226 protein-coding genes and 4 pseudogenes (1 of these 230 cut by a window edge) are annotated in these 228,964 nt (G+C 68.6%); 120 read left to right on the top strand and 110 right to left on the bottom strand.

Annotated features, from left to right (window positions below):
- The 3 genes from NS4_RS04320 to NS4_RS04330 all read left to right on the top strand — a co-directional run.
- Positions 1-132, top strand: partial view of an SRPBCC family protein gene (locus tag NS4_RS04320; RefSeq protein ID WP_063058144.1) — the end only. Its footprint begins 540 nt before the window's first position; 132 of the gene's 672 nt are visible here — the last part of the coding sequence; its start codon lies off the left edge, out of view; the stop codon is at positions 130-132.
- A 220-nt stretch (positions 133-352) separates the two neighbouring features.
- Positions 353-676 carry a DMT family transporter gene (locus tag NS4_RS04325; RefSeq protein ID WP_084486844.1) on the top strand — a complete coding sequence of 108 codons (324 nt, stop codon included), beginning with the start codon at positions 353-355 and terminating at the stop codon, positions 674-676.
- Entirely contained in the window at positions 673-1,224 is a 552-nt protein-coding gene (locus NS4_RS04330; protein ID WP_063058145.1) for a TetR/AcrR family transcriptional regulator, read from the top strand. Before NS4_RS04325 ends, NS4_RS04330 begins: the two co-directional genes overlap by 4 nt.
- 322 nt (positions 1,225-1,546) lie before the next feature.
- On the opposite strand, the gene NS4_RS04335 is transcribed toward NS4_RS04330, so the two are convergent.
- The 6 genes from NS4_RS04335 to NS4_RS04360 all read right to left on the bottom strand — a co-directional run bounded on the left by NS4_RS04335 (position 1,547) and on the right by NS4_RS04360 (position 5,623).
- Positions 1,547-2,158, bottom strand: coding sequence for a DUF305 domain-containing protein (locus tag NS4_RS04335; RefSeq protein ID WP_063058146.1), 612 nt, complete (start codon positions 2,156-2,158; stop codon positions 1,547-1,549).
- 82 nt (positions 2,159-2,240) lie between these two features.
- Positions 2,241-2,702 carry a hypothetical protein gene (locus NS4_RS04340; protein WP_063058147.1) on the bottom strand — a complete coding sequence of 154 codons (462 nt, stop codon included), beginning with the start codon at positions 2,700-2,702 and terminating at the stop codon, positions 2,241-2,243.
- Positions 2,703-2,827: 125 nt separating this feature from the next.
- Positions 2,828-3,139, bottom strand: a complete 312-nt coding sequence (locus NS4_RS04345) for a hypothetical protein (protein ID WP_063058148.1) — start codon at positions 3,137-3,139, stop codon at positions 2,828-2,830.
- Positions 3,140-3,656: 517 nt separating this feature from the next.
- Positions 3,657-3,908 carry an acyl carrier protein gene (locus tag NS4_RS04350; protein ID WP_063058149.1) on the bottom strand — a complete coding sequence of 84 codons (252 nt, stop codon included), beginning with the start codon at positions 3,906-3,908 and terminating at the stop codon, positions 3,657-3,659.
- A gap of 156 nt (positions 3,909-4,064) precedes the next feature.
- Positions 4,065-5,153, bottom strand: coding sequence for an NAD(P)-dependent alcohol dehydrogenase (locus tag NS4_RS04355; protein ID WP_063058150.1), 1,089 nt, complete (start codon positions 5,151-5,153; stop codon positions 4,065-4,067).
- 2 nt (positions 5,154-5,155) lie between these two features.
- Positions 5,156-5,623 carry a DUF4334 domain-containing protein gene (locus NS4_RS04360; RefSeq protein WP_063058151.1) on the bottom strand — a complete coding sequence of 156 codons (468 nt, stop codon included), beginning with the start codon at positions 5,621-5,623 and terminating at the stop codon, positions 5,156-5,158.
- Between the two features lie 91 nt (positions 5,624-5,714).
- Between NS4_RS04360 and NS4_RS04365 the strand changes: the two genes are divergently transcribed.
- Positions 5,715-6,347, top strand: coding sequence for a TetR/AcrR family transcriptional regulator (locus NS4_RS04365; RefSeq protein ID WP_084486692.1), 633 nt, complete (start codon positions 5,715-5,717; stop codon positions 6,345-6,347).
- Here NS4_RS04365 and NS4_RS04370 read toward each other — a convergent pair.
- The gene (locus tag NS4_RS04370; protein ID WP_063058152.1) at positions 6,302-6,967 is read right to left on the bottom strand and encodes a TetR/AcrR family transcriptional regulator; all 666 of its coding nucleotides are present in this window, start codon (positions 6,965-6,967) and stop codon (positions 6,302-6,304) included. The genes NS4_RS04365 and NS4_RS04370 overlap by 46 nt on opposite strands.
- 268 nt (positions 6,968-7,235) lie before the next feature.
- Here NS4_RS04370 and NS4_RS04375 point away from each other — a divergent pair, with 268 nt between their 5' ends.
- The 4 genes from NS4_RS04375 to NS4_RS04390 all read left to right on the top strand — a co-directional run bounded on the left by NS4_RS04375 (position 7,236) and on the right by NS4_RS04390 (position 12,489).
- Positions 7,236-8,621, top strand: coding sequence for an NAD(P)/FAD-dependent oxidoreductase (locus NS4_RS04375; protein WP_084486695.1), 1,386 nt, complete (start codon positions 7,236-7,238; stop codon positions 8,619-8,621).
- Positions 8,622-8,634: 13 nt separating this feature from the next.
- Positions 8,635-10,437 (top strand): hydroxysqualene dehydroxylase, encoded by a 1,803-nt coding sequence (locus NS4_RS04380; RefSeq protein WP_063058153.1) that lies wholly within the window; start codon positions 8,635-8,637, stop codon positions 10,435-10,437.
- Between the two features lie 259 nt (positions 10,438-10,696).
- Positions 10,697-11,248: a DUF8020 domain-containing protein gene (locus NS4_RS04385; protein WP_063058401.1), complete on the top strand. Its 552-nt coding sequence runs from the start codon at positions 10,697-10,699 to the stop codon at positions 11,246-11,248.
- Between the two features lie 257 nt (positions 11,249-11,505).
- Positions 11,506-12,489: a hypothetical protein gene (locus NS4_RS04390; protein WP_063058154.1), complete on the top strand. Its 984-nt coding sequence runs from the start codon at positions 11,506-11,508 to the stop codon at positions 12,487-12,489.
- Here the strand turns inward: NS4_RS04390 and NS4_RS04395 are convergent.
- Complete coding sequence (locus tag NS4_RS04395) at positions 12,473-13,912, bottom strand: MDR family MFS transporter (protein WP_063058155.1); 1,440 nt, start codon at positions 13,910-13,912, stop codon at positions 12,473-12,475. The genes NS4_RS04390 and NS4_RS04395 overlap by 17 nt on opposite strands.
- A 225-nt stretch (positions 13,913-14,137) precedes the next feature.
- Between NS4_RS04395 and NS4_RS04400 the strand changes: the two genes are divergently transcribed.
- Positions 14,138-14,662, top strand: coding sequence for a DUF3558 family protein (locus NS4_RS04400; protein ID WP_063058156.1), 525 nt, complete (start codon positions 14,138-14,140; stop codon positions 14,660-14,662).
- A 165-nt stretch (positions 14,663-14,827) separates the two neighbouring features.
- Positions 14,828-16,045 carry a PucR family transcriptional regulator gene (locus NS4_RS04405; protein WP_063058157.1) on the top strand — a complete coding sequence of 406 codons (1,218 nt, stop codon included), beginning with the start codon at positions 14,828-14,830 and terminating at the stop codon, positions 16,043-16,045.
- Between the two features lie 3 nt (positions 16,046-16,048).
- Here the strand turns inward: NS4_RS04405 and NS4_RS04410 are convergent, their stop codons facing one another.
- A complete protein-coding gene (locus tag NS4_RS04410) occupies positions 16,049-16,513 on the bottom strand; it encodes an RsbRD N-terminal domain-containing protein (RefSeq protein ID WP_063058158.1) in 465 nt (154 codons plus the stop codon).
- 237 nt (positions 16,514-16,750) lie between these two features.
- Here NS4_RS04410 and NS4_RS04415 point away from each other — a divergent pair, with 237 nt between their 5' ends.
- Entirely contained in the window at positions 16,751-17,527 is a 777-nt protein-coding gene (locus NS4_RS04415; protein WP_063058159.1) for a M50 family metallopeptidase, read from the top strand.
- A gap of 16 nt (positions 17,528-17,543) precedes the next feature.
- Here NS4_RS04415 and NS4_RS04420 read toward each other — a convergent pair whose 3' ends face one another.
- Positions 17,544-18,320 (bottom strand): siderophore-interacting protein, encoded by a 777-nt coding sequence (locus NS4_RS04420; RefSeq protein ID WP_063058160.1) that lies wholly within the window; start codon positions 18,318-18,320, stop codon positions 17,544-17,546.
- Between the two features lie 151 nt (positions 18,321-18,471).
- On the opposite strand from NS4_RS04420, the gene NS4_RS04425 reads away from it, so the two are divergent.
- On the top strand, positions 18,472-19,713 hold the full coding sequence (locus NS4_RS04425; RefSeq protein WP_063058161.1) for a phthiocerol/phthiodiolone dimycocerosyl transferase family protein: 1,242 nt from the start codon (positions 18,472-18,474) through the stop codon (positions 19,711-19,713).
- Between the two features lie 118 nt (positions 19,714-19,831).
- On the opposite strand, the gene NS4_RS04430 is transcribed toward NS4_RS04425, so the two are convergent.
- Together NS4_RS04430 and NS4_RS04435 are read right to left on the bottom strand one after the other, a co-directional pair.
- The gene (locus NS4_RS04430; RefSeq protein WP_063058162.1) at positions 19,832-21,196 is read right to left on the bottom strand and encodes a metallophosphoesterase; all 1,365 of its coding nucleotides are present in this window, start codon (positions 21,194-21,196) and stop codon (positions 19,832-19,834) included.
- A 231-nt stretch (positions 21,197-21,427) separates the two neighbouring features.
- Positions 21,428-23,533, bottom strand: a complete 2,106-nt coding sequence (locus tag NS4_RS04435) for an AMP-binding protein (protein WP_063058402.1) — start codon at positions 23,531-23,533, stop codon at positions 21,428-21,430.
- Between the two features lie 302 nt (positions 23,534-23,835).
- Between NS4_RS04435 and NS4_RS04440 the strand changes: the two genes are divergently transcribed.
- Positions 23,836-24,054 carry a hypothetical protein gene (locus NS4_RS04440; RefSeq protein WP_157105881.1) on the top strand — a complete coding sequence of 73 codons (219 nt, stop codon included), beginning with the start codon at positions 23,836-23,838 and terminating at the stop codon, positions 24,052-24,054.
- Positions 24,055-24,111: 57 nt separating this feature from the next.
- Positions 24,112-25,032 (top strand): LLM class F420-dependent oxidoreductase, encoded by a 921-nt coding sequence (locus tag NS4_RS04445; RefSeq protein ID WP_063058164.1) that lies wholly within the window; start codon positions 24,112-24,114, stop codon positions 25,030-25,032.
- A gap of 48 nt (positions 25,033-25,080) precedes the next feature.
- Here the strand turns inward: NS4_RS04445 and NS4_RS04450 are convergent, their stop codons facing one another.
- The 3 genes from NS4_RS04450 to NS4_RS04460 form a co-directional block, all read right to left on the bottom strand.
- On the bottom strand, positions 25,081-26,532 hold the full coding sequence (locus tag NS4_RS04450; protein ID WP_063058403.1) for a three-helix bundle dimerization domain-containing protein: 1,452 nt from the start codon (positions 26,530-26,532) through the stop codon (positions 25,081-25,083).
- Between the two features lie 131 nt (positions 26,533-26,663).
- Positions 26,664-28,229: a phytoene desaturase family protein gene (locus NS4_RS04455; protein WP_063058165.1), complete on the bottom strand. Its 1,566-nt coding sequence runs from the start codon at positions 28,227-28,229 to the stop codon at positions 26,664-26,666.
- A gap of 40 nt (positions 28,230-28,269) precedes the next feature.
- A complete protein-coding gene (locus tag NS4_RS04460) occupies positions 28,270-29,838 on the bottom strand; it encodes an AIM24 family protein (RefSeq protein WP_063058166.1) in 1,569 nt (522 codons plus the stop codon).
- A 321-nt stretch (positions 29,839-30,159) separates the two neighbouring features.
- Between NS4_RS04460 and NS4_RS04465 the strand changes: the two genes are divergently transcribed.
- Both NS4_RS04465 and NS4_RS04470 read left to right on the top strand, forming a co-directional pair.
- Positions 30,160-30,510: a hypothetical protein gene (locus NS4_RS04465; protein ID WP_063058167.1), complete on the top strand. Its 351-nt coding sequence runs from the start codon at positions 30,160-30,162 to the stop codon at positions 30,508-30,510.
- A 497-nt stretch (positions 30,511-31,007) separates the two neighbouring features.
- Entirely contained in the window at positions 31,008-31,763 is a 756-nt protein-coding gene (locus NS4_RS04470) for an SDR family NAD(P)-dependent oxidoreductase (protein WP_063058168.1), read from the top strand.
- A gap of 12 nt (positions 31,764-31,775) precedes the next feature.
- Here NS4_RS04470 and NS4_RS04475 read toward each other — a convergent pair whose 3' ends face one another.
- The 3 genes from NS4_RS04475 to NS4_RS04485 all read right to left on the bottom strand — a co-directional run bounded on the left by NS4_RS04475 (position 31,776) and on the right by NS4_RS04485 (position 34,448).
- Entirely contained in the window at positions 31,776-32,966 is a 1,191-nt protein-coding gene (locus NS4_RS04475; RefSeq protein ID WP_063058169.1) for a cation:proton antiporter, read from the bottom strand.
- A gap of 10 nt (positions 32,967-32,976) precedes the next feature.
- Positions 32,977-33,459, bottom strand: a complete 483-nt coding sequence (locus NS4_RS04480) for a cation:proton antiporter regulatory subunit (RefSeq protein ID WP_030520633.1) — start codon at positions 33,457-33,459, stop codon at positions 32,977-32,979.
- A 137-nt stretch (positions 33,460-33,596) separates the two neighbouring features.
- Complete coding sequence (locus NS4_RS04485) at positions 33,597-34,448, bottom strand: bifunctional 5,10-methylenetetrahydrofolate dehydrogenase/5,10-methenyltetrahydrofolate cyclohydrolase (RefSeq protein ID WP_063058170.1); 852 nt, start codon at positions 34,446-34,448, stop codon at positions 33,597-33,599.
- Between the two features lie 264 nt (positions 34,449-34,712).
- Here NS4_RS04485 and NS4_RS04490 point away from each other — a divergent pair, with 264 nt between their 5' ends.
- Positions 34,713-35,591, top strand: coding sequence for a YdcF family protein (locus NS4_RS04490; RefSeq protein ID WP_245665060.1), 879 nt, complete (start codon positions 34,713-34,715; stop codon positions 35,589-35,591).
- Positions 35,592-35,676: 85 nt separating this feature from the next.
- Here the strand turns inward: NS4_RS04490 and galT are convergent, their stop codons facing one another.
- The gene (galT, locus tag NS4_RS04495) at positions 35,677-36,825 is read right to left on the bottom strand and encodes a galactose-1-phosphate uridylyltransferase (RefSeq protein WP_063058172.1); all 1,149 of its coding nucleotides are present in this window, start codon (positions 36,823-36,825) and stop codon (positions 35,677-35,679) included.
- 95 nt (positions 36,826-36,920) lie between these two features.
- Between galT and NS4_RS04500 the strand changes: the two genes are divergently transcribed.
- Positions 36,921-37,142: a hypothetical protein gene (locus NS4_RS04500; RefSeq protein WP_063058173.1), complete on the top strand. Its 222-nt coding sequence runs from the start codon at positions 36,921-36,923 to the stop codon at positions 37,140-37,142.
- 20 nt (positions 37,143-37,162) lie between these two features.
- Here the strand turns inward: NS4_RS04500 and NS4_RS04505 are convergent, their stop codons facing one another.
- A complete protein-coding gene (locus NS4_RS04505) occupies positions 37,163-37,933 on the bottom strand; it encodes an SDR family NAD(P)-dependent oxidoreductase (RefSeq protein ID WP_063058404.1) in 771 nt (256 codons plus the stop codon).
- 106 nt (positions 37,934-38,039) lie between these two features.
- Here NS4_RS04505 and NS4_RS04510 point away from each other — a divergent pair, with 106 nt between their 5' ends.
- On the top strand, positions 38,040-38,666 hold the full coding sequence (locus NS4_RS04510) for an NUDIX hydrolase (protein WP_063058405.1): 627 nt from the start codon (positions 38,040-38,042) through the stop codon (positions 38,664-38,666).
- Positions 38,667-38,736: 70 nt separating this feature from the next.
- On the top strand, positions 38,737-39,543 hold the full coding sequence (locus NS4_RS04515; protein ID WP_063058174.1) for a putative protein N(5)-glutamine methyltransferase: 807 nt from the start codon (positions 38,737-38,739) through the stop codon (positions 39,541-39,543).
- Here the strand turns inward: NS4_RS04515 and NS4_RS04520 are convergent.
- Positions 39,527-40,354: an SDR family NAD(P)-dependent oxidoreductase gene (locus NS4_RS04520; protein WP_063058175.1), complete on the bottom strand. Its 828-nt coding sequence runs from the start codon at positions 40,352-40,354 to the stop codon at positions 39,527-39,529. The genes NS4_RS04515 and NS4_RS04520 overlap by 17 nt on opposite strands.
- A 42-nt stretch (positions 40,355-40,396) precedes the next feature.
- Entirely contained in the window at positions 40,397-41,968 is a 1,572-nt protein-coding gene (locus NS4_RS04525; RefSeq protein ID WP_063058176.1) for a succinic semialdehyde dehydrogenase, read from the bottom strand.
- A 180-nt stretch (positions 41,969-42,148) separates the two neighbouring features.
- Here NS4_RS04525 and NS4_RS04530 point away from each other — a divergent pair, with 180 nt between their 5' ends.
- Entirely contained in the window at positions 42,149-42,856 is a 708-nt protein-coding gene (locus NS4_RS04530) for a TetR/AcrR family transcriptional regulator (RefSeq protein ID WP_063058406.1), read from the top strand.
- A 112-nt stretch (positions 42,857-42,968) separates the two neighbouring features.
- Here NS4_RS04530 and recD read toward each other — a convergent pair whose 3' ends face one another.
- Genes recD through recC form a run of 3 tightly spaced genes read right to left on the bottom strand, consistent with a single transcriptional unit; the run spans position 42,969 to position 51,737 of the window.
- Positions 42,969-44,909 (bottom strand): exodeoxyribonuclease V subunit alpha, encoded by a 1,941-nt coding sequence (gene recD / locus NS4_RS04535; protein ID WP_063058177.1) that lies wholly within the window; start codon positions 44,907-44,909, stop codon positions 42,969-42,971.
- Positions 44,906-48,271: a UvrD-helicase domain-containing protein gene (locus NS4_RS04540; RefSeq protein ID WP_063058178.1), complete on the bottom strand. Its 3,366-nt coding sequence runs from the start codon at positions 48,269-48,271 to the stop codon at positions 44,906-44,908. Before NS4_RS04540 ends, recD begins: the two co-directional genes overlap by 4 nt.
- Positions 48,272-48,308: 37 nt before the next feature.
- Complete coding sequence (gene recC / locus NS4_RS04545) at positions 48,309-51,737, bottom strand: exodeoxyribonuclease V subunit gamma (protein WP_063058179.1); 3,429 nt, start codon at positions 51,735-51,737, stop codon at positions 48,309-48,311.
- Between the two features lie 323 nt (positions 51,738-52,060).
- Between recC and NS4_RS04550 the strand changes: the two genes are divergently transcribed.
- Both NS4_RS04550 and NS4_RS04555 read left to right on the top strand, forming a co-directional pair.
- The gene (locus tag NS4_RS04550; protein WP_063058180.1) at positions 52,061-52,273 is read left to right on the top strand and encodes a hypothetical protein; all 213 of its coding nucleotides are present in this window, start codon (positions 52,061-52,063) and stop codon (positions 52,271-52,273) included.
- A gap of 52 nt (positions 52,274-52,325) precedes the next feature.
- Complete coding sequence (locus NS4_RS04555) at positions 52,326-53,204, top strand: serine hydrolase (protein ID WP_245665064.1); 879 nt, start codon at positions 52,326-52,328, stop codon at positions 53,202-53,204.
- 71 nt (positions 53,205-53,275) lie between these two features.
- Here the strand turns inward: NS4_RS04555 and NS4_RS04560 are convergent, their stop codons facing one another.
- Entirely contained in the window at positions 53,276-54,760 is a 1,485-nt protein-coding gene (locus NS4_RS04560) for a cytochrome P450 (protein WP_063058182.1), read from the bottom strand.
- A gap of 251 nt (positions 54,761-55,011) precedes the next feature.
- On the opposite strand from NS4_RS04560, the gene NS4_RS04565 reads away from it, so the two are divergent.
- From NS4_RS04565 to NS4_RS04575, 3 genes are all read left to right on the top strand, one after another.
- Positions 55,012-56,490 carry an NAD(P)/FAD-dependent oxidoreductase gene (locus NS4_RS04565; protein WP_084486724.1) on the top strand — a complete coding sequence of 493 codons (1,479 nt, stop codon included), beginning with the start codon at positions 55,012-55,014 and terminating at the stop codon, positions 56,488-56,490.
- A 75-nt stretch (positions 56,491-56,565) separates the two neighbouring features.
- Positions 56,566-57,447, top strand: a complete 882-nt coding sequence (locus NS4_RS33620; protein WP_063058183.1) for a hypothetical protein — start codon at positions 56,566-56,568, stop codon at positions 57,445-57,447.
- A gap of 261 nt (positions 57,448-57,708) precedes the next feature.
- The gene (locus NS4_RS04575; protein ID WP_063058184.1) at positions 57,709-58,584 is read left to right on the top strand and encodes a DUF4564 domain-containing protein; all 876 of its coding nucleotides are present in this window, start codon (positions 57,709-57,711) and stop codon (positions 58,582-58,584) included.
- A 38-nt stretch (positions 58,585-58,622) separates the two neighbouring features.
- Here NS4_RS04575 and NS4_RS04580 read toward each other — a convergent pair whose 3' ends face one another.
- Entirely contained in the window at positions 58,623-60,110 is a 1,488-nt protein-coding gene (locus NS4_RS04580) for an MFS transporter (protein ID WP_063058185.1), read from the bottom strand.
- Between the two features lie 143 nt (positions 60,111-60,253).
- Between NS4_RS04580 and NS4_RS04585 the strand changes: the two genes are divergently transcribed.
- Positions 60,254-61,360 carry a lycopene cyclase family protein gene (locus tag NS4_RS04585; RefSeq protein ID WP_084486848.1) on the top strand — a complete coding sequence of 369 codons (1,107 nt, stop codon included), beginning with the start codon at positions 60,254-60,256 and terminating at the stop codon, positions 61,358-61,360.
- A complete protein-coding gene (gene ku, locus NS4_RS04590) occupies positions 61,360-62,271 on the top strand; it encodes a non-homologous end joining protein Ku (RefSeq protein ID WP_063058187.1) in 912 nt (303 codons plus the stop codon). The genes NS4_RS04585 and ku overlap by 1 nt, the downstream gene beginning before the upstream one ends.
- A gap of 6 nt (positions 62,272-62,277) precedes the next feature.
- Here ku and NS4_RS04595 read toward each other — a convergent pair whose 3' ends face one another.
- Complete coding sequence (locus NS4_RS04595; protein ID WP_063058188.1) at positions 62,278-62,775, bottom strand: GNAT family N-acetyltransferase; 498 nt, start codon at positions 62,773-62,775, stop codon at positions 62,278-62,280.
- Positions 62,776-62,949: 174 nt separating this feature from the next.
- On the opposite strand from NS4_RS04595, the gene NS4_RS04600 reads away from it, so the two are divergent.
- Positions 62,950-63,855, top strand: coding sequence for a universal stress protein (locus NS4_RS04600; RefSeq protein WP_063058189.1), 906 nt, complete (start codon positions 62,950-62,952; stop codon positions 63,853-63,855).
- Between the two features lie 36 nt (positions 63,856-63,891).
- On the opposite strand, the gene NS4_RS04605 is transcribed toward NS4_RS04600, so the two are convergent.
- On the bottom strand, positions 63,892-64,803 hold the full coding sequence (locus tag NS4_RS04605; RefSeq protein ID WP_063058190.1) for an LLM class F420-dependent oxidoreductase: 912 nt from the start codon (positions 64,801-64,803) through the stop codon (positions 63,892-63,894).
- A gap of 167 nt (positions 64,804-64,970) precedes the next feature.
- Here NS4_RS04605 and NS4_RS04610 point away from each other — a divergent pair, with 167 nt between their 5' ends.
- Together NS4_RS04610 and NS4_RS04615 are read left to right on the top strand one after the other, a co-directional pair.
- The gene (locus tag NS4_RS04610; RefSeq protein WP_063058191.1) at positions 64,971-65,861 is read left to right on the top strand and encodes an alpha/beta fold hydrolase; all 891 of its coding nucleotides are present in this window, start codon (positions 64,971-64,973) and stop codon (positions 65,859-65,861) included.
- A 253-nt stretch (positions 65,862-66,114) separates the two neighbouring features.
- The gene (locus NS4_RS04615) at positions 66,115-67,026 is read left to right on the top strand and encodes an alpha/beta fold hydrolase (RefSeq protein WP_245665066.1); all 912 of its coding nucleotides are present in this window, start codon (positions 66,115-66,117) and stop codon (positions 67,024-67,026) included.
- A 3-nt stretch (positions 67,027-67,029) separates the two neighbouring features.
- On the opposite strand, the gene NS4_RS04620 is transcribed toward NS4_RS04615, so the two are convergent.
- Positions 67,030-67,998 (bottom strand): MsnO8 family LLM class oxidoreductase, encoded by a 969-nt coding sequence (locus NS4_RS04620; RefSeq protein WP_063058192.1) that lies wholly within the window; start codon positions 67,996-67,998, stop codon positions 67,030-67,032.
- Positions 67,999-68,127: 129 nt separating this feature from the next.
- On the opposite strand from NS4_RS04620, the gene NS4_RS04625 reads away from it, so the two are divergent.
- The 4 genes from NS4_RS04625 to NS4_RS04640 all read left to right on the top strand — a co-directional run bounded on the left by NS4_RS04625 (position 68,128) and on the right by NS4_RS04640 (position 72,106).
- On the top strand, positions 68,128-68,460 hold the full coding sequence (locus tag NS4_RS04625; RefSeq protein ID WP_063058193.1) for a histone-like nucleoid-structuring protein Lsr2: 333 nt from the start codon (positions 68,128-68,130) through the stop codon (positions 68,458-68,460).
- Positions 68,461-69,330: 870 nt separating this feature from the next.
- A complete protein-coding gene (locus tag NS4_RS04630; protein ID WP_084486731.1) occupies positions 69,331-70,380 on the top strand; it encodes an alpha/beta hydrolase in 1,050 nt (349 codons plus the stop codon).
- Between the two features lie 186 nt (positions 70,381-70,566).
- Positions 70,567-71,562, top strand: coding sequence for a fused (3R)-hydroxyacyl-ACP dehydratase subunits HadA/HadB (locus NS4_RS04635; RefSeq protein ID WP_245665068.1), 996 nt, complete (start codon positions 70,567-70,569; stop codon positions 71,560-71,562).
- A gap of 100 nt (positions 71,563-71,662) precedes the next feature.
- Entirely contained in the window at positions 71,663-72,106 is a 444-nt protein-coding gene (locus tag NS4_RS04640; protein WP_063058195.1) for an SgcJ/EcaC family oxidoreductase, read from the top strand.
- Between the two features lie 119 nt (positions 72,107-72,225).
- On the opposite strand, the gene NS4_RS04645 is transcribed toward NS4_RS04640, so the two are convergent.
- The 3 genes from NS4_RS04645 to NS4_RS04655 all read right to left on the bottom strand — a co-directional run bounded on the left by NS4_RS04645 (position 72,226) and on the right by NS4_RS04655 (position 75,565).
- Entirely contained in the window at positions 72,226-73,143 is a 918-nt protein-coding gene (locus NS4_RS04645; protein ID WP_245665070.1) for a hypothetical protein, read from the bottom strand.
- Between the two features lie 204 nt (positions 73,144-73,347).
- Positions 73,348-74,136 carry a crotonase/enoyl-CoA hydratase family protein gene (locus tag NS4_RS04650; RefSeq protein ID WP_063058196.1) on the bottom strand — a complete coding sequence of 263 codons (789 nt, stop codon included), beginning with the start codon at positions 74,134-74,136 and terminating at the stop codon, positions 73,348-73,350.
- 205 nt (positions 74,137-74,341) lie between these two features.
- A complete protein-coding gene (locus tag NS4_RS04655; RefSeq protein WP_063058197.1) occupies positions 74,342-75,565 on the bottom strand; it encodes a PucR family transcriptional regulator in 1,224 nt (407 codons plus the stop codon).
- Between the two features lie 168 nt (positions 75,566-75,733).
- Here NS4_RS04655 and NS4_RS04660 point away from each other — a divergent pair, with 168 nt between their 5' ends.
- Positions 75,734-77,458 carry an aldehyde dehydrogenase family protein gene (locus NS4_RS04660; protein WP_063058198.1) on the top strand — a complete coding sequence of 575 codons (1,725 nt, stop codon included), beginning with the start codon at positions 75,734-75,736 and terminating at the stop codon, positions 77,456-77,458.
- 105 nt (positions 77,459-77,563) lie between these two features.
- On the opposite strand, the gene NS4_RS04665 is transcribed toward NS4_RS04660, so the two are convergent.
- Positions 77,564-78,091 carry a MarR family winged helix-turn-helix transcriptional regulator gene (locus tag NS4_RS04665; protein WP_218020302.1) on the bottom strand — a complete coding sequence of 176 codons (528 nt, stop codon included), beginning with the start codon at positions 78,089-78,091 and terminating at the stop codon, positions 77,564-77,566.
- Positions 78,092-78,133: 42 nt separating this feature from the next.
- Here NS4_RS04665 and NS4_RS04670 point away from each other — a divergent pair, with 42 nt between their 5' ends.
- Complete coding sequence (locus NS4_RS04670; RefSeq protein ID WP_063058199.1) at positions 78,134-78,640, top strand: carboxymuconolactone decarboxylase family protein; 507 nt, start codon at positions 78,134-78,136, stop codon at positions 78,638-78,640.
- Between the two features lie 53 nt (positions 78,641-78,693).
- Here the strand turns inward: NS4_RS04670 and NS4_RS04675 are convergent, their stop codons facing one another.
- Positions 78,694-79,269 carry a TetR/AcrR family transcriptional regulator gene (locus NS4_RS04675; protein ID WP_157105882.1) on the bottom strand — a complete coding sequence of 192 codons (576 nt, stop codon included), beginning with the start codon at positions 79,267-79,269 and terminating at the stop codon, positions 78,694-78,696.
- An 83-nt stretch (positions 79,270-79,352) separates the two neighbouring features.
- On the opposite strand from NS4_RS04675, the gene NS4_RS04680 reads away from it, so the two are divergent.
- A complete protein-coding gene (locus NS4_RS04680; RefSeq protein WP_063058410.1) occupies positions 79,353-80,261 on the top strand; it encodes an oxidoreductase in 909 nt (302 codons plus the stop codon).
- Between the two features lie 50 nt (positions 80,262-80,311).
- Positions 80,312-80,926, top strand: a complete 615-nt coding sequence (abmR, locus tag NS4_RS04685; RefSeq protein WP_063058201.1) for an ATP-binding transcription factor AbmR — start codon at positions 80,312-80,314, stop codon at positions 80,924-80,926.
- Between the two features lie 90 nt (positions 80,927-81,016).
- Here abmR and NS4_RS04690 read toward each other — a convergent pair whose 3' ends face one another.
- Positions 81,017-81,715: a class I SAM-dependent methyltransferase gene (locus tag NS4_RS04690; RefSeq protein ID WP_063058202.1), complete on the bottom strand. Its 699-nt coding sequence runs from the start codon at positions 81,713-81,715 to the stop codon at positions 81,017-81,019.
- 670 nt (positions 81,716-82,385) lie between these two features.
- Here NS4_RS04690 and NS4_RS04695 point away from each other — a divergent pair.
- Both NS4_RS04695 and NS4_RS04700 read left to right on the top strand, forming a co-directional pair.
- The gene (locus tag NS4_RS04695) at positions 82,386-83,627 is read left to right on the top strand and encodes an oxygenase MpaB family protein (protein WP_063058203.1); all 1,242 of its coding nucleotides are present in this window, start codon (positions 82,386-82,388) and stop codon (positions 83,625-83,627) included.
- Positions 83,628-83,880: 253 nt separating this feature from the next.
- Positions 83,881-84,795 (top strand): cutinase family protein, encoded by a 915-nt coding sequence (locus NS4_RS04700; protein ID WP_084486734.1) that lies wholly within the window; start codon positions 83,881-83,883, stop codon positions 84,793-84,795.
- On the opposite strand, the gene NS4_RS04705 is transcribed toward NS4_RS04700, so the two are convergent.
- On the bottom strand, positions 84,789-85,361 hold the full coding sequence (locus NS4_RS04705; RefSeq protein ID WP_063058204.1) for a peptide deformylase: 573 nt from the start codon (positions 85,359-85,361) through the stop codon (positions 84,789-84,791). The genes NS4_RS04700 and NS4_RS04705 overlap by 7 nt on opposite strands.
- 45 nt (positions 85,362-85,406) lie before the next feature.
- On the opposite strand from NS4_RS04705, the gene NS4_RS04710 reads away from it, so the two are divergent.
- Entirely contained in the window at positions 85,407-85,943 is a 537-nt protein-coding gene (locus NS4_RS04710; protein ID WP_063058205.1) for a PadR family transcriptional regulator, read from the top strand.
- Between the two features lie 178 nt (positions 85,944-86,121).
- On the opposite strand, the gene NS4_RS04715 is transcribed toward NS4_RS04710, so the two are convergent.
- Entirely contained in the window at positions 86,122-86,748 is a 627-nt protein-coding gene (locus tag NS4_RS04715) for a TetR/AcrR family transcriptional regulator (protein ID WP_063058206.1), read from the bottom strand.
- Positions 86,749-86,850: 102 nt separating this feature from the next.
- Here NS4_RS04715 and NS4_RS04720 point away from each other — a divergent pair, with 102 nt between their 5' ends.
- Positions 86,851-87,732 carry an alpha/beta fold hydrolase gene (locus tag NS4_RS04720; RefSeq protein ID WP_063058207.1) on the top strand — a complete coding sequence of 294 codons (882 nt, stop codon included), beginning with the start codon at positions 86,851-86,853 and terminating at the stop codon, positions 87,730-87,732.
- Between the two features lie 254 nt (positions 87,733-87,986).
- On the opposite strand, the gene NS4_RS04725 is transcribed toward NS4_RS04720, so the two are convergent.
- The 5 genes from NS4_RS04725 to NS4_RS04745 all read right to left on the bottom strand — a co-directional run bounded on the left by NS4_RS04725 (position 87,987) and on the right by NS4_RS04745 (position 92,938).
- Positions 87,987-89,309 carry a hypothetical protein gene (locus NS4_RS04725; RefSeq protein WP_063058208.1) on the bottom strand — a complete coding sequence of 441 codons (1,323 nt, stop codon included), beginning with the start codon at positions 89,307-89,309 and terminating at the stop codon, positions 87,987-87,989.
- Entirely contained in the window at positions 89,306-89,695 is a 390-nt protein-coding gene (locus tag NS4_RS04730; protein ID WP_063058209.1) for a hypothetical protein, read from the bottom strand. The genes NS4_RS04725 and NS4_RS04730 overlap by 4 nt, the downstream gene beginning before the upstream one ends.
- Positions 89,695-89,874 (bottom strand): hypothetical protein, encoded by a 180-nt coding sequence (locus tag NS4_RS04735; RefSeq protein ID WP_063058210.1) that lies wholly within the window; start codon positions 89,872-89,874, stop codon positions 89,695-89,697. Before NS4_RS04735 ends, NS4_RS04730 begins: the two co-directional genes overlap by 1 nt.
- On the bottom strand, positions 89,871-91,709 hold the full coding sequence (locus tag NS4_RS04740; RefSeq protein WP_063058412.1) for a hypothetical protein: 1,839 nt from the start codon (positions 91,707-91,709) through the stop codon (positions 89,871-89,873). The genes NS4_RS04735 and NS4_RS04740 overlap by 4 nt, the downstream gene beginning before the upstream one ends.
- A 290-nt stretch (positions 91,710-91,999) precedes the next feature.
- A complete protein-coding gene (locus tag NS4_RS04745) occupies positions 92,000-92,938 on the bottom strand; it encodes an undecaprenyl-diphosphate phosphatase (protein WP_063058211.1) in 939 nt (312 codons plus the stop codon).
- 174 nt (positions 92,939-93,112) lie between these two features.
- Between NS4_RS04745 and NS4_RS04750 the strand changes: the two genes are divergently transcribed.
- The 3 genes and pseudogenes from NS4_RS04750 (at position 93,113) to NS4_RS04760 (ending at position 95,466) form a co-directional block, all read left to right on the top strand.
- The gene (locus NS4_RS04750; RefSeq protein ID WP_063058212.1) at positions 93,113-93,538 is read left to right on the top strand and encodes a DoxX family protein; all 426 of its coding nucleotides are present in this window, start codon (positions 93,113-93,115) and stop codon (positions 93,536-93,538) included.
- Between the two features lie 6 nt (positions 93,539-93,544).
- Positions 93,545-94,254, top strand: a pseudogene (locus tag NS4_RS04755) (HAD family hydrolase).
- 42 nt (positions 94,255-94,296) lie between these two features.
- A complete protein-coding gene (locus NS4_RS04760; protein ID WP_063058213.1) occupies positions 94,297-95,466 on the top strand; it encodes a pyridoxal phosphate-dependent aminotransferase in 1,170 nt (389 codons plus the stop codon).
- A gap of 25 nt (positions 95,467-95,491) precedes the next feature.
- Here NS4_RS04760 and NS4_RS04765 read toward each other — a convergent pair whose 3' ends face one another.
- Positions 95,492-97,243 (bottom strand): penicillin-binding transpeptidase domain-containing protein, encoded by a 1,752-nt coding sequence (locus NS4_RS04765; protein WP_063058214.1) that lies wholly within the window; start codon positions 97,241-97,243, stop codon positions 95,492-95,494.
- A gap of 142 nt (positions 97,244-97,385) precedes the next feature.
- Between NS4_RS04765 and NS4_RS04770 the strand changes: the two genes are divergently transcribed.
- Positions 97,386-97,958 (top strand): GNAT family N-acetyltransferase, encoded by a 573-nt coding sequence (locus tag NS4_RS04770; RefSeq protein WP_084486740.1) that lies wholly within the window; start codon positions 97,386-97,388, stop codon positions 97,956-97,958.
- Positions 97,959-98,037: 79 nt separating this feature from the next.
- On the opposite strand, the gene NS4_RS04775 is transcribed toward NS4_RS04770, so the two are convergent.
- Both NS4_RS04775 and NS4_RS04780 read right to left on the bottom strand, forming a co-directional pair.
- Positions 98,038-98,523 (bottom strand): CinA family protein, encoded by a 486-nt coding sequence (locus NS4_RS04775; protein ID WP_063058414.1) that lies wholly within the window; start codon positions 98,521-98,523, stop codon positions 98,038-98,040.
- A gap of 258 nt (positions 98,524-98,781) precedes the next feature.
- Positions 98,782-100,530 carry a DUF3556 domain-containing protein gene (locus NS4_RS04780; protein ID WP_245665071.1) on the bottom strand — a complete coding sequence of 583 codons (1,749 nt, stop codon included), beginning with the start codon at positions 100,528-100,530 and terminating at the stop codon, positions 98,782-98,784.
- Between the two features lie 298 nt (positions 100,531-100,828).
- Here NS4_RS04780 and NS4_RS32800 point away from each other — a divergent pair, with 298 nt between their 5' ends.
- The gene (locus tag NS4_RS32800) at positions 100,829-101,257 is read left to right on the top strand and encodes a hypothetical protein (RefSeq protein ID WP_174552064.1); all 429 of its coding nucleotides are present in this window, start codon (positions 100,829-100,831) and stop codon (positions 101,255-101,257) included.
- A gap of 55 nt (positions 101,258-101,312) precedes the next feature.
- Here the strand turns inward: NS4_RS32800 and NS4_RS04790 are convergent, their stop codons facing one another.
- Positions 101,313-101,507, bottom strand: a complete 195-nt coding sequence (locus tag NS4_RS04790) for a hypothetical protein (protein WP_063058216.1) — start codon at positions 101,505-101,507, stop codon at positions 101,313-101,315.
- Positions 101,508-101,775: 268 nt separating this feature from the next.
- On the opposite strand from NS4_RS04790, the gene NS4_RS04795 reads away from it, so the two are divergent.
- A complete protein-coding gene (locus NS4_RS04795; RefSeq protein WP_157105883.1) occupies positions 101,776-102,573 on the top strand; it encodes a GTP pyrophosphokinase in 798 nt (265 codons plus the stop codon).
- Between the two features lie 122 nt (positions 102,574-102,695).
- Here NS4_RS04795 and NS4_RS04800 read toward each other — a convergent pair whose 3' ends face one another.
- Positions 102,696-103,274: a TetR/AcrR family transcriptional regulator gene (locus NS4_RS04800; RefSeq protein WP_063058217.1), complete on the bottom strand. Its 579-nt coding sequence runs from the start codon at positions 103,272-103,274 to the stop codon at positions 102,696-102,698.
- 184 nt (positions 103,275-103,458) lie between these two features.
- Here NS4_RS04800 and NS4_RS04805 point away from each other — a divergent pair, with 184 nt between their 5' ends.
- The gene (locus NS4_RS04805) at positions 103,459-104,007 is read left to right on the top strand and encodes a hypothetical protein (RefSeq protein ID WP_245665072.1); all 549 of its coding nucleotides are present in this window, start codon (positions 103,459-103,461) and stop codon (positions 104,005-104,007) included.
- A gap of 150 nt (positions 104,008-104,157) precedes the next feature.
- Positions 104,158-104,586 (top strand): organic hydroperoxide resistance protein, encoded by a 429-nt coding sequence (locus NS4_RS04810; protein ID WP_063058219.1) that lies wholly within the window; start codon positions 104,158-104,160, stop codon positions 104,584-104,586.
- A 331-nt stretch (positions 104,587-104,917) separates the two neighbouring features.
- Here NS4_RS04810 and NS4_RS04820 read toward each other — a convergent pair whose 3' ends face one another.
- Together NS4_RS04820 and NS4_RS04825 are read right to left on the bottom strand one after the other, a co-directional pair.
- Positions 104,918-105,448 (bottom strand): DinB family protein, encoded by a 531-nt coding sequence (locus NS4_RS04820; RefSeq protein WP_063058221.1) that lies wholly within the window; start codon positions 105,446-105,448, stop codon positions 104,918-104,920.
- 227 nt (positions 105,449-105,675) lie between these two features.
- The gene (locus NS4_RS04825; RefSeq protein WP_063058222.1) at positions 105,676-106,143 is read right to left on the bottom strand and encodes a hypothetical protein; all 468 of its coding nucleotides are present in this window, start codon (positions 106,141-106,143) and stop codon (positions 105,676-105,678) included.
- Between the two features lie 365 nt (positions 106,144-106,508).
- On the opposite strand from NS4_RS04825, the gene NS4_RS04830 reads away from it, so the two are divergent.
- The gene (locus tag NS4_RS04830; protein WP_157105884.1) at positions 106,509-107,093 is read left to right on the top strand and encodes a hypothetical protein; all 585 of its coding nucleotides are present in this window, start codon (positions 106,509-106,511) and stop codon (positions 107,091-107,093) included.
- A gap of 494 nt (positions 107,094-107,587) precedes the next feature.
- On the opposite strand, the gene NS4_RS04835 is transcribed toward NS4_RS04830, so the two are convergent.
- Positions 107,588-108,286: a helix-turn-helix transcriptional regulator gene (locus tag NS4_RS04835; protein ID WP_063058224.1), complete on the bottom strand. Its 699-nt coding sequence runs from the start codon at positions 108,284-108,286 to the stop codon at positions 107,588-107,590.
- Between the two features lie 134 nt (positions 108,287-108,420).
- Between NS4_RS04835 and NS4_RS04840 the strand changes: the two genes are divergently transcribed.
- Genes NS4_RS04840 through folE form a run of 3 tightly spaced genes read left to right on the top strand, consistent with a single transcriptional unit; the run spans position 108,421 to position 109,984 of the window.
- Complete coding sequence (locus NS4_RS04840) at positions 108,421-108,933, top strand: DUF2231 domain-containing protein (RefSeq protein ID WP_063058225.1); 513 nt, start codon at positions 108,421-108,423, stop codon at positions 108,931-108,933.
- 35 nt (positions 108,934-108,968) lie between these two features.
- Positions 108,969-109,388 carry a hypothetical protein gene (locus tag NS4_RS04845; protein ID WP_063058226.1) on the top strand — a complete coding sequence of 140 codons (420 nt, stop codon included), beginning with the start codon at positions 108,969-108,971 and terminating at the stop codon, positions 109,386-109,388.
- A gap of 2 nt (positions 109,389-109,390) precedes the next feature.
- Positions 109,391-109,984, top strand: a complete 594-nt coding sequence (gene folE / locus NS4_RS04850; protein ID WP_063058227.1) for a GTP cyclohydrolase I FolE — start codon at positions 109,391-109,393, stop codon at positions 109,982-109,984.
- A gap of 386 nt (positions 109,985-110,370) precedes the next feature.
- Here folE and NS4_RS04855 read toward each other — a convergent pair whose 3' ends face one another.
- On the bottom strand, positions 110,371-110,661 hold the full coding sequence (locus tag NS4_RS04855) for an NAD(P)-binding domain-containing protein (protein ID WP_063058228.1): 291 nt from the start codon (positions 110,659-110,661) through the stop codon (positions 110,371-110,373).
- A 140-nt stretch (positions 110,662-110,801) separates the two neighbouring features.
- On the opposite strand from NS4_RS04855, the gene NS4_RS04860 reads away from it, so the two are divergent.
- Positions 110,802-111,248, top strand: coding sequence for an SgcJ/EcaC family oxidoreductase (locus tag NS4_RS04860; RefSeq protein WP_218020303.1), 447 nt, complete (start codon positions 110,802-110,804; stop codon positions 111,246-111,248).
- Positions 111,249-111,397: 149 nt separating this feature from the next.
- Here NS4_RS04860 and NS4_RS04865 read toward each other — a convergent pair whose 3' ends face one another.
- Entirely contained in the window at positions 111,398-111,556 is a 159-nt protein-coding gene (locus NS4_RS04865) for a hypothetical protein (protein ID WP_157105885.1), read from the bottom strand.
- Positions 111,557-111,606: 50 nt separating this feature from the next.
- Between NS4_RS04865 and NS4_RS04870 the strand changes: the two genes are divergently transcribed.
- From NS4_RS04870 to NS4_RS33820, 3 genes are all read left to right on the top strand, one after another.
- Positions 111,607-112,329, top strand: a complete 723-nt coding sequence (locus NS4_RS04870) for a pyridoxamine 5'-phosphate oxidase family protein (protein WP_245665073.1) — start codon at positions 111,607-111,609, stop codon at positions 112,327-112,329.
- Between the two features lie 69 nt (positions 112,330-112,398).
- Positions 112,399-112,884, top strand: coding sequence for an SLOG cluster 4 domain-containing protein (locus tag NS4_RS04875; RefSeq protein ID WP_063058230.1), 486 nt, complete (start codon positions 112,399-112,401; stop codon positions 112,882-112,884).
- A gap of 258 nt (positions 112,885-113,142) precedes the next feature.
- Positions 113,143-113,583: a 2'-5' RNA ligase family protein gene (locus NS4_RS33820; RefSeq protein WP_063058231.1), complete on the top strand. Its 441-nt coding sequence runs from the start codon at positions 113,143-113,145 to the stop codon at positions 113,581-113,583.
- Between the two features lie 197 nt (positions 113,584-113,780).
- Here NS4_RS33820 and NS4_RS31270 read toward each other — a convergent pair whose 3' ends face one another.
- On the bottom strand, positions 113,781-114,602 hold the full coding sequence (locus NS4_RS31270) for an SDR family NAD(P)-dependent oxidoreductase (RefSeq protein ID WP_063058232.1): 822 nt from the start codon (positions 114,600-114,602) through the stop codon (positions 113,781-113,783).
- An 84-nt stretch (positions 114,603-114,686) separates the two neighbouring features.
- On the opposite strand from NS4_RS31270, the gene NS4_RS31990 reads away from it, so the two are divergent.
- The 4 genes from NS4_RS31990 to NS4_RS04905 all read left to right on the top strand — a co-directional run bounded on the left by NS4_RS31990 (position 114,687) and on the right by NS4_RS04905 (position 117,441).
- Positions 114,687-115,238 (top strand): TetR/AcrR family transcriptional regulator, encoded by a 552-nt coding sequence (locus NS4_RS31990; RefSeq protein WP_063058233.1) that lies wholly within the window; start codon positions 114,687-114,689, stop codon positions 115,236-115,238.
- 265 nt (positions 115,239-115,503) lie between these two features.
- On the top strand, positions 115,504-116,187 hold the full coding sequence (locus NS4_RS04895; RefSeq protein ID WP_063058234.1) for a TetR/AcrR family transcriptional regulator: 684 nt from the start codon (positions 115,504-115,506) through the stop codon (positions 116,185-116,187).
- Positions 116,184-117,062, top strand: coding sequence for an alpha/beta fold hydrolase (locus NS4_RS04900; RefSeq protein ID WP_063058235.1), 879 nt, complete (start codon positions 116,184-116,186; stop codon positions 117,060-117,062). The genes NS4_RS04895 and NS4_RS04900 overlap by 4 nt, the downstream gene beginning before the upstream one ends.
- 58 nt (positions 117,063-117,120) lie before the next feature.
- Positions 117,121-117,441, top strand: a complete 321-nt coding sequence (locus tag NS4_RS04905) for a hypothetical protein (protein ID WP_063058236.1) — start codon at positions 117,121-117,123, stop codon at positions 117,439-117,441.
- An 82-nt stretch (positions 117,442-117,523) separates the two neighbouring features.
- Here NS4_RS04905 and NS4_RS04910 read toward each other — a convergent pair whose 3' ends face one another.
- Positions 117,524-118,111, bottom strand: a complete 588-nt coding sequence (locus NS4_RS04910; protein WP_063058237.1) for an HdeD family acid-resistance protein — start codon at positions 118,109-118,111, stop codon at positions 117,524-117,526.
- Positions 118,112-118,167: 56 nt separating this feature from the next.
- Positions 118,168-119,085 carry a phosphotransferase enzyme family protein gene (locus NS4_RS04915; RefSeq protein WP_063058419.1) on the bottom strand — a complete coding sequence of 306 codons (918 nt, stop codon included), beginning with the start codon at positions 119,083-119,085 and terminating at the stop codon, positions 118,168-118,170.
- A 422-nt stretch (positions 119,086-119,507) separates the two neighbouring features.
- On the opposite strand from NS4_RS04915, the gene NS4_RS04920 reads away from it, so the two are divergent.
- Entirely contained in the window at positions 119,508-120,722 is a 1,215-nt protein-coding gene (locus NS4_RS04920; protein ID WP_063058420.1) for a phospholipase D-like domain-containing protein, read from the top strand.
- Positions 120,723-121,082: 360 nt separating this feature from the next.
- Positions 121,083-121,565 carry an STAS domain-containing protein gene (locus tag NS4_RS04925; RefSeq protein ID WP_063058238.1) on the top strand — a complete coding sequence of 161 codons (483 nt, stop codon included), beginning with the start codon at positions 121,083-121,085 and terminating at the stop codon, positions 121,563-121,565.
- A 156-nt stretch (positions 121,566-121,721) separates the two neighbouring features.
- Here NS4_RS04925 and NS4_RS04930 read toward each other — a convergent pair whose 3' ends face one another.
- The 6 genes and pseudogenes from NS4_RS04930 to NS4_RS04955 form a co-directional block, all read right to left on the bottom strand.
- On the bottom strand, positions 121,722-122,765 hold the full coding sequence (locus tag NS4_RS04930; protein WP_063058239.1) for an FAD-dependent oxidoreductase: 1,044 nt from the start codon (positions 122,763-122,765) through the stop codon (positions 121,722-121,724).
- 170 nt (positions 122,766-122,935) lie between these two features.
- Positions 122,936-123,922, bottom strand: coding sequence for a glycine betaine ABC transporter substrate-binding protein (locus NS4_RS04935; RefSeq protein ID WP_063058240.1), 987 nt, complete (start codon positions 123,920-123,922; stop codon positions 122,936-122,938).
- Complete coding sequence (locus tag NS4_RS04940; protein WP_063058241.1) at positions 123,919-124,656, bottom strand: ABC transporter permease; 738 nt, start codon at positions 124,654-124,656, stop codon at positions 123,919-123,921. Before NS4_RS04940 ends, NS4_RS04935 begins: the two co-directional genes overlap by 4 nt.
- Positions 124,653-125,939, bottom strand: a complete 1,287-nt coding sequence (locus NS4_RS04945; RefSeq protein ID WP_063058242.1) for an ATP-binding cassette domain-containing protein — start codon at positions 125,937-125,939, stop codon at positions 124,653-124,655. Before NS4_RS04945 ends, NS4_RS04940 begins: the two co-directional genes overlap by 4 nt.
- A 64-nt stretch (positions 125,940-126,003) precedes the next feature.
- Positions 126,004-126,647 (bottom strand): annotated as a pseudogene (locus NS4_RS04950) (ABC transporter permease).
- A gap of 270 nt (positions 126,648-126,917) precedes the next feature.
- Entirely contained in the window at positions 126,918-127,853 is a 936-nt protein-coding gene (locus NS4_RS04955) for a TauD/TfdA dioxygenase family protein (protein WP_063058243.1), read from the bottom strand.
- Between the two features lie 282 nt (positions 127,854-128,135).
- On the opposite strand from NS4_RS04955, the gene NS4_RS04960 reads away from it, so the two are divergent.
- Together NS4_RS04960 and NS4_RS04965 are read left to right on the top strand one after the other, a co-directional pair.
- A complete protein-coding gene (locus NS4_RS04960; protein WP_084486752.1) occupies positions 128,136-129,761 on the top strand; it encodes an aldehyde dehydrogenase family protein in 1,626 nt (541 codons plus the stop codon).
- Positions 129,758-130,651 (top strand): SAM-dependent methyltransferase, encoded by an 894-nt coding sequence (locus NS4_RS04965; protein WP_063058244.1) that lies wholly within the window; start codon positions 129,758-129,760, stop codon positions 130,649-130,651. Before NS4_RS04960 ends, NS4_RS04965 begins: the two co-directional genes overlap by 4 nt.
- A 19-nt stretch (positions 130,652-130,670) precedes the next feature.
- On the opposite strand, the gene NS4_RS04970 is transcribed toward NS4_RS04965, so the two are convergent.
- A complete protein-coding gene (locus NS4_RS04970) occupies positions 130,671-131,525 on the bottom strand; it encodes an oxygenase MpaB family protein (RefSeq protein WP_063058245.1) in 855 nt (284 codons plus the stop codon).
- 226 nt (positions 131,526-131,751) lie between these two features.
- Between NS4_RS04970 and NS4_RS04975 the strand changes: the two genes are divergently transcribed.
- Positions 131,752-133,422 (top strand): acyl-CoA synthetase, encoded by a 1,671-nt coding sequence (locus tag NS4_RS04975; RefSeq protein WP_063058246.1) that lies wholly within the window; start codon positions 131,752-131,754, stop codon positions 133,420-133,422.
- A gap of 28 nt (positions 133,423-133,450) precedes the next feature.
- On the opposite strand, the gene NS4_RS04980 is transcribed toward NS4_RS04975, so the two are convergent.
- Complete coding sequence (locus NS4_RS04980) at positions 133,451-134,137, bottom strand: lysophospholipid acyltransferase family protein (protein WP_063058247.1); 687 nt, start codon at positions 134,135-134,137, stop codon at positions 133,451-133,453.
- 36 nt (positions 134,138-134,173) lie between these two features.
- On the opposite strand from NS4_RS04980, the gene NS4_RS04985 reads away from it, so the two are divergent.
- A complete protein-coding gene (locus NS4_RS04985) occupies positions 134,174-134,719 on the top strand; it encodes a TetR/AcrR family transcriptional regulator (RefSeq protein WP_063058248.1) in 546 nt (181 codons plus the stop codon).
- A 45-nt stretch (positions 134,720-134,764) separates the two neighbouring features.
- Here the strand turns inward: NS4_RS04985 and NS4_RS04990 are convergent, their stop codons facing one another.
- Together NS4_RS04990 and NS4_RS04995 are read right to left on the bottom strand one after the other, a co-directional pair.
- Entirely contained in the window at positions 134,765-135,271 is a 507-nt protein-coding gene (locus NS4_RS04990; RefSeq protein ID WP_063058249.1) for a GNAT family N-acetyltransferase, read from the bottom strand.
- 234 nt (positions 135,272-135,505) lie between these two features.
- Positions 135,506-137,083 carry a long-chain-fatty-acid--CoA ligase gene (locus NS4_RS04995; protein ID WP_063058250.1) on the bottom strand — a complete coding sequence of 526 codons (1,578 nt, stop codon included), beginning with the start codon at positions 137,081-137,083 and terminating at the stop codon, positions 135,506-135,508.
- Between the two features lie 239 nt (positions 137,084-137,322).
- Between NS4_RS04995 and NS4_RS05000 the strand changes: the two genes are divergently transcribed.
- Positions 137,323-138,249 (top strand): helix-turn-helix domain-containing protein, encoded by a 927-nt coding sequence (locus NS4_RS05000; protein ID WP_063058251.1) that lies wholly within the window; start codon positions 137,323-137,325, stop codon positions 138,247-138,249.
- 119 nt (positions 138,250-138,368) lie between these two features.
- On the opposite strand, the gene NS4_RS05005 is transcribed toward NS4_RS05000, so the two are convergent.
- Positions 138,369-138,830 (bottom strand): SRPBCC family protein, encoded by a 462-nt coding sequence (locus tag NS4_RS05005; RefSeq protein WP_063058252.1) that lies wholly within the window; start codon positions 138,828-138,830, stop codon positions 138,369-138,371.
- Positions 138,831-139,040: 210 nt separating this feature from the next.
- Here NS4_RS05005 and NS4_RS31995 point away from each other — a divergent pair, with 210 nt between their 5' ends.
- Complete coding sequence (locus tag NS4_RS31995; RefSeq protein ID WP_157105890.1) at positions 139,041-139,187, top strand: hypothetical protein; 147 nt, start codon at positions 139,041-139,043, stop codon at positions 139,185-139,187.
- A gap of 24 nt (positions 139,188-139,211) precedes the next feature.
- Here the strand turns inward: NS4_RS31995 and NS4_RS05010 are convergent, their stop codons facing one another.
- Positions 139,212-140,702 carry a sugar transferase gene (locus NS4_RS05010; protein WP_063058253.1) on the bottom strand — a complete coding sequence of 497 codons (1,491 nt, stop codon included), beginning with the start codon at positions 140,700-140,702 and terminating at the stop codon, positions 139,212-139,214.
- Positions 140,703-141,129: 427 nt separating this feature from the next.
- On the opposite strand from NS4_RS05010, the gene NS4_RS05015 reads away from it, so the two are divergent.
- Genes NS4_RS05015 through NS4_RS05030 form a run of 4 tightly spaced genes read left to right on the top strand, consistent with a single transcriptional unit; the run spans position 141,130 to position 144,834 of the window.
- The gene (locus NS4_RS05015; protein ID WP_063058254.1) at positions 141,130-142,377 is read left to right on the top strand and encodes a class I SAM-dependent methyltransferase; all 1,248 of its coding nucleotides are present in this window, start codon (positions 141,130-141,132) and stop codon (positions 142,375-142,377) included.
- Positions 142,374-143,156, top strand: a complete 783-nt coding sequence (locus NS4_RS05020) for a glycosyltransferase family protein (RefSeq protein ID WP_063058255.1) — start codon at positions 142,374-142,376, stop codon at positions 143,154-143,156. Before NS4_RS05015 ends, NS4_RS05020 begins: the two co-directional genes overlap by 4 nt.
- Positions 143,153-143,803 (top strand): PIG-L deacetylase family protein, encoded by a 651-nt coding sequence (locus tag NS4_RS05025; RefSeq protein WP_063058421.1) that lies wholly within the window; start codon positions 143,153-143,155, stop codon positions 143,801-143,803. Before NS4_RS05020 ends, NS4_RS05025 begins: the two co-directional genes overlap by 4 nt.
- A gap of 2 nt (positions 143,804-143,805) precedes the next feature.
- On the top strand, positions 143,806-144,834 hold the full coding sequence (locus tag NS4_RS05030) for an NAD-dependent epimerase/dehydratase family protein (RefSeq protein ID WP_063058256.1): 1,029 nt from the start codon (positions 143,806-143,808) through the stop codon (positions 144,832-144,834).
- Here the strand turns inward: NS4_RS05030 and rfbC are convergent.
- Positions 144,818-145,381, bottom strand: coding sequence for a dTDP-4-dehydrorhamnose 3,5-epimerase (gene rfbC / locus NS4_RS05035; RefSeq protein ID WP_063058257.1), 564 nt, complete (start codon positions 145,379-145,381; stop codon positions 144,818-144,820). The genes NS4_RS05030 and rfbC overlap by 17 nt on opposite strands.
- Positions 145,382-145,395: 14 nt before the next feature.
- Between rfbC and NS4_RS05040 the strand changes: the two genes are divergently transcribed.
- The 13 genes from NS4_RS05040 to NS4_RS05100 all read left to right on the top strand — a co-directional run bounded on the left by NS4_RS05040 (position 145,396) and on the right by NS4_RS05100 (position 160,754).
- A complete protein-coding gene (locus NS4_RS05040; RefSeq protein ID WP_084486755.1) occupies positions 145,396-146,559 on the top strand; it encodes a class I SAM-dependent methyltransferase in 1,164 nt (387 codons plus the stop codon).
- A gap of 170 nt (positions 146,560-146,729) precedes the next feature.
- Positions 146,730-147,566, top strand: coding sequence for a glycosyltransferase family 2 protein (locus tag NS4_RS05045; RefSeq protein ID WP_063058258.1), 837 nt, complete (start codon positions 146,730-146,732; stop codon positions 147,564-147,566).
- A 29-nt stretch (positions 147,567-147,595) separates the two neighbouring features.
- Positions 147,596-148,648, top strand: coding sequence for a glycosyltransferase family 4 protein (locus NS4_RS05050; protein WP_063058423.1), 1,053 nt, complete (start codon positions 147,596-147,598; stop codon positions 148,646-148,648).
- The gene (locus NS4_RS05055; protein ID WP_063058259.1) at positions 148,645-149,799 is read left to right on the top strand and encodes a glycosyltransferase family 4 protein; all 1,155 of its coding nucleotides are present in this window, start codon (positions 148,645-148,647) and stop codon (positions 149,797-149,799) included. The genes NS4_RS05050 and NS4_RS05055 overlap by 4 nt, the downstream gene beginning before the upstream one ends.
- Complete coding sequence (locus tag NS4_RS05060) at positions 149,796-151,268, top strand: lipopolysaccharide biosynthesis protein (RefSeq protein WP_084486758.1); 1,473 nt, start codon at positions 149,796-149,798, stop codon at positions 151,266-151,268. The genes NS4_RS05055 and NS4_RS05060 overlap by 4 nt, the downstream gene beginning before the upstream one ends.
- Entirely contained in the window at positions 151,265-152,269 is a 1,005-nt protein-coding gene (locus NS4_RS05065) for a CgeB family protein (RefSeq protein ID WP_063058260.1), read from the top strand. The genes NS4_RS05060 and NS4_RS05065 overlap by 4 nt, the downstream gene beginning before the upstream one ends.
- Positions 152,270-152,293: 24 nt before the next feature.
- A complete protein-coding gene (locus NS4_RS05070; RefSeq protein ID WP_063058261.1) occupies positions 152,294-153,703 on the top strand; it encodes a hypothetical protein in 1,410 nt (469 codons plus the stop codon).
- Positions 153,700-155,163, top strand: coding sequence for a hypothetical protein (locus NS4_RS05075; protein ID WP_084486761.1), 1,464 nt, complete (start codon positions 153,700-153,702; stop codon positions 155,161-155,163). Before NS4_RS05070 ends, NS4_RS05075 begins: the two co-directional genes overlap by 4 nt.
- The gene (locus NS4_RS05080) at positions 155,160-156,539 is read left to right on the top strand and encodes a glycosyl hydrolase family 28-related protein (protein ID WP_245665076.1); all 1,380 of its coding nucleotides are present in this window, start codon (positions 155,160-155,162) and stop codon (positions 156,537-156,539) included. Before NS4_RS05075 ends, NS4_RS05080 begins: the two co-directional genes overlap by 4 nt.
- 1 nt (position 156,540) lies before the next feature.
- Positions 156,541-157,101 (top strand): YdcF family protein, encoded by a 561-nt coding sequence (locus NS4_RS05085; protein WP_063058425.1) that lies wholly within the window; start codon positions 156,541-156,543, stop codon positions 157,099-157,101.
- Positions 157,102-157,121: 20 nt separating this feature from the next.
- Positions 157,122-158,453 carry a glutamate-1-semialdehyde 2,1-aminomutase gene (locus NS4_RS05090; RefSeq protein ID WP_063058427.1) on the top strand — a complete coding sequence of 444 codons (1,332 nt, stop codon included), beginning with the start codon at positions 157,122-157,124 and terminating at the stop codon, positions 158,451-158,453.
- Between the two features lie 86 nt (positions 158,454-158,539).
- Positions 158,540-159,667: a glycosyltransferase gene (locus NS4_RS05095; protein WP_063058428.1), complete on the top strand. Its 1,128-nt coding sequence runs from the start codon at positions 158,540-158,542 to the stop codon at positions 159,665-159,667.
- Between the two features lie 418 nt (positions 159,668-160,085).
- Complete coding sequence (locus NS4_RS05100) at positions 160,086-160,754, top strand: hypothetical protein (protein ID WP_063058263.1); 669 nt, start codon at positions 160,086-160,088, stop codon at positions 160,752-160,754.
- Positions 160,755-160,774: 20 nt separating this feature from the next.
- Here the strand turns inward: NS4_RS05100 and NS4_RS05105 are convergent, their stop codons facing one another.
- On the bottom strand, positions 160,775-161,008 hold the full coding sequence (locus NS4_RS05105) for a hypothetical protein (RefSeq protein WP_063058264.1): 234 nt from the start codon (positions 161,006-161,008) through the stop codon (positions 160,775-160,777).
- Positions 161,009-161,026: 18 nt separating this feature from the next.
- On the opposite strand from NS4_RS05105, the gene NS4_RS05110 reads away from it, so the two are divergent.
- Positions 161,027-161,683, top strand: coding sequence for a hypothetical protein (locus NS4_RS05110; RefSeq protein WP_063058265.1), 657 nt, complete (start codon positions 161,027-161,029; stop codon positions 161,681-161,683).
- A 43-nt stretch (positions 161,684-161,726) separates the two neighbouring features.
- Here NS4_RS05110 and NS4_RS05115 read toward each other — a convergent pair whose 3' ends face one another.
- Together NS4_RS05115 and NS4_RS05120 are read right to left on the bottom strand one after the other, a co-directional pair.
- Positions 161,727-162,053: a histone-like nucleoid-structuring protein Lsr2 gene (locus NS4_RS05115; RefSeq protein WP_063058429.1), complete on the bottom strand. Its 327-nt coding sequence runs from the start codon at positions 162,051-162,053 to the stop codon at positions 161,727-161,729.
- A gap of 292 nt (positions 162,054-162,345) precedes the next feature.
- Entirely contained in the window at positions 162,346-162,720 is a 375-nt protein-coding gene (locus NS4_RS05120) for a WDGH domain-containing protein (protein ID WP_063058266.1), read from the bottom strand.
- A 65-nt stretch (positions 162,721-162,785) separates the two neighbouring features.
- Here NS4_RS05120 and NS4_RS05125 point away from each other — a divergent pair, with 65 nt between their 5' ends.
- A complete protein-coding gene (locus NS4_RS05125) occupies positions 162,786-163,751 on the top strand; it encodes an ADP-ribosylglycohydrolase family protein (protein WP_245665078.1) in 966 nt (321 codons plus the stop codon).
- A gap of 80 nt (positions 163,752-163,831) precedes the next feature.
- Here the strand turns inward: NS4_RS05125 and NS4_RS05130 are convergent, their stop codons facing one another.
- Positions 163,832-164,188 carry a UBP-type zinc finger domain-containing protein gene (locus tag NS4_RS05130; protein ID WP_063058431.1) on the bottom strand — a complete coding sequence of 119 codons (357 nt, stop codon included), beginning with the start codon at positions 164,186-164,188 and terminating at the stop codon, positions 163,832-163,834.
- Between the two features lie 298 nt (positions 164,189-164,486).
- On the opposite strand from NS4_RS05130, the gene NS4_RS05135 reads away from it, so the two are divergent.
- On the top strand, positions 164,487-165,863 hold the full coding sequence (locus NS4_RS05135) for a cytochrome P450 (RefSeq protein WP_063058267.1): 1,377 nt from the start codon (positions 164,487-164,489) through the stop codon (positions 165,861-165,863).
- Here NS4_RS05135 and NS4_RS34025 read toward each other — a convergent pair.
- A pseudogene (locus tag NS4_RS34025) lies at positions 165,805-166,313 on the bottom strand (four-helix bundle copper-binding protein). The gene NS4_RS05135 and the pseudogene NS4_RS34025 overlap by 59 nt on opposite strands.
- Before the next feature lie 222 nt (positions 166,314-166,535).
- Here NS4_RS34025 and NS4_RS05145 point away from each other — a divergent pair.
- The gene (locus tag NS4_RS05145) at positions 166,536-166,979 is read left to right on the top strand and encodes an RrF2 family transcriptional regulator (protein ID WP_063058268.1); all 444 of its coding nucleotides are present in this window, start codon (positions 166,536-166,538) and stop codon (positions 166,977-166,979) included.
- Positions 166,980-167,271: 292 nt separating this feature from the next.
- Positions 167,272-168,507 (top strand): globin domain-containing protein, encoded by a 1,236-nt coding sequence (locus NS4_RS05150; RefSeq protein ID WP_063058269.1) that lies wholly within the window; start codon positions 167,272-167,274, stop codon positions 168,505-168,507.
- 111 nt (positions 168,508-168,618) lie between these two features.
- Here NS4_RS05150 and NS4_RS05155 read toward each other — a convergent pair whose 3' ends face one another.
- The 5 genes from NS4_RS05155 to NS4_RS05175 form a co-directional block, all read right to left on the bottom strand.
- Positions 168,619-169,737 carry a glycerate kinase gene (locus NS4_RS05155; protein ID WP_063058432.1) on the bottom strand — a complete coding sequence of 373 codons (1,119 nt, stop codon included), beginning with the start codon at positions 169,735-169,737 and terminating at the stop codon, positions 168,619-168,621.
- 41 nt (positions 169,738-169,778) lie between these two features.
- Complete coding sequence (locus tag NS4_RS05160; protein ID WP_063058270.1) at positions 169,779-170,582, bottom strand: ABC transporter ATP-binding protein; 804 nt, start codon at positions 170,580-170,582, stop codon at positions 169,779-169,781.
- Positions 170,583-170,599: 17 nt separating this feature from the next.
- Positions 170,600-171,640 carry an ABC transporter substrate-binding protein gene (locus NS4_RS05165; RefSeq protein WP_063058271.1) on the bottom strand — a complete coding sequence of 347 codons (1,041 nt, stop codon included), beginning with the start codon at positions 171,638-171,640 and terminating at the stop codon, positions 170,600-170,602.
- A gap of 43 nt (positions 171,641-171,683) precedes the next feature.
- Entirely contained in the window at positions 171,684-172,427 is a 744-nt protein-coding gene (locus NS4_RS05170) for an ABC transporter permease (RefSeq protein WP_245665080.1), read from the bottom strand.
- 255 nt (positions 172,428-172,682) lie between these two features.
- Positions 172,683-173,723, bottom strand: a complete 1,041-nt coding sequence (locus NS4_RS05175; protein WP_063058273.1) for a LacI family DNA-binding transcriptional regulator — start codon at positions 173,721-173,723, stop codon at positions 172,683-172,685.
- Positions 173,724-173,898: 175 nt separating this feature from the next.
- Here NS4_RS05175 and NS4_RS05180 point away from each other — a divergent pair, with 175 nt between their 5' ends.
- The 5 genes from NS4_RS05180 to NS4_RS05205 all read left to right on the top strand — a co-directional run bounded on the left by NS4_RS05180 (position 173,899) and on the right by NS4_RS05205 (position 179,362).
- On the top strand, positions 173,899-175,062 hold the full coding sequence (locus tag NS4_RS05180; RefSeq protein ID WP_063058274.1) for a Gfo/Idh/MocA family protein: 1,164 nt from the start codon (positions 173,899-173,901) through the stop codon (positions 175,060-175,062).
- Entirely contained in the window at positions 175,059-176,249 is a 1,191-nt protein-coding gene (locus NS4_RS05185; RefSeq protein ID WP_063058275.1) for a dihydrodipicolinate synthase family protein, read from the top strand. The genes NS4_RS05180 and NS4_RS05185 overlap by 4 nt, the downstream gene beginning before the upstream one ends.
- Positions 176,246-177,118: a sugar phosphate isomerase/epimerase family protein gene (locus NS4_RS05190; RefSeq protein ID WP_157105892.1), complete on the top strand. Its 873-nt coding sequence runs from the start codon at positions 176,246-176,248 to the stop codon at positions 177,116-177,118. Before NS4_RS05185 ends, NS4_RS05190 begins: the two co-directional genes overlap by 4 nt.
- Positions 177,119-177,259: 141 nt before the next feature.
- Positions 177,260-178,864: a competence protein CoiA family protein gene (locus tag NS4_RS32000; RefSeq protein ID WP_157105893.1), complete on the top strand. Its 1,605-nt coding sequence runs from the start codon at positions 177,260-177,262 to the stop codon at positions 178,862-178,864.
- Positions 178,865-179,068: 204 nt separating this feature from the next.
- A complete protein-coding gene (locus NS4_RS05205; protein WP_063058279.1) occupies positions 179,069-179,362 on the top strand; it encodes a DUF427 domain-containing protein in 294 nt (97 codons plus the stop codon).
- 158 nt (positions 179,363-179,520) lie between these two features.
- On the opposite strand, the gene NS4_RS05210 is transcribed toward NS4_RS05205, so the two are convergent.
- Positions 179,521-180,558 carry a phosphotransferase family protein gene (locus NS4_RS05210; protein ID WP_063058280.1) on the bottom strand — a complete coding sequence of 346 codons (1,038 nt, stop codon included), beginning with the start codon at positions 180,556-180,558 and terminating at the stop codon, positions 179,521-179,523.
- A 639-nt stretch (positions 180,559-181,197) separates the two neighbouring features.
- On the opposite strand from NS4_RS05210, the gene NS4_RS05215 reads away from it, so the two are divergent.
- The 3 genes from NS4_RS05215 to NS4_RS05225 all read left to right on the top strand — a co-directional run bounded on the left by NS4_RS05215 (position 181,198) and on the right by NS4_RS05225 (position 184,502).
- Complete coding sequence (locus NS4_RS05215) at positions 181,198-182,079, top strand: alpha/beta fold hydrolase (protein ID WP_245665082.1); 882 nt, start codon at positions 181,198-181,200, stop codon at positions 182,077-182,079.
- Positions 182,080-182,533: 454 nt separating this feature from the next.
- Positions 182,534-183,451, top strand: a complete 918-nt coding sequence (locus NS4_RS05220; protein ID WP_063058281.1) for an alpha/beta hydrolase — start codon at positions 182,534-182,536, stop codon at positions 183,449-183,451.
- Between the two features lie 226 nt (positions 183,452-183,677).
- On the top strand, positions 183,678-184,502 hold the full coding sequence (locus tag NS4_RS05225; RefSeq protein WP_063058282.1) for a Mut7-C RNAse domain-containing protein: 825 nt from the start codon (positions 183,678-183,680) through the stop codon (positions 184,500-184,502).
- Positions 184,503-184,671: 169 nt separating this feature from the next.
- Here the strand turns inward: NS4_RS05225 and NS4_RS05230 are convergent, their stop codons facing one another.
- Positions 184,672-184,977, bottom strand: coding sequence for a PepSY domain-containing protein (locus tag NS4_RS05230; RefSeq protein ID WP_063058283.1), 306 nt, complete (start codon positions 184,975-184,977; stop codon positions 184,672-184,674).
- Between the two features lie 526 nt (positions 184,978-185,503).
- Here NS4_RS05230 and NS4_RS05235 point away from each other — a divergent pair.
- Positions 185,504-186,877, top strand: coding sequence for an alpha/beta hydrolase-fold protein (locus tag NS4_RS05235; protein ID WP_063058284.1), 1,374 nt, complete (start codon positions 185,504-185,506; stop codon positions 186,875-186,877).
- 8 nt (positions 186,878-186,885) lie between these two features.
- On the opposite strand, the gene couO is transcribed toward NS4_RS05235, so the two are convergent.
- From couO to accB, 8 genes are read right to left on the bottom strand one after another with little or no spacing between them, the layout of a single operon-like run.
- A complete protein-coding gene (gene couO / locus NS4_RS05240) occupies positions 186,886-187,776 on the bottom strand; it encodes a 4-hydroxyphenyl-beta-ketoacyl-CoA hydrolase (RefSeq protein ID WP_063058285.1) in 891 nt (296 codons plus the stop codon).
- A 38-nt stretch (positions 187,777-187,814) separates the two neighbouring features.
- The gene (locus NS4_RS05245; RefSeq protein ID WP_084486767.1) at positions 187,815-189,908 is read right to left on the bottom strand and encodes an acetoacetate--CoA ligase; all 2,094 of its coding nucleotides are present in this window, start codon (positions 189,906-189,908) and stop codon (positions 187,815-187,817) included.
- A gap of 10 nt (positions 189,909-189,918) precedes the next feature.
- The gene (locus NS4_RS05250) at positions 189,919-191,004 is read right to left on the bottom strand and encodes a PEP/pyruvate-binding domain-containing protein (RefSeq protein ID WP_063058286.1); all 1,086 of its coding nucleotides are present in this window, start codon (positions 191,002-191,004) and stop codon (positions 189,919-189,921) included.
- A 10-nt stretch (positions 191,005-191,014) separates the two neighbouring features.
- A complete protein-coding gene (locus NS4_RS05255) occupies positions 191,015-192,886 on the bottom strand; it encodes a PEP-utilizing enzyme (protein WP_063058287.1) in 1,872 nt (623 codons plus the stop codon).
- Positions 192,819-193,742 carry an HAD-IIA family hydrolase gene (locus NS4_RS05260; protein WP_157105894.1) on the bottom strand — a complete coding sequence of 308 codons (924 nt, stop codon included), beginning with the start codon at positions 193,740-193,742 and terminating at the stop codon, positions 192,819-192,821. Before NS4_RS05260 ends, NS4_RS05255 begins: the two co-directional genes overlap by 68 nt.
- Complete coding sequence (locus tag NS4_RS05265; RefSeq protein WP_063058288.1) at positions 193,739-195,211, bottom strand: pyruvate/oxaloacetate carboxyltransferase; 1,473 nt, start codon at positions 195,209-195,211, stop codon at positions 193,739-193,741. Before NS4_RS05265 ends, NS4_RS05260 begins: the two co-directional genes overlap by 4 nt.
- Positions 195,211-196,560 carry an acetyl-CoA carboxylase biotin carboxylase subunit gene (locus tag NS4_RS05270; protein ID WP_063058289.1) on the bottom strand — a complete coding sequence of 450 codons (1,350 nt, stop codon included), beginning with the start codon at positions 196,558-196,560 and terminating at the stop codon, positions 195,211-195,213. Before NS4_RS05270 ends, NS4_RS05265 begins: the two co-directional genes overlap by 1 nt.
- Positions 196,557-197,063 carry an acetyl-CoA carboxylase biotin carboxyl carrier protein gene (gene accB, locus NS4_RS05275; RefSeq protein WP_063058290.1) on the bottom strand — a complete coding sequence of 169 codons (507 nt, stop codon included), beginning with the start codon at positions 197,061-197,063 and terminating at the stop codon, positions 196,557-196,559. Before accB ends, NS4_RS05270 begins: the two co-directional genes overlap by 4 nt.
- A 173-nt stretch (positions 197,064-197,236) precedes the next feature.
- Between accB and NS4_RS05280 the strand changes: the two genes are divergently transcribed.
- A complete protein-coding gene (locus NS4_RS05280; protein ID WP_169811724.1) occupies positions 197,237-197,998 on the top strand; it encodes an IclR family transcriptional regulator in 762 nt (253 codons plus the stop codon).
- A gap of 164 nt (positions 197,999-198,162) precedes the next feature.
- Here the strand turns inward: NS4_RS05280 and NS4_RS05285 are convergent, their stop codons facing one another.
- On the bottom strand, positions 198,163-198,939 hold the full coding sequence (locus tag NS4_RS05285) for an IclR family transcriptional regulator (RefSeq protein ID WP_063058292.1): 777 nt from the start codon (positions 198,937-198,939) through the stop codon (positions 198,163-198,165).
- Positions 198,940-199,003: 64 nt separating this feature from the next.
- Between NS4_RS05285 and NS4_RS05290 the strand changes: the two genes are divergently transcribed.
- The 5 genes from NS4_RS05290 (at position 199,004) to NS4_RS05310 (ending at position 203,483) form a co-directional block, all read left to right on the top strand.
- Positions 199,004-200,161, top strand: a complete 1,158-nt coding sequence (locus NS4_RS05290; RefSeq protein ID WP_063058293.1) for a cupin domain-containing protein — start codon at positions 199,004-199,006, stop codon at positions 200,159-200,161.
- A complete protein-coding gene (locus tag NS4_RS32900; protein WP_063058294.1) occupies positions 200,158-200,988 on the top strand; it encodes a fumarylacetoacetate hydrolase family protein in 831 nt (276 codons plus the stop codon). The genes NS4_RS05290 and NS4_RS32900 overlap by 4 nt, the downstream gene beginning before the upstream one ends.
- Complete coding sequence (locus NS4_RS32905) at positions 200,985-201,611, top strand: maleylpyruvate isomerase family mycothiol-dependent enzyme (protein WP_063058295.1); 627 nt, start codon at positions 200,985-200,987, stop codon at positions 201,609-201,611. Before NS4_RS32900 ends, NS4_RS32905 begins: the two co-directional genes overlap by 4 nt.
- Positions 201,612-201,623: 12 nt before the next feature.
- Positions 201,624-202,877, top strand: coding sequence for an FAD-dependent oxidoreductase (locus tag NS4_RS05305; RefSeq protein WP_063058296.1), 1,254 nt, complete (start codon positions 201,624-201,626; stop codon positions 202,875-202,877).
- 243 nt (positions 202,878-203,120) lie between these two features.
- Positions 203,121-203,483: a cupin domain-containing protein gene (locus NS4_RS05310; RefSeq protein WP_063058297.1), complete on the top strand. Its 363-nt coding sequence runs from the start codon at positions 203,121-203,123 to the stop codon at positions 203,481-203,483.
- A gap of 21 nt (positions 203,484-203,504) precedes the next feature.
- Here the strand turns inward: NS4_RS05310 and NS4_RS05315 are convergent, their stop codons facing one another.
- The 5 genes from NS4_RS05315 to NS4_RS05335 all read right to left on the bottom strand — a co-directional run bounded on the left by NS4_RS05315 (position 203,505) and on the right by NS4_RS05335 (position 208,711).
- Entirely contained in the window at positions 203,505-205,058 is a 1,554-nt protein-coding gene (locus NS4_RS05315) for an AMP-binding protein (RefSeq protein ID WP_063058298.1), read from the bottom strand.
- 145 nt (positions 205,059-205,203) lie between these two features.
- Positions 205,204-206,013: an ABC transporter ATP-binding protein gene (locus NS4_RS05320; protein ID WP_063058299.1), complete on the bottom strand. Its 810-nt coding sequence runs from the start codon at positions 206,011-206,013 to the stop codon at positions 205,204-205,206.
- Positions 206,006-206,854: an ABC transporter permease gene (locus tag NS4_RS05325; RefSeq protein ID WP_084486779.1), complete on the bottom strand. Its 849-nt coding sequence runs from the start codon at positions 206,852-206,854 to the stop codon at positions 206,006-206,008. The genes NS4_RS05320 and NS4_RS05325 overlap by 8 nt, the downstream gene beginning before the upstream one ends.
- Positions 206,832-207,854, bottom strand: coding sequence for an ABC transporter substrate-binding protein (locus tag NS4_RS05330; RefSeq protein ID WP_063058300.1), 1,023 nt, complete (start codon positions 207,852-207,854; stop codon positions 206,832-206,834). Before NS4_RS05330 ends, NS4_RS05325 begins: the two co-directional genes overlap by 23 nt.
- Before the next feature lie 146 nt (positions 207,855-208,000).
- Positions 208,001-208,711 carry a TenA family protein gene (locus tag NS4_RS05335; protein WP_063058301.1) on the bottom strand — a complete coding sequence of 237 codons (711 nt, stop codon included), beginning with the start codon at positions 208,709-208,711 and terminating at the stop codon, positions 208,001-208,003.
- Between the two features lie 294 nt (positions 208,712-209,005).
- On the opposite strand from NS4_RS05335, the gene NS4_RS33825 reads away from it, so the two are divergent.
- From NS4_RS33825 to NS4_RS05350, 3 genes are all read left to right on the top strand, one after another.
- Positions 209,006-209,728 (top strand): VldE C-terminal domain-containing protein, encoded by a 723-nt coding sequence (locus NS4_RS33825; protein ID WP_063058302.1) that lies wholly within the window; start codon positions 209,006-209,008, stop codon positions 209,726-209,728.
- A gap of 91 nt (positions 209,729-209,819) precedes the next feature.
- Positions 209,820-210,137: a DUF2795 domain-containing protein gene (locus NS4_RS05345; protein ID WP_063058303.1), complete on the top strand. Its 318-nt coding sequence runs from the start codon at positions 209,820-209,822 to the stop codon at positions 210,135-210,137.
- A gap of 58 nt (positions 210,138-210,195) precedes the next feature.
- Positions 210,196-210,990, top strand: coding sequence for an SDR family NAD(P)-dependent oxidoreductase (locus NS4_RS05350; RefSeq protein ID WP_063058304.1), 795 nt, complete (start codon positions 210,196-210,198; stop codon positions 210,988-210,990).
- A 211-nt stretch (positions 210,991-211,201) separates the two neighbouring features.
- Here NS4_RS05350 and NS4_RS05355 read toward each other — a convergent pair whose 3' ends face one another.
- The 12 genes from NS4_RS05355 to NS4_RS05410 form a co-directional block, all read right to left on the bottom strand.
- Positions 211,202-211,846 (bottom strand): LysE family translocator, encoded by a 645-nt coding sequence (locus tag NS4_RS05355; RefSeq protein WP_063058305.1) that lies wholly within the window; start codon positions 211,844-211,846, stop codon positions 211,202-211,204.
- An 84-nt stretch (positions 211,847-211,930) separates the two neighbouring features.
- Positions 211,931-212,236: a gas vesicle protein K gene (locus NS4_RS05360; RefSeq protein WP_063058306.1), complete on the bottom strand. Its 306-nt coding sequence runs from the start codon at positions 212,234-212,236 to the stop codon at positions 211,931-211,933.
- Positions 212,233-212,424, bottom strand: a complete 192-nt coding sequence (locus NS4_RS05365) for a gas vesicle protein (RefSeq protein WP_157105896.1) — start codon at positions 212,422-212,424, stop codon at positions 212,233-212,235. The genes NS4_RS05360 and NS4_RS05365 overlap by 4 nt, the downstream gene beginning before the upstream one ends.
- Entirely contained in the window at positions 212,421-213,209 is a 789-nt protein-coding gene (locus tag NS4_RS05370; RefSeq protein WP_063058308.1) for a GvpL/GvpF family gas vesicle protein, read from the bottom strand. Before NS4_RS05370 ends, NS4_RS05365 begins: the two co-directional genes overlap by 4 nt.
- Positions 213,206-213,619, bottom strand: a complete 414-nt coding sequence (gvpJ, locus tag NS4_RS05375) for a gas vesicle protein GvpJ (RefSeq protein ID WP_063058309.1) — start codon at positions 213,617-213,619, stop codon at positions 213,206-213,208. The genes NS4_RS05370 and gvpJ (NS4_RS05375) overlap by 4 nt, the downstream gene beginning before the upstream one ends.
- A complete protein-coding gene (gene gvpO, locus NS4_RS05380; protein ID WP_063058310.1) occupies positions 213,616-213,945 on the bottom strand; it encodes a gas vesicle protein GvpO in 330 nt (109 codons plus the stop codon). Before gvpO ends, gvpJ (NS4_RS05375) begins: the two co-directional genes overlap by 4 nt.
- A complete protein-coding gene (locus NS4_RS05385; RefSeq protein WP_063058311.1) occupies positions 213,942-214,208 on the bottom strand; it encodes a gas vesicle protein GvpG in 267 nt (88 codons plus the stop codon). The genes gvpO and NS4_RS05385 overlap by 4 nt, the downstream gene beginning before the upstream one ends.
- Positions 214,209-214,212: 4 nt before the next feature.
- Positions 214,213-215,004, bottom strand: coding sequence for a GvpL/GvpF family gas vesicle protein (locus NS4_RS05390; RefSeq protein WP_063058312.1), 792 nt, complete (start codon positions 215,002-215,004; stop codon positions 214,213-214,215).
- Positions 215,004-215,405: a gas vesicle protein GvpJ gene (gene gvpJ / locus NS4_RS05395; RefSeq protein ID WP_063058313.1), complete on the bottom strand. Its 402-nt coding sequence runs from the start codon at positions 215,403-215,405 to the stop codon at positions 215,004-215,006. Before gvpJ (NS4_RS05395) ends, NS4_RS05390 begins: the two co-directional genes overlap by 1 nt.
- Positions 215,402-216,631, bottom strand: coding sequence for an SRPBCC family protein (locus NS4_RS05400; RefSeq protein WP_063058314.1), 1,230 nt, complete (start codon positions 216,629-216,631; stop codon positions 215,402-215,404). Before NS4_RS05400 ends, gvpJ (NS4_RS05395) begins: the two co-directional genes overlap by 4 nt.
- Positions 216,632-216,637: 6 nt before the next feature.
- Positions 216,638-217,225 (bottom strand): hypothetical protein, encoded by a 588-nt coding sequence (locus tag NS4_RS05405; protein WP_084486781.1) that lies wholly within the window; start codon positions 217,223-217,225, stop codon positions 216,638-216,640.
- A gap of 360 nt (positions 217,226-217,585) precedes the next feature.
- Positions 217,586-218,965: a cytochrome P450 gene (locus NS4_RS05410; protein ID WP_084486786.1), complete on the bottom strand. Its 1,380-nt coding sequence runs from the start codon at positions 218,963-218,965 to the stop codon at positions 217,586-217,588.
- Positions 218,966-219,066: 101 nt separating this feature from the next.
- Between NS4_RS05410 and NS4_RS05415 the strand changes: the two genes are divergently transcribed.
- A complete protein-coding gene (locus tag NS4_RS05415) occupies positions 219,067-219,678 on the top strand; it encodes a TetR/AcrR family transcriptional regulator (RefSeq protein ID WP_063058316.1) in 612 nt (203 codons plus the stop codon).
- Between the two features lie 54 nt (positions 219,679-219,732).
- Here NS4_RS05415 and NS4_RS32910 read toward each other — a convergent pair whose 3' ends face one another.
- Positions 219,733-220,212, bottom strand: coding sequence for a hypothetical protein (locus tag NS4_RS32910; RefSeq protein WP_218020304.1), 480 nt, complete (start codon positions 220,210-220,212; stop codon positions 219,733-219,735).
- 233 nt (positions 220,213-220,445) lie between these two features.
- On the opposite strand from NS4_RS32910, the gene NS4_RS05425 reads away from it, so the two are divergent.
- The 3 genes from NS4_RS05425 to NS4_RS05435 all read left to right on the top strand — a co-directional run bounded on the left by NS4_RS05425 (position 220,446) and on the right by NS4_RS05435 (position 223,195).
- Complete coding sequence (locus NS4_RS05425) at positions 220,446-221,441, top strand: endonuclease/exonuclease/phosphatase family protein (RefSeq protein WP_063058317.1); 996 nt, start codon at positions 220,446-220,448, stop codon at positions 221,439-221,441.
- Between the two features lie 265 nt (positions 221,442-221,706).
- Positions 221,707-222,576, top strand: a complete 870-nt coding sequence (locus tag NS4_RS05430) for a sulfurtransferase (protein ID WP_063058318.1) — start codon at positions 221,707-221,709, stop codon at positions 222,574-222,576.
- A 247-nt stretch (positions 222,577-222,823) separates the two neighbouring features.
- On the top strand, positions 222,824-223,195 hold the full coding sequence (locus NS4_RS05435) for an MmcQ/YjbR family DNA-binding protein (protein ID WP_063058319.1): 372 nt from the start codon (positions 222,824-222,826) through the stop codon (positions 223,193-223,195).
- A 452-nt stretch (positions 223,196-223,647) separates the two neighbouring features.
- On the opposite strand, the gene NS4_RS05440 is transcribed toward NS4_RS05435, so the two are convergent.
- Complete coding sequence (locus NS4_RS05440; protein ID WP_063058320.1) at positions 223,648-223,887, bottom strand: hypothetical protein; 240 nt, start codon at positions 223,885-223,887, stop codon at positions 223,648-223,650.
- On the opposite strand from NS4_RS05440, the gene NS4_RS05445 reads away from it, so the two are divergent.
- Both NS4_RS05445 and NS4_RS05450 read left to right on the top strand, forming a co-directional pair.
- Complete coding sequence (locus tag NS4_RS05445; protein WP_157105897.1) at positions 223,879-224,268, top strand: hypothetical protein; 390 nt, start codon at positions 223,879-223,881, stop codon at positions 224,266-224,268. The genes NS4_RS05440 and NS4_RS05445 overlap by 9 nt on opposite strands.
- 33 nt (positions 224,269-224,301) lie before the next feature.
- A complete protein-coding gene (locus NS4_RS05450) occupies positions 224,302-225,003 on the top strand; it encodes a M24 family metallopeptidase (RefSeq protein ID WP_063058437.1) in 702 nt (233 codons plus the stop codon).
- 19 nt (positions 225,004-225,022) lie between these two features.
- On the opposite strand, the gene NS4_RS05455 is transcribed toward NS4_RS05450, so the two are convergent.
- Positions 225,023-225,421, bottom strand: coding sequence for a MerR family transcriptional regulator (locus tag NS4_RS05455; RefSeq protein ID WP_063058322.1), 399 nt, complete (start codon positions 225,419-225,421; stop codon positions 225,023-225,025).
- 291 nt (positions 225,422-225,712) lie between these two features.
- On the opposite strand from NS4_RS05455, the gene NS4_RS05460 reads away from it, so the two are divergent.
- The 3 genes and pseudogenes from NS4_RS05460 to NS4_RS05470 all read left to right on the top strand — a co-directional run.
- Positions 225,713-226,288 carry a TerD family protein gene (locus tag NS4_RS05460; RefSeq protein WP_063058323.1) on the top strand — a complete coding sequence of 192 codons (576 nt, stop codon included), beginning with the start codon at positions 225,713-225,715 and terminating at the stop codon, positions 226,286-226,288.
- Positions 226,289-226,424: 136 nt separating this feature from the next.
- Positions 226,425-227,789 carry a hemolysin family protein gene (locus NS4_RS05465; protein WP_063058324.1) on the top strand — a complete coding sequence of 455 codons (1,365 nt, stop codon included), beginning with the start codon at positions 226,425-226,427 and terminating at the stop codon, positions 227,787-227,789.
- Positions 227,782-228,780, top strand: a pseudogene (locus NS4_RS05470) (CNNM domain-containing protein); the annotation flags it as partial. The gene NS4_RS05465 and the pseudogene NS4_RS05470, both read left to right, overlap by 8 nt.
- Positions 228,781-228,964 lie beyond the last annotated feature (184 nt).

Raw genomic sequence — 228,964 nt, forward strand, 5'->3', positions numbered from 1 at the left:
CGCCGGTCCGCCGAACCCATCGATCTGATGGCCGCCGCCGGGGTCACCGCCGAGCGGCAACTGCTACTGGGCCTGGGCGCGGCGGTGGTGGTCCTCCTGCTGCTGCTCGTCCGGCGCCGCCGCCCCGCATGAGGTCGCGGGGCCGATAAGTGTGGTCCGGCCGCTCCGGCGCGGCCAGGACGATGGCGTGAGCTCGCCACCGGCGAGACCCGGCCCGGCGAGACCCGGCCCGGCGAGACCCGGCCAGCCGGCGTGGGCGGCCGCGGGTGGCCGAAACAACTACCGATCCATCGAACTCGGCATTTGTGTACCTTTGTCCATGTACAAACGTACACAAATGGAGGGATCGGTCATGTCGCTGGCACTGCTCGGGGCGGCCATCGTCGCGGAACTCGTGGGCACCAGCCTGCTCAAGGCCACGGAGGGCTTCACCAGGCTGTGGCCCACGGTCGCCTCGCTGTCCGCCTACGCGCTCGCCTTCGTCCTGCTCGCCCAGGCCATTGCGCGCGGGATGAACGTGGGCTTCGCCTACGCGGTGTGGTCCGGCCTGGGCACCACCCTGATCGTCATCATCGGTGCGCTGTTCCTCGGTGAATCGCTCAGTGCCGCCAAGATCGCCGGGGTCGCCCTGGTAGTCGCCGGAGTGGTCACCCTCAATCTCGCGGGCGCCCATTGACCCCCCGCGACCCGCATCGCCGCCAGCGCATCCTCGACGCCGCCCGTGCCCTGATACCGGTACACGGGATCGCCGGCCTCACCCACCGCCTGGTCGCCGCGGAGGCGGGGGTGCCGGTCGGCTCGACGACCTACTACTTCGCCGATCTGGCCGACCTCACCGAGGCCGCGCTCGCGGATACCGCGGCGGCCACCCGCGAGGCACTCCGGGGTTGGTCGGCGGCGCTCGACGGCAGCGAAGACCTGCCCGCGACCCTGGCCGCGCTCACCGCGGACTATCTGGCCCGGCCCGAGCAGCTGCTCACTGTGAACGAGCTCTACCTCGCCGCGGCCCGGCTCCCCGAACTACGTCCGCTGGCGCGGGTCTGGTTCGACGGCCTCGTCGATATCCTCACCCCCCATACCGGGCTCGTCGCCGCTCGTGCCGTCGCGATCTACCTCGACGGCGCTCTGCTACACGCGCTGACGGCCGAAGCGGCCGTGGATGCCGCCGCGCTCACCGCGCCGATCGCCGCACTCACCGGACTCTCCCCGGAGACCGCTCACTGATCCGCGCGCGGCTCGGGGTTCCGTACAGCGCACGTTGCGTACGACTCGAGGTTCCGCAGCTCGCAGTTCCGTACAGTCCGCAGTTCCGTACGGCGTCGGGGGCGCCGTGGACCGGTGACGCCCTGGGAGCGCGACGCACACGGTATAGCCGACGGCTCGGCACACAGCGCGGCGGCAACAACGAGTCCAGCCGCCGGCAGCATCCGCCCCGAACGGCCGCCCTCCGGTCACGCTGCCCGGCGTGCTCGCCAGGGGCGCCGTGAGTCCCCGTGGGACCGAGGGTCCGGCGCGCGCGTGGACGCACCCGCCGGACCGCCCGGAATCAGCCGTTCAGCAGTGCCTGCATCTGCCGGATCTCGGCCTGCTGGGCATCGATGATCTGCTGCGCCAGCGCCTTGGCGTCGGGGTAGGCACCCTCGGCCAGTTCGGTACCGGCCATCTGGACCGCGCCCTCGTGGTGGGCGATCATCATGGTCAGCCACATCCGGTCGAATTCCGGACCCCGGGCCGCCTCGAGCTGCACCATCTGCTCGTGGGTCATCATGCCCGGCATACTTCCGTGCTCCATTCCGCCGTGCCCACTGCCTTCGGGTACCGCGACGCCCCAGTCCCGCAGCCACCCGGTCATGGTGGTGATCTCCGGGTCCTGCGCCTGCTGGATACGCGCGGCCAGATCGATCACCGCCGGATCGCTCGAACGGGACGGCACCAGCGCGGCCATCTCCACGGCTTGGCGATGATGCGGGATCATCTCCTCGGCGAAACGGATATCTGCCTGGTTGTGGTCACCGGCCACCTGCTCGGTCGTTGTACCGGTGACGACCGGCGCCGAGGTCGCCGGGGCGGTGCTGTCGTCACCGTTGCCGCATCCGGCCAGGACGACCGCGGTGGCGAGAATGGCGAGCGCGGTCCCGGTGTGTGGTTTTCCGATCATTGGTTGCTCCTGAGAGTTCGGGTGTGTTGCGTGCGTCGAAGCAGCGCCGCGACTCGGAGAAACCGGGTCCGGCGGGCGTCGATCACAGCCGCAACACGCCCAGGACTGCCAGGCGCTGCGATATCGGAACAGGCGGCGGCCGGGCCACGGCGCGCGGCCGTAGCGCGACCGCGCGCATCGGTTCCCCCGCGAACAGGTACCGCCGCAGCGCGTCGAAGATCAGTACCGAGGCCAGCGCCGCCACCAGGACGGCCAGGCACAGATGCAGCAGATCGTGGCCCGCGTCGTGATCCGCCGGGGCGTCGTCGCGCGGCGCCTGCGCGAGCACCCCGGACGGCGCCGGACAGCAGGACCGCGCCGGCTCCGGCCGCGCCCGCCCTGGATCCGGGGCGGGCGACGCCGAAACGAGCGCATGGGAGCCGGGCACCGGATGGTGCGTCACACCGCCGGCTCGGGCGGGCAGGTGGTGCATACCCGAAACAGCCACCGCCAGCACGACCGGTAGCAACCAGCGCACCAACGTGCCCGCGAGACCGGAGTACACAGCCCGAATCTAACACCGCGCCGCCGGGCGGGCCCCCACCGCTCGCTCTCACCGCACCGCGCTCCTCGACGGAGCCGCCGATGCGTCCGAGGAACCCTCGCCCGGACGGCGGAACTCGGCGGGCGCTAGCCCATGATCGCGTTCATGATCGTTCCCGCGCTGGTCGCCACCGCGCCGCCGGCCATGGCGCCCGCGATCTGCTTCGGCGCCGTCAGCGGACCGCCGTTCCATTTCTCCCAGGCGAGCCTGCTGCCGCCGAAGACTATCGAGGTGACACCGGACAACAGGACGAACCAGGTGAGGTACCTGGTCATCTGGACGACCTTGTCCGACAGCGGGGGCGCTTCCGGGCTGGGATCGCCCAGCTGGGCGAGTACGGCGTAGTGGTCGTGCAGTGCCGGAAGACCGTCGTGCAGTGCGGTGAGGATCGTGCTCATCTGGTCGTGCCCCTCTCGGATGCCGGTAGATGCGGTGGCGGCGAATGCCGATTCCGTAAAGCCGAACCCGACCGGTTATTGAAGCGCAAATCGGAGCACAATGGGGTGAGACTCACCGATTTTTTCTGGTCGGGCCGGTGAGCGGCGGCGTGTCGTATGCGCGACACGCGCATTCTGGAGTTCCCCGCTATCGATCGGCATCCGATTCCGCGGATCGGCCGGGCCGCTCCCCGCCTGTCACCGAAGTGTCACAACACGGCCTCGACACGCCCGCCGTCCGGCGCGCTCTCCCGATGCCGGAGCGCTCCGCCGGACGGGGGCGCGGCGGAGCCGTACTCACCCGAACACGAAGTACAGCGCGATCGCCACCGGCGGTAGAACCAGCTACTCGGCACCGTGCGCCGCGGCACGGTCGCCGACCGTGGCGGCGATCCGGTCGGCGGCCTACGCGGGTATCGCCGTCCTGTCGGGTCACGGCCCGCGGCAATCATCCTGCGCCGGGGCGGAAGGACCCGGATCAGGGCCGGGCGGCCGTCCGCACACCGAGCAGTCCCATGAGATCGCCGAAGGTGCGGGCGGCGGCGACCTGCCGCTCGGGCAGCTCGAGCCCGTACTCCTTCTCGACCAGCACGATGATCGACAGGACCGTCAGCGAATCCACGTCGAGATCGTCCAGCGTCGCCTCGGGCGGGATCTCGTCGAAGTCCAGAGCGCAATGTGTGTGCAGGAATTCCGCGACATAGTCCCGGATCGGCACGTTATCGGGCATCGCGATCGACCTTTCCACTGTCCGCCACCGGCACGCCGAGCGAACGGCGCCGCTGTCCTGTCTCCGCAGCATGGACTCCGGATACGACATCGGGATGTTCGGTGTCCGAACGGTTTTGGTCGTGGAGATGTCCGGACACCGAACACGGACGGGTGACTACCAGATGAGCACCGGTTTGATCACCGCGCCCGCATGCTGGGCGGCGAGAGCCTTGCCGATCTCGGTGTAGGGGAAGCGGGTCACCAGCCGGTCCACCGGGAGCAGCCCGCGGGTGTGCAGATCGAGCAGGTGCGGGATGAAGGTGGCCGGTTCGGCGTCGCCTTCGAGGCAGCCGCGCACCGTTTTGCCGCTCAACACCAGATCGCGCACATCGATCTGCGGGACCCCCGCGCCCAACCCGACCGCGACCACGGTGGCGCCGGTGCCCAGCGCCGCGAACGCGTCGGCCAGCACCTTCGGCGACCCGGTGGTGTCCAGGGCGTGCGTCGCACCGCCGCCGGTGAGTTCACCGATGGCGGCGACCGTATCGGCCGCGGCCGGATCCAGCACCTCGTCGGCACCCAGTTCCCGGGCGAGTTCCCGGCGGGCCGCCGCCGTTTCCACCACGACCGTCCGGACCCCGGCCACCGTGCGGGCGGCCAGCAGCGCCGCCGACCCCACCGCACCGGCGCCGTAGATCGCCAGCCAGGCCCCCGATTCCGGCCGCAACGCGTTCAGCACCGCGCCCGCGCCGGTCTGGAAGCCGCAGCCGAACGAGGCGGCGACGGCCAGGTCGGCCGCCGGGTCGACGACGATCGTATTGTCCGCGGTGGCCAGCGCGTACCCGGCGAAACTGGATTGACCGAAGAAACCGTCCCGTACCGGCCGGCCCGCGACCGTGATCCGCGGGCTGCGGTCCGGCCGGCGGCCGAAATGGTTGAGCGCGGTGGAATTCCGGCAGTAGGCCGGTCGGCCCGCCGCGCAGTTCGGGCAGGCGCCGCAGTGCCGGAAGGTGAGGACCACATGGTCGCCCGGCGCCACCGAGGTCACCGCCGGCCCGACCGATTCGACGATCCCGGCGCCTTCGTGGCCGAGCAGGACCGGCCGGTCCGGTTTGCCCACGGCCCGGTTGACCAGGTCGGTGTGACAGATACCGGCGGCGACGATACGCACCAGGATCTCGTCGTCGCGGGGCTCGTCGAGATCCACCGTCTCCACCGAGAACGGTGCCGCCGGATCGCGGGACAGGACCGCGGTCGTCTGCATCGCTACGCCCGTTCCAGCAGGAAGTAGAAGAACTGGCCGTCGGCGAGCACCAGCTCCGGGCGGCCGTTCATGATGCCCATCAGCGTGGTGTCGTCGAGCCATTTGAAGTGGTCGAATACGGCGCGGCCGTCGTAGACCATGGTGGCGGTCACCTCACCGCGGAATTCGATGTTCCACAGGGTCGCCTCGCCCTGGCCGAGTTCCACGTTGGAGAAGAGAGTGCCGTCCTCGGCACGGCAGATGAGCGGTTTGGCGTCGTCGAGCGAATGGAAGGTCTTGCCGTACCAGCGGCTCTTGGGCAGTGCCCGGCACAGCGGATGGCCGGTCTGGAAGGCGTCACCGCGCCACTGGCCGAGGATTTCCTCGGCGCGGGCGGGCCGCAACCGCCCCCACAGATCGTCGAGCTCCGCCACCGAAACGCCCTCGGTCAGCTCCCGCAGTTGCTGCCACCGTGGTTTCTCCGCGCTCATATCTGTCCCATCGACTGGATTCGGCGAACCATCTGGTTCGGCAACGACGATAGTTCCGAACCATCTGGTTCGGCAAGATAGGATTCGAGGTATGCGCGCGGCAGGCCAGGCAACCCGGGACCGGATTCTCGCTGCCGCCAAAGCGGAATTCGCCGAATACGGCACGGCAGGCGCCCGGATCAATCGCATCGCCGCGGCCGCGAATGCCAGCAAGGACCGCCTCTACGCCTATTTCCCCGGCAAATCGGAACTCTATGCCGCGGTCACCGAGCAATGGACCCGGCAGACCACGGCCGAGACCGCATTACGCGCCGACGATCTCCCCGGCTATGTGGGACGCCTCTTCGATCACTTCCTGGCGCACCCGGAAAATGCCCGGCTCCAGGCCTGGGCCGAGCTGGAACCCGCCGACGAGCGGATCGACCAGGTGCTGCGTCGCACCGTCGATCCCAAACTCGCCGAGATCCGCCGCGGCCAGCGGGAGGGCCTGATCAGCGCCGATATCGCGGCACCCACGCTCCTGCGCATGCTCACCGAATTGGCCCGCAGCACCGCCGTGCACGCGAGCGCCGGGCCACCCGCGCGAATCGGCGCCCAACGCTCGGCCGTGGTGCTCGCCGCGCAGCGTCTGGCCGGGCGGCAGCCGGCCGAACTACCGGACCGTCGCGCCGACCACGATCAAACTGTCGCGGCCGGGCCACCACCGGCGGGGGCGTCCCCGTAGACCACCAGCCAGATGGACCGGCCCAGCGCGGCCGCCAGCTGCGCGTCACTGATCCCGGTCCGCGCCGCGAACGCGGTGGTGATGGAGCGCTCCACCATGGCGGCCAGCACCAGCGCGGTCGCCGCGGGTTCCAGTTCGGGCGCGACCCGGCCGGCCGCACGATCGGCTTCCAGCCGGACGCGGACCAGGCCGACGAAGGTGGCCACCCGCGCCCGCCAGTAGGCGCCCACATCCCGGTCGTAGGCCGCCACCTCGCTCAGCGCCAACAGCAGGTAGCGGTGGCGGCGGAATCCGGCGATCATCGCGCTCATCGCCCGCCGCACCCCCGCTTCCCGGTCGGCGTGCTCGGCGCCCCACCACCGTTCGGCGGCCTCGAACAGATCGGCCGTGGCCAGGTCGGCGGTCCGGATCAACAGCTGGCTCTTGTCGGGGAAATACCGGTAGAAGGTGGAGCGCGCCATCTGCGCGGCGGCGGCGATCCTCTGTACCGCGATCTCGGTGAACGGGGTGCCGTCGGCCAGCAGATCCTCGACCGCCCGCAGCACCCGCTGTTCGAACTCGGCCCGGCGATCCTCGTCCGATTTCCGGGCCGACCGCGGAGCGCGGGTCAGCGAGGGCATCCGGCGCCCGCCGGGTCGATCGCGCGGTGCAGGGGATATCGGCTCGCAAGGTCCATGGGGACATTGTGCCCGCCTTCGTACCCGCGGGCCGGTTCTCATCATCGCACCCTCGGGGTACGGCACAGTTCCCGAGACGGCCGCGGCGATCCGTCGCAACCTACGGAAAACTGTGCGAGACAGTGCGGCTCGGACAGTTGACAATCGCGACGGCGCACCGCACCATCAATCGGACATAGTGTCCGAGACTCGATGACCGAGGACGGTTCCCATGGCCGACTCCCCCAGCGCGGTCGAGCAAGCCGATACCGTGGTCGTCGGCGCCCGGTGTGCGGGTTCGGCCACCGCGGCCACCCTCGCCCGGGCGGGCCGCCGGGTCGTCGTCCTGGACAGCGCACGCTTTCCCTCCGATACGCTGTCCACCCATCTGCTGTGGCCGGCCGGAGTCGCCGAACTGTCCCGGCTGGGCGCGCTCGAGGCCGTCGAGGAACTGGGCGCGCCGCGCCTCACCCGGGCCTACGCCGCCGCGGCGGGATATGCGATCGTCAGCGAGTTCCCGCAGGTCGACGGGATCGACTACACCCTGTGTGTACGCCGCACCGGCCTCGATCACGCCCTGGTACGCACCGCCCGCGCGGCCGGGGCCGAGATCCGCGAGAAATGCCGCGTGACCGAACTCGTCTGGGACGGTGGGCGGTGTGCCGGTGTGCGCTACACCGACCCCGGCGGCCGGCTCGTCGAGATCCGCGCCGCACTGGTGGTCGGCGCCGACGGCCGCCGCAGCACCGTGGCGAAACTGGCCGGGGCCCTGACTCCGTACGAATCCGTCCCCAGCGGGCGCGACTGCTACTTCGCCTACTGGCGCGACCCTTCCGGCGACCGGCGCGATATCGCCGCGCAGTGGCGGGCGGGCGCCGACCTCGGCACCGCCTTCCCCTGCGACGACGGTCTGCTGCTGAGCCTGGTCCAGCCGCCGGCCGAAGCGGGCCCGCTGCGCCCCGGCGACGCCGAACAACGTTATGCCGCCGCACTCGACCGTATTCCGGCACTACGGGAGCGGCTGCGCGACTGCGAGAAGGTGGGGCGGGTCCGGTCGGCCACCGATATCGCCTCCTATTTCCGCCGTTCCAGCGGGCCGGGCTGGGCACTCCCCGGTGACTCCGGTCATTTCAAGGATCCGGTCACCGCCCAGGGCATCCGCGATGCCCTCCACTACGGACGCCTGCTTGCCGAAACCGTCGCACCGGTAATCGACGACCCCGTCCGGCTGGACCGCGCCGTCGCCGCGTGGGAGCGGCGGCGGGTACGCGAATGCCGCGAGATCTACCACTGGACCAACCGGCTGGCCCGCGGCACCGCGATGAGCCCGCTCGAAATCGAGCTGTACCGCACCGCGACCGGCGACCGGGCCCTGGCCACCATCACCACCGGCGTCTTCTCCCGAACCCGCCGTCCCGCCGAGCTCTACACCCCGGCCCGTATGGCGCGACTCACCGCCGGCGCGCTGTGGCACCACCGCGGCGACCCGATGCCGGTGCTGGCCGATATCGCGCACGAGATCCGGTCCGCCGCCGGCGAATTCCGCACCTCGTGCACCACCCTGCGCGGAACCCCGCCTGCCGTGCCCCCGTTCTCCCCCGGTACCGCCACCGCTTGACCAGGAGTTCACCATGTCGGATCAGCTGCCGAAGAAGTCAGCCTCGATCGACCGCCGCACCGCCCTGCGCGGTGCCCTCGCCGGCGCCGCGATCCTCGCGGCGGGATCGGCGGCGAGTGGTACCGCGCGAGCCGCCGCCCCTCGCCACCGGACCCCGGGTCTACGCACCGGCGGAAAAGAGGTCGCCGTGTTCGGCGGTGGGATGGCCGGTCTGTCCGCCGCGCACGAACTCGCCGAGCGCGGGTTCCGGGTGACCGTCTACGAACCCGCCTTCCTCGGCGGCAAGGCCCGCAGTATGCCGGTCCCCGGCACCGGCGCCGGCGGGCGGGCGGACCTACCCGGCGAACACGGCTTCCGATTCTTTCCCGGCTGTTACCAGCACATCCCCGACACCATGCGGCGCATCCCGTTTCCCGGTAATCCGAACGGCGTGCTCGACAACCTGATCCGCGTGGAGGGGACGGTGGCGGGGTTCCGCGACAGACCGCCGATCTTCGCCCCGGTGGAAGTGGGTGCGCTCGATCAGCTCACTCCGGAACGTCTGCAGAACAGCATTATCGGCGCGTTCGGTTTCATTCCGGAACTGCCGCCCCACGAATTGGCCTTCTTCGCCAAACAGATGCTCATGTGGTTCACTTCCAGCACCGAACGCCGGTTCGGGCAGTGGGAATATCTGACGTGGGAACAGATCATGCGCGCCGACGGCAAATCCCCGGCCTACCGTTCCTATCTGGTCAACGCGCTCACCCGGATCACCGTCGCGGCGAAACCGCACCTGAGTTCGGCGCGCACCATAGGCACCATCGGCGAAGCTCTGGTCCTGGCGGGAACCGGCCTCGTCCCCGAATTCTCCGGCGGTGTGGACCGGATCCTGAACCGCCCGACCAATGCGGCCTGGATCGATCCGTGGGTGACCTATCTGCGCAGCCGCGGCGTGCAGTTCGTCATGGGGTGGCGCGCGAGCCGGTTGCACTACGGGAACGGCCGGATCGAGTCGGTCACCGTCACCGACGGCAGCGGTGCCGCGAATTCCGTAATCGCCGACCATTACGTCTGCGCCATGCCGGTAGAGAAGACCGTCGGACTGCTCGACGATCCGATTCTGTCGGCCGACCCCCGGCTGGCCGGTATGCGCGAACTGCTCACGGATTGGATGGTGGGTATCCAGTTCTATCTGCGCCGCCCCACCGATATTCCGGAGGGCCATATCGCGGCGCTGGGATCACCGTGGGCCCTGACCGCGTTGCGACAGGCCCCGATGTGGGTCGGGAATTTCGCCGACCGATACGGCGACGGTTCGGTCGCCGAATGCTTCTCGGTGGATATCTCCGATTGGGATACCCCGGGAATTCTCCATCACCGGCCCGCGAAACAGTGCAGCGCGCAGGAAATCGCGAACGAAGTCTGGGCGCAGCTGAAGCTGTGGCTCAACACCGGCACCGGCTGGCTGCGCGACGAAGATATCCACTCCTGGCACCTCGATCCGGGAATCAGCTGGTCCGGCGGCACCACCCATAACGAAACCCCGCTGCTGGTCAATACCGTCGGTTCCTACGATCACCGGCCGACCGCGCACTGTGCCATCCCGAATCTGTTCTTCGGCGGGGACCATGTGCGCAGCAATATCGATCTGGCGACCATGGAGAGCGCCAATGAATCCGGCCGGTCGGCGGCCAATGCGATCATCGACGCGGCGGATGATCCCGCGCCGCACGCACCGGTGTTCCCGCTGGTCGCCCTGCCCGCGTTCGAGGCGGCGAAAAAGGTCGACGCGGACCGGTTCCGGGCCGGACTCCCCCATATCCTCGACGTCTAGCGGGAGGCGCGCGGGTGGCACAGCGGCGTCGTGCCGCCCGCGCGCACTGTCCGGAAAGCGAAACCGCCACCACCGGGATTCCTCTGGCACGCCGCTGCGACGGCCGGATATTCCGTGGCGCGCCGGAATTCATCGCCGGACCGATTCGCGGAAAGCATTGTCGGCCCGATCTTGTTCCGTGAGAATGGGTTCCGAGCCGAGATCCGGCTTCTTGGGGACCGTCGGCGCTGCGGCGCCGGCAGAACAAGTGGGGAACACCATGAGAATCAAGCAATTCGCCGCCACCGCGCTGGTCTCGATCGGCGCCCTCGGCGTCGCCGCCGGTACGGCGCAGGCCCAGCCCGTGGCCGCCGAGGTCGCCGTGCGCGGCGCCGAGCAGGGCATCGGCTATGTCGTGGCGCCGAACGAGGCGGGCACCGCGATCGTCACGACTCTCGACGCCGGCAGCTTCGCGCTCACCGCCGACGGCGCGGCCGTCACCCTGTCGGACCCGGCCGGCCGGGTGCTCACCACGTTGCCGCTGGACGTCGCGGCCGCCGGGCAGACCGCGCCGCTGGCATCGGCCATCTCGGCCGACGGCCGTACCCTCACCCTGACACCGGATGCGTCCACACCGGCGGGGCAGCACGTGGCCCAGCTCGTGGCCGACCCGGACACCGAGTCCCGCAAACTGCACAATGCCGGAATCGGCGCCCTGATCGGTGGTGGAATCGGTGCCGTACTCGGCTTCTTCCTGGGCGGAGTGGGCGCCTTGATCACCATTCCGATCGGCGCGGGGGTCGGCGCGCTGATCGGCTACTCCACCCCCTGATCGACGAACTCGGCTGCGGCCCACCGGGACCGGTGGGCCGGGCCGGGCTCGCCGCCCGGCCGCGGCGCTCCGAAATCATTGCGCCGGAACAGATATTCTCCGTACGGCCCCGGCCCGCACAGGTGCCGCGAGGCCGTTTTCTGTCGGACCCCCCACGTAGAATCATGCAGGTAGGACACAGTCGGAGGGGTAATATGCGGCCGGCGGACCAGCCGCACCACAAGCCCCTCCGGCGCTTCGGAACCGGGGGTTCTGTGATGAGTGAAATCGGACAGGAACGATTGCTGCCGCCGCGTCAGCACGGGACGTCGTGGCGCGAATCGGAATACCGGGCCATCGCCGCGGAACTGCGGGCGGGTAAGGGGTTGCCCGAGATCGCCGCGGAACTCGGCCGGACGCCGTCGGCCGTACAGGCGGCACTGCGCAACTTCGTTCCGCCGGAGGAGAAGGTACGCGCGAACGATCGGGCCGGCTGGATCCAGGATCGGATGGCGGCCGATCCGCAGTGGGATTGGTGGGCTGTCGTGCTGGATCATCATCGGCACGGCCCGTCCGCGCTCTGGCTCACCGAACACGAGCACATCGCGCGCGGCGCCTGGCGTGACCGCACACCCATGCCGGTCCTCGCCCAGCGGCTCGATACCGCCGAAATCGAAGTGGCCGCCTTCCTCCGCGCGCTGGGGCTCGCCGAGAATCTCGCCGAGGTCGCCGATCGGCTCGGCGCGACGCCGGGCCAGGCGCTGGCCAAACGCGTCAACGCGGCACGTGATCAGGAACTGTCCGCCACCTGGATCCTGGTGGTCGACGGTGCCGCGGGCACCGTGAAACCGCGCAGCGCACCCGTGCGCCGGCATGTCTCGGTGCACGAAAGCCGAGCCGCCGCCGAAGCGGGCCGGGATCGGGTCCTGCGCTGGCACCGCAGGACCGCGGGTGACAGCACCACCCCGGTCTGGTGGACGATCGCCCAGCGCGGAGTCGGGGACTCCGGCGGCCGTACCTACTGCGGCGTTTTCACACCGCGCCTGATCGACAGCGGGGTCCGCGCCGACGCGCTCGCGGTCGGGGACCGCATCCTGATCGCCGGATCGGACGGTAATCCCCAGGAGGCCCTCGTCGAATCGATCGCTCAGCGCGGTGAGGTCGTCGTCGCCGATCTCGGGCCGGTCGGCGATTCCCGGGTCCACCAGGTGATCGAATTCGATGCCGGGGAGCGAGTGGAGGTGCTCACCGCCCGGGAGTGACGGTTCGCCGATGCTCGGCCGCTTCCGCGCGGCCGGGCATCAGCGCGGAGGCGACCACAATGGCCACGGCCATCACGGCCACGGCCACGAACACCAGGTGCACCCCCTCGGCCAGCGCCGCCGGCGAGGGGGTGCCGGCATCGCCCACCCGTGAATTCACCAGTGCGCCGAATACCGCCACACCCACGGCACTGCCGATGGAACGGGCGAACATATTGGCCGAGGTCACCACGCCACGTTCCCCCCAGGTGGCGCTGGTCTGGGCGGCGATCAAGGTCGGACTGGCCACCAGCCCCATGCCGAGACCGATGACGAAACAGGTGGCGGCGACCTGCGCGATGGACGCCGCGGGCCCGATGAACAGGGTGCAGACAGCGCCGACCGTGGCCGTGACGCCGCCGATGAGCGCGGTGCGGCGGAAGCCGATCCGCAGATACACCCGGCCGGATTGGGATGCCGAGATCGGCCAGCCCAGCGTCAGCGCGCCGACCGTCAGCCCGCCCACCACCGCCCCGGCGCCCAGGACGCCCTGGGTGAAGGTCGGCACATAGGACGTGAGACCGAGCAGCAGCGCCCCCACCAGCGCGGAGATCGCCGAACTGGCGACCACGACCCGCCGGGTGAAAAGCCACAGCGGCAGTACCGGATCGGCGGCCCGGCGTTCGACGAGGACGAACAACACCAGCACCGCGGCACCGCCGGCGAAGATCGCGATACTGATCGGCGCGTCCCATGCCCAGGCGCGACCGCCTTCGAGCAAGCCGAGGATGAGCGCACCCGCACCGGAGGTCAGCAGCAGCGCACCGGCGTAGTCCACCTTCCGGCGGTGCCGGGCCGGGGTTTCGGTGAAGTGGCGCAGCAACATCCACCCGGCCCACGCCGACAGTGGCAGATTGACCAGGAAAATCCACCGCCAGCCGACGTATTCGGCGAAGACGCCACCCAGCAGCGGTCCCGAGACCGAGGAAAAGGCCCAGACACCCGCGAGATATCCCTGTACCTTCGCACGTTCGGCCAGGGTGTACAGATCACCGGCGATGGTCATGGTCATCGGCTGGATGGCCCCCGCCCCGATACCCTGTACGGCCCGGAACACGATCAGCCACAGCATGCTGCCCGCGAGCCCGCACAGCAGCGAGCCGACAGCGAAGACGGCGATGCCGAACAGGAGCACGGGTTTACGGCCCACCGTATCGGCGATCTTGCCGTACACCGGCACCGTAACGGCCTGGGCAAGCAGATAGACGGAGAACAACCACGGGAACTGGGCGAAACCGCCCAGGCTCTCGGTAATGGTGAGCACCGCGGTCGCGATGATGGTGGAATCGAGTGCGATCAGACCGGTGGCCAGCATGAGCGATCCGAGGATCGGGCCGCGCTCGGAGCGGAGCCCCACTTCGGTTCGCACCGTCTCCGCCACCACTGCCGCACCTCTTTCTCCGGACCGGACACGTCAACACGGCCGCCGGGCCACCGTATTCCCCACACCGCCGCGAGTGCCGCCGGATTTCCACATGATGGGACGATCGTGCTCATCGGCCCCCACTGAGCGCGCTTTTGTGCAGCGGCGCAACGCTGGTTCCCGAGCCGCTGTGAGCCCGCACAGAGTAGCTGTGGCGCAACGGGTTCGGTGGATAGCATCCGCGCCATGAGTGCACCGCTACGTTCGCTCCGCCCCGGCGTTTCCGCTCGCATCCTGTTCGGTGGGCCCGTCGCCGCCATCGCGATTCTGAGCGCCGGCTGTGGCGGCGCGGCAGAACCCACCGACCCCGCGGCGATCTGGGATCCGTGCGCTCTCCCCGCGGGTCTGCTCACCGAATCGGGGTTCGCGCCCGGCTCGATCCGGCGCGACGTGGCCACCGAACCGGGCTGGGCGGGCTGCGGATGGAGCAGCGAGCGGGCTGCGCTGCGCGTGCTGTTCTCCGCCGTCGGTTCGCCGGACGAAGTCGCCGGTGACGGCGACACCCGCACCGAGGTGACCCTCGCGGACCGCACCGGCCGGCTACTGCACACCGGGCCCTCCGATAACGCGACGACGTGCACCGTCGCCCTGCCCACCACCGACGGCGGCGTGGTGCGGGTGCGGGTCGACAACGCCCCGGGCGCGGCCGAGAACGCCTGTATCCGAGCCGAGCGCGCGGCAAGCGCCCTTGCGCCCGCGTTTCCCGCTTGAGCAGCGGGTTCGACCATAACTCGCACCACTGTGACCGGTCACAAGCAGGAAGGTTGGTGCCTGCGCGGTCGTCCAGTCGAGTTCGTAAAGCCGCCCGGAGTACGACCCATGATCATTACTGTGGAGCCGCAGTCTCGCCACCCAGGGGTAGAAGGAGTCAGCAGCATGACCGTCGACACGACCAGAACCAAGCTGACGCTATCCGGCCAGCCCATGTCCGCGCCACTACAGGATGTGCGCAAATTGTCCCGCCACATGGTGGGCCATTTCGTGGAGAACGTGGTCCCCTGTGGCACGCTGCCGGGAGATGCCATCCACGGCGATGTCACCACCATCACCCGGACCTGCCTCGAACTTGCCGTCAGCATGCTGGACGGTAAGGACATTCCGGAGAAGACGCGGCGGCTGGAGAACGCCGCCGCCGGCTGGGCGCGCGAAGGCGTCCCGATCGACACCATCCACCATGCCGTGCACGAAGGTTTCCGGCTCGGCCTGGACCTGGTGGTGTCCCATGCGACCGTCACCGACTATTCGGCACTGGTCGACGGCGCCAAGCTGGTCGTCGAGATGCTGGACAAGATGACCGTCTGTATCTCCATGGCCTACGTCCGCGAACTGCGGTCGGTGGTGAGCGAACACCACACCGCAGTGCACACCCTGACCTCGGCGCTACTGGGCGGGCACAGCACCTCCACCATGGCCCGCGAATGCGGGATCGAGATCGCTCCCGCCTACACCGTGCTGGCGATGGCCATTCCGGCCCACCCGGACGAAGCGATCCCGGCACTGGACGGCAAGGTGGTCGCGCGGCGCAAACTGCGCCGTGTCCAGGCCGAACTGGCTACGCGCTGCGGGGATTCGGCGCTGTCGCTGCTGAGCGTCGACGGAGGCACCGTCCTGCTGCCCGCCGAGATCCTGACCGGCGAGCAACTCGACGAGCTGGTCGCGCAACTGTCGCGGGCGGCCCAGGTGCCGGTCAGCGCCGCGGTGGTGGAGGCGCCCACGGCGGAGGTGCCCTCGGCGGCGGATCAGGCCCACGAACTGCTGGATATGGTCCAGCGGCTCGACTGTGTGCCCGGACTGTACCGGTTCGACGATATGGCGCTGGAATACCAGCTGACCCGGCCCGGTCCCGGCCGCGAATACCTGGGATCGCTGCTGGATCCGCTCGACGATCATCCGGAACTGCTGGAGACCCTGCAGCGCCACATCAGCAACAACCTGAACCGGCAGCGCACCGCGCGCCTCATGCACATCCACACCAACACCATCGACTACCGGCTCAAACGGGTCGCCCAGCTCACCGGCTTCGATCCCACGCAGCCGTCGGGTCTGTGGTATCTGCGGTCCGCGCTGGTCGCGCGCAGCTACCGGGCGAGCTGACCTTTACGCCGGCTCCTGACCGCTGCGTACCTGCGCGACATAGGCGCGCGACACCGCCGCGGTCAGCGTATCGAGCACATCGACCACGAAACATCCGTCCACGCTGTCGGCCGCGGTGTCCAAGGTCTGGCGCGCTGCCGAACTACGCAGACCCAGACCACTTTTCACCCCTTCGTGCAGAGCGTGCTGAATGATCTCGAGCGGCACCTCCTCGCGCGCCCACCGCGCGGCGGCCAGCTCGAGCCGGGCCAGTATCCGACGTCCGGACGGATCCGAATCGTCGAGCAGCGCCAGCGCCATGCCCAGCCCCACCCGGAAAGCTGTCTCGAAGTCCGATCCGGGCCGTTCGCGTGCCACCGGGCGAGCGCCGTCGGCCGACCAGATCCGTATCAGCTCCGCCGGCTCCGGCACCTCGAATATGTGCCCGGGCTCCTCCGGCTCGCGGTCGTACTGCTCACCCGTGCACATACGTGCTCCCTCCACCAGTGACCGGCAACCGATATGGACAAACGTACAGTTACCCACCTTTCTCCGGCCGACACATCGCCCGGACTTCGGTCCACCTCGGAACTCGGGTCGGCAAAGATAGTGAGACGTCCCATCAACAGATACTTCGGTTTCGTGCCGCCGCCCACCGGCACCGACCGAGCACCGGGCCCGGCCCACGACGCGCGCCCCGCCGCGTTCCCCGGTTAAGGTGCGGCGGTGGATACCGGTGATCTGATAGACCGCAGCAGTTCCATCGCGGAGCGGCTCACGACGACCCAGGCGGCGCCGCCCTCGTGGCTGGTACTCGCCACCGCCGTGGCGGCGCTGGTCCTGGTGGCCTACGGCCCACTCTGGCGGATCACCCGCAATGTGGTCACCATCGCGCACGAGGGCGGACACGCGCTGGTGGCGCTGCTGAGCGGACGCCGGCTCAATGCCATCACCCTGCATTCGGACACCTCGGGACTCACGGTGTCCAGTGGAAAACCCTACGGGCTCGGTATGATCCTGACCGCACTCGCCGGCTACCCGGCTCCTCCCCTGGTGGGACTCGGATTCGCCGCGCTGCTGGGCGCCGGGCGCATCACCCTTATGCTGTGGACCGCGATCGCCGCGCTGGCCGTGATGCTCGTGATGATCCGGAACGTATACGGCGTCGTCTCCGTGGTCACCACCGGCGCACTGGTTTTCGCGGTGTCGTGGTTCGGTTCCGATACGCTGCAGGCCGGCTTCGCCTACCTGGCGACCTGGCTGCTGTTGCTGGCCGGCAGCCGCCCGGTACTGGAACTGCAGCGCACCCGCTCCCGGATGCGCGACGGCACCACCGATGCCGACCAACTGGCCCGGCTCACCCGGCTCCCGGGCCTGTTCTGGGTGATCGTCTTCCTGGCCGTCGCCCTCGGCGCGCTCGTGGCGGGAGCGGGCCTGCTGCTGTCGGCGACCGCGGGAATCTGCCTGCCGGTCCCCAACGGCGCGGAGTGCCCGGCGAACTGATTCCGCCGGGCCGCGCTCAGCCGGCGCTCTCGGCCTCGGCGAGTTCCTTCTTCCAGACCCGGAAGCTCTCCTCGGTCCGGCCGCGGCGCCAGTACCCGGAGATGGAGGCGAACTGCGCGGAGACACCGCGTTCCTTGCGGATGTAGGGGCGCAGATTGTGCATCACGGCCTGCGCCTCGCCGTGGATGAAGACCTGTACCCGGCCCGGCAGCCACGGCGCCGCCCGGACCGCGCCGATCAGAGGCGCGTTATCACCGGCGCGGTCGTCGCCGACCTCGTGCGCGGCGCCGCCGCGGTGTACCCAGGTGACGTCCACCAGCGCCTTGGAGGTGAGGGGTATCTCGTCTGCCGGGTCCGCGACCTCGATGAACACCTTCGCGGGCGCCCCCTCGGGCAGCGCTTCCACGGCGGCGGAGATGGCGGGCAGCGCAGCCTCGTCACCGGCGAGCAGATGCCAGTCGGCGTCCGCGCGGGGGGCGTAGGCCCCACCGGGGCCGAAGAATGTGACCTGCTCACCGGGCTGTACCGCGGCAGCCCAAGGACCCGCGATGCCCTCGTCGCCGTGCACCACGAAGTCGATGGCGATCTCGCGGGCCGCGGTGTCCACCGAACGGACCGTGTACGTACGCATCACTTCGCCGTCGGGGCGGTCGAACAGCAGTTTCACATACGCGTCGGTGAACTCGCTCGCGTCGAAATCGTCGAATCCGGGATCACCAAGATACACCCGCACGATATGTGGGCCGAGCCATTCCGTCCGGGCGACGGTCATGGTCGTGCGCTTTCTGGCCATCCGGCCTCCTTCGATAATTAGGCTTACCTAAGCGAACGTACCAGCCCGGCTCGGGCGGTTTTGTAGCGTCCGTCTCGTCCTGACCGAAATATCCGGCAAGGAACCGTTTTTGGGTTAACCTCACACAAACTTCCGGACGAAGGCACCGATCATGACCGCGGCAACTGTCATCCGCCCGCTGGCGCCCAGCGAACAGATCTTCGCATTCAGCGAGGTCTTCGTCGGATACTGCGCCCGAATGTCCGGGCGGATCGACCTCAGCGCCCTGGCCGCCGCTTTCGAGGTCCTGGTCACGGCCCATCCGATCCTCGGAGCGCAGCTCGCGCCCACCGAGCCGGTCGGGCACACCCTGGTCACCTCCGGCCCGCCCGAGATCGTGCTGACCGTCGCCGACGGCGATCCGGAACAGCTACTCACCGGCGCCGAACCGGATCAGCGGCGAGCCCTGGGCACGCTGCACGTGGTGCGGTCGGGCGATAGCGCGAGCGTTACATTGCTGGTGCACCACAGCATTGCCGACGCCACCCATGCCCTGCACCTGCTCGAGCAGTTGTGGCACTGCTATGTGGCCGCCGCGGCCGGGCGGGTTCCCACACTCCCGCCCACCAGGCAACCGATACCGGTGGAGGACCTGCTCACCGGCCGCGGAGTCGTGCGCCGGGCCGTTCCCGGGGGTACCGAGCCGCCGCGGGCGGCACCGCCGCTGCCGCCGGCGGCTGCGCTGAACGCGAACGAACACCCTTATCCGCCCTTGCTCACTACCCGCTGCCGGTTGAGCCGCGAGCAGACCGCCGCGCTCGTCGCGTACGGGCACCGGGAGGGGGTCACGGTACACAGTCTGGTGGCAGCAGCCCTGCTGCTCACCGAATCCGAGGCCCGGCAGCTACCGGTCGACGAACTGCTGTGTTCGTACTCGGTGGATCTGCGGCGTCGGGTCCGGCCCCCCATCGCCCCGACCGAGGGAACAAATGTGCTGGGCTTCGCCACCTACCGGCCCGTTCCCGGCACCGAGGCCACCCTCCCGGCCCTGGCCCGCGGAGTTTTCGACGCGTTACGCACCGACCTCGCCTCCGGCTACATCCAGCAGACCCCGCTCCAGCTCCCCGACACCCTGGCCGCCCCGCCGGCCAACCCGTTCGACACGGTGATGACCACGAACTGGGGTCGATTACCCCGGCTGTCGGTGCCTACGCTCCGCATCCACGACTTCCGTACCACCATGATCGCCAAACACGATCCGACCGGACGCCGCCCCCCGCAGGCCGGCGGCGGCACCAGCATCATCACCACCTACGACGACCGTCTCAGCGTCGAAATCCACCATCCCCCCGAGTTCACTCCGGTGCAGACACCCCGGATCGCACAGCTGGAGAATCTGCTCACCCGCCTGTGACCCTTTCGAGCCGGTGCGATCGTCCCGAGGCGTCGCTGCCGAGCGATCACCGGCGCGAGACCGCGAGCTCGAGCACCTCCCACGGCACGGACAGACCGGGAAATCGGCACCGGGCGGTTCAGACTCCCTGGAGCGAGGCCAGCTCGAGCACTGTGATGTCCGACGGAGCCGCCACCCGCACCGGCGGACCCCAGGCACCGGCGCCACGCGTCACATACAGCGCGGTCGCCCCGTACAGTTCCAGTCCCGCCACGGTCGGGTTGGGCAGACGCGCGATCAGATTTCCCGGCCACAGCTGGCCCCCGTGGGTGTGCCCGGACAATTGCAGGTCGACCCCGTATGCCACGGACTCGTGGACCACGACCGGCTGGTGGGCCAGCAGCACACAGGCTCGACCGGTGTCCCGGCCGTCGAGGGCCGCTGCGAAATCGGGCCCCCGGCCGATACTGGTTCCCCTCGGATCGTCGACCCCGGCGAGATCGAAGTCCGGCAGCGACACCCGATCGTTGAGCAGCACCTTCATCCCCAGTTCACCGGCTCGGGCGAGCCACGCGTCGGCGTCGGCGAAATATTCGTGGTTGCCCGGTACGTAATAGGTGCCCAAGGGGGCGGTCAGACCGGCCAGCGGTTCGGTTTCGGACCGCAAATCCTCCACCGTGCCGTCGGCGAGATCGCCGACGACCGCGATGAGATCCGGACGCGTGTCGTTCACCGTGCGCACCACCCGTTCGCAGAATGCGCGGCCCAGCGCCGGACCCAGATGAAGATCGCTGACCAGGGCGATCCTCAGGCCGTGAGCCTGTGCGGGCAGTTTCGCCAGCGGTACTGTGACCCGTCGAACCACCGGCCCGTTCATCACCCCGTAGGTACCGGTCCCCACGATCGCACCGGCCGCGATCACAGTGGCGGCGGCGGCCAACCGGGAGACGAGCAGACGTCGCGACAAGGGACGCGATCCCGGTGGCGGCGCCTGGCCGGATACCGCGGCTCCGGATTCCATTCCGGTGGGGGCCGGACCGGGCCGGAGGGTGCTCGTACCGTGCGATTCGCCCACCGTGGCGCCGACCGGCTGCGGTGTCACTCCCGCTTCGACGGCTCCGGGCGCCGCGTCCGCGGTGGTGGGCATTTCGCCCCCACCGGCCGGTGCGGCGGTGCCGGCGTCGCGCCGGACCAGGCCCCGCAGCAGCAGCGGCCGGACGACCTCCCCGGCCAGCACACCGAGCAGCAGATAGAGGAACAGCGCCGCCCACAGGAACCCGGGCCAGGTCAGCCAGCGCCATTCTGCTCGATCCACCTCGGCGAACATCACGCCGAAAGCACCGCACATCGCGATCGCGCCGGCCCCCAGGACGATACCGCCGGGTATCCGCCAGCGAGATCCGTCCCGCGTGGTGTCGCGAACGAGCCGCCGCCACAGGTACCAGTGCAGCCCGGCGATCAACCACGCCACGGCCAGTCCGGTGAGCACGGAAACTACTACCACCGAGGATGCCTCTCCCGACCGATTGATTGTGCGGCTGATGAATCTACCCCTCGCCGCCCGGCCCACCGTGCCCCCCGCACCCGTTACCGCACCGAATGGGGGCACGCGCACCCGCGATACCGATCCGGCAACTCTGAATAACTCCATGTAACCGTGGCTATCGGGACGTCCGGCATCACACCGGCATTCGCGTCGCCGCGCCGGCGCCGCCCACGGCAGGCATGGTCGGCATCACACCGATCCGGTGACCCCCAGCCCGCCGAGACCGGACGGTGGCAGCTCCCCGTCCTGCCGTCCGGCGAGCAGCCATTTCAAGATCTTTCCCGTTTCTCCGCGTGGCAGCGCCGACATGAAGGTCACGTCCCGGGGCACCGAGAACCGGCTCAGCCGATGCCGGATATAGGTGCGCACCATATCCGAATCCAATCCGGCCCCTTCGTGCTTCACCACGAACGCCGCGAGTCGCTGACCGAATTCGGGGTCCGGGACACCCACCACGGCGACCTCGCTGACCTGGGGCAGATGCGCCAGGGCCTCCTCCACCGGCCGCGGGAAGACGTTCTCGCCCCCGGAGATGATCATCTCGTCGTCCCGGCCGGCGATGAACAACCGGCCGTTGACGTCGAAGTATCCGAGGTCGCCGGTGTCGAGCATGCCGTATGCCTCATCGGGCGGCGCGGAATTGACATAGCCGTCGAACAGCATGTGGTTACCGACGAAGATATGCCCGGTGGCGCCGATCGGCACCGGTTTGTGGTCGGGTCCGAGTACCGATACGCGGGTGCCCAGCGGCGGCCGCCCGGCGGTGGTGGGCGCGAAGCGTAGATCGGCAGGGGTGGCGATGGTCGCCCAGGAGACCTCGGTGGAGCCGTAGACGTTGTAGAGGATATCGCCGTAGGTATCCATGAACCGCAGCACCGTGGCCCCGGCCAGCGGCGCCCCGCAACTGATCACCTGGCGCAGGCTGGAGGTGTCGTAGCGGGCGCGTACCTCCGCAGGCAGATCCAGGATGCGATTCACCATGGTGGGTACCACGATCACAGTGGCCACCCGGTGTTCGGCGACCGCGCGCAGGCAGTCCTCGGCATCGAAACGTTCCGGCAGCACCACCGTGCACCGCAGCGCGGTACTGAGCTGCAACCCGGCCAGCCCCCAGGTGTGGAACAGCGGCGCCGGGATGAGCATCGTCGATTCCATCTCCATCGGGATCCGCGACAGCAGCGCGGCGATGGTGCCGAACCCCTTGGGATGCGGCCGGCGCGCGCCCTTCGGGATTCCGCTGGTACCGGAGGTGAGCACGATCAGGCGGCCGGGATTGGCGGGTTGGCGAAACTCCGTCTCCCCCATCTCGATCAAATCCTCGAGGGTGTACCGACCGGGGAACGGCGGCCGCAGATCGGTGTTGTACCGGGGCAGGTCGTCGTGCAGATACTGCACCAGTTGTTCGAGGTCGCCGTCGACGAACAGGGCCGAGAGCCGGTGCCGCTGCACGATCTGTTCGATGGTGCGCGCGGAAAGGCCGGCATTGAGCAGGGCGACATCCACACCGAGTTTGCCGGCGGCCACCATCGTTTCGACCATGCCGGCGTGATTGCGGGACAACAGTCCGATCGCGTCACCGGCACCCAGTCCGACGGCCGCCATCGCACCGGCCAGGGCGGTGCTGCGCCGGTCCAACTCGGCGAAGGTGCGGGACCCCTGATCGTCGATCACGGCGAGCCGGGCCGGGGCGTACGCTGCGCCGGCCGCATAGCCCCCCGCCATGTTGAAACCCCATTTGTTCAGTGACAACAACTGTTTCATCACCGCATTGGGCCGGGTGCGCACCACACCGCTGACGGTGACCTGACGCAGCACCTCGAGCTGGCGGCGGACCAGCGAGCCCTCGCCGTTGACCACCGTGGACGTACGCGCGCCGCGCAATATATCGGCGATCCGGCGCAGGCCTTCGGCGGTCCAGTCCTGGATCGCCGAATTCGACAGCGCGGTGAGGTGCCGATGCACCCGCCCCGGCGCGAAGAAGGTGATCGATACGGTGCTGCGGTCACCTTCTCCGTACATCCGCAGCGCCGCGAAACTGCCGATCTCCGGTGCGTGCAATTCCAGGCTCTCGTACCACCGGCCGGTGACCACGCGCACGCGCAGCACCCGGATCCCGGCCTCGGGCGTGCCGAGCCGGAATTCGAACACCGGCTCCGCACCGGGCAGGTCCAGCCTGGAGCAGGCGCCGATGCCGGTGAATACCCGCGGATAGGTCTGCGGGTCGAGGAGCAGCTCCCAGACAGCGGCACGCGCTGCGGGGATCTCCGCGACCAGGTCGATGACGTCGGTAACCAACTCCCGCAACTTCTCGTCGGCCCGCAACGAACAACTGGGTCGGCGGGGTAACCCATCTATAATGTCTCTCACAATAACTCGGTGCCACCGTTGTTACCAGTGAGTAGCAACGGTCTGTGAAAGGTCACGAAGCCGTTTGCCCGGCGTTCACCACAGCTGCCGAACCGGCCGTTGGAGGTTGTCCAAGCCCACCGACCGCCCCGGTGTGAAAACTCCCAGCGACCGCTCACTCTGCCCGTACCGCTGTTGTGCGCGAACTACATTCGGCCGCATACCACTCGAATGCGATCCGGAGGACCACGATGCACCAGACCCGACGCCGGGTGGCCATCACCCAAATCGACGAGATCCTCGACTATTTCGGCAAATGCGCGTCGTGCGGGTATCCGGCCCGCGCCGAATCCACCAGGCGCGTATTCGACAACGGCGAAATCGAGACCCATGTCATCGCCAGCTGCTCGCTACCCTGCGGCTGGTCCGATCGGGTATCGCCCACCCGGATGACCGGTCCGGCCGCCTGACCCACCGGGGTATGCCACCCGCGGCCGCCGGCGGACCCGTGCGGCACGATGAGGCCTATGGAACTGCGAATCTTCACCGAACCACAGCAGGGCGCCGACTACCCGACACTGCTGAGCGTGGCCCGCGCCGCCGAGGACCTCGGCTTCGGGGCATTCTTCCGTTCCGATCACTATTTGCACATGGGCTCGGTCGACGGCCTGCCCGGCCCCACCGACGCCTGGATCACCCTGGCCGGCCTGGCCCGGGAGACCAGCCGGATCCGCCTCGGCACCCTGGTCACCGCCGCCACCTTCCGACTGCCGGGTCCGCTGGCGATCCAGGTGGCCCAGGTCGATCAGATGTCGGGCGGACGGGTGGAACTCGGTCTCGGCACCGGCTGGTTCGCCGACGAGCACACCGCGTACGGGATCCCTTTCCCCGACGACAAGTTCGGACGCTTCGAAGAACAGCTGGCCGTGATCACCGGGCTCTGGGAGACCCGGCTCGGTGACACCTTCGACTTCACCGGTAAGTACTACGAGCTCGTGAAATCCCCCGCCCTGCCGAAACCGGTGCAGCAGCCGGTACCGGTGATCATCGGCGGCCAGGGACCGAAACGCACCCCGCGGTTGGCCGCGCGGTACGCGACCGAGTTCAATGCCCCGTTCGTCTCGGTGGACGACAGCGCCGCCCAGTTCGACCGGGTGCGCACCGCGGTCGCCGAGGGTGGCCGGGCGGCCGACAGCATGGTGTACTCCAACGCACTGGTCGCCTGCGTGGGAACCGGCGAAGCCGAGATCGCGCGCCGCGCCGAAGCGATCGGCCGCGAGGTGGACGAACTACGGGCCAACGGACTGGCCGGGTCCCCCGCGGAAGTGGTCGACAAGATCGGGCGTTACCGTGAGATCGGCACCCAGCGGATCTACCTGCAGATCCTGGACCTCGCCGACCTCGACCATCTAGCGCTCATCGCCGACGAAGTCGCCGCACAGTTGTGAATCCGGTGGGCGGACGATGCCGCGGGCCGCGTCCGCCCGGACACCGGATCACCGGTACGCGGCGGCCACCCCGTCGATCAGGTGCTCGAGGGTCTCGTAGGCGGGGACATCGACGATATCGACCAGGTCCTTGGACACCGGCACATCGTGTTCGTCGACCACCTCGTCGAAGCGGGCGACGTCCCCGGTCCGGAAACCGTGTTCGGCGGCCAGCGACTGCAGCTCGGTATCGTTGTGCAGCAGCGCACCGATCTCCTCGCCCTCCGGGGTGAGCGGGACGACGGTGTGCCGGGACAGCACGGTCGGCGACGGGTACAGCAACACCGAATCGGGCCGCAGGCGTCCCTCGATCGCGGCTGCCACGTACTGCGCCTCATAGATCCAGGTCATCGGGGTCGGCCCCATACCCGCCGTCAGGTATTCCTCGAAGGGGCCCGCGCTGGAGCCTTCGGTGTAGCCCTGGGCGAGGAACAAGCGCTGCAGGGTGGGCAGCACATGCTGTTCGGCGGTGACGCCGCGCACCACCGCGTGATCGTTGACGACATAGCTGGCCACCGCCAGGTACATGGCCGCCGAATTCGAGGTCCGGGCGTCGGTGGTACTGACCAGGATGTTCTTCCCCACTCGGTAGGCGGTATTGCCGGCCAGTTCATCCCACTGCACACCGCGCTGCACGAGCTCGATATAGGCGGAGAAATCCAGGGCGGGCGCCGGGCCGTCGAACTTCACCACCCCGGCCGCGTCCAGCAGCTGCACGATGGGGGTGAACGTGGCGATCGCCATCGGCGAATAGAACGGCACGAACTGCGTGGTCACCCCCACCTCGCGTTTGAGCCGCTCGGCCGCCGGCAGGCTGGACGGGAACGCGAACGCCCGGCCGTCCAGCTTCACCGAGGTGGAGATCTCTCGCGAGCCGGCCGACTCGACCCGCACGTCGTAGCCGTGCGCGGCGAACACCCCGGTGACCCGCTCGTCGGCGAAGAAGGCCGCCTTCTCCGAACCGACCACCCCGGTGACCTTCGTCAGTGGCGCTCCGGCGACCGGCGCCGCCGGGGCGGGCGCGGAATCCGGTCGCGACACCGCCCACGCCGTAGCGCCCACCGCCACCACACCCGCGGCGCCCGCCAGCGCGAACAGCCCGCGGCGGTCGGTCCGCAGCGGGCGGTCGGTACCGGCCGGTTCGGCCGGCGCGGCGGGTGTGCCCTTCTGCACCGAGACCGGCGCGACACCGGGGGCGGTGACCGCCTCGGCGGTACCGGCCTCCTCGGCGGATTCGAATTCCCGGCGCACCACCCGCTCCACGAGGATGGGAACGAAATCGCGCACGGTACTTCCGGCGAACCGTTCGTGCGCCGTCCGGATCGCGACGTTCACCTCGTCGGGTGAGCGATCCTCGGAATAGGCAGCGGATAAGCGGCCCGCGAGTTCACGTATCGCTTTCTGCTCCCGAGCCGCCTTGTCCTCGGGAACCCTGCTCTTCGGGACGGTATCGAGTGGCACGTATATCTCCTCGGCGCCGGACATGGAATCGAAACGACCCGCCGGGCCGATCCACAGCCGATAACGCTACCGCCACAAAGTATTCGGATACTCCCACCAGTGAGCGTGACCGCCGATTCTCCGACCAGAATTCACCCGGCATTTCCCGGACGCTGGACGGCGGTTTCCTCGAGGACGGCCATGGCCGCATTGTGCCCGCCGATTCCGCTCACTCCACCACCACGCACCGCACCCGCTCCACAGCGCAATACATTCGCGTGACCGGTCTCCACGCCCCAGCGTTGCGCGGCCGTGTCCCCGGGCCCGGTCCGGTAGGGGAACGACAGGTCACCATGGAAGATGTGTCCGCCGGGCAGTCGTAGCGCGCGTTCCAGATCCACCGGTGTGGCGGCCTCCAGACACGGCACGCCGTGGACGTCGCGGGCCAGGCACTCCCGGACGGATTCGGCCAGTACGGCATCGAGCGCGTCGAGGCTCGCGGTGACCGCGGCCTGCTTCGCGGCTTCCGGGTCGGATTCGAACAGCCGTGCCGGAGTGTGCAACCCGAAGAGCGTGAGGGTGTGCCGCGCCGAACCGGCCGCGACACCTGGATCGGTCAGGGTGTGGCAGTAGATCTCCGCGGGCGGGATCGCGGGCAGTCGGCCGGCCGCCGCTTCCCGGTACGCCTGCGCCAGCTGTTCATAGGTTTCGGCGATATGGAACGTCCCGGCGAACGCGTCCTGCGCGGCCACCGCGGGGTCACGGAGTCGCGGCAGCCGGTCCAGCACCATATTGATCTTCAGCTGGGCGCCTTCGGGTTTCCCGTCGGCGGGTTCGCCCAAGAGCCGGGCCGCCTCGGCAGGCGAGGCGTTGACGAGCACGTACCGCGCTGCCACGGTCCCGGCCACCGGCCCGGCGAAATCGACCGCCGCGGTTCGCCCGTCGGTCGCCACGCCGGTCACCTCCGTACCGGTCACCAGTTCCGCCCCGGCGGCCCGGGCCGCGTCGGCCAGCGCGTCGGTCAGCGCGCCCATACCGCCCACCGGCACATCCCAGTCGCCGGTGCCGCCACCGATCACGTGATAGAGGAAACAGCGGTTCTGGGCCAGCGACGGATCGTGCGCGTGGGTGAACGTGCCGATGAGCGCATCGGTGAACACCACCCCGCGCACCACATCATCGGCGAAATACTCTTCGATCGTCTCGCCGAGAGGTCGCTCGAACAGTTCTTCCCACGCCCGGCCGCCCACCCGCCGCCGGAGCCCGTCGGCGGTCGGCAGCGGTTCGGTGAGTGTCGGGAAAACCGCCCGTGCCACCTCTCCTGTCATCGCGTAGAACCGCTGCCACGCAGCGAACTCACGCTCGGATCCGGTGACCCGCACGAAACTGTCCCGGGTGACCGCCGGTGACCGGTTGTCGACCAGCAGGCCCGACGATCCGGCCGGCGTATAGGAGGAGATCCGCCGCTTGCGCGTCCGGAACCGCAGGCCCAGATCGCCGACGATCCGGTCGGGCAGCAAACTGACCAGGTACGAATACCTGGACAACCGAACATCGACTCCGTCGAACACCCGCGCCGAGACGGCCGCGCCGCCGGTCGCCGCCGCCTGTTCGAGCACCAGCACCGATTGCCCGGCGCGGGCCAGATACGCCGCCGCGACCAGGCCGTTGTGCCCGCCGCCCACGATCACTACGTCGTACCGGGACCGCATCACCATAGGACGTCGATACCATACCGCCGCCGCGGCGGCGGTGAGGCTAACCGAGCAGGCCGCCCAGCAGGCCGCCGCTCTGCCCGGCCTCCTGCCCGCCGCCGGTACCACCGAGCAGGCCGCCGGGCGGCAGCTCCGAGGGCTGCACGATCACGAAACCCCGGCCGGAGAACGACAGGGTGATGCCTTCCCCGGTACTGCGGCCGATGAGCCGGCCCAGACCGAAGGAATCGTTGCGTTTCACACTCGTCTGCAGGCTCGACGACCAGGCGATGGCCGCCTGCGGATCGGCATAGGTGGGCTGATCGACATTCAGCACGACCGGACCGCCGTGGCTGGTGATCGCGATCCGGCCACGGCCGGTGAACACACAGTTGAACAAGCCGGCGTTACTGGCGAACCCGGCTGCGCCCTGCACCATCCGGATGTCGTAACCCAAGGTCGGATCGAAGGCGAGCACATTGGACCCGTTGATGGTGAGTCCGTCGGTGCCGTCCAGATCGATGATGTGCACATCGGCCGCCCCGTTGGCGACGAACAGATCGCCGCGCCCGGACACCTTCATCAGCGGTACGCCCTCGCCGGTGAGCCGCTGCTGGATCGCCCGGCCGATCCCCCCGGAACCGAGCGCCTGGAAATGCAGATCGCCCTGGTAGGCGACCATGGATCCGGAGCGGACCAGCGTTTCGCCGTTCACGCCGACCTTGATCATCTTGCTGCCCTGCTTCTGAATGCCCATCCCGGACACTTCGGCGTGACGCGGATCGAACAGCTCGCTGTGCATCGGCTGAGCTCCTTGCTGGGAAGAATATGGGGAGGGCTGGTGGGCGGGGACGGCCGGCGCCGGATGGGCCGGTCCGGACGGAAACGACTGCTGGGCCGGATAGCCGGGCGGCAGCGGATATCCGGCAGCCGGCGGCGCGGCGGGGTACCCGGGCGGCGGTACCGGCGGCACGCCGGGGTGTTGCGGGTACTGCGGCGCTTGATACGGGGGTGCCTGCTGTTGCGGCGGCGCCTGATATTGCGGACCCGGATAAGGTTGCGCCGCAGCAGGGTTGGCGACCATGGTGGGATCGGTACGGGACGCGGGCGGTACGGGCGGGGCCGGCGCAACCGGCTCGTCGTCGACGTTCACCCCGAAATCGGTGGCGATACCCGCCAGGCCGTTGTCGTATCCCTGTCCGACCGCGCGTATCTTCCACGCGCCCGCTCGGCGATAGATCTCCACGCAGACCACCGCCGTTTCGGTGCTCAGCTTCGACACCGCGAAGGTGAGCGTGCCCTGCTGCCCGGTCACCGTCGCGGTGAGCGACCCCACCGAGCCGAACGTGGACGGCCCGCTGCCGTCCAGGCTCGCGGTGACCACCACCCTGTCGATATCGCCGGGCAGGGCCGGAGTGTGCACGTCGACGACATCGCCGGCACCCTGGCCGTGCCGGTAGGTCACCCCGGGTCCGGCCGGCTGATTGAAGAACACGAAATCGCCGTCGGATCTGACCTTTCCATCCGCGGCGAGCAGCAGCGCCGAAACATCCACCGGCACGGAGCAGGTCACCGTCACCGTCAGCCGGTCACCCGGCGCCGGCCGGTTCTCCCCCGGAGCGAGCGCGGTCACCTCGAATCACCTCGGTCCGCCACGTATCGGACCGGGTACCCGCCGGCCTCCCGAATGACCCGGCCCCCGGCCGTCCACCCGTATGACTTCTGATCCACACCGACGAGTCTGACCGATAGCGCCCGCGCCGCGCCACCGCAGTATTCGAAACGCCGTCGGCGGGTAGGCCACCTGCGACGAAACGCCACCGCCCCCGACGACGATATCTCTGGTGAACCGCCGGCGAACCTGAGAATTTTCACAGCCGCAGCACAGCAAACGGCCAGGCCACGGCGGCATCCTGGAATCGGACGAGCGGAACTCGGCATCAGGGAGGAACCCATGGTGGACTTCGAGATCACCGGCACCACCGTCACTGTTCACGTCCGCGGCGCACACCGAGTGCTGTCGCTGTGCGACCACATCACCTTCGACCTCCGCGATATCGCGGCCGTCGAACCGGCCGAGATCGACCGCCGGCCGCCCTGGGTGCGCGCCCCGGGCGTGTTCTTCCCCGGCGCGATCGCCGCGGGAACCTTTCGCGGCAAGGGTCGGAAAGAGTACTGGGATACCCTTTTCGGCGGCAACGCCGTACGTATCGACCTGCGCGGACACGATTACACACGTCTGGTCGTGGACGTCGACGATGTCGATACCGCGATCGGTTCCCTCCGCCACGCCGCCGCAGCCTGACGGCGGCCCACCGATCCGCCGATCGACCTCCTCGCCGCGAGGCCGATCGGCGGATCTGTATTCCTCCGCATCGCCCGCGGTGCCACAGGTCACCCTCGTGACTCGGACCACGAATACCGGCCCTCCGGGTTCGCGCTCATTCGTGGCCTTTCCAGAAGTGCGCACGGCCCGTCCATCGACGCCGCCATCCGGAAACTGTCGGAGATACCCGGCCATCGCGCCATGATCGACCTGGTCGCGCCCCCAGCGCTGTAAGCGCTCAACAGCCTCCTTTCCATGGGCCGACCGCACACCCACGGGCATTCGACTCGCCCGACCGAGCCGACAGCTCTCGTGTAGCGCGGACATCGGCCGGTGGCCGGGTAGGGTACGGGCCGGCGCGGCGGGCTCGATATCGCGCGATACGACGAGAGACCGACCCCGCGGTCCCGGCGGAGCGCTTCCCGGAGCCGCGCAATTACTGTCCACCTGCTGTCCCCGACCTCGCGGAGGAAGATATGGCGGATTTCACCGGGAAAGTCGCTCTGGTCACCGGCGCGGGATCCGGGATCGGGAAGGCGACGGCGTTACGGCTGGCGAGGGCCGGCGCGCGGGTCGTCCTCGGCGATGTGGACCTCGCGGCCGCCGAGCGGGTCACCCGGGAGATCGGCGAGGCCGGCGGTACGGCCGCCGCCATCGCGCAGGACACCTCGAACCCGGCCGACCACGAGGCGGCGGTGAACTTCGCGGTCCGGACCTACGGCGCGCTGCACCTGGCCGTGAACAATGCCGGTATCGGAGTGAGCCCCGGGCCGATCGGTGAACTGGACATCGAGAAATGGCGGCTGCTCATGTCGATCAACTGTGACGGCGTGGTGTACGGGATGAAGTATCAGATTCCGGCCATGCTCGCCGCGGGTCCGCAGGGGTGCGCGATCGTCAATATGTCCTCGGTGCACGGCACCGTCGCCACCGACGCACCCGGCTCGGCCTACACCTCGTCCAAACATGCGGTACTCGGTATGACCAAGGCCGCCGCCGTCGAATACGGCGTGACCGGCCTGCGGGTCAACGCGGTACAGCCCGGTGTCATCGCCACCCCGCTCACCGAAATGCCCGACGACGCACGGCAGTTCTTGGAGAACAAACATCCGCTCGGACGGTTCGGCCGGGCCGACGAGGTCGCCGCGGTGGTCGCGTTCCTGCTCTCCGAGGACGCCTCGTTCGTCACCGGTGCGGGGTATCTGGTCGACGGCGGCTATACCGCGCTCTGACCCATCCACGGCCTACTCGTCGGCGGTATCGGGTTCCGGTTTCGGCTGCCGGGTGACGATCCGAAGAACCGGCTCCACCACACGCGCCACGATCGGGCCGACCGAGGCCATCAGCAGTACGTAAGTCGTGGCGAGAGCGGCGAATTCGTCAGGCACCGCACCCGCGGCCACCGCCAGGCCGGCGATGACGATGGAGAATTCGCCGCGCGCCACCAGTGCCGCCCCGGCACGGGCGCGGCCCAGCCGCGAGGACCCGGCGTGCGCGGCGGCCCACCAGCCGGTGGCGATCTTGGTGACCGTGGTGATCACCGCGAGCAGCACCGCCCATCCCAGCACCGGCGGGATACTGCGCGGATCGGTGGTAAGACCGAAGAGTACGAAGAACATGGCGGCGAACAGATCCCGCAGCGGTTCCAGGATCTTGGTCGCGTTGTGCGCGGTGGTGTCGGAGATCGCGATCCCCAGCAGGAATGCCCCGACCGCCGCCGAGACCTGCAGCGCGGAGGCCACCCCGGCCACCAGCAGCGCCGCACCGAGCAGTTTGAGCAAGAAGATCTCGCGATCGTCGCTGGCCACCACCGCGGAAACGTATTTGCCGTAGCGGAACGCGACCACGAGCACGACGGTCACCGCGAGCAGTGCGATGCCCAGCGATTGCAGGCCCGCCACGAATCCGAGGCCCGCCAGGACCGCGGTCAGCACCGGCAGATAGGCGGCCATCGCGAGGTCCTCGAAGACCAGGATCGACAGGATCACCGGGGTTTCCCGGTTGCCGAGCCGACCCAGATCGTTCAGTACCTTCGCGATGATCCCGGACGACGAGATATAGGTGACACCGGCCATCGCCAGCGCCCCGGTGGGACCCAGCCCCAGGAGCAGCGCGACCACCACACCGGGTGTGGTGTTCAGGACCAGGTCCAGCAGGCCGGCCATCCAGGATCTTCGCATCCCGGTGAACAGTTCGGCCGCACTGTATTCCAGGCCGAGTAGCAACAGCAGCAGGACCACGCCGATCTCGCTGGCGAGATGGATGAACTCGTCGGCCTCGTGTAGTTCGAAGAAACCCCCTTCCCCGAACACCAATCCACCCACCAGGTACAACGGAATGGGGGACATGCCGATCCGGGCTGCGATGCGTCCGAGCACTCCGAGCCCGAAGAACACCGCCCCCAGCTGGATCATCGCCAGCGTGGTCGCATTCATCGCTACAGGTTCAGCCGTCTTTCAAGATATCCGCGGCGCTGTCCAACCCCTCCGAGGTGCCCACCACGATCAACACATCACCACCGGTGAACACGAAGTCCGGTCCCGGGGCCGGCATCGCCTGGCCGGCCCGCATCACCGCCACGATGGAGGCCTTGGTCCGGGTCCGCATCCGGGTCTCGCCCAGGGTCCGCCCGTCGTAGGGAGAGTTCTCGCTGACCGGCAACTGCCGGGTGTTCACGCCGTCCATATCCCGATGCTCGTTGCGCAGCTGACCCACCAGCTGCGGGGCGCCCAGTAGATTGGCCAGCGTGCCGGCCTCGGCCTCGGTCATCGGAATCTGCGTGGTGGCGTCGGGGTCGCCGATCCTGGTGAAGATCAGATCGATCGTCCCGTCCTTGTGATCGACGACCCCGATCCGCCGGCGTACAGCGGTAAGCGGAAAATCCTTGCGGACGCCTATTCCCGGCAAGGGTGTCACTTCGACGTTCACGATGTCACCTTAACTCGACTGCGAGGGCGGACCGATAGCCGCACACACACTAGCGCTACCCATAGGGCCCGGCCCCGAACCTTCACGACGGCCCGGCCCGCGTCGGCAGCGCCTTCGGCAGCAGTTCTCGGCGCGGGTCACCGCGCCCGTTCGGCGGCGAGCACGACATGGCGCATGAGCAGCGCGGTCGTCACCGGGCCCACCCCGCCCGGCACCGGGCTCAGCCCGCCCGCGATACCCCGGACCGACTCCGCGTCGACATCGCCCACGATCTTTCCGTCGGCGGCCTCATTGGTGCCGACATCGATCACCACGGCCCCCTCCCGCACATTCGCGCCGGTCACCAGCCCGATCCGGCCCGCGGCGGCGACGACCACATCGGCGGCCGCGGTCACCTGGGGCAGGTTCGCGGTGCGGGAATGGCAGATGGTGACCGTCGCGTTCTCCGCCAGCAGCAGCTGCGCCAACGGTTTGCCGACGACGTTCGACCGTCCCACCACGGCCACGTGCCGGCCGGCCAGTTCGATGCCGTGATGTTTCAGCAACTCCACCACCGCTTCGGCGGTAGCGGGCGCGAACCCGGCCGAGCCGGCGGTGAGCAGTCCGAGCGACAGCGGGCTCACCCCGTCGACGTCCTTGGTGGCCACGATCGCCGGGGACACCTCGTCGAGCGTCACGCCGGCCGGTAGCGGCGTCTGCAGCATGATGGCGTCGGTCTCGGGGTCGGCGCTGCGCACGGCGAGTTCGGTGCGCAGGGTGTCGGCGGAGGCGTCCGCGCCGAGATCCACGGTATCGCAATCGATTCCGCGATTGGCGGCCGATTTCTTCAGTGAGTTCACGTACCAGGCACTGGCCGGATCGGCGTTGGCGACGACCAGCGCCAGCCGCGGGGCCCGGCCCGCTTGCTCGGTCAGCGCCTGCGCCCGCGCGGTGGTATCGGCGTTGATGGCGGCAGCGAGGTCTTTCCCGGTCAGCGATGCGGTATCCACGGATGTTCACCCTATCGGTTGCGGGCCGAGGGGACCCCACCCGCGGCCCCGCACACCGCCGGCTATTACTGTGTCGATGGCACCGATACGCCCCGCAGAGCTGTAGCCAGGGGTTTCATGGGACATGTCCCCGATCGGACAGCCGCAAATACCAGGTTCCGGCCGACACCGGACCTATGGTGGGTTGCCACATACCGCACCCGAATTTCATCGAACGAATCATCTGCGAGAACCCCGCTCCACCCGTGGAAAGGTGTCGCCGTAGTGCACAGTCGAAGAGGTTTGCAGTATCTGGTGGCGGCCGCGGCCGCCGCGACGAGTATCGCGCTCGCCGGGTTCGCCGGCGCGCCGGCCCAGGCCAGCCCTGAAACAGACGCCCTGTACAACTCTGCTCAGCGCCACTTCACCGATGGCGATTCCGTCGCCGGCCGGGCCGCGCTCCAAGATTTGATCGGGCGGGATCCCACCGATGCAGAGGCGCTGTCCCTTCAGGCGATCTGGTCCCATTACGCGGGCGATATCCCGGCCCTCAACGATGCCATGGACCGCCTGCGCGCCGTAGACAGCGCGATGGCCGCCGGCACCGATGGCGTCCTGCACGCGGTCGGCGCGGGTATCGCCACCCTCCCGAACCCACTTCCGGCCCTGGTCGGGCCGCAGACCGGCATCGTGGTTTTCGGTTTCGGGCTGCTCCCCGACGGTACGCCCCGCCCCGAACTCGTCGAACGCCTGCAGGCCGCCTGGCTGCAGGCCATCGCCTCGCCGTTCTCGCCGATCGTCGTCAGCGGCAACAATCCGAGCAACGGGATCACCGAGGCCCAGGCCATGGCCGGCTGGCTGATCCACCGGGGTATCGCGGCCGAACGGATCCATGTGGAGAACCGAGCCGGTTCGACGGTCCAGAACGCGCTGTTCAGTGCCGATATTCTGCACAGTCTGGGTGCCCGGACCGCGGTGGCGGTGACCTCACCGAACCATATCCGGCGCGCGGTCGCCGATCTGTATGTCGCGGGAATCCCGGTGGTGGGCGCTACCACCTCGTTGAACCAGCTGGTCTCCCAGCTGCCCCCGCCCGGCAAAAAGGCTCAGTACAGCATCTACCTCGACGCGACGCGCACGTTCCAGCTCAGCACCAGCCGCTGACCCGTCACCTGAGCACCGCCCCTCGGTTCGGCGAGCCGAGGGGCGGTCTCCTGATACCGGCCCGGGGCATCCGGTACCCGAGCGATCAGACCGAGGCCACGGCCTCCCGGATCCGGGCCGCCGCCGCGTCCGGAGGGATGTCGGCGATGAAGGCACCCATCGCCGACTCCGACCCGGCCAGGTATTTGATCTTGTCCGGACCGCGTCGGATCGAGGTCAGCTGCAGATGCAGGCGCACACTGTCGCGGCCGACGTGGACCGGCGCCTGGTGCCAGGCGGCGATATAGGGCGTCGGATCTTCGTAGAGGGCGTCGATCCCGCGTAGTAGCCGCAGGTACAGGGTGGCGAGTTCGTCCCGCTCTGCCTCGTCGGTGGCCGCGAAGTCCGGGATGTGCCGGTGCGGGAGCAGATGTACCTCGATCGGCCACCGGGCCGCGAACGGGACGAACGCCGTCCACCGCTCCCCGGCCAGGACGACGCGTCCGCCCGCGCGTTCACCGTCCAGGACACGCTGGAACAGGTCCGGCCCGAGTCGCCGCACGGAATCGAGCACCCGGGCGGTCCGCGGCGTCACATAGGGGTAGGCGTAGATCTGGCCGTGGGGATGCGGCAGGGTGACGCCGATGGCTTCGCCGCGGTTCTCGAACGGGAACACCTGCTCGACCCCGGGCAGCGCGGACAGTTCGGCGGTGCGATCGGCCCAGGCCTCGATCACCGTGCGGGCCCGGCCGGGGGTGAGATCGCCGAACGACCCCTCGTGCGCCGGGCTGAAGCATACGACTTCGCAGCGTCCGACCGCCACGCGTTCCCGGTCGAAACCGAGGGCGGCCATATCGTCGGGTCCGGTGGGGACCGGTGGGGTACCGGCCGGCTCGTTCGCCAGCGCGGGGCCGAAGGACGGCGATCGGTTCTCGAATACCGCGACGTCGTACTGATCGGGTATCTCCGATGGGTTGCCCGGGGTCTGCGGAGCGAGCGGGTCACGTTCGGCCGGCGGTAGCACCACCCGGCTCTGCCGTGCCGCGGCGATGGAAATCCATTCGCCGGTGAGGACGTCCTGCCGCATCACCGCGGTCGGCGGTCTGGGTTCGAGCCGGCGGGTGTCGATACGGCGTTCGGGTCCGAGGCGGGTATCGGCGTCGTCGTAGTAGATGAGATCCCGGCCGTCGGCCAATTTCGCGGTGCGCTTCACGATGCGGCTGGGCACCCGTTCACGATAGCGAGCCGCGCTCATCGACCGGCCGTGCGTGATATCGGCGGGTCGGACGCGGTGAACCGACGCAGTGGACCGGGATTCGCCGGCGGTCGTCTCCGTACCCTCAGCGGTCGTTGACCGCGATCCTCGCGGCCGCCACTCCGCTCTACACCGGACTTCCCGCGGATACCCCCGGCCGGTTACAGCATCACCTCGGCGTCCCGGTGGTGCCCACCGCGGACGGTCCGGACCGGCGTGCACGGCGGGCCACCGAATGCTTCGAGGCACTGCTACGCCAGGGTGAGCCGGGCTCCCGGCCCGCCATCACTACTCCGACACCCGCACCGACAGTGTGATCCCACACCGCCGCGGGCGTTCAGCGCAGTATCGTGCCGCCGTCGATATTGATGACCTGACCGTTGATCCAGGCACCGTCGCCGGAAAGGAGGAAGACCACCGCCGCGGCGATATCCTCCGGTTCCCCCACCCGCGGACTGTGCATCCGGCCGAGCGCGGCCCTCTCCAGATCGGGCCACTGGGGAGCGGACCGGATCGCCTCGGTCGCAGTGAATCCCGGCGCCACTGCATTGCAACGGATCCCTGCCCTGCCCCATCGGGTCGCCACATGGCGGGTCAACGCACCGATACCCGCTTTACTGGCCGCGTAGGCGGGCCTGGTCGGCTCGCCCTGGAAGGCTGCCGCCGAGGACATGTTGACGATGGCCCCACCGCCTCGGCCCACCAGGAGCGGGATGGCGTGCTTCATGGTGCTCAGGTAGCCGCGCAGGCTCACGGTCATGACGCGGTCCCAGATCTCCAGGTCGATATCGACGACATCGGTGTCGTGACGCAGCGTGCGCATATCGGCCCCGACGTTGAACAACGCGTCCACCCCGCCGAACCGGCAGGTCGCCTCCTCGAAGAGGCCCGCGATCGTTACCGGGTCGGCCAGATCGAAGGCCACCGCAGTGGCGGCGCCCCCGGCCGCGGTGATCTTCGCGGCGGTGCCCACAGCATCGGCTTCGCGCAGGTCGCCGACGACCACACGCCAGCCCTGGGCACCGAGCCGGACGGCTGTCGCAGCGCCGAGTCCGGTGGCGCCACCGGCCACCACAACGACTTTTCCACCCAGACCGGATGCGCCCATATCCGCGTACTCGTTTCCCGATTCACCAAAGAATACCATTCTCAACTACGAGAATTACAATACCCTCGAGACGGTGCCCCTGGACGAATACGGCAATATAGGTGCTGTGGACCAATCGGCGGTATCGGTGGATGTCGTGGCGTTGCGGTTCTGGGCCGGCGACGCCGCGCTCACCTTCGGCATCGCGGCACGTGGGCACGAGCCTTTCACCGGGCACGTCGCTTTACCCGGCGTCCTGCTCGGGCGCGGCGAACGGCTCGCCGACGCGGCGCGCCGGGCCGTTCACACCAAACTGGGTGTACCCGACAGCGCCATCGGCCCGGTCGGCCAGCTGGTGACCTTCGACGAGCCCACTCGCGATCCCCGCGGCCCCACGCTGTCGATCGTCATGTGGGCGGTGACCACACAGCACGACGGCCCCGCGCAGTGGGCATCTCTCGATGACGCCCCGGCACTGGCCTTCGACCACGACAGCATCGTGGCCGCGGCGCGCGGCCTGTTGTCGGGGTTGCTCTGGAAAGATCTGTCGCTGACCCGGGCCCTGCTCGGGGACGAGTTCCCGGCCACCCGTGCGGTCGATCTCGCGACCTCCCTGTCGGGCGCCCGGCCCGATGCGGCGAACCTGAACCGCACGCTCGCCGGTATCCCCGGATTACACAAGACCGACGAGCGCCGCCGTACCAAGGCCACCGGCCGGCCGGCCGCCGTCTGGTCCTTCGCCGCCGGGCGGTAGCCCGGCCGCCGCACCCGCGCGCACCGATATTTCCGATGCGCACGGCGCGCGGAACCGACAGACTGTGCCCATGACCGCTTCCGACACCGCCGATATCACCCGGCGGCTCCGTGCCGCCGGCTGCGTATTCGCGGAGGAGGAGGCGCGGTTACTGAGCGATGCGGCAACCTCCGACGAGGAGCTCGCGGGCCTGCTGGCCCGCCGGATCGCGGGCACTCCGCTGGAGCATCTGCTCGGGTGGGTGCAGTTCCGCGGCCTGCGGATCGGCGTCCGCGACGGGGTGTTCGTCCCTCGGCAGCGCTCGGCCCTGCTCGTGGACGAGGCGCTGGCACTGGCCGCCGACCGCCCGGTCCACACAGTGGTCGACCTGTGCTGCGGCTCGGGAGCCCTGGGCCTGGCCCTGCTCACCGGCCTCCGCCCGCGGCCGGTGGAATTGGTGGCCGCCGATATCGACCCGGTGGCGGTGGCCTGCGCCCGCGACAATCTCACGGCGGTCGGCGGACGGGTCCACCAGGGCGATCTCTTCGACGCGTTACCGGATGGACTGCGCGGCCGGATCGATATCTTGCTCGCCAATACCCCGTACGTCCCCTCCGGCCAGATCGCACGGTTGCCACCGGAGGCCCGCGAGCACGAACCCCAGGTCGCCCTCGACGGCGGACCCGACGGCCTGGCGCTGGCCCGGCGCACCGCGTCGGCGGCGACCGAATGGCTGGCACCGGGCGGGAGTCTGCTGATCGAGATCGGTGTCGATCAGATGCCGGCCGCCACCGAACTGCTCACCGCCGGTGGGCTCACCGCCCGGATCGTGCGCTCGCCGGACCTCGACGCCACGGTGGCCGTGGGCAGGCGGCCGGCGGCTACTTCCGGCCGGTGAATTCGTCCATCGAGTGGTAGACGCCGACGGTGTTCAGGAACAGATCCCGCAGTTTGAGCGGCAGCACGCCGGACAGCGCCTTGTTCAGGCGCGAAGTCCACGGCAGGATCACGACCGGCGTGCCCTTCTTCATCTCGGTCCAGGATTTATCGACGACTTTGTGCTGGTCCAGGATCGGAGTGAGCCAGAATCCCTTGGCACCGGCGAACATTCCGGTATTGATATAGGTCGGGCATACGGTGGTGACCTTGACATGGCCGTGACCGGCCTGTTCGAGTTCGATACGCACCGAATCCGACCAGCCCAGCGCCGCCCATTTCGACGCCGCGTACACGCTCATCCGGGGGTTGTGCACCAGCCCGGCCGAGGAGGCGATGGTGAGCACCCGGGCCTCGGTGGTCCCGGCGACCATCGCCGGCAGGAACTCCAGGGTCACATACATCGGCGCCAGCGAATTGATCGCCATGGTCTTGTCGATATCGTTGCGGTCCTTCGTTTCCCAGAAGTAGGTGTTACCGCGGACGATGCCCGCATTGTTCACCAGAACATCGATATCACCGACATCCACCCGCACCGATGCGGCGGCCGTGGCGACCGCGTCGCTGTCGGAGACATCGACCGGGTAGGTGTGCACGGTGCCACCGGCCGCGGTCAGTTCGGCCGCGGTCTCGCGCAGCGCGGTGTCGTTGATATCCCAGAGCACCACGGCGGCGGCGCCTTCGCGCACCGCCCGGGCGGCGAAGAGTTTGCCCAGGCCCATGGCGGCCCCGGTGATCAGCACCTTCTTACCGGCCACCGTATCCAGTTCCATCGCTTTCGGATCCTTGTCGTCGCAGTGTGCTGAGGAAGTGGCCTACTTCTGGCGCAGCGTCTTCATGACCCGGAAGTAGAGTGTCATGGTCTTCGCCCACATCGCCTCCGACATCCCCGGCAACGGGGCGATCGGCAGCATCCGCTGCACCGCGATGGTCTGGGTGTCGACGTACTTCAGCAGCCCCTCCGGGCCGTGCCGGCGGCCGGTTCCGGAGATGCCCATCCCACCCGACGGCGCGTCGGCGCTGCCCCACGCGGCGATGAAACCTTCGTTCACGTTCACCGAGCCCGCGTTGATCCGCGCGGCGAATTCCCGGCCGCGGGCGGCGCTGCGGGTCCAGACACTGGCATTGAGGCCGTACGGGGTGTCGTTGGCCTGGGCCACGGCCTCGTCGTCGGTGGCCACCTTGTAGATCGAGACGACCGGGCCGAAGGTCTCCTCGCGGTAGACCGTCATCTCGGCGGTGACATCGGTGAGCACGGTGGGTTCGTAGAAGTACGGACCGAGATCTGGGCGGTGGACGCCGCCGGCGAGCACCGTCGCGCCCTTGGCGACGGCGTCGTCGACATGGGCACGGACCGTATCGAGTTGCCGCGCGAAGGTCAGTGAACCCATATCGGTGGAGTAGTCCAGCGGCGAGCCCAGCTTCAATGCCTTCACCGCCATGACGAATTCGTCCACGAAGCGGTCGTGGACCTTCTCGTGGACATAGATGCGTTCCATGGATTCGCAGAGCTGACCGGCCGAGGCGAAACTGGCCCGGACCGCGGTACGAGCGGCCGCGACGGGATCGGCGTCCGACAGCACCAGCAGCGGGTTCTTTCCGCCGAGTTCGAGTGAGCAGCCGATGAGACGTTCGCCGGCCTGGCGGCCGATGGTGCGGCCGGTGGCGCTGGAACCGGTGTAGTCGACGTAGTCGGCACGGTCGATCACCTCACCGCCGATCACCGAGCCGCGGCCCAGCACGATCTGCCAGAGATCTTCCGGGAGCCCTGCGCGGACCGCCGCGTCCACCGCCCACAGCGCCGTGAGCGCGGTCTGGTTGTCGGGGCGGCCGACCACCGCGTTGCCCGCGACCAGAGCGGGTAGCGCATCGGAGACGGCCAGCGCGAGGGGATAGTTCCACGGCGAGATCACCGCGACCACGCCCTTGGCCCGCTGATGCACCTGCACATCGGTGAGCACCGGGAGTACACCGCGCGGATTGCGGCGGGCGAGCAGTTTGGGCGCGGTGGCGGCGTAGTACCGGGAGTTGACCGCGACATCGCCGACCTCGTCGAAGGCGTGCGCCCGGGATTTACCCGTTTCGGTCTGCACGATATCGAGGATGGTGTCCTGTTCGGCCAGCACCAGATCGTGGAATCGGCGCAGGACCGCGGCCCGCTCGCGCACCGGAACCTGCGCCCACCGCCGCTGGGCGGTACGCGCGCGCTCGAACGCGGCCTCGATATCGGCGACCGAGGACTGCGGCAGTTCGGCAATCTGCTCACCGGTGGCCGGTGCGTGCACCGTGACGGCCGCGGCGCCGCCGGCCGCGGCCCGCGCGAGCAGCGGTTTCACCAGATCCGGGGTCAATGCGCCGGTGGCGGTGGGACGCTGGGCGGTCGTCATCGTGAGCCTTCTCCTGAGCGTTCGCGCGCCGCGGCGGCAGAACCACAGCGGGAATGATTAATTGAACAGTGATGTTAGGGTAATCCTCGTGCCGTACGTCGTGTCAAGGGCTCCGTTCCGCGCAACAGTCCGGGACCACCGGGGGCTGTGGAATCTCACAACCCCGCCGGAGGCCGCGTCGTGAGCGCCTCGGACACCGACCGGACGCCGCGGCGCGGCCGGCCCCCGCAGACACCGGAACAGGCCGATCAGGTGCGTGCCCGGATCGTGCGGGCCACCGCCGAGGTGTTCACCCGCAACGGCTCACGCGGATCGAGCGTCGCGCAGATCATCGAGCAGGCCGGACTGTCGCGCCCGACCTTCTACCGCTACTTCGCCAACGCCACCGAACCGCTCAACGCCGTGCTCGACGTCTCCAATGCCGAACTCGTCGGCGGGATCGGGGCCGCCCTGGAGGCGTCCGGCGAGGGCGTGGATCTCGGGATCCGGCTCATCGACGCCTACCTCCACTGGGCACGTGGGCACGGCCCCATGCTGCGGCCGCTGTTCGCCGAGCTCCACGACCCCGGATCACCGGTCTCGGAGTACCGCAACAACGCGCTGGACGGTATTCGCGCGATCGTCCGCACCAAATTCACCGAACTGGGCCGGCCGGTTCCCGCACCGCTCGATCTCGACGCGGCGCTACACGTCTGCGAATACGTGGTCTACCGGATATCGGCCGCGGCCGAGCCGGGCAGCGAACCGGACCCGGACACCGTTGCCGCAGCCCGATCGACCATGATCCGCGTAGTACTGGCCACCCTCGGCAACACCGGCGACGTGGAGTACGCGATGAGCCTGCCCGGTATCTTCCCGCCGGCACCGGCGGGCTCCCCCGGCGACTGAACGCGACGCTCGCGCACCGGGCCCCGCCTGCGAGGGCCGCCGCACCCTCACCGCCTCATTTCCCGTCGAATTCGGTGTCCGATGCCGGGTCCGCCATGCCCGCGCAGCGCGGCTAGAGTTCGGGGCCGGTCACCGCATTCGCGTCGTCCAGGCTGAGGCCGCTGGCGCGCAGGACGTGCCGATCGATCGCCGCGCGTATGGCCTCTTCGGTACCCAGAATGCGTACATGCCGGCGGGCGCGGGTGATCGCGGTATACAGCAGTTCCCGGGTGAGCAGGCTCGAATCCGGTTCCGGCAGGACGATGGTCACCGCGTCGTACTGGCTGCCCTGGCTGCGATGGATGGTCATGGCGAATACCGTGACGACGGCGGGGAACTGGGTGGGATGTACCAGCAACGGCTGGTCCCCACGCTGCAATGCCACCCGCAGCGACCCGTCCGGGCGGCACACCACCACGCCGGTGTCCCCGTTGTAGATTCGGGCTTCGTGATCGTTGGCGGTCACCAGCAGAGGCTGCCCCGGATACCAGGTGCTGTACCGGTGCTCAGGCCCCGGACCCGCCGCCGCGGCCCATTCGGCGGCGGTGCGGTCCCACTGTTCGACCCCGTACGGCCCCCTGCGGTGGGCACACAACAGCCGATGCGATTCGAAGGCCGCGAGCGCCGCCGACGCGTCACCGGCGCGGGCGGCGGTGGTGACCTGCCGCGCGGTGGTGACGATATCGGCTCGGACAGCGGCGATTTCGTCGGGACCGGCCAGCTCGAGCATATCGCCGCCCGCCCGCAACAATTCGAGCGCGGACTCGGCGTCACCGGCCCGGACAGCGACGGCGAGATCGGCGATCCGGCCGCCGAACCGGCGACCTCGGGTCAGCCGGACGATGCCGCCGCGCAGCCGGTTCCGTTCCGTTTCGGTGAGCGCCTCGTTGTCGGCCGGGGCGGTGTCCGTGCTCCCGGCGGCCCGGGCCACCGCGAGTTCGCCGGCGAGCACCTCCTCGAACGCCGGGTCGGCGGGCCCGGGGAACGGGGCGGCCACCATATCGGCGAGCACCGCACCCGCGTCCACCGAGGCGAGCTGATCCGGATCACCGGCCAGCACGAGCCGGGTATCGGGCCGCAGCGCCGCGAGCAGCCTGCTCATCATGGTCAGCGAGACCATGGACGTCTCGTCGACGACCACCACGTCGAAGGGCAGCCGATTGTGTTCGTGATAGCGGAACCGGGTGGTACGGCCACGTTGCCAGCCGAGCAGCCGGTGCAGGGTGGCGGCGGACAACTCCGGCAGGCCCAATACCGGCGCCTGGTCCCGGACGGCTTCCTGCAGCCGGGCCGCCGCCTTCCCGGTGGGTGCGGCCAGCGCGATGCGCGGCGGCGCGGCGCCCGCGGGATCAGCGGCATGTTGCGCGACGAGCAACGCGAGGATGCGGGCGATGGTGTGCGTCTTGCCCGTGCCGGGCCCACCGGCGACGACCGTGGTCCAGTGGGTGGCGGCGAGCGCGGCGGCGATACGCTGCCGGTCCACGACGCCGGCCGGTGGGCCGAACAACCGGTCCAGTTCGCGTCGCACCACCGCGGGGTCGGTGCGCGGATGGTCGGCGGCGCGGGCGGTGAGCACCTGGCGGATGATCTGCTCCTGCCGGTAATACCGATCCAGATAGAGCAGCGGACCCGTGCCCGCACGAGACGGCTCGGTGAGCCGCAGCGGGCGCAGCGGACCGGCCGGACCGCCCAGCACCAGCGGGCTCTCCCGCAATGCCTCGACAACTCGTGCCTCGTCCGGCCACGGCAGGTCCGCGGACCCGCCCGGCAGCTCGGCCCGGACTTCGTCGGCGTCCACACCGATATCCCGCATCCGGCCGAGATCCAGGCATACCGACCCCGACCGGACGGCGCGCACCGCCAGCGCGGCGGCGAACAAGACCAGTTCCCGGTCTTCCCCACCGAATCGGCCCAGCCGTTCGGCCACGTGCACATCGGCCGCCGACAGCACTCCCGCCTCGTTGAACTCGCGCAATATCCCGGTCCCCCGCTGCGCCACCCGGATGGGGATCACCGCGCACCTCCGGCGAGCAGGTCCGACAGGGCGACGATCAGGCCGGGCGGCGGCGTCCAGTCGAAAACTCCGGCGCCCTCGGGTGTCTCGGGCCCGATCATGCCGCGAACGAACAGGTAGCGGATACCGCCGAGGTGCACCGCGGGATCGTAACCGGGTAACCGCCAGCGCAGGTACCGGTGCAGGGCCACCGAGTACAGCAGCGCCTGCAGCGGATAGTGGGAGCGGACCATCTCCGCGGCCATCCGGTCGCGGGTGTAATGAGCGACGGTGAGGTCGCCGGTACCCAGCCGGTTCGTCTTGTAGTCCACGATGACATAACGCCGGTCCGGGGTGCGCAGTACCGCGTCGATACTGCCGGTGAGGTAGCCGCGCAACGGTACGTCCTCGAGGGTGTCGAGTTCGTCCGCGTAGGCGTGGAATTCGTCGCCGGAGTCCAGATGCGCGCGCACGGTGGCGGCGATGCGGCCCAGCGTAGCGAACGCATCGGCCGGCATGTCACCGCCTGCGAGCGGCAGCTCGAATTCGAGTTCGCACAACCGGTCGCGGCCCGGGACGTCGGCGAGTGCGCCGAATCCGATCGGGGTGCGCAGGACCTGCACCAGGGCCGCGGTCAGCAGCTCCGGATCGGCGGTGGACAGCATCTCACCGATCGCTTCGGCGCACCGCGCCCGTACCTCGGCGACCAGATCCGGGGCGTCGGTGTCGACGCGCTCGAGGACCCCGTGCACCAGGGTGCCGAATTCGGCGCCGTAGGGCAGTTCGTTCATCAGCGACGGTGCGCCGGGTTCCGGTTCGGGTTCGGCCGGCGGTGCCGGAGCTTCCGGCTCGTCACCGGGCCCCGGGGCCTCCGCCGACTCGGCCTCCGGGGCCGGCAGATGGGCGGCCGCGGTGAGCGCCGAATACGAGGTGCGGCGCCAGTGTTCGTCGATCTCACGATCGAAGGTGGCGACGGCCACCGCACCGGCCACGACCTCGGCCGGGGGCCGGTAGGCCGGTGGGTCGGCGGCGGGATCGGCGGCGGTCACCGAGATCGACTCACCCGCGCCGGCCGCCCAGTCCCGCAGCCGATCGACCACCGCGGCGTCCTCGGCGACCACGGCCCGCGCGCTCGGTTGCGCCGCCCCGGGCGCCCGGCCGAACAGCAGACGGTGCAGCGGTGCGGCCGCGGTGCCGAACGAGGGCGCCCACCAGGCGACCACCTGACAGCACGCCCGGGTCAGGGCGACGTAGCACAGGCGCAGCTCCTCGCCCGCGGATTCGCGGTCGGCGCGTTCCTTGCGCGCCGTATACCCGGGGGCGTCCGGCCCGCCGATATCCAGCACCCGCACGCCGTCCTCGTGCATCAGCAGGGTGGCGGGTTTGGGGTCGGCGGAACTGTCCCAGGCGAAAGGTAGATAGACGACCGGGAACTCGAGCCCTTTACTGGCATGCACGGTCGCGATCTGCACGGCCGCGATATCCCGGTCGAGCCTGCGGCTGCGGCCCGGCACCGACCCCGACGCGGGATCGCGCACCCGGTCGGCCAGCCATCGGGTCAGCGCGGTGAGACCGAGGCCCTCGGTCACCGAGATCTCGTCGAGCAGCTGGGCGAGATGCCGGATATCGGTGAGCCGGCGTTCGCCGTGTTCGACAGCGAGCAACCGCGGCGCCAGCCGGGTACCGGTGGCCAGTTCGTCGAACACGGCCGCGAACCCGGCCCGGGCGAACAACCGGGCCGCGTCCCGCAGTTCGGCACTGACCCGGCCCACCAGATCCGCTCCCCCCGTGTCGATCTCGGCGGCGGTGTACCCGAACAGCGGGGTGAGCGCGGCCAGCCGGACCCGGTCGGCGCGATGCGGCTGTTCCAGCGCGCGCAACACCCACAGCCAGTCGGTGGCACTGCGGGTCGCGAAAACACTGCTGCCGCCGGCCAGGACCACCGGGACACCGGCACGTTCGAGCGCGGCCCGCACCACCTCGAGCTGAGTGTGGGTACGGACCAGCACCGCAATATCACCGGGGCCCACCGCCCGTTCCCAGGTGTCGCCGGCCGCGGCGTCCGGTACCGACCGCCGCATCCGCGTGCCCGGCGAATCCGTCACGACCGTCCCGGACTCGAGAAGGGCGACGATATCGGCCGCCACATCGGCCGCGACCCGGGCCCGCTGCCGGTGGATGTTCGGGAACCCGGAGGCGCCGCGCGGCCCGGCGCCGGTCCGTGGCAGGCACCGCAGTCGCAGTGGGGTGGTCAATTCGGCGGGGCCGCGCAACCGGCTCCACGGCTGGGTGGGCGTGATGGCGGGCACCACGATCTCGTCGTGGCCCAGAGCCGCTCCGCCCAGCAGATGTTCGAGTGCGGCGAGCAGCCCCGCGTCGCTGCGCCGGTTGGTGGTGAGATCGCGGCGTGCGGTGGCATGGCCGACCGCGTCCAGATAGCTCAGCACCTCGGCGCCCCGGAATGCGTAGATCGCCTGTTTCGGGTCGCCCACCAGCACCAGCGGGTGGTGGCCGTGGAAGGCCCGGCGCAGGATCTCCCACTGCAGCGGATCGGTGTCCTGGAATTCGTCGACGAGCACCACCTGATACCGGTCCCGGATACGCCGGCACGCGGCCGGGCCGCGGTCCGGGTCGGCGAGGATTTCGCGCAGCAACCCCAGCAGATCATCGAAGTCCCGCAACCCCGCGAGCCGTTTCCGGCGTTCGGTTTCCGCGCGGACCGCGGCCGCGAAGGCGACCCGCTGCGCCGAGGCCTCATCGGTATCGGGCGCGAGCCGGGCCTGCCGGTCGCGCACCGCCGCGAAGGCGAACCGCTGGGCCTGTGCCACCGAGAACGGCGCCGCGGTCCGGGCGAAGCGGCTCAGGTACAGATCGTCGACGACGGTGCGGATGAGGTCGTCGGCCTCCTCCACCAGGCGCGCTCCGGGCTCGAGATCACCGGCCAGCCCGAGTTCGGCCAGCATGCGCTGGCAGAAGCTGTGAGTGGTGGCGATGATCCCGGCATCGAAATCCGAGAGCGCGGCGCGCAACCGGTCCCGGCGCGCGCAAACCTCCTCGGGGGCCGCGTCGGCCAGATGACGGATCAATTCGTCGGAGGCGGTCCGGGCCGCGTCGGGGTCGGCCAGCGCGGCGGCGACGGCGACGAACCGGTCGCGGGCGCGCATCCGCAGTTCCTGGGTTGCCGCGCGGCTGAAGGTGACCAGCAGCAACCGTGAGATGTCCACGCCGGCCTCGGCGACATAGCGGACGGCGAGTCCGACGATGGCATAGGTCTTGCCGGTACCGGCACTCGCCTCGAGGACGGTGGTGCCCTGCGGCAGCGGGCCGCAGAGCTCGAACGCATTGCCGGGTTCGGCCGGTGGGGCGGGCGCGGTCGTGGTCACTGCTGCTCCGTCCTGCGGCGCCGGGCGGCTTCGGCGGTCACGGGGCCCCCTGTTGTTCGGCGCGCAGCAGCGGCACCCACAGGCGGCGGGCGATCGATCCGAAACGAGTGGTCTCGATCGGCTCCCCGGCCGGCGCGGGGGCGGCGGTGAGGTCGCCCAGATCGGGCGCCGGGCCCCATACGTACCGCAGATTCCGATCGGTGTGCTCGGCGAAATCCCTGGTCTTGTCCCCGCCGCCGAACTCGCGGTCGGCGGCGGCGATCGCCTCTTCCGGAGACAGCCGCCGGTACCGCGCCTCGGCGTAGGCCGCGGTGGTGGCAGTGGAGATGGGCAACGGTTCGGTGAGACCGGTATCGCGCAGCGCGACCAGGGTGCGCAGCATCGTCGTCGCCTCGGCCACGCCGGGAGCGGTGAGTTCGGCCCGCCAGGCCGGGGTCGGGTAGCGGCCCCGGCCGGTCACCGCCGCCCGCCACGACCGATTCTCGGTGACCGCCAGCGCCAGCAGCGATACCCACGCCGCGAGCCGGTGTTTGGGCGCGACCCGCGAATACGTGGTGCGCACCAGCAGTTCCCCGCGCACCTCGGCGACCGTGCCGGTGAGGCGGCGCCCGTCGCCGAGGTCGAACGAGATATCGATATCGCGCGGCGGTTGTGTGTAGTCGGGACCGGCGGCACGGACCAGGGTTTCGACGGTACGTTCCACATCGTTCAGTACGGCCCGGCCGAGTTCGGCGGGCGGCAGGATCCCACGCCGCCATTCCGCGGCCCGCAGTTCGGCCGGGTCGGCGCCGGCCAGCCGCGCGGCGAGCATCCGCTCGCCCAGCGCCCAGGTATCGAGTCCGCCGAACTCGATGGGCAACCGGTCGTCGATATCGTCGTCCTGGTCGGGGACCCGTACACCGAGCCGCTGCCACAGGAACCCGCGCACGGGATGTTCCAGGAAGGAGATCAGCTCGGCCAGCCCGATCTCGGTGGTCTCGGCACCGGGCAGGGTGCGGGTGAGCAGTTCCGGTGGCGCGATGGGTGGCGCGCCCATCGCCCGGGCACCCGCGAAAGCGACGCTGTCGAAACTGAACGGCCGCCCGGCGGCGAAATTGCGGGGATCGTGCGCCTGTAGCGGGTGGCGGGTGAGCACCCCGGCCATCCCCGTGGCACCGACATGGGCACGCAGCACATCGAGAAGTTCGGCGATCGGCACGGCCGGCGGCCGGTGGGCGCCGGTGACGGGATCGGCGCCGGTGTGTACGACCACCAAGGTGTCTCGGGCAGCGGTGATCGCGTCCAGCAGCGACTGCCGGTCTTCGGAGCGCAGATCGCGTTCGCCGAGTAGGGGTTCACGGGCCGGCACCTCGTCACCGTCCACTCCCGCCCCGCGCGGGAAGATCTCGTCGTCCACGCCCAGCAGCACCACGACCCGGTGCGGCACCGATCGCATCGGGGACAGGCCGCACACGGTGAGCTCGCCGGTGCGGAAGTTGGACCGGGCCGGGGCGGAGGCGAGGCGATCGTGCAGCAGACCGGTGAGATCGGCCGGCCGCAGCTCGATATCGCCGGCGTGGGCGGTGGCCGCCGCCAGCTCCCGGCGCGCCTCGGTACGGATCCACGCCTGCGACTCCGGCACATCGGTCAGCAGATCCAGGGCCCGGTCCAGCACCGCGGTCCACTGCGCCGCGGGTGCGGGGCCCTGCAGATCCCGCAATACCGAAGCCAGCCGGTCGACATATTCGGCGAACCGGCCGGCCAGGTCGATATCGTTGCTGTCCACATCGTCGAGCGGCAGAACCCGGTCCAGCCAGCTCCCGGAGGTCTCGTCGGCGGTGACCCCGAGCAGGATACGGTCCACCGCCGCGTTCACCGTGTTCTGCTCGAAATCACCGAGACCGAAGGCCTGCCGCTGCCGCCGGCCGAGACCCCACCGGGCACCGGCCTCGACCGCCCACTCCCGCAGCCGCTCGATATCGTCGTCGTCGAAACCGCAGGCGCGGCGCACCGGTTCACCAGCGGCCAGATCCAGCACCTCGGTGACGGTGACCCGGCTGCGGGCCAGTTCCAGCAATGTCGCCACCACGCCGAGCAGCGGGTTGGTGACCGCCCGGCCGCGGTCGGCGAGGCGCACCCGCAACCGATGGCCCGGATGTCCGGAATCGACACGGGTCTCCGTGCCCACCGGACCCGGATGCCCGAACGCGGCGCGCAGCAGCGGGGCGAATGTCTCGACCTCCGGGCACATGATCAGCACATCGCGCGGTTCGAGGGCCGGGTCGGCGGCGAAGAGACCGAGCAGGCACTCCCGAAGTACCTCCACCTGCCGGACCGGGCCGTGGCACGCGTGCACCTGCACGCTCCCGTCGGCCCCGCATTCCCCGGCGCCGGGCGGCCAGCGGTCGTCACGGATGTGCCGCTGAACCTGTTGCAGCAGGGTCGCGGGCGGCTCGCCCCGGCCGGGAGCGTCGTCCGCGGGCGCTGCCGGGGCACCGGCTCGGCCTTGCGGGCCCGCCGGATGCGGATAGCGCACGTCGGTGGCGGCCGCGGGCAGGCGCAGCTGGAGTTCCCGGATGTCCCGGCCCAGGCCTGCCAGCAGCGGGTGCCGCACCCGGGTAACCGAATCATCGTGCGCCCGTTGCGGTTGCGGATCGGTGCCGGCCAGCGCGTCCCACATGGCCGGGCTGGGATGTGCCAGCCACAGATGTAGCTCGCGGTGCTCGGCCACGGCGGTGAGCACCGCCAGGTGCGCGGCGGGCAGCCGGATCGCGCCGAAGACCGACAGCCGCGGTGGTAGATCCACCGCCTCCGGATCGGCCCGCAATCGCGCGCAGGTGGTGTGCAGGCGTTCGGCCGGATCGGGCGCGCCGACCGCCTCGCGCAGCCGCCGCCACAGCGCCGGTTGCCAGCTCAGGTCCTCCGGCAGTGGCCGGCCGGTGCCGTCGGTATCGTCGCCGCGTGACCATTCGGCGAGCAGGGTCGGGCGCTGCACCGTGTAGCTCTCGAACAGCGCGGCCAGCCGGGCGGCGGTCGCGTACCGGCGGCCGCGCCGGTGCTCGGGACCGGTGGGCACGGCTGCGGCTCCGGCAGACGCCGCCTCACCGGCCTCCAGCCCGAGATGGCGGGCGAGTACCGCGCACCACGGCTCGCGCACCGATTCGTCGATCACGCGCAGCAGCGTCCAGACCACCCGGTCGGGCGACCACGGGTCCTCATGCGGGGCGAAACCGCTGATCGCGGCGGAAATCTCCTCGACCAGTGCAGCCGGGGAGGGGAATCGGATATTGGCGGCGACACCGTCACCGGAGGCCACCGAAGCGCCCAGCACGCCCGAGAGTTGCTGCGTCAGCCAGCGTTCCACACCCTTGGCGGGCACCGCGACCACCTCGGCGGCGAACGGATCGGGCAGCGGCTCGGCGAGCAGCCCGGCCAGCGCGGCGACCAGCGCATCCGCGCGTTCGGCACGGTGGATGTGCAGCGCCATCTCCGCCCTTCCGCTCGGTCCGATCACCATCCTTCGTCACGTCCACACTGCTCGGGCGGGCGTATCGTCCACCTGTTTATACGCCCGCTGTCCGACATCGCTCGCCGAGACCCCACGACAGAGCGGACAACCCCGGACAGGGAATCATCCCCCGAATGCCCCTGGCGCCAACGGCTTCTACCGGATATCGACCGTGGGCGCACAGTGATTTAGCGCACATGAGTCACCGACACGCGGTCGTATGGCCGCGATCTCGCGGACGCACTGTGTCACAGTGCAACTCCGGGAGGAACGGTTACCGCACGAAAGGCTGGTTCGCGTCGATGAAAGCGCTGGTTGTGCCCTTGATTCCGAAGGACGGATTCACTGTCCGCCGGTCCGGTGACCGGTGGGAGCTCGTCAACTCCCGGCACTACGGACGCACCGTCGTACTGCACTCGTGGCCGCGCGCGGAACACACCGAAGCATTCGAACATTGCTATCGCCTCAACGGCCGAACCGCGGCGGCGCTGAAGGCCACTGCGCGGGTCCGCTAGCGATACGGGGAAAACGTGCGCGCGGAGCGCCGATATGACAAGGTGTTTCCTCGTGCGTTACCCCCTGCTCACCGGTGCGGCTCCCCGCGTGGCCGCACCCGCCACTGTCCTGGCCGCCGCCGCGATCCTGTTCGCCGGTGTGCCCTCCGGCCTGCCCTCGGCCGATGCCGTACCGCACGCCCATACCCAGGGTTGCGCGAACGGCTTCGACTGCGATATGGCCGCCCGTATCGAATCCGTGAACTCGTATCTGAACTCCCGCCCCGGCGTGACCGGCTATGTCGTGCGTGACCGCCAGACCGGCGCGGTCTATGCCAGCCCGCATGCCGAGGACATGGTGTTCACCGCATCCACCATCAAACTGGCCATCGCCTCGGATCTGCTCAACCGCGCCCGGGTCGGGGCCATCGCCCTGCCGCCGGAGGATCGTCAGCTCATGGAGCAGATGATGGCCACCTCCAACGACCAGGCCACCGATATCCTGTGGAACAAGTACTCCGGCCTCGACGGTCAGGCGTTCAACAATGCGTTCCGCGCGAACGGTATGACCAGCCTCCGGCCCGAGCCGTCGCCCAACGGGCGTCCGAACTGGGGTTTCCAGAAGACCACCGCGGCGGATCTGGACCGGCTCATGTCCAACGTGCTGGACCGGATGCACCCCGACGATCGCGGCTACCTGCTGGATCTGATGCGCCGGGTCGATTCCAACCAGCACTGGGGTGTATGGGGCGCCGGTTCGGCCATGCGGCCGGGCCTGAAGAACGGCTGGTCGGAGGAGCAGGGCGGCTGGGTGGTGAACTCGGTCGGTTTCGCCGGGCCGGGTGAGCGCTACACACTCGCGATCATGACCGCGATGAACGGGGAGGGCGGCTACCAGGAGGGCGCCGAAACCGATACGACGATCGCCGAAAAACTACTGGCGGGCCGCTGATCAGTTTCAACCCGATGCACTCCGGCCCCCGTCGCGTGACGGGGGCCGGAGTCGTTTCACTCCCCGATGTCTCAGCGGATCCGGCGCAGCCGCATCGGGGCGTCGTCACGCGGGAACGGGATGGTGGTGAAGCCCCACGGCATTCGATAGGTGTCCGGGAAGCTCCACTCGTAGTCTCGGACGAGCGCCGAGATGATCGTCTTGACCTCGAAGGTGCCGAAGTGCATCCCGATGCACTTGTGCGAACCGGCACCGAACGGCATCCAGGCGAGCCGGTGCGATTTGTCCTCGCGCCGTTCCTCGGAAAACCGCAACGGGTCGAAGACCTCGGGGTCGGTCCACAACTCTTCGAGTAGATGGTTCACCTGGTAACCCAGGTCCACCGGCGTTCCGGCGGGAATGTAGTGTCCGAGGATCTCGGTATCGCGGACCGCGCGGCGGACCATCCCGGGAACCGGCGGCATGAGGCGCAGACTCTCCTTCACCACGAGATCCAGCGTCCGCAACGTATCCAGGTCGGCGATCGTCGGAGACTGGTTGTCCAGGTCCAGCGCACGCACCTCCGCGCGCACCTTCTGCTGCCAATCCGGATGTTTGCCCAGGTAGTAGGCAACGGCCGTGGCGGTGGTCGTGGTCGTATCGTGGGCGGCCATGATCAGGAAGATCATATGGTTGACCACATCGGCGTCACTGAACACCGACCCGTCCTCGGCGCGCGCATGACACAGGCCGGAGAAGAAATCCGGGGCATCGCTGCGCCGTTTCTCCGGCAGCATCGCGGTGAAGTACTCCTCGAGCACGGCGCGGCCGCGCAACCCCGCGCGCCATTTCCCACCGGGCACGCTGTGGCGCATCAGGGCCAGCCCGGCATGGGTGCAGGCGACGAAGGCGTCGGTGAGGTCCTTGCGCCCGTCGCCGACCTCGATCGCCATGAAGGTCTCCCCCGCGATATCGAGCGCCAGCTCCTTGATCGCCGGGAACAGTTGCACGGTCCGGCTCGCATCCCTGCCCTCCGGTACCCAGCGGCCGATACTGGCGCGCACCACCGGTGTCAGCTCGGCGAGATGGGCCTCCAGACGTTCCCTGGTGAAGGCTTGCTGCATGATCCGGCGATGGAACATGTGCTCGTCGAATTCGAGCAGCAGCAACCCGCGGCGGAAGAAGGGCCCGATGAAGTAGTCCCAGCCCTGCCCGAAATCGCGACGGCGCCGGCCGACCACCTCGTCGATGGCTTCGGGCCCGGCGGCGAACACCCGGTCCATACCCATGGAACTGTTGATGTTCACCGGGCCGAAGCGGCGATACTTGTCCAGCAGTTCGGCCGGACCCCAGCGCATGTAGTGGAACGTGCGCCCCAGATATGGCAGGCCCGCGTCGCCGCGTACGGCCACGGTGTCGCTACCGCGCGGCGGAGTGGCCAGCGTCCGCTGCCGATCCGGCACTTTCAACAGCAGCCGGTCGACCATACTTCGGTGCGGGATCTCGATAAGTGCCGAATTCTCGGTATCGGTGCGCGCACGCGCGCGGTGCGCGGCGACACGGTCGACGGTGACCATGGCGAAACCTCCTGAGAGACAGCACCCATCGTATTGTCTTTGTTGCAACGACTCAGCCTATTCCACCGAATCGGTATCATCCGCCTTCCCGCCGAGACCCCCTCGCAATGGCTATCGTGGTGAGTTGCCGCACCACCGCGAGTGAACAACGGGCGTCTGACTGTGTCGTACCCGGGTAGTGCTACTACCGTGTGCGTTGTCAGGAATGATCACCAGGGCAACACCGGGCCCACCGCCGGCGAGGAGCGACCATGAGCACGCAACCTGTTGGGAACGGCCGGCACCGCGTCGTCGTCATCGGATCGGGTTTCGGCGGCCTGTTCGGCACCAAGCACCTCAAACGCGCCGATGTCGACATCACCCTCATCTCCAAAACCACCACTCATCTCTTCCAGCCGTTGCTCTACCAGGTCGCGACCGGCATCCTGTCGGTCGGCGAGATCGCGCCGGCGACCCGGCTCGTGCTACGCAAACAGAAGAACGCGCGGGTGCTGCTGGGCGAGGTCACCGAGATCGACCTGGAGAAACGCACCGTCACCTCGGTGCTGCTCGGCGAATCGACGGTGACCCCCTACGACAGCCTCATCGTGGCCACCGGGGCACAGCAGTCGTATTTCGGCAACGACCAGTTCGCCACCTTCGCGCCGGGTATGAAGACCATCGACGACGCCCTGGAACTGCGCGGTCGCATCCTGGGTTCGTTCGAACAGGCCGAGGTGGCCCAGACTCAGGAGGAGCGCGATCGGCTGCTCACCTTCGTGGTGGTGGGCGCCGGGCCGACCGGGGTCGAACTGGCCGGGCAGATCGCCGAACTCGCCGACCGCACGCTGGAGGGCACCTTCCACAACATCGATCCCCGCGACGCCCGGGTGATCCTGGTCGAGGGCGCGGGCGCGGTGCTGGGCCCGATGGGACCGAAACTCGGCGGCAAGGCGCAGCGGCGCCTGGAATCCATGGGCGTGGAGATCCAATTGAACGCCCTGGTCACCGACGTGGACGCGCATGGGGTCACGGTGAAGGACTCCGACGGCACCAGCCGCCGCATCGAATCGGCCTGCAAGGTCTGGTCGGCCGGGGTGCAGGCCAGCCCGCTGGGCAAGATGGTCGCCGACCAGTCCGATGGTACCGAGGTCGACCGGGCCGGGCGGGTTGTGGTGGAACCCGACCTCACCGTCAAGGGGCATCCGAACGTCTTCGTCGTCGGCGATCTGATGTCGGTGCCGGGCGTACCGGGCCAGGCCCAGGGCGCCATCCAGGGCGCCACCTACGCCGCGAAACAGATCAGGGCGGAGCTGGCGGGTAAGCAGACGGCGCAGGAACGGAAGCCGTTCTCCTATTTCAACAAGGGCAGTATGGCGACCATCTCGCGGTTCAGCGCCGTCTGCCAGGTGGGCAAGCTGGAATTCGGTGGGTTCATCGCCTGGCTGGCCTGGCTCGGCCTGCACCTGTACTACCTGGTCGGCTACCGCAGCCGGATCACCACGATCTTCCAGTGGTTCGTCACCTTCCTCGGACGCACCCGCGGCCAGATGGCGGCGACCGAGCAGTGGATCTTCGCCCGCCTGGCACTGGAGGCGGTGTACGGCGACAGCGAAGAAGGCGAGGAGATCGTCCGCGGCGCGGCGGGTCGCCGCCCGCCGGCGCCTGCCCCCGGGACGCCGGCCGTCACTGCCGAAGCCGTCGATACCGGCCTGCCCGAAAAACCGGGCGGCGATCGCAAAGTCGGCTGAACCGGCTCACCTCCCCGATCCAGCGCCCTTTCGGAGCTAATATCTGGCAACAGATCACTCCACAGAGAGGGGCACATGGGTAAGCACAGGACAACGGTCCGGTCCCGGCGTGTCGCCGGATCGGTCGTCGCGGCGGGCGCCGTCCCGCTCATCGCGGCATTGATCGGCGCCGGGACGGCCCACGCCGATGTTCTCCCCGTTCCGCTCGCGCCACCCACTGTTCCCGCGGCACTGCCGGCGCTCCCCGCCCTGCCGACGCTACCGCCCGGCCTGCCCCCGCCCGCACCGGATCCGGCCGTGGATCCGTTCGGAGCGGCCCGGGAGGCCACCCGGGCCGCCGCCCGGTCGGTGACCGATGCCGTCACCGCGGCAACCACGCAGTTCATCCACCCGGCCCCCGGAGCACTACTGTCCGCGGCACCCATACCGGCGGCGCCTCCTGGATTCGCGTCCACGCCCGAGGACCGTTACCCGGCCGCCGGGGAGGCATCGGGCACCGCCGGGGCGGCTGCGCCGATCGAAGAGGCGCCTCCCGGCACGCCGGCGGTCGGCGACCTCGAGCCGAGCCTGCCGTTCGATACACGAGATCTCGATGCCGGTGCCGCACAGGCCCAGGAGCAGCTGGCGGCATTCCTGGACTCGTCCGGCATCGAACGCGGCCGGGCGGATCGGGTCGCAGCCCAGGCCATGAGCTCGGGCCTGATCGGCGCCGGGATCGGCGCCGCGGTCGCGGCACCGGTGGCTGTACCGTTCGCGATGCTCGGCGCCGCCGCGGGTTTCGTGGTCGGACTCCCCTTCCTCCCGACCGGACTCGTCGTCGGGCCCGTCCTCGGCGCGACCATCGCCTACGGGGTGATCACGGTGCCGGCCGTGATCGCCGGAGCGGCGCTGGGCGCCGCGTACGGGGCTACCGACGGTTTCACCACGCAACCGTTCGGTCCGCTGCCACCGCTGTAACCCGCGCCCCCATCGGACGCCCGAACTCACACAGCCCCGCAGGTTGCCGCAGGGACGGCACATCGCCGCACCTCGGTGTGCTCCCGGCCGAGCCGGATGGCAGAACGGTGCACGCCGGCGAACAGCTGGCCAACCACCACGCCACTACCTGGACGACCACGACTACCTGTTGTTGTAAGACGACTGAACAGGCCGAACCCATCCGCGCCCCGCCCCGGAACGAATGTCTGGCAAACCGACAATTTCCGGAGAAAGGCGACAATGGGTAAGCACAGGGCAACCGGTCCGTCCCGGCGTGCTGCCGGATCGGTCGTCGCGGCGGGTGCGATCCCGCTCATCGCGACACTGATCGGTGCCGGCACCGCCAATGCCGAGGTACTCCCCGCTCCACCCGCGTCATCCCCGATTCCCGCCGCGCTACCGGCGCCGACCGCCACGGTGGACCCGTTCGGCGCGGCCACCGCCACCGTGCACGAGGCGGCACGGGTAGCGGTCCGGTCGGCCACCGATACGATCACCGCGGCCGCGGCCCCGTTCACCCATGCCGCGCCCGCGGTCGCCCCGGTCCTGCGGCCGGCCGTGATCGCGGACCCGGTCGCCCCGGCGCTCGCCCCCGCGACGCGGCCGGTACCGAATCACGCCTACCTCGCACCCCAGGGTGAACTGCACGCACCCCAGCCGGTCACGCCGGTCGCGCCGATCGAGGCACCGCCGGGCAGACTGCGTATCGGCAACGTCGAAATGGACGCACCGTTCGATGTGCGCGATATCAACATCGGCGCCGCGCAGACCGAGGCCGAGCTGGCGACCTTCCTGGATTCGGTCGGCGTCGAACGCAGCCGCTCGGACAAGATCGCCGCACAGACCTTGGGTTCGGCGGCCATCGGCGCCTCGGTCGCCAATACGCTGGCCTCCCCTCTCGCCGGCACCTCGGCCATGGTCGGCGCGGTCGCCGGCTTCATCTCCGGCATCCCGTTCCTCCCGATCGGGCTCGTCATCGGCCCGGTCCTGGGCGCGGCCATCGGTTACGCGGTGATCGCCGGACCGGCGGCGGCCGCCGGTGCGGCCATCGGAGGAGCGATCGGCGCGGCGGACGGTTTCGCCGCCGCCCCGTACGGCACCCCGCCGGCGCTGTGATCGAGGGTGGCCGGCGGTCCACCGGCCGCCGGCCACCTTTACCGTTCGTCGGCCGGACGTGCCCTTCGGCCCACCGCGAAGGCGATCGTACCCATCACCAACAGCGCCCCGGCGGCGACCGCGATGGACACGTGCGCGCCGGTGACGAAAGCCTCCCGCGCGGCGGCCGTGCGGCCGGGATCGTCCGCATGGCGCTGGATCGTCTCACCCAGGGTCGACGCGAACTCACCGCCGGCGCGGAAGACGAGCGCCGCGAGGGAGCCCAACAGGGCCAGACCCAGTGCGTTGCCGAGTTCGAAACTTGTTTCGGAGATACCGACCGCCGAGCCTGCCCGTTCCGACGGGACAGAGGCCACCGACACCTCCGAGACCAGCGTGAACACGATTCCGTATCCGATACCGGCGAGCGCCGACCCGGCCACGTACCAGCCCACGCCCCCGTCTGCGCCGATGCCGAGCACCAGCAGATTGCCGAGTGCGGCCGTCACCAGTGCCGTGACGAACGCCACCCGCACACCGAGCAGCCGGGCAACCCTCGATCCGCTCACCGAGAAGATGAACACGGTGATCGCCATGGGGATGCCGAGCACGGCCGCCTGCAGCGGGTCTCGCCCGGTCACCGACTGCAACCAGACACTGCTCAGATAACTGAGCCCGGCCAGCGACATCATCGCGGTGGTACTCGATCCGATGGCGACCGAGAACCGGGCCCTGGTGAACAGCGACAGATCGACCAGAGGGTGGGCCAGTCGCCGCTGCCGGCGTACGAACAAGGTGAGCACCGCCACACCGAGGAACCCACTGGCGAAGGCCACGACATCGGGTCCGTACTCGGCGATGTGCTTCACCGCGTACACCGCCGGCAGGATGCCGCCGATGGACAGTGCCACGCTGGGCAGATCGAGCGGTCCCAGCGCTGCGGCCCGGTGCTCGGGCAGCAGCAGCGGGGCGAACACGAGCAGCACCAGCAGGACCGGCACATTGATCAGGAAGACCGACCCCCACGAGAAATGGTGCAGCAGGACACCGCCGATGATCGGCCCGACGGCCGAGCCCCCGGCGAAGAACGCCGTCCAGATTCCGATCGCCGTCGAACGTCGCCGCTCGTCCGGGAAAAGATCCGAGATCAACGCCAGGCTCGACGGGAGCAGAGTGGCCCCGCCGATCCCCATCAGCGCGCGGGCCGCGATCAGCACCGCCGCGCTGGGCGAGAACGCCGCGAGCACCGAGGCGGTGCCGAACACGGTGGCGCCGGCGAGCAGGAGGGTACGGCGGCCGATCCGGTCACCCAGATTGCCCATGGTGATGAGCAGACCCGCGATCAGGAACCCGTAGATATCGAGAATCCACAACTGCTGGGCGGCGGTCGGATCGAGGGCGGCGGTGAGGGTCGGCAACGCCAGGAACAACACAGACATATCCATGGACACCAGCAGCACCGGCAGCAGGAGTACGGCCAGACCGAACCACGCACGCCGCCCGCCGCTCGTACCCGGTGCGGCCCGCGCCGCCTCCACATTCGTCATCCGCGTTCCTTCCGGGTCGTCGGTTCACCCAGTCGTAACACGCGTGACCGGGGCGGCTGTTCCGGGGCGCGGCGGCGAGCCGCGATGATCCCCGCCACCACCCCGGCGTACGCGGCATGCGCCTGCCGTGTTTCGATCCGACGATGAGCGCCGATATCGCCATCTGCGGGCTCGGGCCGGCCGGGCGCGCGCTCGCCCACCGCTGCCTGGTCCGCGGTATGACCGTACTCGCCGTGGACCCGAATCCGCGGCGGGTCTGGCGGGCGACCTACGCCGCCTGGTCCGACGAACTTCCCGCCTGGCTCGACGGCTCCGTCGTCGCGGCCACCGTCGCGCGACCGCGCGCCCACGGCCTGCGCGAGCACAGCATCTCGCGCGCGTATTCCGTACTGGACACCGCCCTGCTGCAGCAATCCCTGGACCTCACCGGCGCCACGGTGGTGTCGGGGCGGGCGGTGACTCTGGGCCGGCGCACGGTGGCACTCGACAGCGGCCGGGTCCTACGCGCCGGCCGGGTTGTCGACGCGCGCGGGTTGCGGCGCCGACCGGGCCGTGCCGAGCAGACCGCCTATGGCCTGAAACTGACTCGCGACGCCACATCGGAGCCCGCGCTGTTCATGGACTGGCGTCCGGACAACGGCGCCGAACCGGACGCTGCCCCTTCGTTCCTCTACGCGGTGCCGCTGGGTGCCGAGGCCGTGCTGTACGAGGAGACCTGCCTGGTGGGCGCTCCCGCTCTCACCCAGGACGAACTCGCGCGCCGACTGCGCCATCGGCTACGGGCGCGACACATAGCGACGGTGGGCGATGAACCGGTCGAGCGGGTACGCTTCCCGGTCGCCGGCGGCAAACCCGGAGCCGGGCGCTTCGGCGCGGCGGGCGGGTACCTTCATCCCGCTACCGGCTACAGCGTCGCGGCCGCACTGTCGGCCGCCGAATCCGTCGCCGCCGGCGGCTCGGGGTGGCCCGCCGCGGCGCGCGCGGCCCACCGGCTCCGGCAGGCCGGGCTACGGGCGTTGCTGGCGCTGCCACCGTCCGATATCCCGCGCTTCTTCGACGCCTTCTTCGACCTCGATATCGAATTGCAACGCGCCTATCTCTCCCGGCGCGACGACCCGATAGGCACACTCACCGCCATGTCCGGGCTCTTTTTCGGCCTTCCCGGCTCGGTGCGGGCCCGGCTCACGGCGGCGACACTCGGGTGGGGAACGACCTCGCACCGGGGGTCCGGTTCGGTCATCATGGAGTGATGCGGTCAATCTGGAAAGGCTCGATCGCGTTCGGGCTGGTGAATGTCCCCGTGAAGGTCTACACCGCCACAGAGGATCACGACATCAAATTCCATCAGGTCCACGCCGTGGACGGCGGCCGGATCAAATACGACCGCGTGTGCACGATATGCGGAAAATCGGTCGCATTCGCCGATATCGATAAACAATACGAAGCACCGGAAGGGGAGAAAGTCGTCCTCACCGATGACGATTTCGCCAAATTGCCGGTGGCCGAGAAACACGAGATCCCGGTTCTGCAGTTCGTGCCGTCGGATCAGATCGATCCCATCCTGTACGACAAGACCTACTACCTCGAACCGGATTCGAACACCCCTAAGGCCTACGTGCTGCTCGCCGCCACCCTCGAACGTATCGACCGGACCGCGCTTGTGCACTTCACCCTGCGCCAGAAGACCAGGCTCGCGGCCATGCGGGTACGGGACGGCATGCTGGTGCTGCAGACGCTGCTGTGGCCCGACGAGGTACGCGCGGTCTCCTTCGAATCGCTGGAAGAAGCCGGCACTCCGCGGCCCCAGGAGATCAAGATGGCCGAGACGCTGGTCGAGTCCATGTCCGACGATTTCGACCCCGACCAGTACACCGATGAATACCAGGTCGAGTTGCAGCGCCTACTGGACGAGGCCGTCGCCAGCGGCGAAGGGAAGGCGCCCGAACGTCGCGAGGCGGCCGCGGCGGAATCCGACGCCGAGGTCGTCGATCTGGTAGCCGCGTTGCAGCGCAGCCTGGAGGCCAGCGGCGCCGGCGGAGGCACGGAAACCGCGGCCCCGAAGAAAGCGCGGAAGTCGCAGCCCAGAAAATCGCAACCCCGCAAAACCGCGGAGCCGAAGGCCCGGAAAACCGCACCGAAGCGAACCCGCAAGGGCGCGTGATTCGGATCAGACCGCTTGGATGAACCAGTCGAGACGCCCCTCGGGGCCCACGCTGGTGTGGTGAAAGTGGAATCCGAGCCGGTGGGCCAGCGCCATCGCCGCGCGGTTGTCCGGGTCTATCCGCAGTACCGCCTCGTCGGCCAGATCGTGGCGGGCCAGATATCGGCACGCCAGTACGACACTGCGGCCGGCGACACCTCGGCCCCGCCACGGCGCGTAGATGCCGAAGGCGATATCCGCCTGGCGTTTCGCGAGGAATTCCTGTTCCACCGCCAGATCCAGGGTCCCTGCCAGCGCTCGGGTCACCGCGTCCACCACGCCGAAGGTTTTACACGGGCCGTCCTGCGCCCATTGGCCGGCGCAGCGTTCGAAATCGACCACGACATTCGGGGTGCCGGGCCCCGGGGCGCGACGCATAGGTTTCCGATCCTGAGCAGCCAGATGCGCGGCGGCATCGGCCACCTCGATCGGCCGTAGCCCGATCACCCCATCCGATATCAGCACGCGATCATGATCTGCACATCCCACCACGTTCGACAAGCCTCGGCTACGGCGCGCCGCGAACGAAAACCCAGGTAGCGCATATTGTGACGACCAGCCCATAGTGCTCGGCAACCCATTCGCCGGACACGCCCGGCGGATATCGCCGCAGTTGGCCGCCGGAGGCATACTCGGCCTATGACCGCACACGAAGACGATCCGCACCGGCTCGTATCCGCTGCCGTCGTAGTGGGTGTGGACGGTACTCCCGCCGCGCATTCGGCCGTCCGCTGGGGAGCGACGGTCGCGGCCCGGCGCGGCCGTCGCCTGATCCTCGCCTACGGAATGAATTCGACCCCGGCCAAGACCTGGCTGGTCGCTTACCAGCCCATGGTCGACGAAGCCGTACAGACGCTGAAGACCCACGGCGAGCAGGTATTGGCGACCGCCACCCAGGTGGCCCGGGAGGCCGCGCCCGGGGTGGAGGCCGACACCCTGCTCTCCGAGCAGAGCGCCGCGAAGATGCTGACCGGACTGTCCGAATCCGCGCATATGGTGGTCCTCGGCTCGGCGCGCGGGGGCGCGGTCTCGCACCTGGGATCGACGATCCTTGCGGTCGCCGCGCACGGCTGCGGCACGATTGTCGCGATTCGCGAGAACGGGGAGGAGATCACCAGCGGCCCGGTGGTCGTCGGTGTCGACGGCAGCCCGGTCAGCGACACCGCGGTCGCCGCCGCGTTCGCCGAAGCCGCCGAACGCGAAACCGATCTGGTCGCTGTCCACACCTGGAGCGATCTGACCTTCACCGAATTCGCGAGCACCGATTTGATCGAGATACCGGCCGAGGATCTGCAGACCGCCGAACAGGCCGTGCTGGCCGAACGGCTGGCGGGCTGGCAGCAGCGCTATCCCGAAGTCACCGTGCGGCGCGAGGTATATCCCTCCACGCCGGCACAGCATCTGCGCGAATGGTCCGAACGCGCGCAGCTCGTCGTGGTCGGCAGCCGGGGGCGTGGCGGATTCCGCGGACTGCTGCTCGGTTCGACCAGTCAGTCGCTCATCCAGCACTCCGCGTGCCCGGTCATGATCACCCGGCCGGCCTGAGGCGCTATCACCGGGCCGGGGAGAGCGTAGACGCGGTCAGCCCGTCAGTTCCGACAGCAGTGCGCGGGTGCGGCGCGCCTCCGCTCCGCCGGCGAAGACGGAGGCGACGAATTCGGTGGCTCCCGCGTCGAAGACGTCGCGTATACGGGCCGCGACCTGCTTCTCGGATCCGATGATCGCCAGATCCGCGGGTCCGGCCGCCCCTTCGCGGTCCATCATCGCCCGATACGACGGCAGGGTGCCGTAGGCCGCGAAGGTGGTGGCCGCTCGTTCGCGGGCGCTGTCGACATCATCGGTCACCAGCACGGGAAGCGAGCAGACGATACGGGCCGGCGGCCGGTCCGCTTCGGCGGCGGCGGCGCCGATCGTCGGCGCGATATGGTCGCGAATGGTGGCCGGGCCGGTCATCCACAGCACGGTGCCGTCGGCACGACGGCCCGCCAGCCGCAGCATCTGGGTACCGAGAGCGGCGAGCAGTACCGGAATCCGGCCCTCGTCCGGAATCCCGAGTTCCAGATTGCCGCTCAGCGTTTCCCCCTTGTACGACACCGGCCGCCGTTCCAGTAGCGGTCCCAGCACGGCGAGATACTCGCGCATATGACGAGCCGGCCGCTCGAACCCGTACCCGTACATGTTCTCGACGACCACCTGGTGCGATAGGCCGATACCCAGGGTGAGCCGGTCCGGGCCCACCGCGAGCGCCGTGGTCCGCGCCTGCTGGGCCAGCGCACCGGGATGGCGCGGGTAGGTGGGCACCACCGCGGTACCGAGTTCGATATCGGGCACCTGACTACCGGCGACCGCGAGCGCGGTGAGCGCGTCGACGCCGAAGATATGCGAGAGCCAGGCCGAGGTGAACCCCTCCTCGGCGACCCGGCCGAGATCGTCGGCGAGCAGGCGCAGCGCGTCGGCTCCGGACCGTTCACTGAGCAGAATGCCGATACGCACGGTGTGCCTCCTCGTCGAGTGGTCGGGTCGGATCTCCGGACAGAGCCTGCGACTCCTCCGGCCGTCGAGCCTACCTCCGCGCCCTGCGGATTCCGCACGTCACGACGTCGCGCCGACGCGCCCGCGACATACTCGACCGGCGCCCCGCAGCGGGGCATGCTGGGAGAATGGACGAGTTTGCGAGTTGGCGGTCGAGCGGAGCGCGTTTCACCCATCGCGGACACCAGATCTTCTGGCGCGCGGGCGGTACCGGATCGTCCGGGACCCTACTGTGCCTACACGGTTTTCCCACCGCCTCCTGGGACTGGCACGCCGTGTGGCCGGAGTTGTGCGAGCAGTTCGAGCGGGTTCTCGCCCCGGATCTGATCGGTTTCGGCTGGTCGGCCAAACCACAACACTATGACTACACAATCGCCGACCAGGCCGATCTGGCCGAACAGCTGCTGCGGGAACAAGGTGTGCAGGGATTCCACATCCTGGCCCACGACTACGGCGATACGGTGGCCCAGGAAATGCTGGCCCGCGACGCCGAACGCCGGGCGGCCGGCGACCGGTCCCTGGTGATCGAATCGGTCTGCCTGCTCAACGGCGGCCTTTTCCCCGAGGCCCATCGGCCCCGGCCCATCCAGAACCTGCTCGCGAGCCCGCTGGGACCCCTGGTCGGCCGGTTCGGTAACGAGAAGACCTTCGCCCACAGCCTGGGCGCGGTGTTCGCCGCCGAGTCGCGGCCGGACGAGGAGCAGATGCACCAGTTCTGGATGCTGTGGTGCAGTAAGCACGGGAAGCGCAACGGCCACAAACTCATGGGCTATATGGCCGAGCGGCGCGCCCACCGGCAGCGCTGGGTCGGCGCGCTGATCCGCCCGCAGGTGCCGGTCCGGCTGATCGACGGCCTGCGCGACCCGGTGTCGGGCGCGCGTATGGTGCGCCGGTACCGCCAGCTGGTCGCCGAGCCCGATGTGGTGGAACTGCCCGAGGTGGGGCACTACCCGCAGCTCGAGGCGCCGACCGAGACCCTACGCGCCTTCCGCGAGTTCCTCGCGTCTCGCGTAGGGTAGCCCGGGCTCTGTGCCCGGAAAGGTCCCGCAGGCGCAGCCGGGCATCTCCACGCAGGCGGGATCGACCGGTCGAAATGCTTGCGCCGCAACCGTTGCGCGGCGCGGTGGCGGGCGGGCGGCGCCGAAGAAGTTGCCCGATCGCCCGCCCGCGAATGATAGCGTCGCCTCCGCGCCTTACCGGCGCTCCCGACTCCGCTGTCCGCCGCTCCGGGTCGCACGGCCCGCGGTGCCGAATCGATGAGGTGCCCCCGAATTGCCCGAGACGGATTTCGTTTCCGACCCCGATCAGCACACCCAGGGGGTGCCGGAGCGAATCACCACACGGGAGGGCCGGTGGCTGTACGCCATGGTCCTGCCCGGTCCGCCGGGAACGGAAGCGCCCACTGTCGTCTTCGAAGCGGGCGCCGCGGCGACCCGCTCGTCCTGGGGTCTCGTGCAGCCCGCGGTCGGCCGCTTCGCCCGGGCCGTGGTCTATGACCGGGCCGGGTTGGGCCGCAGCCCGGCCGACCCCGCCGGCCGTGCCCTGGATCGGGTCGCCGGCGATCTGGTGGATGTACTCGATCACTTCGGACCCGGCCCGTTCATTCTGGTGGGGCACAGTGCCGGTGGTGTCATCGCCCGGCTCGCCGCATCCCGCCTCCCGGCACGGATCAGCGGACTCGTCCTGGTCGACCCCACCGATGAGGCGGCCGACCTGTTGTTCAGCGCGGCGATCCGCCGGGTGGAGCGCATGACTCTGGTGGTGCACGGTGTCCTCGCGCGGCTCGGGATGCTCAGGCTGATGTACCGCTCGATGCTCGACACGGTGCCCCCGGATGTCCGGCGCGATATGGAACGAGAGGCGTTCGCCCCGGGGAATGTCCGCACACAGTCGGTCCAGGCCCGGACCTTCCTCGACGACCTCGCCACCTGGCGCGACGAGCCACCCGAGCTCGGCGCCATCCCGGTCACGGTGATCTCCGGCGGCCGGGCCGGTGACGGAATGACCACCCGGATCCGCGCCGCGGCCAATGCCGCCCACGCCCACCGGGCCGCGGTATCGCCCGCCGGGCGCCATGTGCTCGCGCCGGCGTCAGGCCACTATGTCCCCATCACCGAACCCGAACTGGTGGTCGAGGAGATCCGGCGTCTCATTGGAGACCGAGCGGCTCCCGACCGGACATGACGCTCAACCGGCGACGATCCGCGCCAGTGCGGCATCGGAGGCGGCCAGCGCGGCGCGATCGTAGGTGGAGGTGGTCGCCAGCAGTTCCTCGGCGCCTGTCCGGTCGGTGAGCTGCTCGAGCCGGCGCCGCACCGTCTGCGGTGTGCCCGCGATCGCACGCCGCACCACCGCCTCGACGCGACGCCTCGTCTGTCCGGTCCACGACGCGATGCCACCGACCGGCTCCAAGGGCGGGAATACGCCGGTGGACCGGGACCGCGCCATCGCCCAGGCCTCCGGTAGTACAAGTGCGCGTGCCTGCTCGTCGGTTTCGGCGACGGTGACCTCCAGCGCGAGGGTCACGTGCGGCTGCCGGGCCCGCGGGCTCGGCCGGAATTCCCGCCGGTAACCGGCCAGGGCCGCGTCCAGATCCGGGCTGTCCAGCAGAGGCCCGCCGAGCACCACCGGCAGCCCCAGCCGCGCGGCCACCGTCAGTCCCCGCCCGGTGGCCAGAACGAACATGGGGATCGTCCGATCGCTCACCGGACGCGCGGTGACCGGTCCGGTGCCGTCGAGATAGTCGCGCAGCTCGTGCAGATCGGTCGCGAACCGGTCGGGTGCGCTCTCGTCCTGCCGCATGGCCCGGCGCACGGGAGCGGTGAATGCCGGCGAGCGGCCCAGGCCCAGATCTATCCGCCCCGGGAAGAGCGCATCCAGCATGAGGAACTGCTCCGCCACCACCAGTGGCTGATGATGCGGCAGCATCACCCCGCCGGACCCGATCCGGATCGTCGTGGTGCGGGAACCCAGCGCCGCCAGCAGGACCGGCGGCGACCCGGAGGCGATCCCGGGCACCGCGTGGTGCTCGGCCACCCAGAAGCGCCGATATCCCGACTTCTCGGCCGCCACAGCCCGGTCGACGGTATGGGACAACGCGGCCGATTCGGGTTCTCCCACCCGGGTCCGCGACCGATCCAGCAACGACAGTTCCACACCTGTGGAACACCGGACTCGTCCCTGGTCTTCCGGTTCGCCGCAGCGGACTCCGCTGCCGGGTTCCGGGCGGGCAGGCCGCTATGGCTACCATTGTCCGGATAGTTTGCCCATTGTTCGGAGGACTGCATGGCGCGCAAGGTGATCGTCGAGCTGGTCGACGACTACGACGGAACTTCCATCGCCGAGGAAACTGTCACGCTCGCTCTGGACGGTGTCACGTACGAGATCGACCTGTCGGCGGGCAATGCCGGAAAGCTGCGCGACACAATCGGTTTCTGGACAGCGCACGCGCGCCGGGTCGGCGGCCGGGCGAAGGGTAAACAGCGGCCGCAGGCCGCGGGCAACAATGCCCGGACCCAGACGATCCGCGAGTGGGCCCGCAAGAACGGGCTCGAAGTGTCCAGCCGGGGCCGGATCTCGGCGGAGATCGCCGAGGCATATCAGAAAGCCAACCCGTAACCCGTCGCCCCTCGGGCGAATTGCCGCGCTGCGGAATCATTACGGCTCTGCCGGAATCGGCGTGCACTCTTCGCTGAGCGCGGGAGGCTGCGGGCGGCCCGGCACGGCCCCGCGTGATCGACCGGCCGGCAGTAGCACGAGTGGATCGATCCGGTCGGCACCACCGCGCACGGACACTACCCCGAGCCTGCCCGGAGTGCGCAGGTCGACGCCGAGTGAGCGGCTGATGTGCAGGCCAGCTCGCCCCCACTTCTCGTGCGCCGATCTCGCTGCGTCGGATTCCGGGGGGCGGTTATCCGTGGTCACGCGGCCCCGCTTTGCTCTGGCCCCTGTCGGCCATGGCCGTCTCCCGCCGACCGGCCTCCGACTTCTACTGTTCCCGGCGCAGAAAGTGCGAGTGCCGACAGAGGAGCTGATCATCCCCTCGCCCGCGCGGGATTCGCGGGTGTAGTGCCCCGTGCCCGCGCGGGCGGGTCCAGGCAGGAGTACAACAGCCGGCTCATGGTGGCGCGAACTCCCGCCGGGCGCACTTCTGCCCGCAACCGGTACGCCCGACCGCGTGATGGCACCGATCGAAGACATCCGTACCTGGGCGAATAGCGGAGCAACCCGGTCCGTACCGGCCATCGCAGCGGGGCCTCCGTCGGTGATACCGGAGCCCACCCCGACGCGAATCAGATCACAGATCGGTAACGGACCGGTCTCCGTCGACGACGGACCCATCGGTATGCCGAGACCGTGGCGGGGGCCGCGCGCTGTTCGGCACCGGTCGGGATCCGTGTGACCGGCACCGGCCGGTCACCTCGACCCTGTGCTCACCCGGACGAAAGGCCCTGCTCCGCGATGCGAACCCGATTGTCTCCGGCGCCGATGGACGCCCCGAACCGCCGCGCCGCCCTCTGGCTGATCACCGCCGCGTTCGCGGTCCTCGCCCAAACCCTCTTCCTGATCGGCGGTAGCACCGCACCCGCCCGGGCCGCCTTCGATCCCGCCGGAGCCGATTTCTGGGTCGACTCGAGTATGGGCCCGATCAAATCGCGCGTGTTCCGCGCCGCCGACGGCAATACCTCGCGGGTGGTCTACGCACTGGACGGGATGCGCGCCCGCGAAGACCTCAGTGGCTGGGAGATCGATACCGATATCGCCCGGGAATTCACCAAATGGAATATCAACGTGGTGATGCCGGTCGGCGGGCAGTCCAGTTTCTATACCGACTGGAATTCGCCGAGTTCCTTCCTCGGTGTAACACCCGGCTCGGGTTCGGCCGCCGGATCGGGCGCCGGGTCGTCGTCGGGCTCCGGCGGGTTGCAGGCCCTGTCCGGCGGCCCCGGCAAGTCCTACACCTATAAATGGGAAACCTTCCTGACCCGCGAACTGCCCGCCGCCCTGCGGGACCGGCTGGGCTTCGCGACCCAGCGCAACGGTGTGTTCGGCCTGTCGATGGGCGGCAGTGCCGCCCTGACCCTGGCCGGCGACCACCCCGGCCAGTTCAGCTTCGCCGGGTCGTACTCCGGCTATCTGAACATCTCCGCGCCCGGGATGCGGGAGGCGATCCGGGTGGCCATGATCGATGCCGGCGGCTACAACGTGGACTCGATGGCCGCGCCCTGGGATCCGAAATGGCTGCGGATCGACCCGTTCGTGGCCGCGCCCCGGCTCGTCGCGAACAACACCCGGCTATGGGTCTCGGCGGCGAGCGGCCTACCCACCGCGACCGACAGTCCGAGCATCACCACGGTGAACGGGATGGGCCTCGAGGCGCTGGCGCTGGTGAACACGCGCGCCTTCCAGATCAGGATGGCGACCCTGGGCGCCCGGAATGTGCACTACGACTTCCCCGCCTACGGTATCCACGCGTGGAACAACTGGGCCGATCAAGCCCTGCGCATGCTTCCCGATCTCTCCGCGCATATCGGCTGACGGCGATGTCGGTACTCGAAATCATCTCCCCGAGCGCACGATCCGCACCCTCCCGGGTCCGGCAGCACCCGCTCGCGAACCCTGCGGACACCGGGAGAATCGGTAGGGTGAGCGGTCGTGAGTGCTGACGATACGGCCGTTCGCGAAAGTCGGGAATCCCCTTCCGCACCGGGGCCGGGTGTGCCGGTGGGATATCGGTACCGCGCCCGCGACCACTACGTGGTCGGCCGGGAGAAGATCCGTGAATTCGCCCGCGCGGTACAGGATCATCACCCGGTCCACTGGTCCGAGGACGCCGGCGCGGACTACGGATACGGCGGTCTCATCGCACCGCTGACGTTCTTCTCGGTGCCGGGGTTCCTCGCCCAATCGGAGATGTTCGCCTCTGTCATGACCGGCTACGACCTGAGCCAGATCATGCAGACCGATCAGGTGGTCCGCTACTACCGGCCGATCCGCCACACCGATGCGCTGTTCTTCGAGGTGCGCCTGGAATCGTTGCGCCGGGCCTTCGGCGGCGATCTGATGGGATTCCGGACGTTGGTCACCGACCGTCACGACGAACCGGTGCTCGTCTCGCACACCAGCATCGTGGGCCGGACCGGCGTCGAGTCGAACCTCGCCGATGTCGGCGCGAAGGTTCTCATGCACGGTTTCCGGCCGGGCGATGCGGAAAGTACGCGGCCCGCACCGCCGCCGGTGACCGGTGACCGGTGGGAGGAGCCGGCCGGCGACGCGATACCGTCCGCACCGGTGAGCCGCTATACCCGAGCGTTCGAAACCGTCGCCGTCGGTACCGAACTGCCGCCTCGGACCGTGCGGCTCACCGCGGGCGATCTGGTGAACTACGCCGGCGTGTCCGGCGATCCGAATCCGATCCATTGGAGCGGCGAGGTCGCCGGGCTGGCGGAGCTGGACTCCCCCGTCGCCCACGGCATGCTGACCATCGGCATCGGCGCCGGATTCGTCACCTCCTGGCTCGGCGATCCGGGTGCGGTCGTGGAATACGCGGTGCGCCTGACCAGCCCGGTGCACGTCACCGAGGAGGGGGCCGAGGTCGAATACTCCGGCCGGGTGAAGGCGGTGGATCCGGTGCGGCGGACGGCGACCGTCGCGCTCACCGCCCGGCACGGCGGCCGCCGGATCTTCGGACGCGCGACCGCGGTGGTCCGGCTCCGCTGAGACGGGTCCGGCGGCCGTCGCGTCGAATATTGCGACGGCGCGCGACCACCCCGGCGGGGCGATTTGACCTCGAGTTGAGTTCAGGTTCGAGGATGGTGCCATGAGCACGAACGAAGCACCCACCGTGGCGGATTCCGGGACCGACCACACAGCCGATATCGCGGCGATCGAACAGCTGATCAAGGATGTCGAAACCGGTTACAACACCAACGACGCCGAGCTGATGGTCAGCGGCTTCCTCGCCAATGCCTCCGCCGGGAATGCCGTGGGCACGGTGATCACCGGCCGCGAGGCACTGCTCGAGGCCGCACGTCTCGGACTGTCCGGGTTCCTGAAGGACGAGTACGTCGTTTACGAGCTCACCGATATCGTCTTCCTCCGCCCCGATATCGCGATCGCCCACAAGGCCGCCCGCGCGCGCACCGCCGACGGCGTCCTCCTCGACCGGGATCCGGCGATGGTCGCGCTCTATGTCCTGGTTGCGGAGAACGGACGCTGGTGGGTGGCCGCCCGGCACAACACACCGGTGCCCGCGGCAAGCTGAGGAACCGGGTGGCGTGCGGTATCGCACGGTGCCGCTCCCCAGGCCGAGAACCCGGCACGCGCGGTCCCGCAGGGTATCTGTGGGCCGCTCGCCGGGATCGGCTTCGCCGGACGCGCCGCTCAGCCGGCGACCGGTGTGCCCCCGGCGGATTCCCGGTGGCCCGAATCCGGTGCCGGGGCGAGCGCTTCCGGCGCGGGACCGAGCGCCCGGGGAGGCGCGCTCAGCGCCGCGGCCGCCCCGATACCCGCCCCGATTCCCGCGCCGATCCCGGCGAGCGGCGCGGCCATGAGGGCGAAACCGTAGGCGGCGCCCAACGGTGCCGCGGCGAGTCCGATCGGCGCGAACGGCGCCCCGATCGCCAGCCCCATCGCACCACCCACACCCGCGCCGATGAGAGCGAACGGGCTCGCGAACGCCGCCCCGGCGGCCGCGCCGATCGCCGCGGCACCGATGGTCTGCCCGGCGACCCGGTCGGAGCGGGTGCGTTCCATACCGACCGAATCGAGGAAGGTCGCCAGCTCGGCTTCGGCCGACGCGGAGCCGTCGTTGATCTGGATGGCCTGCTCCCGGGGCAGCCATTCCGGGGAGTCGACCTGGACATCGCCGAAACGCAAGGCGCCGGGCGGGGGCGCGATCGGGGGCACAGGCGCGACGGGCACAGGCGCGTGCGGGGCTTCCACCGGCGCCAGATAATCGGCCTGGGGGGCCGGCCGCGCCCACTGCAGCGAGGACAAGATGTCGTCGGGAATCCGGACGCCCCGGTATGGGCGAACATTCGGCGCTTCGGCGCCGGGCCACTGCGCGGAGCCGTCCGCCTGCCCCGCCGTTCCGGTGCCGGCGGTGGGATCGGCCGGGATCGTCTCGTTCGCGACCGGGGCGAGGTGCCCGTGCGAATCGGCCGTGCGGTAGTGATCCGGTTCGGCACCGGCGCTGCCGGTCCCTACCAGGGTGAGGACGACGGGAACGGCGCCCGCCACCACCATGGACCCCATCCGGGTTCGACGCGGACTGACTGCTCTGTGCTTGCCGGTGCCCATCTATCACCTTCCGCCTGAAAGAGATGCTGTCGTTTCACATTCGGATCCGCGCATCGATTCGGATGGGTTCGAATTTGTCGCCGGTCGGGTCGGTTTGCGGTGACCACAGGGTCTCGACCACCGCCGGGACATCCGGACGAGCGCGCGACCGTCGCACGACATACCGGCGGGGCGCCGGACCGGCTCGCGGAGTCCGCGCGACATTCAGGCGGAGGGAGCGCCGAGGTCGGTGAACGAGCCGCCGCGCCCGGCCCCGGCGGCGAATCGCTCGACACCCGAGGCCGCTTCGGCCAGCGAGATGACCCCGTGCTCCCATTCGTTGGCGATCGCCTCTTGTTCGTCCATCCCCTCCTGCTGCAGCAGCGAGAGCCGGTCGTGCCGCTGGCAGGTCTGCGGGAAACGCGCGATCTCGGCGGCGAGCGCTTCGGCGGCCTGCCGTTCCTCGCCGACCGGGACGACACGGTCGGCGAGACCCATCGCGTGCGCCTCGGCCGCGGCCACGGGCCGGCCGGTGAGCACCATGTCCATGGCCCGCCCGGTACCGATCAGCCGCGGCAGCCGCACCGTACCGCCGTCGATGAGCGGAACTCCCCACCGCCGGCAGAAGACCCCGAACACCGCGTCCTCGGCGGCCACCCGCAGATCACACCAGATCGCCAGTTCCAGTCCACCGGCCACCGCATGACCGGCGACCGCGGCGATCACCGGTTTGCTCAGCCGCATGCGGGTCGGCCCCATGGGCCCGCGGCCCTTCGCCGACAGCGGATTGGCCCGGTCGGTCCCGACGGCTTTGAGATCGGCACCGGCACAGAAGTTCCCGCCCTCACCCCACAGCACCGCCACCGCCGCCGAATCGTCGTTCTCGAAGGCGGTGAACGCGTCGTAGAGGGCGGTACCGGTGGGTCCGTCGACCGCGTTGCGGGCCTGCGGCCGGGACAGGACGACGGTGTACACCGGCCCGTTCCGTTCGATTCGCACAGGTGCGCCGGTCATAGCTGTCCCTTCGTTCGCGGTCACCGCCCGAGCCTATGGCCTCCGGCGCACTCTCGGGCCGATCCGCACCGATCGGACCCCTCCGGTCTCCGAATCCCGCCCGCAGGCGCGATCCGGTGATCGAACACGTCCGGCGCGGTCCCGCGGATGTCGATGGAGTTCGGCGCTATCTGTGACACGCAACGTCCGGCCCGGAGACGCACGGTCATCGCACAGCGGTGCCGTATCCCGGGGAAGGGACCCGGCCGCCGGTGGACTCGGTGCCGAGCAGGCCGAATGCCTCCAGCGCCAGATACAGTTCCGCCGATTGGCGGGGGTCGGTGGTGTCGCGGCCGGTGAGGTCGCGAATCTTGCGCAGCCGATAGCGCACCGTATTGCGATGGCAGTGCATGATTTCGGCGACGGCCGCGGCCGATCCACCGCATCGGTACCAGGATTCGAGCGCACCGATCAGCTCGTCCCGCTCGGCGACCGGGAGATCGAGCAGCGGGCCGAGGATCTGCGCGGCCGCCCGCCGCCCGGCCTCGGGAACGGCAACGAGAAGATGGGCGACCGGTTCGTCGCCGAAGCGGACCGTGGCCGGCGAACCCGGCCGCACCGACCGGGACGCCAGCCGTGCCTCGGCCAGCGCCGCAGTGATGACATGCGGTGTCGTGAAGGCGGCGCTGACACCCACCCGGTCGGTGACGCACGCCGAGACCGTGGCCGTGGCGCGGTCGAGCGCTTCCGGGGAGGTTGCGGACAGCAACCCGATATATGCATCGATCTGGGCATCCCAGACCGACCGTATGCCGATATCACGCAGCGCCGCGGTGAGCCTGCCCGGCAGCGGCGCGGTGGGCTCGGTATCGATGGCGACCACCGCGTACGCACCAGGTTCCGGGAATCCGAGGATGCGCAGGACTTCGAGGACGCGGGCGGGGTTGCCGGAATGGTCGTCGAACAGGGTACGAACCAGCCGGCTCTGGAGCTGGGCGTCGGTATGCGCAAGCAGTACTTCGGTTTCCCGGTAGGACTCCACAGCCGCGTCGGAGTACAGGTCGACGAGCTCCCACAGCCGCGTCGCCAGCTCGTGCAGCCGAGCGTCCCCCGGGCCGGCCGACCAGTTGGTCAGTTCCTCCCAGATGAGCCGGCCACCCAGCCGGTAGGCGTGCAACAGGCTCGCGACCGGAATCCCCTGTTCGGCCTTGAGGCGCCCCGCGTCGCGGGCCGGTTGCAGCCGCAACGGGCCGGTTCCGGAAAGCGCCTCGATGACCGCGGTCAAATTTTCCAGGCAGGTGCGGTACAGCTGATCCGCGGTCAGCAACCCGGACTCCCCGTACGACGGGTCGGCCGCCGCGATCCGGCCGACCAGGACATCGGTCAGCGCCTCGACGGAATCGGCGAGTGCGGCGGCCAGCGGCGCCGCCGAGGGCGCGGGCGTGCTCATACTGGAACAGTCTAGTCACACGGCCGTGACCCACACCACGCCTATTTTGTGCCCGTGCACAAAACCGAGCACCGAATCACGCAACGCCGACACATTTCCTTCGGGCACCGGCACAGCCACACTGATCAGTACTCGGATCACCGGATCTCAGCTACGGAGTGTGCCCACGTGCAGCCAGAACAGACCGTCGCGGCCGAAACGGTCATCGATACCGTCCTCGCCGAACTCGCCGCCGGCGAGCAGAAATGGTCCCGGCTGCCGCTGGCCGGCCGGCGGGCTCTCCTCGAGCGGATGCGCACGCTCACGGGGCAACATGCCCGCGAATGGGTCGAGGCCGCGATCCGGATCAAAGGTCTCGAGCCCGCGTCCCCGCTGGTGGGCGAGGAATGGCTCTCGGGACCCTATGTCTTCGCGACGAGCCTCACCGCGGTGTCACAGACCCTCGAATCGCTGGAGCGCGGCGTGAGCCCGCTCGCGAACGCGACATTCGGCACCGCCGGCGGCCGGGTGACCGTGCGCGCGCTCCCCGCGGGGCTCTACGACGAACTTCTGCTCAGCGGTTTCCGGGCCGAGGTGTGGTTGCAGCGGGGCGTCGACGCGGCCACCGCCCGCGCCGGCGCGGGCCTCGCCCAGCTCGATCCCGCCCGCACCCACGGGATCGGCGCGGTGCTGGGCGCGGGGAACATCACCTCGATCGCGCCGCTGGACACCATCTACGAACTCATCGCGCACAACCGCGTGGTGGCCCTGAAGCTGAACCCGGTCACCGATCCGCTGCTGCCGGTGTTCGAGAAGATCTTCGCGCCGCTGATCGAGCTCGGAGTGGTGCGGATGCTCACCGGCGGCCCCGAGGTCGGCGGGCAACTGGTGGCACACGAGCGGGTCGCGCATGTCCACATGACCGGCAGCGCCGCGACGCACGACGCCATCGTATGGGGCACGGGCCCGCAGGCCGCGCAACGGAAGAAGGCCGGCACCCCGCTGCTGGACAAACCCATCACCAGCGAGCTCGGCGGAGTGTCCCCGACGATCGTGCTGCCCGGCGAATGGAGTACCGCCGACCTGGAATTCCAGGCCGAGCACATCGCTACCCAGCGCCTGCACAACGGCGGCTACAACTGTGTGGCCACGCAGGCGGTGATCCTATCCGCGGACTGGCCCCAGAAGGACGCCTTCCTGGCGGCCCTCACCGCGGCCGTCGATCGGGCACCGAACCGCCACGCCTACTACCCGGGTAGCGACCACCGGGTCGCCTCGGCGCGGGCCGGCTATCCCGACGCTCGCCCGCTCGGCCGCCGGGGCGAGCGACTACTGGTGGCCGGGCTGGATCCGGACACCGACGAAGCGCTGTTCACCTCGGAATACTTCGCACCTGTCCTCGGCATCGTGGAGCTGCCCGGGAGCGGGGTCGCCTTCGCCCGCGCCGCGGTGGATACCGCCAACGACAAGTTCACCGGCACCCTCGGTGTGAACATCGTGGCGCATCCGGACACCGTCGACGCGCTCGGTACGGAATTCGACCAGATGATCGAGCGGCTGCGGTACGGCACCGTCGCCGTGAACGCGTGGACCGCGGTCGGTTATCTGACTCCCACCGCGAGCTGGGGCGCCTACCCGGGCCATACGCTCGACGACGTGCAGAGCGGGATCGGTGTGGTGCACAACGCCTGGCTGATCGACGGGATCGAGCGCACCGTCGTGCGGGGTCCGTTCCGGCCCGCGCCGCGGTCGGTGCTGCACGGCGAGTGGGCGCTCACCCCGAAGCCGCCGTGGTTCGTCTCCAACCGGACCGCCGCGCGGACCGGGCGACTGCTGACCGACTTCGCTGCCGATCCGCGCTGGTCGCGCTGGTCGCGCCTGCCTGCGATCTTCGCCTCCGCGCTACGCGGTTGATCACACCCGAGCGACCTGTGTCGAGGACGAGTCGCGACACGGGTCGCCGCACGTGACCGGCGCTGTTCCGGGCACGCTCGGACTGTGCCGCACTCGGGCAGCCGGTCAGGCCAGCCGACCCAGCCACCCGGCGGCGTCGAGCCGGAACGCCACCGGCGGCGCCAGGGCACGGAGATCGTCCTCCATGGCCCGGATTCGTTCCTCTCCGCGCTCACGCGCCCAGTTCCCGCGCAATTGCTGGAAGATCGCGGCCGAGCGGGCCAGCGCGTCGAAACCCCGCGTGGTGAGGCGGACGACGCGCCGCCGGGTATCGGCCGGATCATCCGCCCGTTCGGCGTACCCGAGAGCGACCAGACGGTCCACTGTTTTGCCGGCGGCCTGTTTGGAAATCCCCAGACGACGGCCGATATCGCTGGCCGAGGCCCCGTCGGCACCGATCGCCTGCATGGCGAAACCATGGGCAGGCCGCATTTCCGGATGTCCCTGTCGCGCCAGTTCGGCGTGCAATTCGTCGATCAGCGTCCGGAACCCGGCGAACAGTAGGAGCGCGAGCTCGTAACCGGCGCGCGGCGCACCCTCTACTTCCGCGCCGTCCGTGGAACCCTTGGCATAACCGTCAACCTGGTTTACCATCTCCTCATTATCGTCAACCATGTTGTCCACCTTAGGAGAGAGATGTTCACCGCCCACACCCTGGAGACCGCTCCGCACGCCGCCCGGTCGGCGATGCGGGCAGTCCAGAGCCCTACCGGCACGATTCCCGACGCAGTCCGCCGGCTGGCCGGATCACCCGAGCTACTCAACGGATTTCTGGCCATGAGCGCCAGTTTCGAACGCTGCACCCTGGATCCGCCGGCACGGGAGGTCGTCATCATGACCGTCGCCGTACGTAACGACTGCCATGTGTGTATCGCCATGCACACCGGCAAACTCCGCAAACTCGGCGTGGCACCGGAGATCGTCACCGCCCTGCGCACGGCCGCGCCCCTTCCCGACGCACGCCTCGAGGTGATCCGGATATTCACCCTCGAGGTCCTCGCGACCGCGGGCGGCGTGGAAGAGGAAGCCGTTGCCGCACTCCTGGCGCAGGGGTACACCGAACGCAACGCGTTGGAAGTCGTCTTCGGAATCGGCACCTACACGATGTCGACACTGGCCAATCGTCTCGTACGCGCCGCATGACCGGCAGCCCCCCGGCGGTGCCGAGCACCGCCGGGAGGGGCTCGCACCGTCGATCACCCGGCCTCCGGCGGGGGGACCGGAGTGAGCGCTCGCCGGGCCAGGGCGAGCCATCGGAGCTGATCCGCTTCCGGAATCGTATCGGCGGGCGCGGTGGCCAGCAGCAGGATCACATCATCAGTGGTGATATCGGGGTAGAGCGAACCCTCCCGGTGCGCCGCCGCGACCAGCCGGTCCACCGCGATACGGCCCCGGTCCCTGACTTCCCCGAGGGCGTCCTCGGCCAGCGCGGCCACCGCGAACCGGAACAGCCGCTCCTGCTTCATCTCGAGCACCACGCTCCGCAGTAGGGCCAGCAGCTCGTCGATGGCAGGTCCGGCGCCGGTCTCGACCCGCAGCAGCGCCGCATCCAGTGATCGGGCGATCGTCTCGGCGAGGTCGGCCACCGCGCCTTCGATCAGATCCTTCTTGGCCGGGAAGTGCCGATAGAGGGTGCCCACCGCGATTCCCGCGGCGGCGGCGATCTCGTCCATACCGATCCCGGGCCCGCGCTCGACCACCAGCGCCCGCGTCGCCGCGATGATCGCCTCGCGATTACGCAGCGCATCTGCGCGCCTACCCTTGCCGGCCATCGGCACCAACTCCTCCACCTTGCCGAAAACATGAACGCCTGGTTCACTTTATTGTGAACGACTCGTTCATCTTAGGAGGAGCCCTGACCATGTGGACCGAAGCCGATATCCCCGATCTGAGGGGCCGGACCGCCGTAGTCACCGGAGCCAATACCGGGCTCGGATTCGAAACCGCCCGCGCATTGGCCGAGCACGGCGCCACCGTCGTCCTGGCCTGCCGCGATACCGGCCGCGCCGCCGCGGCCGCCGGCCGGATCGCGGCGAAAACACCGGACGCCCGGATCGATACCGTGCCACTCGATCTGGCGTCACTCGGATCGGTCCGCACGGCGGCGGGGCTGATCGGTGACCGCTACGACCACCTCGACCTGCTGATCAACAATGCGGGCGTGACCGGCCTGACCGGCGTGACCGCGGACGGCTTCGAGCCGCAGTTCGGCATCAACCACCTCGGCCATTTCGCGCTGACCGGACTGCTGTTCGAGCGCCTCGTCGCGGCGCCGGCCGCGCGCGTGGTGACCGTCAGCAGTATCGGCCACCGATTCGGCCGGATCGACCCCGCCCACCCGGCCGCGCCGGGCGGAAACGCATACGGCAAATCGAAATTGGCGAACCTGCTGTTCACCTACGAATTGACCCGGCGCTTCACCGGCACTCGGGCGAGCGCTCTCGCCGCCCACCCGGGCGGTGCGAGCACCGAGGTGTTCCGCTATTCCCCCGCCGCGTTCCGGCTGCCGAACCTCGCCATCGCCCGCCTCTTCGGCCGGACCCCTGCCATGGGCGCGCTGCCGACGCTGCGCGCGGCCACTGATCCGCTGGCCGCCAACGGCGACTACTACGGCCCCGCTGGGCTCTTCGAGATCCGCGGCTATCCGGATCATGTGCGGTCCAGTGCCCTTTCACACGACCGCCGCCGACAGGAAAGGCTCTGGTCGGCCTCCGAAGAACTGACCGGGGTGCGGTTCGCTGTGAGCGGAACCACCGGCAGCTGAAACGGCGTAATCTTGTAATCAAGTAATCGTCGTAGCTGAGAAGGTGCACCATGAGACATGGACATCGGGGGCGCGGGTTCGGCCGGCCCGGCGGCTGGCAGCAGGCCGATCTACCGGACGCGGCGGACGCGGCGGACTGGTTCGCGGGACGGCTGCCCGGCGACTGGTTCACCGGAAATCCCGACATCGAGATAGACCGGGACGAGATCGTGGTGATCGGCGAACTCCCGCTCCCCGGCACCGACCCGGACGAGAAGCCCGCGGCGGATTCGACGGCCGGCGGGGACGAGACCACCCGCGCGGTTCCGGAGGCGACGAAACAGGGGGCCGTGGCGCGTTTCCGGGAGACCACCCGGGCCGCGCGGATGCAGATCGCCGACGAAGCCCAGCAGCGCTACGGCCGCAGTGTGGCCTGGGGTGTGTCGGTCGACGGTCAGCGGATTCTGTTCACCCACCTGGCGGTGCCGGTGATGACACGTCTGCGCCAGCCGGAACGCAAGGTCCTCGATACGCTCGTCGACGCGGGCGTCGCACGTTCCCGGGCCGACGCGCTGGCCTGGACGGTGAAACTGGCGGGCGAGCACACGCAGAGCTGGCTGGAAGAACTACGCACCGCGATGCGCAAGGTCGAGGACCTCCGTTCGGAGGGCCCGCAGGGGCTCTGAGCCACAACCCGGCCGGCCCCGTTCCGGCGCCACATCCGGTGGCGCCGGGCACGGCGCCACCGGATCGCCCACGCGTGCGATACCGGCCGCTCAGCCCAGATGCGCCGAGAGCAGCCACGCCGGAACCGATTTGCGGCCGTTCGGTTCGTCGCGCAGGTCCTCGAACCGCAGCAGTGGTTCGCCGGCCGGGGAATCGAGCCGCTCCGGCAGATTCGCATGGATCCGCGCCGGAGCGATCTCATCGATTACCCAGTATTTCGACACCGCGTCGCGGAGTTCGCCGGCGGTGACCGGCGCGGGTCCCGCCTCGGGAAGTTCGGGGAATCCGGCCCGGTCGAACACCAGCGCGAAATAGGCCGCACCCGGAGCGGCGGCCCGCGCGATCGACCGCAGATAGCCCTCCCGCGACGCGATCGGAATCGAATGGAACAGCGTGCTGTCGACCACGGTGCCGAAGCGGCCGTCATACCCGGTGAACGAGGTGATATCGGCGACCTCGAAGGTGGCGGTCTCCAGGCCGCGCCGTGCGGCTGCGGCCCGAGCCGATTCGATCGCGGTCGGCGCGAGGTCCAGGCCGACGGTCGTGAAACCGCGCTCGGCCAGATACAGCGAGATGGCACCTTCACCGCACCCGGCGTCGAGTACCTCGCCATGGAACTTGCCCTGGTCGATGAGCGCGGCGAGTTCCGGCTGGGGTTCCCCGATACTCCACGGCGGCGCGACATCCGGTCCGAACGGACCGGTACCGCGATAGACGGATTCGAATTCGAAATCACCCGGTGTGGTCATACCCCACGACTAGCAGCCGATCCGGCGCATGTACATGTGACCGCGCCGCGAAACTCGGCGGTCCGGCCGAGCGCCCGCGCACGGCCGGCCCGTGCCGACGCCCGATGACGCGCGGCACCGTGGCAGCCGCCGGGCCCTCGCGAGGCCACGACGACCCGTGCCGCGGGCCCGAAGACGATCCGTACAGCACAGCGCGCCCCCGGCTGCGCAAGAACCGACTGGGCCGGTTGTGTAGCGGCCGCGCGGACAAGAAGAGCCCCCCCGACCTCGGCATGATCAGGGAAATCGCCACCGGATTCATCTCTGTCCGTTCGCCGGACAGCGCATAACCGAGAGGAAAACTACATCCGGGACCATCCGTCTGAGTCAGTGACCTGCGGTTATTGGCAATTCTCACGTCGATACAAGCGTCGGCAGTCCGTTCGCACGGCCCCGATCGAGCATGCTCCGACTCCGCGCGCCAGAGCGATCCACGACATATACGCAGGATGAAGGACACCCGCGGTCGTTACATCGCGCCAATGGCCGTAGACAGCACGAGCCCACGCAAATCACCGAATCGGCCAACAAGACACCTGTACAGCTGTTAAGTTACTGCGTATTCTTCCCATATCAACCCGGTGACGCATCTGCGCCACCGCAATGCTCGAACTCGACGAGGAGTGGCGACATGGACCGATTCAACAGGCGGGATGCGTTGAAAGCGGGCGGGGTGCTGGGCGCGTTCGGCGCCCTCGCCATCGCGACCCCGGCCCGAGCGCAACCGTGGACATGGTCGCCCCAGGGGTCGGTGGCGGGCAGCGGTGCCGGGGTCGATCCGCTGGGCGTCTGGGATCCCGAAGCCGACGAACTGGTCGCCTCACTGCTCGATCGCGGCGCGATACCCGCCGTCAACGATCTACTGCGCACCTGGACCCGCAACGGTCAGCCGCTACCCGACGGTCTACCCCCGGATCTACGGGACTTCATGGAATACGCGCGGCAGCTCCCTCAGTGGACCGATCCCGGCAAATTGGCCACCGCCGTCGAATTCAACAAGAAGCGCGGTCTCTACCTCGGCGTGTTGTACGGCCTCGCCAGCGGCATGATGAGCACGGTCATCCCCAAGGAGGCGCGGGCGGTCTATTACTCCAAGGGTGGCCACGACCTCAAGGACCGTATCTCCAAGACCGCCAAACTCGGCTACGACATCGGCAGCGGCAACGCCTACGGCCCGGACGGGCAGATGGTCGTCACCTGCGTCAAAACGCGTCTGGTCCATGCCGCGGTGCGGCATCTGCTGCCCCAGTCGCCGCACTGGGTGCACTCGGCCGACGAGGACATCCCGATCAGCCAGAACGACATCATGGTCACGTGGCACAGCCTGCCCACCACCGTGATGCGGCACCTCACGGCCTGGAAGGTGCCGATTCCCGTCCACGAATCGGATGCGTTCCTGCATTCCTGGCAAGTCGCCGCGCATCTGCTCGGCGTCCGCGACGAATACATCCCGAACTCCTGGGATCAGGCCGAGGCCCAGGCGGCGCAGGTGCTGGATCTGATCATCGCGCCGACCCCGGAGGGGGTGAAACTGGCCGACCGGCTGCTGCGCCTGGGCACGAACCTCGACCTCGCCATCCTGAGCAAAGGGGTCCTCGGCTCCTTCACGCGCTTCCTGCTCGGCGACAAGATCGCCGACGAACTGGCCATCGCCCGCGAACCGGTCTGGGATCCGCTGCTGCGGTTCAGCTGGGGCCCGTTCATCGCGGTCCGGGAAGGCATCCTCACCGTCGCCCCGCCGACGCAGGAGGCGTACTGGCTGTTCGACGAGTTCCTGCGCCAGTTCGCCCTGTGGTATCTGGCCGAACTCCGGATGCCGATCAGTATCGAGCTCCCGATGATGAACCGGGATATGAGCCGGCCGCCGCGCTGACCCGGCGGCCCGGCCGAGCCCGCACGGGCGGTGTCCATGCGGGCGGTCTCGGCACAGTCGGCGTCCGCACAGGCAGCCGGTATCCGTGCGGGCGGTGTCCACACAGCCCGTATCCGTGCGGGCCGGGGGGCGCATGCGCCGCCCTGGCGTCCACCTCGCGCCTGCTCGGCCTCATCCCACGGGAGTTCCGAGATCACGTTCTCCCGCCTCACTCGAGCAGCTACACCCTTCGGTGTGACCAGATGGAGCAGTCATGCCCACACGATGGAAATCCGGTGTCGCCGCCTGCGTATTCGCGCTCGTGGCCGCGGCTGTCCAGGCCGGCGGAGCCCCGCCGGCGGCGGCCACACCGACCCCGTGCCCCGATCTGTACGTCGTAGCGATCCCCGGAACCTGGGAGACCTCCGAGACCGAGCCCGGCACGGGGATGCTCGCGGCGACCGTCGACCGGCTGCCGGGAAATGTGGCGGTCGACTATGTCGCCTACGCCGCGACGGCCTTCCCCTGGGAGGGAGAGGTCTACGGCCGCTCCAAGCAGGAAGCCACCGATCGAGCGCGCGATAAGGTCGCGGCCGCGGCTCGGGCCTGCCCGGCGGCACGTATCGCGATCCTCGGCTACAGCCAGGGCGCGCACGCGGCCGGTGATCTCGCGGCCGAGATCGGTGCCGGATCCGCCACCACGCCGGCGGACCGAATCGCGCTGGTGGGATTGATCGCCGACCCTCGGCGTTCGCCCGCGGACACCCTCATCGGCCCGGCGGTGCCCGGTGCCGGAGCGGTCGGCGCACGGCCCGGCGGCTTCGGCGCACTCGGCCCGCGTACGTACACGTTCTGTGTCGACGGCGATCTGTACTGCGCGATGCCCGACGGCGATATCGCCGGGCGCCTGGCCGGACTGATGGTCCAGATGTCGCATCCCGATGCGGCCGATATCGGCAGCTATCAGCGGCAGGCGGCCGCACTGTTCGGCGATGCGCTCGCCGCGGGCGGTCTCGGCCTGCTGGCCGAGGAGTTCGATGCGCCCGCGTACGAGCAGCGCCGGAAGCAAATCGACGATTTTCTCAAATCCGGTGCGCATCAGAGCTATGCCGTTTACGTCGTCGAGCCCGCGGGCACCACCGCCCTGACCTGGCTACGGCAGCGCCTGATCGAGGCGACGAACTACTGAGCACCGGCGGCACGGTCGACCGCGCCGGGAAGCCAGCTGTTTCCGGGTACGGTCCACCGCCGATCCTTGATCATCCTGCGGGCCGCGCGCCGGTTCCGTCCGATCAGGCGGTCCAGGTAGAGAGTTCCCGCGAGATGGTCGGTCTCGTGTTGCAGACAGCGGGCCAGGTATCCGGTGGACGCGACCGTCACGGGGGCTCCTGTCATATCCACGCCCGTCACCTCGGCCCGGTGCGCTCGGCCCGTGGGAAACCACTCGTCCGGAACGGAAAGACACCCTTCGAGATCGTCTTCGGGGTGGGGCATGGTCTCCGGCAGTCCGGAGGTCCGCAGCACCGGATTCACCAGGTGGCCGCGGTATCGGACCCCGGAATCGGTGAGGTCGTAGACGAACACCGCGCGCGGGTCGCCGATCTGGTTCGCCGCCAATCCGGCACCGGCGGCGGCGGTGTTGGTATCGAACAGATCATCGACGAACGCGGCGAGTTCGTCGTCGAACACTGTCACCGGAACCGCGGGAGCGGTAAGCCGCGGGTCGCCGGCGATGAGGATCGGTCGCACAGTCATCCGGCCAGATTACTCAAATACGAGTAGTCGTGTCAGACTGGCTGGATGAACGAGACCCGCTTGTTCGTCCTGGCCGCCCTGGCCCGGCGCGGCCCTATGCACGGCCACCAATTGCGCCGGGACGCCCGCCTGGACCGCGCTGACCTGTGGTCGCGCGTCAAACCCGGCTCGCTGTACGGCGCACTGCACCGCATGGAGAGTGAAGGGCTGGTCCGCCCGGTACGCACCGAACAGCACGGCGCGCTCCCCGCCCGCACGATCTACGAGATCACCGCCGAGGGCCTGCGGGAGTTGCGAGCCTTGCGTGACGAAGCCTTCACCGAGGTCGACATCCGGCCCGACCCGGTCGATCTCGCGCTCGCGGTCGGCGACGATCTCGATCCGGGATTGCTGCGCGGCTACCTCGAGGACCGGATCGCTGCGCTCCGCGCGATCGGCTCGCGGATGGAGCATCAGCTCGACCGCCGCTGGCCCGATCAGAGCACAGCCGACGATCTCATCGCCGAACACGCCCGCCTGCGGATACGAACCGAGATCGAATGGCACGAGAAGGTGCTGGCCGGTATCGGCAAGCCGTCCTGACCCGTACGCCATCACCGGCGACACCGGCCGCGACCTCGACGACACATCAACACTGGGAGCAATATCCCGTACGAACCTCCGTCGACATCTTCGGCCCCGGGTCGCCGGCGCGGCCACTTCACGAGAGGTACGCACTACACCGTGGGATCGAGCGTTGATCCATGGACATCGGTGCCGATCAGTCGAGCGGTTTCCGATGCTCGGGTATCCGCTTCGATCCAGGCCCGAGGGTGAGATCGAGGAGACGATCTACCAGTTCGACCGCGGTGTGCGCGGTGTAGTGGCCGGGCAACATTCCCTGGGCGATCCCGGCGATGGCCGCGAGGACGAGTTCGGCGTCCAGCTCGGCGGGCCCGGGGGCGCGTCCGGCCTTGCCGAATTGGTCGGCGAGGATCGCGACCAGGGCGCGGGGCGCTGTCAACGTTTCGTCGGCGGTGATGCCCTGCCCGGCGATCGCCGCGGTATTGAAGGCCCCCAGAACGATGGCCTCCTCCCGGCGTTGTTCGTCCAGCGGGAGCAGTTCGATCAGCACCATACGGATGACCTCGCGGGGTGAGGTGTCGCCGGAGCGGGTCGCCATTCGCTGGGCCAAGCGGGCGCCGGCGTCGTACACCACCGACTGGTGGGTGGCCAGCAGGAATTCCTTCTTGGTACCGAAGTAGTACTGCACCAGACGGACCGAAATACCGGCTTCGGCGGCGACTGTCTGGAAAGTGACCGCGGCCGGCCCCCCGGATACGATCACGCGGCGCACCGCATCGGTGATCTCGCGCCTGCGCGCTTCGTGGTCGACCAATCGTGGCACGAGTTCTCCCCTTTCCCCGGACCGGGCTGTCCAGAAATTTTGATGGTATACCCATACCATTTACGTGGTATGTTCATACCATCATCTGGGAGAGGGGAACCCATGCCGAAGATCGGGCGATTCACCAGCGATAAAGCCAAGGACACCTTTCTGCGCGCCTACGACGCCGTGGCCGCGAAGTGGCCGGTGCCGTCGACGAATCTCGACGTCGAAACAGCTTTCGGAACGACACGGATACGCAAGTCCGGCGCCGGGGACGGTGCGCCGATCGTGCTGCTGCCGGGCATCGGGGGCAATGGGCAGGTGTGGTTCCGGTTCGTCGAGGAACTGGCGCGCGACCGCGTCGTGTACACCCCGGACGTCATCGGCTGGGCCGGATACTGCGTGCAGACCGCACCACTGCGCGACACCGGCGATATCGCGCGGTGGATGGCCGATGTGCTCGACGGACTGGCAGAAGATCGCGTCCATCTGGCCGGGAACTCTCTGGGAGCCTGGCTGGCCGGCGCGATCGCGGTGCACCGCAGCGATCGTCTGGCGAGTATGACCATGTTCGAGCCGAGCGCTTCGACCTTCGCCAGACCACGCCCGGGTCTGCTGTTCAGATTCATCATGGCCGGGGCGCGTCCCACGCCCGAGCGGATGCGCAAGTTGAATCAGTGGCTGATGCCGGGTTACGAGATGAGCGACGAGGAGTTCGAACTGGCCACAGCGATCCGGGGATTCCGGGCAGCGATGCCGTGGGACCGTCCCTTCACCGACGCCGAGCTGGCCGCCATCACCGCACCGGCGCTGGTGCTCTTCGGCGCCCGCACGGTAGTCAGTGATCCCGAGCGCGCGGCAGCCCGCGCCCGCAGGCATATACCGTCGGCCGAAATCGGCATATACCAGGACGTGGGACACGACCTACTGTGGGCGAACCCGCAGCAGATCATCCCGCGTTTTCTCACCTTCGTCGCCGACCACGACCAAGTCCGTACGTGAACAACACACGGAGCCACAGCGTCCGGAGCGGGCCCACCCGCTCCGGGACCGAGCGGAGCAAGGCGGGGGCTGCGCAACGCGAGTCGGCTCCCGATCACTGCCGTCGAATACAACGGGAGTGACAACCCCACCTGCGGATGGGGCAAGGCGCCGACCGTACGCCGGCCGGGCACCGAATGGGCGGCTCCGGCGACTCGTACGGACTGTCTATTGCCTGCTTATCCGGCGGTCGCCGAGTTGCGAGCACGGCCCGGTCAGGCATCGAACAGCAGATAGAGCCCGGTGAAGGTGAACCCGACCATGAGCAGCATGAGCGCGAGCTGCCCGGTGAGCCGATGCGCCCGCGGCAGCAGCTGGAGACAGCGGTCGTGGGCGGCGGCGACACCGAGGACATGACCCAGCACCACCGCCAGCACCTTGAGCGTTCCCAGGACCGCCGGGTGCGCGGACAGCACATACGAGACGTCGCGACCGGCCAATCCGAAGAGGTTCCAACCGGCTCCGAAAGGGTCGGCGAACAAGATGACCGTGGCCTGGCCCTTCTCGACCAGGAAGCTGAGGTAGTGGGCGATCACGTACCCGGCGATGATCGGTGTCAGCGTATAGGCGAGTTTGCGCGGCAGCATGCGACGGTCGGTGCGGGAGAGGCCGCCGGTGGCCCCCGCGGCGCACCGGAAACTCACCCCGACCACGCCGATGAAAACCAGCAACCCCGAGGTGGACACCAGTGTGGGTGCGAGTCCGGCGTCGGACACCAGGGCTCGCCACCACGGGAACAACGAGAAGCTGTCGAACGCCGTGGAGCCCAGCAGGGTCGCCGCCACCGCCACCGAACCCGCGCCCACCGGCGTCCCCGCGAGATTCGCCAGCGGTGCACGCAGTACGAACGCACCCCCCTCGCCCCGGCCGATCGGACTCAACCGCCCGAGCAGACTGCTGTACACCTCGAGCGGGTCCGCCCGATCGGCCCATACGGTGCCGAATACGAGCAACCCGATCACGGTGACGACCAGGTACCCGGCGAGCCACACGGTCACCGCGGTGACCGAGCCGGGATCCGGCGATGCCAGCTCGAGCCAGACGAAGCCGAACAACCCGAGCGCCGCCGGCCACCTCCCCCACGTTCCGGGGTAGCGCAGCAGGCCGGTCTCGGGCCGGCGGCGCGTGACCGCGCAGTAACCGCGGTACACCGCCCGCGCCGGTGACAGAACCTTCCACACCGGCCCGGCCACGAGAGAGGCGACGGGCACCCCGACCCACAGGAAGACATAGACAACGCCCGGGACCGGGTTACGAGCCGGATCGGCGGGGCCGAACACCCCGATCGCCAGTACCGCGCCGAAGGCCACCACGCTCACCGCGGCGATCCCCGCGCGCACCACCGGCGCGTCCACGGCCGACCGCACGCTCTCCGGCACAGTGATACCGGGCGAGGCCGGGTCCAGCCGCGGTTCCCGCCAGGCGAAGGCGATCACCGCGAACGAGAAGGTGAGGGCCCAGGCCGCGCCGATCAGCGCATAGGTCAGCGGAATCGGCAGATCCGCCGCACCGCCCAGGCCGTGGGCGAGCAACGTCATTCGCGAACGAGCAGGGTGGCCACCGTACGGCCGGCGTGATGCAGTTCTATCTCCACCCGCCCCGGAATCTCGACAGTGAATCGGAAGCGTTCGCCTGATCCGGGCGTGATGGCGAAGGTGTGATCGGGCTCGGCGTGCACATGGAGTTCGTCGGCGGCGTCACTGTCGACGACGATCTCGATGGGCTGGCCGACCCGGGCCTCGAGCCTGGCGTCGGCCGGGGTCACCGTGCCGCCGGCGATTCGCACCGGGACGACCACGGCCGCGGCGCTCGGTGCCGCACCCGTACTGCTCGTGGTGGGTTGTCCCGGTTCGCTGCTCGCGCAGCCGGCGGCGAGCAGCCCGGCGGCCAGCACCGGAACGCACAGGCGGAAGAGGGACGGCATCAGTCCTCCTTGTCGGTATCGGGGTCGGCGGGCCGGTCCTCGTCGTCCCCGCGCCTGCGGTCGCGCACGGCGACGACGATGACGACGGCCGCGATGAGGAACGCGGGAAGGAAAGCGGGAATCGCGAGCAGGATCGAATGGTCGGCGAGCACATCCACGCCGTCGTATCGATCGGTCATCGCGCGGGAGCTCGTTCCTTCTCCCCGGCGGGCGACTCGCGCAGATATCGGTCGTTGATGCGGGCCGCACCCCAGGACAGTGCGGCGACCAGGACCAGGCTGCACCCCAGCACCACAAGTGAGGCCACCGCGAACAACCAAGACGGATGGTCGAACGACCGCTCCCGCTGCAGCACCGTGATCTCGGAGACGAAGGGCCGGGTGAACGAGTCGAGCGCCGGAATCTCCGCGGCGCCGATACCGGGGTCGGCGGCCATGAAGATCGGTAGCGCGGTGAGCGTCCGGCCGTCCTGGACCCGCAGCAGTGTCTTCCACGAGCCGTGCACCGGAACGGGCTTCGTGGAGACGTAGTGTCCCGCGCCCTCGCGCCGGAGCTGGTCGACCACCAGGCCCCGGCCGGGGCTGTCGCTACCCACACCACCCTGCCAGGACAGGATCTCGACCCATTCGGGGTCCGTGCCGACCAGATCCGCCGGGGTGATGCGGATATCGGCGTACACCATCCGGCCACCCTGTTCGGGGGCGTCGCGCAGGTCCACTGCCGCCCGGGCCCCCTCCGGCACCTCGATCATCAGGCCGTTGGCAGTTGCCGCGGCGACCACCGCCACCGCCACCACCACCAGTGTCCGGCGTAGCGCGGGTCGCGGCAGCGGCTCTCCCAGCAGCACGACGGCCAGCATGGCCCCGACGACACCGCCCGCGATCCCGGTGGGCACCGCCATCGCCAGCAGTTCCGGCCACATAGCCGCCGGCCACGCGTTCACGAACATTGCCCCGACCCACAGTGATTCGAGCCAGAGTCCGAGGGTGGCCGCCAGCAGACCGCAGACCGCACCCCAGACGATCCGGCGCCGGACCAACGGCAACAGGGCCAGCAGTTCCACCACGACCGCCACACCGAGATACAGCGGGAACACGTTACGCGGCGCATCGATGATCGGGCCGCCCACCAGTACTGCGACAACGGTCCGCACCACCGCGGCGAAACCGACCACGACCAGCGTGCTCCCCGGACCGAGGGCCAGTCGTGCGGCCACCAGGGCGATCGTGGCCGCCGCGACGATCAGCATCGGCTGCAGCACCAGCCGGAACTGCTCCACACCGAAGTCGTATTCGACCTGGAACACCGACAGCCCGATGAGCAGGCCCCCGAACGCGAAGGCACGCAGCAGCCACATCCGGCGCGTCTCCCGCTCCTGCGGTTCCGGCCGGTTGTTCTTGCCTTCGAATTCCAGCAGCAGCACACCGATCAGCGAGAATCCGGCGCCACCGATGAGCATCAGATGCGTGGGCCCCCACAGGGTGACGTCCTGACCGAAGATCCGGTGCCACACATCGTCGAGCGGGAACCCGATCAGGGCGTAGAGGCCGGCCCCGGCCAGCAGGATCCCCCCGACAGGCGCGTACCAGGTGCGGGTGATCCGCACCGCCGCCGGACCGGGTTTCTGGTCCAACGGCAGCACAATGGCCGCCATCCCGGCCGCGAAGAGAAAGAACAGTCCCGCGAGGATGAAATAGTGCGCCGGATTGGCCAGCGGTCCCTCGTCGCGGCCGTTGCCGATGTGCAGACTCACATCCCAGATGAAACCCAGCAGGGCGGTGAGGATGGTCGCGAGGAACATCGCCAGCGGCAGCGCCACCCAGCCCGGTCGGTTGAACGCCCGGCCCAGCCGGTCGGCGAGCCGCTGTAGCCAGGTGATCCGGCGGTTCCGGTGGAGGTATCCGATCCACAGCAACCCGAGTGCGATCACCCCGGCCGCCCCGGTCATGATCGCGACTTGATCCAGCGCCGCGCCACCGCCTTCGCCGGCGGGCGCCGCCGACCACCCGAACATGTCGTACGTACCGTCCGGCACCGCACCTCCACACCCTGGACTGGAATATGTGTGACGAAAAGTAGCATGAATTCACACCGGGAAGGGCGGGTTACCGGACGTGTCGAGATCTCACTGCGACACGCCGACTCCGCACATGACCGACCACAGCGGCCCGCACCTCACCGGGCAGCGGGCGCGGACGCCGGAACCCGATGATCGAGAGCAGTCCCGGTGCTGCGAGCGTACGCCGGGCGAGCGGGCGACAGCCGTGCCCGCAGGTACCGATCGGGTCGCGGCGAGCGCGCCGGTCAGCAGAACCTGATAACCGAAGCGATACCGGCGATCAGCGAGTACACCGCGAAGGGCAACAGGGTGCGGGTTCGGAAGTATCGCTCCAGGAACCGGACGGCGAACCAGGACGAAGCGCCCGAGGCCAGCGCGCCCACCAGAATCGGCCCGTGGATACCCTCGGCCTCCGGACCGAGCAGTTCGGGAAGTTCCACCAGACCCGCGCCCAGGATCGCCGGAGTGGCGAGCAGGAACGCGAATTTGGCGGCGTGCGCGTGTTCGAGACCGCGCCACAGCCCGCCGACCATGGTGAGGCCCGCCCGGCTGAAACCGGTCAGGAGCGCACCGAGCTGCGCGACACCGATACCGAGTGCGTCACGCATATCGAGGGCGGCGAGCCGCCGGTCGGCCTGACGGCGCGCGCTCTCCCCACCGGCCGGTGGCCGCCGTCCCGACCCCCGCAGCGCGAAACGCCGGCCGTACTCTGCCAGCGTGGGCTCGTTACGCCGCCGCAACCCCTCGCCGAGCAGCAGCACGACGCCGTTGAGGGTCAGGAAGAATCCGGCGCAGACCGGTGCGGCGAACAAGGCGTGCAAGGGGTGCACCAGCAGCGGGCCCAGAATCGCCACCGGAACAGAGGCGATCACGATCAGCCACGCCAGCCGCTGCGCCACCGTAGCGGCTCGCCGGGTCCGCAGCGTGGTGAGGAAACCGGCGACGATGGCATACCAGTCCCGCCGGTAGTGGCAGAGCAACGCGACCGCGGTCGCCACATGCAACGCGACCACGAAGGCCAGGTACGGCGTGTGCGCAACGGATTCGTCCGCGCCGATCAACGCCCGCCAGTCGCCCCCGAGCCACGCGGCGAACAGCACCGAGTGGCCCAGGCTCGACACCGGGAACAGTTCGGTGACACCCTGCACCACACCGATGACGGTGGCTTGAACGTAGGTGAGCATCGCGACGATTCTTACACGGTCGCGCGCGGATCCCCCGCGCGGCCGAAACGTCCGAAATCGTCCTTTCGCAACATATTTCGCGTCCATCACGCGTGCGCCCGAGGTGCGACAGGGCCTGGCGACACGGTCCTTCGCAGCGTCACCGGCATCGCTACCGCGGGTAGGCTGCGGTGCATGGCCAGTCACGAATCGGAGAGTGCGCCCACCACACCGGCTCGTACGACCGCCCGCTATCTCTTGTCGGCGGCGCTGGTCTTCGCGGGTCTGAGCCATCTGTTCTGGGCCCGGCGGGACTTCCAGGCGCAGGTGCCCGACTGGGTACCGCTGGACAAGGACGGCGTCGTGATGGCCTCCGGTGGTGTGGAGATCATGCTCGGCGCGGGCTTGGCCGCCATGTCCCGGGATAGGGTCCGGATGGGGCGGATCGCCGCGTTGTTCTTCGTCGCGGTCTTCCCCGGCAATATCGCCCAGTGGCGGGACCACCGGTCGGCCTTCCGGCTCGACACCGACGGGAAACGCTTCGCGCGACTGCTGTTCCAGCCGGTCCTGGTGCTGTGGGCACTGTGGTCCACCGGCGTACCCCGCGACAGCAGGAGCTGAGCACCCGTGTCCGAAGCCGACCCCGCGGGCGCGGTGCTGTTCGATATCGACGGAACGCTGGTCGATTCGAACTATCTGCACGTCTACGCCTGGACCCGGGCGTTTCGGGAAGTCGGCGCCGAGGTCGACTCCTGGCGGATGCACCGGAGTATCGGAATGGACGGATCACTGCTGGTGAGCACCCTGCTGCCCGACGCCGACGACAGCACCCGCGGCCGGGCGAAGGATCTGCATCTGCGTTACTACCTGGATTCCGGGACGCTCATGCGCCCGGTGAGCGGGGCCCGCGAACTCCTCGAGCGGGTCGCGGCGGCCGGGCTCACCGTGGTGCTGGCGACCTCCGCCCCGGCCGACGAGCTCTCGCTACTGCGCGAGGTCCTCGGCGCGCGGAAGTGGTCTCGGCGCAGACGTCCAGCGAGGATGTCGGCACCGCGAAACCGCGCCCCGATATCGTGCGCACCGCCCTCGACCGGGCCGGGGTCGGGGCCGGGTCGGCGACCTTCGTCGGGGACACGATATGGGACGCCGAGGCGGCCCGGCGGGCGGCTGTGGACTTCATCGGATTCCGGTCCGGTGGGATCAGCGGCGCGGAACTACAGGACGCGGGTGCGGTCGCGGTGTACGACGACCCCGCCGACCTGCTCGCGCAGTTCGATCACAGTCCGCTCGCCGAACTGCGCGGATCGGTACGAGACCGGGGCAGCGGCGAGGTGTGAGCGGGACCCGCCCGCGGCCTGCGGGCCGTCTAGGCTCGTGCCATGCGTCACCGAGCCCCCACCGTCGACCGGCTGCGGCCCTTCGCCGCGACCATCTTCGCCGAGATGACCGAACTCGCGGTGCGGCACGAAGCGGTCAATCTGGGGCAGGGATTCCCGGACAGTGACGGGCCCGCGGGCATGCTGGAGGCCGCCCGCGACGCGATCGCCGACGGCCTCAACCAGTACCCGCCCGGCCGCGGTATGCCGGTGCTGCGCCGTGCGATCGCCGCGGACCGCGCCCGCCGCTACGGGACACACTACGACCCGGACACCGAGGTACTGGTGACGGTCGGCGCCACCGAGGCGATCAGCGCCGCCGTCCTCGGCCTGGTCGAGCCCGGCGCAGAAGTGGTCCTGATCGAGCCCTATTACGACTCCTATCCCGCGGCGGTGGCCCTGGCCGGAGCGCGTCGGCGTACCGCGCGGCTGGTTCCCGACGGCGACCGTTTCGTCCTGGATCACGACAGTCTGCGGGCCGCCATCACCCCGGCCACGCGCATGCTCATCCTGAACTCACCGCACAACCCCACCGGCACGGTCCTCGACCGCGCCGATCTGGCCGCCCTCGCCGAGCTCGCCTGCGCCCACGACCTCCTGGTGCTGACCGACGAGGTGTACGAGCACCTGGTGTACGACGACGCCGAACATCTGAGCATCGCCACCTTCCCCGGGATGGCAGACCGGACACTGGTGGTCTCGAGCGCCGCGAAGACCTTCAGCGTCACCGGCTGGAAGATCGGCTGGATATGCGGGGCGGCTCCCCTCGTCGACGCGGTGCTCGCCGCCAAACAATTCCTCACCTTCGTGGGCGGTGGACCATTCCAGCCCGCGGTCGCGCACGCGCTGACCCACGAACTCGAGTGGGTGGCCCGGCTGCGCAGCAGACTCTCCGAGCAGCGGCTGCGCCTGTCCGCGGCGCTGGCCGAGACGGGCTTCCGGGTACATCCGAGCGCGGGGAGCTACTTCGTCTGCGCCGATATCCGCCCGACGGGCGCAGACGACGGGATCCGGTTCTGCCGGGAACTGCCCGAACGGCTCGGAGTCGCCGCGGTGCCGGTCAGTGTTTTCACCGACGATCCGGCCGCGTGGCGGCATCTCGTCCGCTTCACCTTCTGTAAGCGTCCCGAGACTTTGGACGAGGGCGTCCGCCGGTTGCGGACGGCGCGCTGATCACCGGGCAGCCGGGCACCTGTGATCAGCGCGGTGCCCGCAGCATCCGACCCGCCGCGTCGACCGCGGGACCGGAACTCCCCGCGTCGGCGACGAACACCGCGAAGGCCAGATCGTCCCGGATCCCGATGAACCAGCCGTGCGCGGTGCTGTTGTCACCGTATTCCGCGGTGCCGGTCTTACCGAGCAGGCCCGGGATATCGGTCAGCTGGGTGGCGGTGCCCGCCGTGACGGTTTCGCGCATCATGGTTTTCAGATCGCCGGTGACCGCGGCGGGCAGCGGCTGCGGGGTCCGGTCGGGTACACCCGGCGAACCGGTCACCAGCGCCGGAGCCGGCGTGCTCCCGTGGGCCACGGACGCGGCGACCAGCGCCATACCGAACGGTGAGGCCGTCACCTGCCCCTGGCCGATACTGGCCTCCACCCGCTCCGCCGGACTCTGCGCGACCGGGACGCTGCCGGTCACTGTGGTCAGCCCGGGTGTCACGTAGTCCACCCCGAGACCGAGCCGCTCGGCGGCGGTCCGCAGCGCATCCGGCGGCAGCGTGACGGCCAGCCCGGCCATGGTGGTGTTGCAGGAGTGCGCGAAGGCGGTGTGCAGCGGGACCTGTCCCAGGTCGAAACTGTCGTCGTTGGGTATGCGGCGGCCCTCGATATCGGCGACGCCGGGACAGGGCAGCACGGTGTCGGGGGTGGCGTGCCCCGCGTCCAGCACCGCGGCGGCGGTGACCGTCTTGAAGGTCGAGCCCGGCGGATACAGACCGGTGAGCGCGATCGCGCCCGCGCCGTCGGCGGCGGCGTTCTGCCCGACCGCCAGGATCTCGCCGGTCGAGGGTCGTAACGCGACGATCGCCGCGGGAGTGGCGATCGGGTCCAGCGCGGTTTCCGCGGCGCGTTGCAGCCCGATATCGATGGTGGACCGGATATCGGTGGTGGGCCGCGGATCCGCGCCGGCGATACGCACCGTGCCGTCCGCGGTCTGCGCGCGCACCGCCCACCCGGCGGCGTCATCGGCCTGCTGCTGCCAGAGCTCGCTCAGCCCCGACAGGGTCGGTGCGGATATCGCCTTGTCGGTGGTCAGCAGCCGGGTCTGCGGGGCGAGAGTCACCCCGCGCACCGCGGTCAGCGCGTTCCGGACCGGCGCGATATCGGCTTCGCGGAGGCTGATCGCCGTCACCGGTCCGCCTTGCGCGTCGGCCAGTTCGGCATCCAGGGAGGCCGGCGTGATACCGGCGGCGAGCGGCGCGAGCAGTGCGGCCGCGGCGGCGGTATCGGCGCCGGGCGCCAACTGTACGAGCGTCACCACCTGCTCGGTCATGAGCTCACCCCCCGCGGCGTCCAGGACCCGGGCAGGCTGCGGGTACACGGGCGCGTAACTCAGGGGCCCGGTATCCAGCCCCGGGGCGACGGTGGCCGGGTTCCAGCGCACTTTCCAGCCGTCGTCGGTCTCACCGGCGGTCCCGGTGGTCGTGTACTTCCATTCCTTGCCGCCCTCGGCCCCCAATCTCCAGGTCGCCTCGAGGGAGAAGGTGTCCTCGTGTACCCCGGCTACCGCGAAGGTAGCCTCCTTGCCCAATCCCTCGTAGAGGGCGCCGAGCGTTTCACCGGCCCGCGCCGGATCATCGGTGAGTGCCGCGGCCGCACCGATATCGTCGCTGTTCAGCGCCTCGGTGAAACGTTCGGCGACGGTGTCGGGCTCGGGCGGCCCGGAGGAGCAACCGGCCAACGCCAGACCCAGGGCGGCCACGAGGACGACGAGTTTCCGATCGGTGCGCACCGCTTCGACTGTATCGACCGCATTCGCGGCGGACGCGGATGGTCCACTTTCCGGTGTTGCGGATCGCGTCGCCGGGCGCGACCACGACCGCGCCCGGGCAAACCGGTTGCCCGGTACACACCCAGGTCGAGATGATTGCGAGGTGAGCACCACCCGCCCGCCCGCACTGGCCCCCGGAATCGTGCCACCGCAGCGGATCGACCTCGGTGACCTCGTGGTACGGCGCTGGGAAACCGGCGATCTCACAGCCCAGTACGAGGCGATCAACGCCTCGTTCGACCATCTCCATCCCTGGATGCCGTGGCTGCCCACGCGGCGCACCCAGGAGGAACAGCGCGTCTTCAACGACATAGCAGCCACCGGATGGCCGCCGGCCGACGGGAATTTCGGCTACGGCATCTTCGATTCCGAAGGCACTCTGCTCGGCGCGGTCGGGCTGCACGATCGGGTGGGACCCGCGGCTCTGGAAATCGGCTACTGGTGTCATATCGCGTATACCGGCCGGGGCGTCATCACCCGCGCCGTCGCCGCGCTCACCGATGCCGCACTGCGGCTGCCCGGTATCGAACAGGTACAGATCCGCTGTGACGCGGCCAACGAGCGCAGCGCCGCCGTACCCCGCCGCCTGGGTTATCGGCTGGACCGGACCGAGACGCGGGAAGTGAGCGCACCGGCCGAAACCGGCCACGGGCTGGTGTTCGTGACGGGCGGTTGATCCGCGGCCGTCCCGGCTACCGCGGCAACGTGCGGGCGAACAGTTCGCGCAGTTCGCGATAGTGCCGTTCCGCGCTGGATCAGGACCGCAGTTCCTTCGCCGTGTCGAGCAGCAACTCGACGGCATGATCGACCACCTGGTCCAGGATTTCGGCGGGTTCACCCTCGAACAGCCGGAACGACGCGGTGACCCGCCCCTCGACCGCGACGGCGAACCACACCGAACCCGGCTCCTGCCCGTCCTGTGGGTCGGGTCCGCCGGCACCGGTCACCCCCACGGACAGTGTCGCGTCGAACAGCGTCCGCACCCCTTCGGCCATCGCCCGGGCCGCCGGCTCGGAGACCACCGGCCCCTCCGGTACGCCGAGCACCCGGTGCTTGACCTCCCGGCTGTAGGCCACCACCGCACCGCGGAACCACTCCCCCGAATTGCTCGCCGCGCCCAGCGCCGCCGCGAGCTGGCCGGAGGTCAGCGATTCCGCCACCGCCACCTGCATACCCGTACGGCCGGCGATGTCGGCCAACTCCTCGGCCCGGTCGTGGGCTCGCCCCAGAACAGCCGGCACAAGTACTCCTTCGGATTCCGATTCCGTCGACATCAGTACCCCACTTCCGCATGCCGAACCCCACCGGTGATTTCCTCCTGCAACACGCAGGTCAGTCTAGACACGCCGGTGCGGGGGCAGCGCCGACGACGAACCCGCCGGACGGGTCATCATCATCGGCGCGCGACTTCCCGCTCGTCGAGCGGCGGTGACGATCGTGCACCGCGCGGACAGCGGACGACATTCGCTCACCTGGCACCAGGGACCGGCACACGCCCGTCAGAGCCGGCGATCCGGGTACACCGGCACATCGTCATCCCACGGCTGACGCACGACCATATCGGCGACCCGCACCGAACCACTCTCGAATTCCCCGGTCGCGGCGTCCACGAGGCGGTAACGCTGGGTCTGCCGATGGATGGGTTGCGCCTCCAGCAGCACCACCCGGACTTCCCCCGGCTCGAACCCACAGCGCTGTTGCAGGGCGGCGATCAACTGCTCACTGTGCAGGTGACCGTCACCGAAGTTCCAGCCGAGCGCGGTCGAGCAGATGCGCTCACCGTCGGTCAGGACGTAGTCGGCCTCGTCGTGATCGGCCATCGCGCGATGCGCGAGTGTGAACAGCGCCTTACCGTGGGTATTGAAGGCGCGGAAGGCGTAGCCGAGGTACAGGGGGATCTGTGCGGCCTCCGGGCTTCCGTAGAACCGCTGCAACTGCGCGGCCGGCATGGTCGCGACGGCAACGATCCCCTCCCGGATCTTCGCATCGGCCGAGGGCCGGATACACCAGAGTGTGGTGTCCCAGTTGCCCGCGTAATAACGCATCCCGGGCAGGAACGACACTTTGCGCGGGAACAGGTTCCCCAGCGCGACCACCCCGGCGAGAACGATCAGCAGCAGCACCAACGGCACCGGGTTGCTCACCGCGGACAGGCCCACATCGGCGTGCGCGACGAACAGTGTCAGCACACCGAAGATCATGAAGACGTTCCACTCCAGTGGTACACCCATCGGTATCGCGGTGAGGATCACCAGGTGGAAGCCGATCAGTGCGGTGGCGGCGACGGCCGTGGGCCAGCCGCCGTGCGCGAAGAACAGCACCAGCGGCGCACCCATCTCGACGGCGGTACCGCCGTGGGCGAACCACCGCGACAATCGTCCAGGCCGTAGATCGTCGGGAAAACGTTCGAAGAACAGGCGTTTGAGGGCGCGGGGCCGCACCACCGGACTGTTCGACATCATCGTCGACACCACGAACGGGAAATGCTTGTTCAGCTTCGAGACCGCCGCACCGATCCAGATGACGACGAAAACTATTTTGGCGCCGACGATCACATCCACACCGCCGAAGAGGAATGTGACCGCCAGGGCCCCGTACACCTCACCGCGCGCCGCCAGGAAAATGGTCTTGTCGCGCAGTCCGAGCACTGCGAGCAGCCCGAGTACCGCCGCGATCTGCCAGACCGGCAGGACACCCACGGTCGTATCGAGCGCCACGTCCGGTCCGGTTCCGTTCGACACCAGCGCCACCAGCAGCATGATCAGCAGGGCCGCGTACAGCACCACTTCGAACAGCGTGCGGCGGGTGCCGCGGGTACCCGGCACCCGATCCGGCCAAGGCGGCAGGCGGATGGTGCCCGGACGCAACCAGTACAGGATCGAGCCCATGGGCGGGAAGAACCGGTTGTTCAACGGTCCGAACCCGCAGCCCAGCCCGACCACCTCGAACAGCATCGTGAACAGCACGACTTTCTGGAAGACGATCGGCTCCGACCACCAGGTGCCGACCGAGGTGAACCCGTCGATACCCGCGGTCGTCAGCGCGAACAACCACCCGCCCAGCACGTAGATGCCGATTTTGACGACATAGAACAGGTGCAGGAGCACCGGCGTGCCGAAACCGACCTCGGCCCAGTGCCGCGCCATCGGGCGGAGCTTCTCCGCCCGGGTGCCCCTGCTCCATTCGTCGAAATCGACCACCGGCAGGTTCGGCCGGAGAATGCCGAACAAACGATCTGTTCCGCCCACTACGCTCTCGTTCCCTACGCCGTTCGATCAAGTGTGAGAACACCTTCGGTAACGCACGCGCGTTTCGCTCGGGTGTCCTCTCGCCGTTCGCAGACCACCGTCCCCGGACGCCGTGCCGGACGGCGGTCACCCTCGTGACGAACCGGCCGACGACCGAGATCATCGCACCCCCGCTGCCACCACCGAGTGAAAATCGGCGGCTCGCGACGAGCAATTCGCGGTAGGGATCGGCCGGCTGCCGACGATCGGATCGTGCGCCGGTCACCCATCACCAGGCGAGTCGATTTCGCATCATCAGATGAGTAATGCGAAACCCCACAGGCGGAATTCCAGGATCGACCCCGAGACGGCGACGACAGCTGCCCGCGTGGCCCCGGAAGCGGCCGGAACCGCCGGCGCCCGAGAGGAGGCACAGCCGGCCGTCCGGCGCGGGAAAGGTGTGTGCGGCCGTGCGCGAGACCGATCCGGTAAGCGGTCGGGCACGCCCCGGTGCTGCCGGCCCGCACCCGGCGAGGACCATGTCCTGCCGCTGAGAGTACTGCGGGCGGCGCTCACCGAAGCCGGCATTCCGGCCCTGCTGCCCGGCGCCGCGCTGCCCGCCGAGGTACTGACCGCCGCGCCGCTACCCGACGACCGGCGCGAACTACTGGAACGGCATGGCCGCCGGGCACACCGTGCGCGAATTCTGAGGAGAGAAGACGACGCGCGGTGCCGCAAGCCGCTGTGATCACGTCGTGGTGATCGGCGCGGGGGCCGGCCGGGCTGTCCGCTCGGTCGTGGGATCAGTTGGTAGGAAGGATTTTCGAGGTCAGCCAGATCCCCGCGGCCAGTGCCGCGGTCACCGCGACACCGATCAGCGCCGAGCCGGCGAGGACGGTGATTCCGATGGAGAACACCAGGCATGTGAACGTGGCCAGGACCGCCGTTCCCCGTTCGACACCGACGACCCGGGCGGGCTGGTTCCGAATCGCAGTCATATCCCTAGGCTTCCCCGCGATCCCATTTATGAAACCGTTACCGGCGATCCGGGGACAGGATTTCGTTTTTCGACCGGCCCCGCCGAGATCAGCTCGAGATCTCCTCGGGATACGTCCCGCGCGCCCACGTGATCACCTCGATCTCCGACGAACCCTCCCGCCGAGCCCTCCGCCGCGGTATCGGCCGTACCGATCGAACGCCGAGACGATCATGGTGCGCGTCACCCGATGTGGCGGCAAAATCACAGGCGACGGCACAATGGAGCCAATGAGACCTTGGCAGCCGAGCCCGCCCGCCGACACCGACTTCCCCGGTGCCGACCCGATCACCGTCGACGACGTGCGCGCGCTGCGCGAACAGTTCCTCGACTTCATGCTCGGCTACAAATTCGCGATCGACGAGATCACCACCAAGATCAATATCCTGCGCGAGGATTTCAACAGTACCCACGAGTACAACCCCATCGAGCACGTCGGATCGCGACTCAAAACCCCCGAAAGCGTCATGGAAAAGGTCCAGCGCAAGAAATACCCGATGACCCTGGCCGCCATCCGGGACAACATCCTCGATATCGCCGGAGTCCGCGTCGTGTGCAGCTTCATCTCCGATATCACCGTGATCAGAGATATGCTCGCCGGCCAGGAGGACATCACGGTCCTGGAGGAACGCGACTACATCACCCACCGCAAACCGAACGGCTACCAGAGCCTGCATCTGATCGTTTCGATCCCGGTCTTCCGCTCCCACGGCACCGAACACATTCCGGTCGAGATCCAGATCCGCACCATCGCGATGGATTTCTGGGCCAGCCTCGAACACAAGATCTACTACAAATACCGCGGCGAGGTCCCCCCGAACCTTCGCAGCGACCTCGCTCAGGCCGCCGAAGTCGCCACCCAGCTGGATGAGAAAATGGAGGCCCTGCACCGACAGGTCGACCGCACCGAACCCACTCGGACCGGCCCGGCCGACACCTTGGATCTCCGCCGCCTGTACAACAGCCTCGTGCCGGACCCCTCGTCCGGCGTCCGGCCCGCACCGGCCCTCCGCTCACCCGAGCTGTAGACCGACCGGGGTAAGCCGATCCAGAGGCCCGATCACCCCTGATACGGACCGCAACACCATGGCGGCTCGCCGAGGAGCACGGTGCGACAACCGATGCCCTCCCGGTGTGTCGATGATGGGAACTACGTGGCCGGTTCCCGGCGAGTGCGTACGCGGGAATCCAGAAGTCCTTCGATTCCGAGCAGGAACGTCTCACAGATCGGGTCCGGGTCGGTCAGGCACCCGGCCGCCATCGCGCCGTCGCGCAGCATCACGAAGTGCCGGGCCGCCGGAGCCGGATCGGTATCGCCGACATCGGCGAGGATCTCGGTGACGGTGTCCAGGAACCACTGCCGGTGCGCGAGAACGGCTCTATGGACCGGGTGGCCGGGGTCGGGGTATTCGGCTGCCGCATTGAGAAACGCACATCCGCGAAACCTGGGCCCCCGGATGCTGTCGGCGATGGCCCGTCCGACGGCTCGGACGACGTCGACGGGCGACGGGTTCGCGCGGCGTGCGGCGTCGACCTGTGCGCGGATCGTTTCGTCGGCCTGGGTCAGGTAGGCGACGACAAGGTCGTCCTTGCCGGGAAAGTGCCGGTACATGGTCGCCCGCGTCACCTGGGCGGCGGCAATGATGCGCTCGACGCCGACCGCATGAAGCCCTTCGGAGTAGAACAGTCCGCTCGCCGTGTCGAGCAGTCGCGCACGCGCTTCCGACATACGACTTCTTCCCATCTCCCGAGAGCTTTCACCCCGAGGCTAGCAGAAAGAACGATCGGTATTGACAAGACGGACCCGCGCACACCAGACTCCATGTAGACCGATCGTTCTTTCTCCCCGGGTCGCACCTCGACCGCCTCGATCGCCGAAAGAGAGCCTGATGTCCAGTTCACTCGAGACCGGTGTGGCCGGCACTGCCGTCGGCAGCACTGCGGGGCTGCGGAACCTGTACTACGCCCGCTTCGGATTCGCCGTCGTCTGGGCAGGGCTGATGCTGGCGGCAGCCGCGAGGCTCACCCCGGTCAGCATTGCCCTGATGGTGCTCTACCCGCTGTTCGACGTGGCCGCGGCCGTGATCGACATTCGCACCTCGGGTGCCGCACGCCCGAAGGCGCCGCTGTACCTCAACATGGCCCTGAGCCTGCTCACCGCCGTCGGACTGGCGGCGGCCGTCACCTCCGGCATCCCCGATGTCCTCCGGGTATGGGGTGCCTGGGCGATCGCCGCGGGCGTTGTGCAGTCGATCGTCGCGATCTTGCGCTATCGGCTCGGTGGCCAGTGGGCGATGATTCTCAGCGGCGGCATCTCCACTCTCGCCGGCGCGAGCTTTATCGCGGGCGCCGGGGCACCGAACCCGGCCCTCACCCCGCTCGCCGGGTACGCGACGCTCGGCGGCGTTTTCTTCCTGATCTCGGCGATCCGTCTGCACCTGCGTGCGGAACGGACGCGATGAGGTGACCACGGTCGCCGTCCTCGCCGGATCACTCCTGGCACACGCCCCCACCTACCGACCATCGGCCGGATCCGGCCGCGCCTGCCGACGTGACCCCCGGACCATCGTGACCCACACGCAAGAGAACCCTCACCACCGAAGGAGAACATCATGTCCGAACCCGTCTACACCGCCATCGCCACCTCGACCGGTGACGGCCGCGCCGGAGGGCGCGCGGCCAGCAGCGACGGCCTGATCGATGTCACCCTCGCCATTCCGCGTGAAATGGGCGGACCGGGCGGCGCGACGAACCCCGAGCAGCTCTTCGCCGCCGGCTGGGCCTCCTGCTTCCACTCCGCGTTGAAGGCCGTCGCCGCGGGACAAAAGGTCACTTTCACCGATTCGGCCGTGGTCGCCGAAGTCGGCGTGCACCGCACCGAGCAGGGCGGTTTCGGCCTCTCGGCCGCATTGCACGTGGAAATGGGCGGTATCGAGCAGAGCAGTGCCGACTCGCTCGTCGCGGCCGCGCACGCAGTATGCCCCTACTCCAACGCCACCCGCGGCAACATTCCTGTCACCATCGACGTCACCGTCAGCTGAACCGTGCCGGTGAATGCGGTCCGGTGATCGCCGAGCAGAGCAACAACACGCGCGACGATTCCGGCTGCTCCGATACGGGCCGGCTCCGCCGCCCGGCCTACCGCGGCCGGGACGGCACACCGAACGCCGCCGGGCTGTACCCGGCGGCGTTCCGGTCGAGGGCCGGCGTCCCACAAGCGCCTCTCGGCGAGTGGTCGCTCGTAGCGACAAAGGGGTGAGGCCCGGGGCTGTCCGGACGCCGACAATGTGTCCAACCGCAACCCCGTCGCAGTTGTTCCGGAAGGATCGTGTGATACGGCCTACCCGGCCCCGCGGGCGTGCGCGTATCCGGCTACCCCTGGGAATCCGGGCGCTCGCGCGGGGCCCGGGTCGCCGCGGCACCGCCCTCGGCCCCGATCTGTTCGCGCAGGATGTCCCCGTGGCCGGCGTGCCGGGCGAACTCGGCGGTCATAGCGAGGTATATCCAGCGAAGGCTGACAAGTCCCACGCGTGGGTGCCGGCGCGTTTCGTCCAGGGCGATCCCCGCTGCGACAGACCTGGCTCGGGCGCTTGCACGTTCGAACTCCGCGATCACCTCGGCCACTGTCTCTTCCTCACCCACGCAGAAACCGCCATGTGCCCACAGCGGACCGTCGCAGTCGGCGTCGGCGAGCTGCCCGAGCGTGCGCTGGAACCACATCCGCTCGGCGAACGCCGCGTGTTTGATCAGGGCTATCGGGGTGGTCAGCGAGGGTACGAGCCGGCGCCTGGCGTCGCTTTCGGACAGTCCGCGCACCGTGTCGACGAGATCGGCGCGCGCCCGGTCGAGCATGGTCTCGAGCAGTTCTCGTTCGGTGCCGGTGGTACGGGTCGGAGTAGTCATCGGAGGGTCCTTCCACGGTCGGCCCGGCGCACGCCGAACAGACCGATCTGCCTGTGGTGGTTCGGACTCGGCTCGCCGGAAGAAACGGGCGCCGGGCGATCGCGTGTGTTCGCGATCGGGAATCCTGGATTCGGCCGCCGGAATGCGCGACCCGCATCAGAAGCGGGCGCAACGAGCCGATGCCGAATCTATCACCGGATGGCTGCGGTAGGCGTCCGAATACTGAATCAGGAGTTCGCCGAAGGCCGTGGCCGCGCCTCGTGACCGGCCCTGCCGTGGGTACGGCGCGCCTCCTTCATCTCCGCCTCGTAGACGTGACGTCGCCCCTGGAGCAATTCGTCGCGGACTTCGCGTTCGATGTCGCGGAACAAGCCGTAGTAGCCGTCGTCGTACTCCTCGACGATCTGGAAAGTCCACCGGCCTTCCAAGACATTACGGCCCAACAGGTCGGCCGTTATTCGATCGGCGAGCCGATGATGACCCGCCTCCCGTAACATCGCTGCCGCGCGCCCCAGAGTGAGGTCGGCACCGCCGGTCAATTGGTGGAACGCGTACAGATGCCCCCGGGCGCGCTCGGTGATCTCCAGGGCTTCGGACAACTTGCCCACCGCCTCGACCGTCGTGTCACCGACACCTGCCGGCCGCCGATGACGCTCCGCGGGAACATCTTCGTCACCGGTACCGGGCACTGTCATTCCGACAGGCTATCGAGAGTCCGGCGAATCCCGCCTCGGTCGGCGCGGGCGAGTCGGATGGCAGCGCATCGTCGCGCCGGTCGGCCGCTCGACGCAATACAGCGAGCCGCAGAGGTGCGGTAGTCGGATCGGACCGTGTTCGCGCGGGGAGCCGGAGGAGCCCGTGATCTGCACGATCGGTGCGCCCCGGCCGCACTCGAGCACGGTTGTCAGTTCGAGGCGGTCGGCGCCACACAGACGAGAGGTGCCCCGCCAAGGCTGCCTAAGTTCATCACTATTCTCTCATTCTCAAGTGCTTCTACATCCCACCCTTTCGCCGAATTTGCAGATTTTTTCCGGAACCTACGGGCTGCGTTCGACGAAATATGCCCACGAAGCCCCTCATTACCGACAGATCATCGCCCTGCAGCCGATTATCACAGGTTCAACGACCGGGGCCTGATAAGTTACTGATTATTCTCAAATGGTTCCGGATATGGGCGGGGCCGTTTCGACTCGACGAGGAGCTGGGGACGATGAACCGATCCGCCAGGCGCAATGCGTCGAAGCCACCGCCTGCCGATGACATCGTCTCGTACCCACCACCCGAACCCACCTCACAACTGTTCGTCGACCATCCGAAGGAAAATCCGATGATGCGCACTCCCCTCCGCCTGACCGCCACCTCGATTGCGGCGGCCTGTCTGATCGGCACCGCGGCCGGCGCCACGGCCGCGCCCCCGGCCACACCGGGCCCTGCACCGGTGGCCACCGACGCGGGCACCGGGTCGGCAATGGTGGATTCGGGCTCGGCGGCCGCACAGTCTGCCGTCGAAACCGTGCAACGCGGCGACATCATCGGGATCATCGTGCTCCTGGCCCTCACGCCCTTCCAGATGTTGACCGGCGGCGTCTGCGACCTGGCCACATTCTCGGCACTGCCGAATCCATGCGCCCCGAGCACCTATTGATACCGAGGCACAACCGGCCGCCGACTGCACGGCATCGCCGGGACGACGCGGCAGCACACCACAGCCACACCACGGCGGGCCGTGCGGCCGGTTGCAGCCGGACGACTACCGCACTGATCAATCCAAGCGGCGGCCACCAGTCGGAGAACTGCAGCGCGCGCCGCGACGCAGTGACCCGCGGCGCCCCGGCGCCGGAGACCGACCCGGCCGGTAACGCGCGAAACGCCGCCGGGCGCGAGGTCCGGCGGCGTTCGGTCGGGTGTCGACGTCCCACAAGCGCCTCTCGGCGAGTGGTCGCTCGTAGCGACAAAAGGGGTGAGGCCCGGGGCTGTCCGGACGCCGACAAGGTGTTCAACCGGGCCGGTGAGGGTTCTATTCCGCCCGGGGTGTGATGCGGGCGACCCGGTATGTCACTGCGCACCGGGGCCGACGCTGTAACCCTGGGATGTTCTTCGTCCGGTTCCGTCCGACGAAGAGGCGGTCATCGCGGCCGATCAGGCGTCCGACTCGGCGTGGATTTCGACGCAACATTCACCGGCGGCAGGGGCCAGATCGGCGTGGACGGCGTCTGCCTCCAAACCGTGGAGCAACCCGGTGAGGTAGGCGTGGTTGAGCGAGCAAACCAGGTCGGGAGCTCGGGCCGCCAGCGGATGGAAGGGGCAGTTGCGCAGCCGTAGGCAGGCCGGCGCGGTTCTGGCGGGCTCGAAACCCTGTTCACCGAGCGCGGCCGACAGGAGGGTGATGGCGCGTTCGGCACCGAGCCGTCCCGGGCGCAGCCGTTCCCGGATTTCACGACCGGCGGCGGTGCCCCGGCCTTCGGCGACGCGCAGGGCGGCATCGCGCGCCGATTCGCCGCCGGCCTCGGTGAGAACGGCCTGCATCAGTATTTCGGCGAGGACTTCGTAGCGGCGTTCGGGGATGCTCACCCGTACTTCGGTATCGGTGGGTTCGTACACCTTCGGCGTCCGCCCGACCCGCCGGATCCCGCCGGCGTGTTCGTAGCGGGCCCGCAACAGCCCGGTACCGACGAGTTTGTCGAGATGGAACGCGGCGAGTTTCCGGGATATCCCGACGTGTTCGGCGGCTTCGTCGCGGGTCACCGGGCGCCCGGCGCGCCGGATGAACCAGTACATGTTCCGGCGCAGATCGTCGTCCAGGGCGGCGACGGCACCGATATCGGCTTCACTGGTCACCGGTCCACAATAACGCCGATCATGTTGTGCGGAACCCGCCCGACGACAGGCGGAGAGGCGGGACTTGACCCCTCCGCCGAATTGAACCAAAATCTATTGGTGTAATTACTTTCCCAGGTGGCGCGGAGGTTGCCATGACCGATGAGTGGCGGCAGGCCAAACGCCCGGTCAGCGCCGTGCTGGCCGGGCCGTACGGGCATCCGTTCCATCCGATCCTGGTCACCGTGCCGATCGGATCGTGGCTGGCCAGCGTGGTGTTCGATATCGGCTCGCACGTGGTCGAGGACCCCGGATTCCTGACACGGGGCGCGCAGTGGCTGATCGCGATCGGGGTGTTGGGCGCGCTCGCCGCGGCGACGATCGGGTTCCTGGACTTGTTCGCCATCCCGGCCGGCACGCCCGCCTTCCGGATCGGGCTGGTGCATATGAGCCTGAATCTGGCGGTCACCGTGGCATTCGCACTCGATTTCTGGTGGCGCACCGCCGGCACCGGAGGCGGCGGCGCCGTCGCGGCCGGCCCGCTGGCTCTGTCGATCGCCGCCGTCGCGGTACTGGGGGTATCGGGATACCTGGGCGGCAAGCTCGCCTACCACTACGGTGTGCGAGTCGCCGACGAGAGCACTCAAGCCGCCGGTTTCCGGCACTGACCCTTCCCTGTCCCTTCTCGTTCTCAGGAGTCATCATGGGCATCGCAGCTCTGATTTTCTGGCTGCTCACCGCGGTCGGCGGCTTCGTCCTGCTGGGCACGTGGATCGCCAAAGGCGGTGCACGGGAATCCAACTCGAGCCATCTTCCCGTTCCGGTGCTGTTCGGCCACTTCCTCCTCGCCGTGGCCGGGCTGGTGGTGTGGATCGTCTATCTCGTCGTCGACAACGACGCGCTGGCCTGGGTCGCCTTCGGCCTGCTGGTTCCCGTCGCGTTGCTCGGGTTCGTGATGCTGGCGCGCTGGCTGCCGGTCTACCGCGCTCGTACCACCGGACTGGTGGGCAAGACCCCGCCCGAACGGCATTTCCCGGTGGCGGTCGTCGGCGGACACGGCGTATTCGCGGTTGTCACCCTGGTGCTGGTGCTGCTCACCGCGCTCGGCATCGGCGGGAGCTGACCGTGCCCCAGCCTGCCCTACGCGTCGTCCACGACGCCGGCGCTGTCGATCTGCCCGCCGCCGAGGACGCCGCCCGCACCTTTCTGACCGCCCTCGGGGTTCGTCTGGACAGCGAACATCTCCAGGCCACGCCGGGGCGGATGGCCCGAGCCTATGCCGAGTTGTTCAGCCCGCGCGCGTTCGACCTGACCACGTTCCCGAACGAGGAGGGCTACGACGAACTGGTGCTGGCCCGCCGAATCCCGCTGCGGTCGGTCTGTGAACATCACCTGCTGCCGTTCGTGGGCGTCGCGCACGTCGGCTACCTGCCCGGCGATCGCATTCTCGGACTGTCGAAACTGGCCCGGATCGTCGAGCACTTCTCCCGCCGGCCTCAGGTTCAGGAACGGCTGACCAAACAGGTCGCCGACTGGCTCGACCGGCAGCTGCAGCCCAAGGGTGTCGGCGTGGTCATCGAAGCCGAGCACACCTGTATGACACTGCGCGGAGTGCAGGCCGCCGGAACCACCACCGTCACCTCCACGCTGCTCGGCAGTCTTCGCGAAGACGCCAGATCCCGCCAGGAATTCTTCTCCCTCACCGGAATCGGCCCGTAACGCGCTACTCCCGACCCCAGGTCACCGACCGCCGGTGCCGGTGCCGGATATCGGCACCGGCACCGAGTGTCGAGCCGTACCCGGCGCGAGCCTCGGGTTACACGGTCGGCCGGCCCTCGACGCCGCGACGACCTCTGGTCGCAGATTTGATTCGTACGGGACCGGCGGGCTCGGGCGGTCATCACTCGAGTCGCTGCGGCCATGACCCCGCTCCTGCTCATGCTGCTCTGATGCGGTCGCTCAGAGCTGTCCGGTCTCATTCCTCGTCAGCGCATGCGAGGGGCGCCACTGCCAGGTTTCGACGCAGCCTTGCCAGCGCGACTGCCGGAAATCGAACTGCGTCGTCCATCAAGTCGGGCAGGCCGTCCGGACACCGGGTGAAGAGGTCATGCCGCATCACCGCGAAACCGTTGGAAACGAACCCACGCCCCTGCCGCGCGTGTCTCTTCCGGCGAACCCGACGAAAGATTGACTATCGTCTTGCCCGGCAGGTGGTCTGCGGCAGGCCCGAGTACGTCGTAGTCGGTCAGACTGACCACGATCACTTCGCCGGCGTCCAGAGCTTGCGCAGCGGTATGCGCACGGGCAGCGCCGAATTCCTCCATGGCGATGGCCTTTTCCGGGCTGCGGTTCCAGACGGTGACCACGAGGCCCGAAGCGCGCAATCGCTCGACCATCGCCTGCCCATCGGGCCCAGCCCGATGACCGTTACCGAACTAGCTGCTCGAGACATGAATCCGTGTCCTCAAAAGTATGGGTGCGGATCGGTTCGGCGTGGGTTTACCTCGAGGGAACTCGAGGTTGAATACTACGTCGCATGAGTTCGAGCAACAGCGCAAAGCCCGTCGCGACCATGACCACGCCGCCCCTTTCGAGCGACGACGAGCGTGCCATTCGTGACCTGGTAGACCTCGCCGACCGTTCCCAGACCGACGCCGCCGTACTCCCCGGCCTGCACACCGACACCACAGCAATCGTCAACTTCTACGGCCGCCGACTCCTCGGGCGCGATACTTTCGAGGCGGCGATGAGCACGGCCCTGAGCAGCGGGCTCGGAGCTATCCGCACCAGCGTCGAGGTAACCGACATCCGACCACTCACTGCCGACGCAGCCCTCGTCAGCTGCATAAAGACGGTGCACGACGAGCGTCCGGATGCTGGAGAGATCCCGCCGACCACCGGCGCCCTGACCTACGTGACCGTACGGACCTCTACCGGGTGGAAGATCGGTCTGGCACAGACAACTCCGATTGCCTCGGACTGACAGGCTGCACCTGCTGCCCCCACAACCCCGGTCTGCCACGCAGCTACGACCGGCCCGGTGGAGCACCTCCGTGGTGACCACGGCCGCCAAAGCCAGGCGCTCGTTCGATGGGGACTCGGGCTCGGTCGGCCGCCTGGTCTGCTTGTGGGTCAGGTTTCGGGGATCTCCGCGCCGCGCTCGGCGAGGGTGATCGACTTCGGATTCGCACCGCCGCGCCGGCCGGTATCGAGCGTGTCGATCACCGCGAGCTCGTCGGGCGCGACGTGCGCGCCGACGGTGGTGTCGAGGCGCCGCACACGCTGAGCCACCGTAGGGCTGTACACGAGGATACCGAAAGGGTCATCCATGTCGGAGTTCGGTGATAAGCGGCGACGAAGACCAGCGGGCAGCCGACGGCCATAAAGCACAGGCTGTAGGTGAGCAGGGTCTTGACCGCCCCGGTTCGATAGAGGTCGCTCGCTACGATCGCGTTCGCGAGCGCGCCGTCCTGCTCGGCTGCGGTCAATTCACCGAACCCGGCGACGACAGCGACAACCGGTTGTTTCCGGAGGGAGTACCGCAGGCCTTCGGTCACCCACGCCGGTACATTCCCCGCCGCGACGCGGGGGCTCTGGATTATCCGCTCAGCCGGCAGCTCCTGGCCCGTGACCTGCTCCGCATGGCCTACGTCGCCAAGGACGGCACGCCCCGCAACATCCCCATCGGATTCACCTGGAACGGCTCGCAGATCGTCGTCTGCACCACGAAGAACGCCCCGAAGCTGCCCTCCCTACGCCACCACCCCGAGGTCGCCCTGACAATCGACACCGAGGTGCATCCGCCGAAGGTCCTGCTCATCCGCGGCCGGGCGGAGCTGGACGTGGTCGACGTTATCCCGGAGGAATACCTGCAGATGAACGGCAGCTACGAAATGACCCCTGAGCAGCGGGTCGAGTGGGAGGCCGAGGTCCGCTCGCTCTACGACGGCATGGTCCGGATCGTGATAACTCCGACCTGGGTGAAGCTGATCGACTTCGAGACCACTCTGCCCACCGCGGTCGAGGAACTGATCCGGCAGCGGGCCGAGCGTCAGCGCGCCTGAACCCGGCCGACCGGCCACAATAGGCCGAACCGGGCCATTCACCCAGCCGCCGCTACTACCCAGGAGTCGATGTTGCCACCGATCCAGGTCGCCGTCTGCGGGCCCGGCAATTGCACCGATGCCGACGCCGACACTGCGCGTGAAGTCGGCAGACTCCTGGCCCGAGCCGGGGCCACCGTGCTGTGCGGTGGCGGGCGCGGGGTCATGGCCGCAGTGGCGGAAGGAGCCTCCGCCGAAAACGGTTTGGTCATCGGCATCCGCCCCGATGCCGACCCGGCCGGAATCTGCGCGGGCCTTTCGGCTGTCCTGTACACGAACATGGGAGAGGCACGTAACGCCATCCTGGTCCGGTCCGCCGACGCGGTGATCGTCGTGGGCGGTTCCTGGGGAACACTGTCCGAACTCGCTCTTGCCAACCACCGCGGGAACACCCCGGTGATCTCGCTCGGCGGCTGGAAGATCCACGACGCCGACGACAACCCCATCCACGCGGCCATCACAGCGACAAGCCCGCTGGTCGCCGTTCGGACAGCTCTGGCGCAGCGCAGGGACTAGGGGAAGCGCCCAGCTCATTGTCGCGGTTGCCCTACGAGCGGACCATCGGAGGAATGAATGAGCCCACTTCCCCGGACAATGGCGAACCGATGGGCGGATCGCGCCGAACCCGTGCCGGGCCAGGGCATTGTCTCCTGGCACCTGTTGATGAGGCGGTACCCACAGGTATGCGATGCGGCTACAGAGGCGCAAAGAGCTCTGAGTTCTTTCCCCGACCTACATATGACACCGAGAGAGTGGCTTCATACAACGACACTCATGGCCGGACCGACAGAGACCATCACTCGCGAACAGATGTCCGCGATGGTCTCGGCTGCGCGAGCTCGTCTGCGCGAGGTTGCGCCCATTGCGGTGTTCATCGAAAAAGTTCTCTACCACGCCGCAGCGATATCGCTCGGCGTGCAACCCGCACAAGCGCTGGTTCCCCTCCTCGACGCAGTACGGTCGGCCACCCGGACGATCATCGCTCCCCGAGAAGCGAGGGATGGCGCCCCTTCCTCGTGGATTCCTCACGTCACGGTCGCGTACAGCACCGCCGAGCAACCGGCGGGCCCGTTGATTTCGGCTCTGGGGACGGTGATACCGCGACGGGAGGTGACGATCGACGCTGTCACGCTGGTTGTCCAATGGGGCCCGGAAAGGCGATGGGATTGGGAGCCCGTCGGAACAGCCCGGTGTGGCGCCACGACGGGCCGGTAATGCTCTACCGGGTCGGTTCCGGCCGCCGGCTACGACGCGCCGAGCGGAACGTGCTCGGTGGGCAACTCCGGAACGCCTTCCTCATATCGCCGAATCCGCGGACCCGGGCGCGAGCGGACGCTCACCGAACGCGAACCGGGTCGGTAGCCGGATCGGGTAGGCATCCGACGCGTTCGCTCGACCGGAATTGACGGGCGTCACAGTACCTTTTCCACGGCCGATGCGAGGCGTGCCGCGTCCTTCTCGTCGTGGGCGCCGGCGATGAGCGGACGTACCCCGGCGCCGCGGTAGGCGGCGCGACCCGGAGTCGGGGCGTCGATGATGTCGATGATCGGCCGGATCGCGTCCTCGGGGCTTCGGCCCAGCAAGGGCGCCAAGACCGCGGCGGCGACCTTCATGCCCATCCCGACCTCGCCGGCGAAGCCGGAGCGAACCAGCCGGTCCGGCCCCCAGGTGATGTAGCCGAGGTCGGGGTTCTGTTCGGTGGCAAGGATGCCCAGCAGTTCGTTGGCTCGGCGCTGCTGAGCGTTCGATCGCTTGAAGGTGAACCCCTCGAGCATCTCGAGGTCGTCGAAATCGATGGCGTCCGCGCGGGCGCCCGGGACGGCGATATTCACGACGACCGGCTTACCGCTCGCGCGCAGCAGATGCGCGAGTCGCGTCACGAACAGGTACTTGGTGAGGAAGAACAGCGACCAGGACGCCTCATGTCCTTCGGGTGTCACGCGCCGACGCTGCCGGATGAACGACGCGGCGAGCACCAGCACGTCGATCCGTTCGTAAGTCTCCTGCAGGTGCTCTACCACGCGGCGGCTTTCCGCGACGAGGGAGAGATCGGCTGCGATGAACTCGGCCCTGTCCGGCGCGGAAGGGTGCCGGCGCGCCGCCATCGCCACCAGCGCGTCGAACTTGGCGCTGCTGCGCCCGATCACCACTACTCGATATCCGGCGGCGAGGTAGTGGCGTGTCAGTGCCGCTCCCATCCCGTCCGTACCTCCCGTGATCACCATCGTCGGCATGCCGCTCCCACTATTTCCGGAACCTATGTTCCGGAACAGACTACAACAATCGGAACGCGTGTTCCGTATTGCTAGGGTGGGGGTATGACCGAAGGCCGGAAACAGCGGCGCGACGCTGCGGCGAACAAGGAAAGGATCTTGACCGCGGCCGCGGACGCGTTCCGCCACCACGGCCTCTCGGTCGACATGCGTGCTGTCGCGGCCGCGGCGGGAGTCGGCATCGGCACGCTGTACCGGCATTTCCCCACCCGAGAAGACCTCGTGCGGGCCATCACCGGGACCGATCTCGCCGACCTCGCCGTAGCCCGGCTCCGGGACGGGGCTTCGGCGATCGACGGATTGCGAGAGCTCTACACCAGCGCACTGACTCGGCTCCGCGCCAACAAGGCCATGATCGACCTGCTGGCCGGCGCGGCACCCTCCGACGCGGAACTCGAACGATGCCTCGACCATCTGAGATCCGTCGGCCGCGATGCCGTGGCACGTTCCGCCATCGACCACACGCTGGCCCCCGATGTGACGGCCGACGATATCGCCTACCAGCTGCTCGGCCTCATCCGTATCGCACAGATCGTCCATGAGCCGGACACGATTTCGCACCAGGTCGAACTCGCGCTGCGCGGCTTGGCCGCCTGAACCCCGGCGGGGCGCCCGCGGTAATGCGCCGCGGCCGCACCACGCCGAGGTGATCACACAGGACGCCGATTCCCGAGCCACGATGAGCATCAACCAGACGCATCCAGCGACCCGAACCTTTCTGCCGGTGTCGATTTCGCCCAGCACCAGCAGAAAGCGGCGGGCGTGAGACTCTTTCGACTATTGCGCATCCCCGCCGCAAGCACGGGCCTGCTACCGTAGTGACCAATAACCGACTTCTGGTCACTACAACGGCAGGAGCCTTATGCCCCGCCCTCTCGTCCCCGACCGGCGCGGCAGGATCCTGACCGCGGCCGCCGAGCTGATCCTCGAAACCGGGTGGCCCCGCACAACGGTCGCGGATATCGCCGAACGCGCCGGTATCGGCAAAGGCGCCGTCTACCGCGAGTTCGCCGACAAAGCGGCCATCCTGGACGCTGTTCTCGGCCGCAGCATGCGCCGGATGACCGCGCGGGTACACCAGCAGGTGCTCGACGCCGACGACGTGGTCGATCTACCCGCCGTCTACCGGTTCGGCGTGGAGGCACTGCTGTCCGAGCCGCTCATGCGAGCGCTGTATCTGGGCGATGACGCGGTCCTGGGCGAGCACGTACGCGCAGTCGGCGACCAGCGTTACGTGATGCGTTTCGGCTGGCTCGCCGACTACATCGAACGACTTCAAGAAGCCCGAGTGGTGGTGGACACCGTGCCGAGCGAAACCATCACCCGAATGCTGGGCTTTTTCACCATCGGCCTGATCAATGCCCCAGGCGTGCTCGGGGCGGGCAGCCCGGGAGAGTTCAGCGATGTCGTCGCGCTGTTCGCGGAGCTGACCGGCCGCGGACTGGCCGGCGACGGACCGGTGGATGCCGCGGCTGCCCGCCGCGCCCAGCTCATCCTGCTCGACCAATTGTCCGATCAGCTCGATCAGCCGAAGGATTTTCAGTGACCACCGCTTTCGCCTCTCATACCGATCTCGTCGTTCGCGGCGGTCCCGTACGCCATTACCGATCCGGCGACCACGCAACTCCCGTGCTGCTCCTGCACGGCGGCATGCTCGACACCGCCGAAGGCGTCTGGCGCGACGTCGCGCACCGCCTGGCGACGAGATACCAGGTGCATGCGATCGACCTACCCCGGCACGGCGCCAGCAGGCCATGGCACGGCCGCCTGGACCACAGGTTCTTCGACGACTTCCTCGACGACCTGCTCGAGCAACTGGCGCTCCCCCGAACAGCGATCATCGGGTTGTCTCTCGGCGGCGGACTCGGCATCGGATACGCCCTACGCCACCCCGAACGAGTCTCGGCATTACTCGCGATCGGGCCGGGAGGTATCGGCGCGAAGCGGCGCGCACAGTTCATCACCTGGGCGATGATCAATACACCGGGGCTGCTGGAACTCACGAGCAAATACCTCGCTGCCAGCCCGAAGACACTCCGGAAGTCGGTGATCGGCAGTCTCACTGCCGGAGTGGATACACCCGGCTTCGACACGATCCTCGACCTCGTCCGATCCGAAGCGCACGCCAAGGCCGAGCACGGCGAACCGGTGCTCGACGACTGGATGGTCGACGCGTACGGCCCCTGGAACATGCGACTGAACTACCTCACCGAACTGAGCGGGCTCCAGGTGCCCAGCCTATGGATGCGCGGCGAATACGACACACTGGTCGGCCATGCCGAACTCGCCGCCGCCGCAGCGGCCTCCCCCGGCGCAGAGCTGGTCACCATACCTGGAGCCGGTCATATCGTGACCCACGATCAGCCGGCCGAATTCGTGCGCGTGGCCGAAGAATTCCTCGGTCGAATCGACCACCGTTGAACGGAAGCTCCGATGGCCACCCTCGGACAGCGACCGGAGCAGAGCTACGATTCAGCATATGAAACACGAAAAATATTCCGTTGCAGCGGCTCTCGCAGTTGCCGCGGTAACCGCCGTGGCTCCTGCCGCGGCCGCCTTCCCCACCGGATCGGCCGGCCTCGGTGACGGCCGGGAAGTGGTGATCATCGACAACACCTTGGAATTGAGCGATCTCGACGCGTGCTGGGCCAGCGGTTTCCAGCGTGATATCCGGTTCGAGAACCGCAGCACTCGCGATTTCCGCGTATACAACTCCCCCGACTGCAGCGGCGCCCCTGTGGCCACGGTCCCGGCGGGGCGCACCGCAACCCACTACGGCTGGTCGGCTTCCGCTCGATAGCCATCGCCCTGGACGCGGTCCCGAGCCGCCGGAGCTCGGGAAACCGCGGCGATGATTGCCCAATGATAGCTGCCGGGTGAGATCAGAGGGCATTCGGTGTGGCCTTCGCCCGGCCGCGTACCTGGAAGGCGCCGATGACCTCCACGATGCCCATGAAGATCAACCACCAGCCGGCCACCAGGGTCAGTACCGCGACGGAGTTGAACGGCCAGACGATCAACATCCCGCCACCGATGAGCAAGACGATGCCGAAGAAGACGTTCCAGCCGCGCCCGGACGTACCCGAGGGCGCGTCGGCAGCGGCGACCAGCACCGCCACGCCGCGGAACATCCAGCCGATACCGATCCACAGAGCCATCAGCAGAACTGCGTCGCCGAGATGGCGTAGCGCGAAGAAGCCGAGGATGAACGACAGCACCGCGCTGACGATCAGCATGACCCGCCAGCCGCCGGACACATGACCACCGAACGCCGCGACCAACTGGAAGACGCCCGAAACCAGCAGGTAGATACCGAACAGAACGGCCAGGACCACGATGGTCGGACCGGGCCACACCAGCACCACGACACCGACGATCACCGACACCGCGCCGATGGCCGCCATCGCCTGCCACGCGCGGTGGGCCAGTTGATGCAGCGGGCCCTCGTACTGCGTATCGCTGGATGTCATGCACGCATGATATGACGCCACGGGACGATTGCCGATGATTCGCCGCCCACGAAACGCTACGGTGGCGGAACGGCCGACCCGGGCCGGTGTCCTGGATCCGGCCGGAGCCGATGGAAGGCCGCCATCCGCTGCCGGTGGTATTCGAGATCGTCCTGGTCGTGTCGCACCCCGCGGGCGACGGCCATGCCGAAGTAGGCCGCTTCCCGGCGCAACCGGTGGCGGATGAGCTGCGCGAGCGCGATATCGTCGAGTTCTCCCGCGGTACCACCCGCGGCGATATACGCATCGACGAATGCCCGGGCACCGGACAGGTCGCGGCCGAACTCGTCGGCGAACTCGAGCGCGGCCGAGGCCACTTCGAGCTCCGGCGGGCCGATCGCGGCTTCGTCCCAATCGATCAGCGCCACCACATGACCGTCGCGCGAGAGCAGATTGCCTTCGTAGTAGTCGCCGTGCAGGGGCTGCGCACGCGTCGTCGCGGTGAAGGCGGCCAGCCAACGGTCCAGCTCCGGGTCCGGTAGCTCGGCCGAGGGCGTGCCGTCCAAGCCGATCTCGAGAAACGAGGGCCGTGGGCGCGCCGGTGGGCGGTGCTCGGCGAGAGCGCGATGGACCCGGGCCAGCAGACCGGCTGCCTCGAGGAACTGGACCGGGTCCGCACTATCGGTCCATCGGCCGTCGACCAGCGGCCATACGGTCACCGGGTGACCGGACACCATCTCCACCGTCGATCCGTCTGCGCGGGGCAACGGCGTCACGACCTCCGGTACGGCACGTGCGGCGGCGGCGATCCCGTGACACCACTCCATCTCCTGTGGATCGCGCCGCGGTGATCCGATCCGCACGACCACCTCCCCCACACGGTAAGCGGCCGATTCCTCCCCGCCGTGGAGTCGTTCGCTGTCGCCGACGTATCCCCAGGACGCGGCGACTGCGGCCCGGACGGTTTCGGTGAGCGGCAGATCTATGTAGACCACGCTCTCACTATTACCGGGTGGGCGGCCCCGCGCTCGGCTCGGGCCCTGACCGCACCGGCCGAAAAACAGCCATTGCGGATCGGGACCGACGTGCCCACCGCCGAGGTCGAGGGCGGCCACGCTCGAGGGCTCGGCGGCCGGTCAGGGGTTCGAGCGGGACTACATCGTCGGCGCGATGACCACAGACCGCCGGGCGGGTATCTGCAGTGTCCGGGGCATCCACTCGCTCGCGCCGGTGTGATCCCTATCGGCGGCGGTACTTTGCCGAAGTGATCGGGTATCGCCCGCATAGGCGGATCCGCGCACCCGGGACCACTCCCGGGCACCGCGTAGCGGAGAAGGTACCGCCGGTTAAGGTCGGAGCACATCGAGGAAGCGCCCGTGCCGGTGTGGCGCTCGGTGTGCAGGCAGAGGAGTTCATCGTGACCAGTACCCGAGATCTACGCGAGCCCGCCGAGTCGGCGTCTCCCTGCGCGGACTCCCCCACCGCGGCGGTCCGTATGCGCAGGCGACTGGAACGGCTCCTCGGGGTCGCCGCCACCGAGGGGAACGCACTGGTCGCGCTGCGCAACGGCGACGAGATCTTCCCGGCGATGCTCGACGCCATCCGTAATGCCGAGCACACCGTCGACATGATGACCTTCGTGTACTGGCAGGGCGATATCGCCCGGCAGTTCGCCTACGCGCTCGCCGACCGCGCCGAGGCCGGCCTGCGGGTGCGGCTGCTGCTGGACGGCTTCGGCAGCCGGTCGATCGAGAAAGACCTGCTGACCCTCATGGAACGCGCGGGAGTCCAGGTGGCCTGGTTCCGGCGTCCCATAGCGCTGTCTCCGCTCAAGCAGAACCACCGGTGTCACCGCAAAGTGCTGGTTGTCGACGAGCGCACCGCGTTCACCGGTGGGGTGGGTATCGCCGAGGAATGGTGCGGCGACGCACGCAACGAACATGAATGGCGCGATACCCATGTGCGGATCGAGGGCCCTGCGGTGGACGGCGTCGCGGCCGCCTTCGCACAGAACTGGGCGGAATGCCATGACGCGCTCTTCGACGAGCGCGACCGCTTCGCACCGCAGCAGCATCACGGTTCGGCGGTCGTCCAGGTGGTCCGCGGGTCGGCGAGTCTCGGTTGGCAGGATATGCAGACACTGCTGCGAGTGGTCATCGAATCGGCAGAACAGCGGCTACGGCTGGCCACGGCCTACTTCTCGCCGGACGCCTACTTCATCGAACTCCTCTGCGCCGCCGCACGACGCGGGGTGGAGGTCGAGATCCTGCTGCCCGGCCCCCACACCGACAAACGCGTATGCCAGCTGGCCGGTCAGCATTTCTACAGCGACCTGCTCGCCTGCGGGGTGAAGATCCTGCAATACCAGCCGACGATGATGCACGCCAAGGTCATCACGGTGGACGGGATCGCATCGTTGGTGGGATCGACGAACTTCAACCGGCGCTCGCTGGACCACGACGAGGAGATCATGCTCGTGGTGCTGGACGAACAGTTCACCGCGACACTCGATGAGCATTTCGACGCCGACGCCAAGGTCAGTGAGCTGATCGAAGAAACCCGCTGGCAGCGCCGTTCACTTGTGCAGCGCGCCCGGGAGGCCGCGATGCTGCCGATCCGCCGATACCTGTGACGCCGTTCATCGGCCGGCCGGGTCCGCACGTGGCCGGAAAACGACGACAGTGGCTTCGCTTCCGGGCCGCTCGGTCGCCGGGCCGCCGGGCCGGTGCGCGCGGCCGGCCGCCGGGTGGGGCCGGCCGCGCGCAGGCGGGTAGGTCCACGAAACGAAGGCTTCGGCGCCGGATTCGGCTCCCCGCGGAGCGGGCACATAGGCTGCGGGTACGGGGATCATGAGTTGGCTTTGAGAGCACAGAGCCGCTCCCACCAGGATGCGCAACGCGTCTCGAACCGATTCGAGTGCAGTATGAACCGCCCCTCTGCTCACCGCTCACCGCCTTCGCCTTCCGTACCCTGGCGGTCGCCTCATGACCAGTTGAGTTTCCGGGTCCGCCGCCGTGGCGACATCGTCGTCCTGGCAGTACGTGGGCAGGCGGACGCCTTCACCCTGGCCCTGTGGCGGCAGCAGGTGCGGGCCGCCGCGGATACGGTGACCAGCCCCCACGGCGCGCTCGTCGTCGACGCCACCAGACTCGATTTCCTGTCACTGCGCAGCCTCGCCGCGCTGTCCGACGTCGCCGCGCAGTACCGGCGCGACGGGATCGATATCTCCCTGGTCACCGGCGATCCGGCCATCGCCCGGATCGCCCGCGCCGATACCCGTGCCGCGCTGCTACCGGTGCGTTCGACAGTGGTGAGCGCGCTGACCGCTGTTCACCTCCGACATCGGCCACCGGAGGTGGTTTCGGACGGCTCGGGGACAGGCTGCCCGGCACGGACGCGCGAGCTACCGGGCACGGGCGTCACCGGGCACAGCGACCTCCCGGACGCCGCGACCGCCGTCCCGGGCGCACCTTGATCAGCAACCACCGCCGGCCGAGTGTCGCGGCCGCGCACTCTCGCAATCAGCGCTCGGCCGCGGAAACCGCGCCCCACCGGGGCACGAACTCACGCCCGATATCGCTGAAGATGGCCGTCGCGGTGTCGGGCGGCGGCCGCGGTGGCACCTCTCGGATCAGGCTCGCATTCTGCGGGCCACCCGGTCACGCTCCTCGGCTATCACGCGACGGCGGGCGATCATGGCCTCGGCCGGAGAGCCGCCGCTGACGATCGCGTGGTGCACCGCTTCGATATCCTCGATACCCTCGCGCGCTCCCACGCCCGCCGCGGGCGTGATGGCGTGGTCCGCGTCGCCGACCAGGATCACGGGGGCGACCGGCACCGCCGCAGTCGCGAGCGCGACATTGCGCGCGTTGGAAACATGGACCTGCTCGGTGGCCGCGACCAGTGTCGCCGTCAGTTCCCGCACGGAGCCCGGTGCCGACTCCACCACCGCCGCGGCCCAGTTCCGCACCGGCACGATCCCGGTGTCGGCGATCGGTAGCGGTTCCCGCTCGATGCGCAGGAACCACAGCGCCGAATCGGCGCCGGGCCGCCAGATATGGCCGAAGGTGGCCGCCGGGCGGGTACCGGAGGCCGCCTCGGCGTGGAAGTGCAGGACGAATGGGTCGGTAGGGCATTCGACAGGAGTCGTGGTCATTCCATAGACCACCACATCGCCTGCGTACTCCGGGGTCCGGCCGGGTTCGGTGCCCGCGCGTGCCACCGAGTCGATACCGTCGGCACCGATCACCAGATCCCGCGCCGTCACCGTGCGGTCGCCGATACGCAGGGTGGTGTGCCCGGTCGTGGCGTCGACCGCGACCTCGGCGACCGGGCTGCCGTAACTGATCTCGGCGCCCGCGTGTACCGCGAACCGTTTCAGCACCGCGATCAGATCGCTGCGCAACCAGAACCGGTGTCCCTCGCTGGGCCGCCGCCGCGTCACGCCGTCGTCGGGGGTGTACCGCAGTTCGCTCAGCGGATAGGAGGCCGCGTGCAGTTCTGCCTCCGGCACACCCAGAGATACGAGACCGCGGTGGCCCCGGCCGTCGAGGATCAGGAAGGCCCCGCCTCCCCCGCCGTCGCGCTGCTCGTAGACCGTCACCGGCCGCCCGGCCCTCGACAGTGCGCCGGCCAGCGCGGTTCCGGCGATACCGCTTCCCAGGATGGTGATCATCGGAGCTCCTTCGGCGAGTGGCGGGCACATAACCGATCAGTGGGCGACCGGCGACCACAGTCGCTCTCCGCCCGGGGCGGTGCTCGGGATCCGGGATACACCTGCCCGTCCGTCACCGGACGGGAATCCGATCCCCGGGGCCAACATACAAGACCGGCAACCCATCCGGTCTACTCGACGAGATCCTCGCTCTTCAACCAGTCGTAGGCCACATCGGCGGGATCCTCGCCGTCGATATCGACCCGGCCGTTGAGGTCCTGCATCAGATCATCGGTGAGATGCTCGGAGATGACGGCGAGCAACGGTGCCAGCCGCGGGTAACGGTCGATGATCTCGCCGCGCACGACCGCGGTCCCGCTGTAGGGCAGGAAGAATTTCCGGTCGTCGTCGAGCACGACCAGGTTCAGGTTCTTCACCCGGCCGTCGGTGGTGTAGATCATGCCGAAATTGCAGGGAGCGCTCTTGGCCGTCGCTGTGTAGACGACTCCGGCGTCCATCCGCGTGACATTGCCCGCCGGCACACCGTCGGGATCGTTGTAGGGAATCCCGTACTTCTGCAGCATCGGAATGAAACCGTCGGAGCGACTGAAGAATTCGTCGTCGACGCAGAAGGTCCGATCGCCGACGGGAAGTGCCGCGACCTCGGACAGCGATCTCACGCCCAGCCGTTCGGCGGTGGGGGTCGACGCGCCGAACGCGTAGGTGTCGTTGAAATTGGCCGGTGGCATCCACTCCAGGTCGTAGTCGCGCTTCTCGATATCGTGGACGCGCTGCCACAGTTCCTGGGGATCGGAGATGGTCTCGGTCTGGTTGTGGTAGTTGACCCATCCGGTGCCGGTGTACTCCCAAAGGATATCCGCGTCGCCGCCCAGCTGGGCCTGGCGGGAGGAGGCCGAACCCGGCGCCCCGGTGAGATCGGTGACCTGCGCGCCGGCGGCCGCGAGATAGGTGGCGGTGATCTTGCCGAGCAGCACACCCTCGGTGAAGCTCTTCGAGGTCACCACCAGTTTCGCGCCGTCGAGCGGTCGCTGCCCGTCCGGCAGGCGCGCGTCGTGGAAGGTGCCCGACGAACTCACCAGGCCACATCCGGCGAGCAGCGAGATCACCGCGAGAAGAACGGAAACTGTGGCGGCCAGTCGTGCCGGCGCCGGACTCATGACACACCTCGCGGGGTCGCGGCCAGTTCGACGAGTCGGCCCAGCCAGTCGATGGTCAATGCCAACAGCCCGACCAGGATCGCACCGGAGATGAGCAGTTTGGGCAGGAACAGCGTGACGCCGGTGGTGATCAGCGTGCCGAGGCTGGTCGCGCCGATGAAGGTGCTCAGCGTGGCAGTACCGACCAGGATGACCAGTGCGGTGCGGACACCGTTGAGGATCACCGGGACCGCCAGGGGGAGTTCCACCTGCAGCAGTGTCCGGGTGCCCGAGTAGCCGATCCCCCGCGAGGCCTCGATGGTGCGCTGATCCACCTGCCGCAGCCCGACGATCGTGTTCTGCAGAATCGGCAGGACGGCGTAGACCACGAGACCGACTATCGCCGTGCGGAAACCGGTTCCCAGCCAGAACGTGAACAGCACGAGCAGGCCGACGGCGGGAGCCGCCTGACCGACATTGGCGATATTGACCGCGATCGGCTCGAACCGCTTCAGCGCGGGCCGGGTCAGCGCGATACCCAGCGGAATGGCGATCACCACCACGATGACCGTGGCCACCACGGTCAGTTCGATATGCGCGACGATGGTGTTGCGCAGATTCCCCCAGGCCAGCGAGGCCTGCTCGGTCGCGGTGAACGTCGTCGAGCGGTACCACAGCAGGTAGCCGATACCGATGACCGCGATGATGAGCGGTTCGAACCACACATCGAGCGGGAGACGGCGTAACCGGTTCATGACGGCTCGAGCGATCCGGGTTCGTCGTCGGCGGCGACCACCGGGGTCGGCGCCGGATCGGTGCCGTCGATGTAGGTCACATAGGACGCGTCCGGCCCGTCGGCGCGGGCTTCGGCGAGTTTGTCCCGGATCAGCTCGGTCACCGAGTCGATGCTCAGCGAGCCGACCACCGCGCCGCGGCCGTCGGTGATCAGCGCGGCGCCCTGGCTGGTCGCGAGCATGGCGTCCAGTGCGTCGTTGAGCGTCGAGGACCGCGCGACCACCGGCAGCCGGCGGTCGAGGAAATCGGAAACCTCGGGTTTGGCGGCCAGCTCGGTGAGAGTCGGCCAGGACCGCGGCCGCCCGGCGCCGTCCACGACGACCACCCAGCTGTGCCCGGCGGCTTTCGCCCGTTCGATCACCGCCGGCGCGGATTCGCCGATCCGGGCGGTGACCACCTTGTCCGACGGGATATCACGGACGCGCGAGACGGTCAGATACGCCAGTTTCGCGCCGGAGCCGACAAACTCCTCGACGAACGGCGTAGCGGGATCGGTGAGGATGTCCTCCGGGCTCGCGTACTGCTCCACATGCCCGCCCTCGGAGAGGACGAGCACCTTGTCACCGAGTTTGGTCGCCTCTTCGAAATCGTGGGTGACGATCACGATGGTCTTGCCGAGCTCGTGCTGGATCGCGATGAGACTGTCCTGCAGCCGGGCCCGGGTGATCGGGTCTACCGCGCCGAACGGCTCGTCCATCAGCAACACCGGTGGATCGGCCGCCAGGGCACGGGCCACACCGACACGCTGCTGCTGGCCACCCGACATATCCTTGGGGAGCCGGTCGGCGAAGGTGGCCGGGTCGAGGCCGACCAGATCCAGCAGGTATTCGGTGCGTTCGGCGATCCGCGACTTGTCCCAGCCGAGCACGCGCGGGATGGCCCCCACGTTCTTGGCGACCGACCAGTGCGGGAACAATCCGCCGGACTGGATGACGTAGCCGATCGACTGCCGCAGTTTGTCGGGATCCTCGCGGGTGACGTCGCGACCGTCGATGAAGATCCGGCCTTCGGTGGGTTCGATCAAGCGGTTGATCATCTTGAGGGTGGTCGTCTTCCCGCAACCCGAAGGGCCCACGAAGGCGACGATCTCGCCGGCGGGGATCTCGAGGTCCAGGCGTTCGACCGCGGGCTTGCGCTGCCCCTTGAACCGTTTGACGACCGAGTCCAGGGTGATCGTTGCGCCGGTGACCGTACGCTCGGTTGTCGCCGTGGCCGTGCCGCTGCTCGTCGTATCGCCGGTCATGGGGCCTCCTTCGAAGCGAGTTCATACGGTCCGCGGAGACCGCAGCGTTGGCGGAGGTACCGCATCATGACAGTCCCTTCGCGATCGTGAGGCGTCCGAGCAGAACGAGTAGCGCGTCGAAGACCAACGCGATGATCACGATGAGAATTGTTCCGGTAAGAGCCATTTCGAGAGCGTTTGCGCCGCCGAGCCGCGACAGCCCGTTGAAGATCAGCGAGCCGAGCCCCGGGCCGAGCACGAGGCGACGATGGCCGCGACACCGACGATCATCTGGGTGGACACTCTGATCCCGGTGAGGATCACCGGCCAGGCTATGGGCAGCTCCACCGTGAGCAGAATGCGCAACCGCGAGAACCCGATCCCCCGGGCGGATTCGACGACCGAGGCCGGTACCGACCGCAAACCGACGATGGCGTTGCCGATCACCGGCAGGGCCGCGAAGAACGCCAGCATGATGAACGACGGGACGACACCGAGCCCGAAGGGCACCAGTAGCAATGCCAGCAGCGCCAGCGAGGGTATCGTCAGGGCGACCCGGCTGGAGGTCAGCGAGAGGGCCGACAGCAGCGGCAACCGGTAGACCGCGACAGCGATGAGGACGGCGACGACAGTTCCGACCAGCACCGTCTGGAATGCCAGGGAGGCATGCTGATACGTGAGAAATGTCAGCAGCTCACCCCGCCCTCGGATATAGCTCCACAGATTCACGGGCTCCCCATCGTCGGCCGGAAATCGTTCGGCGCCCGTCCGTGCGGAGTCATCGGACGCGCAAGCTGTAAGAGATTAATCGATACCGCCCGGTCGAATTCGGAAGGCGCGCGGCGGATACGGCAACGGGCCGCCACTTCCGTGCGGGTGCGCGACCGCTACCGGCGGCGATGCGATTCGGCACAGCACTGTCCAGAGTTTCACTCACCGGGAATTCCAACAATTCCGGTGGTGGGTGACCGAGCGTGCGTTTCCGCCGGGCGAGCGCATTCACGCCGCGTGGGCCGGCGAGTCGACGGCCGAATAATATTCGGCGTCACCGGAGATCACGGTGCTCGGTCTACCGTCGACCCCGACCGGAATGCCACCGGACAGCGTGATCCGGGTCAACCGGCGGTGCTCGTTTCCGTCGTAGTCGTCGATCGCGTAGTGCTGGGTGGCGCGGTTGTCCCAGATCGCTACATCGCCCAGCGCCCAGTTCCAGCGAGTGGTGTTCTCCAGCCGGGTGATCCGATCCTGGAACAGCCGGAACAGAGCCTGCGATTCGGTGCCCGCCAGGCCCACGAACTGCTTCACGAATCCGCCGAGCAGCAGGGCCCGTTCACCGGTCTCCGGATGTACCTCCACCACCGGATGCTCGGTCTCGAAATAGCTCGACTCGAATTCGCGCCGGTAGGCGGTGGCACCCTCGTCGGGGTTGTCCTCGGCGGTGGCGGCGTAGTCGTACAGGTTGGTGTGCCGCGCACGCAGGTTCTCGGCCAGCAGCCGCAGCGGTTCGGGCAGCGAATTGTAGGCGGCGACGGTGGAGGCCCAGGTAGTGGAGCCGCCGTAGCTCGGCAGGACGACCGCGCGCAGAATCGACGCCTTCGGAATCCGGTCGACGAAGGTGACATCGGTGTGCCAGCTGTTCGAGCGGCCGAGGCGCGAATCGATGGCCAGGCTCTTCACCCCGGCCGATCTGACCGTCGGATGCGGGGTCGTCGGAGTGCCGAGCAGTTCCGCGAACTCGTACTGTCCGTCCTCGGTGAGGTGGTCCTGGCCGCGGAAGAAGATCACTTTGTGCTCGGCGAGCGCCGCGCGGATACCGGTCACGGTCGCCGGGGACAGGTCGCCGCCGAGCCGGACCCCGTCGATCCGCGCGCCGATATGGGTACCGAGCTTGGTCACCTGCACGGTGGTGGCGGTGTCAACAGTGTCGACGGACATGGCCGTGGCCTCTCGCTCGAATCTGACGATCGAGTGGGATGAAACCACCGCGGGGCCACCGCGCCCAGGTTTTCGGTCATCGGGATCGTAATGGGCAATCACTCGGCGAACCGGACGCCGCCCTGCTCATCCCGCCCGCGCACCCGGCCGGAGCGGCCGCTGCCGCACCGGCCGCACCGCCGGGGGCGGGCCGCCGACCCTAGAATGCGGGCCGCGGGCGGAGGCAGCCGTCGTCGGGCGAGCACACCGCCGGCGAACCCGCAACGAGAGGGAGTTATCGAGATGATCCTCGCCGAGGATCCGTTGCTGTGCGCGCCGCACCTCTATATCGACGGTAAATGGGTCGCACCGGTCGCGGGCGGGCACCGGGAGATCCGTGATCCGGCCGACGGCGCGGTGATCGCCTCGATCGGCGAGGCGGGTGAGGTGGATGGGCGGCGTGCGATCGGCGCGGCCCGTACCGCGTTCGCCACGGGCGAGTGGCCGGACACGCCGGTCGCGGAGCGGGCCGCGCTCCTGCTGCGCACCGCCGAACTCCTCACCGGATATCGCGACCGGATCGCCCGGATCGAGACACTGGACACCGGCAAAACCCTGCGCGAGAGCCATATCGATATCGACGACGTCATCGCGGTGTTCCGTTACTACGCGCAACTCATCGGCACCACCGGCGACCGGGTCGTCGAGACCGGCGATCCGGCGGTGATCAGCCGCGTTGTCCGGGAACCGGTGGGCGTGTGCGCATTGATCGCGCCGTGGAACTACCCGCTGCTGCAGATGTCGTGGAAGGTCGCTCCCGCGCTGGCGGCCGGCTGCACGGTGGTCATCAAACCCAGCGAGCTCACTCCGCTGAGCACGATCGCCCTGGTCCGGGTACTGGAACAGGCGGGGGTGCCGCCGGGTGTGGTGAACCTCGTCCCGGGTGCGGGACCGGTGGTGGGGTCGGCGCTCACCGGGGCACCCGAGGTCGATCTGATCTCCTTCACCGGCGGTGCCGCCACCGGGGCGGCCATCGCCACGCGGGCCGCCCCGCGCATCACCCGGGTGGCCCTGGAACTGGGCGGTAAGAACCCGCATATCGTCTTCGCCGACGCGGACCGCGACAGCGCGATCGACGCCGCCCTGACCGGCGCCTTCCTGCATTCGGGCCAGGTGTGCTCGGCCGGTACCCGGCTCATCGTGGAGGAGTCGATCGCCGACGAATTCGTCGCGGAACTCGCCCGGCGCGCGGGCCGGATCCGGGTCGGCCCCGGGACGGATCCCGCGTCGCAGACCGGACCGCTGGTGTCCCCGGAGCATCGCGCCGTGGTGGAGACTCATGTGGCCCGCGGTCTCGCCGAAGGCGCGGTACTGGTCGCCGGAGGCAAGCGGCCGGAGGATCCCCGGTTGGCCGCGGGCAGTTATTACCTGCCGACCGTGCTGGACCGCTGCCGGCGCGATATGCGGATCGTCCAGGAGGAGACCTTCGGCCCCGTACTGACCGTGGAGAGGTTCACCACCGAGGCCGAGGCCGTCGAACTGGGCAACGACACGTCCTACGGCCTCGCCGCCGGAGTCCGCACCGGCGATGCGGCGCGCGGCGAACGGATCGTTCGCGCGCTGCGGCACGGTACGGTGTGGCTCAACGACTTCGGCCCCTACACTCCCGCGGCCGAATGGGGTGGATTCGGGCGTTCCGGTATCGGCCGCGAACTCGGTCCCGGCGGGCTGGCCGAGTATCAGGAGACCAAGCACATCTGGCACAACACCGCACCGGCGGTGGGTGGCTGGTTCGCTCGAGTTCCCGGCGGTGCGTCGAGTAGGACAGCGGCCCGGCGCCACACCGATCGTGGCAGGCCGGGCTCGGCGCCACGACACTCGCGCCGGTCCCCCGACAGCCTGCGCGACCGCTCTAGGCTGAAGCCGTGACCACTTCCGGTTCCTCCTCCAGCACGCCCGGCGAATCCGGACCGGTGGCCCCCACGGGTGTCGGCCGCACCGCGCTGATGGTCGCCGCCGCGCGGGCCGCGGAGTCGGCCCGTGCCGACCATCTGTTCGTCGATCCCTACGCCGCCGACTTCCTGGCCGCCGTCGAGGTCGAGCAGCCCGTCGGCGGCGACGACGCGGCGCGGATGTGGGACTCCTTCAGCAGCTACCTGCCCATCCGCACCCGCTTCTTCGACGACTACATCCTCGACGCCACCCGCACCGTCCGGCAGGTCGTGATCGTCGCGGCCGGACTGGACACCAGGGCCTTCCGGCTTCCGCTGCCGCCGGAGGTCGTCGTGTACGAACTGGACACCGCCGAGATGCTCACATTCAAACAGCGGGTCCTCGACGCGCGCGGCGCGCGCCCGGCCGGCCGGCGGATGACGGTGCCGGCCGACCTCCGCGAGAACTGGGGCAGTTCGCTGGTCGCGGCCGGGTTCGACTCGTGCACTCCCACGGCCTGGCTCGTCGAGGGGCTGCTCAGCTATCTGAGCCCCGAGCACAACGACCGGTTGCTGGCCGAGATCAGTGACCGATCCGCCGCCGGGAGCCTCTTGTCGATCGAGTACCTGCACGTGGACGCGGTTGCGCTGATGGCCGCCGCGGTGGCCGGCGAATCCGGCGCGGAGCTCACCGCGATGTGGCAGGGCGGCGGTGTGGACGAGCCCGCACAGTCCTGGCTGGCCCGGCACGGCTGGGATGCCGAGGTTTCCGACACCTACGAACGCGCGGCCGCCTACCACCGCGAACTACCCACATTCGGCGACACCCTCTTGGAACGTTTCGCCGAGGCGGCCCGCAACGGCCTGGTCACCGCCCGGCGACACTGAGCGCCGGTGGGCCTGCAGCTCAGACCAGCGGCTTGCCCAGCGCCCGGCGCCGGCGCATATCGGCCAGATGCTTGTCCAGCGGGTACAGCCGCCAGCGTTCGGGCCCGAGCCGCATCACGGTACCGATCCCGCGCATGATCAGCTCGAAGGCACGTTGGCGCCGCGGGCTCCAGGCCAGCCCCAGCTCGTCCCGATACCGCTGGGGCAGGAAGCCGGTGGTGAAGAACCGGTTGACGGGCCGCAGCAGCACCCGTTCGACACGCCCGTACGGCCCCAGCTCCACGACCTGTTCCCGCAGATACCTTTTCACCTCGTCGTCGATCGAGATCTGCGCGGACTTGCGCTCCCAGTACTCGGCGAACGCGGCCCGGTCGGCCGGCCACATCTCCGGGCGCATCTGCAGCGTGGTCCCGAATCTGCTCGACTCCCGGTACAGCTCGTCGGCGTGATCGGCGTCGAGCGGGCCGTAGAGGTATTCCAATGAATCGACGACGCCGCGATAGACGCACGCGGCGACCCACAGCTGCAGTTCCGGGTCGAACGCGTTGTACTTCACCGGGCTGCCCGGCTTGGACCGGACCTGGCGATGCGAGGTGTTGGTCGCCTCGCGGTAGGCGGCGCGTTCCTCGTCGGTGCCCAGCATGGCCACCGCGAGATAGGTCAGCGTCGTGCGGCCGCGTTTGCGCGGGTGTAGATCGAACCGGCCGCTGTCCACGGTGCTCTCCACGACCCCGCGGCCCACCGGTGCCTGGCTCAGCTGCATCACCACATTGGCCGGGCCGCCGAGCAAGGCGGCGGGACCGGCCAGGTATTTGCGGCGGACAACCTCGTCGGGCGGATCGGCGCTCGATGCCGGTGACGCTGGGCGCGACATTGGACCTCCATGCAAGAATGATAGAAAGCTTCTTCCATTCTCTCATACTCTAAAGTCGCCGATGTGAATCCGCGGTACGAGATCGCCATATCGTCTACGCACGGACATTGCCCAATAAGTGAACGATCATTCTGGACCTGAGCTACCCTGGCCGAACCAATCGGCCGCCCCGGCGCCGCGTAGTCCCGCGCCCCGGTCGGACTGTTCCGTTCTCTGGAGGTGACCTATGCCGACGAACCTGCCCGCACCCCGCGCGGCGCTGCGTTCGGTGACCGAATCGCTGGCCGCGGTGAGTGTGCTGCGCCGACGCGGAATGCTCGATATGAAGCGCCCCGACGAACTGTTCCGCACGGTCCGGGACGCGCGGATCCACGGGCCGTTCGTGACGGTGCTGCGGGCCGCTGCCCGGCGCGACGGCGCGGCCGAGGCCATCGCCGACGACCGCGGCACGCTCACCTTCGACCAGCTCGACGCGCAGTCCAATGCCCTGGCCCGCGGCCTCGCCGCGAGCGGTATCGGCGCCGAATCCGTGGTGGCGGCCCTGTGCCGCGATCACCGCGGCATGGTGCTGGCCCTGCTGGGCGCGGGCAAACTGGGTGCCCGCGTCGTCCTGATGAACACCGGGTTCGCCGGGCCGCAGCTCGCCGATGTCGCCCGGCGCGAGAAGGTCGGCGCGCTGCTGCTCGACGCCGAGTTCATCGGTCTGCTCGACGCGATCCCGGCGGCCACTCCACGTTTTCTCACCTGGGGCGAATCCGGCGACACCCCCACGATCGAGGCGTTGATCGCGGCGCACTCCACCGCGGCGACCGCGCCGCCGCCGCACCCGGGCAGTACCGTGATCCTGACCAGCGGCACCACCGGGACTCCCAAAGGCGCTCCCCGGGACAAGGTTTCGCCCCTGCAATCGGCCCAGTTCCTCGATCGGATCCCGATCCCGCGCGACGACACCATGGTGATGGCCGCGCCGATCTTCCACGGCACCGGACTCTCCCAGTTCGCTCTCGGCTGGGCGCTCGGTAACAAAATCGTGTTCCGGCAGGGTCGATTCGACCCCCGCGCGACACTCGCCGCCGTCGCCGCGCATCGTGCCGCGAGCCTGGTCGTGGTGCCGACAATGCTGCAGCGCATCATCGATCTCGGCCCCGAGGTGCTCGCCGAGTACGACACCTCGTCGCTGCGGGTCGTTTTCTCCGCCGGCTCCCCGGTCTCCCCGGACCTGAGCCGCCGCACCGCCGAAGCGTTCGGTGACGTGCTCTACAACCTGTACGCGTCCACCGAGGTCGCCGTCGCGGCGGTGGCGACGCCGCAGGATATGCGGGAAGCTCCCGGCACGGTCGGCAAGCCGCCCGTCGGCTGCCGCGTCGCCCTCTACGACGAACAGCGCAACCGGATCACCACGCCCGGGGCCGTGGGCACCATCTTCGTGTCCAGCGGGCTGAGTTTCGGCGGATACACCGACGGTCGGCACAAGGAAATCGTCGACGGGCTGCTGTCCAGCGGCGATGTCGGGCATTTCGACACCGAGGGCCGGCTGTTCATCGACGGCCGCGACGACGACATGATCGTCTCCGGAGGCGAGAACGTCTTCCCGCTGGAGGTGGAGAATCTACTCGTCGAGCGACCGGACATCCTCGAAGCGGCGGTGGTGGGAGTACCCGACCGTGATTTCGGCACCCGCCTGCGGGCTTTCGTCGTCCCCGCCGCGGATGTGACGGTGAGCGAGGCGGATATCCGGGAGTACGTCAAGGCGAACCTGGCGCGCCACAAAGTACCGCGCGATGTGATTTTCCTCGACGAACTTCCCCGCAATGCGACGGGCAAGCTGATGCGGCGCCGACTGGTGGCGGCCGACGAATCCGGGTCGGCGCAGTCCACCGCGGGGAAACCGGACTGAAAGCCGCGGCGGCCCGGGCGCGGCGCGCTCAGGCCGCCAGGTCGTGTTCCGGACGGTGACGGCGGGCGTACTCGTCGACGTATTGCTGGCCGGTCCGGTCGGCGAGCGTCCGCATCAGCGCGTCGGTCGCCCGCCGGGCCCCGTGCCCGGCGGCTCCATACCGGGCCATATCGAGCGCGGGCAGGATTTCCACTGTCACCCGTCTGCGCCACCACGGGCGCCCCGGATCGGATCGGGTGCCGGTGATCGCCACCGGGAACAGCGGCACACCCGTGGCCATCGCGACCCGGACCGCGCCGGTGTGCCCCCGGTAGAGCCGGCCGTCGGGCGATCTGGTCCCTTCCGGATGGATACCCCAGACCCCGCCGCGTTCGATGATGCCGATCGCGGCGGTGAGCGCGGGTGTGGCGCCGGGCCCGCCCCGGCGGTCCACGCGGATCTGGCCGACACCCCGGAAGAACCAGCGCTGGGCCAGGCCCATGAGGCCGGGGCGGTCGAAGTAATCGGATTTGGCCAGGAAGAACACTTGCCGGCGTAGCGCCCGGGTGAGGTAGAAGGAGTCCAGCACCGCCAGATGGTTGGCGGCGACGATATAGGGCCCGCGACGCGGAAGGTGCTCGCGCCCTTTTACTTCCGGCCGTCCGAGCAGCCAGAGCGCGGGACCGATGAGGACATACCGGCACAGCCGGTAGCAGAATGCGCTCCACAGAGACATAGACATTGTCCACCCGAGCGGGTAGACAATGTCTACATGACTGCGAGCGCAACCCGGAACGCACTGGTCCAGGCCGGTGTCGACCTGCTGGAGGAAACCGGTTCGACCGAGATCGGCCTACGGGAGATCGCGCGGCGCGCCGGCATGTCACACGGTGCGCCCCGGCGCTGGTTCCCGACCCACAAGGCACTGCTCGGGGCCATCGCCGAGATCGGATTGCGTGATCTGGCACGGGCTCTCACCGAGGCCGGCGACGCCACCGCCGATATCGCCGGATGGGCGCGGGCCTATATCGAATTCGCCGCGGCCCGGCCGGCGATGTTCACCCTGATCTTCCGGCACGATCTACTCGAGGGATCCGGCGCCGGTCTGCGCTCGGTGTCCAAACCCCTGTTCGATCGGCTGCTGAACCGAGTGCGCGCCATCCACCCGGCTCCCGACCCGCTCACCACCGCCACCGCGCTGTGGGTGGGCGTGCACGGTATCGCCGTACTCTCCACCACCGGCGCACTCACCCTGGCCGCTCCCGGCGTGGATATCGACGCACTGATCGAGCGGGTGGTGCGGGACGCGCTCGGATGAACCACCGCCGCGGCGGGATCCGGACAGATCCCGCCGCGGCGATCGTCATCGGACGGAACGGGTCAACCGGAACTCCGCACGCGCCCCGTCCGAGTGGACACGAGCGAAGCCCGCTTTCTCCAGTACCCGCACCGAGGCGGGATTGACGAGTTCCACCGACGCCGACACGGTGTGCACGCCCGGTGCGGTGAGGGCATAATCGGCCAGCGCCCGGGTGGCCTCGGTCGCGTACCCGCGTCCCCGGCGCGAGGGCACGATGCCGTAGCCGAGTTCGAGGACACCGTCGACCGGGGGCCAGAACAATCCGATGGACCCGACCACCAGGCCGCTACCGCGTTCGGACACCATCCGGTGGCCGAAGCGATCCAGCCAGTGCGGCCGGACGGCGAGGACCTCCACTATCTCCCGGTCACCGTCGGCAGGGAAATCCGCGGCCCAGGCCTGGGCCCGGACGCCGGTTCGTACGGCGGTGAGATCGTCCGGCGTCCAGAGACGGAGAATCAGGCGCGCGGTGCCGATAGCGGCGGGATCGGTGTGCGAAGAATTGGACACGACAACTCCAGATCGTGGAAAAGCGATCCGGCCGCGCGAGTCAGTGGTGCGCGAACCGGGTGAGGGCAGGCTGAAACAGGCCTGGGCGGGCCATATTCATCAACCTCCTCGTCCGCCGAGCACGAATCGATCGCCGAGAGTAGCCGCAGGCCCGCGCGCGGGCAAGCCCGCATACGAGGCAGCGGAGGCCACGCATCGCGCCGAGGGGCACGCGGTGAGGATCGCCACGAACTGTCAGACCGGCGAGGCGGGTGCCGAGTACTTCGCGCGGAGTTCGGTTTTGAGCACTTTCCCGCTCGCGTTGCGCGGCAGTTCGGCGACCACCACGATCTCCCGGGGACATTTGTAGCCGGCCAGTCGCGTCCGGGCGAAGGCTTCGATATCCGCGGCGGTGGGCGGGGCGGCGGAGTCGACCGGCACGACGACCGCCAGCGGGGTCTCGCCCCATTTGGGATCCGGGACGCCGATCAAGGCGATATCGGCGACCCCGGGATGCCCGGCCAGTACGTTCTCCACCTCGGCGCAGTAGATGTTCTCGCCACCGGAGATGATCATGTCCTTCTTCCGGTCGACGACGTACAGGTAGCCGTCCTCGTCCTGGCGCACCAGATCGCCGGAATGGAACCAGCCGCCCACGAATGCCTCCGCGGTCGCCTCCGGTTTGTTCCAGTATTCCCGCATCACCGTCGGCCCACGATAGACGATCTCACCGACCTCTCCGGGCGCCACATCGTTCATCTCGTCGTCGACGATCCGGATTTCGACATTCAGGATGGGGGTACCGACCGAACCGATCTTGCGGATGGCGTCCTCCCCACGCAGCGTGCAGGTGACCGGACTGCATTCGGTCTGCCCGAACGCGGTCGACACCGAGGCCTGCGGGAAGGTTTCGATCATTGTGCGCAACAGGGTCGTCGAGGCCGGGGCCGCGCCCCAGGAGATCTGCCGCAGCGCGGACAGATCGTAGTCCGCGATCCCCGGGAGCGCGCAGATCGCCTGCCATTGCGCCGGGACGAAGAAACAGCTCGAAACCCGCTCGCGCGCCAATAGTTCGACCGAGGCGGCCGGGTCGAAACCACCCGAGGGCGTGATCACGAACGTTCCCCCGGGCAGCAGGCACATCAGGTAGCTCGACAGACCCGCGATATGGAACAGCGGCGCACCGTTCAACGCGACCCGGTCATCACCGGATACGCCCTGGTGTAGGGCGACACTGAACGCGTGCAGCAGCAGGTTGTCGTGGGTCAGCACCGCACCCTTGGGGCGTCCGGTGGTACCGGAGGTGTACATGATGTACGCCGGGTCGCGCTCGTCGACGGCCGGTGCGGCGAACGCGGGGTCCGCCTCGCGCAGCGCTACCTCGTAGTCCTCACCGTCCTCGCCACCGCTGCCCCCGATAACCAGACAGGACCGCAACCGCGGTGTCTCCCGGCGGGCTTCGGCCAGTGGGGTGGCCAACCGCGCGTCGACCACGGCCGCTGTCGCGCCCGAATCCGCCAGCAGGTAGGCGATTTCCCCGGCCACCAGCCGGAAATTGATGGGCACGCCGATCGCGCCGAGCCGGTTCGTGGCCAGGAACGCTTCCACGATCTCCATCGAGTTGAGGCCGAGAACGGCGACCCGATCCCCCGGGCCGATACCACGGGCCCGCAGGGCGCCGGCCAGCCGGGAGACGCGCTCGTCCAGTTCTCGGTAGCTTCGGGAGACTCCGGCGAACCGCAGCGCCGGGGTGTCCGGGATCTTGCGGGCATGCCGCGCCAGCTGTGCGCCGGCGGTCATTCCTCGAGATATCGGCTGTGAACTACTGGCCATGGCGGGCTCCACATCTCGGGTCGATCGATGCGAAGCGTACGCCGGTCACCTCACGCACGGACCGCATTCGCCATACCCGCCCGGACCCACCGGAACCCTCGATCAGGCCGATCCGGCCCGATCCCCCGCCGATATCCGGCCGGTGACCAGCAGCAGTATTTCGGCGATCGGCGCGGCCAGCGGAACGCCTGTTCCGGCCGACCACTCCGTATCCGTCGCGATCAGGCGGTGGCCGGCCAGTGACCCACATCACAGATTTGCGCGGTGCGGTGAGCATCGGGGAAGCATCGCGGCGAACCGGTGTCCCCATCCGGACCATCCGGTTCTACTGCGACGAGCAGCTCCTGCCTGCAGGGCGCACCAGCGGCGGCCATCGGGTGTTCACCGAGGAAACCCTCACCAGATTGACCTCGATCCAAAGGTTGCGCGCTCTCGGACTCGGTTTGACCGTGATCGCCGCGATACTCGCCGACGAGGACACCACCCGCGGCGCCGTGGCCGCCGAGCGAGTGGCGGTGGAAGCCGAACTCGGCGCACTGTCGTGGCGGCACGCGATATTGCTCGCGCTCGAGGAGACTCGCGACGAGGACCGTCGGGGGACGCTCGCGCGGCTGGCCGGGGTGGCCGAACGCGGCGCGGCGCGCGATGTACTCGTCGGCTTCTGGCGCCGCGTCCTGGCCGCGATGCCGCCGGGACTCTTCGACGAGTTCGTGGCTATGGATATCCCGGCGGTGCCGGCGATGCCCACCCCCGGCCATGTTCTCGCGGTCGCCGAGCTGACCGAATTGGCGCGCAGCGCCGAACTCGGACGGGAGATATCCCGTCAACTGTGGCTGTCCGAGCGCGAGTCGGTCCGCGACGAGCGGGCCCTGATGGCCGAGCTGGCGCACGCGCACACCGGCGCCGCACAGCGCTTACTCGACGGTGCCGACCCCGGGCCCGGCCCGGAACTGGACCTGTTCGTCGCCGCGCATGCCGGGGCCCGGGGCTGCCGGGACACGCCCGCCTTCCGCCGCCGGCTGGCGGCCGGCGCGACCGGCCATCCAGCGGTCACCCGGTACTGGCTGCTGACCGCCCGGGCGCTCGGCACCCCGCACACCACCGGAGCCACCCAGGATTGGCTGCACACCGCTCTCGGCCGGTCGCTGGAGCCGCGCGGCGGGTGACCGGAGCCGACGCACCGGCGCAGTCAGGTGCGCCGGTCCCGCTACGGGCGCGGTGTCGACAGCACCGCGCCGCACGAACCAGTGGTTCGCGCGGCGCAGGCAGGGGCGGAGCGGCGGCGTCAGTTACCCGGGCGCGGAACGTCCCCGCGCCAGCCCCCGGTCTCCTGGGGCCGGGATTCGATGAAATTCTTGAACCGCTCCAGATCGCCCTTCACCCGGCGATCCAGCAGGCCGACCTTGTCGGCAACGTTCTCGGCGAGCCCCTCCGGATCGATATCCATCTGGGTGATCACCCGGGTGGTCGAATCATCGATACGGTGGAAGGTCACGACACCGGCGTGCTCCGGACCGCTGACCGAGCGCCAGGCGACCCGCTCCTCCGGATGCTGCTCGGTGATGGTGGCGTCGAATTCACGCTCGGCGGGGCCGACCTTGATCTTCCAATGCGTATGCGTGTCGTCGATCTGGTCGACTCGTTCGACACCCTCCATGAAGTGCGGGAACGACTCGAACTGCGTCCACTGGTTGTACGCGGTGCGAATCGGTACCTTGACCTCGGTGGACGCGGTGACAGTGCTCATGGGACAACAACCTCCCTCGGGTCCGGTGACCGCTGCCGCCGTGGTTCGGCGGCACCGGCCGGCCGGGCAGTCGGCTTCGGTACGTCGAGCGGCTACCCCGGCCCCGGGGGCACAAACCCCGCTGTCGAAGATCGGGTCGGCGGATTGACCGGACGGATTCGGGGAAGCCCGGCTTCGACAGGTACACAAACTCTTTCGAGGAGGTGGACCGTGGGCACCGTCGCCACGACACACACGAGCCGTCGACCGGCCGCCATGATGACGACCCGGTTCGGGCGTCCGGGGTCCGCGCGCTCCCTACTGATCGCCTGGATGGCCCTCATGGCCTTCGTCAGCTTGGCGCTGGCCCTGCTCTGACCGCCCCCGCACCCGCGGCCGGGGTCAGTAGGCGCCTTCGCCCCTGGCGACCGCCCGCAGGGTGCGGGCGATGATCCGCAGGTCCAGCAGCATCGACCAGTTCTCCACATAAGAGATATCCAGTTCCACCGATTCCTCGGGGGACAGGTCCGAGCGGCCGCTGACCTGCCACAGTCCGGTGATCCCGGGGCGCACCAGCAACCGCCGGCGCATCACGCCGTCGTAGGAGTGGACCTCGCGACGGACCTGCGGTCGCGGTCCGACGACGCTCATATCGCGGAACAGCACATTGAAGAACTGTGGTAGCTCGTCGAGGCTGTATCGGCGCAGGAACCGGCCCACCGGGGTCACCCGTGGATCGTCCTTGAGTTTGAAGAACAGCGGGTTGCCGCCGTGGGCGCTGATCAGTGAGGCGGCTTCCCGGTCGGCCCGCACGTACATACTGCGGAACTTGATCATCCGGAACGGTTTACCGTCCATCCCGATCCGCTCCGAAAGATAGAAGACCGGCCCGGCGCTGGTGAACTTGACGGCGGCGGCCAGTACCAGCAGTACCGGCGCGATGGCGGTGAGGACCAGCGCGGAGAAGCACAGATCGAACACCGCCTTGCCGAACGAGAGGGCCCGGTCGTACTGGGGCCGTTCGATGTGCAGCATCGGGATACCGGCCAGCACCTGGCTCGACATCCGGGTGCCGGAGATGTCCATGATTCCGGGGGCGACGATGAGTTCGGTGCCGAACGCGTCCAGGTCCCAGGCCAGTCGGCGGATATCGCGGGGGCCCAGCCGGTCGGTGGCCATGACGACGACGGTATCGGCGCCGATGCGACGTACTGCGCTGCGCACCGACCGGTCGTTGCCGACGATCGGGATATCGCGCTGCCCCACTCGCAGAGTGGCGGGTTCGTCGAGCGCGTCCCCGGTGGGGGTGCAGACCCCGACGACGTGATAGCCGTGCATCTCCTGCGCGGACAGCGCGGTCGCGACGGCACGGGCGGCGTCCGGACTGCCGACGACCAGGACCGAGCGGCGATAGCGGCCCAGCGCCCGGCGCCGCACCGCGTGCGCGCGCCACAGCGCCCGGGTCGACATCAGGCCGAGCAGACCGAGTGGGAGCGCGATCACCAGGTGGGCATGCGCGATATCGACGCGCAGGATCAGCGAGACGATCGCGATCGTGCCGAACAGCTGGAGGGTGGCCGAGAACAGCCGGCGGTATTCGTCGGCGCCGGCGCCCACGGTATGGGGCGAACGGGAGCCGTTCCAGCCCAGCAGAATCGACCAGCCTGCCGCGATGCCGAGCGTGAGCGCGGTGGTGCGCGGCTCGAATTCCCAGCCCAGGGAGTGCCCGGGCGCGATGCTGAACAGTTGCGCGCACAGGGCCGCCGCGGTGACCACCGCGATATCGGTCCGGGCGAGCCGACGGACATATCCGGCACGCCAGGAGTCCCGGTCACCGGGATTCGGCAGGTGCAAATCGACCGCGCCACCGACCACACGGAGATCCAGAACCATGAAACGTACCCGCTTGAACTTCGAACGACCGTGCCCCGGCTGTCGTGCGCGACAGCAGATCACACGCTTTTTCCAGGAAGCCCGGCCTTCGAAACACGTAGGCCGGGCCGATCTTGTTGCAGAAGTATTGCCCCCATCGACGCCGGGCACAAGTGCTGGAATCGGAATTACCACCGGAGGAGGCTCCACATCGGTGCCGAATACCGGGAAAGGGCCCATTTCGGTTGTCCACCATCGTTATCCGGGCGCCGATCGTTACAGGGTTTGCTGAACATATGCCATAGGTCACTTCTACGTAAAAGTCCGCCCGGACCGTGTCGCAGATGCGCCGAATCGGTGCTATTTTTTCCGTCGATCGGCAGAGAGAAGATGCTTCTCGGGGCTGCGGGGCGCCGCCGATGTACGTGACCGTTCGAGTGGAGCCCGAGTGCATTGTCGTTTGTGTGAGTCGTCCCGGCTGACCAGTGTTGTCGACCTGGGAGCGACACCTCCTTGCGAGAGTTTCCTCTCCGAGGATCAGCTAAACCTGCCGGAATCCACCTATCCACTGCATCTGCGGGTGTGCGTGGACTGTCTGCTGCTGCAGATCCCGGCGCTCATCACGCCCGAGGAGACCTTCACCGAATACGCCTACTTCTCCTCCTATTCCGAGTCCTGGATGCGGCACGCACGCGAGTTCACCGGCGCGGCGGTCACCCGGCTGGGGCTGGGCCCGGATTCATTCGTGGTGGAGGTCGCGAGCAACGACGGCTACCTGCTGCGCAATGTGGTGGCGGCCGGTATCCGGTGCCTGGGCATCGAACCCTCGGCGAACGTCGGCGCCGCCGCACGGACGGCCGGCGTGCCGACACTGACCGAGTTCCTGACCGAGGATTCGGCCCGGCGGGTTCGCGCCGAATACGGTGCCGCGGACCTGGTGGTCGCGAACAACGTGTACGCCCACATCCCCGACCTGCGCGGTTTCACCCGCGCGCTGCGCACACTGGTCTCCGAGGACGGCTGGATCTCGATCGAGGTACACCACGCGCTGAATCTCGTCCGGCACGGCCAGTTCGACACCATCTACCACGAGCACTTCCAGTACTACACCCTCGCCTCGGCACAGCGGGCGCTGGCCACGGCCGGGCTGGCGGTCGCGGATGTGGAAACACTGCCGACCCACGGCGGATCCCTGCGTATCTGGGCGCGGCCCGAAGCGGTGGCCGAACCGTCGCCGCGGGTGGCGGAACTACTGGCGATCGAGGCGGATACCGGTCTGCACACCGTCGAGGGCTATCGGTCCCTGCGCGAACAGGCCGAACGGGTACGCCAGGACCTACTGCGCTTCCTGCTCGACCAGAAAGCTGCCGGCCGGCGGGTGGTCGGCTACGGCGCGCCCGGTAAGGGCAACACCCTGCTCAACTATTGCGGTATCCGCCCCGACCTGCTCGAGTACACGGTGGACCGCAACCCCTACAAGCACGGCCGATACACCCCGGGCACCCGCATACCGATCCATCCCCCGGAGCGGATCGCCACCGACCGACCCGATTTCGTACTGGTGCTGCCCTGGAATCTGGAGATCGAACTCACCCGGCAGCTGCGTCATATCGGGGAATGGGGTGGACAGCTGGTGTTCCCGCTGCCCACCGTCCGGGTGGTCGCGCCGAGCCCGGCGGAGGTCGCCGCGCGATGAAGGTCGTGTTGTTCTGCGGTGGGTACGGAATGCGGATGCGCAGCGGGGAGAACGACAGCCCGCCCAAACCGATGCAGATGGTGGGCCCGCGTCCGCTGATCTGGCATGTCATGCGCTACTACGCGCACTTCGGGCATACCGAATTCATTCTCTGTCTAGGCTACGGCGCCCACCACATCAAGAATTTCTTCCTGACCTATCAGGAGACGATGTCCAACGATTTCGTCATCCGCGACGGCCGGGTCGAATTACTGCACTCCGATATCGCCGACTGGACGATCACCTTCGTCGATACCGGCCTGGAATCGGCCATCGGGGAAAGGTTGCGCCGGGTGCGCCCCTACCTCGAGGGCGACCAGATGTTTCTGGCCAACTACTCCGATGTGCTCACCGACGCCCCGCTGGACCTGATGATCGACCGGTTCACCGCCTCCGGCGCCGCCGCGTCGATGATGATCGTGCCGCCGCAGTCGTCGTTCCACTGCGTGGACGTGCTGCCCAGTGGTGAGGTCAAGCAGATCACCGCGGTCGGCAAATTGCCGATCTGGGAGAACGGCGGCTACTTCGTACTCACCCAGGAGATCTTCGATCATCTGCCGGAGGGCGGTGACCTGGTGGAGGACAGCTGCGGGGCGTTGGCCGCGCTCGGCCGGCTCTACGGGTACCGGCACGACGGCTTCTGGAAACCGGCCGATACGTTCAAAGAACGCGCCGAACTCGACGCCGGATACCACCGGGGCGACCGCCCGTGGATGGTCTGGGAGCGGGCCGCTTCGTGATCACTCTCGCACCCGCGCGACTCACCGAGGTCGCGCTGCTCGGCGCGCACTGCGACGATATCGCCATCGGGATGGGCGCGACCCTGCTCACCCTGACCCGCGGAAATCCGGGACTCCGCGTGCGGGCGCTCGTCCTGTCCGGCGGTGGTACCGCCCGCGCGGCGGAGGAGAGCGCCGCCCTCCAACGTTTCTGCGTGGACGCCGATCTGGACCTGACGGTGCTCGACGTGCCGGACGGGCGGGCCCCGGCGCACTGGGACCGGGTCAAGAGCGCGCTCGCCGGATTCCGGCGCGATACCGACCCGGAGCTCGTCTTCGCCCCACAGCGCGGCGACGCCCATCAGGACCACCGCCTGCTGGCCGAACTGGTGACCACGGAATTCCGTGATCATCTGGTACTCGGCTACGAAATCCTCAAATGGGATACCGATACGCCCCGGCCGGTCGTCCTGCATCCGGTGGCACCGGAGATCGCCGCGGAGAAGGCCCGGCTGCTGGCCGAAAGCTATCCCTCCCAAGCCCACCGCGACTGGTTCGACGAGGCCGCGTTCCTCGGCCTGGCGCGAATCCGTGGCGTGCAGTGCCACAGCGAGTACGCGGAGGGGTTCGAACTTACCAAGGCCGTCCTCGATCTGGGAGGTGTGTAGGAGTGCGCGTTCTCGTCACCGGTCATCAGGGTTATCTCGGCACCGTCATGGTTCCGGTGCTGCGGGCCCGGGGGCACGAGGTGATCGGACTGGACGCCGGCTGGTTCGCCGACTGCGTCCTGGGTCCCGCACCGCAGGACCCGCCGGGACACGCCGTGGACCTGCGGGATGTGACGATCGAGCAGCTCGCCGGCTTCGACGCCGTGGTGCACCTCGCGGCACTGTCCAACGATCCGCTGGGCGCCCTGGTCCCCGAGATCACCCACGACATCAACCATCACGCGTCGGTGCGGCTGGCCCGGCTCGCCAAGGAGGCCGGGGTGCGCCGCTTCCTGTATGCCTCCACCTGCTCGGTCTACGGCGCGGCCGGCGACGGGCTGGTCGACGAGAGCGCACCGCTGCGCCCGCTCACCCCCTATGCCGAGAGCAAGGTGCGGGTGGAAGACGATCTGGTGGCGCTGGCGGACGACCGTTTCGCACCGGTGTTCCTGCGCAATGCGACGGCGTTCGGGTTCTCGCCGCGGCTGCGTGCCGATATCGTGCTCAACAATCTGGTCGGCCATGCCGTTCTCGACGGCGTGGTGAAGGTGCTCTCGGACGGCACGCCGTGGCGGCCGCTGGTGCACGCCGTGGATATCGCCGAAGCTTTCGCGGTCTGCCTGGAGGCGCCGGTCGCGGCGATCCACGCCCGGGCCTACAACATCGGCACCGAGACCAACAACTGCACCGTCGCCGAGATCGCGCAGGCCGTCGCGGACGTGGTGCCCGGCTCCGAGGTGCTGATCACCGGGGAGTCGGGGGCCGATCCGCGCTCCTACCGGGTCGATTTCGGCGCGGCGCGCCGGGAGCTGGGGTTCGAGGCGCGCTGGAGCATTCCCGAGGGGGCCGCGCAGCTCTACGCCGAGTACACCGCCGGCGGATTGACCGCGGCCGATTTCTCGGGCCGTTTCGTGCGCCTGGCGCGGTTGCGGCAACTGGGTGAATCGGGCGTGGTGGACGAGACGCTGCGGCGGGTCAGGACCGGTGTGTGAGGTGTGTTGTCAGCAGTTCCCGCCAGCTGCCCGCGGCCCGGTCACGGGCGGAGACCAGCGTGACCTCCTGTGGCCAGCTCAGCGCCAGATCGGGGTCGTCGTAGGCGACGGCGAGGTCCTCGGCCGGATCGTGCGGGCGGTCGATGCGGTAGCACACGTCCGCGGTATCGGTGAGCGCCTGGAAACCGTGCAGGAACCCCGCAGGTACGTACAGGTGCCGGAACTCCGCGTCGTCGAGCAGGAACGCCTGGCTGCGACCGAAGGTGGGCGAATCGGGCCGGATATCGACGAGGATGTCGTGCACCGCGCCGTGCGCGCAGCGCACCAGTTTGGCCTCACCGCGCCCGCCGCGCCCGTGCATACCGCGCACCACCCCGCGCGCCGACCGCGACTGCGAATCCTGCACGAACGCCGCGGACGCGCCGGGACCGAGGTGGGAGTCGAAGATCTCGGTGTCGAAGGTGCGGGTGAACAGGCCGCGGGCATCGCGGAAGGGTTCGGGCACCAGGATCAGCACATCGGCGAGGTCCGCCTGTTCGATTCGCACCGGGTGATGGTGCCATGAGCGGACCCGATACGGCGCGCGGCGGACGCGCGGCCCTGCTCGAGCCACCGCCGGCCGACCCACCGGGTTGCCGGGCCTGCCGTGGCGCGGAGCTGGTGACGGTACTGGATCTCGGGGCGATGCCGGCGGCGGATCATTTTCCGCCGGCGGATACCGCCCCGCTGCCGGAGGAGGCCGCCCACCCCCTGTCGATGGTGCTCTGCCGCGGCTGCGGGCTGGCGCAATTGGCGCACGACGACACAGTCACCGCCGAACCGCGCGGCGTGGAGCCGCGGGCTCTGCGCGATCAGGCCGCCGACGCGGTGGCGCGGGTCGCCGACGCCGGCCTGCTGCGGGGCCGCACCGTGTGTGAGTTCGCCAGCCCGCACGGAGGCAGCTGGCTGGAGTTGCTGGCCGAGCGCGGTTTCGCCGTTTCCGGCGGACCCGCCGATGTGGTGCTGGATTCGTTCGGTCTCATGCACGACCGCGATCAGGCGGCGGCCGTGGCCGGCCGGGCGGCGGCCACGGCGCCCACCGGCGTATTGCTGCTGCAGTACCACCCGCTGCACACGATCGTGACACAAGGTCAGTGGAACGCGCTGCGGCACGGCCATTTCGCGTACTACTCCCTGTCCGCACTGCGTGAGCTGCTACGCGGCGCCGGAATGTCGGTGGTGGACGCGTGGGACTTCGACCTGTACGGGGGCACAGTGCTGCTGGCGGCGGTGCATGGCACCGCCGAACCCGGTGCGGCGGTGCGACGGGTCCTGGACAGAGAGGCCGCGACGGCCGAACCGGCCGCGCTGCGCGATCTGCAACGAGCGGCCGACCGGCACACCGAGAGCCTGCGCGCCACACTGGAAACCGCGGCGGCGCGCGGCGAGCGTGTCTACGCCTATGGAGCGGCCTCGCGCGCGGTGGCGTTGTTCTGCCGGGCGGGGGTGCGGCGTGAGCTGCTGGCGGGGGTTGCCGATGCGGCACCGGCCAAACAGGGCCGGCGGATGCCGGGGACGGACGTACCGATCATCGCCCCCGCCGACCTCGTCGCCGCCAGTCCCGATCGGGTGCTGCTGACGGTCCCCGACCTGCTCCCCGAGGTTTCCGAGTGTTTCCCGGAACTGGCCGGACGCTGGTTCACCGACGAGCCGGCCGGCCCGGTGCGGGAGCGGCCCATCCGGTAGTACCCACAGCCCTCGGGCGTGCGGACCACTGCTCCTTCGCACCCCGGACGGTCCCTCGAAACCACACGTTCCGCCGATCGGAGCGCACCGATCCACGGACAGAAAACCGTTGCCTCGGATACGCCGGCATCCCCCGGCGTACCCCTCCCATTCCATCGAAAGGATCACCAGTGGTCAGCGTGTCGATCTGTGTCCCGGCCTACGAGGCCGCGCGGACACTCGAACAGACGCTGCGTTCGATTCTGAGTCAGGATGTCGACTTCGAACTGCTGGTGCTCGACAACGCGAGCACCGACGCCACCGGCGAGATCGCCGCGTCCTTCCACGATCCGCGGATCCGGGTGGAACGCAACGCCACCACGCTGGCTATCGGCGACAACTGGAATCGCGCGATCGCGCTGTCCACCGGAGACCTGGTGAAAGTGGTTTGCGCCGACGATATCCTGTTGCCGGGTTCGCTGGCCGCACAGCTCGAGGTGATGGCCGATCCGGCTTTCGCCATCAGCTCCAGCCGTTTCCAGGTGATCGACGAACAGGGAGAACTGGTGGAGACCGGGCTCGGCCTGCCGGGTCTGGACGGAGTCCGCACCTCCCGAACACTGGCCCGCACCATCGTGCGGCGCGGCCCCGCCGATTTCGGCCCCACCGCCGCCGCGATGTTCCGGCGCGAACACTTCGACCGGGTCGGCGGACTGCGCGGAGACCTGGTGTTCCCCATGGATGTCGATCTGTTCGCGCGGGTCGGGCAGTTCGGACTGTTCTTCGGTATGCCCGAGGTGGCGGCGGCCTGGCGGGCCTCGTCGTTCAATCTCTGCGCGCGCACCTCGACGGTGAGCAAACTCAGCGAGACCCTGCGTTTCCACCACCGCCTGGCGCGGGACTGCCCGCTGCTGGTCTCGCCCGTGGATGTGACCATCGGCGATCTGCGGCTGGCGCGGACGGCGCTGGAGCGATTGGGGGTGCGGGCGGCGCAGTTCGCCCGGGCCCGGATCGGATCGCGCCGATGAGCGCGACGGCCGCGCCGCCGCGGGTCCATATGACCGGCTCGGAGTGGTTCGGGGCCGCGGCGGGCGGGCTGAACCGCTACTTCACCGACCTCTTCGCCGCACTGACCGACCGGCCCGAGATCGAGGTCTCGGCCGCCGCGTTCGGCGACGCGCCGGCGGGTGGGCTGTCGTGGGGACCGGTCGGGGGCTCCACGTGGCGTCGCGCGCGGACCGCGTACCGGGACGACCGGCCCGCCGCATCCGGCCGGACGACCGTGCTGGACCGGCATTTCGCGCTGTACGGACCGCCCGCTGCCGGCACCCGGCATCTGGTGGTGCACTTCCACGGGCCGTGGGCGGCGGAGAGCCGGGCGGCCGGCGGCAGTGCGCCGGCCGCCGGCGTGAAGTACGCACTGGAACGGCTGCGCGCCCGGCCGGCCGATCGGTTCGTCGTCCTGTCCGAGCACTTTCGGGACCTGCTGGTGCACGACTACCGGGTACGACCGGATCGGGTGGCCGTGATCGCGCCGGGTGTCGACCTGGACCGGTTCCGCCCCACTCCCCTGCCCGACGCCGCGCCGCTGGTGCTGTGCGTGCGCCGGCTGGAACACCGGATGGGTATCGATGTGCTGTTGCGGGCCTGGCCCGCGGTGCGGTCCGCCCATCCGGAGGCCCGGTTGGTACTGGTCGGCACCGGTACGGCCGAGGCATCGCTGCGCGCACAGGCAGGCGATCCGGGATCGGGCGTCACCTTCACCGGGCGGATCACCGACGCCGAACTCACCGGCTGGTACGGGCGGGCCACGGTCACCGTGGTGCCGTCGGTGGCGCTGGAGGGTTTCGGGCTCATCGCGCTCGAATCGCTGGCGGCGGGCCGCGCGCCGGTCGTCACCGCGTGCGGCGGCCTGCCGGATTCGGTCCGCGGCCTGGACCCGTCGCTGATCGTCGCCCCGGGCGATGCCGGCGCGCTGGCCGCCCGGCTGGCCGCCGCGCTCGACGGCGCGGTTCCCGACCCCGGCCGCTGCCGGGCGCACGCCGAGACCTTCTCGTGGACGGCGGCCGCAGACCGGCATATCGCCCTCTACCGGGAGCTGACCGGATGATCCGCGCCGTGTTCCTCTCCCATACCGCCGCACCTTCCGGTGCCGAACTCGCGACACTGCGGCTGCTGACCGCGTTGCGCGCGGGCGGCACGGTGGACGCATCCATGCTGCTCACCGCCCCCGGGCCGCTGGTCGACCGGTTTCGCGCCCACCGGATACCGGTCACGGTATGCGGCAACGCGTTCGACAGCCGCTCGCTGACCGTCGGCGGCTCCGGGCCGCTGCGGTTGCTCGCCGGGGCGGCCGGCCTGGTGCGGCTCGGTGCCCGGCTCGCGACGATCGTCCGCGCCGAGGGCGCCGATGTGGTGGTCGCGCAGAGCACGAAGGCCCTGCTGATGGGTGCCGTGGCCGCCCGGCGCGCCGGAGTGCCGCTGGTATGGCAGGTCCACGACCGGGTCAGCGGCGAATATTTCGGCCGCGTCCTGGCGTTCGCGCTGCGGGCGCTGGGCTGGACGGTCGCACGCGGCATCGTCGCCAACAGCCGGTCCACCCTGCGCACCCTCTACACCCGGGGCCGGGTCGCGGTGATCGCCCACCCGGGCGTCGAGCCCTTCGCGACCCCGCACCGGGCCGCCCAGCGCGATCCGGACGCGGTACGTATCGCCATGGTCGGACGCCTCACCCCGTGGAAAGGGCAGGAGGTCCTGCTGCGGGCACTCCCCCTCCTGCGCCACAGGCCCGCCGACGTCCAGCTGGTGGGCGGCACGTTCTTCGGCGAACAGGACTACCGCGCGCGACTGGAGCAGACGGCCGCCGCGCTCGGACTGCCGGTCGAATTCACCGGTCACGTAGACGATCCGGGCCCCTACTTCGCCCGGGCCGATATCGCGGTGCACTGTTCGGTGCTCGCCGAACCCTTCGGACAGGTGGTAGTGGAGGCCATGGCCGCCGGGTGCGCGGTCGTGGCGGCGGACGCGGGGGGTCCGGCCGAAATCCTGCGGCCGGAGGTCGACGGCCTGCTGACCCCACCCGGCGACCCCGCCGCGCTCGCGGCCGCGCTGGACCGGCTCATCGCCGACCCTGGACTGCGCAGCCGGCTGGGTGCGGCAGCGCGGGAACGCAGCGCCGATTTCGGGATCGCGGCCACCGCCCGGGCGGTTACCGGGCTGCTCGAACAGGTCACCGGCCGGGGGGCGGGGCGCGCACGATGAACCTCGCCGACCCGCACACCATTCCGATCCGTATCGTCCACCGCCACTATCCGGTGTCGGTGGACGGCCTGCGGGTTCCCGACTACGACCTGCCGACCGAGATCATCCCGGCCTTCTCCGACTGGCCGACCGAGAAACTGCCGGTGATCACGACGATCCCGCCGGCGGAGGCGGGGCCGCGGACCAGGGCGGCGCGGCTGCGGGAGCTGGCGACGGTCCTGCGCGATATCGCCTATGTCAGCTTCGGCAAATACGGCCAATACCTGGTTACGGTGGCGACACTGCCGCTGATCGCGCGGCTGCTCGGCGCCTCCGGCATGGGACTGCTGGCCATCGGGATGTCGGCGTACTTCCTCGGCTCGCTGATCGTCGACCTGGGTATCACCTCCTACCTGGCCGCGCGCATTCAGGAATCCGGTACCGACCGGGAGGTGGTGAACCACACCCGCGGCACCTACCTGGCGATCCGCGGCGGCATCCTCGGCGTGCTCGCGGTGGCGCTGGTGACGGCGGTGCCCGCGGGCGCGCCGGACTACCTGGGCATGGTGCTGCTGGGATTGTTCGTCGGCGGCTTCTGGTCGATGTCGGAGGACTGGGTGCTGATCGGCCAGGGCCGGTTCGGCGCATCGACGCTGTACCAGTCGATCGCGCGGGTGGGTTATCTCGTCGCGCTGCTGACCCTGCTGCCCCGGTTCCCGACCGCCGCGATGGCGATGCTGTGCCTGCTCGCCTCCTCGGTGATCAGCCTCGCCCTGACCTGGTGGGACACCTGGCGTGCGTTCGGTCCGCCCGGTCGTCCGCGCGGGGCGTGGAAACTGATCCGCGCGGCATTGCCCGTTGTCACGGGAAGGCTGCTGACCACCAGTTACGGGCAGGGCGCGGCCGCCGTCTACGGCGCGGTGCTGAACGCGGCATCGCTCGGCCTGTACTCCGCTGCGGACCGATTGGTGCGGGCGGTGCAGTCGCTCCTGGACCCGATCGGTTTCGCGCTGCTGCCGCGGATGGCCAAACGTAGTGGTGAGCAGCGGTTCTGGCCGGACGCGCTGCGCGCGCTCGGGGTCTGTGTGGCGGCGGCGTGTGTCGCGACCGCGGCGCTGTGGGTGGCGGCGCCGCTGGTCATCGGGCTGGTGTTCGGCGACGAGTTCGGCGGCGCGGCCGGTGTACTGCGGCTGGAGGCACTGATCCTGCCGGCCACCACCGTCACCTCGTTCGTCACCACCGCGGTCCTGCCGGTCCGGCAGGACACCGTCGGAGTGCTGATCGGTTCGGCCACCGGCACCGTCGTGGCGGGCTGCGCGCTGCTGCTCACCCTGCGCACCCATTCGGTGTGGACGCTGGCGGCCGGGATCGTGGCCGCGGAATTCGCGGTGGCGATCTGGTATCTCGCGCGGATGCGCGCACTGATCGTGCGGGAACGCACCGCGGGCGCTGCGCTGCCCGATGGTGCGCAGAGGAGAGGGACGCGATGAGGATTCTGTTCGTCGGCGACGACTGGCTGGGCAGTAACGCCCGCTCGCTCGCCGAGGGGTTCCGCCGGCTCGGCCACGAGGTGATCGTGGTCGACTCCACACCGGTGACCCTGCCGCCGCGGCTGTCGCCGTCGTGGCTGTACGCGAAAACCGGTGAGCGCCGGGCGCCGTGGACGGTGGACCGGGTGCACACCCGGCTGGAGCGGGCCGCCGCCGAACTACACCCGGACCTGGTGTTCGGTTTCAAATCGGTGTATCTCGACCAGGCCCGGTTGCTGGAGATCCCGGCGGCGCACCATGTCCACTACAGCCCCGATGACGTCTCGAATCCGGCCAACACCACCGCGGACTATCTCGCGCACGAGTCCGAATGGGACATGGTGGTCACCACCAAACGCCACAACCTGCCCGAACTCACCGGCCGCGGTGTCTCCCGGACGCTGTTCGTACGCAGCGCCTACGATCCGGCCTGGCATCATCCCGCGGCCCGGCGCGGAACCCGGCAGTTCCTGGTCGGTTTCATCGGCGCCTGCCGCCCGGACCGCCGGCCCGGCATGGTGTCGCTGGCCCGCACCTACGGGTCCCAGCTGCTGGTACGCGGGCCGGGCTGGCGGCGGGTACGCCAGTTGCAGACCACCCGCGCGGCGGTCGCGGGACCGGTGTACGGCGAGGATTTCGCGATCGCGGTGGCGTCGGTGACCGCGAACCTGGTGCTGCTCAACTCCGCCAACCGCGACACCCACACCTGCCGCACCTTCGAGGTGCCGGCCTCGGGTGGGTTGTTCGTCGGCGAGCGCACCGACGAGCACGCCGAACTGCTCGACGACGGCACCGAGGCCTTCCTGTTCTCCAGCCGCGACGAACTCGACGAGATCCTGGAACGCTGTGCGCTGTACCCGGATCAGGCGGCCAAGACCGCCGAGGCCGGGTACCGCCGGATCATCGAGGGCGGTCACACCTATACCGACCGGGCGAAGGAGATCCTGCGTGCGCTGGACTGAACCGCGGATCGCGCGACGGTGCCGATGATCCCGGACCTGATCACCTCGAACGGGCCGCTGCTGGTCGTTGTCGCGGCACTGGCGACCATGGTGTGCGCCGCCCTGCTCACCCACGGTGTCCTGCGCGTGCTGCTGATCGCGCAGGCGGTGTACTGGGCGATGTCCTATGTCGCCCGCCCGGTGGTGCTGCTGACGGTACGACCCGACCCGCATTTCGGTGACAATGTCGCCGATCCGCGGCTGGCGGAGATCGGGTACGACGTGGGGATCGAGGCCGCGTTGCGTCCGGTGGCGTTCGGTCTCACCGTCTACGCGCTGATCGTGCTGGTTTTCGCGCTGTGGACCCGGAGCCGGCCCCGGCCGGGACGGGCGCCGCTGGCCGGCGATCCGGATCTGATCGCCACCCTGTGGGTCCTCTACGTCCTGGGCACTTTCGCCCGGCTGGTCAGCGTGGCCACCGGCGCCGCCGGGCAGGCCGGCGATGTGCAGAGCGCCTCACCGGTGCTCAGCCTGCTCACCATGCCCGCCATCCTGGGCGCGCTCGGATTGATCGTTTTCGTCCGTCCGCCCCGGCAGTCCGGCACCATCGCGGTGCTGGGCGTGCTGATGGCCGGTGAACTGTGGTGGACCACGGCCACTGAATCGAAGACGCCGATCCTGGGCGCCGCGCTGGCGGTCGCGGTGCGTTTCGCACTGACCGGCTGGACCCGGGGCAAAGTGCTCGGTATCGGGGCGGTCTCGGTGACCGGTATCGCCGGCTTCGACTGGCTGCAGTCGCTGAAGACCTCACCGTATCTACGCGCCGAAGCGGCCGCAGTGGACGGAGCCTACCCCGACGGGGTGCGCCCGTTCCTCAGCCTGCTGCGCCGGTTCGACCTGCTCGAGGCCGCCACCGACGCCTACTACGTGGGGCCGCACTCATGGTTGAGCCCCGGCGAGGTGATCGGGCATCTGGCGCGCAGCATGGTGCCGGCGCAACTGCTGGCCGAGGAAAAGCTGCACGCCGGAACCGCTTGGGCGAGCGAGGTGCGCGGCGCCTCGGTGGATATGAGCCAGGTGTCGGTATCGCTGGCGGAGGGCAATATCAGCGAGGGCTATGTGATCGGCGGCCTGCCGGGGGTGGTCGTCGGGGTCACGTTCACCGCGGTCGTCCTGGTGGGTTGGGCGCGGTCGCTGTACGCACGGCATCTGGTACCGGTGCTGTTCGGTATCGCGCTGATCGAGGTGCCGGTCGTCTTCGAACGCGGCATGCTCGGCAGCGCCGAAACTCTCGGAAAATATCTGCAGGTCGTGGTGCTGGCCTGGCTGGTCCGGCTGGCCGTGGGCCAGTGGCGGCGCATACACGGACCGCCCGGCGAACCCGACGGACAACCAGCGGCCGGACCCGTGGCGGTACCGGTCGGCGCAAGCGTGGGAAGTGAAGGAAATCAATGATGGAACTGCCCGACTACCTGCGCCTGCTGCGCCGCTACTGGGCGGTGCTGCTGGCGGGTGTGGCGCTGGGCGTGGGATCGGCGGCGTATCAGGTCCAATCGACGCCGACCACCTACACGGCCACCAGCACCCTGTACGTATCGATGGCCACCGGTACCTCGGTGGCCGATTCCTACCAGGGCGGTCTGGCCGCCCAGCAGCGGGTGCGGTCCTACCTCGAGCTCGTCACCAGCGACCATGTGGTGGACCGGGTCATCGGCCAGCTCGGGCTGAACCTGGACCGCGACGAACTCCGCGCCGCGATCGCCGCCGACACCCCGCCGGCGACCTCGCTGCTGCGGGTTTCGGTGACCGACGAGGATCCCGAGACCAGCCGGGTGCTCACCGACCAGGTGGTCGCCCAGTTCCGCGCGCTGGTCGACGAACTGGAGACCATCGAGGTCACCGCCGCCCCCGCCGCACGGGTCGCGGTCGTCGACGCGGCCCAGGCACCGGCCGAGGCCAGTGGCCCGGGCGGGACCCGGCTGTACGCGGTCGGTGCGCTCGCCGGCCTGCTGCTCGGTGCGGGCCTGGCCTACCTGCTGGACCGCATGAACAAACGAGTCCGCGACAGCGCGGAACTCGCGGCGCTGGGGCAGCCGGTACTGGGCACGGTGGCACTCGGTACCGACCGGGAGCCGGCCGAGCTGCGGGCGCTGCGGGCGCGACTACCCGAGGCGAAACCGCTGATCTTCACGGCACTGGACGCCGATCCCGAACCCGCCCTCGTCCTCGGCTCGGCATCGGTGCTCGGTGCCACCGGCGCACAGGTTCTGGTGATCGATGCGAACACGACCGGTCACGGTGTCTCGACCCTGCTGCCCGAATCCGTCCTCCAGTCGCCCGCGACGACCGGCGACTGGCCGGTCCGGGAGGGGAAGCAGGCCCGGGAGCTGGTGACCGCCGCTTCCGGTCGCACCTCCGCGGCGATCCGCGGTGAGATCTTCGACCCCCCGACGGTCAAACTCGATCTGCGTACCAAGCCGGTCGCCGCCCTCGACGAGCTGCCGGCGGCCGCGATCCCCACCAAAACCGGCGCGCGGGCGGCGGACGGACTGGTCGCCATCCTGCGCGAAGATATCCATCTCGACGAGGCCTTCGTGCTCTGGCCCCAGCGATCGGTGGTCGTCCTGGCCCTGGGCAGCTCCGACGAACGCACGCCGGATCTGCTGGCCTCGACTCGGTTCGAGACCATTCTCGGCGAGGTCGCGAAACGCTTCGACCGGGTGATCGTCGATGTCTCCTCCGCCGACGCCCCGGCCGTCGCGCCGAAGGCAGCCGGCACTGTCGCGGTGGTGCGGCTCGGTAGCGGCCGGCGCGACCGGATCGAGTCGGCGCTGACCGCGCTCACCGCGGCCGGTGCCACCGTATCCGGGGTGGCCGCGGTAACGCCCCGCCGGACCTGGTGGCGGCGGTCGTGAGCGAACATCGAACGCGCCGGGAAGACGGGAAGCGGCGGATCCAGCGGCGCGATCTGCTCGCGGCGAGCCTGGGCGCCGCCGGAATCGGGGCCGTCACAATCCCATTGACCGCGTCGGGCCCGCCGGCGCCCATCGTGCTGGCGACCGGCACCGCCTCGCCGACCGTGCGCGATATCCGCGCGTTCGGCGCGGTCGGCGACGGGGAAGCCGACGATACCGAGGCGCTGGCCGCCGCGTGCCGCACCGACGGCGCTCCACCGGTGGTGTATCTACCCGCCGGCGAGTACCGGGTCACCGCCTGGCCCGACCTGCCCGACCACTCCGTCGTCTACGGCGACGGCGCCGATGTGACCACGGTGTTCTGCGACCAGGACACCACCCTGGTCGATCTGGAGGGCAAACAGCGGGTCCGGTTCGCGCGCATGGGGCTCTATCTCTCCGGCCCGCAGGCGACCGCGGTCCGGCTCACCGAATGCTTCCGCTGCAGTTTCGATACCGTCCTCATCCGCGGCAACCACCTCGCCGACAACTATCCCCGCTATGCCGCGCAGACGGGTGTGGTGCTGGAGGCGAACACCGGCGGCACCTCGTTCATCGACTGCGATATCAACAATTTCGGTGTCGGCCTGGCGACCTCCTGTATCCAGAACTACGTCACCTCCTCGAAGTTCTCCGGTAACCGCATCGGGGTGCTCGGTACCGGCAACGACCACAACGCCGGGTTGTCGCTCACCAACGTCGAATTCGTCTCCGACAACGACCCGGCGACCACCGACCGTCACCTGTTCGTCGACGGCGCCGCAAACAACTGGTGGCTTACCAATGTGTGGTTCGAGGGCTCCGATATCGCGGTACAGGTCGGCACCGCGGGCAAGGGCGGGCCGTCCCAGTTCGGCATGGTGAACTGCAAAGTCGCGGCGCGTTCATGCGATATCGACCTGATCTATTGCCGGCAACCGTATCTGGCGAATATCGCATTCGACGCCGACCCCGGCGGCAGCCCGGTCGAACTGCGGATCGCCGAGGCCGGCTGCCCGGAGGGGATCGCGGTGAATCTCATCTCCGGCGCGGGGACCGAAATCGGCCCACGGGTGTTCCCCAGCAACTGGCAGGTCCTGGGCCGCGGCCAGACCCACCGTCCGACATTCACCGGTCCGGTCACCGCCCGCGCCGAGGGCGCGGAGGAGATTTTGCGTGCCGTCGCCCCCGACGGTGCGGGCCTGGCTTCGGTGCTGGCCAGTGGGGCGTGGCTGTCCGACCATGCCGACGCCGGTGTCATCCTGCGGGATCCCGACGGCGGGTACTGGCGCCTCGTGGTCGCCCCCGACGGTGCCCTGCGCACCGCGCCGCTGGGTCGCGACCGCCCGGTGCGCTGAGATGACCGCGCACGTCCCGGGAACCCGTCGACGGCGGTGGCGGGTCGCGGCCGCCTTCGTCGTCCTGGCGACCCTGGCCGCGGTCGCCGGATGGCCGGTGTTCGTACGACCGCAGGTGGACCCGCTCCGCCGCGCCGACGCCATCGTGGTGCTCGGCGGGACCCCGTACGAACGATTCGATGTCGGACTCGAATTGGCCCGGCAACAGTGGGCGCCGGAGTTGCTGATCGCCGCGTCCACCGGCCTCGACGATCCACGGATGGACCGATACTGCGGCACCGGATACCCGTTCCGGGTGACCTGTTTCGAACCCCACCCGTGGACCACCCGCGGGGAGGCCCAGGAGATCCGCCGCCGGGCGGAGGCGGGCGGCTGGCGGCACATCATCGTCGTCACCTTCACCCCGCACGTCTCCCGGGCCCGCTATATCGTCGGCCGCTGCTTCGACGGTGAACTCACCATGATCGCCAGCCCGAGCCGTACCGACCCCGTGTTCCAGGCCTGGATGTATGTACGGCAGACCGCCGGATACCTCAAGGCCTTCACCGAATCCGGCTGCTGAGCCGCGAAGGAGCGAGTGTGATCACCGATTTCGGCCGCAGCGCCGGCGTCCAGGCGCGGCTGCACGACCTGGTGCCCGGCGGCGCGCACACCTATGCCCGTGGCGCCGACCAATACCCCGAGCAGATGGCGCCGGTACTGGTGCGCGGCCGAGGCTGCCGCGTCACCGATTGCGACGGCAACGAATTCGTGGAGTACGGGATGGGCCTGCGGTCGGTGACGCTCGGGCACGGCTACCGCCCGGTCGTCGACGCGGTGACCGCCGCTGTGGCCGACGGCGTCAGCTTCTCCCGGCCCACGGTCACCGAACTGTCCGCCGCCGAGGACTTCCTGGCACTGGTCCCCGGCGCGGACATGGTGAAATTCGCCAAGAACGGCTCCGATGCCACCACCGCAGCGGTGCGGCTGGCGCGCGCGGTAACCGACCGGATCACCGTCGCCGTCTGCGCGCAGCCCTTCTTCTCCGTGGACGACTGGTTCATCGGGACCACCGCCATGTCGGCCGGAATCCCACCCCAGCCGACCATCTCCTTCCCCTACGGGGACCTGCCCGCCCTGGAAAGCGTGCTGGCGGGGCGCGAGATCGCCTGCGTGATCATGGAAGCCGCGACCGCGCTGCAGGAACCTCCGCCCGGCTATCTGCTCGGCGTACGAGAGCTGTGCGACCGATACGGAACGCTGCTGGTGTTCGACGAGATGATCACCGGGTTCCGGTGGGCGGCCGGCGGGGCGCAGCAGGTGTACGGCGTGGTGCCGGATCTGTCGTGCTGGGGCAAGGCGATGGGTAACGGTTTCCCGATCGCCGCCCTCGCCGGGCGCCGGGAATACCTCGAACTGGGCGGTTTGCGGACCGACGCGGACCGGGTGTTCCTACTGTCGACCACCCACGGCCCGGAAACCGGTGGGCTGGCCGCCTTCCGGGCCGTCGTCCACGCCTACGCCACCACCGACCCGGTGGGCCGGATGGAGGCCGCCGGCCGGCGACTGCGGACGGGGATCGAGGAGATCACCGCCGAACTGGGTATCGGCGACCGGCTGTGTCTCGCCGGACGCCCATCGTGCCTGCTGTTCCGGACACTCGATCCGGACGGCAACCCGTCGCAGGAGTTCCGCACACTCTTCCTGCAGGAATTACTGCGCCAGGGCGTACTCGGGCAATCGTTCGTCACATCCGCCGCGCATACCGACCGCGATATCGACCACACGATCGAGGCCTGCCGCCACGCCGCCACGATCTACCGACGGGCCCTCGACCAGGGCACGGTCACCGGCCTGCTCGTAGGCCGCCCGGTGGCTCCCGCGCTGCGTGCCCACGCCGCACCCCGCCGCCTGTTCACGGAGGTCGCCCGGTGACCGCGAACCCTGCCAGCCCCGGCCCGGTAACGCACCGCAACCCCGGCACCCGGCCGACTGCGCCCGACCGGCCGGGTGCCCCCAGGCTGGCGATCGTGCACGAACGGTTCACCGAATACGGCGGGTCGGAAGCGGTCGTCGGGGAACTGTGCCGGACCTGGCCGGACGCCCGGGTGTTCGCACCGATCGTCGATCCCGCCGCAGCCCCGGCGATCGCGCACCCACCGTGGGACACCGTCTCCGGAACCCGGCTGTCCCGCCTCTACGAGCTCACCGGTAAGCGGTCCCACGCGCCACTGCTGCCGCTGGTCCCCCGAGCACTGCGCCGCCTCCCCCTGCGCGCGGAGTACGACGCGGTGGTGATCAGCCATCATGCCTTCGCGACCCAGGCGGTCTTCGCCACCGACGCGCCCGTGATCGCCTACGTACACAGCCCCGCCCGCTGGGCCTGGGACCCCGCGTTCCGTGCCCGCGAAGCCGACGGCCCCGCCGGGCGCGCCGCGCTCGCCGCACTCGGTGTGCTGGCCCGGCGTACCGAGACCGCCGCGGCACCCCGGCTCGCGGCGGTGGTCGCGAACAGCCGTGCGGTGGCCGACCGGGTGCGGGATTGGTGGGGACTGCCCGCCACGGTCGTCTACCCCCCGGTACACCTGGACCGCTTCGCCGCGGATCCGGCGGTACCGCGCGAGGATTTCCTCCTGTTCGCCGGCCGACTGGTCCCCTACAAACGCCCCGACCTGGCCATCCGTGCCGCCCAACGGGCCGGCCTGCGCCTGGTCGTGGTCGGCGACGGCCGCTACCGCCGCCGGCTGGAGGCGATCGCCGGTCCGGAAACCACCTTCCTGGGCGCCACCCCGGACGCCGTCCTGGCCGATATGTACCGCCGCTGCCACGCCCTGCTCATGCCCGGGGTGGAGGATTTCGGCATCGTGCCGGTGGAGGCGATGGCCTGCGGGGCGCCCGTCCTCGCGGTCGGAGCGGGGGGCGCCCTGGACACAGTGATCCCCGGGCGCACCGGCGGACATATCGCGGGGGGTGCCGACGAGGAGGTGATCGACGGTTTCGCGGCCGCCCTCCGCGATCGGTCCACCACCGATCTGGACCCGGCCGGGATCCGCGCACACGCGGAATCGTTCGCTCCCCCGGTGTTCCGCGCTCGGATGGCGGAAACGGTGACCCAGGTGCTCATGAGCTCGAACCCATCCATTCCGTAGATCTTTCGATCGCATGGCGGACAGCCGATCGGCTGGTCGAAAAATCATGTTTTGATGCGCATATCGTGGTATCGCAAAGGATTACGTCGGCCGATGCCACCGCCCGGGCAGGCTGTAGCGCAGTCGGCAACCGCTCCCGCGCGCGCCCTGCAGCGGCAGGACATCTGACCGCCCGTACCAGAACCGGGTCCACGGACTCGGCAGCGGCGCCGATCCGGCTCGCCACATACGGGCGCGCCCGGAACCGAGCGCAACCGAATCGCAACCTCGAACGGGCCAGCGCCTGAGCGTCCGGGTGGTGCGAGGTGCGCCGGATCGTGTCCGATCTCGTCTCGGCCGTCGCGAAGCGGCGGGCACGCGGGGTGGAATTCGAGAGCGAGGGCGAGGCAGTGTCGGGGCGAATCGATAGTCTGCCGGAATGGTCAGACCGGATCCGGCACTGCGGCGTCTGCTGCGCGAAACAGGAAAGTTGCTACAGCCGTATGGTTTTCACGGCACCGATGCCCCCTGGGTGCGGGTCGAGCCGGGCGGCGTCGCGTCCGTCGGCCGCACCCGGGTGTCGCGAACCTGGGCCGACGGTCAGCAAGTCCTGCGATTCGGCCTGCAACTCGATGCCACGCCGCGGGCATGGTGGGAATTCGAGAACTGGCGCAACGAACGGCTGGGTCTGGCCCCGGTTCCGCTGGAGGAGGCCACCGGCCCGGACCTGATCGACGACCACGGCATGCCCGCGGAACTCATCCGGCCGTGGTCGCTGCGGGTCGATCCGGAGCAACCGGGCGGGCACGCACTACAGACCGATCTCGACACCATTCGCACCGAACTCCCCCGGCGGGTCCACGCCTACGCGCGCCGGGCGATCCAGCTCGCCGACCCCGACCGCTACCTGACCGAACTCCTGGCCCAACCCGGTGACCGGATCGGCACCCGGGAGGCGATCGTCGTGCTGCTCGCCGACCGCGGGCCCGGACCCGAGCTCGACACGGCGATCCACCGCTTGCGCACCTGCTTCGCCCACCGCACAGCCTCGGAGTTCGCGGAGGAGGTCATCACCTACGCGCAGACCCGGGCCGCCGCCGTCGTCTGAACGGCGGCCGTGCCCGCAGATCAGCGGCGCACGAGCCGGCGAACCCGGGCGCGGATCCGGGCGGTGCGTGATTCCGGTTCCGGGATATCGACCGCCTGCTCGGTGGCCACCGCCTGCGCGAACCGGGCATGCAACTGCTCGCGTACCTCGTCCGGAGTGTAGGCGCGCCGGCGGCGTTCGGCGCGCACCACCACCACACCGGTGGCCACCACACCGGCCGCTCCCGCCAAACCCAATACCTTCCACCACCTCATAACGCATAGGCTACTTCCATGGCGGGTGCGGATCTCGATCTCGACCGGGCTGTCGAGATCACCAGGACAGGCGATATCTGGTTGTTCCGTGGGCATTCCACGGCCGATCGGATGATCCGGATGACGACGAACAGTCCGGTCAACCATGTGGGTATGTCGGTGGTGATCGACGATCTGCCCGCGCTGATCTGGCACGCCGAACTCGGCCGGTCGCTACCCGATATGTGGTCGGGCACCGCACACCGCGGCGCTCAATTGCACAACCTACGCGACGCGGTGCTGACCTGGGCGAACCGCTACGGCCAGCAGGCATGGCTGCGCCAGCTCGAGCCGCCCGCCACCCGGGAGATGGAGGACGGCGTGCTGCGCACGGTGGCGCGGCTGGACGGCACTCCGTTCCCGTCCACCGCCGCGCTGGCCGGGCGCTGGTTCCGGGGCCGGGTCCGGCTGCCGCGCCGACGTTCCCGCCCGCCCGCTGCCCGCGAGGTGGAGAACGCCTACTGCGCGGAGATCGTGGCGGCCACCTACCAGGCGATGGGGCTGCTCCCGGATACCCGCAGCCCCGACTGGTACGACCCCGGCCGATTCTGGAGCGGGGACCGCCTGCGGCTACGCGGCGGCCGTACGCTCAGCGGCGAGATCGCCGTCCACACCCCGCCCGAGCCGGCGAACTGATCGCCGGCCGGGGACTGCCACGGCCTACCGTGGCGCCCGGGTGTCAGCCGGCGGCGCGCTGATACGCCTCCAGCACCACACCGGGGATGCGGCCGCGATCGGGCACCTCGTGCCCGTTGCGCCGAGCCCATTCCCGCACCGCTTTCGCCGAGTGCGGGCGGTCCGGTGCCTGCCCCTTCACCCGGCGCTGTTTGCCGACTCTGCGGGCGAACGGCACCCATTTGTCCAGCGCCGCGCGGAATTCCCGCGCGTTCTCCTCGGAGAGGTCGATTTCGTACAGCAGTCCGTCGACTCCGAACGACACCGTCTCCGCCGCGACGGATTCGCCATCCAGATCATCGACCATTGTGACAACTACCCTGCGCGCCACACCCACATCCCTTCACTCACTACACCACCGGCCGACCCGGCACGCGACACCGTACTGGTACCACCCTCTGATACCGCCTCAGAAACGCTGAGAAACCAATGAGAAAGAGGCACTTGGACTCTCGTCCGACATTGCCGGGCCGCGGTAGCGACGCCGGGCGGGTGGCCGCACCGCACCGGAAAAGCTCCGGCCCTACCGGTTCCCGGGGGCACCCCAGACCCCGCGCCGAGGGCCACTACCTCGGCATACAGCGTCGGCAGGTCCGTTGCGCGGGCGGTGCGCGCGGGCCCGATCAGCTCACCGGCGCACGACCCGACCCCGGTGCGGGCGGTTCCCGTAGAAACCGGAGCATTCGCTCGGCGGCATCGCGCGCGCTGTGCCCATCCCATATGGCGGGCACCTGTCGTTCCGGGATCCGGAACAGCCCCCAGTGCCGCATCCGATAGTGATTGGCGATCTGCCCGGTCGGCAAGGTCGCGTACACAACGAACCAGCCACCGCCGAAACAGAGTTCACCGTCGCTGTGCCGGATGCTCTTGTGCACGTCGTATCGGTCGCAGCGCGCCCATTCGTTGAACACGAGCGCGTTGTACAACATCCGATAGTGGTACAGCTCGGCGAACGTGTGGACGCCGTCGCTGGTGTTCTCGTCCGCCTCGCCGTGCACGCCGCCTCCAGGTCACTCAGTGGTGGTGATCGGACGAATACCCGATCCGGGTACCATTCGACGCGATGCACATCGACTCGATGCTCGATTCGCTGGACGGACTGTCCGTGGGGGATGCACTGGGGCAACAGTTTCCCGTCATGCGCCGGTCCATCGACGATCTCCGGGCAGGGGAGCTGCCCACCGGGCGGCAATGGGCGTGGACCGACGACACCGAAATGGCCTGCAGCGTGGTGGCCGAACTCCTGCGCAACGGTGCGATCGACCAGGATCGGCTCGCCACCGCTTTCGCGCGCCGGTTCCAGCCACATCGCGACTACGGGTTCAATACGGTCGGAGTGCTGCGCCGGATCGGCGCCGGCACACACTGGCGCGACGCGGCCGGGGCGTTGTTCGAGAACCAGGGATCGCGGGGTAACGGGGCGGCCATGCGGGTCGCCCCGCTGGGTGCCTGCTTCGCGGGCGATCCGCAACGGATCGTCACCGAGGCCGCCCGGTCGGCCGAGGTCACCCACACCCATCCGGAGGGTATCGCCGGCGCGGTCGCGGTGGCGCTCGCCGCCGGTCTGGCCGCCCACACCCGGCGGACCGGCATCCGGCCCTCCCCGGCGGAGTTCATCACCGCCGTGGTGGACCGGCTGGCCGACAGTGAGACGACCCGGCTGATCCGCCGGGCCGGATCCATGCTGGATGTCTCCGCGCCGGAAGCCGCGCACGAGCTCGGCAACGGCTCACTGGTCACCGCACAGAACACGGTGCCGTTCACGATATGGGTGGCGGCGAGTACCCTCGGCGACTATCCGGCCGCGATCACCACCTGTATCGCGGCGGACGGCGATATCGACACCACCAGCGCCATCACCGGTGGAATCGTCGCCGCCCATACCGGCACCGGCCCTCGGCCCGGCGCAGTGCCGCGGCCGTGGCTCACCGCGCGCGAACCGCTGCCCCCCTGGTTCGACCCGCAACGTCGGCCACCCCGGCCGAAGGGGCTGGCCCGGGTGCGCCGCTGGCTGCCCGGAGGCTCGTGACAGACGGGCGAGCGCGCACATCCCCCGGCTGTGGCCGATCGAATGGCGTGGCTCATCACGGCTGCCGGGGCAGGCCGGCGTTATCGGTGGATACGGTCCTGCCAGTCCGCGGGGACCCGATCTCGCGGCCCCGGCACGGTCTGTGAGCTCGGGTGATCACGTGGCGGAGCGAGTTCCGGCCCCGCCTCGTACATCTCACCGGACCGGTAGTCCCAGAACCAGTCCTCTCCCGGTTCGTAACTCTGCACCAACGGATGCCCCGTCGCGGTGAAGTGCGCGGTGGCGTGCTGGGCAGGAGAGGAATCACAGCAGCCGATATGCCCGCACTGGGCGCACCGCCGCAGGTGTACCCACCAGCCCTGCGCCTTTTCGCATTCGACACATCCCGGGCCGCTGGGCGGCGCAGCCGGGTCGACGCCCTCGATGGCCTCAGACATCATGTACCTCCGCACATGCCGATGGGGACGATTTGTCGCGCTGCCCGCGGTCCGCGGGCAGCGCGGGCCGATGGCAGGACTCCGCCGCGCTGCGGCCACGATCCGAACCCTACCGCGTCCGCCCGGCTCGACCGACCCCTGCGCGTACAGGTCGTATGTACGAGGTCGGTGCGGTGATCCGCAGGGCCCGGTCGGCGAACCCCGCCACCGGTGTGACCGTGCTCCGTTTCACCGGCCCGGACCCGGGTACGCGCCCGACGCCGGCGGTCGCCGGCCACAGTGACGGGAGGAGAGCGGCATGGCGGATGTACACGGGCACCGGCTCACCGGAATCCGGGCGGCCACCACCCTGGTCGATCTGGGGTTCCCGGCGATCGCCGCGGGGGTGATCGCGCGCCGCCGGCCGATGCTCGGACTGCTGGAACGTCTGCGTGCCGATGAACGCGCGATCGAGCGGATCCGCGCCCTGCGTGCGGAGTTCGGCCGCGGACCGGTCGAGTTGGTGGTGCCCGGCCGCCGGATCATCGTGATACTCGACCCCGAGGATGTGGGCCGGGTACTCGACGAAGCGCCCGTCCCGTTCGACCCGGCGAACCGGGAGAAGCGCATCGCGCTGGGCCAGTTCCAGCCGCACGGCGTGCTGGTATCCCAGGGGCCGGTCCGCGAACGGCGACGCGCGGTGAACGAGGCGGCGCTCGACACCGGCGCACCGCTGCACCGGCTCGCGACGCCGTTCGCGGCGAAGGTGGCCGACGAGGCACAGGATCTGCTCACCCGCGCCCAGGGACGCGGGGTGCTGGACGCCGCGACGTTCACGGCCGCGTGGTGGCGATTGGTGCGGCGGATCGCGCTCGGTGAGCGGGCCCGGCACGACGATGCGATCACCGACGAGTTGTGGCGGCTGCGGTCGGCCGCGAACTGGTCGTTCCTGGCACCCCCGCACCGCAAACGACGCGACCGGTTCTTCGCCCGGTTGTACGACTACGTGGAAGCGGCGGAACCGGACAGCTTGGCAGGGGCGCTGGCCGCGGTTCCCGCCGCTGGAGCGGTCGACCCGGTGGGCCAGATGCCACAGTGGCTGTTCGCCTTCGATGCCGCCGGTATAGCGCTCTCCCGGGCCCTGGCCCTGCTGGCCGACCATCCGAACCAGCGGGAGCGGGCCCGCGCCGAATCCGAGGACCCCGGGATCGCCGGGTTGCGGCCCTATCTCCGCGCCTGCGTACTCGAATCGATCCGGTTGTGGCCCACCACTCCGGTCATCCTGCGCGATACCACCGAGTGGACCCGGTGGCGATCCGGCTCCGCGGAGTTCGCCCTGGAGCCCGGGGCGGCCCTGGTGATCGTGGCGCCGGCCTTCCACCGCGATCGCGATACGCTACCGTTCGCCGACCGGTTCGAACCCGAGATCTGGCTGGATGGGCGGGCGCAGGGATATCCGCAGCTGGTGCCGTTCAGCGCCGGCCCCGCCGAATGCCCGGGACGGAATCTGGTGCTGTTCGTCACCAGCGCCCTGCTCGCGCATATGGTGTCCGGGCCGCAATTGCGCCTACGCTCGCATCCGCCACTCGGCCCTTCCGCGCCGCTGCCCGCCACCCTGAACAACTACGGGCTCGAGTTCACGGTCGTGCCGGGCGCAGAAGCGCCCAGAACAGCGGACGTCGCGCCGCCGCGGTGAGCACGGAACCCCGGCCCGCCGGCTCCGCCCGGGTGGTCGCCACACCCGCTCGGCCCAGCGTCGCGAGCAGGTTCCGGCACGCCTGTTCGTAGCGGCGGCACGCCTCGGCACACACTCCACAGTGCTCGTGCGTACCCGCATACCGCAGGCATCCTTCCCAGGCATGCGGCGCACGCGGCAGCGCAGGCCTCGAGGAGCGGCCGGGCCGGTGCGGTGCGGCCGCCGGGGTGAGCACACGACCAGTGGTGTCGCAGATCTCGGCACAGTCCGGATCAGTGCGGATGCAGGTCACCAGGTCGGCGACCGCGGCTTCCTGAGGCAGGAGTCCGCGCACGCGGTACACACCTGCGCGCACGAGAAGCATTCCTCGATACACCGGGTCAGGGCGGTGCGGACGATCCCGTCCAGGTCGTGGGGGTACAGGTCCGGCATTTCGTCCGCATGCCTCATGGTGGGCTCCTCGGTCCGGTCGACCGCGGCTCGACGCCGACCGGCAAGGTCGGGTGGGCGTGCAGCGGCAGACCGTCGCGGGCGGGGAACCCGGCGGGTGTCATGGGCGCCGCGGTAGAGATGCCAGTCCTCGTTACCGTCGGTCCTGCGTCGGGCGCACAACGTGCGCAGCACCACATCGAATAATTCGCTTTTCAAACACCGAATTAATATGGTGGCCTCGTGCAACTCTCCCGCTTCAGCGATCTCGGCCTGCGTGTGATGATGCGCCTGGCCGTCAGCGGGGCCGCGGCCGAGCGGGTCACGGTCAAACTCGTCGCCCGTCAGGTGAACGCTTCGGAGCACTACATCGCGAAGGCGGTGACCGAACTCGCCGCACTGGGCCTGGTGGATTCCCACCGTGGCCGCACCGGTGGCATCTTCCTCACCGAGCGCGGACGCTCGGCCACCGTCGGCGAGATCATCCGCGGCCTCGAGAGACAGGCCGAAGTCGTGGAGTGTACGGGCGCCAGCCCCTGCCCGCTGGCCACCGCCTGCCGTTTGCGGAATATCCTGGCCGACGCCCAGGACAGCTTCTACCGGCATCTGGACCGATACACTCTCGGCGATCTGGTGGACAGCCGGACTGTGCAATTACTACATATGCCAGAGCTTCGGAAAAGCTAGATCCGTCTACGCGGCATATGGCACAGTAACCCGATTCCAGAACCCGGAGAACAATATCTCTCTCCTGGAGTCCATTCGCTTCAGCGGTAGATACTTCCTCGCGGTGTGCACACTTATCATGCTGCTGCACAGCATATTTCGGCTCCTACCGGACCACTGTGGCACTGCCTACATATTCCGCACGACGGCGGGTAATTTACTTCACGCCCGCTCGGCACCATTTCCGTGGCCGAATTGGATACCGTCTTGTCGTGGCACTCGAGCCGCAATTCAGCTCGACGAGGAGAACATTATGACGACCGTCGCGACATCGGCCCTGGACCTTCCCGCGGAATTGGAGGCGCATCACGCCGATGTGGTCCGTGCGACTCTCCCGGTGATCGCTCAACATATCGACGACATCACCACCCGGTTCTATGAGTCGATGTTCACCGCCCGCCCCGAGCTGCTCGCCGACCTGTTCAACCGCGGCAACCAGGCACAGGGCGCACAACAGCGGGCGCTTGCCGCGTCGATAGCCACCTTCGCCACCCACCTGGTGGATCCGGCACTACCGCATCCCCGCGAGATGCTGACGCGGATCGGACACAAGCACGCCTCCTTGGGCATCGTGGCCGAACACTACCCGGTGGTGCACGAGCATCTGTTCGCCGCGATCGTGGACGTGCTCGGCACCGAGACGGTCACCGCGGAAATCGCAGCGGCATGGGATCGCGTCTACTGGCTGATGGCCGACGCCCTCATCGAGATCGAGCGCGCACTCTACACAGACGCCGGGGTAGAGCCCGGCGACGTTTTCCGCGAGACAGTGGTCATCGAACGCACCGACGACCCATCCGGCGTTGTCACCTTCGTCGTGGAAGCCGCCGACCCCGCCGATCCGCTCCCGGACTTCATTCCCGGACAGTACGTCTCCGTCGGCGCGAGGCTTTCCGACGGGGCACGCCAGCTGCGCCAGTACAGTCTGGTCCACGCACCGCGCGACGGGCGGCTCGCCTTCGCCGTGCGGCCGGTGGCCGCCACCGCCGACCAACCGGCCGGGGAGGTCTCGAACTGGCTGGCCACCCACATCGCAGTGGGCGACAACCTGACGATCACGCTGCCCTTCGGCGACCTCACCATCGACACCGCCGCGACCACACCGGTAGTACTGATCTCGGCCGGAATCGGTATCACCCCCATGATCGGAATCCTCGAATACCTCGCAGCCGGCACCTCCCAACGGCAGGTTCTCGTCGCACACGCCGATCGCAGCCCGGAAACCCACCCGCTGCGCATGGTCCAACGCGACCTCGTGGACCTACTACCGAACGCCGGCCTCGAACTGTGGTACGAGCAGCCCTCCGACAACGGCCGGCCCGGCACACTCACCGTGTCCACGCTCGAGCTGCCGGCAGAGGCCGATATCTACGTGTGCGGCGGGCCCGGATTCCTGCAATCGGTACGCGCCCAGCTGACCGCCGCCGGAATTTCCCCCGCGCGAGTGCACTTCGAACTGTTCAGCCCCGACGACTGGTTGCTGCAGTGAGATACCGGACCGGTTCGGTCAGGGTGTGATGAGCCGGTGCGTGACGTCCCTCGGCAACCAGGCACCGGAACGCATGGCGGAGCCGGACAACGAGGCCCCGGGCGGGCAAAGTCACGGCGCCGTGGCGGCCATGCGGCCGATCCGGTGACCGATCCGCGTCAACAGCCGGCGGGTGAGTGCGCGGTCACCGGCGGTATCCCTGTCGGTGTAGTCACCGAGCGAGTAGACGGTCGTGAATCCCGCCGGTCCCCATAAGTCAGGGGACAGCGTGCTCCGACCGGCGACAGCGACGACCGGAACGGGGCGGGAGCGGCGAGCCAGCACCGTGGGCAGTTTGCCGTTTGCGGTCTGCTCGTCGATACTTCCCTCCCCGGTGACGACCAAGCCGGCACCCGGCAGGTGGCGATCGAACTCGAGCAAGTCGAGAAAGTACTCGGCACCTGACACGATTCGGCCGCCGAGCAGTAACGCCGCGAACCCGATTCCGCCCGCACCGCCCGCACCGGCCGCGGCCGCGAAGGTCGTCGCGTCCGGGTAACCGCTGCGGGCGAACGCTCGGACCAGGTTGTTCAGGCCGGCGTCGAGAAACCGTACCTCGGCGGCGGTGGCGCCTTTCTGCGGCCCGTAGACCGCCGCCGCACCGTCGGGTCCGAGCAAGGGATTGGTTACATCACCGGCGACCACAATTTCGACGCCGGTCGGCCTCGCCGCCCGCGACGAGTCGACGGTGTGGACTCGCCCCAGGCTCTTCCCGCACGCTCGCAGTCGCCTTCCTTGCGCGTCGGCGAAGGTGAAGCCGAGCGCGGCGAGCAGTCCCATTCCGCCGTCGGTGCTGGCACTGCCGCCGAGGGCGAGGACCAATCGCCGCGGCCGGAACCGCAACGCTTGCGAAACGGCCTGCCCCATACCGAGACTGCTCGCATCCAGCGGCAGCATGCGACCGTTCGGCAGGGTGGTGAGGCCGCAGGTATTGGCGACCTCCACCACAGCGGTGCCGTCGCCGACGGCGATCCGCCCGTATCTCGGGGTTCCCCCGGCGCCGGCCACTGTCACCGGATGCGGGGCGAATCCGGCCGCTACCGCGGCGTCGACGCTCCCGTCACCGCCGTCGGCCAGCGGCAATCTGTCACTGTCGACCCCCGCCGCCGCCAATCCCTCCGCCAACCGGTCGGCCACCTCGACGGCGGAGAGGCTTCCTTTGAACTTGTCGGGAGCAACCAGAACCCTCACGCGGTCGGCTTCCTGTCGGTGAGTCGGCGGGGAGGTGGACATCAGTCCGCGTGCGCCACCGCGCCGAGTAGATCCCGGGCCCGGTTGGCGACCGCGATGAATTCCGGCGTCTCCATCGTCGTGGCGTAGTTCCGGTGCGCGGGCAGATCTACGTCGAGCAGTTCGACGATCCGGCCAGGCCTCGGGCTCATCACGACCACCCGGTTGGCGAGGTAGACGGCCTCGGCCACCGAATGGGTGACCAGCAGTACCGTGGTGCCCGTTTCCCGCCAGATCCGATGCAGCTCGACATTCATCCGCTCCCTGGTGAGCGCGTCGAGAGCACCGAACGGCTCGTCCATCAGCAGCACTTCCGGTTCGTGCAGCAGCGCCCGGCACAGCGAAACCCGCTGCTGCATACCGCCGGAGAGTTCGTGCGGCAGGGCGTCCTCGAACCCGCCGAGACCGGTCATCTCGATCAGTCGCGCGCATTCGGCCGCGGCCGCCCTTTTGTTCAGGCCCCGCATCTCGGCCTGGAGCAGGATGTTCTTGCGCACGGTCCGCCATTCCAGCAGTGCGGCGCGCTGGAACACATAGCCGATATTGCGCTGCGGGCCACGCACGGGGGCGCCGCCGAGCTCTACGCTGCCCCCGCTCGGATCGGTGAGGCCGGCGACAACTTTCAGCAGCGTCGATTTGCCACAGCCGGACGGACCGACGATCGAGACGAATTCGCCGCGGCGGACCTGTAGGTCGACATCGTGCAGTGCGGTGACCTCGCCGCGTTTGGACGAGAACCGTACGGTCAGGTCGGTTACCGCCACCGCGGTTTCGGTGCGGGCGATGGTGTCGGTGGGTGTGCTCATATCGTCACCTGCTCCGGTCACGGCTTACTGGTGGGTGTGAACTTGGCGTCCCAGTACTCGGCCGGGTCCTCGGCTTTGTTCAGGAGCTTCGCACTGCTGAGGACATCGATGGTGGCGCGCCAATTCGCTTCGGAATTGGTTCCCGGCGCCTTACCGGCGGTCTCCGGCGTGCTGAGCAGCGGGATCGTCTGCTGCCACTGCTGCAGCAGTACCTGCTGCGGCGGCAGTTGCGGATCCTTACCTTCCATCGCCGCGACCGCTGCCTCCGGGTTGGCGACCGCGGCGGCGAAGGCCTCGCTCGTCGCATCCACCATCGCCTGTACCAGCTCGGGCGAGGATTCGATGGTGGCCTGGTTCGCGATGAGCCCATTGCTGAAGAAGTTCAGTCCCTGGTCCGAATACCGCAGATAGTGGACCTCTTTGCCGCTCTTGTTCGCGATGGTGGGGCCCTGGTCGTGCGCGAATCCGATGAGCCCGTCGACGCGGCCCGAGAGCATCGCCGACATCTTGCCCGCCGAGTCGAGGCTCTGCTGGGTCACCTGGTCGGCCGGAACGCCCGCCTTGTCGAGATAGACCGGGAAGGTGGTGGTCGGCGCGTCACCCGCGGAAACGGCAATGGTCTTACCCGCCAGATCGGCCGGTGTCCGGATATTCGAGTCGGCGAATACCTGCACTGCCGACGGCGTGGTCTGGAGGTAGACGCCGACGCTCTTGATCTTGACGCCCTTATCGATATTGCTGAGAACGGCCGGGGTATCGGCCCAGCCGAAGTCGGTCTGCCTCGACCCGGTGGCCTGTGCGGTCTTGGTCGAGCCCTGACCGGCCGAAATCTTCAGATCGATACCGTGCTCGGCGAATATGCCCTCTTGCACCCCGTAATAGAACGGGGCGTGCTCACCGTAGGGATACCAATTGAGCATCAGCGACACCTCGGTGGTCTTCCCGTCGGCGCCGGGATCCTTCGCGGCGCTGCCGCCGCCCCCGCAGCCGGTCAATACCAGAACCGATGCCACCGCGGCGGCGCCGATCGTCGTGAGTGTGCGGATTCCGAATTTCATGCGAGTTCTCCAGCTGTGGCGCGAATGCGGTGGTTCGGCATGCTCATGCCGCGCCGACGGCCGAGGCCGTGGATCGACGAGAGGCGTGCCATGGAATGAGGAACTGCTCGGCGATCTCGATGATCGCGAACAGGATGATGCCCAGCACCGACATGATGATCAGGGCGGCGAACAGCATCGCTGTGTCGATATTTCCGTTGGCCTGCAGAATCACATAGCCGAGCCCCTCGTTCGCGCCGACGAATTCGCCGACGACGGCGCCGGTGACCGCGAGAGTGGCGGCGATCTTGAGGCCGGACATCAACTGCGGCAGCGATGCCGGAAAACGAACCTTTATGAATGTCTTCCAATTGCTCGCGCCCATGGTGGAGGTGAGCTCGAGAATTTCGGGATCCACCGAGCGCAAGCCCGCCATACCGGCGATGACGATCGGGAAGAACGCCATCAGTACGGCGACGAGAATTTTGGGACTGGTGCCGAACCCGAGCCATACGATGAACAGCGGGGCGATCGCGATTTTGGGGATGACCTGAGCGAAGAGTATGAGCGGGTACATTGTCCGCTCGACGCTGCGAGAGTAGATCATCACCAGTGCGACGGCTTCGCCGATCAGCGCGGCGATAATGAAGCCGACCACTGTTTCATAGGTCGTCACCCACGTGTTTTGGAGCAGATATGCCGAGTTGTCGGCGGCAGTGCGCCAGGTTTCCGCCGGCGACGGCAGAATGTAGGGCTCGACGAGCTCGAACTCGGTGACGGCCCACCAGGCGACCACGAGCACCGTCACCAGGGCGAGCGGCCGCCACACGGTCGACCACAGAGTGGATGGGGATGGGAGCCTCCGGCGCCGAGTACGGGCGGTTTGCGCCGGTTTCGGTGCGGAGGGGCTGGCCTCGACGGACGTGACTACCGCCATCTGGGGTCCTAAAGCTAGTAGTGAAGCGGGGTTCGCACTACACCCGCCGGGAATGCGCTTTCCGAAGCTGTCACCGAGGCTAGTGTGACCGGACCCACAGTGTCAAGGGTTCGTAATTTCCGCAGTTCAGATAGGTCGTGGAACGCTGCTGTCGCGCAGGATCACGCGCCCGGGCACGAATTCATGGACACGCGAGGCCGTCGCCGAGTCATCGAGCGCGAGCCGGACGGCACGCTCGCCGATCTCCACCAGCGGCAGCGCCACCGTCGACAGACCGGGCACATGGTCACGCAGCGTGGGGATATCGTCGAACCCGGCGACGCAGATATCATCGGGGACCGCGAGGCCCAGCTCACGCCACGCCGCGATCGCCCCGATCGCCATCACGTCGCTCACCGCGAAAACGCAGGGCGCGATATCACCGGCCTCTCCTGGACGCAGATCCAACGCGGCGGAAAGGCGACGAGCGGCGCCGGCACCCCCGTCACGGGAGAAGTCCCCCGCGATCTCCACCAACGGTGTCACGCCCTGCGTCGCGAGAGCCTCGACGAAGCCGTTGCGCCGGTCGACGGCGGTCCTGATATTGCCCGGGCCGCCGATCACGGCGAAATCCCGGTGCCCCTGCTCGAGCAGGGCGTACGCCAATTGTGCTGAGGACGAGTGGTTTTCGGGCTCCACGGCGGCACCGAAGGACAGCGGCTGTCCGATCACGACAACCTTGCCGCTGTTGTCCAGATACCGCGCGCATTCCTTCTCGAGGTCGCGGTCGAGATCCCCACTCTGGCGTGAGCCCGCCAGGATGATCGCGTCGGCCCGGTGCGAGATGAAGGTGCTCACGGATTCGCGTTCGATATCGAAATCGCGTTGCGTACTCGCCAGCAGGACAAGTTTGCCCGCCCGGCGCGCGGCCGCCTGGACGCCCTGCACGATCGAGGAGAAGTAGGGATCGGCGATATCGTGCACGACGAGTCCGATGAGTCCGGTCGAAGCCCGCGCGAGGGCCTGGGCCTGGGCATTCGCCACATATCCCAGTTCGGCGGCGGCGGCGCGCACCCGGTCGGCCACACCTTCGCCGGGCACCCGCGACGAACCGTTGAGCACACGAGACGCGGTCGCCAGTGAGACGCCCGCCCGGGTCGCGACATCTTGCAATCTCACAGCCGCCATGGCCAAGTGCCTCATTCTCTCGGTAGTCGTGGGGGTTGACCGGACTTCGGGACTAGCATAGCTTGGAAAGCGCATTCCGACGCTGCTCGTCCACTCGACGTATGCGGGTTCATCCGCACCGTCCACGACCCATTCCGCGGTCGCCAGCCACGCAAATCAGAAGAGGCACATACCAATGCCCGATTCCACTGTCCCGCGCACGCTCCGCATCGCCATGAACGGCGTCACCGGTCGTATGGGCTACCGCCAGCACCTGATGCGATCGATCCTGCCGATCCGCGACGGCGGTGGGCTGCTGCTCCCGGACGGCACCCGCGTCCTGGTGGAGCCGGTCCTGGTCGGCCGCAATGCCGCCAAGCTCGCCGAGCTCGCCGAACAGCACGGCATCGCCGAATGGAGCACCGACGCCGCCGCTGTCATCGCCGATCCGTCCATCGATATCTACTTCGACGCGCAGGTCACCTCCCGTCGCGCAGAGGCGCTCGCGGCGGCGATGAAGGCGGGCAAGCACGTCTTCACCGAAAAACCGACCGCCGAAACGCTGGCCGAGGCCGTCGAACTCGCCCGGGTCGCGGCGAACGCCGGCGTCACCGCGGGAGTCGTGCACGACAAGCTCTACCTGCCCGGCCTGGTGAAATTGCGCCGACTCGTCGACGAAGGCTTCTTCGGCCGGATCCTTTCGCTGCGCGGCGAATTCGGGTACTGGGTCTTCGAGGGCGACGGCCAGCCCGCCCAGCGACCCAGCTGGAATTACCGGACCGAAGACGGTGGCGGCATCGTCGTGGACATGTTCTGCCACTGGAACTACGTGCTCGAGGGCCTGCTCGGCAAGGTCGAGGCGGTCACCGCGAAGGCGACAACCCACATCCCCACCCGATGGGACGAACAGGGGAAGCCGTATCCGGCCACCGCCGACGACGCGGCCTACGGAATTTTCGAGATGGACAACGGCGTGATCGCGCAGATCAACTCCTCATGGGCGGTGCGTGTGTATCGCGATGAACTCGTCGAGTTCCAGATCGACGGCACCCACGGCTCCGCCGTCGCCGGCCTGCGCAAATGCGTCGCCCAGCATCGCTCGCACACGCCCAAGCCGGTCTGGAACCCGGATCTCCCGGTCACCGAGCCGTTCCGTGAGCAATGGTTGGAAGTGCCCGCCAACGCGGATCTGGACAACGGTTTCAAGTTGCAGTGGGAAGAGTTCCTCATCGACGTGGTGAACCGACGGCCGCACCGCTACGGACTACTCTCCGCCGCACGCGGTGTTCAGCTGGCCGAACTGGGACTGCGCAGTTCCGCCGAAGGCCGCCGGATCGAGATCCCGGAGGTCACGCTGTGACCGCGACATCCACGGGTGTATCGGTCGCGCTGCCCACGGACGGCCGGCTCGAACCGTATGTTCTCGGCGAGCCGGGTGCCTGGACGCGGCCGACACGGCCGATCACTTCACGTGTGGCTTTCGCTGCCGCGCATGTGATTCCACGCGTCACCGGCGACAACACACCGGGCGCGCCCGCAGCTGTCGACTGGGACGCGACGCTGGCCTACCGGCGCGAATTATGGTCCTACGGGCTCGGCGTCGCCGATGCCATGGACACCGCACAGCGCGGAATGGGCCTCGACTGGCAAGCGAGCGCGGAACTGATCCGGCGATCCGGCGCCGAGGCGGCCGCGGTCGGTGGCAGGCTCGCCTGCGGAGCCGGGACCGATCAACTCGACCTCGCCGGGCTCCCCTCCGGATCGGCCGGACTCGCCAGGATCGTCGATGCCTATCGCGAGCAGATCGACGTGGTGGCCGCCGCCGGAGCACAGGTGATCCTGATGGCCTCGCGCGCACTCGCGCAGGTCGCCCGTTCGGCCGCCGACTACACCGACGTCTACGAGAAGTTGCTGGCCGGTGTGGATCGGCCGGTGATTCTGCACTGGCTCGGCACCATGTTCGATCCCGCGCTGCACGGATACTGGGGCAGCGCCGATATCGATACCGCCACCCAGACCTTCCGCACGCTTATCGAGAACAACCGATCGAAGATCGACGGAGTCAAGGTTTCGCTGCTCGACGCGGCCCACGAGGTCGCACTGCGCCGCGCGCTGCCCGACGGGGTACGGCTGTACACCGGCGACGATTTCAACTATCCCGAGCTGATCATCGGTGACGCACAGGGGTATTCGGATGCACTGCTGGGTATCTTCGCGGCGATCTACCCGGCCGCGTCCACCGCGCTACAGGAACTCGACAACGGCAATGTGACGCGCGCGTCGGAGATCCTCGAGGCCACCCGGAACCTCGGCCGGCATATCTTCGCCGCACCGACCTATTACTACAAGACCGGTATCGCATTCCTGTCGTGGCTCAACGATAAGCAACCGGGATTCTCCATGGTGGCGGGGCTCTCCACGGGCCGATCCGTACCTCATCTGGCGCAATTGTTCCGGCTCGCGGACAAGGCCGGACTGCTGTCGGACCCGGAACTGGCCGCGCACCGCATGCGCGTATACCTCGAACTGAACGGATCGGTCTCATGACATCGGTTGCGGCACAGCATATGCCATTCGACATCGCCGATCCGTACCGGTCGTTGTCACTGAATACGGCGACGACGAAGCGGTGGACTCTCGCCGAGGCGGTGGACGGCGCTGCCCGTGCGGGGCTCGGCGCGGTCGGGCTGTGGCGCGATCGGGTCGAGGAAATCGGTGTCGCCACCGCGGCGAAGATCGTCGCCGATGCGGGGTTGCGTGTCTCCAGTCTGTGCCGCGGCGGCTTCCTGACCGAGCCGGGCGACGGACAGGCGGCACTCGACGACAACCGCCGTGCCATCGATGACGCGGCGGCACTGGCCACGCGGGAACTGGTAATGGTAGTAGGCGGTATACCGGACCGGGACCTCGTCGCCGCACGGGAGCGGGTGAGCGAGCGGCTCGCCCTACTGGTCCCGTATGCGGCCGAGCGCGGTGTCCGCCTTGCCCTGGAGCCGTTGCACCCGATGTTCTGTGCCGATCGCGCGGTGATCTCCACACTGGCGCAGGCATTGTCGATTGCGCAGCCGTATCCGGCGGAGACGGTGGGTGTCGTGGTCGACACCTTCCATATCTGGTGGGATCCGACCGCGGAAGAGCAGATCGCACAGGCCGGCGCGTCCGGACGGATCAGCTCGTATCAGGTGTGTGACTGGCTGAACCCGATGACCTCCGATCCGCTGCTCTCGCGCGGCATGATGGGCGACGGCGTCATCGATTTCGCGACTATCGGCCGGTGGGTTCGCACCGCCGGTTACCGCGGCGATGTCGAGGTCGAGATCTTCAATTCTGCAATTTGGGCCGGCGACGGCCACGAAGTGATCGAAACGATGAAGCAGCGCTACCGAGATCTGGTCCTCCCGTCCCTTGCGGACTGAACCGGCCGCGGCAGCACCGCCGACTCACGAACATCGCCGATCGGTGTCGGCACAATCGGTTTCCTGTCTAGACTTGGTCAGCTCGAATGTGAGTTCGGCGAGCCGCGGGGAGGCAGGTTGCAAGATGATGACCGACTGGTCGTGACAGCTGTTTTCGGTGGTCGTATGTCGAAGATCCCCGCCTTCCTCCCGCCCGACTATCGCGAAGCGAAGGCATTCGCGCACCGCTATCGAAAGCGACAGTTCTTCTGCGGCGTCTATCTCGGCGGCTGTGGATGGCCCCTGTCCCTCAGACTGTGCACTACAAAGAAATCGCACTGGGCACATCACAGTGGTGCACCGGAGTGCGTGCGAAGCGGACGCGACGATTCCGCCGATCACCTGTACATCCATATGGGCCTGGTCAGATTGCTGGGGAAAGCCTATGGCAGCCGGGATGTCGAGGAGCAGATCGAGATGGACGGCGAAAGATGCCTGTACACCGAAATCACCCGAGAAACATCGATCGTCCGTGTTCAGTACTCGAATCTGTCGAGGCAACGGTGGGAAGAAGAGGATCGCGCGCTCCGGCGCCGGTTCACACATGTCCATTGGGTCGTCGGACCGAGCGCCTCCAGTACGGCGGAGCTGATCGAATTACGCAAAGGCTGGGTGCTTCGCGCGAACTGCCGCACACGAGGAGGCACTCGACAGGTACTCGTCCGTGTCGATGGCGGTGCGGGCCGGTTCGACTGGATTCCATTGGAAGAGTGTGTGATCGATGAGAACGGCCGGGTCACCGGACGTAAGCTACGCGAGCAACGCGAGTTACACCGGGAAAAACACGAAGCCCGGCTGCGCGATCAACTCCACCCCGCACTTCGATCTCAGCAGCGGTCGCCGGCCCCGACCGCTGCTCCGGCTCTGGATCAGCCCGCCGACGCGAGGGTCGCAGAGTTGGTCCACCCCATCCTCGAACGTATGGAAGCCGCCATCGAGAGGGATGACCTCGGCAATCTCGAATCCCATCTGACCATCCGGAAGCGCGAACTGAACTGGCTCCGCCATAGCGGACTGGCCGAGGACCGCCTACGGTTTCAGCGGATAACAACATGGCACTTGGAACGCCGCAATGTCACGACCATGCGTCTGTCCGGTGCGGCCGGGTCCGATGGCGGGCGGCGCCACCCGGAACAATCCGGACAAACCGCAACCCGGACAGTTCGCGATGGCTGGTTACCGTCTCGGCAGGTACCCGAGACGCGCCGAAATCGATCCGGCAAGCTTGTGCGGACAGCGCCGACGGGAGCCGACGGCAAGAGACGGGGCAAGAAGAGCGAACAGCGCGCCCGGCCGGCCACGAAACCAGCCGTCCCCGAACCGAAGTCCCCGGATTCACCCCTACCGACAGGTTTGGCCGCGAAAGTGGAGCCGCTGCTACGCGAGGCCGCGCGCAATGGCCGGACAGTGTCATGGGCTCGACTACCTCACCCAGCAGGCCAGAAATGGCAGGACATGGTTCACGCTCTCGCCCGAGTGGAGCAGCGCAATCCGGTCGGTACCCCGCTACTCACCTCGCTGATTGTCGATGACAGCAACAAAGTGCACAGAATCTTCCGCGATGTCCTCGTGCACCTGGGCTACGGTCACATAGCGACCGACTTCGGACTCGATATCGCAGGAAAGTCCGAGCGTGAGCGAGTACACGCCTTCCACGCTCAGCCTCCCCGGCCGGTCCCCGACAGCGCGCTGCCCAAGAAGAAATGAATCAGCTCTCGGAGTCGCCGAGAGCTACAGGCGCGCCGACCCGCACGACAACACCCTCCGATAGGCACTGGGGTCCGGCGCCCTCCCGGACGATCGAAGGGCATCCCGACGCCTCTACGATTGCTGTGACCATGCCGGACTCCACAGGGCTCCGTGTCCGCCGGTACACGTGCGCGGTATCGGATGCCGAGGCAGAATCGAGGAATGACCAAGGCAGTCGTGAACGGCGTCACCATCGCGTCCAGCGACGACACCGTCATCGTCGAAGGTAATCATTACTTTCCGCCGGGTTCGTTACGGACCGAGTTCTTCGAGCCCACCGACACGCATACGTTCTGTCCGTGGAAGGGCCGGGCCAGCTACTACACCGTAGACATCGGCAACGCCGAGCCGCTGACCGACGCGGCCTGGTACTACCCGGAACCGAAGACCAAAGCAGCAGAGATCCAGAATTACGTCGCCTTCTACAAGAATCAGGTCGAGATTCTCGACGACTGACCCCTGAACCGGTCCGCGTAGTCGGTAAGCCGGGTCGGACGGGCGCATGCTCGGCGCATTCATCGGTGGATGCTCCGAGCCGAGGGCGGTCGGCTGCCGATCCAGTCCTGGGCCGGCTGTTCGATCGCGAGGCGCTACGCGAGCGAACCGGACGTCGTTCAGCCGAGGAGTACTGCGCGCGCGGATTCGGCGAGCCGGGCAGGGCGCTCCGACAGTTCCGTCACGTCGATATCCTGTTCACCCATCACTCCGGCGCGGAATCGCGCCGCCACGCCCTCGGCGATGGCCGCCAAGCGCCACAGCGCGAACGCCTGGTAGTAGGACAGGTCGTCGAGGGCCCGGCCGGTGGTGTCTGCGTAGCGGGAGAGCACCGTGTCGATATCGAGGTAACCGTCGGCGGGGTCGGGAGCCCAGCCGAAGGGTTCGGCCGATGTCCAGGCGGCGGCGAGCCAGCCGAGATCGGCCATGCCATCGCCGACGGTCCACAGCTCCCAGTCCAGGACGGCCCGGACGGTTCCGTCGGTCCCGATCAGCAGGTTGCCCGGGCGGAAGTCGCCGTGGGCGATCCCGGTCCAACGCTCGCCCGGCATCCGCCGGGCGAGGAGGTCATGGACCTCCCAGAGGGGTCCGGGTCCGACGCCGCCGGCGGTGAGCTGACGGTGCCAGCGACGCAGTTGGCGTTCCAGATAGCTACCGCGCCTGCGCAACTCGGCCAGCGGCCCGGTGGTGGTGTCGACGGCGTGAACGGCCGCGAGTGTATCGACGATATCGCGGGAGGCGGCCGCGCGGCTCTCCCGAGGGATCGCGGCGGCGGTTTCGGCGTCGTCGGCAACGATACCGTCCACGTTCTCCATGACGTAGAAATCGGCTCCGGTCACGGCGGGGTCGGTGCAGCAGCCCAGGACCGGGGGCACGGGGACCGGACTGCCGGCGAGCAGGTCGAGGATCCTGAACTCACGGACGACATCGTGTGCGGAGGCCAGGACATGTCCGGTGGGCGGTCGGCGCAGCACCCAGCGGGCGCCGGACTCGTCGTGGACGCGGTAGGTGAGATTGGACCGGCCGCCGGTGATCAGATCGAACCGCAACGGTGGCACGGCTGCGGGAATGTGTGCGGCGAACCAGGCGGTGACCCGCTCGATATCGATACCGGCCACGCTCCGGGCTGCCGACAGGTCACTTTCGTCGTGGGTCATCGATGCGCCATCTCCTCGGGTTCTGCCACCGGCGGCCGTACCTTCGGGCCGCCGGTGCCCCCAGTCTGCTTCATATGAGACGTTCGGCGCCAGTGATTCATATTCGAAGTCGGGCACCGTCGTATTCGGCGACTTGCCCGCCGGGCACCGAGTCGCAGATCGCGGGTCCGGCGCGGCCGGAATGCGGCCCGCTGGTCGCTACACCATGCTCCCACCAGGAAGAACTGACCGGACCTGGAAATTCACGTGCCGAAAGTCCCGAGGTCGGGAGACCGGTGACCCGCACGCGCCGGCCGTTGCGCACTTCCGACCACCGACCACCATCCGCGATTCTCGACATAGGTAGACCGGCCGACTGTCGGTAACGGTCGCGAGAACGCAACCGTCCGCGACCTCACCATCCACGACGAACAGCGGAGCAGTCCAGACGAGGTCAGGAGTTCGGATGCCACAGCGGCGAGAGTTCCGGCAAAAGTTCCTCCAGCGTTCCGGGCCGGGTGGTGTCTGCTGTCCAGCGGGGTCCCGAGCGTGCCCGCCGATCGGCTCGCCGGCGCACATCCGAACCGATGCCCGGCGTTCTCGCTGTCCCAGGACCCGGAAACCGCCCCGCGGCGCTGCGATCTCCTTCCGGCGGAAGCTGTGAACGGGAAACCGTCACCACAGCGCCGCTTCCCTGGGCTGCGGTGGCGGTCGATCGTGGTCGAGGGTCGTCCTGCGCGCTACGGCGTCGGCGGGCTCGGTCCTTGCGTGCTCTTCCTGCACGGCTGGGGAATCGGCGGACGGCCCTATGCACGCCCACTCGAACAACTCGTCCGCAGAGGGATACGCGTATACACCCCGGCGCTGCCCGGTTTCGGCGGAACCGCCGGTTTACCGGTCGAGCACCGAACCCTGGCCGGATACGCCCGGTGGATCGGCCACTTCGCCGACGCGGTCGGTCTGCCCCTGCCGGTAACCGTGGTCGGGCACTCCTTCGGTGGCGGCGTCGCGATCAAAGCCGCCCATGACCTTCCCGAACTCGCCGAACGGCTGGTCCTGGTGAACTCGATCGGCGGTTCGGCATGGACCGACGGTCGCGGAGCGGTGCGCGCGCTGCGTGAACGTCCGCTGTGGGACTGGGGCCTGCACCTGCAGGCCGACCTACTCCCCCGCCGCCAGGTGACCCGGGTCCTACCGGTGATCTTGCGTGAGGCGGTGCCGAACATGCTGCGGCACCCGGCCGGGGTGTGGGAAGCCGCTCACCTCGCCCGAGCCGCCGACCTGGCCCGAGAACTCACGGCTCTCGCCGAACGCCGACTGCCCATATTCGTGGTGTGGAGCACCCGGGACACGGTCATACCCGAATCCACATCGATGTCGCTGCGCACCGCCCTCGGTGACCCGCACGCCATCACCGTGCCCGGCGGACACACCTGGCTGATGTACGACCCTCACGCCTTCGGCGAACTGATCACGAATGTGATCCGCGAACCGGTTATCGGCCCCGACTCGGACATCGACCGGCCTACGGCCGCCAACTGACGAGCACGCCGAGCCGGCGACGCGGGTTTTCCGGTCCGGAGAGCTTTTGCCCAGCGGCACATCGCCGGCCCCGCCGGCTCGAGCCCATCGCCGCCGAGGCCGCAGCCGAACTACGGGCCGCCGCCGGCGGCCGAGGTGCCCGACAAGCCGCCAGGGAGCGTCATCAGCGGCCAGGCAAATCCTTACCGCAACGGTGATCGATGTGGGTTCGGGTAGCCACCGCGGATCCCGTGTGACCTGTGGCTTCGCCAGACACACGCTTCGGTAGGCCCGTTCTTCCGCGGAACCGAAAAAACTCGAAAGATACCTGTGCGCCGCGCGGGGAAATCCAGGTTGTTTCGGTAGCGTGCTCACCCGACCAGTATCCGAGACCAGCGAGGAGTACCGGGTGCGAGCGACGAGTCGGTGGGTGGTGCGGAAGCGGCTGCGCGGAGTCGCTGCGGTTGTTGCGTCGATGGTGCTGACCACCTGCGTGGGCGGGGCGGTCGTCAGCGCGTCACCGCCTGTCACGGCGATGCTGCGGGCCCCGGCGGGTGGGTACCAAGAACTCTCTGTGCCGTCCCGCATGGGGCCGATCAAGGTCCAGGTGCAGTGGGCGGCGCGTGGTGGCAGTGCGGCACTCTACGTTCTCGACGGTCTCCGGGCACCGCACGATCACAATCAATGGACCAGTGATACCGACGCCCTGCAGCAGTTCGCCGGCGACAACGTCACCCTGGTGTTCCCGGTCGGCGGCCGGTCCAGTTTCTACACCGACTGGTACCGACCCAGCGGAACCAACAACCAGGCGAACACCTACAGGTGGGAAACCTTCCTCACCCGTGAATTGCCCGACTTCCTTGCCGGATACGGGGTGTCGCGGACCAACAAGGCCATCGTGGGCGCCTCCATGGGCGGCGGGGCCGCCATGACACTGGCTGCACACCACCGCGATCAGTTCAGATTCGCCGGGTCGTTCTCCGGCTTCCTGAACCCGACCTTCCCGCTCTGGAACGAAGCAGTCCGTGCCGCGATGTGGGACGAGGGACAATTCAACGTGGACGATATGTGGGGCCCGATCGGTGACCCCGCCTGGAGCCGCAACGATCCGACCGTGCAGGCCGAACTCTTGCGCGGCCTGCCGATGTATATCTCGGCCGGCAACGGCGCACCCGGGGCTCCCGATCTGCCGTACGGAGTCGGCAACACGGTGAACGCCATGGGGCTGGAGGCGACGGCCGCGGTGGGCACGCAAATCTTCCGTGATCGGGTCGCCGCGCTGGGGATCCCGGCCCGGATCGACATCCTCGAGGGCACCCATACCTGGCCGTACTGGGGTCGGGCACTCGCCACCGCCCGCCCGATGATCCTGGACGTACTCGGGGCCCACTGATCGCACTCACCGCCGGACACATGATGTGGCAGGCCACCTGGCCCGGCCACGGCGGACTCGACGTCCGGTGCACGAGTCGGCGTTGCCTCGGCACAACCCGTCGCAAGCTGCGGGGTCCGCGCCTACCGGCAGGAATCGGCTTCCCACCCGGCGTACCGGAATCCGTGACTAGACTTCGAGGTGCGCGGGGTCTCGAGCGAAGTCGATACCGGCACGGAGTTCGATCATGGATACGCACACCGGCGATATCGTCGAAGGAGACGGCACCCTCGAAATACGCGTATACGCCGAGCTGAACGATTTCCTGCCCCCTCGCTCCCGGTTCGCGGCACTGCGGCGGCCCATGCGGTCGCACCAGACTGTGAAGGACATCGTCGAGGCGGCCGGTATTCCGCACACCGAAATCGACCTCCTGCTGGTGAACGGAGAATCCGTCGGCTTCGCACACCACCCCCGCCCCGGCGACCGGCTCGCCGTCTACCCCGTGTTCGAAAGTCTCGATATCGGCGCACTGACCCGGGTGCGCCCATACCCGCTGCGCGAACCGCGCCTACTCGTCGACGTCAATCTCGGCGGCGCCGCGCGGCTGCTGCGGTTGATGGGCCTGGACGTGCGCTGCGAATTCGACGCCGAGGACGCGCAACTCGCCGAGATCGCGCTGGACGACCACCGCATCCTACTCACCCGAGACCGCGGCCTGCTCGCCCGCCGTATCGTCACCCACGGCCTCTTCGTGCGCGCCGACCTTCCGGTGGATCAGGTGGTAGAGGTGATCGACCGCCTCGACCTGTCCAACTGCCTGACCCCACTCACCCGCTGCCTCCGCTGCGGTGCACCGCTGGCCGACGTAGCGAAGGCCGACGTGATCGACCGGCTTCCGCCACTCACCCGCCGCCACCACGACACGTTCCGCCGATGCACCGGCTGCGACCGGGTCTACTGGGCGGGTGCGCACCAGAACCGCCTCGACGAACTCGTCGGCCGCATCATGTCGAAGATCCGGCGGACAACTCGAGCCGAGGTCGGCCGACCACAGTATCCCGCTCGGTGACCGGCTGCCCCGGCGTTCGACCCGCCTCGGCAAGGGCCGAGGCGCACTCGTACCCGGGGGACCCGCTCACGCCCACCGTATCCCGCGCTCCGTACCGCCCGGCACAACGTCTCGGCGGCACCGTCCAAGCCCTCCGGTGCCGCCGTCCGCCATCGGCCGGACCGGAATATCAGTCGTCGTCCGGCTCGACGGACAGCACCGTGGCGGTGCTCATATCGACCGTCACCTCGTAACCGGCGCCGTCGCGGGTTCGCATGTCTACTTCCAACTCGGGGGCCCCGTTGGACAGGTCGACCTCGACGGATTCGACTGTCGCCCCCATCAGTGCCTGCAGCGCCGCTCCCAGCGACTGCTGATCCTCGGGCACCGGCTGCGCGTTCGCCGCGGCGGAACCACCCCAGACGAGCATCACCGCGAGCGCTGTGCCTGCCCACAGCCGGCGTACCCCGCGGCTGCGGTGACCGATTGTATACATCAATGAGCCCTCCTCGATATATCGGTAGCCGGATCCGCGATACCGCGGTAACCGAATGCTCCGGCGTTTGCGCTGGTAGGAAGTACTGCGTTTGCCGAACTACCCCCTCTGTGACGACCTACGCACATTCCGGATCTTCGCGTACAGCCCGATCCGAGGGGAGCAGGCGCGTACCCCGGCCCGGGGTAGCCGGTAGCCGGTAGCCGGTAGCCGGTAGCCGACGATGCGACAGCAGCGGGCGCCGCGTGGTTCCGAGCCAGGCGGCGGGCCCCCGTCGCAGACCCGTGCCAGGCATTGCGTTGGCGTCGATTCTCGTGGCGTCAGGGTCGCGCGGACAGATGTACGGATCCCCGATATCGACAGTGTTCGCAGTCACATCGGGTGTCGGCCGAATCACCGCCACCCTCACAGTCGAACTTCGCCATCGGACAACCATTTCCCCTGCACAACCAGTTCTTGTGAAGTACTGGACAACGAATTCGCCACGTTGGACACTAGAGCAATCTGCTATCAAGGGGTGATTCAAATGGTCAGAACACACACGGTCGTCGCGGGGGAAACATTGCCGGCCTTGGCATTGCGCTTCTACGGCGACGCTGAACTACACCGGCTCATCGCCACCGCCAGTGCGATCACAGAGCCCGACACCATCGATGTGGGGCAACAACTGATCATCCCGGATTTCTCCAGGTATGAGGTTGTCGCCGGGGATACGTTGCCGGACTTGGCATTACGCTTCTACGGCGACGCAGAACCACACCGACTCATCGCCACCGCCAGTGCGATCACAGAGCCCGACACCATCGATGTGGGGCAACAACTGATCATCCCCGACCTGACGAGATACAAGGTGCGCGCCGGAGATACGGTCTCCGAGTTGGCGTTGCGCTTCTACGGCGACACCTCGTTCTCCCCCCTGATCGCCACCGTCAACGGCCTGGCCGATCCCGACATGATCAGTGCCGGGGAGGTACTGGTGATATTCGTCGGACGCAGCGATGGATTCGGATTGACGATCGTGGACCGCAACGAGAGCGATCCTCGCATGTGGTACTACCGATTCCAGACCAGTGCGATCGGCTGGAACCCAGGGGTCAACGTCCTACTTCCCGACGACTACCTGACCAGTGGACACACCTATCCTGTGCTCTATCTCCTCCATGGCGGCGGCGAGGACTTCCGTCAGTTCGACTTTCTGGGCATCCGCGACCTGACCGCAGGAAAGCCGATAATCGTCGTGATGCCCGACGGCGGGCGCGCCGGCTGGTATTCCAACCCGGTCAGCTCCTTCGTCGGCCCGCGCAATTGGGAAACATTCCACATAGCCCAGCTGATCCCTTGGATCGAGGCGAACTTCCGAACGTACGCCGAGTACGACGGCCGGGCGGTCGCCGGGTTCTCGATGGGTGGATTCGGTGCGCTGAAATACACAGCCAAGTACTACGGCCACTTCGCCTCGGTCAGTAGCCATTCCGGCCCGGCGAGTCTGCGTCGCGACTTCGGCCTGGTCGTACATTGGGCGAACGTGTCCTCGGCGGCCGTGGAACTGGGCGGCGGCACCGTCTACGGCGCGCCGTTCTGGAACCAGGCCAGAGTCAGCGCCGACAACCCGGTCGAGCGGATCGACAGCTACCGGAACAAGCGGATCTTCCTGGTCGCCGGCACCAGTCCGGATCCGGTCAACTGGTTCGACAGCGTGAACGAGACCCAGGTGCTCGCCGGCCAGCGGGAGTTCCGCGCACGCCTGCGCGACGCCGGTATCCCGCATGAATGGCACGAGGTGTCCGGCGGTCACGTCTTCCGGCCCGAAATGTTCACCCTCGACCTCGACGGCATCCTCGCACGGCTGCGGCCGGCGGCTGCCGTATCGTCCTCGAGTGCGATGCCGGGAGCTGCGTGAGTATCCGTTCAGGCTTTGATACCGAGAACGCTCATGGCATTGTCCTTGAACACCAAAGGGGTGACTTCAGGTTTGATATCGAGGCCCTCGAAATCATGCATCCAGCGGTCGACCTGGATCACCGGAAAATCGGACCCGAACAGTACTTTGTGGCGCAGCATCGTATTCGCGGCCCGGACCAGCTGCGGCGGGAAATACTTCGGGGACCACCCGGAAAGATCGATGTAGACATTCGCCTTGTGGGTCGCGATGGATATCTGCGCATCGACCCACGGCACCGAGGGGTGCGCCAAAACGATGGTCAGTTCCGGAAAATCGGCGGCGACATCGTCGAGCAGCATCGGGTCGGAGTAGCGCAGCTTGATGCCGTGGCCGCCGGGGAGGCCGGCTCCGATTCCGGTCTGACCGGTGTGGAACAGGGCGGGCACACCGGCCTCGGTGAGGGCCTCATAGATCGGGTAGAAGTCCCGGTTGTTGGGCTCGAACCCCTGCATGCTCGGGTGGAACTTGAAACCCTTGACCCCGTAGTCGTCGACGAGCCGCCGCAACCGTTTCACGGCGGCCTTGCCCTGGAGCGGATCGACAGAGCCGAACGGGATCAGCACATCATTGTGCTCGGCGGCCAGTTCCGCGATTTCCTCCACGGAATTGGGGGCGTGCCCGGTCGCGGATTGTGCATCGACGGTGAATACGACCGCGGCCATATTGCGTCGCCGGTAGTGTTCGGCCATCGACTGGATCGTCGGTGTCCGTTCCTCGCTGGATTTGAAGTACTTCTCCGATGCGGCCATGAGAGTGTCGTCCAGCGAGCGGTGACCGCATCCGTCGATTTCGACGTGGGTGTGCATATCGATCGCATGGAGAGCGTCGAAATCGATGCCGTATTCATAGCGGGTCATAGGTGGATTCCCCTGGGGTGTGAGTGATGTTGCGGGTATCAATGGGCGGTGCGGGCACCGTCGACGGTGTACTCCGCACCGGTGAGCGGCGTGCGGCCGGCGTCCGCCGCTGATTCGAGTCGGCCCACCGGCGTCGCCGCGGTGTCCAATACGGCCGTGATCCGGGCCGCGGTTTCGGCGACGGTATCCGGATCGACCACCACGCTCAGGTCGAGGACCTCGGCGATGGGCTCGCCCTTGACGATTCGCTTGATCGGGATCTCGAGCCGTTTGCCCGTACGATTGCGCGGGATCCCCGAGACGATGACGATGTGGTCCGGCGAGTGACGCGGCGAGAGCTGGGTGCGAACAGTGCTGCGGATCTCGGCTTCGAAAGCCGTGGGGTCGAGTTCCGGTCGAGTAACCGAGATGGCCAGTACCAGCCGGCCCATCCCGTCTGCGTCCTCGAAATGCAGCACCAGGCTGTCGGCGACGCCGGGATGAGCATCGAGAACGGCATAGAACTCGGCGGTGCCGATTCGTACCCCACCCCGGTTCAGGGTGGCATCGGAGCGCCCGGTGATGACCCAGGTATCGCGGGAGGTGTGGATCAGCCAGTCACCGTGTCGCCACATTCCCGGATACTGGTCGAAGTAGCTCGACCGATAGCGGGCGAAATCCTCGTCACCCCAGAAGAACACCGGCATCGAGGGCATCGGTTGCCGGGCGACCAGCTCACCGGGAACCTCATGGACGGGATCACCGCGACCGTCGAGCGAATCCACATCCACCCCGAGTGGGCGGGACGACATCTCGCCCGCGTACACCCCGACGAGCGGGGATCCACCGAGGAACGCGGTGCACACATCGGTGCCGCCCGAGGTCGCCGCCAGCAACACCGCGGGACCGAGGGTGTCGTGGACCCAGGCGGATACATCCGCCGCCAACGGTGACCCGGCCGAGGTGATCTCACGCAGCCGACTCAGGTCCCAGAGGTCGGTGGGCCGCAGCCCGGAATGCGCCCAGGCGGCGAGGTAACCGGCACTGGTACCCACGAAAGTGGCCCCGGTTTCCGCGGCGATCGCCCACTGCGACCAGGGACCGTCGAGGGCGGGCCAGGACGGATCGCCGTCGAGCAGCACGATCGAGGTGCCCAGCAGCAGCGACGACACCATGAGGTTCCACACCATCCATCCGGTGGTGGTGTAGTAGAAGGCCGTATCGTCGCGGCCGAAATCTTGATGTAAGCCCACCGATTTGAGGTGCTCGATCAGGATTCCGCCGTGCGAATGGACGATCGCCTTGGGCCGGCCCGTCGTACCGGAGGAGAACAGGACCACCAGGGGGTGGGCGAAGGGGACCGGTTCGGTCGTGACCGGTCCTGGCTCGGAGACGAAGTCGGCGTAGGGAATTATGCCTTCGGGGGCGCTCCGGTCTTGTTCGAGATAGGGCAGCGCGACGAACCGAGCGGCGGGCAGCGCCGCGCGCAAGGCGGTGACCTCCGCACGACGGTCGATGGCTTTGGTTCCCCAGCGATAGCCGTCCACAGCGAGGACGACACTGGGTTCGAGTTGTGCGATGCGCTCGGCGGTCGCGGTGGCGCCCATCTCGGGTGCCACCGAACACCAGATCGCACCGAGACCGGTCGTGGCGAGATAGGCGGCGACCGTCTCCGGGATACTCGGCAGATAGGCGGCCACGCGATCGCCGCGGCCGACCCCGAGCCGAACCAAGCCGCGCTGAATCCGGCCGATCTCGTCGAGTATTCGTCGACCGGTCCAGTCGGTACTGCCGGTGGTCTGGCTGCGCGAATGGATCGCCACTCGATCGGGCCGGGCCGCGAGCTCACGGACGATATGTTCGGCATAGTTCAGGGTGGCGCCGGGAAACCACTGGGCACCGGGCATTTCCCGCGATCCGATAACCGCGGTGTGCGGGCTGTGGGCGATGATGTCGAACCAGTCCCAGATCTCGGCCCAGAACTCGTCGAGGTGGTCGATCGACCACTGCCACGCCATATCGTAGTCGTCGAATCGGCGCCCCGTCCGGCGCTCGACGTCGAGCAGAAAGCTGCCGATACGGCTTCGGTGCCACTCGGATCGGGGCGGGGCGGGTCGGAGCAGAGCGCCGGGTTTCACAGTTGATGTCGTCACGATGTCGTCCTCAGTGCTGGTGGGACAAATCGTGGGTTTCGGCCGGTGCCGGGACGGCCCCGGAAGTGCTGCCGGTCACCCACCCCATCAGACCGGCTGTCGCATCGAAGGCCGGTTTGCGTTCGATCCCGGACCACACCGTCTCCGGGCGGCACTGCAGAAGCAGCAGATTACGGCCGGGTTCGAGCTCTTCGTCGACCGCGAATTCGATATCTTGCGGGGCGCCGTGCATACCTTCGAGCTTCCGGCCGAGGGCGGCCAGTGCCAGGATCTCGTCGTCGTCGAGACATAGCATGTCGCGGCGATCGGCGGGCACATCCTGGGCCGCGTCACCGCGCCGGTATTCGATCCGCTTATCGCCCAGCGTGCGTTCAGTGACCGTCATCGCGATCTTGTCGACCAGGAAACGGTCCGGCGTGACTTCGCCGCCGACCACGGACAAGCCGAGCCCCCAACTCGCTTCGAGGGCGATCGTCGAACGATCGCCGCTGGTGGGGCTGATCGTGAACATCACCCCGGCCGATCGGGCGCGCACGGTCTTCTGTACCACGACCGCCATCTCGATATCGTTCGGGCTGATGCTTTTTTCCGCCAGATAGGACAGCACCCGGCCGGAGTAGACGCTGACGTAACACTGGTGAACGTGGGCGAGCACCTCGTCGGCGCCGACGATATCGACCCAGGTCTCGAACTCGCCGGCGAAACTGGCGCCGACCGAATCCTCTGCGGTGGCGCTCGAGCGCACTGCGACCGCGACGTTCTCGACTCCGGTGGTGGTACACAGCTCGGCGTACGCCGAGCGGACCGCCGTCGCCACCTCATCGGGCAGGGGTACCGACCGGAACAGTTCGGTGATCGCCCGGTCGGCTGTGTCGAAGGCGGCCGGGTCGCGTCGGTCGCCGAGATCGTCGAGGATCGCGGTGAGCTGGGCTCGGACCGCACCCTGACCGAGGAATGCGCGGTAAGCGGAGGCAGTGACCGCGAAACCGGGGGCCACCGGCAGCCCGGCCGCGGTCATCTCGGCGAGGCCGGCGGCCTTACCGCCGGTCCGGCGGACGTCACGGCAGCTCGGAGCTGCGAAATCGTAGGTGTACATGTTCTCGTCCTCAGTGAGCGGAGGTGGGGTCGGTGACCTCGAGCAGGGTGACGGTGCCTTCTTTACCGTCGATGCGCACGCGCTGACCGGTGGTGAGACGAGCGGTCGCGTAACCGGTGCCGACGACCGCGGGAATGCCGTACTCCCGGCACACGATAGCGGCGTGGCTCATCATGCCGCCGATATCGGTGATCACCCCGACCGCGACGGCGAAGGCGGCCGCCCAGGACGGGGCGGTGATCGGCGCGACGAGGATCTCGCCGGGCTGTAGCAGCGCGAGGTCGGCTTCGTTGCGCAGTACGCGCACCGGTCCCTCTACGATGCCGATCGAACCGGGCACCCCGCTGAGCCGATCGGAGTCGGCGCCGGCACCGAGCCAGTCGGCCACCCGCTCGGTCGTGACACCGTAGTTCATGATCGCGAACGGATCGGTGACCTGCGCGGGTGGTACACCATAGGCCGGTGGCGCGCTCTGCGCCTGCAACGCGGCCACGATACCGCGGCGCCGGGTGATCTCGGTCTGCCACCGCGCGCGACCGCGCGGCGCGACACCGATCGCCCAGGATTCGACCACATCGAACAGAACCTGATCGAGTTCGAAGCGGTTGAGGTAGAACAGGTCGTCGCGTTCGGTGGTGAAACCCGAGGCGAGCAGGAAGTCGGCCAGCTCCCACATCTTCTGCCAGAACACATTGTGCGCCCAGTGTTCGACGTAGATGTTGTGCTCCTCGATATAGGGGAACACCGTCCGGGCGAGCGCGAGGAGCTGGTCGAACTGGGCGGCCTCCGCCGGCTGCAGCAGGCTCCGGTAGCCGTCCACGATCTCGTCGCGCTCGGCGCGCAGCCGCTCGACCGGCCGCGAGATATCCTCGCCGGCCGCGATCTTCGCCGCATAACGCGCGATACCCTGCAGCGGGATGGCGGGGTTCGACGCCCAGGTGTCCTGGTCGTGGGTGAAGCCGTACTCGGCGAAGTAGTTGAACCAGGGTGACTTCGCCTGCTCGTAGCGGGCGAGCCAGCTGCGACCGTTCTCGGTATCGGCCAGGGTCGCGAAGAGTTGCTCCGGCTCGGCTCCCGAACCGATGATCTCGACCAGGCCGAGTTCATGGGCGAGAGCGGCAAGTGCGCGCAGCTCGTCATCGGGCCGGAAGGCCAGGATGTCGATCCCGGCGACCATTCTGGAGATGGCCTGTTCGCTGATCTGCGGGAAGGCCTGCTTACAGAATTGGAAGAAGGTGATGTAGCCGCCGTAGCCCAGATTGAGGAACTCGAAGTGGTACTGCCACACCAGGAAGAACTCATCGATCAGCCGGTGATAATTCTCGATGATGTCCCATGAAGTGGAGCGCCCGCGAGCCTCGGTGACGACCTCGAGCGGATCGTAGTCACCGAGTGGGGGGAACGAGATCTCTCCCAGGGAGGCGATCGCGGCCTCCATCTTGGTCTTCCACTTACCGTAGAGCGCATCCCAATTGGCGTAGTAGTAACCCGCCCGCTCCTGGAAGTGCCGCGCGCGTTCTTCGATCCGTACGGGATCCTCGACGGCGATCGGGGAGATATAGACATAACCGTTGACGATTCGCACATCAAGGCCCAGCGAGACCGGAAGGGCGAAAATCCGGGTGCTGTTCTGTCCGGCCCCGAGATAGACGGCCTCGGCGCCGATACTGTCGAACGGATGGCAGCCGCGCGACCAGTGCATCGTATCGGCGAACCAGAATCGGGAATTCTCGACCTCGGCGTTCTCCGCGTCGGGCACGAGATAGTACGGATACATCGACTGCCAGCCCTGCGCACCGGCGGGGGCGACGGCCTCATCGAAGAAGGCGAACCGGGTGGCAGGTGCGGTGGCAGGCCGGTTCGCGGGCTGAGTAGAGGTCATCCCCGGGCTCCTTGCTGGTCGATCTGAAGATGGGGGTCAGGCGGGTGTACAGGTCCTCGATATCGGTGGCGACCAGGTCAGGTCGCCGCGGATCGGGGAGGGCGGCCAGCGCGGCCGGATCCGTGGCGCCCGAGAGCACCAGGACGCTGTGGGCGCCCATCGACCGCGCGAGGTCGATTTCGGCGGTGGCGTCACCGACCACCGAGATCTGGGCCGGATCAACATCCAGTCGGGACGTGAGGGTTTCGCCCAGGGCGGCGGACGGCTTGCCGAGCACGATCGGTTCGGCACCGGCAGCCCAGGCGATGGCGTGTGCCATCGCGGCCGAGACCGCGACGGATTTACCCAGGCCGCCGTGGAACCACGGCAGGTTCACAGTGGTGTAGAGCGCAGCGCCGGCATCGACTGCCAGGGCCGCGGCATTGATCGCCGCGGTGGTGTAGCTGTCGGCGGCGCCGACCACCACGACATCGGCGGGCCGGTCGCCGGGGTCGGCGAGATCGAGTCCGTGCGCGGTCAACGGCTCGATCAGTCCTCGATCGCCGACCGCCAGTACGCGGGCACCGCGATGATGGTTCGCGATGTAGTCCGCCGCGGCGCTGCCGGCGGTGACGAAATCCTGGTCGGCGATCTCGATTCCGTTATCGCGCAGGTGTTGCGCGTATTCCGCCGGGGGTCGCTGGGAGGCATTGGTGCATACGATCACCGCATGTCCGGCCCGGTGCAGGGCCGCGACGAACTCACCGGCCGCGGGCATCGCGGTGCCACCGGAACCACCGGCGCGGGCGGTGCGCATCAGGCACCCGTCGACATCGAGGATCCAGGCGCGGGTATCGGTCGGAAGCCGGTCGGTCACGAAACGGCCGCCTTCCGGGGAGCGCGATCGAGACTGAATCGGATATCACCGGTGGATATTTCGACATGGGTGGCGGTCGAGCGCTCACCGATCGACCCCAGCAGCTGTTTCACCGTGGCGGCGGGCGAGTGCGCCTTGGCCGCGGTCATGGCATCCACCTGTTCGGCCGGCATCACCGCACGCAGCAACAGCTCTTCGTCGGAGAGGGTGCGGCCGAACCGGCGACGTAGCTCGGCAACCGTGATATCGGCACCCTCGGAGCCGTTCTGTTGCCCGCGCCGGGTGGCCAGCGCCCGATCGAGTAGATCCTGGTTCACCGGGCCCGGTAGCGGGCCGAAGTCACCGCGCAGCAGATCGATCACCTCATCGGAGAGCTGTTTGTAGCGTTCGCCGGTGATGACATTGAGCGTGGCCTGAGCGACGATGTACTGGGCGAACGGGGTCATCACAATCGGCCAGCCGAGGTCTTCGCGAACCTGGACCGCCTCCTCGATCACCGCATCGAACAGTTCGGGGCGGCGGATCTCGGTCAACTGGCGACGGGTGGTGGACTGGACCCCGCCGGGGATCGTGTGCCGGTAGTAGGCCTCGTCGTATTCGTTGACGGAAGCCACCGGCAGGTTCTTGATCTTCGCCTGACGCTGCAGGTACGCCGACGCCGCGGCCATACCGTCGAGATCGACCTCGACCCGGTGGCCACGGGCGCGTAAATTCGCGACCAGGCGCTGGGCCTCGGGATGCGAGCCACCGTTCGCCAAGGGCGGCAGCGCACAGTGGAGAGTACTTATCCCCAGGTCGGCGGCCTCGAGCACGGTGATCGGTGAGAGGCCGATCGTGCTGTGGGAGTGGATCTCGTCGAGTTTCAAGGTGCGCAGGCTCGATTGGAGCTGCGGGACCAGCGTGCGCAAACGCTCGGAGGTGAGCAGACCGGCGGGGTCTTTCAGATAGAGGGAATCGATGGCCGCGCAATCGTCGAGCTCGGCGATCTTCGCGGCAAAATGCGCGTCGGTGTGTACCGGGCTGGTGGTGTAGCAGATCCCCGCGACCACCTCGTCGAATCCGACACGCTTGGCCATTTCCGCTGTGCGCTTGGCCCCGGCCATATCGTGCATCGGATCGATCACCCACAAACGGGTGATGCCGTTGCGGGCCAGCAGTGTGAAAGCGAGCTCGAATACCGCGTCGGGGGTGCGATGGAACGTGATGAAACGCTTACCGGTGGTGAGGAATCCGAGTTTTGTGTTCGGGGCGCGGTCACGGGCGGCGCGGATCCGGTCCCAGGGGTCCTCACGGTGATATCGGACTGCCGTGGCCAGGATCGTACTCGAGGCGAGTTCCAGGGCTCGATACCCGACCCGATCGAGTAGCGGGGTGACCCCCTCGATCATCCGTGTCGTGATACCCGTGGCACCCCAGATGCTTTGGTTACCGTCTCGCAGGGAGACGTCGACGAGTGATACATCGGTCATCAGTTGTCTCCTTCGTCCAGGATGCGCTCCAGCCACCGGGTGGTGACAGTGTTGGCGAGATAGTCGGAGTGGCCGACGATCCGACTGAGCAACAGAAGGGAGGTGGTGATGCCGCCGATCTCGAAATCGTCGAGGGCATTGCTCATGCGGGCGAGCGCGGACGAGCGGGCCTCGCCCCAGGTGATCAGCTTGCCCATCAGTGCGTCGTAGTACGGCGGGAACGAATATCCCTCGTAGATATGTGAGTCGAGGCGGATACCACCGCCCATCGGCGGGCGCCACCGCTTCACCGGGCCCGGTGCGGGGGCCATCGCCCGAGCCGGGTCCTGGGCGGTGATCCGGCATTCGATCGCGTGGCCGGTGACACGGATATCGGCCTGCCCGAACGGCAGCGGTTCACCCAGGGCCACCAGAATCTGCTCGCGCACCAGGTCGATACCGGTGACGGCCTCGGTGACCGGGTGCTCGACCTGGATCCGCGGATTGACCTCGAGGAACGCGAGGGTATCGCGTTCGACGTCGTAGAGGAATTCGACCGTTCCCAGTCCGATATAGTCCAGGGCGTCGGCGATCCGCAAGGCGCTGTCGTGCAGGAGCGCTCGGGTCGCCGCCGGCAGCGCCGCACAAGGGCTTTCCTCCACGACCTTCTGATAGCGGTACTGCACCGTGCACTCGCGCTCGCCGAGGTGGACCCGATTCCCGTGTCGATCACCGAGAATCTGGACCTCGATATGTTTGGCGTCTTCGATATAGCGTTCGAGGAAGACCGTTCCATCGCCGAAGGAAACTTCCGCCTCGGCGGAGGCCACCTGCCATGCCTCGGCGAGTTGGGTCGCGTCGGTAACCCGCTTCATCCCACGGCCGCCGCCGCCGTGCGCGGCTTTGATCAGTACGGGGTAGCCGATGTTGTCGGCGAGCTCGATGACCTCCGCGAGGGTGCCCGCCGTACCCCCGGCCGATACCGGTACGCCGACCGATTCGGCGAGGGCACGGGCGCGCAGCTTGTCTCCCAGTGCCTCGAGGGCTTCGGGCTGCGGGCCGATGAAGGTCAGCCCGTTCTCGGCGCACCGTCGGGCGAAGGCGGGACGTTCGGAGAGAAATCCGTATCCCGGATGGACCGCGGTGCAACCGGTCGCGATCGCGGCGTGGACGACAGCGTCGATGTCGAGGTAACTATCGGTCGCGCGGGGGCCTCCGAGGGTGACCACCCGTCCGGCTCGGCGAGTCGCCAGGGTGGCTCGGTCGGCGGTGGAGACGCCCAGGACGGTGTCGAAGCCGAGGCGATCACATGCCTCGATGATTCGGACGGCGATCTCGCCCCGGTTGGCGATGAATATGCGCGGGGTCATGCGATCGGCCTGATGGCGAACAGCGGCTGATCGAATTCGACGAGGTCGCCGTCGGTGGCATAGATCGCCGTGACCTCGCCCTCGGCACCGGCCGGAACCGAGTTCATCAGTTTCATGACTTCGATGATGCCGAGCACCGAGTCGAGCTCGACCTTGTCGCCGACCTCGACGAACGGCCGCTCACCCGGCTTCGGGGAGCGGTAGAAAGTCCCGAGCATCGGCGCGGTGACAACGATCTCGTCGCTGCTGGACGCGGGTGCCGGCGCGGCCGGTTCGGCAGCGAGGGTCGCGGGTGCATCCAGTGGCGCGGTGGGGCGGGCGCTGTTCGGCGTCGTCGCCTCGAGCGGGGTCGTGGACGCGAATTCCGGGGCGCCACCGCCCTCGGCCGGTGTGCCGCGGCGGACCAGGAGGTTCAGGTCGCCCTTCTCGAAGCGAAACTCGGTGAACTCGGTCTTGTCCAATTGCTCGATGATCGCCGCGAGTTCCTCGAGGTCGAAATCCATTGCCGTTGACCTTCCTTGGGGCTGGGGCGGCGGGTGACAGGGCCTATCCGATTGCCCACGCCTGCGAAGGTGACTGCTGCGGAGCTTCCAAAAAGGGGAATGTGTCCGCCGTCACTGCGATGAACATAATCAAACTTTCGCGAGAAGGCAAACATTCGTGTCAAGATTCTCCTGTGAGAAATCATGCGCCCTCGCGGCTCGAATCGGTGGACCGGGCTCTACAGCTGGTACTCCTGCTGCGCGACGGTTCCCGAATGAGCGTGACCGCCGCGGCCGAACACCTGGGGGTGGTCCCATCGACCGCGCACCGCCTGCTCGCCGCCCTGTGTGCCCGGGGTTTCGCCATCCAAGATCGCGATCGCCGGTACCGGGCGGGACCGGAACTCGCCGCGATGCTCGGCAGCGGGGTCAACCAGGGCGCACTACGCAAAGCCGCCCGACCGGCGCTCGAATGGCTGACCGATGCCGTCGGCGAGACGAGTCATCTGATGATCTTGAATGGGCCGAATATCGAGTTCATCGACGGCGTCGAGGCCCGCACCGTCCTCAAGATCGCGGCCCGGATCGGCGACCAGATGCCGGCCTATTGCTCGGCCGGCGGTAAGGCGCTGCTCGCCGCGCTCGGCGACGACGAGGTGGACACCGTCTACCACAACGGACTCACACCGTGGCGCACCGCGCGGATCACCGACGTCGCCGCGCTGAAGAGCCATCTCGAGGGCGTCCGCACAATCGGCTACGGCGTCAATACCGGCGAGACCGAGAGCGGGGTGTGCGGAATCGGAATGTGTGTCCACGGTAGCGATCGCCGGCCGGTCGCGGCACTCACGATCGCTGTCCCGAGCCCCCGATTCGACCCCCACAACCTGGGCCGATTGGCCCAAACCCTCCACGAGGCGGTAGCGATGATCGAGGAGAAACTACGGTCGCAATAGGCCGGTGCCGGGGCGGTACTCCGGCCTCGGTGACGAGCCCGCCCGGCGGCCCACCCGGCGGCCGGGCAGCTCACGAGTCGAACCGGCAGAACTACCCACAGGGACCAACCGACGTCCGTCCGCGGTGTACTGCTCTGGCCTCCTCCACCGAGGACAAGCCATTCCTATTGGTCGCCGCGGCTCGCTTCGATTCCGCCGGCGGCGCGCTGCAGGGTGGCGACCAGGGCCGGTAACTGCTTCCGGTCGTAGCGGACCGAGGGCATCGATACCGACAGACCCGCCAGCGCGGTCCCGTCCCCGTCCCGCACCGCAACCCCGACCGCGACCACTCCGCGCTCGGATAGCCCGTCGTTCAGCGCGAATCCCGCCCGTCGCACCGTGGTGAGCCGAGTGCGCAGACTCGGCAGGTCCGGCCGTTCATCGGGGCGCTCCGTATATCGTGCCTCCTCGTAGAGCTCGGCCAACTCGGCCGGGTCGAGCTCCGCGAGCAGCACCAGGCCGGCGGTCGTGCGATGGGCCGGGAAGACCATCCCCTCCCGCGACCCGACCCGCAATACCTGCCGGCATTCCACACTGGCGATGAACCGCGCCGTATCCCCCGTCCGGATCGTCAGGTTCGCCGACTCCCCCACCAGATCGACCAGCCGTTGCAGATGCGGCAGCGCAGCCGCCCGGAGCCGCGATGTCCGTGACTGCGAGTGCGCGGCGAGCTCGAGCACCGGGCCCGGGTGATAGACCCGCTGCTCGTCCTGTACCGCGAAATCCCGGTACACCAGCGTCTGCAGCAACCGGTGCGCGGTCGACCGCGCCACCCCGAGCCGTTCGGCGACCTGGCTGACCGTCAACCCACCCTCCAACTGCAGCATGACTGCTGCCCGCAGTGCGTGATCCGCGCTGGTCACAACATATGCCGGTGGCGTCTTCGGTGCTGCGTTGCCCATGCCCCTCGTTCTGTTCTCCAGAATTCACTGTTCTGCATTCTCGACAAGGGCCAGTGTAGGCGATATGAGCACCACTGACACCCCCGTCCGCCTGCGGGCGGTCGCGGCGCCGGACCAACCGGACGTCACCCCCGCCCTGGAGGAGCTGTACCGCGGCTTCGAGCAGGAGTTGCTGGTTCCGCTGTGGACCGAGATCGGTGATCTCATGCCGGCGCATCCGCGATCGCGAGCGGTACCGCATCTGTGGCGGTGGGAGAATCTGCTGCGGCTGGCGGCGCAGGCGGGCGATATCGTGCCGGTCGGTCGCGGAGGTGAGCGGCGGGCGATCGCGCTGGCGAATCCGGCGCTCGGTGGGCGGCCGTTCGCGACGCCGACATTGTGGGCCGCGATCCAGTATCTGATGCCCGGCGAGGACGCCCCGGAGCACCGGCATACCCAGCACGCCTTCCGGTTCGTGGTGGAGGGGTCGGGGGTGTGGACGGTGGTCGGCGGCACCGGGGACACGGCCGACGGCGACGCGGTGCCGATGCGGCGCGGGGATTTCCTACCGCAGGCCGGGTGGAACTGGCATGCGCACCACAATGCGACCTCGGAGCCGATGGCCTGGATCGACGGACTGGACATTCCGTTCCAGTACGTCGTGGAATCGCAGTTCTTCGAGTTCGGGCGCGCGGAGATCAGTGATGCGGAGCGGATCACGCCACAGCGGTCGCGGTCGGAACGGTTGTGGGGGCACCCGGGGCTGCGGCCGCTGTCGGTGGGTGCGGTGGCGCCGGGGTCGCCGTTGCTGGCCTACAAGTGGGAGCACACGGATGCCGCGTTGAACGATCAACTGCTGTTGGAGAAGGAGGGGTACGGCGGCACCGTCGAACCCGGGCACGCGGCCGTGCGGTTCTCGAATCCGCACGACGGCACCGATGTGCTGCCGACCATGCGGGCGGAATTCCACCGGATCACCCGGGGCGCGGAGACCGCGCCGGTCCGGGAGACCGGATCGTCGGTGTATCAGGTCTTCGACGGGTCCGGCACGGTGACCGTGGGAGACAAGAGCTGGTCGATCACCCGCGGTGACCTGTTCGTCGTCCCCTCGTGGGAACCCTTCTCCGCCAAGTCGGAAGCCGGTGGCACCGACTCCGACTCCGGCGCCCTGGACCTCTTCCGTTTCTCGGACGCGCCCGTTTTCGAGGCGCTCCGGCTCGACCGTCAGGAGATCACCCGATGAAACTCGCCACCCTTCGCGTCGACGGCGGCACCCGCGCGGTGCGCCTCGACGGTGACACGCTCGTCGACCTGGGCTACGCCGACCTCGGCGCGCTGTTCGCCCGGGACGACTGGGCCACGATCGCGGCCGAGGCCACCGGGCGGACCTGGCCGGCGGCCGGCGCGGATTTCGCCGCGGTGGTGCCGAACCCGTCGAAGGTGATCTGCGTCGGGCACAACTACACCAACCACATCAAGGAGATGGGGCGCGAACTCCCCAGCTACCCGACCCTTTTCCCGAAGTTCGCCGACAGCCTCATCGGACCGGACGATCCGATCGTGAAACCGGCCGAGACCGACGCGCTGGACTGGGAGGTCGAGCTGGTGGTGGTCGTGGGCAAGCCGGTGCGGCGGGCCACCGAGGCCGAAGCCGCGGACGCCATCGCGGGGTTCACCGTGATGAACGATGTGTCGGTGCGGGACTGGCAGTTCCGGACGATCGAATGGACGCAGGGCAAGATCTGGGACTCCTCCACCCCGGTCGGACCCTATGTCGTCACCCCGGACGAGGTCGGCGGAGTGCGGCCGGCGCTCGAGGTGGAGACGCTGGTCGACGGACAGGTCATGCAGCACGACGACACCGGGACGCTGCTGTTCGACCCGGTGCGCCTGGTGCAGTACATCTCGACGGTGATCCGGCTGAACCCCGGCGACCTGATCGCCACCGGCACCCCGGCCGGGGTCGGTCACGCCCGGGACCCGAAGGTCTATCTGGTCGGCGGGGAAACCGTGGTGACCCGGATCGCCGGGCTGGGGGCGTGCACGAACAAGGTCGTGAAGGCCTCGTGACCGGGCGGACCCACGCCGACTCGCTGAAGTGGGCCGAACACGGGACGGGGCTGTTCGTCACGCAGGCCGCTCTGCTCGACGACCAGTCGATGTCGGCGCCGAGCGGCCTGCCCGGGTGGACGCGTAAGCATCTGGTGGCGCATGTCGCGGCCAATGCCGACGCGCTCGGAAATCTGGTGCGCTGGGCCCGCACCGGCGAACGCACGCCGATGTATTCCTCGCCCGACCAGCGCAATGCCGATATCGAGTCGGGCGCCGCGCTGGCCGCGGACGAGCTGACCGCCTGGTTGAACGAGGCGGTGCGCAAACTGTCCGTCGCGATGGCGGCGCTGCACGGCGACGACTGGCACAACGAGGTCGTCACCGCGCAGGGGCGGACCGTCCCGGCCACGGAGATCCCGTGGCTGCGGGCGCGCGAGGTGTGTGTCCATGCCGTCGATCTCGGCACGGGCACCACCTTCGCCGACCTCCCCGACGCGTTCCTGTCCGCGCTCGTCACCGATATCCGGGGCAAACGCGGACTCGACGAAATCCCCGACGGCCCGCTACCCGAGGTCACCGCGTACCTCGCCGGTCGTCCCCATTCCCTCGCCGGCGTCCCCGACCTCGGCCCCTGGTTGTAGAGGAGGCTCATTGTGAGCACCCCTGACGTCGTCATCGTCGGCGGCGGCATCGGCGGGCTGAGTACCGCTTTCGCGCTGTCCCGGCTCGGCCTGCAGGTACGGGTCCTGGAGCAGGCGAAACAGTTCGGTGAGGTCGGCGCGGGCATTCAGCTCGCGCCCAACTGCACCCGCATCCTCGACGACTACGGTCTGCTGGGCGAGGTGAAGGCCCGCGGGGTCGTGCCCGACCGGATGGTGATGCGGGACGCGGTCGACGGAAGCGAACTGACCTCACTCGACCTGCGCGATCTGGAACGCGAGTACGGCTTCCCGTACCTGGTCATCCACCGCAGTGATCTGCACGCGCTGTTCCTGGAGGCGTGCCGGGACGCGGGTGTCGAACTACTCACCGAACAGCGTGTCGTCTCCTACGCCCAGGGCGAGGGAAAAGCCGGTGCGACAACGCAAGCCGGTGCTGTGCACGAGGCGAATATCGTGATCGCGGCCGACGGGTTGCATTCCATCGCGCGCACACTGTTCACCGACGACCGGCCGGTGTCCTCGGCCTATGTCGCCTACCGCGGTACCGTGCCGATCGCGGAGGTGGACCGGCCGGTGGACCTCTCCGAAGTGGTCGTCTATGTCGGTCCGCGCTGCCATTTCGTCCACTACGGGCTGCGGGGCGGCGATCTGCTCAACCAGGTGGCGGTGTTCGAATCCCCGAAGGCCGTGGCCGGGCTCGACGACTGGGGCACTCCCGACGAACTCGATACCGCTTTCGCCGCGACCTGCGATTTCGTCCAGGATCGGCTGCCGCATATGTGGCGGGACAAATGGTGGCGGATGTACGACCGCGACCCGATCGACACCTGGGTCGACGGACGGATCGCGCTGCTCGGCGACGCCGCCCACCCACCGCTCCAGTACATGGCGCAGGGCGCGATCATGGCGATCGAGGACGGGTGGGTACTCGCCGAACATGTCCGGCGGCTGCGGGACACCGACGGTGTGGTCGACTGGTTGGGGGCACTCGCGGCGTACGAGGCGGTCCGTCCGGAACACTGCCGGCGGGTGGTGCTGACGGCCCGGGCGTGGGGTGAACTCTGGCATCTCGACGGGATCCGGCGCGCGCAGCGCAATGTGCTGCTGCGGGAGCGCGCGGTCGGCGACTACTCGTTCACCGACTGGATCTACGGTCCGACTGCCCTGTTCCCCGCGGACGAACCCGCGATGTTCGAGCCGATACCGCTCGACTCGGCCGACCGGGTGGGTGCCTGGCCCGTGTAGTCGCCCGGCGCCGGACCTGCGACCGGTCCGGCCGCGAACCGGTCGCGGGCGGGCGGTCTCCACCGGACGTCCGGCTCGCACGGCTGTGGGGGCCTACTGCCTTGCCGCCGCCACCGGCCCGCCAGTAAAATGTGATGCCTGTCACATCAAATGCTCGGCTGTGCCGAGATCGGCAGCGCGGGCGCCCGAAGGAGAAATCCGACCCATCCGGAACGGGGATTCGCAGTACCGAGGAGAACGATTATGTCCGGTTTGGTACGCAAGAGCTTCGATTCACCCGAGGAAACCCGTCCATTCGAGGCAGGCAAGGGCAAGATGGACCTGGTCAACCTCGACGCCGGCCCGGTGGGCCGGGCGGTCTTCGAACCCGGCTGGCGCTGGTCGGAACATGTCCGGCCGATCGCCGGGACCGACAGTTGCCAGGCGCCCCATACGGGCTACTGCCTCTCGGGGCATCTGGCGGTGGTCATGGACGACGGCGAGAAACAGGAATACGGCCCCGGCGATTTCATGATCGTCCCACCCGGACACGATGCCTGGACCGTCGGCGACGAACCCTGCGTCATGATCGACTGGCAGGGGGTCACCGACTACGCCAAGCGGTGAGCTTCGCGCGTCCGCCGGATATCAGTTGACCTGGCGGCCGCGGCCGCTCCAGTACGGTGCGCGCAGTGTGAACTTCTGAAGTTTTCCGGTCGCGGTCCGGGCCAGTTCGCTGCGGAACTCCACCGAGGTCGGCGCCTTGTAGCCGGCCAGTCGCTGTTTGCACCAGGCGATCAGCTCCGCTTCGGTCGCATTGCTCGCTTCGGCGTCCGTGGTCAGCACGACCAGCGCTTTGATGGTCTCGCCCCATTTGTCGCTCGGTACCGCGATCACCGCCACCTCGGCGACGGCGGGATGGGAGAACAGGCAGTCCTCGACTTCGATCGAGGACACGTTCTCGCCGCCGGTGATGATCACATCCTTTTTGCGGTCGGCGATGGTCAGGTAGCCGTCGTCGCCGAAGGCTCCGCCGTCGCCGGTGTGGAACCATCCGCCGGCCAGCGCGGCCGCGCTCTCCTCGGGGCGGTCCCAGTAGCCCTCCATCACCACATTGGACCGGGCCAGCACCTCGCCCGCGCCCTCCTCGGGTTCCTCGGACCGCAACCGGACGCCCAGGGCCGGGGCCCCGGCGCGGGTCAGCTTCGCGGCCCTGGCCTCGGGATCGAGGTCGTCCCATTCGGCCCGGGAGCGGTTGACGGTCAGCAGCGGTGAAGTTTCGGTCAGACCGTAGATCTGGATGAACTCCCAGCCGAGTTCCTCTTCGACACGGGCGACGGTTTTCGTCGGCGGCGGCGCCCCGGCCATGATGATCCGCACCCGGTCGCGTCCGGGGATCTCACCCTTCCAGGTCTGCGCCGCGTCGAGTACCGCGGCCGCGACCGCCGGCGCCGCGCACAGCACCGTGACGCCGTGATCGCGGACGCGGCGCAGGATCTCGGCGCCGTCTATCTTGCGCAGGACGATGTGGCGGGCACCGACGCCGGTCATCGCGAACGGCATGCCCCAGCCGTTCGCGTGGAACATCGGCAGGGTGTGCAGATAGACGTCGCGGTCGCTGATCGTGGCGTGCAGGCCGAAGGTGACGGCATTGACCCAGATACTGCGATGGGTGATCTGCACGCCCTTGGGGCGGGCGGTGGTCCCGGAGGTGTAGTTGATGGTGGCGGTGGCGGATTCGTCGGGTTCCCACGGCCGCGGAACCGCCCCGGGGGCGGCGTAGAGGTCGGTGTCGCCGCCCAGCACGAACTTGTGCTCGCAGTCGACCTCGCCGAGCGAGTCGGCGAGTTCCGGATCCACGTACAGGGCGCGGGCCCCGGAGTTCTCGACGATGTAGCGCACCTCGTCCGGGCGCAGGCGGAAGTTGATCGGGACCAGCACCCGGCCCCAGCCGCTCACCCCGAAGAACGAGGTCAGCAGCCGGCTCGAATTGTGGCTGACCAGCGCGACCCGGTCCCCGGCCCCGATACCCAGTTCGTCGAGGCGGGCGGCCTGTCTGCGGGCGAGGTCGGCGACCCGGGAATAGGTCAGCGAGCCCTGGCCGGGTGCGGGCTGGGCGGGTTCGTCGACGATACCGATCCGGTCGCCGTACACGGTTTCGGCGCGATCGAGGAAATCGGAGACACTGAACGGGACGAACATGGCCCTCCTACGGATCCTGCGTGCCCCGGGAGGCGATTCTGCGGACCTTCCGGCGGTCCGACGATTGTCTCGCCGAATCGGTCACCGCGGGCCGGAATTCTTACGGCGGTCCATCCGCACCGTGGCGATCGGCCCCGGGTGGGGCTCAGCCGTCTCGCTGAGCGAGCGCGTGACGTGCTTCCTCGTGGAGTACGCCGAGCAGGTCCTGTTCCAGGGCCACGAACTCGGGGGTCGTGATCATCGACAGCTCCCGGGGCCGCGGCAGATCGACACGCACGTCCCGGCGCACGGTGGCCGGACGCGCCGACAGCACGATCACCCGGTCCGACAGGTACACCGCTTCCCGGATGTCGTGGGTGATCATCAGCACCATCCACCGGTAGCGCTGCCAGACCTCCTGGAGCCACGACTGCATCTCGGTGCGGGTCAGCGAGTCCAGTGCGCCGAACGGCTCGTCCAGCAGCAGCAGTTCGCGTTCCTGGACCACGGTCCGCAGCAATGCCGCCCGCTGCCGCATACCGCCGGAGAGCTGGGACGGCCGGGCGTCCTCGAATCCGGACAATCCGAAGACCGGGAACAGTTCGCGGGCCCGGCGCCGGGCCTCCGGTTTCGGGACACCGTGCACCTGTAGTCCCAGGACGGTGTTGTCCAGGACGGTGCGCCAGGGAAACAGCAGATCCTTCTGCGGCATATAGGCGCAGTGCGGGGCCGTCGGCTCACCGTCGCCCGTGCCGAACCGGATACTGCCCGAGTCGGGGGTCTCCAGACCGGCCAGCATATTGAAGACGGTGCTCTTGCCGCAGCCACTGGGACCGATGACGGAGACGAACTCGCCCGGCTGCGCGGTGAACGACACACCACCGAGGACCTGCCGGTCGGGGCGGCGCCGACCGGGCCGCGGAAACGATTTGGTGAGACCGTCGACGACGATCCGGTGCCCGCGCGCGTCAGTCATGCCGACTCCTGTTCTCCGCGCGGGACCACGGTGCGACGAGCCGTTCGATCGCGAAGGTCAGCAGGTACAACGCGATGCTGAGCGCAGCGGTCACGAGTACCGCCGCCAGCACCAGGTCGGTGCGGAAGGAGTTCTTCTGCAGGCTCATATAGATGCCGAGGCCCTCGCTGGCGCCGACGTATTCGGCGAAGACCGCGCCGACGACCGCATAGGTGATGCCGATCCGCAATGCGGTGAAGAATCGCGGCACCGCGGAGGGCAACCGCACGTAACGGAACACCTGAACCCGGGACGCCCCCATACTGCGCAGCAGCGCACCCGCCTCGCGGTCGGCCGCGGCGAATCCCTCGATCAGCCCGATCGCCATCGGGAAGAAGGTGACGAGCGCGACGACGAGCACTTTCGGGAGCAGCCCGAAACCGAACCAGATGATCATCAACGGCGCGATCGCGATGATCGGCAATGTCTGAGAGGCCACGAACAGCGGTACCAACGCGCGCCGCAGCCAGGGCGAGAAGTCGACCACGACGGCCAGCAGCCAGGCCAGGCTCAGCGATACCGCGAATCCGGTCAGTGTCACCTGGAGGGTGGCGGCGGCATGGACCCCGATCTTCTCGCGGTGCGCCCACCCCTGCGCCACGACCCGTGCCGGCGACGGCAACAGCTGCGGGCGGATACCGCTGACCTCGACATAGACCTGCCACAGCACGACGAGTAGCGCCACCATCACCACAGACGGGAGCACCCAGGGGATCCCGGCCGATCGGCCCGGCGCGGTCCGGGCGGCCGGATCCGGCTCGGGCCGGACCTCGGAGCAGTCAGGGGCCGGCGAGGTAGTCATTGGTGAAGTAGGTCGACCAGTCCGGTTCCTCGGTCAGCGGGGCGCCGTCGGGACCGGTCAGCAGACCCTTCTCGTACAGGAAACCGGAATTCGCGGCCCACTGCTCGCGGGTCTGGACGCCCACCCGGCCGTCGGGGCCCTTCATGAATTGCTCGGCCAGCATGCGCTGACTCTCGAACACCAGCCCCTCGTCGTTGAATGCGCCGGGGTTGGCGTCGAGGAGATCCCGCGCCGCGGCATCCGGGTCGTCCGCGGCGAACTGGTAACCGCGCTGCAGGGCCTGCACGAACTTTCGCGCGCGGTCGGGGTTCGCGGCCAGCCAGTCCTGGTTGGCGTCGATCACGATCGCGTATGCGTCCGGGAAACCGAAGTCGGTGTAACGGAAGTACCGCATCGGGGTGCCGTTGTGCTCGGCCTCGATGCCCTCCCAGCCGAGGTAGGAGACGGTGAAGTCGGCTCGGCCCGAGTAGACGGCCTCATAGGCCGAGGTGCCCAAGGTGACGGTGGTGAATTCCCCGCGGCCGCCGTCGTTGCGGATCACCTGCTGGAGCGCTTCGACCTCACCGGGGTCGCCGAAACCGGCATAGGTTTTGCCATCCAGATCCTTGGGACGGGTGATGTCGGCGCGGTCGGCCTTCACCCCGATTCCGGTCGCCCAGTGTTGCAGCGGTGCGAGCACGGACAACGTATGCGCACCCGACGCCCGCGCGAAGGTCGACGAATTATGGGTACTGATACCGAATTCGGCGTTACCGGCGTCGATGACCGTATCGACCGCGGTGTTGTTGTACGGCAGGATCTGCACATCCAGACCGGCGTCGGCGAAGTAGCCGCGCTGCTGCGCGACGAACAACCCCGTGTGGTTGGTGTTCGGCGTCCAGTCCAGGGCGAATCGGATGGTTTCGCCGTCGCCGGGCCCCGTGGTGCAGGCGGTGAGCGCGGACAGCGCCGCCACGGTCGCGACCACGAGCGCGAGGATTCGGCGCAGGCGGCCGCTCATGCGGTGTCGATCGAGCATGAGCGAGGACCCTCCGTGGTCACGCTGCGCTGCCGCCTCCGGGCCTGACTCGCTCATGCGGTGTCGATCGAGCATGAGCAAGGGCCCTCCGTGGTCACGCTGCGCTGCCGCCTCCGGGCCTGACTCGCTCATGCGGCGGGCCAGGGCTGCGGATGCAGGGCGGTGTCCCAGAACATCAGCTCGTACCGGGTGGCCACGGTGAACGCTGTCGCCATCGCCGCACGGTCCCGCTCGCTCGCGGCCTCGGCCGCCGCGTCGACGAACGACCGGGCCGTGGCCGCGGCCTCCTGGAACTCCGCGGCGCCATAGGTGGACACCCACTGGGCGTATGGATGGCCGGGGTCGGCCGCGAGGACCGCGGCCGCGCTCGCGGCCAGGCCACGGCCGACCTCGGCGTAGATCCAGAAACACGGCAGCGCGGCCGCCGCGCCTACGGCGTACGACTCGGTCGCGGCGGTGGCGATGAGATAGGAGACGTATCCCAGGCATGCCGTCGACGGTTCCGGCTCGCCCGCGCGGGCGGGAAGCCGGCTGTCGCTGAGCAGATCGTGGTGCAGTTCCGCCTCGACGGCGACCGCTGTGGCGGCCGAACCGGCCCAGAACCGCGCGGCCTGCGCGTCGGGTGACTTGGCCGAAAGGAGGGCGAGCGCCTTCGAATAGCCGGCGAGATACAGCGAATCCTGCTCTACGTAGGTGCGGAACACCTCGAGCGGGAGGGTGCCGTCGCCGAGCCGGCGCAGGAATTCGAGCTCATCGATGGCACCGCGCAGACCTTCGGTGCGCTTCCAGAGGTGTTCGGTGAATACGCCGGATTCGGTGGTGTGCGCGCGTACAGCCAAGACATTCCTTCGTCAGCATTACCTGGACAGGTTCTCGGGTATGTTCTCAGCCCCGCGTTCGCGGAGCACCCCGTGTCAGAACGAATCCGACCATAACAGTTGAGCGGCGCGCGGTGGGCGGTAGGTCGTACCGGGATCGGTTCACGGGAGTGGCCATTGGGCAGCCGCAGTGACGCCCACGTGCACGAACCGGACCGGGCCGTGGCCCAAGTGCGTCACCGATCGTGACATTTCCGCGACCATTTCGTAATCTAACAGTGATCTTGTCGTCGAGCGTTACGAGTAGTCATCATTATGCCTGGTCAACACCGTAAACCGGCCCGAGTCGGAAAGATCGCTCCGCTGGCCGGAAGCGCGATCGCGGCGACGGCGGTGATCGCGCTGTCGGTGACGGCGCGCCCCGGCCCGGATGCGCAACCCGTCGCGGCGGCAGCCGACGCGACGTCCGTCCCCGCCGCCGGCGACCTCGGCAAGCCCGCGCAGGCAACGACGCACGCGCCGGCTGCGCCGCAACCGATAGCCGGCATCGGCCGGATTCCGGAGGTGACGACGAACGTGCCCGATACGCCGGCACCGGCGGCCACGGTCGCCCGGCTTCCAGACCCCGCCCGCTACGCGAAACGGCATGCGCCTCCCCCGCCTCCCCCGCCTCCTGTCGTCCCGTGCTCCACCGAACTCGCCGGGGCGCGTCCGCAGGTGGCACAGGTGGGCAACCTGATCGACAAAACGTTCGGCGTCGGCGATATCGGCGGCGCCAACGGCCGCTACGACGGCGATCACGGCGCGGGTCTGGCGCTCGACTTCATGACCTACGATCCCGCCCGCGGCGACGCGATCGCCGACTTCGTGCTGGCCAACAAAGAACGCTTCGGCGTGACCTATGTGATCTGGCAGCAGCGGTACAACGACGGCAGCGGCTGGTCGTACATGGAGGATCGCGGCGACCCCACCGCCAATCACTACGACCACGTACACGTCTCGTTCGACTCGACGGCCGATATCCACGTGACCTGCTGACCCGCTTCCACGTTTCGGGTTAGCGGCGGGCCCGGTGGGTATCGCGCCACCGCAATCACCCGACCGTCGAGGCGAAACAAGGAGGACGACGATGGTCGCAACCGATGCGGATCGAGTCCGGGCGGCACTCTCCGACGCCGATTTTCCGGCCGAGAAACCGGAACTGGTGCACTGCGCGACCCGGGCGCACGCCGATAGCGACACGGTGCGCGCGCTGAAGGCCATTCCACCGGAGACCTACGGCAATCTGCAGGAAGTTCTGCAATCGGTGAATCTCGAGCCGCAGCGGTCGCCGGCGGCCCGGGCCGCTCAACGGCGCACCCACCACCATCCGGGTCTGGCGGAGCAGGAGATCGAGGTCCCGCCCAATCCGATCACCGAGGAACTCGGATACAACCGCGACAGCTGACCGGATACCGGACTGGGAACGGCGGCATGATCCGCCCGAAGCTGGGTAGCCGCGGCAGATGACCACGACACATCCCCTAGCTCTCGTGACCGGCGCCTCGAGCGGTATCGGTCTGGAACTCGCCACCGTGTTCGCCGAACGCGGCTATGACGTGGTCATGGCCGCCGAGGACGCGGAGATCGAAGTCGCGGCCGATACTGTGCGCCGTCCCGGCATCGAGGTACGTGCGGTCCAGGCCGATCTGCGCACGCCGGAGGGCGTCGAACAGGTGTACTCCGCGGCGACCCAGGACGAACGGCCGCTCGACGCGGTCGCGCTCAACGCGGGAGTCGGTCGCGGCGGCAACTTCGCCGAGACCGACCTCGACGACGAACTCGATCTGATCGCGCTCAATGTGCGCTCGACCGTGCACCTGGCCAAGTTGACACTGGGCGATATGGTGCGGCGCGACACCGGTGGACTGCTGTTCACCTCCTCGGTCGCGGCGATGATGCCCGGCGCCGGGCAGGCGGTGTACCACGCGTCGAAATCGTTCATCCAGTCCTTCGCCGAGGCGTTGCGGGAAGAAGTGCGCGATACCGGAGTGACCGTGACCGCGCTGATGCCGGGACCGACCGATACGGATTTCTTCCGCCGCGCCGGTCTCCTCGATACCCCGATGGGTCGCGGCCCCAAGGAGGATCCGGCACGCGTGGCGCGACAAGGTGTGGACGCGCTGCTGCAGGACAAGCAGAAGGTCGTCGGCGGATCGCTGGGGACCCGTGCGCTGGCCACTGTCGCGCATGTACTGCCCGATTCGGTCAAGGTCACCGCGAGCCGGGTGATGAATGCCGCACTCCCCCACCGTTCCTGACCTGCTCGCCCGGATGGCCCGGGGGAGAGCGGCCCACGACACAGCAGCCAGCTTTCCCTGCCGCAGTAGACCCGCACACGGTCCCCATTGTGGCCGGCACCTTGTGCGGCTGTTCCCGGGGCGATGAGATGACGGGATCGCCGGGCAGACCCAGTGCCCTGCCGCCGAGTGGACCCGGCAGGATGAGTACAGCCCACGCCACGCCGGGTGTTCACCGACCGGAGACGCCCTGCTCCACCGCGACCGACGCACCGAGCCCGACGATCAGTGCCCCGCCCGCACCACCGACGGCCTCCAGCCGTTTCGGCGACCGCGCGAACCAGCTACGCGCCGCGGAGGCGAGCAAGGCCCAGGTGCTGTCACATATGAGGGCGATCACCAGGAAGATCGAGCCCAGCACCAGCAGCTGCAGCGGTAGCGATCCCGCGGCCTGATCGGCGAAATGGGGTAGCACCGCGGCGAAGAATACGATCGCCTTCGGGTTGGTGACACCGACGACCACGCTCTGCCGGAACACCCGGCGCCCGCTCACCGGTGCTACGGGCGCACCCAGCACCTCACGCAGCGCCTTCCGCTCCCGGATGGCCTGGACCCCGAGATGGATCAGGTACAGCGCACCCGCCACCTTGACGATCGCCATGGCGGTGGCCGAGGCCGCCAGCACCGCGCCCAATCCCACCGCGACGAACAGCAGGGCGATCTGTACACCCAGCGAGTGGCCCAACACCGAGATCAGTGCCGCGCGGCGCCCGAGGGTGAGTGCGCGCCCGATGGTGAACAGCACGCCGGGCCCGGGAACCACGACGATGAGGGTGGCGGCGGCGACGAAGGCGAGCAGATTGGCGACGGGAACCATCAGCGAATTCTATGTCCGGACAGCGGGTGCCGTGCCCCGGAATCGGCGGGCCGGTGTGCGATGACACCGGCAGCTATATTCCGGTCACCTGCCGGAAGGGTGCTCCGGCAGTAGCGGCCCGAGTGGGCCGAGGTCGATATTGAGGTCTTCGGGGGTCAGGCCGAAATGCTCGCGCAGCTCGTCCATTCGCTGCTCGAGGAGCATCAGCGTGGTGCCGATGCGCTCGACCTGGTCCTCGCTCAGATCGCCGGCGTCGACGCGCCGCAGGGCCTGCCGCTCCATCAGCTGACGCAGCAGTTCCACCAGGGTGAGGACGAGGGTGACCAGGCCACGCTCCACCGATTCGGGATCGGTGTCGATACGCGGTGAGATACCGTCGAATTCGGTCATGCCCGGGGCTCCTGCGTGGGCCCGTACAACGTGCTGACCGAAGAGATCAGCGCCCGCAACGAGATCTGCACCAGGTCGACATCGGCGATGGCGAGCTTGATATCGCCGGTGACGACGACACCACCCGCCAGCACCCGGTCCAGCAGGTCGACCAGGGCGATCCGGCGCTCGCTGTCGACGCTGTTCACCGCGGCTCGCGTTCCACACCCGCGAACGAATACGGAGGCCACGGGCCGGTGAGCTCGAGTCGGATACCCGGGAATTCGGCAGCGAGCGCGTCGACGGCCGCGGCGAAATCCCCGGCACGTTCGTCGTCGACCAGGTAGGTCCCGTTGAGCACCATCCAATCACTGCGACCACTCAGCGCGGGATCGGTGGTCGGCTGACGGCGACCGGCCGCGGCGCGACGGCTCAACCGGGTATGGATGAGCTCCGCACGCTGCGCCGCATCGTGTTCCACGGTCTCCTGCGCGGACAGCTGAGCGCGGCGGCGGGCGAGATAGGCCGCGCCCGCACCTTTCCCGGTGTCTTCGGCGCGGGCCTCGGCGACTGCCGCGGTGAGTGCGGCACGATCCCCGTAGACCTTCACGCCCCACTCCGTGCGACCGCTGACCAGAACCAGCGCCGCCTCCAGATCCGCCTGCCGGTCGCGCAGCAGTTCCCGCACGCGCTCGTCGTCGAGAAAAACGGTCGCCAGCCGCAACGGGGCCGACGGGGCCCGGCGTACCGCCGCGGACACCACCACATCGTGCGCCCGGGCGGTGGCGGCCAGCCAGTCCAGATCCTCCAGGTTCCGGCTCAGCGGCTGCTCCCCGAACACGTCGAGCGGGACCGAACCCACGAGTGCGGCGAGCGGCTCGCAGACCACGACCCGGACCGGTTCGCCGGCCACTCCGGTGAGCCCGTCGAATCCCGCAGCAGCGTCCGCGGCCGCCGTCACCGCATACAGCCAGACACCGGTCCCGCCCGTCACGGCCGATCGCTCTCCCGCGATGCGCGCCGTTCTTCGACGGCTTCGCGGCGTTCTTCGACGGCTTCGCGGCGCCCGCGTCCGGCTTCGAGTTGGGCTATCCGGTCCCGTAATTCCCGGTTCTCCAGCTCGAGGTCACGGTCCTGCCGCTCGAGTGTCCGGGCCTTGCTGTTGAGCCACGGGTCGGTTTCCCACCAGTCGATACCCACGGCCTTGGCGGTTTCCAGGGATGCGACGACCAGGCGCAGTTTGATGGTGAGCAATTCGATGTCGAGCAGGTTCACCTGGATATCGCCCGCGATGACCAGGCCTTTGTCGAGGACCCGTTCGAGAATGTCGGCGAGGTTGGTCGATTGATGCCCGCCGCCGTAGGGCTGCGGCTCGTAGGACCCACCCCCTCCGACCACCGTCATCGCCGGCCTCTTCCGCCGATCTCGGTGCTACCGCGCGCATAGCGGGCGGTTCTGCGGTAGGCCAGCAGATTCCCGTCGAAATCGATCTCCACTTCGTAGAGCGCGAGCATATCGGCCGACGAGGGGATGCGGTGGTCCTCGAGCACCTCGATCTCCACCAGCCGGCCGTCTTCGAGCGGCTCCATCGAGGTCACCCCCTCCACGGATTTCGACGTCAGCTCCCTCAGATGTTCGATCGCCGCCGCCGCGGCCTCCCTGGCGGTGAGAGGCTGGTCCGGATCCGGATCGATATCCGCGGCATTCTCGGTGGTCGACCTGCGGCTCATGGTGACGGTCTCCCTTCACCGGGTGGCAGGGCCCCTCCGGCCGGACGCCTGATCCGGGAGAGAACCTCCCGCAACGCCCGGTCGCGCTCGTCCTCGGAGATCTCGCCGGCCGCGGCCGCTTCCTCGATCTCCTCGATATCGCGCCGGACGGCGGCCGGACTGCGCCACTGTTGATCGACCTGCTCCTGGATCACTTCACCCAGCCAGATCACCCCGCGGACCGGAGCCAGCGGCAACAGGACGATCGACGACAGCAGCCCCATGTCCTCACCCCGGAGCTTCGCCGGCGGTCACGAAATCGTAGGGTGCCATCGGGCCCAGCAGGTTCAGCCGGACGCGTCCGTCCCATTCCTCGCCGAGTTCGGTCAGCGCTTGCAGCAGCTCGTCCTCCCGGGACAGGTCGAGCAGCACGGCGAGGTGCACCGCATCCTCTTCGTGTGTGGGCTGCCGCTCTCGCACGGTCGGATCGAGATCGCTCAGGGCGGCCGCCACCCGGCGGGTGTCCGCAGTGCGTTTGGCCTCGATCTCCCGGTTCACGATCTCGCCCAGCCTGATTCGCTCGTTCCGAGTGGCGTCTTCGGGTTTGTCGCGGATCTCCGCGCGCAATTGTGCGGCGTCGGCGTTCTCTTCCAAGATCTCCTGCAGCACCGTGTTCTCGGTGTAACGTCCCCGGATCACATACTGGGCGCGGCCTTCCAGATCGTTCAGCGCGCTCCGGAACTGGTCGTGGTTGGGGGCGAGTAGCTCCTTTTCCACCGCTTCGGTATCGGTCACGACACCGCCGAACTGCAGCGGCAGTACCGGGGCGACAGCGGCCGTCCCGTCCAGCAGGCGCGCGTGCGCGGTGAGATCGTCGGGCATGCCCAGCGGGCGGTCGAGCGTGACCTCGCTGACCAGGGCGGCGATATCGCCGTGTCGTACGACGGCGACCTCGGCGGGTGGGTCACCGATACCCTGGGCGTGCGGTTCCGGCTCCACATCGGCGGTCACGATGCCGTAGACGTACACCCCCGTCCGCTGGTCGCGATCACTTTCGGTTGTGGTGCTCGCGGTGGACATCATCGCTCCCCTCGTTTGGAGGCCCGGGAGGTCTGGCGCTGGTCCTGCACGTCCCCGAGGAAGTCCTGCACCTTCTTCCCCGCCGCTTCGATGGCGCCTTTGGTCTTGTGCTCGGCCGCGCCCTCGGTGACATCGCCCACGAGGTCGGTGAGTCCCTTCGGCTCGTTACTGGAAATCTCCAGACGGTTGACGGCCTCGGCGAAACGCAGATACGTGTCGACGCTCGCGACCACCACGCGGGCGTCGATGGTCACCAGCTCGATGCCGACCAGGGAGACCCGGACGAACGCGTCGACGACCAGTCCTTTGTCGAGGATGGTGTCGACGACCTCGGCCAAGCCGGATGAATTGGGACGGGCCACTGCGCCGCTACCGCCGCCACCCGCGGGCTCTATGGTCATGTCCTCGCTCCTCGCTGTGCCCGGGAACGGCGTGGTGCGGCGGCACGGCGGTCGGTACGCGCGCGACGGGATGGCCGGGCCTCGCGGGCCTCGTCTTGCCTGCCGTCCTCGGCCTCCTCGTCGTCGGGGCCGCCCTCCTCGTCTCCGCGCTCGTCGTCCTCGTATTCGTCCGCTTCTTCTTCGTCTTCCTCTTCGTCCTCGTCGGTTGGTTCCTCATCCGCGGCGCCTTCGTCCTCCGCGCCCTCGCCTTCTCCCCCCGTGTCCTCGCCCTCGTCCTCCTCCTGCTCCCGACGTCGCGCGCTCTCGTCGTCCTCGACGACCTCGCCGTCACGGATCTCCCCGTGCCAGCCCACGATGTCGTCGGGACGCAGCACCGCCTCGGTCATGACGTAACGTTCGAAATGCTTGAGTTCCAGGCGGCATCGGCGCCCGGCCGCGCGCCAGATATTGGCAGTCTTCTCGAACAAGCCCTGCGGGTGATATTCCAGAACCACCAGAACCCGGGTGAAGTGCGGGCCCAGTTCATGGAAGGTGACCGCGCCGTCGATATAGCCCTTGGCCCCTTTGGATCGCCAGATGATCCGCTCGAACGGCACCTGTTCGAGGATCGTGGATTCCCAGATCCGCCGCGACCAGAACACGCGCCCGGTCCAGGAGAGTTTTTCGTCGGCGACCTGTTCGACCTGTTCCACCTTCTTCATGAACCTGGGGAATTCCGCGAACTGGGTCCACTGGTCGTAGACGAGCTCGACCTCGGCGCCGATATCGATGTGCTCGACGATATTGGCCAGTTTGAGTTTCTTCCCTTTGCCGCCCTTGCCGCCACCGCCGGTGAGCGCATCCTTGGCAGAGGACACCGTGTCCTTGACCGACTGCCCGAGTTTGCTCACTCCCGCGCTCATGGCGGCTCGCATGGGGGACTTGCCTTCGGCGAGCTTCTCTACTCCCGTCAGCGCCGCGAGCAGGTTGCCACCCTGACCTTCGGCATATTCGTTCAACCGGCCGGCCGCACCCGATACGCCCCCGGACAGACCGGACACGGCACGTTGGGCGAGGGTTCCGGCCAGATTTTGCACCGATTGCCGGAGCAGATCGCCGGCACTCCCCTGCTCCGCGGTTTTCCGGGCTGTCGAACCGGCCGATTTCGCGGCTCCGGTCGCACGGCCGGCGGTATCGGTGGCCGCTTTGCCGACGCCCGAGACGGTGTCACGCAATACTTTTGCCATATCCGGTCACCGCCTCGTCCGCCGCACGGGTGCCTTCTCGGTATCGGCTCCGGCGCGCCGTCGACGCGGCGTGGTCGTTCCGCTCTCCTCGGAGCCGGACGACCGGGCCGACATACGGGTACCGGACCGGGAGGACTTGGTCGCGGTCGTACGGCGGGCACGCGGCCGCGGCGCGGGTTCTTGGGCTTCTTCTTCGTCCGGGGACTCGTCGAGCTCTTCGTCGGCCGCCTCGTCCGGCTCGGGCTCGGGCTTCTCCTCCGATGCGGTGGCCCGCCGGCCGCCGCCGTCCTCGTCCTCGGTCGGCGCGGGAGGTTGCAGCCGCTCGTTCAGCGCGTCTAGGCGGTTACTCGCCGCGGTCACCGCCGCCGAGCGGACCGCCCCCAGCAGCTCGCCCCGCACGGTGTCGGTGATCTTGGTCAGCTCCGCGGAGCCGCCCAGTGTCGATGTGCCGCGTTCGAGTAGTTCACCTGCCAGCCCCGTGGATCGTTTGGACATCGCCGCGCCCGCGAGTCCCATCGCCCAGCGCATTTTGCGGGTACGACCCAGGAAATATCCGATTCCCACCCCTAACGCAATTCTTGCTCCGCCCTTCATGCTCACTCCTCGCCGCCTCGAGTACCGCTACACCTCACGACGGGAGCGGCCGAAGCCAGAGACCCCGGAAATGTGACAGACCACGTTACGGTGGACGATCTCCAGCGTATTACTGGTTACCCGCATGGTCGATAGGCGTACAGGGCAAGAAACGAACACGACAGCGAACCGGCGAGACCCAGTAGCGACCCTTTCGCCGGTTCGCGCTCGGGCGGTCCCGCACGGCCGGCCTCGATCGGCACTACCGCCCGGCACACGCACAACTCGCATTCGCGCAGCGTGTGGAGTCGCGGTCCCGCCCGCGAGCCCTCGGTGAGAGTTCCGCCGAATAACGACGCCGAGCGGCGGAGCGCCGGCGGTTCAATTACGGAGCAAGGTGATCGGCAGGCCGTCCTTGGGGAACGGCAGCGAGTGATAGTCCATCGGTGGCACGTAGCGGGGATCGACGGTCCAGTGGTACTCGCGCAGCAACTTGTGCATGATCGCCTTCACCTCCAGACCCCCGAAGTACATTCCGATGCATTTGTGTACACCGCCGCCGAACGGTTCCCACGCGAAGCGGTGCGATTTGTCCTCGCGGCGTTCGGGACCGAATCGGTCGGGGTCGAAGGACAGCGGATCGGTCCAGTAGTCGTCCATGAGATGGGTGAACTGGATACCCACGATGACATCGGTGCCGGCGGGGATACGAACGCCCTCGACCACGGTGTCCTTCACCGCGTACCGGACCAGCACCGGGACCGGAGCCCGCAGGCGTAGCGCCTCCCGCATCACCAGATCGATCGACACCAGCTTGTCCAGCTCGGCCATCGAGGGCGTCGGCCCGAGGGTGAGCGCCTCGGCCCGGCAGCGCTCCTGCCAGTCCGGATGCTGCCCGAGGTACTGCAGGATGGTGGAGGTGGTGATGGTGGAGGTGTCGTGGGCCGCCATCATCAGGAAGATCATATGGTTGACCACGTCGTCGTCACCGAACCGCTCGCCGTCCTCGTCCTCGACGTGGCAGAGCACCGAGAAGATGTCGTCGGTCCGCTCGGCGCGTTTGGCGGGCAGGTAATGACGGAGGAAGTCCTCGAGCACCTTGCGGCCGCGATAGGCCCGGCCCCACCGCGTGAACGGCGCGTTGATGCGGACGATCCCGGCGGCGGCCTGCACACAGGCGATGAACGCTTTGTTGATTCGGTCCATCTCGGCCTGTCCGGTGTCCTGCACGCCGCCCATGAACAGATCCGCGGCGATATCGAGGGTGAGCTGCTTGAGTTTCCAGTACGACGGGAACTCGGTGCCTTCTTCCCAGGCCGCCACACCCTGTTCGATGGCCGGGTGCAGACGCTGGGTGTAGGCCTCGAGGCGTGTTCTCGTGAACGCCTCCTGCATGATTCGCCGGTGCGCCAGGTGCTCCTCGAAATCGATGAGCATGAGACCGCGGTGGAAGAACGGGCCGACGAGTTCGGACCAGGCCGGCTCGTTGGCGAACGCCTTGTCCTTGTTCTGTAGTGCCGCCCCGCAGGCATCGGGCCCGAGCAGCATCACCGCGTTCTTACCGAGCGCGCGGAACGGCGCCACCGGGCCGTAGCGCTCCCAGCGGCCGCGGCACAGCGCGACCGGATCCTTGGCGTACTCCAGCACCTGCCCGAGCAGGGGTAATCCGCGGTCGTCGCGGTGCTGGACCGGGATCGGGCGCGTGGCCGCCGGCCCCGTCGTAACGGCTTCCTCGCGTGGCTCCAGGGCCTCGGCCTTCATCTGCTCACCTCATGCTGGTGTGGCGGTGGTCACGTCCAGACTGATTCAGGAAGGGCATCCTGTCAACCTTGGTTCGGCGATTGCTGTGGCATGCTGAGGATGTGGCCGTGCAATCGGGGATCTACCGGGGCGTCAGCGCGGCCGATCGCGCCGCCGAACGCCGCGCCCGGCTACTCGAGGCGGGCCTGACCGTCTGGGCGGATCCGGACACGCGGACCACGATGACCGCCGTCTGCGCCGCGGCGGGATTGAGCGAGCGCTATTTCTACGAAAGCTTTTCCGGGCTGGGCGCCTTGCTCGAGGCCGTGATGGACGGGATCGCGGCAGAGATCGAGGAGACCAGCCGACGGGCCGCCGAACACGCCGGCCCGGACCCGGCCGCGCGGGCCCGGGCCTCGATCCGCGCATTCGTCCAACAGCTGATCGATGATCCACGCAAGGGCCGGGTCGCCATCGTCGAGTCGGTCGCGATACCGGAATTACGCCGGCGCCGAACCGAACTCCTGCGCCACCTCGCCCACCAGTCGGCGCTGGAGGCGCGGGAATTCTTCGGCCCCCGCGACCGCAGCGAGAACGCCGACGAAACAGCCGGCCTGCTCTTCGTCGGCGGTATGGCCGAACTCGTCACCGCCTGGCTCGACGGCACTCTGCGGGCGTCCGCGGACGAGGTGATCGACGCGGCGTCGCGCGCCCTGGTCGGCCTCTATCGCTGACCCTGCCGCCGGAACACGCGTTACATATCGGCCACCCACCGACACCACGGTGTATCAGGCTGCGGCGGCCCGCTGGTCGGACGCGCCCGCGGAGCGCGAGTTCCGGTAGGGCAGGACGAACTGATACAGCCCGGAGAAGAAGAGCAGGGCGAGCGGGATCAGTGGGAGATAGGACACCCAGACGACGGGCTCCGGAATCGAGAGTGCAACAAAGGTGGCCGGCACGGCCACCGTGAACGCGACGGCCGCCCAGCGATGCAACTGCCGGACCCGGCTTCCGGACGGACGATCGAGCGACTGCGCGGCGGACCGCGGCGTGATACCCACCGGTTCCCCGTCACGCCGGAGCGCGACGAGGGACCTGGCGTACAGGTAGGCACCGGAAAAGAAAAGGAGAGCGAGCGGCGGAAGCGACAGATAGGACACCCACTCCGGTCCTTGAAGCGCCGGCACCACGACGGTGATCACCAGGGCCACCGTGAAAATCATCGCCAGCACCCGGTGCGCCCGCCGAAGCCACCCGTTCCAGTTCATCGCGTCCTCCTCACAAGCTTCGCAGTTCCCGGCGATCTGCCGCGCGAATGTCGATGCGGACGACGTTATTGCGGAGCCTTCGACCAGCGCTTCTCGATTCCTGATCACTTCCCGGTACTCGGCGAGCCGCTCGAACGGGTATCGGAGCCGCATGGCCGGCCGAGCCGACCGGCCCGCGTCGCGGGCCGCGGCGGCCGGATTCGCGGCGCGGGCCGTGTGCTTGGCTGTCGGATATGAGGTGGAATCCGGTTCGAGTGGGTATCGGGGCGCTGGCCTGGGCAGCCACCCTCGCCGGAGCCGCCGGGGTGGGTCTGCACTTCAGCCGCTCGAGTTCCCGCCTGCTCGTGCTCGCGGCTTCGGGGGCGCCGTATCTGATGGGTTGCGCACTCATCGGGGCAGCGGTGTTCGCCGCCGGGCGGCGCTGGGGCGGTGTGGGGTTGACCGGGGTGATCGCCGCCGCCGGAATCTGGACGCAGGCCCCTCTCTACACCGGCGTTCGGGGCGACGACCATGGCTACACGGTCAAAGTGATGCAGGCCAATCTTCTCTTCGACGGGGCAGATCCGCGCGCGCTGGTCGACGAGGTGCGTGCCCGGAAGGTCGAGATACTCACCGTCGACGAACTGACCCCGGCCGCGGTCGCGGCACTCGCCCGGGCCGGACTCGACGAGGCACTGCCCCACCGACATCTCTCCCCCGGACGGACCGCTGCCGGAACCGGGATCTGGAGCAGTCACCCGCTCTCCGACACCGTCGAGTACGACAGGTTCGTGCTGAACCAGCTCTCGGCGACCGCGGCGCTCCCGGAGGTCGGGCCGGTGGCGGTGTACGCGTTCCACCCGGTACCGCCTGTGTACGGGACATCGGTGTGGGCGGACGAGCTGTCACGGCTGCGCGCGATCCTGGAACGCGCGCCCGCGGACCGGCCGGTGATCGTCGGCGGTGATTTCAACGCGACCTACGACCATGCGCAGTACCGCGCGCTGTCATCCGGTCGGTTCGCCGACGCCGCCGTACAGGCGGGGGCCGGACACCTGGTCACCTACCCGACCGATAAGGGGTGGCCCCCGCTGGTGGGCATCGACCATATCCTGATCGCGGGCGGTCGTGCGGTGGAAGTCGAGACAGTGGGCCTGCCCGGCACGGATCACCGGGCCCTCGTGGCCCGGATCCAGCTGTCCGGGGGCAATACGCCGAGCACCGGCCGCGGCTCCGGCGGCGACCGATGACAACCGGCGCCGGACCGCGTCACCCGCGAAGGGTTTGCGCGCGGCCGAACCCGGACTTCCGGGTCGGCCGGCGCGCACCGGCGCCGAGTTCGCCTCTCGGAGATTCGAATCGCGCGAGCGCGGTCGCGGCGCGGCGCCGGTGTCTCGCCCGCCGATATCCGTCCGGACCGCTGCTAGCATCCGCTGTGCCGTCGTCGCCGATACGCGCCGGTCGCGCCGCGACGGGATAGCCCTGACGACCGGCCGCGAAGGTGGAGACTTTTCGATGACTACTCGTGCCGAGGTGTTCACTACCGCCGCCGAATTGGCGGAAACGATCGCCTCCGGGAAACCGGTGACGCTGCTGGACGTGCGGTGGCGGCTGGACCGCCCCGATGGGCGCGCCGACTATCGGGCCGGGCACCTGCCCGGCGCCGTCTACGCCGATCTGGACAGCGAACTGTCCGATCACTCGGTGACCGGCCGCGGGCGCCACCCACTACCCGACGGTGCGGCACTGCAACGGAGACTGCGTGCCTGGGGCGTCCGCGACGGCGTCCCGGTCGTGGTCTACGACGACTGGAATCGCGCCGGTTCGGCCCGCGCCTGGTGGGTGCTCACCGCCGCCGGACTGCCCGATGTCCGTATCCTCGACGGCGGTCTGACGGCATGGCGAGAGTTCGGCGGGGTCCTCGACAGCGGCCAGGTGTTCCCGGCGCCCGGCGACGCCACCGTGACCCGGCCGGACCTCTACACCGGTGCGCGCGATGTCGTGACGGCGGAGGAATTGGCCGATCTCGCCGCACAGGGATCACTCGTCGATGTCCGGGCTCCGGAGCGATACCGGGGCGAGAACGAACCGGTCGATCCCGTGGCCGGCCATATCCCGGGGGCACGCAATGTTCCCGCGACGGCACTGCTCGACGAATCCGGACGCTTTCTCCCGGACCAGGAGATCCTCGCCCGGTATCCGGCCGGCGACCCGGCTCGGCCGCTCGCCGTCTACTGCGGTTCGGGCGTGACGGCCGCGATCGCCGTCGCCGCGCTCACCGCGGCCGGGCGGGAGGCGAGCCTGTTCCCCGGTTCTTGGTCGCAGTGGAGCGCGGATCCGTCCAATCCCGTAGAGATCGGCGACCCGTCGGCGCCGGGGATCTGAGACCGCGGATCCTGCCGCACATTCACGACTCCCGCACGCCCCGGCCCCCGGCGACACCGAGCACCGTGGTGGTGAGCTCGGTGCCACGGCGAAGGCGTAGCGCGCCCGGCCGCCCTGCCGGCAGCGCGGATACCGTCGGCGCGGGCAACTGAGCACCAGTCGCCCGTCCGTGTCCGTTCATCGAACCGGCAACACGGGCGGGCGACGTGCCACGAAAGTCGTCGGTGCGCGTTGCTAGGGTGACGCCATGGCCGAAACGCCACTGACCAGGTTGCGCGGACTGTGCACTGCGCTCCCCGAGACCTCCGAGCGGATCAGTCACGGCGAACCCACCTGGTTCATCCGGGGGAGGAAAACCTTCGTGACCTACGCCGACCACCATCACAGCGATCGGCTGGGTTTCTGGTGCGCCGCGCCGCCCGGCGCCCAAGAAGCCATGGTGAGCGCCGAACCCGAACGATTCTTCCGGCCGCCCTATGTAGGTCATCGCGGCTGGCTCGGGGTCTATTTGGATGTATCGGTCGATTGGGCGGAGATCGGCGAGATCGTGGTCGACGCCTACCGCACCGTCGCCCCGAAGACACTGGTGTCCCGGCTGGACGAAAGCGGGCCCGGGTAGCGACCGCGGCGCCGGCTGGTGTGGAGTTATGGGCCGTCCGCACATTTTGATCGGTGGTCGCTGCGGTCCCGCTGCCGATCCGGCTTCGCTCCCTCGTGAAGTCCCCAGGCGCACAGAAGGATCGACTACGCGTGAATTCCCACCCGGGCCGGGCCGTGCCGCCTCGCCGATCCGTAGCACATGACGGACTGCGTGTGGGCTCCCGTCCCCGGTCGGCGACGGGAGCCCGCGAGTTGACCGGGCCGCAGCGGCATGGTTTCGAACGAACGGTGCGGACCGGCCCGGGTGGCCGGTCACGAGACGCCCGAAGGGTAGCGGTTCTGGCCGCGCAGTGGGAGCAAACGCGCGGGCTTCGGGTCGGGCCGGACCATCGAGATCAGCGTCATCCCGGATGAGGCTCGGGGCCTGACCCGCGCGGTGCGGTGACGACGACGCCCCGCGCGCGGCCCATGTCAGTACGAACGCCAGTTGCCCGCCGCCGGCACGTCGCCGAATGCCGGAACGTGGTCGGCGACCCAATCGGCGTAGGTGCGCGCCGGCCGGCCGAGGCTTTCGGCGAGATCACCTGTCAGCACGGCGTTCCCGCCGGCCCGGGCGAATGCCTGACCGGCCAGTGCCCCGTCCGCGAATTCCGCGGTGGCCCCGGCGGCGAGCGTATGTTCCCGGGCGGTGCTCTCGGCGATATGGGTCACCTCGACCGGGTGTCCGAGCGCGGCGGCGAGTGCGGCGGCCTGTCACGCATCGTCGCGAGGACGAGTTCCAGCGACTGCCCGAGCTCGGTCAGTCCGTACGCACGCCTGATCGCCGCCGCGGTCGCCGATTCCCGGCTGCGCGTACCGACTCTCGCGCTGGGCGCCGACAGCGTCGGTAGCGCACTGTACCGGCAATCGAGTACGGTCAGCGACGATCTCGTCGGCCGGCTGATCCCGGCGTGCGGCCACATCATCCCGCTCGACCGCCCCGACGCACTGCTCGCCGAGGTCGTTCCCCCTTCCTACGCTGATCGCGGCGGGTTCATCCGCCACTCGATTGCCGATCCCCGATCTCCGGTCGAACCACCCCCGGCGGCGTAGCGGTCGCGATGTCCTAGTGTCGGATCCATGGAGGTGGATCGCGCCGAATCGGCGCGAACAACGGCACTGCTGGATGCCGAGGCCAAGGCCGCGGCCCTGTTCGACGAAGTGGTGGCCCGCGGTCTCATCGCTCCCGGCGGCACCGAGTCCGCAGTCGGCGAGGCCGTAGGCGATCTCGCGTACGAAATGTTCGGCATCCGCCGCTTCTGGCACAAACGTATCGTCCGCGCCGGCGTGAACACCCTCGAGCCCTACGCGGCGAACCCGCCGGACCGGGTCATCGGCGCGGACGATATCTGCTTCCTCGACTTCGGGCCGATCTTCGCCGAATGGGAAGCCGATTTCGGCCGCACCTACGTACTCGGCGACGACCCGGCCAAACTCGCGGTACGCGATGCCCTCGAACCACTGTGGGAACGGGTCCGCCACCACTTCGCCACCCATCCAGCAATCACCGGCGCGCAACTGTACGACTGGACCGTCGCGCGGGCCGCCGAGCAGGGCTGGGCCTTCACCGCCCCCATTGCGGGCCACTTGATCGGGGAGTTCCCGCACAAGCAGATCTCCGGCACCGAGGTCACGTCCTATATCGCGCCCGGATCCGATATTCCCATGCGTCGCACCGACCCCACCGGCCGCACCTGCCATTGGATCCTGGAGATCCATCTCGTCGACCGCGAACGGGGTTTCGGCGGATTCTTCGAGCAGCTTCTGGATCTGCGGCCACCCGCGTAGCTCTCCACCCGGACGCGGTTCACAGGACCGGAATATCGGGCGGCAGTTGCAGCGCCACCATGATCAGGGAGTGGATGCGGGCGCTGATCACCGCCAGCAGGCCGTGGATCTCGGCCGGAGCGGTCTCGGCGGCGGCGTGCAGGAGTTTCAGGTCCTGGTCGATACGGTCCAGCACATGCCCGATATCGCCGGGGTCGGCGGTGAGCGCGGTGGCGATCTCCTCCAGGGGCAACCCCTGCGCCTCGAGCCGGCGGATGAGGTGGACCCGGGCGATATCGGCGGCGTTGTAGAGCCGGTAGTTACCGGTCGTGCGTTCGGCCGGTGCCAGCAGCCCCAGGCCGGTGTAGTAGTCGATGGTGCGGGCGCTGACCTCGGCGCGGGCAGCGAACTCACCGATCCTGAGCAGCGACTCGGGCACGGGCACCTCCTTCTGCCACCGTCAACCATACAGTGGTGCGTGCTAGTGTCGGATATATGTCCGCACGAGGGACTCGGCAAACGCGCAGCGTCACCGGCACCGAACGGCCGGTGGGCAGGACACCCCGCGCGTGCTGAGCCGCGACCGGTATCCGCGCCGGGCGACCTCCGCGCAGGTATCCGGACGGCCGGTCACGCGAACACCGGGCAACGAAGAACGCCCTCTCGCGGCCGCCCCGACGACCGCGGTGTCGGACAGCCGATGACATCCCGAGAATCAGGAGAAGCCGAAATGAGTGTCAGTCTCGCCAAGGGCGGAAATGTCTCGCTGTCGAAGCAGGCGCCGAACCTGACCGCGGTGGCGGTCGGTCTGGGCTGGGATGTGCGGTCGACCACGGGCGCCGATTTCGATCTGGATGCCAGCGCCATCGCGACGGGCCCGGAGCAGAAAGTAGTGTCCGACCAGCACTTCGTGTTCTACAACAACCTGCGTTCCCCCGAAGGCAGTATCGAGCACACCGGTGACAACCTCACCGGTGCGGGCGAAGGCGACGACGAGGTGATCAATGTCGATCTCGCGGCCACCCCGCCGACGATCACCAATATCTTCTTCCCTGTGTCCATCCACGACGCCGATGCCCGGCAGCAATCGTTCGGCCAGGTGCGCAACGCGTTCATCCGGGTGGTGGACCGGGCCAACGGGACGGAACTGGCGCGCTACGACCTGTCCGAGGACGCTTCCACCGAAACAGCGATGGTGTTCGGCGAGTTGTACCGCCACGGTGCCGAGTGGAAGTTCCGCGCCATCGGGCAGGGTTACGCCTCCGGACTCGCCGGGATCGCCCGCGACTACGGCGTCAACGTCTGACATCCGGCGCCACCGATTCCACGGTTCACCCATTCCCTGAACGAAGAGAGTTCATGAGACGCGCATCGCGCAAGAATCGGCGCCCCGGCGCGCGCCGGGGCGAGGAGCCTCCCCGACACCGGACCGGGACGCGACAATGCTGACCGCACTGAACATCGCCCTCGGTATCCTCGTCGTCTTGCTCATCACGGCGGCGACAGGTTATTTCGTCGCCCAGGAATTCGCGTTCATGGCCGTGGACCGGTCGCGGTTGAGAGCCGGTGCCGCGGCCGGCGACCGGGCCGCCGGCCGGGCGCTGCGGGTCACCCGGCGCACGTCGTTCATGCTTTCGGGCGCCCAACTCGGGATCACGGTGACGGGGCTGCTGGTCGGCTATGTCGCCGAACCGCTCATCGGCCGGGGGCTCGGGGATCTGCTGGGCGGTGCCGGGGTGCCGGTCGCCGTGGGGGTCGGCATCGGGGCAGTGCTGGCCATCGCGTTCTCCACCGTGGTGCAGATGCTGTTCGGGGAACTGGTACCGAAGAACCTCGCCATCGCCCGGCCCGAGCCCGTCGCCCGCCGGCTCGCGGCCTCGACGACGCTGTACCTGAAAGTGTTCGGATGGCTGATCCGGTTGTTCGACCAGTCCTCGAACCTGCTGCTGCGCGCTCTGCGTATCGAACCGGTGCACGATGTAGAGCATTCGGCCACCCCCCGCGACCTCGAGCACATCGTCGCGGCATCCCGTGATTCCGGGGAACTTCCCGCCGAATTGTCCACGCTGCTCGACCGTATCCTCGACTTCCCGACCAGCACCGCCGAACACGCCATGATCCCCCGGGCGCGGGTCGACACGGTGCACATCGATGATCCGGTGCGCGAGGTCCTCACCCGGATGCGCACGGGCCATACGCGCTACCCGGTCGTCGGTGATTCCAGCGACGACCTGCGCGGGGTGATCCATCTGCACGACCTCCTCGACGGCGCACCCGCCGGTACCGCGCAGACCTGTTTGCGCCCCGCGGTCCTGGTCCCGGCATCGCTGCCACTGCCCGAGCTGGTGGACCGGCTCGGCGTCGCCCGTGAGGAGATGGCGCTCGTCGTCGACGAATACGGTGGTTTCGCCGGGATCGTCACCGTCGAGGACATCGCCGAGGAACTCGTCGGCGAAATCGCCGACGAACACGACCCCGGCACCGCCGGCGATATCGTCGCCGAGGGCGAGGGCTGGCTGCTGCGCGGCGATATCCACCTCGACGAGGTCGAACGTCTCCTCGAATGCACTCTGCCCAGCGGCGATCACGAGACCCTCGCCGGCCTGATGATCAGGGTGTTCGGTGGACTACCCGAGGCCGGCGATCAGATCCGTGTCCCGTTGCCGGCCGAGCCGGCCGACTATCTCAGCGACCCGCCACGGCCGGCCCGCATCCTGGTCGCCGAGGTGCGCCGCGTCGACAAGCACGTGCCCGCGTCGGTGTTCGTCACTGTGCGGCCCGAATCGGAGGCCACCGCAGATGAGTAACCCCTGGATCGTCGCGGCGGTGACGGTGGGGTTGATCGCGGCGAGCGCGTTCTTCGTCGCGGTCGAGTTCGCGCTCATCGCCGCCCGGCGGCACCGGCTCGAGGACGCCGCGGCGAGCAGTACGGCCGCACGCGCGGCGCTGCGCAGTTCCGCGGAACTGTCGGTGCTGCTGGCCGGGTCGCAGCTCGGCATCACCGTGTGCACCCTGGCGCTGGGCGCGATCACCAAACCCGCGGTGCACCACTGGCTGACCCCGCTGTTCGAAGATCTCGGCGCGCCGGCCTGGGGCGCCGACATCATCGGCTTCGTCCTCGCGCTCATCGTGGTGACGTTCCTGCATCTGGTGGTCGGTGAGATGGCGCCCAAATCGTGGGCGATCGCGCATCCGGAGAAATCGGCCACTATCCTGGCCGTCCCGATGCGCGTGTTCATGTGGTTCACCCGCCCGCTGCTCACCGCGCTGAACAGCACCGCCAACCGGTGCCTGCGCGCCGTCGGCGTGACCCCGGTGGACGAAGTCGACGCCGGTCAGGATCCCGCCGCGCTGCGCCACCTCGTCGAACACTCCGCGACCGTGGGCACCCTCGACGAGCGCTACCACGGCAATCTCATCAGTGCTCTGGAACTGGAACAGCTCACGGTCGCCGATATCGTCCGGCCCGACGCCCACCTCAGCACGGTCGGTCCGGACGCCGGGCCGGAGACCATCCAGGCGATCTCGCGCGAGTCCGGACATCTGCGCCTGCTGGTTCGCGAGGGCGCCCGGATCGACGGGGTCCTGCACGTTCGCGACAGCCTGCAGGCCGAGCCGGGCACTACCGCGCGACGGCTGATCCGTCCGGTCCTGACCCTGACCACCACGACAAAGGTGTACGAGGCGCTGCGCACCATGCGGGAGACCCGCAGCCACCTGGCCGTCGTCACCGCGGCCGGCCGCGCGGACCCGATCGGCCTGATCACCATCACCGACGTCCTGCAACGCCTGCTGCCCCGGCCGGTCACGGAAACGCCGCCCCGGACCGCAACACCGCGGCGCACGGACAGCGAACCGGTGCCGCCCGCGGCCGCCGCCGACGATACGGGCGGCGAACGGCACTGCGATGGAACCCGGGATATCAACGGGCCCAATGATTCCGCGGACGACCGTTTCGAACGTCACGACCAGATATGAGATC

It is taken from the genome of Nocardia sienata NBRC 100364, assembly GCF_001613205.1.
GTDB lineage: Bacteria > Actinomycetota > Actinomycetes > Mycobacteriales > Mycobacteriaceae > Nocardia > Nocardia sienata.

Coding starts and splice junctions, on each gene's coding strand:
- NS4_RS04325 (WP_084486844.1), top strand. CDS start 353: ATGTCGCTGGCACTGCTCGGGGCGGCCATCGTCGCGGAACTCGTGGGC.
- NS4_RS04335 (WP_063058146.1), bottom strand. CDS start 2,158: ATGATCGGAAAACCACACACCGGGACCGCGCTCGCCATTCTCGCCACC.
- NS4_RS04345 (WP_063058148.1), bottom strand. CDS start 3,139: ATGAGCACGATCCTCACCGCACTGCACGACGGTCTTCCGGCACTGCAC.
- NS4_RS04350 (WP_063058149.1), bottom strand. CDS start 3,908: ATGCCCGATAACGTGCCGATCCGGGACTATGTCGCGGAATTCCTGCAC.
- NS4_RS04355 (WP_063058150.1), bottom strand. CDS start 5,153: ATGCAGACGACCGCGGTCCTGTCCCGCGATCCGGCGGCACCGTTCTCG.
- NS4_RS04360 (WP_063058151.1), bottom strand. CDS start 5,623: ATGAGCGCGGAGAAACCACGGTGGCAGCAACTGCGGGAGCTGACCGAG.
- NS4_RS04365 (WP_084486692.1), top strand. CDS start 5,715: ATGCGCGCGGCAGGCCAGGCAACCCGGGACCGGATTCTCGCTGCCGCC.
- NS4_RS04370 (WP_063058152.1), bottom strand. CDS start 6,967: ATGCCCTCGCTGACCCGCGCTCCGCGGTCGGCCCGGAAATCGGACGAG.
- NS4_RS04375 (WP_084486695.1), top strand. CDS start 7,236: ATGGCCGACTCCCCCAGCGCGGTCGAGCAAGCCGATACCGTGGTCGTC.
- NS4_RS04380 (WP_063058153.1), top strand. CDS start 8,635: ATGTCGGATCAGCTGCCGAAGAAGTCAGCCTCGATCGACCGCCGCACC.
- NS4_RS04385 (WP_063058401.1), top strand. CDS start 10,697: ATGAGAATCAAGCAATTCGCCGCCACCGCGCTGGTCTCGATCGGCGCC.
- NS4_RS04390 (WP_063058154.1), top strand. CDS start 11,506: ATGAGTGAAATCGGACAGGAACGATTGCTGCCGCCGCGTCAGCACGGG.
- NS4_RS04400 (WP_063058156.1), top strand. CDS start 14,138: ATGAGTGCACCGCTACGTTCGCTCCGCCCCGGCGTTTCCGCTCGCATC.
- NS4_RS04405 (WP_063058157.1), top strand. CDS start 14,828: ATGACCGTCGACACGACCAGAACCAAGCTGACGCTATCCGGCCAGCCC.
- NS4_RS04410 (WP_063058158.1), bottom strand. CDS start 16,513: ATGTGCACGGGTGAGCAGTACGACCGCGAGCCGGAGGAGCCCGGGCAC.
- NS4_RS04420 (WP_063058160.1), bottom strand. CDS start 18,320: ATGGCCAGAAAGCGCACGACCATGACCGTCGCCCGGACGGAATGGCTC.
- NS4_RS04425 (WP_063058161.1), top strand. CDS start 18,472: ATGACCGCGGCAACTGTCATCCGCCCGCTGGCGCCCAGCGAACAGATC.
- NS4_RS04440 (WP_157105881.1), top strand. CDS start 23,836: ATGCACCAGACCCGACGCCGGGTGGCCATCACCCAAATCGACGAGATC.
- NS4_RS04445 (WP_063058164.1), top strand. CDS start 24,112: ATGGAACTGCGAATCTTCACCGAACCACAGCAGGGCGCCGACTACCCG.
- NS4_RS04455 (WP_063058165.1), bottom strand. CDS start 28,229: ATGGTGATGCGGTCCCGGTACGACGTAGTGATCGTGGGCGGCGGGCAC.
- NS4_RS04465 (WP_063058167.1), top strand. CDS start 30,160: ATGGTGGACTTCGAGATCACCGGCACCACCGTCACTGTTCACGTCCGC.
- NS4_RS04470 (WP_063058168.1), top strand. CDS start 31,008: ATGGCGGATTTCACCGGGAAAGTCGCTCTGGTCACCGGCGCGGGATCC.
- NS4_RS04475 (WP_063058169.1), bottom strand. CDS start 32,966: ATGAATGCGACCACGCTGGCGATGATCCAGCTGGGGGCGGTGTTCTTC.
- galT (WP_063058172.1), bottom strand. CDS start 36,825: ATGAGCGCGGCTCGCTATCGTGAACGGGTGCCCAGCCGCATCGTGAAG.
- NS4_RS04505 (WP_063058404.1), bottom strand. CDS start 37,933: ATGGGCGCATCCGGTCTGGGTGGAAAAGTCGTTGTGGTGGCCGGTGGC.
- NS4_RS04515 (WP_063058174.1), top strand. CDS start 38,737: ATGACCGCTTCCGACACCGCCGATATCACCCGGCGGCTCCGTGCCGCC.
- NS4_RS04520 (WP_063058175.1), bottom strand. CDS start 40,354: ATGGAACTGGATACGGTGGCCGGTAAGAAGGTGCTGATCACCGGGGCC.
- NS4_RS04525 (WP_063058176.1), bottom strand. CDS start 41,968: ATGACGACCGCCCAGCGTCCCACCGCCACCGGCGCATTGACCCCGGAT.
- recC (WP_063058179.1), bottom strand. CDS start 51,737: ATGGCGCTGCACATCCACCGTGCCGAACGCGCGGATGCGCTGGTCGCC.
- NS4_RS04550 (WP_063058180.1), top strand. CDS start 52,061: ATGAAAGCGCTGGTTGTGCCCTTGATTCCGAAGGACGGATTCACTGTC.
- NS4_RS04560 (WP_063058182.1), bottom strand. CDS start 54,760: ATGGTCACCGTCGACCGTGTCGCCGCGCACCGCGCGCGTGCGCGCACC.
- NS4_RS04565 (WP_084486724.1), top strand. CDS start 55,012: ATGAGCACGCAACCTGTTGGGAACGGCCGGCACCGCGTCGTCGTCATC.
- NS4_RS33620 (WP_063058183.1), top strand. CDS start 56,566: ATGGGTAAGCACAGGACAACGGTCCGGTCCCGGCGTGTCGCCGGATCG.
- NS4_RS04575 (WP_063058184.1), top strand. CDS start 57,709: ATGGGTAAGCACAGGGCAACCGGTCCGTCCCGGCGTGCTGCCGGATCG.
- NS4_RS04580 (WP_063058185.1), bottom strand. CDS start 60,110: ATGACGAATGTGGAGGCGGCGCGGGCCGCACCGGGTACGAGCGGCGGG.
- NS4_RS04585 (WP_084486848.1), top strand. CDS start 60,254: ATGAGCGCCGATATCGCCATCTGCGGGCTCGGGCCGGCCGGGCGCGCG.
- ku (WP_063058187.1), top strand. CDS start 61,360: ATGCGGTCAATCTGGAAAGGCTCGATCGCGTTCGGGCTGGTGAATGTC.
- NS4_RS04600 (WP_063058189.1), top strand. CDS start 62,950: ATGACCGCACACGAAGACGATCCGCACCGGCTCGTATCCGCTGCCGTC.
- NS4_RS04610 (WP_063058191.1), top strand. CDS start 64,971: ATGGACGAGTTTGCGAGTTGGCGGTCGAGCGGAGCGCGTTTCACCCAT.
- NS4_RS04625 (WP_063058193.1), top strand. CDS start 68,128: ATGGCGCGCAAGGTGATCGTCGAGCTGGTCGACGACTACGACGGAACT.
- NS4_RS04630 (WP_084486731.1), top strand. CDS start 69,331: ATGGACGCCCCGAACCGCCGCGCCGCCCTCTGGCTGATCACCGCCGCG.
- NS4_RS04640 (WP_063058195.1), top strand. CDS start 71,663: ATGAGCACGAACGAAGCACCCACCGTGGCGGATTCCGGGACCGACCAC.
- NS4_RS04645 (WP_245665070.1), bottom strand. CDS start 73,143: ATGGGCACCGGCAAGCACAGAGCAGTCAGTCCGCGTCGAACCCGGATG.
- NS4_RS04650 (WP_063058196.1), bottom strand. CDS start 74,136: ATGACCGGCGCACCTGTGCGAATCGAACGGAACGGGCCGGTGTACACC.
- NS4_RS04655 (WP_063058197.1), bottom strand. CDS start 75,565: ATGAGCACGCCCGCGCCCTCGGCGGCGCCGCTGGCCGCCGCACTCGCC.
- NS4_RS04665 (WP_218020302.1), bottom strand. CDS start 78,091: ATGGTAAACCAGGTTGACGGTTATGCCAAGGGTTCCACGGACGGCGCG.
- NS4_RS04670 (WP_063058199.1), top strand. CDS start 78,134: ATGTTCACCGCCCACACCCTGGAGACCGCTCCGCACGCCGCCCGGTCG.
- NS4_RS04675 (WP_157105882.1), bottom strand. CDS start 79,269: ATGGCCGGCAAGGGTAGGCGCGCAGATGCGCTGCGTAATCGCGAGGCG.
- abmR (WP_063058201.1), top strand. CDS start 80,312: ATGAGACATGGACATCGGGGGCGCGGGTTCGGCCGGCCCGGCGGCTGG.
- NS4_RS04690 (WP_063058202.1), bottom strand. CDS start 81,715: ATGACCACACCGGGTGATTTCGAATTCGAATCCGTCTATCGCGGTACC.
- NS4_RS04695 (WP_063058203.1), top strand. CDS start 82,386: ATGGACCGATTCAACAGGCGGGATGCGTTGAAAGCGGGCGGGGTGCTG.
- NS4_RS04700 (WP_084486734.1), top strand. CDS start 83,881: ATGCCCACACGATGGAAATCCGGTGTCGCCGCCTGCGTATTCGCGCTC.
- NS4_RS04705 (WP_063058204.1), bottom strand. CDS start 85,361: ATGACTGTGCGACCGATCCTCATCGCCGGCGACCCGCGGCTTACCGCT.
- NS4_RS04710 (WP_063058205.1), top strand. CDS start 85,407: ATGAACGAGACCCGCTTGTTCGTCCTGGCCGCCCTGGCCCGGCGCGGC.
- NS4_RS04720 (WP_063058207.1), top strand. CDS start 86,851: ATGCCGAAGATCGGGCGATTCACCAGCGATAAAGCCAAGGACACCTTT.
- NS4_RS04725 (WP_063058208.1), bottom strand. CDS start 89,309: ATGACGTTGCTCGCCCACGGCCTGGGCGGTGCGGCGGATCTGCCGATT.
- NS4_RS04730 (WP_063058209.1), bottom strand. CDS start 89,695: ATGCCGTCCCTCTTCCGCCTGTGCGTTCCGGTGCTGGCCGCCGGGCTG.
- NS4_RS04735 (WP_063058210.1), bottom strand. CDS start 89,874: ATGACCGATCGATACGACGGCGTGGATGTGCTCGCCGACCATTCGATC.
- NS4_RS04740 (WP_063058412.1), bottom strand. CDS start 91,709: ATGTTCGGGTGGTCGGCGGCGCCCGCCGGCGAAGGCGGTGGCGCGGCG.
- NS4_RS04745 (WP_063058211.1), bottom strand. CDS start 92,938: ATGCTCACCTACGTTCAAGCCACCGTCATCGGTGTGGTGCAGGGTGTC.
- NS4_RS04750 (WP_063058212.1), top strand. CDS start 93,113: ATGGCCAGTCACGAATCGGAGAGTGCGCCCACCACACCGGCTCGTACG.
- NS4_RS04760 (WP_063058213.1), top strand. CDS start 94,297: ATGCGTCACCGAGCCCCCACCGTCGACCGGCTGCGGCCCTTCGCCGCG.
- NS4_RS32800 (WP_174552064.1), top strand. CDS start 100,829: ATGAGTAATGCGAAACCCCACAGGCGGAATTCCAGGATCGACCCCGAG.
- NS4_RS04790 (WP_063058216.1), bottom strand. CDS start 101,507: ATGACTGCGATTCGGAACCAGCCCGCCCGGGTCGTCGGTGTCGAACGG.
- NS4_RS04795 (WP_157105883.1), top strand. CDS start 101,776: ATGAGACCTTGGCAGCCGAGCCCGCCCGCCGACACCGACTTCCCCGGT.
- NS4_RS04800 (WP_063058217.1), bottom strand. CDS start 103,274: ATGTCGGAAGCGCGTGCGCGACTGCTCGACACGGCGAGCGGACTGTTC.
- NS4_RS04810 (WP_063058219.1), top strand. CDS start 104,158: ATGTCCGAACCCGTCTACACCGCCATCGCCACCTCGACCGGTGACGGC.
- NS4_RS04820 (WP_063058221.1), bottom strand. CDS start 105,448: ATGACTACTCCGACCCGTACCACCGGCACCGAACGAGAACTGCTCGAG.
- NS4_RS04825 (WP_063058222.1), bottom strand. CDS start 106,143: ATGACAGTGCCCGGTACCGGTGACGAAGATGTTCCCGCGGAGCGTCAT.
- NS4_RS04830 (WP_157105884.1), top strand. CDS start 106,509: ATGCCCACGAAGCCCCTCATTACCGACAGATCATCGCCCTGCAGCCGA.
- NS4_RS04840 (WP_063058225.1), top strand. CDS start 108,421: ATGACCGATGAGTGGCGGCAGGCCAAACGCCCGGTCAGCGCCGTGCTG.
- NS4_RS04845 (WP_063058226.1), top strand. CDS start 108,969: ATGGGCATCGCAGCTCTGATTTTCTGGCTGCTCACCGCGGTCGGCGGC.
- NS4_RS04855 (WP_063058228.1), bottom strand. CDS start 110,661: ATGGTCGAGCGATTGCGCGCTTCGGGCCTCGTGGTCACCGTCTGGAAC.
- NS4_RS04860 (WP_218020303.1), top strand. CDS start 110,802: ATGAGTTCGAGCAACAGCGCAAAGCCCGTCGCGACCATGACCACGCCG.
- NS4_RS04875 (WP_063058230.1), top strand. CDS start 112,399: ATGTTGCCACCGATCCAGGTCGCCGTCTGCGGGCCCGGCAATTGCACC.
- NS4_RS33820 (WP_063058231.1), top strand. CDS start 113,143: ATGGCCGGACCGACAGAGACCATCACTCGCGAACAGATGTCCGCGATG.
- NS4_RS31270 (WP_063058232.1), bottom strand. CDS start 114,602: ATGCCGACGATGGTGATCACGGGAGGTACGGACGGGATGGGAGCGGCA.
- NS4_RS31990 (WP_063058233.1), top strand. CDS start 114,687: ATGACCGAAGGCCGGAAACAGCGGCGCGACGCTGCGGCGAACAAGGAA.
- NS4_RS04895 (WP_063058234.1), top strand. CDS start 115,504: ATGCCCCGCCCTCTCGTCCCCGACCGGCGCGGCAGGATCCTGACCGCG.
- NS4_RS04905 (WP_063058236.1), top strand. CDS start 117,121: ATGAAACACGAAAAATATTCCGTTGCAGCGGCTCTCGCAGTTGCCGCG.
- NS4_RS04910 (WP_063058237.1), bottom strand. CDS start 118,111: ATGACATCCAGCGATACGCAGTACGAGGGCCCGCTGCATCAACTGGCC.
- NS4_RS04930 (WP_063058239.1), bottom strand. CDS start 122,765: ATGATCACCATCCTGGGAAGCGGTATCGCCGGAACCGCGCTGGCCGGC.
- NS4_RS04935 (WP_063058240.1), bottom strand. CDS start 123,922: ATGAGTCCGGCGCCGGCACGACTGGCCGCCACAGTTTCCGTTCTTCTC.
- NS4_RS04940 (WP_063058241.1), bottom strand. CDS start 124,656: ATGAACCGGTTACGCCGTCTCCCGCTCGATGTGTGGTTCGAACCGCTC.
- NS4_RS04945 (WP_063058242.1), bottom strand. CDS start 125,939: ATGACCGGCGATACGACGAGCAGCGGCACGGCCACGGCGACAACCGAG.
- NS4_RS04955 (WP_063058243.1), bottom strand. CDS start 127,853: ATGTCCGTCGACACTGTTGACACCGCCACCACCGTGCAGGTGACCAAG.
- NS4_RS04960 (WP_084486752.1), top strand. CDS start 128,136: ATGATCCTCGCCGAGGATCCGTTGCTGTGCGCGCCGCACCTCTATATC.
- NS4_RS04970 (WP_063058245.1), bottom strand. CDS start 131,525: ATGTCGCGCCCAGCGTCACCGGCATCGAGCGCCGATCCGCCCGACGAG.
- NS4_RS04975 (WP_063058246.1), top strand. CDS start 131,752: ATGCCGACGAACCTGCCCGCACCCCGCGCGGCGCTGCGTTCGGTGACC.
- NS4_RS04980 (WP_063058247.1), bottom strand. CDS start 134,137: ATGTCTCTGTGGAGCGCATTCTGCTACCGGCTGTGCCGGTATGTCCTC.
- NS4_RS04985 (WP_063058248.1), top strand. CDS start 134,174: ATGACTGCGAGCGCAACCCGGAACGCACTGGTCCAGGCCGGTGTCGAC.
- NS4_RS04995 (WP_063058250.1), bottom strand. CDS start 137,083: ATGGCCAGTAGTTCACAGCCGATATCTCGAGGAATGACCGCCGGCGCA.
- NS4_RS05005 (WP_063058252.1), bottom strand. CDS start 138,830: ATGAGCACTGTCACCGCGTCCACCGAGGTCAAGGTACCGATTCGCACC.
- NS4_RS05010 (WP_063058253.1), bottom strand. CDS start 140,702: ATGGTTCTGGATCTCCGTGTGGTCGGTGGCGCGGTCGATTTGCACCTG.
- NS4_RS05020 (WP_063058255.1), top strand. CDS start 142,374: ATGAAGGTCGTGTTGTTCTGCGGTGGGTACGGAATGCGGATGCGCAGC.
- NS4_RS05040 (WP_084486755.1), top strand. CDS start 145,396: ATGAGCGGACCCGATACGGCGCGCGGCGGACGCGCGGCCCTGCTCGAG.
- NS4_RS05050 (WP_063058423.1), top strand. CDS start 147,596: ATGACCGGCTCGGAGTGGTTCGGGGCCGCGGCGGGCGGGCTGAACCGC.
- NS4_RS05055 (WP_063058259.1), top strand. CDS start 148,645: ATGATCCGCGCCGTGTTCCTCTCCCATACCGCCGCACCTTCCGGTGCC.
- NS4_RS05060 (WP_084486758.1), top strand. CDS start 149,796: ATGAACCTCGCCGACCCGCACACCATTCCGATCCGTATCGTCCACCGC.
- NS4_RS05065 (WP_063058260.1), top strand. CDS start 151,265: ATGAGGATTCTGTTCGTCGGCGACGACTGGCTGGGCAGTAACGCCCGC.
- NS4_RS05070 (WP_063058261.1), top strand. CDS start 152,294: ATGATCCCGGACCTGATCACCTCGAACGGGCCGCTGCTGGTCGTTGTC.
- NS4_RS05075 (WP_084486761.1), top strand. CDS start 153,700: ATGATGGAACTGCCCGACTACCTGCGCCTGCTGCGCCGCTACTGGGCG.
- NS4_RS05085 (WP_063058425.1), top strand. CDS start 156,541: ATGACCGCGCACGTCCCGGGAACCCGTCGACGGCGGTGGCGGGTCGCG.
- NS4_RS05100 (WP_063058263.1), top strand. CDS start 160,086: ATGGTCAGACCGGATCCGGCACTGCGGCGTCTGCTGCGCGAAACAGGA.
- NS4_RS05105 (WP_063058264.1), bottom strand. CDS start 161,008: ATGAGGTGGTGGAAGGTATTGGGTTTGGCGGGAGCGGCCGGTGTGGTG.
- NS4_RS05110 (WP_063058265.1), top strand. CDS start 161,027: ATGGCGGGTGCGGATCTCGATCTCGACCGGGCTGTCGAGATCACCAGG.
- NS4_RS05125 (WP_245665078.1), top strand. CDS start 162,786: ATGCACATCGACTCGATGCTCGATTCGCTGGACGGACTGTCCGTGGGG.
- NS4_RS05130 (WP_063058431.1), bottom strand. CDS start 164,188: ATGTCTGAGGCCATCGAGGGCGTCGACCCGGCTGCGCCGCCCAGCGGC.
- NS4_RS05135 (WP_063058267.1), top strand. CDS start 164,487: ATGGCGGATGTACACGGGCACCGGCTCACCGGAATCCGGGCGGCCACC.
- NS4_RS05150 (WP_063058269.1), top strand. CDS start 167,272: ATGACGACCGTCGCGACATCGGCCCTGGACCTTCCCGCGGAATTGGAG.
- NS4_RS05160 (WP_063058270.1), bottom strand. CDS start 170,582: ATGAGCACACCCACCGACACCATCGCCCGCACCGAAACCGCGGTGGCG.
- NS4_RS05165 (WP_063058271.1), bottom strand. CDS start 171,640: ATGAAATTCGGAATCCGCACACTCACGACGATCGGCGCCGCCGCGGTG.
- NS4_RS05175 (WP_063058273.1), bottom strand. CDS start 173,723: ATGGCGGCTGTGAGATTGCAAGATGTCGCGACCCGGGCGGGCGTCTCA.
- NS4_RS05180 (WP_063058274.1), top strand. CDS start 173,899: ATGCCCGATTCCACTGTCCCGCGCACGCTCCGCATCGCCATGAACGGC.
- NS4_RS05190 (WP_157105892.1), top strand. CDS start 176,246: ATGACATCGGTTGCGGCACAGCATATGCCATTCGACATCGCCGATCCG.
- NS4_RS05205 (WP_063058279.1), top strand. CDS start 179,069: ATGACCAAGGCAGTCGTGAACGGCGTCACCATCGCGTCCAGCGACGAC.
- NS4_RS05210 (WP_063058280.1), bottom strand. CDS start 180,558: ATGACCCACGACGAAAGTGACCTGTCGGCAGCCCGGAGCGTGGCCGGT.
- NS4_RS05220 (WP_063058281.1), top strand. CDS start 182,534: ATGGTGCTGACCACCTGCGTGGGCGGGGCGGTCGTCAGCGCGTCACCG.
- NS4_RS05225 (WP_063058282.1), top strand. CDS start 183,678: ATGGATACGCACACCGGCGATATCGTCGAAGGAGACGGCACCCTCGAA.
- NS4_RS05230 (WP_063058283.1), bottom strand. CDS start 184,977: ATGTATACAATCGGTCACCGCAGCCGCGGGGTACGCCGGCTGTGGGCA.
- NS4_RS05235 (WP_063058284.1), top strand. CDS start 185,504: ATGGTCAGAACACACACGGTCGTCGCGGGGGAAACATTGCCGGCCTTG.
- couO (WP_063058285.1), bottom strand. CDS start 187,776: ATGACCCGCTATGAATACGGCATCGATTTCGACGCTCTCCATGCGATC.
- NS4_RS05250 (WP_063058286.1), bottom strand. CDS start 191,004: ATGTACACCTACGATTTCGCAGCTCCGAGCTGCCGTGACGTCCGCCGG.
- NS4_RS05255 (WP_063058287.1), bottom strand. CDS start 192,886: ATGACCTCTACTCAGCCCGCGAACCGGCCTGCCACCGCACCTGCCACC.
- NS4_RS05265 (WP_063058288.1), bottom strand. CDS start 195,211: ATGACCGATGTATCACTCGTCGACGTCTCCCTGCGAGACGGTAACCAA.
- NS4_RS05270 (WP_063058289.1), bottom strand. CDS start 196,560: ATGACCCCGCGCATATTCATCGCCAACCGGGGCGAGATCGCCGTCCGA.
- accB (WP_063058290.1), bottom strand. CDS start 197,063: ATGGATTTCGACCTCGAGGAACTCGCGGCGATCATCGAGCAATTGGAC.
- NS4_RS05285 (WP_063058292.1), bottom strand. CDS start 198,939: ATGGGCAACGCAGCACCGAAGACGCCACCGGCATATGTTGTGACCAGC.
- NS4_RS05290 (WP_063058293.1), top strand. CDS start 199,004: ATGAGCACCACTGACACCCCCGTCCGCCTGCGGGCGGTCGCGGCGCCG.
- NS4_RS32900 (WP_063058294.1), top strand. CDS start 200,158: ATGAAACTCGCCACCCTTCGCGTCGACGGCGGCACCCGCGCGGTGCGC.
- NS4_RS05310 (WP_063058297.1), top strand. CDS start 203,121: ATGTCCGGTTTGGTACGCAAGAGCTTCGATTCACCCGAGGAAACCCGT.
- NS4_RS05315 (WP_063058298.1), bottom strand. CDS start 205,058: ATGTTCGTCCCGTTCAGTGTCTCCGATTTCCTCGATCGCGCCGAAACC.
- NS4_RS05320 (WP_063058299.1), bottom strand. CDS start 206,013: ATGACTGACGCGCGCGGGCACCGGATCGTCGTCGACGGTCTCACCAAA.
- NS4_RS05325 (WP_084486779.1), bottom strand. CDS start 206,854: ATGACTACCTCGCCGGCCCCTGACTGCTCCGAGGTCCGGCCCGAGCCG.
- NS4_RS05330 (WP_063058300.1), bottom strand. CDS start 207,854: ATGAGCGGCCGCCTGCGCCGAATCCTCGCGCTCGTGGTCGCGACCGTG.
- NS4_RS33825 (WP_063058302.1), top strand. CDS start 209,006: ATGCCTGGTCAACACCGTAAACCGGCCCGAGTCGGAAAGATCGCTCCG.
- NS4_RS05345 (WP_063058303.1), top strand. CDS start 209,820: ATGGTCGCAACCGATGCGGATCGAGTCCGGGCGGCACTCTCCGACGCC.
- NS4_RS05350 (WP_063058304.1), top strand. CDS start 210,196: ATGACCACGACACATCCCCTAGCTCTCGTGACCGGCGCCTCGAGCGGT.
- NS4_RS05355 (WP_063058305.1), bottom strand. CDS start 211,846: ATGGTTCCCGTCGCCAATCTGCTCGCCTTCGTCGCCGCCGCCACCCTC.
- NS4_RS05360 (WP_063058306.1), bottom strand. CDS start 212,236: ATGACCGAATTCGACGGTATCTCACCGCGTATCGACACCGATCCCGAA.
- gvpJ (WP_063058309.1), bottom strand. CDS start 213,619: ATGACGGTGGTCGGAGGGGGTGGGTCCTACGAGCCGCAGCCCTACGGC.
- gvpO (WP_063058310.1), bottom strand. CDS start 213,945: ATGAGCCGCAGGTCGACCACCGAGAATGCCGCGGATATCGATCCGGAT.
- NS4_RS05385 (WP_063058311.1), bottom strand. CDS start 214,208: ATGGGGCTGCTGTCGTCGATCGTCCTGTTGCCGCTGGCTCCGGTCCGC.
- NS4_RS05390 (WP_063058312.1), bottom strand. CDS start 215,004: ATGTCCACCGCGAGCACCACAACCGAAAGTGATCGCGACCAGCGGACG.
- gvpJ (WP_063058313.1), bottom strand. CDS start 215,405: ATGACCATAGAGCCCGCGGGTGGCGGCGGTAGCGGCGCAGTGGCCCGT.
- NS4_RS05400 (WP_063058314.1), bottom strand. CDS start 216,631: ATGGCAAAAGTATTGCGTGACACCGTCTCGGGCGTCGGCAAAGCGGCC.
- NS4_RS05405 (WP_084486781.1), bottom strand. CDS start 217,225: ATGAAGGGCGGAGCAAGAATTGCGTTAGGGGTGGGAATCGGATATTTC.
- NS4_RS05410 (WP_084486786.1), bottom strand. CDS start 218,965: ATGAAGGCCGAGGCCCTGGAGCCACGCGAGGAAGCCGTTACGACGGGG.
- NS4_RS32910 (WP_218020304.1), bottom strand. CDS start 220,212: ATGAACTGGAACGGGTGGCTTCGGCGGGCGCACCGGGTGCTGGCGATG.
- NS4_RS05425 (WP_063058317.1), top strand. CDS start 220,446: ATGAGGTGGAATCCGGTTCGAGTGGGTATCGGGGCGCTGGCCTGGGCA.
- NS4_RS05430 (WP_063058318.1), top strand. CDS start 221,707: ATGACTACTCGTGCCGAGGTGTTCACTACCGCCGCCGAATTGGCGGAA.
- NS4_RS05435 (WP_063058319.1), top strand. CDS start 222,824: ATGGCCGAAACGCCACTGACCAGGTTGCGCGGACTGTGCACTGCGCTC.
- NS4_RS05445 (WP_157105897.1), top strand. CDS start 223,879: ATGGGTCACCTCGACCGGGTGTCCGAGCGCGGCGGCGAGTGCGGCGGC.
- NS4_RS05460 (WP_063058323.1), top strand. CDS start 225,713: ATGAGTGTCAGTCTCGCCAAGGGCGGAAATGTCTCGCTGTCGAAGCAG.
- NS4_RS05465 (WP_063058324.1), top strand. CDS start 226,425: ATGCTGACCGCACTGAACATCGCCCTCGGTATCCTCGTCGTCTTGCTC.